Below are 228,335 nucleotides of genomic sequence, written 5' to 3' on the forward strand. Positions count from 1 at the left end.
CCTGGCACCTGGTGCAGGACATCGAACGACTGCGCGAAATGGCCGGTGTCGATCAGTGGCTGGTGTTTGGCGGCTCCTGGGGCTCAACGCTGGCGCTGGCCTACGCGCAAACCCATCCGCAGCGCGTCAGCGAAATGGTGCTGCGCGGCATTTTCACCCTGCGCAAGCAGGAACTGCATTGGTACTATCAGGACGGCGCTTCGCGCTTCTTCCCTGAGAAGTGGGAACGTGTGCTGTCGATTCTTTCAGAGAAAGAACGCAAGGACGTGATTACTTCTTACCGCCAGCGCCTGACCTCAACGGATCCGCAGGTGCAGCTGGAAGCGGCCAAACTGTGGAGCGTGTGGGAAGGGGAGACGGTAACCTTGCTGCCGAGCAGTGAGTCGGCTTCTTTTGGCGAGGACGATTTCGCACTGGCGTTCGCCCGTATCGAAAACCACTACTTTACTCATCTGGGCTTCCTGGACAGCGACGATCAACTGCTGCGTAACGTTCCGCTGATCCGCCATATTCCGGCGGTGATCATCCATGGTCGTTACGATATGGCTTGCCAGGTACAAAACGCCTGGGATCTGGCGAAGGCCTGGCCGGAGGCGGAGCTGCATATTGTCGAGGGGGCCGGACACTCATTCGATGAGCCCGGCATCCTGCACCAGTTAATGCTGGCGACCGACAAGTTTGCCGGCAAATGACACCGAGCCTGCCACTACGGCGGGCTTTAATTATTTGGATTTCGGCTCGTACGGCAGGCGCGAATACTTGTGCGATTCGGCACGGTAGTGCGCCACGCGTTCGCGGAAATAATCACGCAGGTGTTCCGGCTGTTCGCGTTCAACCATTTCAGGGATCACCGGCATGTTGTAGCGCTCTTTGAACGCCACGCCGGAAGCTGCGAGATCAACGTTCACTTTGTCCATCTCTTCTTTGGAAAGCTCTGCCAGATTGTAACCCACCGTATTCTCCTTACTGTTACCGCATTGGATCAGCGCAGAAGGTAATCCACCCGGCGGCGCTTGGCAAGCCTGAAGCGCGCAGGGAGGCGAATGTCACCAATAACCGACAACGGGAAAGGTTATTTATTATTCTGGCAGCAATGCAATTCATTTATTCTTTTAAATAAGAATGATTCGCTTTTTGATTAAATATATAGATGGAAATAGTTATCATAATTATTTAAATGAATAATTGGTGTTTTTCATAACCACTTGATTTTATTTTAATTTAAAATTAAATCATCGATGATGTAAATCAGGTGTTTTTATTTTGTTTTCGTCAGGGCATAATGCGGAAAAATTAAGTTGATACCTGCAAAATAAAGGAATGATTATGCTGACGCCTGAAATGACCAAAAAGCTGAATGAGCAACTGAACCTGGAGTTCTACTCTGCCAACCTGTATCTGCAAATGAGCGCCTGGTGCAGCGATAAAGGCTTTGAAGGTGCCGCGGCATTCCTTAAAGAACATTCTCAGGAAGAGATGCAGCACATGCAGCGCCTGTTTGAATACCTGAGCGATACCGGTGCACTGCCGCTGTTGGGCACCATCGCCGCGCCGCCGGTTGAGTTTGGTTCCCTGGCAGAGGTGTTCCAACAGACGTACGAGCATGAGCAACTGATCACCCGCCAGATCAACGAACTGGCGCACGCGGCAATGACCGCTCATGATTATTCAACCTTCAACTTCCTGCAGTGGTATGTTGCCGAGCAGCACGAAGAAGAGAAGCTGTTCAAATCCGTGCTGGATAAACTGGCGCTGGTGGGTAACAGCGGCAATGCCCTGTTCTTCATTGATAAAGATCTGAAGAAAATGGGTGCGGCCGGCGAAAACGGTAACGGCCAGGCCTAATCCGTTTTGTAGAGAACCGCGTGTCGGCGTTGGCCGATGCGCGGTTTTTTTATGCCCTGCATTTATCGCGGTTTTACAGCGATATGTGCTACTGGATCGCAAAATGCCAGCGTTCTGCTCGACTTGCATAATGACACTCGTTATCATTTGACTCGATACGCTACAGGGAAGGTTGAGAGTCAAAACAGGGGGTTACTCCCATAATTCTGTTTACCCGTGGCGCAATCATCTGCGGTGGGTTGGGCTGCTGATACATCGCCCTGGCGGTTAGCCTGGCTCCTTATCACCCTCGATTATTGCTTTAAGGGATATCACTGTGATCGGTAAAATTCGGACTTCTTATCGCCTGCTTTCCACCATTTTTGTGCTGTTTGTCGGGCTGTCGTCACCGCAGGCGCTGGCGCATGCCCATTTAAAAGTTGAAACGCCGGCGGCAGATGCCAGCGTGAGTCCGGCACCCAAGGTGCTGACACTCAATTTCTCCGAAGGTATTGAGCCCAACTTCAGCGGCATTAAAATCACCGGCCCGGACAACGCCGAAGTGAAAACCGGCAAGCTGCAGCTCGATGCGAACAACAATACCCAGGTCAATCTGCCTATCGAAGGCGATCTGACGGCGGGCAAATATAACGTCAGCTGGCATGTGGTGTCGGTCGACGGTCATAAAACCAAGGGCCAATACAGCTTCACCGTAAACTGACCCATGACTCTGGCGACCCTGTTTGTCCTGTGTCGCTTTGTGCACTTTGCGGCGGTGATGCTGATGTTTGGCTCCAGCTTATTCACCGCCTTATTGTCGCCGCAGCGCCTTTCCCCGTATCTCACCCGTGATGTGCGTCCTTTGTTGGTCTCTTGCACCTGGCTTGCCGGGCTTTCCGCTATTGCGTTGCTGGCTATTCAAGCCGGGCAGATGGGGGACGGCTGGGCAGATACCTGGCGACTTGACGTGTGGTGGGCAGTACTGGGCACCACCTTTGGCGAGGTTTGGCGCTGGCACCTGGGCATTTCAATGCTGGCGTTGCTGAGCCTGTGGCTGGCCGAGCCACGCCGTACGCAACTGCTGGCGCTGCTTTCCACACTGCTGTTGGTCAGCATGGCGTTTATCGGCCATGCGGCGATGCATGGTGGGGGGCTTGGCGCACTGCATCGTTTCAATCACGCGCTGCACCTGCTGGCGGCCGGATACTGGTTTGGCAGCCTGTTGCCGCTGCTGGTCTGTTTGCGCTACCTCACTCAACCGCAGTGGCGCAGCGACGCGGTGACCACATTGATACGCTTCTCGCGCTGGGGACACCTGGCTGTGGCGCTGGTGCTGCTGACCGGCGTAATCAACAGTTTGATCATTCTCGGCAGTTGGCCGCTGGACGTAGATTCTCCGTACCAACGCCTGCTGCTGTTTAAAACCGCGCTGGTGGCGCTGATGGTTATGGTGGCATTAGCCAACCGCTACGCCGTCGTCCCGGCGATGAGCAGCATGCCACGGCTGGCGCAGCGCGGGCTGGTGCTTGCCTGCTGGGCGGAGTTGGGGTTAGGGGCGGTGGTGCTGCTGCTGGTCAGTTTATTTGCAACCTATGCGCCGGTATAACATTCCGGCTTGCCGGATGCCCCCAAACTGCGGGAAAATTGAATCAAATAGCAACCCTAAGGCCATAACATGAAATCGGTATTACTTGGCATGACGCTGCTGGCAACCGCGACCGGTGCTTTGGCAGCAGACCAACTGGTGAACATCACCAAGCTGGAATACGGCAAGCAGTGGGCGTTCACCAAAGAAGAAGTGACGCTGCAGTGCCGCAGCGGCGATGCGTTGTTCGTGCTCAACAACAGCACGCTGATGCAGTACCCGCTTAACGCGGCCGCAGAAGCGCAGGTGAAAGCAGGGCAGCAACGCGCTCAACCGCTGGACGTGATCCTGCTCGATGACGCCGCCAATCCGGGCCATAAGATGAGTGTTGAGCCGTACCGCGAACGCGCTGAGAAGCTCTGCGCGAACTAATCGCTTATCCCCCAATGGCTTAGTGCGAGGTTAACCGGTGATGGATAATTGCACGAAATTAATTCCGTAATGAAACTATCACCGGCCGTGCGGCTGGCTGGCAAAAATAGCGCGGTAAGCTACTCTTAAAGTGCACGGCTGAACAAGCCTTGCACAAAATGCCAACTTTTAGCGCACGGCTCCCTCCCAAGAGCCATTTCCCTAGACCGAATATAGGAATCGTATTCGGTCTTTTTTTGTGTTTGATTTATAAGCGTATTTTAGAAATCAGAAAAATAAGCTGCAGCCATGGCTTTGCCCAAGCTCAAATCCCGGTAATCAAACGCGCTACAGAGGAAAGATCGTTTTTCTGCATGATTGCTACGAGGAAACGACATATATCGGGGTGATCTGTCAGCTTAACAGTGCAACAGATACAGCAAGCCCTATTGGTCTAAATAGGGCTTGTGGCGGAGACTAGGTTTTCCTGCTGATGACTCAAAACCATCAGCGGCTTGCAGCTCCTGCCCGGAAGGGGTAAGCGGCAAACAGCGCGGTTACCGCCTGTTGGATCTGCGCCTGGCTGGCGGGTTGTGCGTCTGAGTTGAGCGTGTCACTGGCGGTTCCACGCCAAACCAGCTGTTTCTTCTTGCTGTCCACCAGATCCACCGTCAGGGTGCCTTCGGTGTAGGTCCACATAGTTTGATTGTATCCGCCCCAACCGGCGTAGCCCCAGCGGCCAATCGGTGCGGGGGAGTTATTCACCTGTACTTTGTTTTGTTTCATTGCGCTGCTGTAAACCAACAGGTCTGGAGATGCGCTGAGCGTATAGCCACGTTGCTCCATCTGTTGCGCTATGGCGCTATGAATATACTTACCCGTCAGCGTTTGGTATTGGCCTGCAGCCTCTGGGGCAAAGCCATAAGTATGGTATTGGCTGAAATTAGCACCGTGGTCGTAGTCACTGGTCACCTGCGGCTGATTGGCGCAGCCCGACAATAACGCCAAGGAACTTGCGAGCAAAAGGCAAGAAAGCGGACGCATAGAAAACCCCTTCAGGATTATTAGTTTCATAAACTTAGCCCCAGAAGGTGAGCTTGGCAAATCTGGTCAACAGGAACGGGTTGGGTGGACCACGTGAACGAAAAAAACGTAGCGTTCGCGCCAGAAAGAGCAGGGCTGTTTGTGTTCCGTGGGGGCATCAGGCAATTCAGGCCGCGAATGCTCAGGCCTGTAGCGATAAGCTGGAGTTTCGGCTCGTTCCACCTCAACGCGCCTGAAAATTAAGAACATGCCGCTGGCCGCGGTGGCAGAGGCTTTGTTACTATCGGCCCACCCAAAGTCTCAATGGTGCATTACTTTGAAAATCAAAGCGTTGTTATTTATCGCCTTAGTCGGCCTCGCCGGCTGCAGCCAGGAGGGAGCGAAAGTGAGCCAACCCGTGAATAAAGACGGAGATCATACGGAAGTGTTGCTGGTTAACAGCGCGCTGGTAGATTGCATGGGCGTTGCCCCAATGAAATGCATGCAGGTTCGTCACTCTGTGCAGGGCCAGTGGGAAATGTTTTACAGCCAGATCGAAGGCTTTACCTTCGAACCCGGCTACCGCTACCGCCTGAAGGTTAAAGTGACCGAACTGGAAAACGTCCCGGCCGACGCTTCTTCGCTGCGCTATACGCTGGTCGAGCAGTTGGAAAAGAACAAGGTCTGATAGCCGTATGCAGGTCGGGGCCGAATGTCCTGACCTGATAACCTCAAAGCGATAACCCAACGTCCGCCGCCACCTGTTCAATCTGATAGCGCGAAGTCCGCGCCAACGCAGGCTCTTTTTCAACGTAATACGCATACGCAATCACGCCAATCGACAATGCCCAGGCACGGCCACGCAGCCAGGTGGCTTTATCGGTATCCACGGCGCGTTTAAAATCCTTGCGGGTGTCCTGACTCAATAAATTCCAGGCGACAATCAAATCCACCGCCGGATCGCCAATCGCCATACCGCCCCAGTCGATCACCGCCGCCAACTTACCTTCGTTGATCAGCAGGTTGCCCGGTTGGATATCGGTGTGGATCCAGCATGGGCCAGCGCTGTTCTCCTGTATCTGGCTAACGGTTTCCCACACGTGCAGCAGAATATCCGTATCGAGATAGCCAGCACATTGTGCTATCGCGCTGCGGGTGAGGGCGTTTCTGGCACCAAGCGGGCCGCCGCGATAGGAGGTCAGGCTCTTTTGCAGCTCAGGATCGGCAACAGGAATGGCATGCAGCGCGTGGACAAATTCCCCCAGCTGTTGCGCCAACGCGTAGCCGTCTTCGCCGCAAACCGGCATTGTTCCCTTGATCCAACGGCCGACGCACCAGTTGAAAGGGTAGCCTGCTTGGGGCTGACCCTGCGCCAGCGGAACGGGAACCGGGACCGGCAGATAACGGGATAGCAACGGCGGGTAACGGTTTTCCCGCTCAAGCGCCGCCGCGGCCGACGGCGTGCGCGGCAGACGAATATAGAGCTCGTCGCCCAGCCGCAGCATCACGTTATCGGTGCCGGCAATAGCGACCGGCGTTATCGCCAAAGCCGCCCACTGCGGAAACTGGCTGGCGAGCATCGATGACACCAGGTTGAGATCAATATCCACTTCGTCGGCGTGTAATTTGGCGATAAAACTCACGTGCGTACTTCCTTTAAGGCTGAAATTTAAGGCGTGAGACTGGTCTGCTCACTGGGCTTGTTGCAATTCTGCCATGCACCCAGCTTAAGTATATTGATAAAATCAGGTATATTGTCCTTCGGTTTTTAGCTACCAAGAAAAAATTACTATGATTATCAAACCTAAAATTCGTGGTTTTATCTGCACTACCGCTCACCCGGCAGGTTGTGAAGCCAATGTCCGTGAGCAAATCGCCTACGTTAAATCACGTGGCGAACTGAAAAACGGGCCGAAAAAAGTGCTGGTGATCGGTGCTTCCACCGGTTACGGCCTGGCGTCACGTATCAATGCCGCCTTCGGCAGCGGTGCGGCCACTATCGGCGTATTTTTTGAAAAGCCGGGCAGCGAAGGCAAAACCGGTTCTGCCGGTTGGTATAACTCTGCCGGTTTTGACAAGGCAGCTAAAGAAGAAGGCCTGTACGCGAAAAGCGTTAACGGCGATGCGTTCTCCAACGAATGCCGCCAAACGGTCATTGACCTGATCAAACAGGATCTGGGCCAGATCGACATGGTGGTTTACTCGCTGGCTTCGCCGGTGCGTAAAATGCCGGAAACCGGTGAAGTGGTGCGCTCTGCGCTGAAACCTATCGGCGAACCGTACAAATCCGTGGCGCTCGACACCAACAAAGACGTGCTGGTTGAAGCCGTGGTTGAGCCGGCCAACGAGCAGGAAATTGCCGACACCGTCAAAGTGATGGGTGGCCAGGACTGGCAACTGTGGATGGACGCACTGGAAGAAGCCGGCGTGCTGGCGGACAACGTGCAGGCAGTGGCTTACTCCTACATCGGTACCGATCTGACCTGGCCAATCTACTGGCACGGTACGCTGGGCAAAGCCAAAGAAGACCTGGATCGTGCGGCGCAGGCCATCGATCAGAAACTGAAGGCCAAAGGCGGCGCGGCTTACGTTGCCGTGCTGAAGTCGGTGGTGACTCAGGCTTCCTCCGCTATCCCGGTCATGCCACTGTATATCTCCATCGTTTTCAAAATCATGAAAGCGCAGGGGATCCACGAAGGCTGCATCGAGCAGATCCAGCGTCTGTTCGCCACCAAACTGTACAGCGGCACCGCGCCGGATACCGATGAGAAGCACCGTCTGCGTCTGGACGACTGGGAACTGCGCGACGACGTGCAGAACACCTGCCGTGAAATCTGGGCACAAATCGACGACAGCAACATCAACGAACTGACCGATTACCTGGGCTACAAGGCCGAGTTCCTGCGTCTGTTCGGTTTTGGTCTGCAAGGCGTAGATTACGAAGCCGACCTCAGCGGTGAAGTTAAGTTTGATGTGATTGAGCTGGTCTAAATCCGTCGAGCATTGAGAAAGGGCCGGGCTTCCGGCCTTTTTTACGCCTGTCACCCAACAGCTCATCAGTCCAGTTGATCGTTGACAGCAATAAGTTATCGTTTTACGATAACTTATTGCTGTTTTTATGGATGAACTCGTTATGGGCGCTGTGCCACGGATCCACCTTCCGCTTTACGTACGCTGTTTGTGTTTGTTGATCATGACGATGCTGATTGTCAGCACCGGCGTAGAGATGTTTATGATTGTCCAGGGCTGGGTGCAGGGCGAGGCGTTCAACAGCATCGTGGCGTCCTACCGCGACTATTACCCGGAACTGAACGCCTATGCCGTTCCGCAGCAGCGCTGGGCTCTGGTGGCCACCCTGTTGTTGGATATGTTCTCCTGTGTGCCTTATTACAGCGCACTGCTGTGCGGCGCCGGGCTGTTTTACCAGTTCTATCGCGGCAACGTGTGGCACCGCAACAATATGCTGCTGTTGCAGGTCATCGGCATCCTGCTGATTGTCGACGTGCTCTTCCCCTCGCTGGCTGGGATGTTGCAGGTGATGATACTGACGGCCAATGAAAAAATGCTGCTAATAATTTATTATGGCGTCAACAGCGAGTCGATACGCTCGCTGATCGTAGGCTGCGCAATCCTGGTGTTTAGCCGGGTATTCCTGGAAGCGTTGCGGCTGAATGAAGAACAGCTTTCTTTCGTGTGAGAATAGAGTGGCGATAATAGTAAGTCTTGATGTCATGTTGGCCAAAAGGAAGATGCGTTCGAAGGAGCTGGCAGAACAGGTGGGGATCACCGAACAAAATCTGTCCCTGCTGAAGAACGGCAAGGTGAAGGGCGTCAGACTGGAAACGTTAGACAAAATCTGCCGGATCCTCGACTGCCAGCCTGGCGATCTTCTGGCCTGGCAACCGGATAACGAAGGCTAACCCGGTGGCGTGCCCCGCACGCCATATCGTCAATAGACGAATTGATATTTATTACCGACACCCTGGATAGGTTTATTTTACGTTAAATTATTAGCGGCCTTATTTAAATTAAATGAGGTTGCCCTTGCTTTGCCTGTGGTTGAATACGGGTTATTAAACTAAAAAAAGTAATTTTTTTATTTACTGCGGTTAACGATAACGTTTATTTTAAAGGAGGATATATGAAATTACGCCAATGGATCCCGGCACTATTAATTATGCTGAGTGGTTGCAGCCATATTCAACCCGGTTTGTCATTTTCAGGGTCCGGCTGGGAGAAGCCAAAGCCCGCTACCCGCGAGCAAAGGCAGCGCATCAGCGCCGGAGAGTCAGCCTCTGCGGTACTGAACGAGAGAGGGCCGAGTATCGGCGGAACCATCGACTGGTCAAAGTTGTGGGATCGTTAATTCACCAAATATATTTTGATTACGAATTATAAGCCCAATGGCACTCATTTAATTAGGATTTATTGTTTGTCGGGTAATATGTTTATTTCTTCGCGTTGTTTGTTTTGACGGCGCTGAATATCTTTCTTTATTTAATGGAAATGAGCGCCATTATGGGCCTTATTACAGGAGTTTATTGTGGAAAAAGGCATCCCCATCATTTTCATATTTTTATTGTTGCCCTGGTGTCATCAGGCCTCCGCCGCGCGTTATGAGCGGGAGTATGAAGGCGTCTCTTCGGTGCTGTTTCGCAAAAAACTGAAAGAGGTGGCTCATGGCTTGTGGGACGAGATGGGCAATGAGAAACAGCGGCCTCTGATATCGACGCAAAGCGAAGACAATACGCTGGCCCAGCGTAAAGCCTGCAAAGGGCAGAGGAGCAAGGCTGCCGCCGCGAGTGAACCGCATCCCTCGGCATTGCCGCGCGAAGAACAACCGCTGCTTATCAACGGTTGCTAGCCTCATGCATTAATGGAGTTTTTGCTTTTGAAATTGACCTCTTTGATGACAGCGGTACTCACCCTGTTGGCGTCCTCTTGTTGCTATTCGTTTGTCGACAAGCACGCTCAGCGCGCCGGTTTTGAGGCGGAGGAAAGCGCTGTGGATTACCGATTACGGTTTAACGGGCTGTTGCAACATCTGTGGTACGTAGAGCAACTACGTTCGGAACAGGCGCGCCTTGCCGCGATACGTCTTGAACGCAAAGCGTTGGAGTCCGCTATGTTACCGCGTGAATGTCGGGCAACACCTGTGCCGCTGTTTTTAGTCGGAAACAGTGCCATAGCCAGAAGATAGTTTTTTGGGGTCAACAGGTGAATTTAATATCGGGAGTCTATCAGTGAAACGGATTTTTCTTGCCTGCGTGGCGCAGTGGTCTTGCTTCTCATTACAGGCGTCGGTTGACTGGCAATACCATGCCCCGCAGCCGCTGGATAACAAAATCTCTGAGGAGTACCAGCAAAAGCGCAGCGGGTTAAAACATAAAGTATGGAGTGCCGAGGGCGTGGCGTCGGCCAATGAGAAGGCGCTTGAGTTGGAACGGCAGCGTGCCGCCGCCGAGCAGGCGAACCGGCAGCAGCTTAAAACGCTGTATGGCGAGTACCAGTATCCTTGTGGCAAGCGGAAACAACAATACGGCAAACTGTGCAACCTGCCGCGTGGGATGACGGATTTTCCGGGACACAAGCGCCACCCTTAGTGCCCTTGTAACTGGCTGGGCATCTGCGCCAACAGGACGTCGATCGCTGCCCGCGTTTTGGCCGGTAAATAGCGGCTGTGCGGCCAAACTGCGTGGATTTCACTGGGCAGCAGGTGAATGTGGCTGAGTACCGGCACCAGTTCACCGCTGCGCAGGTAACGGGTCGACAGCCAGTTGGGGAGCCACACCAGGCCGGTTGCGGCGACGGCGGCATCCGCCAGTGAATGCAAGTCGTCAAGCCGCAGGCGGATATCGATATTCAGATCGTCGACTCTGGCATTGGCCAACAGTTGGCGCCACCCCACGTCTTCACCGGATCGATGATAGGCAATGGCCGTATGGCCGGCGAGCGTTGCAATATCTTCAGGGGTGCCCTGTGCGGCCAAATAGGCCGGTGCGGCGCAAAGCATCAGATATTGGTCCCCTAAACGTCGAGCCACCATGTTTGCGCTGTCGGCCAACGGGCCAATACGTATCGCCAGGTCGAAGCCCTCCTCAACCAAATCCACCACCCGATCGTTAAATGCAATGTCGAGCTGCAGTTCCGGATAACGGCCAAGCAGCGCCATAAGGATTGGGGTAATGCAGTGGCGACCCAGCAGTTTCGGTGCACTGACGCGCAAGGTGCCTTGCGGCTGCTTCCGTCCGCTGTCGATTTCGGCGTCTGCGGCATCCAGTTCGCTTAATGCACGCAGACAGCGATCGTAATAGGCCTGACCCTCATGGGTCAGCGTCAGGCCGCGGGTATTGCGATAAAACAGTAATACCCCGAGCCGTTGTTCCAACCGGGCAATGCTTTTGCCTACCGCCGAGCGGGTCAGGTGCATGCGCTCGGCAGCCTGGGCGAAATTGCCTGCCTCGACGACCCGCACGAAAGTCGAAATGCCGGTGAGGCGATCGTTAATGGTCACAATGGGGTCCTTTCAGGATACACAGCCGGTCATTTAAGGCGCTCGTCAGCCTTTTTTAATCCTATAGCATAGTGGATATCGGGCGTTGGGGATCTTCCCGCGTTCAAGGTGCATGGGAGCGAATATGAGCAACTTGTCTTTTGTTACCGCCGGCGACGGCTGCAAAATCGCCTACCGGTTTGACGGCGAAGCCGATAAGCCGGTGTTGGTACTATCCAACTCGATCGGCACCACGTTGGCGATGTGGGATGAGCAAATCACCGCGCTCGCCGAGCATTTTTATCTCCTGCGTTACGACAGTCGGGGGCATGGAGATTCGGATGCCCCTGCGGGGGCCTATTCAATCGCCCGGCTGGGGCGAGACGTCGTGGAGCTGCTTGATGCATTGCGACTGCATAAAGTGTTCTTTTGCGGTTTGTCATTGGGCGGCATGGTGGGGCAGTGGCTCGGCGTGCATGCCCCGGAGCGTATTGAAAAGTTGGTTCTGGCTAACACCGCTTCCTATTTGGGGCCGGCAGCGCAGTGGGATGAGCGGATTGCCGAACTGAAACCGCAGATGGAGATGAACGAGGTTGCCGAAGGCTTTCTGGCCAATTGGTTTTCGGCGGAGTATCGGCAGCGGCATGCGGCGACCATCGATAAATTCCGAACGATACTGCTGGCGACGTCGGCCCAGGGGTTGGCGGGGTGCTTTGCCGCCGTGCGGGATCTGGATATGCGCCGCACGGTGGCGTTGATTACCTCGCCAACGCTGATCATTGCCGGGCTCGACGACAAAGTCACGGCGCTGTCGCATAGTGAGTTGCTGGCCCGTACCGTCCCGGAGGCCGAATTGATGGTGTTGCCGGTGGTGCATCTGTCCAATGTCGAGCGCCCGGACGATTTTGTGACCGCACTGCGCACTTTTCTGCTGGGGCAGTGAGATAAAAGAGCGGCCCCTGGCCGCAATGACGTTCGATGAACCCCTTGGTGGGGGCATCGCCTAGCGGCAATACTCTTTCAGCATGGCAATCGCGTCCGGCTTTAACTGGTAAAGGTAGACCGGCCTGCCGGTGGTGCCGTAGAGAATGCGGGTGCCCAGAATGCCGCTTTCCGCCAGATAGATAAGGTATTTACGGCAGGAAACGCGTGAAATGCCGATAGCGTTCGCCAGGTTGTCGGTCGAAAACTCCCCGTCCTGCTGTTGTTCAATCCATTCGCACACCGTACTCAGCGTGATGCTGGTTAACCCTTTCGGCAGTTTCTTGCCTTCGCTGCTGTTGGGTTGGCGGCGCAGCAGGCTGTCGACATCGGCCTGCGAGAATTCGCGCTGTGCCAGGATCTGCGACTGCTGCTGGTAGTTGCTCAGCGCCTCTTTGAAACGGCCGAACTGGAAGGGTTTAATCAGATAATCCACCACGCCGTAGTGCAAGGCGCGTTGCACCGTGTCCACGTCGCTGGCGGAGGAAATGATAATGACGTCGGTTTTTTCACCCAGCTCGCGCAGGCCGGGCAGCAGATCCAGGCCATTCTCCTGCTGCATATAGATATCCAGCAGCACCAGATCGATACCGATCTCGCTATCGGCCAACAACTCGCGTGCCTGCGCCAGCGTGGCAACGGTGGCCTGACAGTGAAAGCCGCTTACCTGGCTCAGGTAGTATTTGTTCAACTCCGCTACCATCGGGTCGTCATCAATAATCAATACGTTAATCATGGGTCAGCCCTTGGCCTGATAGGGAATATGGACAAAGAACTGGGTCAGTACACCCGGTTCAGATTCAAAATCAATGCTGCCGCCCAGTTTTTCCAGGCTGCTGCGGATCAGCGCCAGGCCGATACCGCGCCCCGGCCCTTTGGTGGAAACACCCTGCTCAAAGATACGGGCGCCCAGAGCCGGATCGATGCCGGGGCCGTCATCGCTGATTATACAGTGTAAGTGATTCTCATTGTGATGAAAGCTCAGGTTGATCTCGTGTCCTTCAACGCCGTCGATGGCGTCAATGGCGTTTTCAATCAGGTTGCCCAGTACGCTGATCAGCACGTGGGTGGTTTCCGCGTCGTCGGTTTCCGGCAGCAGGCTGGCTTCATCAATGGTCAGCTCAATACCGGCTTCGTGGGCACGGCTGATTTTGCCGATAAAGAAACCGGCGACCTCTGGCGACTGTATTTTGCGTAGCAGCGCGCCGATCTCTTCCTGGTAGTTACTGGCGGTGTTGATGATGTAGTTTTCCAACTGCTGATAAGCCTTCATATGCAGCATGCCGAGGATCACGTGCAGTTTGTTCATAAACTCGTGCGACTGCACGCGCAATGCGTCGGCGTAGTGGGCCATGCCGCTCAGGCGCTGCACCAACTGGCTGATTTCGGTTTTATCGCGGAAGGTGGCGATGGCACCAATCACCTGGCCCTTGACGATCACCGGCACGGTATTGGTCAGAAGTTCGCTGCCGTTGAAGCTGATCTGCTGGTCACGCAGCGGTTTACCGCTGGCCAAGACTTCCGCCAAATGCAGTTGGGCCGGCCAGTATTTGCTGGCGGACTCCAGCAGCAGATTTTCGAAAGGGCCACTTTGGCGCAGCAGGCGTTTCGCCTCATCGTTAACGATGGTGATACGTGACTGGTTATCGACCGCGATGACGCCTTCTTTAATCGACTGCAGCATGGCGTTGCGCTGTTCAAACAGGTTGGAGATTTCGTAGGGTTCAAAACCGAGCATGATGCGTTTTAACGCTTTCACCAGGAAGAAGGTGCCGAGCGTGCCGACCAGCGCGGCGAACGCGAGGGTCAAATAGATGATCCAGCGGCTTTCTGCCACCACCCGGTGAACGGTATCGAGTGCGATGCCCAGCGCCACTACCCCTATCTGTCGGCGTTCGCTGTCATAAACCGGCGCAAAAACGCGCAGTGAGGGGGCCAGCGCGCCACGGTTGATGGCGCTGTTGGTTTTCCCGTGCAGGGCCGGTTCTAAATCGTCGCCGATAAAATGTTGGCCGATCAGCCAGGGTTTAGGGTGCGAGTAGCGGATGCCTTTCATGTCCACCACGGTGACGAACAGCAGTTCGTTTTGATGGCGCACCTGCTCGGCGAAGCGCTGGATCGCGCCACTGTGATCTTCCCGCTGCAGGCCGTCAACGACGTTACCGGAAAGCGCCACCGTTTCGGCAATTGCCATCGCCTTCTGGCGCTGCTGATCTTGCCCCTCGTGACTCATCTGCACAAAAAACAGCGCGTACACCACCAGCAGCACCGAAGCAATAATGGCAGACACCATCAGCGTGAGGGTGGTACTGAGTTTCAGCGGTATCCGTTGTTTGGGCATGGCGGTTCTCCGAATGGGCGTATCAGGATTTTAGCGGGGAATGGGGCGCGGGGCAGCGACCGGCAGCAGGTTATAACATGCTGCCGCCGGGTGAGGGATTATTTTAATTACAAAAGCCGGGATCAGGGCTGATGGTAGATTTCCAGTCCCTGCTGGCCGCTGGCTCCCTGATGGATGATCGCCATCAGCGCGCGGACCACTTTTGAAGGATTGTCGTGTTGATACACATTGCGGCCATATACCATGCCGGATGCGCCCTGTGCCATCAGCGCCGCGGATTTCTCCAGTACCGCGCCCAGTTCACCTTTACCGCCACCCCGCACCAACGTCGGGCAGCGCGCCGCCTCAACGATGCGGTGGAAGTCTTCCACCCGTTCGGTAGGGTCTGCTTTGATGATGTCGGCGCCCAACTCACGCGCCAATCGCACCAGCGGCACCATTTTTTCGACGTCGCCCAACGAGCCGTAAGCCGACCCCTGACCGGCAGGTGCCATAACCAGCGGCTCGACCATCAACGGCATGCCATAGCGATCGCAGGCATGGCGCAGACGGCCGATGTTTTCCACGCACTGGCGGAAAATGCCAGGCTCATCGGGGATCAGGTACAGATTCACCACTACGGCTGCGGCATCCATCTGCAGCGCTGCGAGTATCGGCGCTTCCGGGTTATGCAACACCGCCCACATTTCACGGTGACGCGCGGCGTTATAAGCGTTGCCGACGTCGGTACGCATCACCAGCGCCGGTTTATCGCGCTGTGGCGAGCATTGCAGCAAATCTGCCTGGCCGTAATTCACCTGAATGGCGTCGGGGCGGGCGACGATCAGGCTATTCATAACCCGCTCAATATCTTCCAGGCCGATTAAAAAATCCGGTTCATTGGCGATCCCGTGGTCAATCGCCACGTCGAGGCACTTGCCGTTATTGAACAGCCGGTTCATCCGTACCTTACTGCTGAGCTGCATGTCAGATCCTCCTGAAAACACATGTCCATTCAGTATTGTCGAGTAAACCGGGGGAGGAAACCACGGATCCGCAAACTGCGCGCTCGCTCGCATATTTACTGAGAGAACGCCTCTCCTTTTTTCATCGCAGCAGATCGCTTCCCGCCGCTGAACGCACTAAAGCCACGAGCGGGCTGGTGGCTTTTGCGTCATTTGTTAGATCCGTGTCATGTTTTTGTTACTTGGTTATTCCAAAACGCATGTTTCGCTTGTTTGGGTTAAAAAGTTTCAATAATCTCAATTATGAAATAAACATTTAATAGTGACGCAAGGGCGTCACGTCTTTGCCAAAAGGTTTATTTCAATTGATTGTTTTTAATCTATTTTGAGACATCGATCAAAATTTCACACACTGCCAGAAGACGGAAAAAAAGCGGTAAATCTGCCGTATCAAAGGGATAACACCGACCGGATTGTTGTTTGAATGTAAAAAATATTTTTCATTAGCTGTCAAATCAACAGGCCTCTTCACTCTAACGATTAAAGGGTACAGAACATGAAGCTGAAGAAACTGATCGTCACCTCGGTATTGATGTGCATGCTGCCGGCCAGCGTATTGGCAAAAGACATCAAAATCGGCGTTTCAATGGCTTATTTCGATGACAATTTCCTCACCATCCTACGCCAGTCAATGCAGAGCAAAATGAAACAGGACGGCAACGTCAGCGGTCAATTTGAGGATGCGAAAGGGGATATCGCCCAGCAGATCCAACAGATTGAGAACTTCGTCAGTCAGGGCGTCGACGCCATTATCCTCAACCCGGTCGATACCCAGGGCGTGAAACCGATGATCAAACTGGCGGAAAGCGCCAAGATCCCGCTGGTGTTCGTTAACCGCCGTCCGGAAGTGACGCTGCCTGCGGGCATGGCCTACGTAGGCTCAGATTCCAAACTGGCCGGCAAGCTGCAGATGGAAGAGTTGGCCAAGCTGATGAACGGCAAGGGCAACGTGATGATCCTGATGGGCGAACTGTCCAATGAAGCGACCCGCGACCGTACCCGCGGCGTGGAAGAGGTGGCGGCCAAGTATCCCGGCATCAAAATCCTCGACAAGCAAACCGCCAAGTGGGGCCGCAAGGAGGCCGTAGACATTACCACCGACTGGGCGCTGACCGGTCAGCAGATTGATGCCATCGCCTCCAACAACGACGAAATGGCCATTGGCGCGATCCTGGCGCTGAAACAGGCGAAGAAAACGGGCGTGCTGGTGGCCGGCGTTGACGGTACCCCGGACGCGCTGGAATTCATCAAGAAGGGCGATCTGGCGCTGAGCGTATTCCAGGACGCTAAAGGCCAGGGCGAAGGTGCGGTGCAAACCGCCATTCAGCTGGTTAAAGGCGAGAAGGTGGAAAGCAACGTCCTGATCCCTTATCAGCTGATCACCAAGGCCAATTATCAGGAATTTGCCGACAAGAACAGAAAATAAGCGTTAAAGCAGCGCGGTTATATCCTTTGCCGTATTTACCCGGTACACGGCGGTAAATACGGCAGGGATGCATTGACGAACGGCGGAGGTTATCAGTATGTATCCTTATGTTCTTGAGGCTGAAGGCATCAGTAAGCAGTTTCCCGGCGTAAAGGCGCTGGACAAGGTCTCAATTAAAATCAAACCAGGCAGCGTGCACGCTTTAATGGGCGAAAACGGCGCGGGAAAATCCACGCTGATGAAATGTTTAATCGGTATTTATCACCCCGATGAAGGCACCATTAAAATAAAAGGCCAACCGGTGACCTTCAGCGACACGCTGCAGGCGCTGCATTCGGGTATTTCCATGATTCACCAGGAACTCAACCTGGTGCCTTATATGACGGTAGCGGAAAATATCTGGCTAGGGCGTGAGCCGGCGAAGCTGGGCTTCGTAAACCATGATCAACTGAACAAGAAAACCCGCGAGCTGCTGGCGCGGCTGAACATCAAACTCAAACCGGAAACGATGGTGGGCGAACTGAGTATCGCCAGCCAACAGATGGTGGAGATCGCCAAGGCGGTTTCCTACAACGCGGACGTCCTGATCATGGACGAACCCACCTCGGCCCTGACCGAGGGTGAGGTGGTGCATCTGTTCGCCATCATTCGCGAGCTACGTGAGCAGGGCAAAGGCATTATCTACATCAGCCACAAGATGGACGAGATTTTTGCCATCACCGATGAGGTGAGCATCTTCCGCGACGGCACCTTTATTGCCAGCGATAAAACCGAAAACCTGACCAAACAGTCGCTGATCACCATGATGGTGGGCCGCGAACTGACCCAGATGTTCCCTAAATTCAACAACAATATCGGCGAGGAAGTGCTGCGGGTCGAAGGGCTGCGGCGTTCGGACTGGTTCCACGATGTCTCGTTCAGCGTGAAGCGCGGCGAGATCCTCGGCGTCGCCGGGCTGGTGGGCGCCGGGCGCAGCGAGGTGATGGAAAGCCTGTTCGGCATGCACCCGGCGGACGGCGGCAGTATTTTTATCGAGGGCAAGGCGGCAAAGGTCGATTCCCCTTCAAAGGCCATTGAACTCGGCCTGGCGTTCCTCACCGAAGACCGCAAAAAATCCGGGCTGTTCCTGGTGCTATCGGTGGTCGAGAACATGAGCATCGTCAACCTGTCGGAGTACATCGGCAAGAACGGGTTTGTCAGCCATGTGCAAATGGCCAAAGACTGCATGGAGCAGATCAAAAAGCTCAATATCAAAACCCCGACCATGGACCAAATCATCAATAACCTCAGCGGCGGCAACCAGCAGAAGGTGCTTATTGCCCGCTGGCTGCTGGCCCAACCCAAAATATTGATCCTCGATGAGCCGACGCGCGGCATCGACGTCGGGGCCAAGGCGGAGATCTATCGCCTGATCAGCGAGCTGGCGAACCGCGGCGTCGCCATTATTTTGGTGTCGTCGGAATTACCGGAAATCCTCGGCATGAGCGACCGGGTGATGGTGATGCACGGCGGCCGTATTACCGGCATTTTGGATAAAGAAGAAGCGGATCAGGAAAAAATCCTGGCGCTGGCCTCTGAATAACGCAAAGGTGAACCACCATGAGTAATGTAAAAATTGAGAAGCCGCTTGCGGGTAAAGCGCCCCTGTTCTCTGGCCTGAGCGGCAAAATGCCGAAAGATACCGGCATCTTTATCGTGATGATCGGCATCGCGCTGGTCTTTGAAATCCTCGGCTGGTACATCCGCGACCAGTCATTCCTGATGAACCCTAACCGGCTGCTGCTGATCGTGTTGCAGGTAGCGATTATCGGCATCATTGCGGTGGGCGTGACCCAGGTCATTATCACCACCGGTATCGATCTCTCTTCCGGCTCGCTGATTGCGTTGACGGCGGTGGTGGCGGCCAGCCTGGCGCAAACGTCAGACAGCATTTCGCCGATGTACCCGGCGCTACTAGACCTACCGGCGGCGATCCCGATCGGCGCAGGGATCGGGGTAGGTATTGTTTGCGGGTTTATCAACGGCTTCCTGATCACCCGTACTGGCATTCCACCGTTTATCGCCACTCTGGGCATGATGGTGTCGGCACGTGGCCTGGCTCAGTATTACACCCAGGGCAACCCGGTCAGCTTCTTGTCCGACGGCTTCACCTCTATCGGTCAGGGCGCGATGCCGGTGATCATCTTCCTGGTGATTGCGGTGATCTTCCACATCGCGTTGAAACATACCCGCTACGGCAAGTACATCTACGCCATCGGCGGCAACATGACCTCCGCCAGAGTTTCCGGCATCAACGTCAATAAATACCTGGTGACGGTCTATACCATCGCCGGCGGTCTGGCCGGATTGGCGGGCGTGGTCCTGGCGGCGCGCGTCAGCAGCGGCCAGTCGAGCATGGGCATGTCCTACGAGCTGGATGCGATTGCCGCCGCGGTCATCGGCGGCAGCAGCCTGATGGGCGGCGTCGGGCGCATTACCGGCACGCTGATTGGTGCGGTGATCCTCGGGCTGATTAAAAGCGGATTCACCTTTATCGGCGTGGACTCCTATATTCAGGACATTATCAAAGGCGTGATTATCGTTGCCGCCGTGTCTATCGACATGCACCGTAACCGCAAAAAACACTGATTGCCGTAAATCTCCGCCGGTGCGTCTTGCCCGGCGGTTTTTTTTACCTCAGGGGAATCACCATGAAATACCTAAAAAGAATCGTGCTGGTGGCGGCGCTTAGCTGTTCCACTTCGGTACTGGCGGAGACTATCGGCGTGTCGATGGCCTATTTCGACCAGAATTTCCTGACCATCATCCGCCATTCGATCGACAAGGAAGCCAAGGCACGCGGCATTACCGTGCAGTTCGAAGATGCGCGCGGTGACGTTGGCCGCCAGACCGATCAGGTGCAGAGCTTTATCAGCGCCGGGGTAGACGCGATCATCGTCGACCCGGTCAACTCGGCGGGCACGCCTGCGATCACCAGGTTGGTGACCAAGGCGGGTATTCCGCTGGTGTATGTGAATCGTACGCCGGGCGACAGCACGCTGCCTTCCGGCGTGGTGTTCGTCGGCTCCGACGAGAAACAGTCCGGTACCTTGCAGATGGAAGAGCTGGCGCGCCTGGCAAATTATCAGGGTAACGTGGCCATCATGATCGGTAACCTGACCGACGCCGGTGCGCTGCAACGCACCAAAGACGTGGAGCAGGTAGTGGCCAAGTACCCGAAAATGAAAGTGGTGCAAAAGCAAAGCGCCAACTACTCGCGCAGCGAGGGTATGGATCTGATGCTGAACTGGGTAACCAACGGTGAGCCCATTGATATCGTCGCGGCCAACAACGACGAGATGGCGATTGGCGCGATCATGGCATTGCAACAGGCGGGTAAAAAGGACAACAAAGTGCTGATCGGCGGAATCGACGCCACCCCGGACGGCCTGAAAGCGTTATCTTCCGGCAAGATGCAGGTCACGGTATTCCAGGACGCCGTCGGCCAGGGCAAGGCCTCGGTCGACGTGGCGCAGCGGATGATCAAGGGCGAAAGGCTGGAACCCTATTATTGGATCCCGTTTGAACTGGTCACGCCGGCCAATATGCAAAAATACGCGGCAAAGTAAGCTGGAAACGCCCGCATCCGCGGGCTTTAACATCAAAGCGCAGCAAGATGTTGTCGTACGATCTCGCGGCCAATCTCCAGTGAGGCGGTCGCTGCCGGGGAGGGGGCATTGCAGACGTGCAGCGAGCGGCGGCCCTTCACAAAATGAAAATCATCCACCAGTTTGCCGTCGGCGGTCAGCGCCTGGGCGCGAACCCCGGCCGGGCCGGGTCGGATATCTTCCGGTTGCAGCTCGGGGATAAGCTGGCGTGCGTTCTCGGTAAATAGTTTGCGTGACAGGGAGCGTCGAACTTCTGCCAGCCCCTCGCCAAGATAATTGCTGGCGATTTTCCAGAATCCTCGATAGCCGAGCACTTCGCTCAGATCCCGCAGGCTGAAATCGCACTTGCGGTAACCTTCACGTTTGAATGCCAGCACCGCATTGGGGCCAACGTCGCGTTTGCCGTTGTACATGCGGGTAAAATGCACGCCGAGGAAAGGGAAATCCGGGTTAGGTACCGGGTAAATCAGGTGGTTCACCAGATAGTTTTTTTCTTCGTTCAGCACAAAGTATTCACCCCGGAACGGCACGATCTTCATGCCGGTCTGATAGCCGGCCAATGCGGCGATGCGGTCACTGAACAGACCGGCGCAGTTAACCAGCCACTTGCCCTGATATTCTGCGCGAGGGGTACGCACGCTGACGCCGTCACTGCTTTCAACGATGCCCTCAACCTGTTGCCCATAGCGGATCTCGCCGCCGCGTTGCTGGATCACTTCCGCCAGCTTTGCCGCCACCTGGCTGTAATTGACGATGCCGGCATCCGGCACCAGCAGCGCCTCAATTCCGTTGACGTGCGGTTCGCGTTCCTTTAACTGCGCCTGCGACAATCGGCTGACCGCGAGCCCGTTCTGTCGCCCGCGCCGGTAGATATTCTCCAGTAAAGCCAGTTCCTTCAATTGGGTTGCCACAATCACTTTGCCACACTGATCCTGATAGAGATCATGCTCGCGGCAGAAGGCGAACATGCTTTGATTGCCCAGCTTGGCCAGCCGCGCCTTCAGGCTGCCGGGAGTGTAGTAAATGCCGGAATGCACTACGTTACTGTTATGGCCGCTTTGGTGGGCCGCCGGGCCATTTTCTTTTTCCAGGATCAGGATGCGCAGCACCGGGTTCGCTTCCTGTAGCGCATTGACGACCCCCAACCCCACCAGACCTGCGCCGATAATGATCACGTCATGCATGATTACCCTAACTCCTCATGGTCCAGGCGGCGCAATTTACCGCGTACGTTGCTGAGATGGTTCCGCATAGCGGCCGTGGCCGCCGCCGGATCGCGAGCCTTGATCGCCAGAAAAACCCGTTGGTGTTCGTCGATCACCCGTTGGCGTTCGGCCTGACGGCCAAGGTTCTTGCTGAGTGAATACACCAGCACGCCAAGATACAATTCGTGCATGTTATCCAGGATCTGCACGAAAAACGGGTTGTGCGAGGCTTGCATAATGGCGCGGTGGAACAGGTAATCCTCTCGGTGGCCAATCAAACCTTCGTCGAGGGTGCAGCGTTTGAAGTCGTTAAGGGCCAATTCTATCGCCCGCAGTTCCTCCTCAGTATGGCGTTCGGCGGCCATGCATGCCGCCTGTTGTTCAATCACCTCGCGCATTTCCAGCAGCGCTTCCACTTCATCCGGATCGGCTATTTCCAACACCAGCGGCTGGTATTTGCTCAGCAGGGAATGTTGTTCCACCCGGTGGCCGCCCCCCTGACGCGAAGAAATAATCCCGCTGACCTCCAGAATGCCGAGCGCCTCACGCACGGGCACCCGGCTGACGCCAAAGGCCTCCGCCAACAGGTTCTCCGACGGCAGTTTTTCCCCGACGGGGAAGGTGCCGTTACTGATGCCTTCTTTCAACTGCGCCAGTACCTGATGTGAAGCCTTCTGGCGCGTCACTTTATTGATCATTCATCGCCCTCTGCGGATGGCTCCGCCTGAAACGCAAAAGATGCACAGACGCCGCAGAGACAATCAGCGCCGCGCCGCCCAAGTCGGTCAGCAGACCCGGTTTAATCAGCAGGATAGCCGCTACGCTAAACAATATCCGCTCCAGCCAGTGAGTTTTCATCATCCAGAAGTTGGCGCTGGCGATCGACAGCGCATAAATCCCTACCAATGCGCTGATCACCATATGGATCACCGACAGCGTATTAAGGTCGTCGCCCTGCATCAGCAGTATCGGGTTGTAGACCAGAATAAACGGGATAATAAAGCCCGGAAGCGCAAGGCGTACGGCGTCCCACGAGGTCTGCATCGGGTCGGCGCGGGCGATGCTGGCGGCGGTGTAACTGGCCAGCGCCACCGGCGGCGTGATGTTGGACAAGGCGCCAAACCAGAACACAAAGAAGTGCGCCGCCAGCGGCATCACGCTGGCCTTGATCAGGATCGGCGAAACGGTAACCGCTACCACGATATACAGCGCGGTAGAAGGCAGCCCCATGCTCAGTACGATACACACCAGCATAACCACCAGCAGGATCATCCACAGGGTGTTGTCGGTCATCGCGACGATGTTAAACGCCAGCGTGGAACCGATGCCGGTCATGGTGACCACGCAGATGATCACCCCGATGGCGGCGCAGGCTACCGTCACCTGAATAGAACCGCGTGCCGCTTCGTTCAGCGCCTCGGCGATTTTTTTCGGCGTCATGCGCACGGAGGTATCCGGGGTGATCCAACTGGCGACGATGATCGAAATAATGCCGAGGAACCCGGCATAGATCGGCGTTTTGCCCAGCAACAGGGTGCCGATAACGATGATCAACGGCAGCAACAGCAGGCCGCGCGCCTTCAGCACCGCTTTCACTTTGGGAATATTTTCTTTGCTGATGCCTTTCAGACCCTGCTTTTTAGCCTCCAGATCGATGGCAATAATCAGCGCTGCGTAATAGAGCAATGCGGGAATAATGGCGGCGATCACGATGGTGGTATACGAAATGCCGAGGAAGCCGGCCATAATAAAGGCGGCGGCCCCCATGATCGGCGGCATGATCATTCCGCCGGTGGAGGCGGTGGCTTCAACCGCACCGGCAAAGCGGGGCGACAGGCCGATGCTTTTCATCAGCGGAATGGTGAAGGTGCCGGTGGTAGCGACGTTGGCCACCGCGCTGCCGCTCAGGGAGCCGGTCAGCGCCGAGGAGATCACCGCGACCTGCGCCGGGCCGCCGCGACGGCGACCGGCCATCGCCAGCGCCAAATCGTTGAACAACGCCGTGGCCCCGCTGACGCTGAGGAACGCGCCAAACAGGATAAATACCACGATGGCGGTGGAGGCGGTGGACAGGGTGATGCCGAAGATCCCTTCGCTGGTCATAAACAGCCGGTAGAGCAGGCGTTCGAACGAGAAGCCGCCGTGGCCGAAAATGCCCATAAAGTACTGGCCGAACAGCGCATAAACGATAGCGAAGGTCGCCAGCCCAGGGATGAAATACCCCGTGGTGCGGCGTGCGGCTTCAAACAGTACGCCGATGCCGATCACCGCCATCAGGTAGTCGGTGGTATTGGGAATGCTCTTGCGCACCACGTGCAAATCCAGATAGCTGGCGTAGAAATACCCGTAGCTGACCAGCGTCAGGATGATAAACAGGTAGTCCCAGCGGTTGAATTTGCTGGTGGCGTGGCGGCGAGAGAACGGAAATAAAATGAACCCGAGGATCAGAATGCCGCTGAGAAAAGTGGTATTGCGGTAGAACTCCTGGGTATTCGACAGCGCATTGGCATAAATGGCATAGGCGGAAATCGCTATCGCCAGCACCGTGGCCAACTGCAAGTAGATACCGCTCAGCGGGCGGCTGCCGGCGCCGGCTTCCTTATCCAGATCGACGGCATTTTGCGGTGACAGGTTGTTAGTGCTCATACGACCTCCTTATCGATTGGCGGCAAGCGCTGCCGCTTCCGGTGGGATCAGGTAGTCGGGCACGCTGACCCCGGCCTCCAGATAATATTTATAAGCGCCCATATGCAGCGGCACAGAGACGCCTTTCAGCGCATTCTCCAGCGAAATGTATTTGGCGGCACTGTGGACCTGATGCACTTCCGGCAGGTTTTCAAACAGGGTTTTGGTTAGGTCATACACCAGCTTTTCATCAAGGCCATTGAGCGCGACCAAAATATTGGGCTGGGCGATAGTGGAAACCGCCTTACTCTGCCGTGGGTAGGTATCGGCCTTGATATCAAAACGGAACCAGGAATTGGCGATGGCGTTGATATTGGCCAGTTGTTCATCGGTGACGTCGAGAATGCGTGCCGGTACGCCGCTGGCATACATGTCGGTGACCGCTGCCGCAGGTACCCCGGCAGGCAGGGCACCGCCGTCGAGCCGCCCGTCGCGCATGGCCGAAACGGTGTCGCCATAGCCCAGATACTCCGGCGTCAGCGATTTCTTGCTCAGGTTGACCCCTTGCAAAATGATCAGCGTGGACTGCTCGGTGCCGCTGGCCTGTGGTCCCACCGAAAAACGGCTGCCGGCGATGTCATTCAGGGTGCCGTCCTTGACTTTGTTTTCCAGCATCACAAAGTGTTCTACGTTTGGCCACAGCATCGAGATGGAGCGCAGGTGGCCGTAGGCGCGGCCTTCAAAATTGCGCACGCCCTGATAGGCTTCGACGGCGATCAGGCTTTGCAGGATCGCCAGCTGTGCCTCGTTTTTCTGCAGCAGATCGATATTCTCTATCGATCCCGCGGAGGATTGCCCGCTGACCTGGATGCCGTTCTGCTTCAGGCGGTTGCTCCAGACGTTGGCTAGCCCGACGCCCATCGGGTAATAGGTGCCGCCGGTGGAGGCGGTGGCCACGGAAAGGAAGGTCTTGTCGGCATTCTCCACCTTGCCGGCGACCGCCAGCGCCGCGACCGCAGCCAGAGCCCCCGCGGCCAGCAACAGCTTGATTTTTCTATTTTTCATTATTTTCACCCGAAGTTTTTTGAAACAAATAGAAAACATTTACGCAAACTTGTATACAACATTGCAGCTTTTTTTACCTAGCAGCCATTGTTCAATTTGTGATCTAACCGAGTGAAAAACGATCGGGAAATAACCAAGGCGTCATGGGGAGGAGAAGGAAAGAACCCCGTGACGGCCGCCACGGGGGAAATGCAAATTACCAGCCTTTAACGGCGTCACCCTTGTAGATTTCGGCGGCGCTGGCGGCAACCTCATCGGTCTGGTAGGCCTTGACCAGATTCTTCACGTTTTCGCTGTTCTGGTTATCCACCCGGCTGGCGAAGATATTGACGTAAGGGGAGTTTTTGTCTTCGACAAACAGCCCGTCCTTGGCCGGCGACAGGCCAATTTGGCTGGAGTAGTTGGTGTTGATGATCGCCAGTGCGATCTGTTTGTCATCCAGTGCTCGCGGCAGCTGTGGCGCTTCGATCTCGACGATTTTCAAGTTCTTCGGATTACTGACGATATCCAATGAGGTAGGCAGCAGCCCGACGCCTTCCTTCAGCACAATCAGCCCCTGTTTTTGCAACAGCAACAGCGAGCGGCCAAGGTTGGTCGGATCATTGGGGACGGCAACCTGTGCGCCGTCGGCCAGTTGACTGAGCGATGAGATTTTTTTCGAATAGCCGGCGATCGGATAAACGAAGGTATTGCCTACCGCCACCAGTTTATAACCGCGCTCCTGGATCTGTTTTTCCAGGTAAGGCTTGTGCTGGAAGGAGTTGATGTCGAGATCGCCATTATTCAGCGCTTCGTTGGGCAACACGTAATCATTGAAGGTCACCACTTCCACATCCAGATCGTATTTTTGTTTGGCGACTTTCTGCACGACCGCCCACATCGCCTGATCGATGCCGGAGCTGATGCCGACTTTGATGTGGTGGTTGTCCTGTTCGGTCGGTCCACAGGCGGTCAGTAGCAGGGCACTTGTCACCGCCAGAGCCGCGGTGAATTTTTTCAGCGTAAATGTCATTTTCCCAGAGTCCTTGTCAAAATAGCCTGCTGGTTCTTGCAGGCTGAAGAGTGGCACTGACTCTAGATAATCGGCTGACTAAAATAAAATACTGATTCTCTATGATTAATAGCGATTTGCTATGAGGGAGGTCAGGCTCCGCGGCTGCGCCAAAACAGCGCAAACAGTTCGGACTGCGTGTTGATGCCCAGTTTTGAGTACAAATGCTTTTTATGCGCCCGTACCGTCTCGATAGAAATCTGCAGGCGGCGGGCGATCTCCTTGGTAGAACAGCCCGCCAGCATCAGTTGGCTGACCTGGTTTTCCCGTTCCGTCAATGGTGCGCCGCCGGGCAACGACGACAGTGAGAAGTTGCTGTCGCTATCATCGCTGGCGTTTTCGAAACGCATCCGCTGGCGCATCAATGGCAGTAGCCAACTTTCGACCAGAGCCAGCACGCCGAGGTGACGATCGCTGTAGCGCCGAGAGGCGCCCAACGACAGGCAAAGCATGCGCTGCGGCTCCACCAGCAGGTTGAAATGCACCTCATCACCACCGACGTTATGGTTGAAATAGTGTTGATAGTATTCCGTCGCCGCAAAATTGGCGGGCGCGACGTCGTCCAGACGTAACAGCCCGGTGCGTTGGCGCGCCCAGGCATCCAGGTAGAAAGGATCAAGCAGATAGAGCCCTTTCTGGTAATCGTGAAACAGCGCTTCGTCACTGCCGTCGCTTTCGTCGCTGGCAGCCAGGATCTGTGGCGGATGCTGTGGAGAAAACAGCAGCGCTACCCAGTTTTCGAACGGGATATGCCCCTTCAACAGGCGCGTACAGCTCAGCCAGAAATCCGCCCCGTCGAGGTTATCGACCAGTTGGCCGAATGCCCGATGCCAGGCCAGCGTCTCGGGAGAAATAAGGCTGCTGTTACCCACTGATGTTACCCCTGTCATGGAATAGCCAGAATGGCTGTTTCGGGCATACTACCATTATTAATACTGTGTTCCGCGTGGAGGATAAAATGGAAATAACCCTGGCCCAATTGCCCTGCCGGGAAGGCTGCGTCGCCGACAACCTGGCGCAGGTTCTGGCATTTATCGAGCGTTACGCCAAGGGCGGCAACCTTATTCTGTTCCCGGAAACCCAGCTCACCGGCTTTGCCACAGCGCAGGGCGACACCGACTATGCCCTGCAAAGCGACGGTGCGGAGTTACTGCAGCTGGTGCAGGCCAGCCGCCAATACGATGTCGCGCTGGTAATTGGCTTTCTTGAACGCACCGATAAGGGGGTGTTCAACAGTACGGTGCTGATCACGCCGGAGCAGGGGATCTATCTGCACTATCGCAAAACCCATTTGTGGCCGGATGAGCGTGCTGCCGTCATTCCCGGCGATACGTTGGTGTGTGGCGTTTGGCGTGGAACGCGTATCGGGCTGTTGATTTGCTACGATCTTGAGTTCGCGGAAAACGCCCGGGCGTTAGCCGTTATGGGCTGCCAATTGCTGCTGGTGACCAACGGCAATATGGACCCTTATGGCCCGGTGCACCGCAATGCCGCGGTGGCCCGCGCGCAGGATAACCAGATGTTTGTCGCCATGACCAACCGCTGTGGCGACGGCGGGGGGATGCAGTTCGCCGGCGAAAGCCTGATTGTCGATCCGCTGGGGCGCGAAGTCGCCGGATTGGGCCGTGCGGCGGGGGCGCTGTCGGCCACACTGGACTTTAGCCTGTTGGCATTGGCTCGCCGTCACTACCGTTATCTGGACGATCGGCGCTTGCCGTTAGGGGGAGAAGCGCAGTGGGTAGAAGGGGAAGAGGGGCGCCGGGGATGGCCACTGGGCTAATCGGCCCGGTGTATCCTGTTTGTGCCCTGGTATACAGTTTGTTTTGACGGGGGATCCGCCTGCTTATTATGATGACGGAAAGCCCAACCGGGGCGCGAATAGCCAAAGGAAAAGACAATGCGATTTAACATGTGGCGCAAGGCGTTGCTGCCATTGGTGGTTTTGACTTGCGTATCAACGGCTCAGGTGCAGGCGGCGGAAAGCGCGGCGGAACCTATCCCGAAAACGTTATTGGGCAACTGGCATGTCAGCAAGATCCTGCCGACCCAAACCGTGGGGTGCTGGGATGAACAGCAGGCGAAAGGGCTGATCGGTGGTAAGATCGGTTATAAAGCAGGGAGTTTCACCTGGAATGGCACCGAGTTGAAAAGCGAAGGGGCCACCCTGAGTACGGTGGAAGCGCAGGAGTTCGTCGAGGACAATTCCGGCAGCAGTTCTTATATCGATTTCCCGATGCTGGGCATCAGCACGCCGGCGGTTGAGCGGGTGATGATCCAGCATGCCGATACCACAATCAAAGGCATTACCGATCAGGGTACCGACGGCGTACCAGGGGATAACGTGCTGGTAAAAGATGCCAACACGCTGATCCTGTCGGTGTGCAACGTTTGGTTTGAAGCCCAGCGCGTGCGGTGATCCCGGCCATCAGGTTATTTTGTCCTGCCCTCATTGCGTCAGCGCGATGCGACCAAAGAGGGCATGACGCCCTTGCGGAGTAATGGCCGAAAGCTGATCCAGGCGGCAAACCCGTTGATTATCGAAATAAATAAACTCTCCCTCATTTTCCAGCGTCTGGGTGGTTAACGCCGTCGCCTGAAAACACTGCCCGTTAACCAATTCAACGTTCAGCCGGTAGCCGTAGAGGCAGGCAATTTCCAAATAATCATGCAGTTCGCAGTCTATGGGCCAGTAAGTTGTCATGACATCCCCTGGCAACCCTGCATTTTAAAAATGTAATAGCCCGTTTGGCCAATAGCCTGCTCCACCTCAGGGCTGGAGGACTCGCTGTGACAGAAGGCGCAGCTGCTTTGGCTGATATTGTCCTCCTCAATGTTGTTCTGCTTGAGAAACTGTTGCGCATAGCGTCTGGCCTGCGCCAGATCATTGCTGTCGGTGAACACGTCGAAATGCAGATAGCGACCATCCCTGGTATGTACATGAGTGTCAAATACATTGATATGCATAGTTATTTATCCTTTTATTTGTTGATCTAAATGTTAATTTGGTATCGAATCGATACCATTATCCTCGCATTTGATAAAAACCCTGTCAACGGCGCTTTTAGCCAAAATGACCGGTTGAGAGCAGAGCACAAGGGAAGGGGCATAAACCCTAAAGAAGCGTTTCAATATGAAAATGAGCGGGCAGAGCCGGTGATTTATTTCTGTCGTCACGTTTACCGATTTAATTATTTATAAAATCAAAGGACTATCCGGATTGAGAAAATAAACAGGCGTTTGAAATCCTGGGATATTTCAATGCCTGGATGCCTTAAGAAAATAGCCGCCGATTTTATATCGGCACGCTGATAGGCAAACGCTATTACAGCTATAGGCGCAGGCTGGGTTATTCATTGATTGTTATCAATTATGCGGCGCATCTTCCTCTCTACTATTGCCGGGCGACTGTCTATTGGATGGGCAATACCTCATAAGGATAGAAAAATGAAAAAGGTCACCCGTATTGCGGCGATATCCCTTACCGGCATGGTCTTATGTTATCTGGGGCTTTCGGGCTATGTTTGGTATCACGATACTCAGCGAACGGTGTACAGCCAGGCACCGCGCTCGGCGCTGGAGAAAAATAATCAGGTTCTCGGATTGCTGAGAGAAAAGGGCTGCGATTATTGCCATACACCTTCTGCCGAACTTCCCTTCTATGCCTCTTTTCCCATTGCCAAACAGCTGATGGAATACGATATCCGCCTCGGCTATCAGTCTTTTAACCTGGAACCTGTGCGTGCCAGCCTGATCGAAGATAAAGCGGTATCACAAAGCGATCTGAACAAGATTGAATGGGTAATGCAGCATAAGACCATGCCGCCGACACGGTATGTCGCCTTGCATTGGGCGGGGCAGGTGAATGAGCAAGAGCGCGAGACTTTGCTCGGCTGGATAGCGCAGCAGCGCGCGCGTTACTACGCCAGTAACGAGGCCGCCGTGGAACACCGCAATGAGCCGATTCAGCCGATCCCCAAGGCATTGCCCGTCGACGCACAGAAAGTGGCACTGGGTTTTCGACTGTATCACGACCCGCGCCTTTCCGGAGACAGCACTCTCTCTTGTGCCCACTGCCATTCACTCAATACCGGAGGTGTAGACGGCAGAAAAACGTCGATTGGCGTTGGCGGCGCGGTAGGGCCGATAAATGCGCCAACGGTATTCAACTCCGTGTTCAACAGCGAGCAGTTCTGGGACGGCCGCGCGCCAACGTTGCAGGTACAGGCCGGTGGACCGCCGCTCAACCCTATCGAAATGGCCTCCAAATCCTGGGAGGAGATCATCGGCAAGCTGGACAAGGATCCGATATTAACCCGTGATTTTGTCGCCGCCTATCCGCAGGGCCTCAGCGGCGAGACTATTACGGATGCCATCGCCGAATTTGAAAAAACCTTAATCACGCCGGACTCGCCTTTCGACAGCTGGCTGCGCGGCGATGACAATGCCATGACGATGCAGCAGAAACACGGTTATCAGCTGTTTAAGGACAACAAATGCGCCACTTGCCACGGGGGAACCATCCTGGGTGGGCGTTCCTTCGAGCCCTTGGGGCTGAAACGCGACTTCAATTTTGGTGAAATTACCGCCGCGGATATCGGGCGCATGAACGTCACCAGCGAAGCGCGCGACAGGCTACGGCAAAAGGTGCCCGGCCTGCGCAATGTGGCACTGACGGCGCCTTATTTCCATCGCGGGGATGTCGCCACGCTGGATGAGGCGGTCAAACTGATGCTGCGCTATCAGGTGGGTACCGAACTGCCGCAGCAGGATGTCGATGATATTGTTGCCTTCCTCGAAAGCCTGACCGGCGTGTATACCCCTTACACGCAAAGCCAGAAATAACGCGCTGACGGCCCGCGTCATCATGGCGTATCCAGCCCCGGTAACGGGGCTGTTCCAACGGCAAGATGCCCGTTCGTCCCTCGGGTTTCTGAACTAAAATTATCCATAACGGGACAACAGAAATGTTGCCGTGCAAATCGGGGTCTCTATGAATCAATGACAGGAGGCGCTATGTGCTATCAACATATTATGATTGCCACCGACCTGAGTGATGACGGAAAACGGCTGGTGGAAAAAGGCGCGAGATTGGCCGCGGCATTGCAGGCCAGGCTCTCTCTGATCTACGTGGATATCCATTACGATACCTACCACGCGGCGATTGGTTTTTCTGAGAGAAGCTACGACGGCGTCCCTTTTGAAGAGAAGATCAAGAAAGAGCTGGAGCCGCTGACCCAGAACGTGAATTACCCGATCAACGAGGTGATCATCGGACACGGCGATTTTATCGAAGAGTTGAAGAATGCGGTGGTGGATAAAAGCGTCGACCTGGTGGTTTTTGGCCATCACCACGATCTGTGGAACAAGCTGTTTTCCTCAACCCAGCATGCGATCAACCAGTTGAATGTCGACGTACTGGTCATACCGATCAAACAATAGCCAGTGCATTAACCCTGCCAGTATTCACTCTGGCAGGGTGACCGACAGACTACTGGGTGAAAAAGTCGTTATACAACATGTAGAGGTGCGCCGCGCTCCAGGAGAAATTCGGCGCGCCCTGTTGCATGCCGGTCAGCGGGTTGTAGTTCTCGCGGATGGGACCGTCGGTCATCAGCCCGTCGGCATGGTTGAAGAAAGCCTGGGCCATGGCAACAGCGTCGGCGCGATAGCCGTAGCTCTCCATGCCTTTCAGCCCGAAATACAGCTGATCTACCCAGACCCGTCCCCGCCAGTAAATATCGGCACCGAACGCCGGATTGGTCAGCGCTGCCGTACCGAGAGGAACGTAGGTGTTGAACTCACGTGGATCCTTCATCACTTTAACTACAGCGTCGGCGTGCTGTTGGCTGGCGGCGCCATTAAATAATGGAGACCAACCTTCTGGCCCTTTACCTCGCTCCACGATGGGGTAACCGGCGCAGCCATTGGGCAGCGGTTTATCTTCGATGCGGATGTCGTAGAAGAAACCGCTGGCGCTATCGAACATGCAGTTATTGATGTAATCCGCCAGTTTATCGGCCTTGCTGCGGAAGGTGGCGGCCTCGGTATTGCGGCCCAGAATATCGGCCATCTCGGCCAGATACCGGTTGTCGCTGTACATGTAGCTGGCCTGATCGACAGATTCCTGCAGCAGCGAATAGCCGAGCAGGGTACCGTCCGCGGCACGGTTTTCGGCAAACTTCACCTGCCAGTCCTGCCGTTTACCGCCCTGCGCCAGGTAACGGGCCAACTGATCCGGATCGATAAAGCCAAAGGCGGCGGCGTCGTCGCGGCCCGACTCCCAGGATGCGGCGACCTGGGACGGGATTTCAATACTGTCGAAACGCCCGGAACGTACCACCCGATCATAGTTGTTCAACCCGGCAAGCTTTTGCTCATGCTGCCCACGTTTAACGGTAAACAGCATCCGACCGTCCGGCGTGTTGTGTGCCTTGTCGCGTGTGGCGCCATACTCTGGCACCCCGTTGCCGTTATGGTCCCGGTTGCGCAGCCACCAGTCGTGATAGGCGACCAGCTTAGGATACATCTCGGCCAGCCACTGTTTATCGCCGGTGGTGTGGTACACCTCCATCACCGCCCAGGCCGCCAGGCTGGGTTTGGTATTGCGTTCATTCCAGTTGCTGCCATCGCCGCCGCGTTCCGGGCTGGGGTTATAGGCGATCAAATCGGGAATAAAGCCGGCATCCCACGGGCGCCGCGGGTCGTCAGGCTGGATCTGGAAAGCGAACACCGCACGGATATTATCCTTGGCGACGTTGGGATTAAAATGCGCCATTGCGTAGGCCTGCTTCCAGGTATCCCAGGGCCAGGTCTGGTTGCCGGAGAACCAACGCCCGGTGACCGAAGGCGTCACCGAATCAAATTTCATCGCACCGGCGGCCCCGCGCCAGTTGGCGTTTAAGGTTTCTATCGCTTTAACCGCCACGCGTTCCTGTGCCGGGGTGGCATGCGGATTCGACAGCCCCCGGTCGAGATAATTTTCCCAACGCTGGGTCGATGCGTTCATGTAGCGCTGTGGATCGGCGAGGATCGAAGCAATCTTGCTTTGTTCCTGCTGGACTTCTGCGGCGGTGAGCAGGTGAGAGTAGGTGGTATAGAAGGTGGTGGAGCCGGAAATCGTGGCTTTGGCGATAAACCTATGGCCATTGACCGTCGTTTGCTGTGGCAGCGACTTATGAATTTGGTATTCGGACTCGCCGGAAGTCATCAGTTGTGAAGCGGCGCGCACCTTGCCGAAGGTAACCCGCAGGCCGTCGTTGGTTGGCAACAGGTGCCGCGTATAGTCGGGGAATGCCTGCTCGATGGTTGGCGGCGACTGCGGTTTTTGTTCTTTGGCGTAGTATTTTTCCAACAGTTCACCATCCCACACCAGCTCCAGCGGCGTATCGCTGGTGATTTGGGTTTCGAGCAGCGAAGTGCGGGCAGTAGCGAATCGCAGCGTCAGTTTAACCGTGATCCCTGGGGCGGTAAGCCGCTGGATCAGCGCGCCGGGGATGCTGTAGGCGGTCATGCTGAAGTGGACTTTCTCACCGTTCTTATACAGGCTTAGCCGGTCGAAGTTATTGGCCATAAAGTTAATGTATTCTTCGGTGAGCAGCGCCGGGCCCGGGAAACCGCCCATGCCTTCCGGGCCGTTTGGCAGCAAATGACCATGCCAGGTGCCAAGATCAAAAAACGGATTAAAGCGTTGGTGTTCATCAAAATCGTAATCGAGCATGTAGTGTGGGGCACCGCTGCGATTAATCACGTTTTTATAGGCTTCCGCCCGCAGAGGGCTTTCGTTACCCGGGTGCGAGACGCAGCCTGACATCGTCAGGGCTGCGGAGACAGCCAGGGCCAGAGACGGCAGTTTATTAATCATCTTCATTATGTTTGCCTTTATGCGTTACCAATAAAAATACTGCATCAGAAACACCGAGTTGCTGGCGTCGGTGCTGTCGTTGGACATATAAAATTTGCTGTCCAACGCGGTGGCCAGCTTGCCGCCGGCATATTCGTACCAGATACCGGCCTGCGCGTAAGAGGTTGCGGTGTCCGGCGCATTGTCCAGCCGATGGCGGGCGTAGCTGTAGGCCGTCGAGAAATACAGCCCCTTGGCGGCTTCAACCATGGCGCTCAGCATCAGGCCCGACTCCGAGCCCGGGTGATTGCCGTCCCCCTTGCCGGTGTGCTGCCAGACCCGACCGGCCAGGTTTTTCCCTTTCAGCCCCAGCAAATAGAGTTGCCCCATGCCGTCGGTGATTTCCAGACCGTTTAACAACGTCAGGCCTTCCTGCAGATCGTATTGCGTATAGCCGTTGACCATCGCCCGGTAGCGGTACTTATCCGAATAGCGGTCATATTTGCCAAAGTGCAACAGCGCCTTGCTCTCGTCGATGCGACTTTCCGGCGCGGCGGTCAGGCTGTAGCGGAATTTACCGGTCAGGTTCTGCAGCTTGGCTGCATAGGTGAGATCGCGGGTATTGGGGATCACATAACCGTATTCCGGGGTAAAGTCTGCCCACCATTGCAGATCGTCCAGCGAGGAATCATTACGCAGACTAAGCATCATTTCGGTGCCGTCATCGGTGCGGTAACCGGCATAAAAGCGGTTGATGCCGCCCTCAAACCCGCCCCAACTGTGGTCCGGTGTCCAGGCATTACCCTGATGGTCGGCCTGTACCGTCCAGCCTTCGCCGTAGAGCAGGCCGAACCACTGGCCGTGCTTGATCTCCAGTCCGCCTTCGATATAGGTGCCATCGCTGTATTTATGCTGGTGCTCCCCGTTTAAATAGACGCTGCCGCCGATGCCCAACTCGCCGTAAAAGCGCAGGGCGGTGGGGCCGGTATTGGTCAGTTCGGGGGGCGGCAGAACGTTATGCTCCGCCGGTACCACAGATTCCTGAGCCAACAACGGCAGCGGCAACATCAGCAATAACGTGGGCAATATTTTATTATTGGGTTTAATTTTCATGTGGACACGCATTGGGTTTGGGTCATTGGCGAGCCTGCGGGGGGGCCCGCCAACTCGAACCGTTAACGCCATGTGGGTCGGCCCCTTTTTCCTGGGAGGAGATAAAAACACCGTCGCATACCGGCAGTAAACGGAGTATATGTTAGTAAATATTTTAGTAAAAAATACCTATAAATCAGTAAATCGTTAACTTGATCACAAAGGGTGAAATGGGTATCTTCGCTACGGGCGTTGCGAACCGCAGAACTACGCATGGCACCAGATACCGCCGCGCTGGAGGTAAAAGGACGTTTCTGGCGGTTTAAAGGGGGGAGAGTATCGAGGCGTATACCTCGTTGAGCTGTCCCGGTAAGCTAGCGTTTTTGTCTATTCGTTGAGACTCTATGGCCACACTGAAAGAAATCGCAGAAGCTGCAAACGTGTCTGTCGCTACCGTTTCACGGGTGTTGAATGACGACCCCACGCTGAGCGTGAAGGCGCAAACCCGGCAAAAAATCCTGGAAGCGGCGGAGCGTCTCGAATACAAAGTCCAGCCTTCAAAACGTCACAGCGGGCATCGGCTGACTTTCGCCGCGCTTTTCACCTATAAACAAGCCATAGAGATTAACGATCCCTACTATTTGGCGATGCGCTATGGCATTGAAACTCAATGCGAAAAGTTGGATGTATCGCTGGTGGCCTGCTACGACTTCAACGGTGAAAAACCCTTGCCTGCGGCTGACGCGCTGCTGGTCATCGGCCGGCCGCAGCCTGCGCTTTACCAACAGCTAAGCCAGCAGCGAGTGCCGGTGGTGTTCGTTGACGGTGTCATTGACGACCCGCAGTTCGACTGCGTCAATGTCGATCTGACCAAGATCAGCCAGAAGGTAATCGACTATTTCATCGAATGCGGTTACTCGCGGATTGGGTTTATCGGCGGACGCGACGATCCGGCGCTGGCCGATCAGCGTGAACAAGCCTTTGTGGAATACGGCCGCTTGAAAAACGTGGTACGACCACAGGATATTTACACCGGCGATTTCAGCAGTCAGGCGGGCTACCAGTGCGCCAGGCAAATGCTGGACAAGAAGGGCGGTTATCCGCCAGCCCTGTTGGTCGCGACCGACTCTATCGCCATCGGGGTATTGCGTGCCTTGCACGAGCATTCGGTTCAGGTTCCTGGCCAGATTGCGCTGATCAGCGTGAACGATATCCCCACCGCACGTTTTATTTTCCCTGCATTATCCACCGTTCGCATACCTTCCGAAACCATGGGCGCTCAGGCCGTCAATCTGTTGACGGAGCGTATTCGTGACGAACGGACCATTCCATTATCGATCTTTGTTCCCAGCTCGCTTCAGTTGCGCGATACCACCGTTGCCTGAAAAGGTCCCCTGTGCCCCATGCCGATCGCGGCAGCACAGGGAGGCCGAACGGCTAAAAATTAACGTCATGATTAAAAAAGACATTTCATATTTATTGTGATCCCGTCGTCATTAGGTAAATATGATCTGTAGTTTTTACTAAATATTTACTATCGTTCTCCCATTGAAAGTTGTCGGGAGACGTGACGTGAATCATTGGGAAAACATAGAAAAACAGTCAGAGAATCGCTTACCGCCGCGAGCGAGCTTCTTCAGCTATCGGAATGCCACGCAGGCATTAAGCTTTGATCGCAACGCCAGTGCGGCATTTCAACTGCTGAGCGGCCGTTGGCAATTTCGTTACTTCGAACACCCCGCTCGGGTGCCGGCGGCGTTCTATAGCCAACTGATGGCGGATTGGGGCGATATCACCGTGCCGGGCATGTGGCAGATGGAAGGTCACGGCCAACTGCAGTATACCGATGAAGGCTATCCCTTCCCGATCGACGTGCCTTACGTGCCGACCAACAACCCGACCGGCGCCTATCAACGTCAGTTTACGCTTGGCGACGACTGGGCAGATCAGCAGGTCATCATCAAGTTTGACGGCGTGGAAACCTACTTTGAGGTGTATCTCAACGGTCGCTACGTCGGTTTCAGCAAAGGCAGCCGTTTGTCCGCCGAGTTTGATCTTAGCGACTATGTGAAAGCGGGCGAAAACCTGCTGTCCGTTCGCGTCATGCAGTGGGCCGACTCGACGTATATTGAAGATCAGGACATGTGGTGGATGGCCGGCATCTTCCGCGACGTTTACCTGATCGGTCAACAACGTACCCATATTCACGATCTCACGCTGGTCACTCGCTTCGATGAACAGTATTGCGATGCAGTGCTGGCGCTGGATGTCGAGCTTGGCAACCTGAACCCTGCCGTGGCAAGCGGTTATCGCCTGCAGGCTCAGCTTTTTGACGGTGAAGACTGCGTCGCCGAACGCTGGGAAAATGAGCTCAGTATCGGGGCCAGCGCCCGCTGCCGATTCGAGATCCCGGTCAGCCAGCCGCAGCAGTGGAGTGCGGAAAACCCGTATCTGTATCAATTGCTGCTCAGTCTGTACGACGACGCCGGTAATCTGGTGTCGGTGGTGCCGCAGCGAGTCGGGTTCCGTGAGATCGGCGTGCGTGAGGGGCTGTTCTACGTCAACGGACGTTATTTGAAGCTGCATGGCGTGAACCGCCACGATCACGATCATCGCAAAGGGCGCGCGGTTGATATGGCGCGGGTGGAGCGCGACATCGTGTTGATGAAACAACACAACATCAACTCGGTGCGAACCGCCCACTACCCGAACGATCCGCGCTTTTATGAGTTGTGCGATATCTACGGCCTGTTTGTGATGGCGGAAACCGATCTGGAAAGCCACGGTTTCGCTAACGTCGGCGATATTAGCCGTATCACCGACGATCCTCGCTGGGAAAACGCCTACGTCGAGCGTATTGAGCGTCATGTGATGGCGCAAAAAAACCACCCTTCAATCATTATCTGGTCACTGGGCAACGAGTCCGGCTATGGCTGCAACATCCGCGCTATGGCCAAACGTTGTAAGGCGCTGGATCCCACTCGCCTGGTGCATTACGAAGAAGACCGCGATGCGGAAGTGGTCGATGTGATCAGCACCATGTATTCGCGGGTGGCGATGATGAATGCCTTTGGCGAGTATCCCCATGCCAAACCTCGCATTTTGTGTGAATACGCTCATGCCATGGGCAATGGGCCGGGAGGCCTGTTCGAGTATCAGTCGGTGTTTAACCGCCATGCCAGCCTTCAGGGGCATTACATCTGGGAGTGGTGCGATCACGGTTTGCTGAGCCATGACGCGCAGGGGCGTGAACGCTATCAGTACGGTGGGGATTACGGCGATTACCCGAATAACTATAACTTCTGCATGGATGGCCTGATCTACCCGGATCAGCGCCCCGGTCCTGGCCTGCGTGAATATAAGCAGGTGCTGTGCCCGGTAGAGGTCAGCGGCGCAGGCGAGAGGACGCCGGTGCTGCGGGTTAAAAACCGCTACTGGTTCAGTTCGCTGGCCGATATCACGCTGGCCGTCAGCGTGAAGGCCGGGGGCCGTCAACTGGCCAGCTACGACATCAAGCTGCCGCACCTGCAGCCGGGCGAGTCTGAAGAGCTGCATCTTCCTGAGCTGGCGCTGGGCACGCAAGAAACCTTTATTGACGTTGCCGTGTATAAAGACAGCGCCACCCGATACAGCGAAAGCGGCGATTTGCTTGGCCAGTATCAGCATCTGTTGCAACCTGCTGCACCGGCACTCATTGCGCCGCCGGTAGATAAACGCGCTTCGCCGCTGCAATGCCATGACGAAAACCACCGGTTGGTGATCAGCGGCGACAATTTCAGTCTATCTTTCTCGCGTCTGAGCGGTGAGCTGCTCTCTTGGCTGGTGGCGGGGGACGAGGTGGTGGGGCGCGCACCACACCTTTCCTTCTTCAAACCGGTGATCGATAACCATAAGCAAGAGTACGAAGGGATTTGGCATCCGCACCACCTGCAGATTATGCAGCATCACTTCCGCAGTTTGCACTGGGAACGGCAGGGCGACGATCTGGTGATTGAGGTTTGCACCCTGATTGCACCGCCGGTGTTCGATTTCGGCATGCGCTGCCGTTACCGCTGGCAGATATCGCCGCTGGGGCATGTCAGCCTGGATCTGTCGGGCGCGCCTTACGGCGACTTCCAACAGGTCATTCCGAAGATTGGGCTGGATTTCGGCCTCAGCCGCCGCTTTGAACAGGTGGAATACTATGGCCGTGGGCCGGGTGAAAACTATCAGGACAGCTGCCAGGCCAACCTGATCGGCCATTATCAGCAGCGGGTGGGCGAGCTGTTTGAACACTACCCGTTCCCTCAGGATAACGGCAACCGCCAGGAGGTCCGTTGGCTGAGCCTGCAGGATGGCGAAGGCAAAGGGATCTTTATTCAGCCGCGACGCCCGATCAATTTCAGCCTGTGGCCTTATAGCGCCGACATGCTGCATCAGGCTCAGCACATTAACGAGCTGCAAGAAAGCGATTACCTGACGTTAAACCTTGACGATCAAATTCTGGGCCTTGGTTCCAACTCCTGGGGATCGGAGGTGTTGGATTCGTATCGGGTTTATCTGTCGCCGTTCAGCTACGGCTTTACGCTGGTGCCTTTCAATCGGCAGGAAACCCAGGCAGAGAAGCTGGCCGAATTTAATTACGCGCCGGTCAATAATAACGCTCAGTCAGAAAAGGCGAACTCATGATTATTGTCGAATCATTAGCGGAGTTTCAGCGCATTTACCGCTCAGGGAAAAAATGGCTACGCTGCATGGAGGCCATCAATAATATTAATAATATCGAGCCGAATGTCTTTCATTCGGTCGGCGACTCGCTGGTTTACCGACTGACGTCCGGCCCTGGGCAACAGCGTAGTGAGTTGGAGGGGAATCGCCGCTATTTTGATCTGCACTATTACCTGGCCGGCCAGGAGATCATTGAGGTTGCCGATAAAAGCGAACTGACTTCGGTAGTGGCCTATCAGGATGAAACCGACCGAGAATTTTTCAACGGGCAGGGGGAAATACACCGCGTAGGCGAGGGCAACGTGGTTATTTTTGAGAACCATCAGGCGCACCGATTTAAAGAGAGTCACCAGGTAAAAAAAGTCATTTTAAAAGTGACCGTCGAAGACAGCTATTTTGTGAATAAATAGCGGCAATCTCTTATTCCAAATATAAGTACCCTACAAATTTCGGAGAGTGTCTATGGCTGTGTCGAATAGAAATACTATCGGCAAGTTTGGCCTGCTGGCGATGACGTTCGCGGCAGTGTTCAGCTTCAATAATGTGATAAATAATAATATCCAGCTTGGCATCGCATCCGCCCCGGTATTCCTGGTGGCGACCATTATCTATTTTATTCCTTTCTGCCTGATCATTGCCGAGTTCGTCTCGTTGAATAAAAACTCTGAGGCGGGGGTATACGCTTGGGTAAAAAGCGCTTTAGGCGGGCGCTGGGCATTTATGACCGCCTATACCTACTGGTTCGTGAATTTATTCTTCTTTACCGCGCTATTGCCGAGGGTCATCGCCTACGCATCCTACGCGTTTTTAGGGTATGACTACGTCTTTACGCCATTAACTACCGCGATCATCAGCATTTTCCTGTTCGCATTTTCGACCTATATCTCAAACAGCGGAGCCAAACTGCTGGGCCCGATGACCTCGGTGACCTCATCGTTGATGCTGTTACTGACGTTTTCCTACATCATTCTGGCCGGCGCGGCGGTGATTGGCGGTATAGAACCGGCTAACCCGATCACCGTAGAAGCCATGACCCCAAGCTTTAACTGGGCCTTCCTCGGCATCACCGCCTGGATTTTTCAGGCCGCGGGCGGGGCAGAGTCGGTTGCGGTGTACGTCAACGACGTCAAGGGCGGCAGCCGCTCCTTTGTTAAGGTGATAGTCATCTCGGGGCTGGTGATTGGCGTGCTGTATTCGGTAGCGTCCTTACTGCTTAACGTGTTCGTTAGCCGTGCCGATTTGCACTTTACCGGTGGCACGGTGCAGGTATTCGAAGGCCTGTCGGCGCACTTTGGCCTGCCGGCGGTGCTGATGAACCGTTTCGTGGGGCTGGTTTCCTTTACCGCCATGTTTGGCTCTTTGCTGATGTGGACCGCCGCGCCGGTCAAAATCTTCTTCACCGAGATCCCTAAAGGCATCTTTGGCGAGAAGACCATTCGGTTGAATCAGCATGGCGTGCCAACCCGTGCCGCCTGGCTGCAGTTCTTTATTGTGATCCCGCTGATGCTGATCCCGACGTTGGGATCCGACAGCGTGCAAGAGTTAATGAATACGCTGATTAACATGACCGCAGCCGCCTCGATGTTGCCGCCGCTGTTCATCATGCTGGCCTATCTGAATCTGCGTTTGAAGTACGATCGCGTGGAGCGTGATTTTAAAATGGGCTCCCGGCTGCAGGGGATTGCGATTGTCAGCACGCTGATTGTCATTTTCACCGTAGGCTTTATCGCATCAACCTTCCCGACCGGCGCCAGTATCATGACCATTGTGTTTTATAACGTCGGGGGGCTGGTTGTGTTCCTCGGCTATGCCTGGTGGAAATACAACCGCTATTCGAAGAGCCTGGACGCGCAAGCCCGCTATGATGAGGACACGCCATTAGCGAGGATTGCGCTCGAATCGCAGGAGGGTAAAAAGACCCCAAATGGCGATCTGGGCTGTACCCCTTTGTAAACGCATTAGTGATTCATCCACGCCCCCTCGGCATTCGCTGAGGGGCATTGAGTTTCCAGAACGCGGCTTCATTTCAATACAAATGTGAAAGCCGTCTCTTTTCGGTGATAACACTGCTTGGCCAAACTCCATCAGAAAAGGGTAAAGTTGGGTTAACCCAACAAATGTTAGGTTGTGTCGCGGAAAACTCTATCCGTTTGTTTTATTAAGATTATTATAAGAATAAAATGCTGTGTCGCAGCCAATGATTATTTTTGACTCTTTTTTAAGGATAAAACCGACTTTATTATTTGATGGATATCACAGAATTAACGCTGAAATTCGGTTCATTCATCTTACGATCTTCTTCCCAAATCCTCGCTAAAGCCTTTAATCTCACTTTACTGTTTTTCATGCCCGATATAAAACAAACGTATGTTTAAAAACAAACAAGTGTCCAATATGACCAGCAGAGAAAAACAGATATTGCAGCTTCTGAGACGTGATCCTTTGATCCCACAGCAGGAAATTGCCGATGTTTTAGGTATTAGCCGCTCTGGTGTCGCCGGACACATTATGAATTTAATGAATAAAGGATATATAAAGGGTAAGGGTTATATATTGTCGGAGCACAGCTATGTGGTAACCGTAGGTTCCACCAATATGGATGTCTGCGGTTATGCCTCATCTAAATTAGTGTATGAGGATTCCAATCCGGGGAAAATAAAATGTACGCCCGGCGGGGTGGGCAGAAATATTGCGCAGAATGTCGCCTTATTAGGCCGGGAGTGCCACCTTATTTCCGTCGTCGGTGACGACTTCTATGGCGAAACCTTATTCGAACAGGCAAAGCTGGCGGGGGTCCATGTCGGCAGCTTCCATAAATTGCACGGTGAAAATACCTCTACTTATGTCTCCTTACTCGATAACAGCGGCGAAATGCTGGTGGCGATTAACGACATGCGTATCCTCGAGAAACTCACGCCGGCGTTATTGGCCACGTCTAAAGAGTTGATCCTGCATGCGGGCGTGTTGGTGGTTGACTGCAACCTGACCGAGGATGCACTGGCCTGGCTATTCGGGCACTCCGGCAGCGTGCCGGTGTTTGTTGACACCGTATCGGCATTTAAAGCGCCCAAAATCCGCCGTTGGCTCTCGCACATCCATACGCTCAAACCCAATCGCCTCGAAGCCGAAATCCTCAGCGGTATGGCGATCCACGGGCCACAGGATGCGCCGACGGTAGCCAAGTGGTTCCATCAGCAAGGGGTGCAACGCCTGGCTCTCAGCATGGGGGCCGCCGGAGTTTATTACAGTGAAATTGATGGACAAAACGGCTGGTCGCAGCCGCTGGTCGTCGACATCGTCAATGTGACCGGCGCCGGCGACGCCATGATGGCGGGCCTGGCACATTGCTGGCTGGAAGATATGACGCTGGCGGACAGCATTCGTTTTGCGCAGGGCTGCTCGGCATTGACGCTGGCATCCGAATTTACCAATAACCCGAACCTGTCGAATGGCAGCGTACAAAAACTGTTGGAGCTACAAGCATGAAAAATAACATTATTTCCTATGACCACCTGGACATTTCGCCGGAAGTTGCCGAGGCTTTGGCCCACAAACGCCCGGTTGTGGCTCTGGAATCCACCATCATTTCTCACGGCATGCCGTACCCGCAGAACGCGCAGACGGCGCTGGAAGTTGAACAAAAGATCCGCGATCACGGCGCGGTGCCTGCGACCATCGCCATCATCAACGGTCGCATGAAAGCGGGATTGAGCCGTGAGGAAATAGAGCTGCTGGGCAAAGAGGGCCATAAGGTGGCGAAAGTGAGCCGCCGCGACCTGCCGTTCATCGTCGCAGCCGGCAAACATGGGGCGACCACCGTGGCCTCAACCATGATTATTGCCGAGATGGCGGGCATTCACGTCTTTGCCACCGGCGGCATCGGCGGCGTGCACCGCGGCGCAGAACACACGTTTGATATCTCGGCGGACCTGCAGGAGCTAGCGCGAACCAATGTCGCGGTGATCTGCGCCGGTGCCAAGTCTATTTTGGATTTGGGGCTGACCACCGAATACCTCGAAACCCACGGTGTACCGCTGGTCGGCTACCAGACCCAAACGCTGCCGGCCTTCTTTTGCCGTACCAGCCCTTTCAGGGTCAGCATTCAGCTGAATGCCCCGGAGGAGATTGCCCGCGCCATGGCCACCAAATGGCAGACCGGCCTGGATGGCGGCATGGTGATTGCCAACCCAATCCCGGCGCAGTATGCGGTGCCGGAGGAAAAAATTAATGCCGCCATCGAGCGGGCAGTGCGGGAATCGGTGGAACAGGGGGTTCAGGGCAAGGATAGCACGCCATTTTTGCTGGCCAGAGTGGCTGAATTGACCGGGGGTGACAGCCTGACCGCCAATATTCAACTGGTGTTCAACAACGCCAGGCTGGCTGCGCAAATTGCCTGCTGTTATCAGGAGGCCGCCGCCTGAGACGACGCGTTATTCCTTAAGTTTTACCCTATAAACAACATTAAATAAAAACGCCAGCCTGAAAGGTGGAGGGGAGTGCTTTGCCCTTTTCACCTTTCAGGACAGGTACATTTACATACCCAATGAATTTTCAGCTACGGCTGAAATACCACGGGAATTAAGGGATGGATTTATGGACTTACTACGCAGCCTGTCAGGTATCTGTATTCTTCTCCTTATTGCTTTTATTTTTTCCAACAACCGCAAAAGAATCAGTCTGAGAACCGTGTGCAGCGCATTAATACTGCAGGTGCTGCTTGGTGCAGTAATGTTGTATGTGCCCGCCGGTAAATGGGTCGTTAATGCCATTGCAGGCGGGGTCAATAAGGTGATTTCGTACAGCGATGCCGGTAGCTCATTTATTTTTGGCGGATTGGTCGGCCCGAAAATGAATGTCTTGTTTGACGGCGCAGGCTTTATTTTTGCTTTTCATGTTCTGCCGGCCATTATTTTTATTACTGCACTGATTTCGATTCTCTATTACCTTGGGGTGATGGGGTGGATGATTAACCTGCTGGGTTATGTATTCCAAAAGATGCTGAGGATCAGCAAGGTTGAGGCTTTTGCCGCGGTGACCACCATCTTTTTAGGCCAAAACGAACTGCCCGCGGTGCTTAAGCCTTTTATCAACAAGATGAGCCGAAATGAGCTCTTTACCGTGATTTGCAGCGGAATGGCGTCGATCGCCGGATCGATGTTGGTGGGGTATGCTGGCCTTGGCGTACCGATTGAATATCTGCTGGCGGCATCGTTGATGGCGATCCCCGGCGGCATTCTGTTCGCACGTATGCTCAGCCCGGCAACCGAGGTGTCGCAGGTCGAGTTCAGCCAGATGGCATTCAGTGAAAAACGCCCGGCGAGCATTATCGAAGCCGCGGCCAGCGGCGCGATGCTCGGGCTGAAAATTGCCGTGGGCGTCGCTACTGTGGTAATGGCCTTTGTGGCGTTAATTGCGCTGATCAATGGCCTGATCGGCGGGCTCGGCGGCCTGTTGGGCTGGCAACAGCTCAGCCTGGAAAGGCTGTTCGGTTATTTGTTCTCGCCTTTGGCCTATATCATGGGGGTTAGCTGGGATAACGCTGGGGTGGTCGGCGGGCTGATTGGCCAGAAGCTGGCGATCAACGAATTCGTCGCTTACGTGAATTTTTCAGCCTATCTCAAAGACAGCGTCGCGGTGCTCGATCCTAAAACCATCGCCGTCATCTCTTTCGCACTGTGCGGGTTTGCCAACTTCGGCTCGATCGCCGTGGTAGTGGGGGCGTTCAGCGCGGTAGCACCTGAACGCGCTTCGGATATTGCCAGCCTGGGCCTGCGCGCGCTGCTGGCCGCCACCTTGTCTAATCTGATGAGCGCCACCATCGCCGGGTTGTTTATCGGTCTTGGCGCTTTGAGCGTGACGCTATGATCACGCCCTTTCTTTGGCGTAGCTGCGATTATTTCCGCGCTAAACTTGCGCATTAGATAAGTGACTACTAATGTATAGTCATGAATGAAAATGACCTCTTCAAAGCGCTTGCGGATCCCACCCGGCGCAGCATCTTCGAAAAACTGGCCGCTGGCGGCATGAATGCCAGCGCTCTGCGTGAAGGCATGTCGATCAGCCAGTCGGCGATGTCTCAACACCTGGCCGTGTTGCGGCAGGCGGGGCTGGTGTGCGAGGCGCGGCAGGGCCGTTTCGTCAATTATCAGATTGACCCGCAAGGGTTGGCGCTCATCGCGCAATGGCTGGACAAGTACCGTGCCTTCTGGCCAGCACGCATCGACAGGCTGAACATTTTGCTAAAGGACATGGATCAATGAACCCGACCGACGCCCAGCTGCCGCCGCTGGTGCTGGAGTATCAACTCGATGCGTCGCCAGAGAAAGTCTGGCGGGCTATGGGGATCCCGGCATTGCGCGAACAATGGTTACCGAATGCTGAACTGGCCGATATCGAACCGGTAGCGATAACGCCGGGCGAAGCAATCAGCTACCGGATGCGTGATGATCGGCCGCCGTACCTCGAAAGTACCGTGACTTTGCAAATTCTGCCCGCCGCCGACGGCGGAAGCCTGTTACGCGTCATTCACCGACTCGACGACGCCAGGTTGACGGCCGCGAACGACGGTGGATTGCACCTGATGCGCGCTGCCTGACGCTCAACTCATCATTCCAATCTGAAAACAGGAGTTCACCGATGCGGGAATCGATGCTGCTCGTCCCGATGGTGGTAGAACAGACCAGCCAGGGAGAACGCTCGTTCGACATTTATTCGCGGCTGCTGCGTGACCGCATCGTTTTCCTCAATGGGGAGGTCAACGATCAGGTGGCAGAAATGCTCTGTGCTCAACTGCTGTTTCTCGAAGCTGAGAACCCGGAGAAACCGATAAATTTATATATCAATTCACCGGGCGGGGTGATTACCAGTGGCTTCGCCATCTACGACACCATGCAGTACATCAACGCGCCGGTGCATACATTGTGTATGGGCACCGCTCGCTCGATGGGGTCATTTCTGCTGATGGCGGGAGAAGCCGGCCACCGCATGGCTCTGCCCAATGCCAGCCTGCATGTGCACCAGCCACTGGGCGGTTTTCAGGGGCAAGCCTCAGATATCCTTATCCACGCCGAAGAGATGAAACGCACCAAGCACACCGTGATCCGCCTGTACGCCGAACACTGTGGTCGTAGCTACGAAGAGGTTGAGCGTGCGCTCGATCGCGATCGCTTTATGAGCGCCGAGCAAGCGGTGGAATGGGGGCTGGTGGATAGGGTGTTGCGGAGTCGTAATATTAGTACCTAAGGCAGCTCCGTCACGATGAAATATCAATCTAAATTATAATGGAGTGCTATTATTCTCTTCAGAAGAGCTATGGTTTTTCCATACGAAATCAAGGCCAAATCCCACCATTGCGAAGTATAAGCTGAAATAGCGTTCTGCCATGATAAAGAAAGAACTGTTGAGCTCAATCACTACGTTATTGGTTGTCATTAATAATCCCGACTTCTCTGCTGAAAGGAGAATACGGTTAATGTGCGCGCGTGACACTGAACAAAACTTGGCAATTCTTGCTGAAGAAATGAGCAATAATGGTGAGTCTTGTTCGATGCTTTCTATAAAAAGCATCATCAAAACCATGTGCCCGGCATCTTTGCTGATGAATAAATCGGCTTGTGGTACCAAATCAATCAGGTAAATTTCTTTAAGCATCAGTTGGCCATAGGCTTCAAAAAACGCTGGTATGAAATCAGATGTTTCAAGTAATGCTGCGACGGGTATAGAAGGGGCGATCACTTGATAGGGCAAGGCCATGGAGGCGATGAGTGCATGTGTTTCACGCAGTGCGCTTGGCGTAGGTTTATAGAGCAATTGTCGTTTATCTTGCTCAGGATGCATGACCTCCAGCCTACGGCCCACCCGTAGAAAAAACAGGAAAGAATCCAGAGAATTTTCACTGATGATATTCTTACCTTTGAAGAATAGTTTGACATCTTTCAATCCAGCATTTGGTCGGTTGTAATATATGGATAGTATCGTCGAACAAATAATGAATCGACTGTTTCTGAAGATTATTTTATAAAACAAAGGGTGTTTTCTATAAGTGTCTTTCAACATCACGCTATGTTTTACAATTGCGGAGTGAAATAAATTAGAGCTTCGTATTGTTTTTGCCTGTTTCTCCAGGTGAAATTGTATCTGAAACTTGTTTAGACTCATTTTCCCTATGTCCTGTACTAAATGATTATGGTTTTTATTATTATCTGAGTGCTGGGTACTGTTTGGCTATCTGTTTTCCCTGATCATTAATAATTGCCACGTTGACTGTTGCGATCTGAGATAAGTCCGAGTCATTGATGTAATCAATGTAATAGCTTTTAGTGCTGTATGGAGCGGTCATCATGTCGTTTTCTAGCTGTACTGAATAATGTCTTTTCCCTAACTGGACTGAAAGATAAGCAAAAGAAAGGTAGAATGCGGAGTCATTTTTACAGACCAAACGATAACCTTTACCTGATTTCTCCAATTTAAAAGAGGCGCTATCAGATGCAAGTTCCGCTTTCCCCGCCAATTTCTTTGGGCGATAGAAGATTTTCATTTGCGTATTCATCGCAAGTGTCACGCGTGACTGCTGTGGTGGAACTGCGGGTTGACTGGGGGGGATTTCATATAAATTAAGCCAGTAAACAGACTCTTTATCGGTAGGAAAGCCTGCGTCGGCAAGAATAATTTTCAAACCTTTCAATGCACCAGGTTGCATGCCAAATACACTTGGGAGTGCAACAAAAGGTGCATGGGATAATTCAGGCGCTGTATTTACGTCACCGTGATCAATCCAGGTTTGCACGACAATAGGATAGCGGTTTGTATTAGCCAGCATCAGCGTTTGTTCGTTATCCCCTTCGTAGAAAATGACACGCGTCGCGGAGGCGATAATTCCCGCCTGTGCGATAGGGGGTAACAGATTCAAAACGAGCAACAAGATATAACTATTTTGTATAATTCGATTTATCATTATTGCACCTTAACCCAAACATAGGCTTTGGTATCCACTTTACCAGCGGTGACCGTCTGTCCTGGCAGGCGTTCGAGCGTTGCTGACAGTTGAGTAGTGTAGTGGGTGAATCCTGCGGCAGTGCTGCCGCCGCCACTAGTGCCATTGAGTACTGGATACCAGCCAGCAGCGTTACCTTGTGGACACTGACCGGAACTGCAACGAGCCCAGCCTACAAAGTTCATTGGTGTTCCATTATTGGCATTAGAAAGCGCAATGCCCACGCCCGTAGCCACACTACTGTCACTGCCGTAACCGCTGGAAAGCAGGTGGCTTACTCCACCATTGGCATTAACTAACCCTAGTTGTTGAGCCAATGCGTAACTGTCATAAGGGACTTGCAAACCGAGCGCTGTGTTGTTGGTGTTAATACCGGAAACGGCGGCGTTATCGCATTCGATATTGATGGTGAACTGCGCCTGAGAGGTTTGCCCTGCGGTTAATTCACGGACAGAGATTGTTGGCAGGATCACCAGAGGCGTCACATTACGCGCGACGCAGGTGGCAGTATAAGAAAGGGATGATATCGGTGTAGTGCCCATGCCAATTGCATTCCAGCGGCCAGTGCCCCAGGTGGCAAAGTTAGTTGCGGAATCGCTGCCTATTGGGTCTGAGGGAATACCCGGTCCTTGAAATGTGACATAGCCATTTGGCTGCGTGCAGGTGTAGTTTGAATTGCCGGTTGTCGAAGCCATACCGGCTAACAAGTTAGCTGCATTATAACCGCAGTAGTTACTTGCACCCATTCCAGGGAGTGTACTTATCCGGACAAGATCGGCACGGACAGCACTGAAGTCTTTTACCCTTATTTGAACTTTGTTGCCAGCAGTCGCGTAACGCGTAATGGGGGAGGACTGCCAGTAACGTGTGAACGCTTTGCCTGAATCCAAATGTGTCAACCGAATGCCGACGTAGGGAAAATAGGTGGCATAGTAATTAGGGTTGCCATCCTGAGCTCCAAGATCGAAATAACCACCAACGCGATCGTCTCCATTTGTGGCGAAAACTTCGTAGATTTGGCCGATGTCACTGATATCACACTCATACAAAACTTTATTCGGGTCGGGATAACGTGTACCGGAAGTAAGGTTGAATACGCTGTTTCCAAGTGGTGTACCGACGGGTTGCAAATATGTACTGGTCAAATTGACCCGACCTAATGCAGTACCTACGCCGCAGGCATCACAGCCTGAATCAATCGCAGGGGCGACGCGGGTGCATTGCGCTTGTGCGGGCACACTGAGTACGGATACTGTAAGTAATGCCGAACCCGCCCATAAATATGGGGTTAATTTCATAGATACTCCTGATAAATCGACGACTTTAATCACATGAAGCATTAAGCCGCTGAATGGGACTTTCATCGATGGAAGATAAGCGATAACGCAACCGACACTGTTGGTTTGTCGATTTACCCCAACTTAAAAGCAGTTCGTCTTCACGCTTATCGCTGCGTAGGTAAATCTGATTGGCCTGACCGACCATTCCTCTATTTTCGCCAGATGAATCTACGACGCTTGTCCCCATGGGTATTGCGCTATTGCCAGGTCGCTGCGCAGTGATCAATAGAGCCTGCCCGCGTAATGTTTTGAAATGGAGCCTGACGGATGAACCAGCGTAAGGCGCGACGCGTTGTTGACCTTCTTCCAGTTCAGCCTTGTTATTCATTCCCTGAGGATTTAAGGCAATGGTGTTGTAATGGTATGGAACTAAAGCCGGTGCTAATGCATAGCCAAAACTGTCAACACGCGCACCTTGCCCATCCATAACTTGTGCTCCGCTGGCCCCCGGGGCGTCAATCAGTGCAAAGGTATCGCCAACGTAGGGCCCCAGTGTGATGCCGCCACGATGTGCTACGACTGCACCTTGCAGGGATGCGGAACCTTGCCAGTATTGGCGTGAAGTAGAAATGGACCCTGTCATGTTGGCGTAAGGCAAGCGGGTCTGCAGGTTACCGCCCCATATACTTTGATTGTGGTTATCGTCAGTGGTGAAATTCAAACCGTAGCTGATAGGTTGGTCTTCGCCAATGCTGCCGGAAAGCGCTGACTGGTAGCTACCGCCTTGGCCTTGGCTGTGATTAGCAAGAAGGGATACGCTTGGTGCAGAGGATGTACGCCCGAGCGGAAAACTGACTGACAAGGCTGTGACAGTTTGTGTGGCGTTGGTGAGCGGGCTACGGTATACGCTGTCAGATTGTCTGTCACCTAGGTAATTTTCGCTGCTGTAGCTGTTGCCCAGACTACGTGTTCTGGTCACAGACAGGTTGAGCGCTACCCCATTGCCAAAAGTTTTCCCCCAGCCCAGCTGCAACTGGTTGTCCCTGCCGCGTTGGTCGCGATAATCCTGTGTGGAACCTGACATGGTCAGGTTACCCAGCATATCCATACCTTGATTGATCGCAACCTCGAACCGTGAGCGTTGGCGATATGAATCTGATTGCCAGATTTGATCATTATTGGCGGCATGGCGAACCCCCAGGACATCACTAAGATCGCGAAATCCCTCGGTAGAGTAACGGTAACCGGCTATGGATAAGGTGGTATCTGTCGGGCTGAACGTTTTGCTATAGGAAAGATGTAGCATCCAACCAGAAGTATTTCCCCCAGGCAGGCTGGCATGTGAATACGTTGTATCCATGCCGAATGCTCCCAACCAATTGCTGTAAACACCACCGAGCATAAATGCCTGGTAACCATCAGCCAACTGATTACCCGCATTGAAGGTGAGGGCGTTTGTCAGGCCCTGTTGCCAGGTCAATTCGCTGAATACGTCGTTGTCACCGACATAGCGAGAGCGACCGAGGGTGGCAGAATATCGCGATAAACCCGGACGTATAGATTCCGGCACTGCGGCAAAAGGTACGGTGAAGGTACTGACGCTGCCATCGGCTTCGGTCACTATAACGGTTAGATCGCCGGCGTAGTTGGTCGCGTAAAGATCGTTAATAGCGAAAGGTCCGGGCGCCACTGTCGTTTCGTATAGCGTGCTTTTACCTTGCTGCACGGTTACACGAGCATTGCTTTTAGCAACTCCCCGCACTATGGGAGCATAACCCCGTAAAGAGTCAGGCAACATACGATCATCTGAGCTTAGTTGAATGCCACGAAATCCAAGTCCGGAAAAGAAATGCCCGTCGGTGAATCCCTCGCCCAGCAATAATTCACTGCGCCAGGGGAAAATGGCTCGTTGTACATATCGACGGCTGGTGTCCAAATGACTGCCGAATTCAGCGTCGTAACGATAGCTGGACTGCTGGCGATAGCGCCAAAGTCCGACGTTAAAACCGCCGTTGAGGTTGGCATAGGTTGAGTCGAGATCTTTGGCCTGATTTTTACGATAGCTGACGTGGTATTGGTTCAAGTTATAGTTGATAAAGGCCATCGACTCACCACTGTTCAAGCTGGATGCATTGACAGTGCCGGCTGCCCTTCCTGTTAACATTGCCTGTGGAATACTGAGATCCATGCGCAACTGGGAGATATCGGTATTCGTTGTGATGTCTTTGATGTCATATTCAGGTTGCAGGCAAGTTTTCTCCGCCATGACAGGCGTTTTTTTTAACCCAAAACGCGCAAGCTGTTCGAGCTTAAAACAGGGCAACACCTGTTTTTCGTTATTCCTAATAAATATGACCTGATCACGCTCAAGAAAGGTGCCGTTAATAAACAGGTCAAGCTGATAACTGCCGGGCGTAATTTTGTCCTGCTGATTAAACTGATTTAGTGCAGTATTGCTAAGAATACTGCCGCGTAACAGTGAGGCGTCGAAGGTGTAGTTTTCGGAAACCGCCATAGCCGGGGCAACATAGCTTAGAGGCAGTACCAGATAGAGTAGAGGCTGCCATTGTGATTTTTTAAGCTCGAACATGGTGATCTCCCTATCGGTATTCAGCGTGTAATACTCAGCGTTCGCGGTATTTCAACTCCATAATCATTGATTACGCTTAATGTTGCCTTCAAAGCGCCAGCGGCTAATTCTTCGTTTAGCGACCAGCTGACTTGTGAGTAGGGTGGGAGCATGTCTGCTTGTTCGATGCTGGTATGCTTCTTACCGTTAATGATCACGGCATGGCTAACATTAGCGTAGTAGGGCGTAGGGTTACTTATTTTCAATGACTTACCCGCGTATTGGATGTGCAACTGTTCGATGACGTGATTGGCATCACCATCCAATCCTTCCGGTCGATAAAATACTTTCAGTCGATTGGTAAGCAGCAACATCAACTTATTTTTATCGCTGTCAGTTTGCTTGACTGCCGGCACCTGCAAAAAGTTAAGGTAGAACAAAGATTCACGATCAGTAGGCAGTGTTTTTCCGACATACATAAGGCGAACCATCTGTCCGCTATGTGGATTCATACGGAAGATTTGCGGTGAGACAATGAAAGGAGCATCTGCATTTTCTGGCGTAGACTTTGGATTATTGGTATCTAGCCAAATTTGTATCAACGCCGGTACATCATCGTCATTAGTGAATTGCAGCGTTTTTTCTCGGGCCTCTGCAGGATAAATAACTCTGTTGCCGAGTAGAGTGACACTGGCCGAGGCTGTATTAATGGTGAAAAATGTTAGGTAAGAAAAGAGTAACGCCAAGGAATAAGCCGTGCGTATTATGTGCGCCATGAAAATAAACCAGTAAATGTGGCAAATCATTCGACACTGTCCAGCTTTGGACAGTGCCAGTATAATATTTTGCGTGATCGCGATTTATTTGTAACTAATGGCAAATTGTGCCGTAGAAATTACCGAGCCTGCTGATGCGCCGGTATCTTCTGCATAATAACGGGCAACCAAGCTTTGCGAGGTTGATGTTGCCCCCTGGGCTAATGTCATTGCTTTGGTGGCGACAGTGGAACCCGTTGCGAATGAGAGTGGAGTCAAGGCGTCACTGTCCAATAATTGAATTGATACCTTAGCCGCATCACCGGCATTTCCCAGGTTACCATTGCTGGTTGGGTTATTGCCGGCCAAAACGGTTTTTATTGCAGTGTCACTGCTTGCTGCAGTGCATCCAGTGACGTTTACCGTAAAAGTAGTATCTCCTGCTGTTAACCCTTTAGCATTAAGTTTACTTACAGGGACGGTAGGGAGTAATACTACCGGATTGGACTCGTTACCGTTGATATTGACGGAACACGTTTGAGTGCTGACTTCACCTTTAAATTGTACAGTATTGGTGGATGCGGCTATAGATGTGCCAGTGAAAGCGAAGAGCGTGAGTGTGACTAATTTAACATTCATGTGAAATACCCTTTAATCATACTTTATGAGAAAGCAATCCTGACAGTAGTGATTTACTGGCGTGAGTGTGTTTGATAATCATGTTGCGTAATTGTTTTTTAAAACGGTCATGCATACATGAATTTTAATCCTAACAAACTAAGAATTATCTCTATAGGTATTTTATTTTGGGTGGAAAGTTGGCTGAGCGACTTGTAACATTTGCTTTCATTTCATGTAATGTCATACAAAAAAGAAAATAGATCTATATCATTACGTTGCAGTTTTGTTGGGATGCTGGTTTTTCTGTTTGAAATATTTTGAAACACACGTGCCTTTTTTGAGGTTTAATAACGGAAAGGGATATTAACTTGGTTCTTTGCATTTATGTTACAAGTATGTTTTTAATTGGTTTGTTTCCTTATGAAATTACCCCAAAAAAGAGCGGTGACAACGCGTGTTATATATGAAAGAGTGATTTCAATAACAAAGAGGGGAATGCTCGTGAGTGTCATTTATATTGATCGTTCACCACTGTGCCTGCAAGGAATGAGGGCGCTATTGGGAGACGAGGTTTTTTGCTTTTCTTTCCCTTCCATTAATTTATTACAAGTTATAAAAAATATACCTAATGTGGTAATAATGGATTTTCCTAATAAAATTTATCTTTTCGATGATTACTTAACCTTTATTAATCATGCGCGTAAGATGAATTCGGATGTGAAAATATTATTCTTTATCGATAAGGTTTCACCAATAGTATTATCTTTGATAGCCAGAGCGACACCAGATATCATATTAGATAAACATGATGATTTGAGTGTGGTGAAGCGGGTCTGTATGGCGTTAATTCGTCATGAAGTTCCGGATGACGTGAGTTATCAATGGATGAAGAGTAAAGTCACAGCTATCACTAGGGGGGAGGCACTCGTACTTTGTGAAACAGCCAGAGCTGAAGGTATTGAAAATACTGCACGACGTTTGAATTTGAATCCTAAAACCGTGTACTCACATCTCAGTAATGCAAGCAAGAAATTTGGAATTCGCAATCGTGTAGAATTACTTAAAATGCTTGCCTTATTATAACTATAAATAAAAATCCACGCCGGGGCGTGGATTTAATCTATGGCTACACCGCGAACTGCCTGAGGGTAGTTAGACGTTAAACAAGAAGTTCATCACGTCGCCGTCTTTAACGATGTAGTCTTTACCTTCTGAACGCATCTTGCCGGCTTCTTTGGCACCTTGTTCACCCTTGTAGGTGATGAAGTCTTCAAAAGCGATGGTTTGAGCGCGGATAAAGCCTTTTTCGAAGTCGGTGTGGATCTTGCCGGCGGCCTGCGGGGCGGTAGCGCCGACCGGGATGGTCCAGGCGCGGACTTCTTTCACACCGGCGGTGAAGTAGGTCTGCAGGTTCAGCAGCTCGTAACCGGCGCGGATCACGCGGTTCAGGCCCGGCTCTTCCAGGCCCAGTTCGGCCATGAATTCTTCGCGGTCTGCGTCATCCAGTTCAGCAATGTCGGATTCTACTGCGGCGCACACGGCAACCACAACCGAACCCTCGCCCGCAGCGATTTCACGCACTTTGTCCAGGTACGGGTTGTTCTCGAAACCGTCTTCGTTGACGTTGGCGATGTACATGGTTGGCTTCAGCGTCAGGAAGCTCAGGTAGCGGATGGCCGCCTTGTCTTCTTCGGACAGATCCAGTGCGCGCAGCATGCCGGCGTTTTCCAGCTGTGGCAGGCATTTTTCCAGGGCTGCCAGTTCCGCTTTCGCGTCTTTGTCGCCGCCTTTGGCTTTCTTCTGCACGCGGTGGATCGCGCGTTCGCAGGTGTCGAGATCCGACAAGGCCAGTTCGGTGTTGATGACGTCGATGTCGTCAGCCGGGTCAACTTTGTTGTTAACGTGGATGATGTTGTCGTTTTCGAAGCAGCGAACCACGTGGCCAATCGCTTCGGTTTCGCGGATGTTGGTCAGGAACTGGTTACCCAGGCCTTCACCTTTGGACGCGCCCTTGACCAGGCCGGCGATGTCGACGAATTCCATGGTGGTCGGCAGGATACGCTGTGGCTTGACGATCTCGGCTAACTGGTCCAGACGCGGATCGGGCATCGGCACCACACCGGTGTTAGGTTCAATGGTGCAGAACGGGAAGTTGGCTGCTTCGATACCCGCTTTGGTCAACGCGTTGAACAGGGTGGATTTGCCTACGTTAGGCAGGCCGACGATACCGCATTTGAATCCCATGTTGTTATCACCTTAAATATCTTAACTATCAGCCGGTTAGGTTTAACCCACTGCATAAAGGACGAAATAATGGCGCCATTATACACGTAATGGCCGTTTTTCTCGATCTGGCTGTGTGTGATGGGTAAATGGCCACGCACTGCCGGTTTTTGATTGAGATTTAGATCACATTTACACATACTGACACTTCTGATTAACCTACAGGAAACGTGCCGGATGTCCTTCTTGCCCAGTCCACCCTAAGCTGTCCCCCTTCTGAGGTTTGCCGCGCCCTGCGGCCTTGGTTCCCGTGCTGCGGGAATGTGTTTTATCTGTCAGAAGTGAATAATCCATGTTTAACCTGAACAATTTCAGGCTGTCGGCCGTCAAGAACGAGGTGCTGGCGGGCTTTGTGGTGGCAGTTTCCATGATCCCGGAAGCGGTTGGCTTTTCGCTGGTTGCCGGGCTTTCTCCGATCGTCGGGTTGCACACCGCTTTTATTATCGGGCTGGTCACCGCGCTGTTTGGCGGCAAGCCGGGCATGGTGTCGGGTGCGGCCGGTTCAATCGTGGTGGTGCTGATGAGCCTGGCGGCGCAGTACGGCATGGGGTACGTGCTGTGGGCGACGATTTTTGCCGGCGTTATCCAAATCCTGATCGGTATTTTCCGCCTGGGCAAATTTATCCGACTGGTGCCGCTGCCCGCGGTTCACGGCTTCGTGAACGGGTTGGCGATTGTCATTATGCTGGCGCAACTGCATATGATTGCCGGGCAGGGGCCGCTGATGTATGGGCTGGTGGCCCTGGCGATCCTGGTGGTGGTGTTCTTCCCACGGTTGACGCGCGTCATCCCGGCGTCGCTGGCAGCGCTAATCGTCGTATCTGCACTGGCAATCGGCTTTAACCTGCAAACGCTGCGGGTCGGCGATCTGGCGGACATTTCCGGTGCATTACCGCACTTTAGCCTGCCGATGGCGCCTTTTACCCTGGACATGCTGAAAGTGGTGCTGCCATACGCATTGGTGATTGCGCTGGTAGGGTTGATCGAATCGCTGCTTACCATGACGGTGCTGGATGAAATGGGCGGCAAGAAAGGCAACGGCAACCGCGAGAGCATAGCTCAGGGGGCCGGCAACGCGGTTTGTGGCCTGTTTGGTTGTTTCGCCGGTTGCGCAATGATTGGCCAGTCGATCATCAACTTCACTTCAGGCGGGCGTGGGCGCATTTCCGGTGTGGTTGGCGCGATACTGCTGATTTTGTTTGTGGTCAGCCTGTCGGGCTATATCGGCCTGCTGCCGGTGGCGGCGCTGGCCGGGGTGATGCTGGTGGTGTGTTACAACACCTTTGAATGGAGCTCGCTGCGCCGTCTGCGCCGGATGCCGAAGGCGGATGCGCTGGTGATGCTGCTGGTGACCCTGATTACCATCTTTACCGATCTGGCGATGGCGGTGATCAGCGGGGTGATCATTTCGGCGCTGGTATTTGCCTGGCAGCAGGCACGTATTCGCGTGCGTCAGCATCGGGTGGAAGGAGAGGTGGCGGTGTATCAGCTGGACGGGCCGCTGTTCTTCGGGTCTGCCACGGCCTTTGCCGAACTGTTCGAACCCAAAAACGATCCGCAAAATGTGGTGCTGGATTTTGCCGGTACCCGGGTGATGGATTCCAGCGGCGTGGAGGCGATTGATAAGCTGACGGCGCGCTATCTGGCGGCGGGGAAAACCATTCGGCTACGTCATCTGAGCGGTGACTGTGTACGCCTGTTGAAACAGGCCGGCCCGTTTTGCAGCCATGAACTGGACGATCCGCAATATTACGTGGCGGAAGAAGATTACCAAACCGATGACGCTAACGTCGGCGAAGAAACCTTCAAACTACGTACCTAAGCACGACAGCAGCGGGCGCGATGCCCGCTGCAACGTTTATCAGGCCTGCGCCTTGAAGCTGTGCAGGCGACGAACGGTTTTTTCCAACCCGTCAGTCAGCAGCACTTCCGTACAGCGTGCGGCTTCATCGATCGCTTCATCAATCATTTTTTGCTCGCTGGCCGGCGGCTTGCCGAGTACGAAACCCACCACTTTGTTTTTATCGCCCGGATGGCCAATGCCGATACGCAAGCGATAGAAATTCGGGTTATTGCCAAACTTGTTCTGAATATCCTTCAGCCCGTTGTGGCCACCGTTGCCGCCGCCCAGTTTGATCTTGGCAACGCCGGGGGGAATATCCAGCTCGTCATGCGCCACCAGGATCTCGTCCGGCTCGATGCGATAGAAATTGGCCATCGCCAATACCGCTTTGCCGCTGAGGTTCATAAAGGTGGTAGGCACTAACAGCCGCACGTCGTTACCGGCCAGGTTCAGTCGGGCGGTGTAGCCGAAGAATTTGCTCTCTTCTTTTAGCTGCTGGTTATGGCGCTGGGCCAGTAAATCGACGTACCAGGCGCCGGCGTTGTGCCGCGTCTGCGCGTATTCAGCGCCCGGATTCGCCAGGCCGACTATCAATTTAATACTGCTCACTGGGAGATTCGCTATGATCGATATAATGGAAAGGGCAATAGTCTACCTGTCGACGCCATGAATGACAAAATCCTGATATGTCCGTTCGTGTATTGACGAAACTATATACAGAAAAGAGAATAATTCATTAGCGGAATCATTCAATTTGATCGCTAATAGACTCATTCTGGTAAAGTTTTGTCATGTTTTCTTTACCATTTGTGATCGTCTCCGCAATCACCCTGTCCAACCTGAGACTATACTTAACTAATCAAAGTGGGTTAATCAGTTAGAGAGTTATCCCGGTTGGCACATGGCACTATGGAGGTGGCATATGAAACGTAGAAACGCGGACAGAATGGGCAACTTTTTTATGGGGCTGGGCCTGGTCGTCATGATCGGCGGCGTCGGATACTCCATTATTGCTGAAGTTTCCAAGTTCAACCTGCCGCAGTTTTTCGCCCATGGCGCAATCATGAGTATCTTCGTGGGGGCGTTGTTGTGGTTGGTAGGTGCGCGTATTGGCGGTCGTGAGCAGGTAGCGGATCGTTACTGGTGGGTAAAACACTTTGATAAACGTTGCCGTAACGATCATCATCGTTCGTCGCATTGATTAGAAAGAGAGAAGGGAGCAGGTATTACGGCAAAGGAGTCGTGCCGCGCATTAAGGTTTAAGGTCATGTTTGACTACCCGTAGAAAACCCGTTGCTGCAGATGCACCAACGGGTTTTTCTTTTTCTGCCTTCGGGCCATCAATCCCTTCGGTACGGCAGGGCGCCGCACCGAAAAGAGAACTGATTAATGCTCGAACATCGCAGAAATTGACTCTTCGTTGCTGATACGGCGGATGGCTTCAGCCAGCATGCCAGACAGCGTCAGAGTACGTACGTTTTTCAGTGCCTTGATTTCTGGAGACAGCGGAATGGTGTCGCAGACAATCACTTCATCAATTACCGAGTTGCGGATGTTTTCCACGGCGTTACCGGAGAAGATCGGGTGCGTCGCGTAGGCAAATACGCGCTTGGCACCGCGTTCTTTCAACGCTTCAGCCGCTTTACATAAGGTACCGCCGGTATCGATCATATCGTCAACCAGCACACAGTCACGGCCTGCTACGTCACCAATGATGTGCATCACCTGAGAAACGTTCGCGCGCGGGCGGCGTTTATCGATGATAGCCATATCGGTATCGTTCAGCAGTTTGGCGATAGCGCGGGCGCGCACTACGCCGCCGATGTCTGGGGAAACCACGATTGGGTTCTCCAGATTCTGTTGCAGCATGTCTTCCAGCAGGATCGGGCTACCGAACACGTTATCTACCGGAACATCGAAGAAGCCTTGGATCTGTTCAGCGTGCAGATCCACCGTCAAAACGCGGTCAACCCCTACACTGGAGAGGAAATCGGCTACAACTTTGGCCGTGATTGGCACACGAGCAGAACGCACGCGGCGATCCTGGCGGGCATAACCGAAGTAAGGGATAACAGCAGTAATACGACCTGCGGAGGCGCGACGCAGGGCATCTACCATAACGACCAGTTCCATCAGGTTGTCGTTGGTAGGGGCACAGGTGGACTGGATGATGAAAATATCACCGCCGCGTACATTTTCGTTGATTTGCACGCTCACTTCGCCGTCGCTAAAACGACCTACAGCGGCGTCACCAAGGCTGGTGTACAAACGGTTGGCAATACGTTGTGCTAGTTCCGGGGTGGCGTTACCAGCAAAAAGCTTCATATCAGGCACGAGAAGAACCTCAGGCATGCGTCCAGAGAAGATATTGTCATTCGGCCTTCGCTAAGGGGCAGTTAGCGACGCCGGCGCAATATCATACGGGTGTGTAAAAAAACAACGTGAAACCGAAGCGGCGCAGGGATTACAGGGCCAGGTGTGAATGACCCTGCGCAGCGAAACGAGAACTACGGTTTCATCTGCCCGGAACGGATGCGATGTAGTGGAGAGACGTTAACGCCACGCGCTACAAAACCACGTATCCACTCCGGGGCTTGATTTAACACCTGACGGGCGGCGGTTTCTGTGTCGAATTCAGCAAACACACAAGCACCTGTGCCAGTCAGGCGTGACGGCGCGTATTCTAACAGCCAAGAAACAAGCTGTTCAACCTCGCGAAAACGTTTTCTTGCTATAGGTTCGCAATCATTTGCGTAAGTTGCCTGTAACAGCACACTTAACGGACGAACCGGGGTGTCTCTTTTTAATTCCGCATCGCCGAAAATCGCCGGGGTAGGGATGCTGACCCCCGGATGCGCCACCAGATACCATTTTTCCTGCGGGTTGGCCGGCTGCAAACGTTCACCGATGCCTTCGGCGAACGCCGCATGGCCACGCACGAAGACAGGGACGTCGGCACCGAGCGCCAGCCCCAGTTCAGCAAGCTGGTCGTCGCTCAAACCGCAGCGCCACAGTTCATTCAGCGCAACCAGTACCGTAGCGGCGTTGGAGGAGCCACCGCCCAGCCCACCTCCCATCGGCAGCCGCTTTTCGATGCTGATGTCGGCACCGCGTGGCGCGGTATCCAGCCCATGGCGATCGCAATACTGCTGCAGCAGACGTGCGGCGCGGACAATCAGGTTTTCTTCATCCGGCACGCCCGCCACCGGGGTCAGCAGGTGAATACGGTCATCCTGTCGCACATCGATGGTCAGCGTGTCGCCGTAATCCAGAAACTGAAACAGCGTCTGCAACAGGTGATAGCCATCCTCACGTTGGCCGGTAATGTATAAAAACAAATTTAGTTTAGCTGGCGATGGCCACTGACGGATCATTTGAGCGTCCAATTATCCATTTTCAGTTTGATGCGCTGGTCACCCTGTTTCAGCTCCAGTCGGCTTGGCAACTGCGGTTGCAGGCTGTTGTTGTAATCCTGGTAGTCGACGGTCCAGGTCTGGCCGCCTTGCTGGTAGGTCAGCGAGTTCAGGCGATACTGATCATCCAGCTTGAAGTCGTTGGCTTCCCCCGGCAGGCCGAGCATCCATTGGCGCAGGTTATCCAGCGGGATTGCCATACCGGTCAGTTTGCGGATCATCTCTTCGGCATTGTCGCTGACATAGCGCTTGCCCTGATTGTCGGTCAACTGCACCACATTTTTCTGCACGTTGAGATCAAGCTCGGTGCTGCCAAGCGGGTTGGTCAGCAGCAGGCGGTAGCGATCCGACGAATACTGCTGCCAGAAGAAGCGCGCGTAGACTTTTTTCTGATCTGACAGGTAAGCGAAAGAGCCCCGGGTCTGGTACTGCTCAAGCTGCTGCACCGCTTGCTCATGGGCGCGCCATTGCGGTGATGTCGGGCTGGTGGCCGGGCCGCTGGGTTTGGTAGTGGTACAGGCAGCCAGCACCAGGCTGGCCAGCGGGATCAGGCGTAGCAAACTAACTTTGCGGATTGGCATAACTTTCTCTTGTCCTTTTGTCCTTACGGGCACGCACAGCGAGACCTTGGTATCAGCGTTTACGCTAGCGGGGCAGCGCCGGCGCGTCAATTTTTTGCTGCATCGCTTTGAATCTGCCCGGCTTTGTCACCGCTGTTGGCTCGGGGTTATGCGCTGCGTTTGCAGATAAGATTAACACAATCGCCCAACCCTGCCGCTGTGGGCACAAGAATATCTCTCAGGTCGGGCTGAGGGCCGTTGGCGTTTAGTTGAGGTTGCTATCGGTATGCTGCAAAAGTTTATCGCCGGGGGAGAGGGGAAGGTCATGAAGCTGTCAGTACGGATCGTTATTTCGCTGCTATGCATCGCGGGCGCGGCATTTTTTTATCTTCAGGCGAAGCATGTTTTTTGTCAGCAGGTCTCTTTTCTTTTGGATCCCACCTTTCGTTGCGGCACTTTAGGTTGGTAAACGCCGGATATTTGATCGTCGCCTGGCGGCTTAGGGGTTATCGTTATTGCTGAATACCGTGCGGAATATCGCATACTGCACTAAAATTCAGTATGTTATGTCGTCGAATAATACGTCATCTCGCTGTATTTATTAGTGATTTATCGATTGATGCTGACTATTTCACCGATTGAACGGAAGATGCGGTTGTTACTTTTATTGAGCCCGCGCATCAAGTAGAATGCCGTTCAACGAGAACCCGTACCAAAAGAAGTATTACTCGAAGCAATGACCCTGCTGGCGTTAGGTATAAATCACAAAACCGCTCCGGTTTCTCTGCGTGAAAGGGTGACCTTCTCCCCAGAGTCTATCGAACAGGCGCTTACCAGCTTGCTCCAACAACCGTTGGTGCAGGGCGGTGTCGTGTTGTCTACCTGTAACCGCACCGAACTTTATCTTAGCGTGGAACAACAGGAACATATTCATGAACAGCTGGTTGCCTGGCTGTGTGAGTACCACCATCTGCGCCCGGAAGAAGTGAGCAAAAGCCTGTATTGGCACCATGGCAACGACGCCGTCAGCCATCTGATGCGCGTAGCCAGCGGGCTGGATTCGCTGGTGTTGGGTGAACCGCAGATCCTCGGTCAGGTGAAAAAAGCCTTTGCCGAATCGCAACGCGGCCAGTCGCTTTCCGGTGAGCTTGAACGCCTGTTCCAAAAATCCTTCTCTGTCGCCAAACGCGTGCGTACCGAAACCGAAATCGGCGCCAGCGCGGTGTCCGTGGCCTTTGCCGCCTGTACGTTGGCGCGCCAAATCTTCGAATCTCTTGCCGAGTTGAACGTGCTGTTGGTGGGCGCGGGTGAAACCATTGAACTGGTGGCACGCCATCTGCGCGAGCACAAGGTACGGCATATGATTATTGCCAACCGTACCCGCGAACGTGCGCAACTGCTGGCGGACGAAGTCGGCGCGGAAGTGATCACACTACCGGAAATCGACGAACGCCTGGCGGACGCCGATATCATCATCAGTTCTACCGCCAGCCCGCTGCCGATCATCGGTAAAGGGATGGTGGAGCGCGCGCTGAAAGCGCGTCGCAACCAGCCGATGCTGCTGGTGGATATCGCCGTACCGCGTGATATTGAACCGGAAGTGGGCAAGCTGGCCAACGCCTATCTGTACAGCGTGGACGATCTGCATGCCATCATTCAAAGCAACCTGGCGCAGCGCAAAGCCGCGGCGGTGCAGGCGGAAACGATCGTTCAGCAGGAAAGCACCAACTTTATGGCCTGGCTGCGCTCACAGGGCGCAGTGGAAACTATCCGCGACTACCGCTCGCAGGCCGATCAGATCCGTGCGGAAATGGAAGCCAAAGCCCTGGCCGCGATTGCGCAGGGCGCCGACGTGGAGCAGGTTATCCACGAGCTGGCCCATCGGCTGACCAATCGTCTTATTCATGCCCCTACCAAATCCCTCCAGCAGGCCGCCGGCGATGGCGACGTGGAGCGGTTGCAATTATTACGCGACAGCCTCGGGCTGGATCAGCATTAGTTTTCTCTTTTAACAGGGTTTAATACCACGCATGAAGCCTTCTATTGTTGCCAAACTGGAAGCGTTACAAGAGCGCCATGAAGAAGTGCAGGCGCTGCTCGGCGATGCCGGCGTTATTGCTGAGCAGGATCGGTTCCGCGCGCTGTCGCGCGAATATGCACAGTTGACCGATGTCAGCCGCTGTTTCCTGGAATGGCGTAAGGTGCAAGACGATCTGGCCACGGCAGAAATGATGCTGGATGACCCGGAAATGCGCGAAATGGCACAGGAAGAGCTGAAAGACGCCAAGGCCGCTACGGAAGAACTGGAGCAGCAATTGCAACTGCTGCTGTTGCCGAAAGATCCGGATGATGAGCGCGATTGCTTCCTGGAAGTGCGCGCCGGTACCGGCGGCGACGAAGCGGCGATCTTCGCCGGCGATCTGTTCCGTATGTACAGCCGTTATGCGGAAACGCGTCGCTGGCGCGTCGAGATCATGAGCGCTAACGAAGGTGAACATGGCGGCTATAAAGAAGTGATTGCCAAGGTTTCTGGCGATGGCGTTTTCGGCCAACTGAAATTTGAATCTGGCGGTCACCGCGTGCAGCGCGTACCAGAAACCGAGTCGCAGGGGCGTATTCATACCTCTGCCTGTACTGTGGCAGTGATGCCGGCGGTGCCGGAAGCCGAACTGCCGGAGATCAACGCGGGCGATCTGAAAATTGACACCTTCCGCTCCTCAGGCGCAGGTGGGCAGCACGTTAACACCACCGACTCGGCGATACGTATTACCCACTTGCCGACCGGCATCGTGGTGGAGTGTCAGGACGAGCGTTCGCAGCATAAAAACAAAGCCAAGGCGATGGCCGTGTTGGGCGCACGTATCCGTGCCGCAGAAATGGCCAAGCGCCAGCAGGCAGAGGCTTCAACCCGTCGCAACCTGTTGGGCAGCGGCGATCGTTCAGACCGCAACCGCACCTACAACTTCCCGCAGGGCCGCGTGACCGACCACCGCATCAACCTGACGTTGTACCGTTTGGATGAGGTAATGGAAGGCAAACTCGACATGCTGATCCAGCCGATTGTGCAGGAATACCAGGCCGACCAGCTCGCTGCGCTGTCCGCTGAGCAGGAGTAATGGACTATCAATCCTGGCTGAAGGCGGCGGTTGTCCGCCTGACGCAGAGTGAAAGCGCCCGACGCGATGCGGAAATCCTGCTGGGGTTCGTGACCGGCCGGGCCAGAACTTTCCTGATGGCGTTTGGCGAAACCGAGCTGACGCCGCAAGAGCAGGAGCAGTTGGAGAGATTGCTGGCGCGCCGCGAACGCGGTGAGCCCGTGGCTTATCTGATCGGCGAGCGCGAATTTTGGTCGTTACCACTATCGGTATCGCCCGCCACCCTGATCCCGCGTCCAGACACCGAATGCCTGGTGGAGTTGGCGCTGGAGCTTTTGCCCCCATCCCCTTGCACCCTTCTCGATCTCGGTACCGGTACCGGCGCCATCGCCCTGGCATTGGCCAGCGAACGCCCAGACTGTAAAGTGACCGGGGTGGATTTACAGCCGGAAGCGGTGGCGCTGGCACAGCACAATGCGCAGAAACTGTCGATCGGCAACGCGCAATTCCTTCAGGGCAGTTGGTTTGCCCCGCTGGCCGGAGAAACTTTCGCTCTGATCGCCAGCAACCCTCCTTATATCGACGCCGCTGACCCACATTTGGCACAGGGCGACGTACGTTTTGAGCCGAGCAGCGCACTGGTGGCGCCACAGCAGGGGCTGGCGGATTTGTCCGCTATCGTGCAGCAGGCGCCGCACCACCTGCAATCACAGGGTTGGCTTCTGCTTGAACACGGCTGGCAGCAGGGAGAAAGCGTACGCGCACTACTGCAGGCCGCCGGTTTTATTTCGATCGATACCCGACGCGATTATGGTGGCAACGATCGCGTGACCTTTGGCCAATGGCCGCAGCAATAACTGAAAACCAACAATAACGAAGCACACAGCGATTCAATAAAAGGAAGCAATATGGCAGTCTACTCGGCGTTAAAACATCTGCATTTGTTGACGGTCACCATCAGTATTGTCTTGTTTGTATTGCGTTTCTTCTGGAAATGGCGCAATTCGGCTATGATGAACAAGCGTTGGGTGAAGATAACCCCGCATATAAATGATACGGTGTTGTTCGTCAGCGGCATCGCGCTGGTCGTGATGTTCAAGTTATATCCGTTGCTGGGTATGGACTCGTGGCTGACCGAGAAGCTGTTTGGCGTTATTATCTATATCCTGCTTGGCTACGTCGCATTGGGCAAGAAGACTAAAAACCAGAACCTGCGCACACTGGCGTTTGTGTTGGCCTTGGGCTGTTTGTACCTGATAATTAAACTTGCCACGACGAAAATACCCTTTCTGATGGGATACTTATGAGTAGTATTGCTGATTTTGAATTTAACACCTCGCTGCTGAGCGAGGGCGTGATCCTGGTATCGCAGTCCGTGCGGCGTGATTTCCCCGCCGCCGAGGTTGAACGTAAGCTGCAACAGCTGGTTGACGACGCGCGTGCGGCCGTGCCGCAGGATCTCAGCCAGGAACAGCAACTGGACGCACTCATTGAATTGTTCTTCAAAACCTGGGGTTTTGGCGGCGCCAGCGGCGTATATCGCCTGTCCGACGCTATTTGGCTCGACAAGGTGCTGGAAGGTCGTCAGGGCACGCCGGTTTCGCTCGGCACCATTTTCCTGCATATCGCCGCTCATCTGGATTTACCGCTGCTGCCGGTTATTTTCCCAACTCAACTGATCCTGCGGGCAGACTGGCTGGATGAAGAAATGTGGTTGATCAATCCCTTGAACGGCGAGACGCTGAACGAACACCAGCTGGAAGTGTGGATCAAGGGTAACCTGGGTCTGGGCGCCGAGTTGGAAGACGACGATCTCGATGAGTCAGAAAACGTCATGGTGGTGCGTAAGATGTTGGATACGCTGAAAGCCGCCCTGATGGAAGAAAAACAGATGGAAATGGCGCTGCGCGCCAGCGAAACGGTGTTGTGCTTCGATCCGGAAGACCCTTACGAAATCCGTGACCGTGGGCTGATTTACGCCCAGTTGGAATGCAACCATATCGCGATTTCCGATCTTAACTATTTTGTCGAACAGTGTCCTGAGGATCCGGTCAGCGAAGTGATCAAGGTACAGATCCACTCGATTGAACCGAAACAGGTCACGCTGCATTAATTCATTTACTATGCCCCGAAAGCGACAGGCCAAGGCTTGAGGCACGACGGGTAACTTCAATAAAGGCGAAAGCATGAAACAGAAAGTGGTTAGCATTGGTGACATCGACGTAGCGAACGACCTGCCGTTTGTGCTGTTTGGCGGTATGAACGTGCTGGAATCGCGCGATCTGGCGATGCGCATCTGTGAACACTACGTCACCGTGACGCAAAAACTGGGCATCCCTTACGTTTTCAAAGCCTCTTTTGATAAAGCCAACCGTTCTTCTATCCACTCCTACCGTGGTCCAGGCCTGGACGAGGGGATGAAAATCTTCGAAGAAATCAAAAAAACCTTCGGCGTGAAAATCATCACCGACGTTCACGAAGCATCACAGGCCCAGCCGGTGTCCGAAGTGGTTGACGTGATCCAACTGCCGGCATTCCTGGCGCGTCAGACCGATCTGGTGGAAGCGATGGCGAAAACCGGTGCGGTGATCAACGTCAAAAAGCCACAGTTCGTCAGCCCGGGCCAAATGGGCAATATCGTCGACAAGTTCAAGGAAGGCGGTAACGATCAGGTGATCCTGTGCGATCGCGGCAGCAACTTTGGTTACGATAACCTGGTGGTAGACATGCTGGGCATCAACGTCATGAAAAACGTGACGGGCGGCCATCCGGTGATCTTTGACGTGACCCATGCTCTGCAGACTCGCGATCCCTTTGGCGCAGCCTCTGGCGGCCGTCGTGCGCAGGTTGCCGAACTGGCGCGTGCCGGTATGGCGGTTGGTCTGGCTGGCCTGTTCATTGAAGCGCACCCGGAGCCAAACAGCGCCAAATGCGACGGCCCGTCCGCGCTGCCGCTGGACAAGCTGGAGCCGTTCCTGGTGCAGATGAAAGCCATCGACGATCTGGTGAAGAGCTTCCCGGAGCTGGATACCAGCAACTAAACATTTTCACAGCTGTTATTTGTAGGGGCGCAGCATGCTGCGCCCGCTATGGTTTAAAGCCCGATTCGTCGGGCTTTTTGTTTTTCAGGCATCCAGCGCCGTCAGGGCTTCAGGCAGCGTCGCGTAGAAATGCAGTTTCCCCTCAATCGGCTGTATTCGTGCCCTTGCCAGCGTTTTCAACGGCTGGAAAGGCATGTCGGTGATGGCCAACTGCTTGCCGGCCGGCAGGGCTTCGATAAAGCGTTGCAAGGCATCCAACCCCCCGGCATCCAGCACCGGTACCGCATCCCACTGCAATACGATCACGTCATAACTTTCGCTGCGCACCAGCAGTTCGTTAAAAATGCGCTCGGCGGCGGCGAAGAACAGCGGACCATTCACCCGCAGCACCAATCGGCCGTTGTCGGCACTCAGTTCGCTCAGGCGTGTCATGCGTGCAATGCGGCGCATAAACAGCAACGAGGCCAGGACAATGCCTACGGTAATGGCGATCACCATATCGAACAGCACCGTCAGCGACATGCACAGCAGCATCACCAGAATGTCGTCTTTCGGCGCTCGCCGCAGCAGATAAACCACCTTGTGCGCTTCGCTCATATTCCAGGCCACCATCAGCAGCAGCGACGCCATGGCTGCCAGCGGCAGCCAGGACAGCCACGGCGCCAGCACCAGCAGCGCCAACAGCACCAGCAAGGCATGAATGATGGCGGAGACCGGCGAAGTGGCTCCGGCACGAACGTTGGCGGCAGAGCGTGCAATGGCCGCGGTGGCCGTAATGCCGCCGAAGAAAGGCGCAATGATATTGCCCGCGCCCTGGCCGATAAGTTCGGTATTGGAGTTGTGCTTCTTGCCGGTCATCCCGTCAAGCACCACCGCGCACAACAGGGATTCTATCGCCCCTAGCATCGCCATGGAGAAGGCGGCCGGCAGCAGGGCGGACAGCGTTTGCCAGCTCAGCACCATGGGCTTGCCGTCACCGGCCGGTAAATCCCACGGCAGCATCAGCTGCGGCAGTATCGGCGGAATGCCTTGCCCCTGAGAGCCATCGGCCAGCAGGTAGCTGAAGCGTGAACCAATGGTCGCGACCGGATGGTCAAACAGCGCCAGAATGCCCATCACCGCCGTCCCTGCCAGCAGCGCGGGCAAATGGCCCGGCACCCGCAGGCCGAGCTTAGGCCAGAATATCAGGATCAGCAGCGTGACGGCGCCAATCAGCGTATCGCCGAAGTCCAGCGTCGGCAGCGCCTGCAGCAGGGCGTAAACCTTGCCCACATAGTGTTCCGGCACCGCCGTCATTTGCAGGCCAAAGAAATCTTTCACCTGCATGGTGGCAATGGTGATGGCGATACCGGAGGTAAAGCCCAGCGTCACCGACAGGGGAATGTACTCAATCAAGCGGCCGAAACGCGCCAATCCCATAAGGACTAAGAACAGCCCGGAAAGCAGGGTGGCGATCAGCAGGCCCGAAAGGCCGAACTGCTGCGAAACCGGATAGAGGATCACCACAAACGCGGCGGTAGGGCCGGAGACGCTGTAGCGCGAGCCGCCGCTGATGGCGATGACAATCCCGGCAACCGCTGAGGTGTACAGCCCATATTGAGGGGGGACGCCACTGGCAATCGCCAGCGCCATCGCCAGCGGGATGGCGATAATGCCGACGGTAACGCCGGCGATGGCGTCTTTTAGCAGGCGTTGCAGGGAATAAGGATCTCGCCAACAGGCATCAATCAGCGCGCTGAACGGCCGAATGCCGTTAATTTCATGCGTTTTCATCTAAGGTGTAAACCAAGTCTATAAAAGAGAACGGAATGGCGGGCCGGATGCGGTCCGTCTCGAATAGCTGATAGACACCATACGCCTGTTGCTGCGGCGATTCCTAGATATACATCAATGCACTTTGGAAAATCAGACTTATACTCTTTCAGGAATTGGATAAATGACAAGGTACAGTCAGGCCGCGGGTCAGGCGGCCTGCGCAGAAAGAATAGGCCAGGTTATACCCCTTAGTGAACCGCCGGTAAGGATAGTCCGAGAAAGTGCGCCAGGGTGCCGACCAACAGATTGTGATCTTCCAACTGGGGTGAGCCGGAAATGCTGATGGTGCCGATGCAGCCCACGCCACCAAGGTTGATCGGGAAGGCACCGCCGTGTGCCGAGTAGTCGCGGACGCTCAGGCCGTATCGTTCTTCCAGGGAGGATTGCCGTTGCTGCAGTCGCAGGCCAATGGCGTAAGAGCTCTTGTGGAAATGGTTAACCACATTACGTTTGCGTCGTACCCAGTCGGCAATATCGGGCGTAGCTCCCGGCATGGCGTAGTAAAACAGCGTCTGCCCCGCGAGCTGGATCTCAATGGCGATAGACAAACGGCGCTGTTCGGCCGCGGACCTCAACGCAGAGCCCAACTCCCAGGCGGTGTTATGGTCGAAATGGCTGAAGGTCAACGCGGCTTCCTGTTCGCTCAGCGCGTGCAAATCATCATCGATATTCATGGTTGTCCCCCTTGGTTGGTCGCAACAGATTATCCTGAACAGAATTTATGGGATAGATACCTTGGAAATAACATAGAACTGCTAATCTATTATAAATCTGAGTAATAATATGTACGTGCCGGAATGGATGAGACAGGGACCGACTCTCAAAATTCGTTGCCAACCCCCTGTAGATTCCGTGGAGCATACTGAATATTTATGACTTACGTTGCGTCAATTCCTGCCCTCTACAGCGACGCGTGCATTGTCTACGCCACACTGTCGGTCAGCTATTTCGCCCTTAGCAAGAACGCTCCCTTTTCCTATCAATCCGAACTGTGGAAACTCCTGGTTTTTGGTTTACTGGCCGGTGTGGCCGTGCTTTACCTAAATCAGGACCGGTTGGAGCTGAATGACAACGTGCATTTCAGTTTTGCCATGATCCCGATGATATTGGTGACTTTCTATGGCGGTGCCGTCAGTGGATTGGCGTGCTACCTGATGTCGCTGTCGTTAACTGGTGGTATCACCGTCGACAATCTGTTTATCGGTTCAATCATAGTGCCGTTGCTGCTTTCGCGCGTTTGGTTGAGAAAATCGAATCGGGTGTTCTATCTGACCATCTGCATCATTGCGCTCTACCGCATCGCGGTGGTGGGTTTTCTGGCGGATATGCGGGCGCTGTGGATAGATGTGCTGCTGTATCAGGGGGTATCAGCGCTGTGTCTGGCCATTTGCTACCACGCGTTAAATTTTAAAGAGCGCCATATCCACGCCTACTTCGCGATGCGCGATAAGGCCAACACGGACAGCCTGACCCATATCAATAATCGCGCCAGCGTCGACTACAGGCTGATGCTGCAGCAGGCGGAGCGTCGCCCCTGCGGGCTGATGATCCTCGATCTGGACGATTTCAAACATATCAACGACACCTACGGCCATTTGGCGGGCGATCTGCTGCTGGCCCGCGTCGGGCAACTGTTGCAAAGCAGCGTGCGCAGTGAGGATTTCGTCGGCCGCTATGGCGGTGAGGAATTTATCGTGATCACCGCCAGCTACGACCCGACGGTGATTGGCGGTGTCGCGGAACGTATCCACCGCAGCGTGGAGACGACGGTATTTCTGCTGGATGAGGATGTCGAGGCGCGCATCACCGTTTCTGTCGGCGCGTCGCTGTATCTGCCCGGAATGGCGCTGGGCAAGGCGATCGAGGTGACGGATGAAGCGTTGTATGAAGCCAAGCGCGGGGGAAAAAACCAGGTGGTTTGCAGCCGGCTGATGCAGTACTCCCCTTTGGGGGCCGGTTTTCGACACGAATAACCCCCCCAGACAGATTCCGGAGGGGGCTAAGCGTCAGGCTGCCAGCGTATGTTCGCGGAACGCGGTCAGCAGTTCCTCGGTAAACTTCAGGCGTTTTTGGCGATCGGTCAGGTCCAGCATAAACTTCAGCTTGGTTGGCCCATCCAGGCGATAGATTTGCGGGTTGCTTTGCAGCAGGCCAATCAAATAGCCTGGATCGACCCGATTCTTCTCTCCAAACTCGATAAAACCGCCGCGCTCATTGCCTTCGATGCGTTTGATCCCCAGCTTCTGAGCATGTTGGCGCAGCGCCGCACTTTGCAGCAGGTTGCGCGCCGCATCCGGCAGCAGGCCGAAACGGTCGATCAGCTCCACCTTCAACTCTTCCAGCTCGGCGTCGTTTTTTGCGCTGGCGATGCGCTTGTAGAACGACAGGCGCGTGTTGACGTCCGGGATATAGTCATCCGGCAGCAGGGCAGGCATGCGCAGCTCCACTTCGGTCTGGTTGCTGGTGAGATCTTCCAGCGAAGGTTCGCGCCCGTGTTTGAGTGCATCCACCGCGCTTTCCAACAGTTCCATGTACAGCGAAAAGCCGACGGTAGTCATCTGGCCGCTCTGATCTTCACCCAGCAGCTCGCCCGCGCCGCGGATTTCCAGATCGTGGGTGGCCAGGGCAAAGCCGGCGCCCAGGTCTTCCAGTGACGCGATGGCCTCCAGACGTTTATGCGCGTCGGTGCTCATGGACTTCGGATTCGGCGTCAGCAAATAAGCATAGGCCTGATGGTGAGAACGCCCGACGCGACCGCGTAACTGGTGCAATTGCGCCAGCCCGAAACGATCGGCACGTTCGATGATAATGGTATTGGCGCTGGGAATATCGATACCGGTTTCGATAATGGTGGTACAGACCAGTACGTTAAAGCGCTGGTGATGGAAATCGTTCATCACCCGCTCCAAATCACGTTCGCGCATCTGGCCGTGACCAATGGCGATGCGTGCTTCCGGTACCAGTTCAGCCAGCTTCTGGGCCGCCTTCTCGATATTTTCCACGTCGTTATACAGATAATAAACCTGACCGCCGCGCAGTACTTCACGCAGGATCGCCTCGCGTACCACCAGGCTGTCGTACTCGCGCACGAAGGTCTTCACCGCCAAACGGCGCGCCGGTGGGGTGGCGATAATCGACAGGTCACGCATGCCGCTCATCGCCATATTCAACGTACGCGGGATTGGCGTTGCGGTGAGCGTCAGGATATCTACATCGGCGCGCATCGCCTTGATGCGCTCTTTGTGGCGAACGCCGAAGCGGTGTTCCTCATCGACGATCAGCAGCCCCAAATCTTTCCAGCGCAGATCGCTCTGCAACAGTTTGTGGGTCCCTATGATGATGTCTACCTTACCGTCCACGGCGTCATCCATCACCTGTTGCTGCTCTTTGGCGCTGCGGAAACGCGACATCATCTCGATGCGGATCGGCCAGGTGGCGAAGCGGTCGCGGAAGTTGTCGAAATGCTGCTGCGCCAGCAGGGTGGTTGGCACCAACACCGCCACCTGCTTGCCGTTTTCTACCGCCAGGAAGGCGGCGCGCATTGCCACTTCGGTTTTGCCGAAGCCGACGTCGCCACAGACCAGACGATCCATGGCCAGGGGCTGGCACATGTCGCTCAGCACGGCGTTGATTGCCTGCTCCTGATCCGGGGTGGTTTCAAACGGGAAACTTTGGCAGAACAGCTGATACTGCTCACGGTTATGTTTAAAGGCGAAGCCGGTTTTGGCCGCGCGTTGGGCATAAATATCCAGCAGTTCCGCCGCCACGTCTCGTACCCGCTCTGCGGCTTTTTGCCGTGCGCGCGTCCAGGCGTCACCGCCCAACTTGTGCAGCGGGGCGTTTTCGTCCGCACCGCCGGCGTAGCGGCTGATCAGATGCAATGAAGAGACCGGCACGTAGAGTTTGTCTTCGCCGGCGTAGGCCAGGATCAGGTATTCGGCCTTGATGCCGCCGGCTTCCAGCGTGGTCAGGCCAACGTAACGCCCGACGCCGTGCTCCAGGTGCACCACCGGCTGGCCAGGGTGCAGTTCTGCCAGGTTGCGGATCAGCACATCGGTATTAATGGTGCGCCGGTTGTCCTGCCGACGGCGGCTGACGCGCTCGCCGAGCAGATCGCTTTCGCAGATCAGCGCCCGGTTGCGCATGCCGTCGAGGAAGCCGCGTTCTGAGGCGCCGACCATCATGTAGCGACCGGCCGGCTCGGCCTGATCGAGATGCTGGATCAAGGCGGTGCCGAGCTTGATGCGGCCGAGCAAATCCTGCAGCGTTTCACGGCGGCCTTCGCTTTCCACCGAGAAAATGATGCTGCCGTCGAAGCTTTCAGTAAAACGGCGCAGGTTGTCCAGCGGGGCTTTCTGCTGGGCTTGCACCGCCAGATCGGGCAGGGGGCGATAATCCAGATTGGTGTTGCCGGCTTTGGCGGGCAGCTCTTCGGTTTTCAGCGCCATGCGCGGCCAGGCTTTCAGCTCGCTAAACAGCTCGTCAACCCGTAGCCACAGGCTTGGCGGCGCCAGCAGTGGGCGCATAGGATCGACCCGGCGGCTCTCGTAGCGTTGGTTAACGTCCAGCCAGAAACGATCGGCTGCGCTCTCCAGATTGCCGGTATTGACGATCAGCGTGTTCTCCGGCAGGTAGCTGAACAGCGACGGCAGCGGTTGGCTGAAGAACAGCGGTTGCCAGTATTCGATACCGGCCGGCCAGGTGCCTTTACTGACCTGCTGATAGATATGTTCGGCGTCGCGGCGCACCTCGAACTGCTCACGCCATTGGCTGCGGAACAGTTCGATGGCGTTTTTGTCGGTCGGGAATTCATGGGCCGGCAGCAGGTTGATGGCTTCGACTTCATTCAGCGTCCGCTGGTTGTCGACATCAAAGGTGCGCAGGCTGTCGATTTCATCGTCGAAGAAATCGATACGGTAGGGCTCTTCACTGCCCATGGGGAACAGGTCGAGCAGCGCGCCGCGGGTGGCGAACTCACCGTGTTCCATCACCTGATCGACGCTGCGGTAGCCGGCCTGTTCCAGTTGGGCGCGAAGTTTGTCGCGTGACAGGCGCTGGCCTTTTTTCATCACCAGCGCGTGGCCGTGCAGGAACTCGTGCGGGCAAACGCGCTGCATTAAGGTATTGACCGGCAGAATGATTACGCCACGGGCCATGGTCGGCAGATGGTACAGGCTCGACAGGCGGGCAGAGATGATTTCCTGATGCGGCGAGAAGCTGTCGTAAGGCAGGGTCTCCCAGTCGGACAGCGTGGTCACCATCTGATCGGTAAACTGCTGAATTTCGTCGCGCAGCCGCAGGGCATTTTGCATGTCCGGGGCGATCAGCATCACCGGCCCGTTATGACGTTCGACGATCTCGGCGCACTCCACGGCGCAGGCCGAACCGGTCAGCTGCCCCAACTGGCGCAAATCGCCCGCGCGTTCAGGCAGGGAATAACGGGAGGATGACGATGAAGAACGGTTAGGGTTATCGGAGGTGCTCATTAAGGTATCTTTAATCAATGTGTTAAATTTCGCCCGGCACAGATTACAACGCGCCTTTACCCGGTAATACTAGCCCACTGGGCCATAAACTGACATAGGTAAAAGCGCGATACCCGTCGTCTTTCAAGCGGCGGCGTTCAAATTTACTCCCGGCAGACAGGCCATTCCACTGACGACAGGGGGCGAATAAATTCGCCCGATTAATGCAGGCACAGCTTGCTGATCCCCTTTAACTCAGGGACGAACGTTCCGGCGGCGTTATTCCTGCGCCCCCATGGCAAGATAGTCGGCGATTTTATCAACGTCGACGTTGCCGCCGCTGACGATAATCCCGACTTTTTTACCCCGCAGATCGAGCAGCGAATTCATCGCCGCCGCCGCGGCCAGGCAGCCCGTGGGCTCGACCACCAATTTCATCCGTTCCATAAAGAAACGCATCTGTCGGCACAGCTGATGGTCGCTGACCGTTAAAATATCTTCTACATACTGTTGAATGATCGGAAACGTCAGCGCGCCCACCTGCTGCGTTTGCGCACCGTCGGCGATGGTTTTTGGCACCGGGATCTGTACCGGCTGGCCGCTACGAAACGCCAGCTGCACGTCGTTACCTGCCTGTGGTTCTACGCCGAAAACGCGGCAACCGGGCGACCAGTGATGTGCCGCTACTGCGCTGCCTGCCAGCAAACCACCGCCGCCAGTGCACACCAACAAGACGTCCAGCGGCCCGACTTCCTCAATCAACTCTTTGGTAGCGGTGCCTTGGCCGGCGATCACCTGCGGGTAATCATAAGGCGGTACTACCGTCAGGCCCTGTTCGGCTGCCAGCCGTTGAGTTATGGCAGCACGGTCTTCACTGTGCCGCTGATAGATCACGACGTTGGCGCCGTAGCCACGCGTTGCTGCCAGTTTGGCGGCCGGTGCGTCGTGCGGCATCACTATGGTCACCTTGACCCCCAGTTCCCGTGCCGCCAATGCCATTGCCTGCGCATGGTTGCCGGAAGAGAAGGCAATCACGCCAGCCTGGCGCTGCGCCGGGCTCAATTGAGCAATAGAATTGTACGCGCCACGAAACTTGAAGGCGCCTACACGCTGGAAGTTTTCGCACTTGAAGAACAGCTGCGCCCCGGCGATGTTGTCGGCCTGCTGCGAGGTCATGACCGGTGTGCGCAGGGCATGTCCTGCCAGAATTTCGGCGGCGGTAGAGATATTGGCGGCGGTGATGCAGTGGGGCGTTGAACTCATGGCGACCTCGTCTGGTGAAAGGTTGATTGATTACCCGATTATTTTAATTTACTCTTTGTAAAGTTATTGTCAAACGGTTAAGTTTATGAGCGATCTCAGGCAGGAAAATGCGCTGCTGCTGCGCGAAGCGGAAAAAATTGTTCAGGCACTGGGCGCGATGTTTGCGCCCAGCTGTGAAGTGGTATTGCACGATCTGACGCAACCGAATCATGCCATCGTCAGCATCGCCAATAACCTGTCGAACCGCAGTATCGGCGATGCCGCCAGCGAAATGGGGCTTGAGCGTATTGCCTCGCCGGAATTTCCGGACGTGGTGCAAAACTATGCCAATGCGTTCCCGGATGGGCGTCCGGCCAAGAGCACCTCCATTGGTCTGCGCAACAGCCAAGGGGTCTACGTGGCGGCAATCTGCCTTAACCTGGACGTTTCAATCTTCAACAGCGTCAACGCCATCCTGCAACAACTGACCGCGGTGGTGCAGAGCACGCCGCAGGCGGCGGATGAAGGGGCTCGCTCACTGTCCGACATTGCTTCAGTGATCAACAACTTTGCCGCTTCGCATGCCACTGCACCGCGCGCGCTTACGTCTGAGCAGCGTGTTCAGGTGATCCAGCAGCTAAAGCAGCAGGGCTATCTGCAACTGCGGGGGGCAGCCACCATGGCGGCGGAGGCGCTGGGGATTTCCCGGGTGTCGGTTTACAACCTGTTAAAGCGCGATGCCGGGTGACGTGCTGCCGCTGGCACGATCGACGGAATAAAAGGCGTCAGGGTGGTTCCCTAAACGGGGTATAGCCTTTATTATCCTTGATCACTTTGCTTAAGCTACGGCAACAAAACGGATTTCATGTATCAACCTGTCGCGTTATTCATTGGCCTGCGCTACATGCGCGGGCGGGCATCAGACCGCTTCGGACGGTTTGTTTCCTGGCTTTCCACCATCGGCATTACGCTGGGGGTGATGGCGTTGGTCACCGTGTTGTCGGTGATGAACGGTTTTGAAAAGGATCTGGAAAACAACATTCTCGGCCTGATGCCGCAGGCGTTGATCACCAGCCCACAGGGCTCGATCAACCCTCAGCAGATCCCGGCATCGGCGGTACAAAGCCTGCAGGGCGTTAGCCGCGTAGCGCCACTGACCACCGGTGACGTAGTGCTGCAAAGCGCTCGCAGCGTGGCGGTCGGCGTGATGTTGGGGGTCAATCCGGATGAAGCCGATCCTTTGACGCCGTTCCTGGTCAACGTCAAGCAGCAGCTGTTGCAGCCGGGCCAGTACAACATCATTATCGGTGAGCAGTTGGCCGGACAACTCGGCGTTAAACGCGGCGATCCGCTGCGTGTGATGGTGCCCAGCGCCAGCCAGTTCACGCCGATGGGCCGCATCCCTATTCAACGCCTGTTTACCGTGGTCGGCACTTTCCATGCCAACAGCGAAGTGGATGGCACCCAGATGCTGGTCAATCAGCAGGATGCCTCACGTCTGCTACGCTACCCGGCGGGCAATATCACCGGATGGCGCCTGTTCCTGCAGCAGCCGCTGACGGTCGATACTCTCAGCCAACAGAAGTTGCCGCAGGGCACCGAGTGGAAAGACTGGCGCGAGCGCAAGGGCGAGCTGTTCCAGGCGGTGCGTATGGAGAAAAACATGATGGGGCTGTTGCTTAGCCTGATTGTGGCCGTCGCGGCCTTTAACATCATCACTTCACTCGGCCTACTGGTGATGGAGAAGCAGGGCGAAGTTGCCATTCTGCAGACCCAGGGCCTGACGCGTCGACAGATCATGTCGGTGTTTATGGTGCAAGGCGCCAGCGCCGGCATTATCGGCTCGCTGCTCGGTACGCTGCTGGGCGTGTTGCTGGCCAGCAACCTGAATAACCTGATGCCGATCCTCGGCGCATTGATTGACGGCGCATCGCTGCCGGTGGCGGTGGATCCGCTGCAGGTGACGATTATCGCCGTAGCGGCGATGGCGGTGTCTCTGTTGTCCACGCTTTACCCTTCATGGCGCGCTGCCGCCGTACAACCCGCTGAGGCTTTACGTTATGAGTAACCATCTTTTGTTGCAGTGCGACAACCTGTGCAAGACCTATCAGGAAGGCAACCTGCATACCGACGTACTGCGCAATGTCAGCTTTGCCATGCAGCCGGGCGAGATGATGGCGATTGTCGGCAGCTCGGGTTCCGGTAAAAGTACCTTGCTGCATCTGCTGGGTGGGCTGGATTCACCGACCTCCGGCGAGGTGATTTACAAAGGGCAGTCTCTGAATACCCTGTCATCGGCAGCCAAGGCCGAGCTGCGCAACCGCCAGTTGGGCTTTATCTACCAGTTCCATCATTTGTTACCGGACTTTACCGCGCTGGAAAACGCCGCGATGCCTTTGCTGATCGGCGGGATGAAACCGGCGCAGGCGCAGGAAAAGGCGCTGGAAATGCTGACGGCGGTCGGGCTGGCAAAACGCAGCAAGCACCGGCCCTCAGAACTCTCCGGCGGTGAGCGTCAGCGCGTGGCGATTGCCCGTGCGCTGGTCAATAACCCGTCACTGGTTTTGGCGGACGAACCTACCGGTAACCTCGATAAACGCACCGCTGACAGCATTTTCGATCTGCTCGGCGAATTGAACGTGCGCCAGGGCACCGCGTTTCTGGTGGTCACTCATGACTTGCAGTTGGCCAAGCGCCTTAGCCGCCAGTTGGAAATGGCCGATGGCCATCTGCAGGCCCAGTTGACCCTGTTGGGGGCTGAGTAATGGCGGGAGCGTCACTTTCCTTTCTGACGGCCCTGCGTTTCAGCCGTGGGCGCAAGCGCGGCGGCATGGTGTCGCTGATCTCGGTGATTTCCACCATCGGGATTGCGCTGGGCGTGGCGGTGCTGATCGTCGGCCTGAGCGCCATGAACGGCTTTGAGCGCGAACTGAAAAACCGTATTTTGGCGGTGGTGCCGCACGGTGAAATCGAGCCGGTGAAACAGCCGTTCAAAGACTGGTCGTCCATTCTGCAACGGGTGGAGAAAGTGCCCGGCATTTTGGCTGCCGCACCCTACATCAACTTTACTGGCCTGATGGAAAACGGCGCTCAGCTGCGGGCGGTCGGAGTGAAAGGGGTCGATCCGCAACAGGAAAATCAGCTTAGCGCTCTGCCCAAGTACGTGCAGGGTGACGCCTGGGCCAATTTCAAAAGCGGTGAGCAACAGGTGATCCTCGGCAAGGGCGTCGCCGACGCTTTAGGCGTCAAGCAGGGCAGCTATGTGACGGTGATGATCCCCAACAGCGACCCGCAGATGAAGCTGTTGCAACCGAAGCGCATTCGTTTACACGTCACCGGGATTTTGCAGCTTAGCGGTCAGCTCGATCACAGTCTGGCGATGGTGCCACTGGCCGATGCCCAACAGTATCTGGACATGGGTGACAGCGTGACCGGCATCGCCATCAAGGTCAACGACGTGTTTGCCGCCAACAAGCTGGTGCGCGACGCCGGTGAAGTCACCAATTCCTATGTGTATATCAAGAGTTGGATCGGCACCTACGGCTATATGTATCGCGATATCCAGATGATCCGCGCGATTATGTATTTGGCGATGGTGCTGGTGATCGGCGTGGCCTGTTTTAACATTGTCTCCACGCTGGTGATGGCGGTGAAGGACAAGAGTGGTGATATCGCCGTACTGCGCACCTTGGGGGCCAAAGACGGCTTTATCCGCGCCATATTTATCTGGTACGGCCTGCTGGCCGGGCTGGTGGGGAGCCTTAGCGGCGTGGTGGTCGGGGTTATCGCCTCACTGCAACTGACCAACATCATCAAAGGGTTGGAAAAGCTGATGGGGCATTCTTTCCTGTCGGGCGATATCTACTTCATTGACTTCCTGCCTTCCGAGCTGCACTGGCTGGACGTGGTGATTGTACTGGTGACCGCGCTGGTGCTCAGCCTGTTGGCCAGCTGGTATCCGGCCAGGCGTGCCAGCCGTATCGATCCGGCACGAGTGTTGAGCGGACAATAATGAAAATCAGGGGAGGCAGAGATGCCGCCCCTTTTTTTAGCCTGAGGGTGGGTTATGTACTACGGTTTCGATATGGGTGGCACCAAGATTGAGCTGGGCGTGTTCGATGCGGATCTGCAGCGTATCTGGCAAAAAAGGGTGCCGACGCCACGTGAGGATTATCGGCAACTGCTCACGACGCTGCGCGATCTGACCTTTGAAGCGGATGCGTTTTGTGGCCAGAAAGGCATGGTAGGTATCGGTATTCCCGGCCTGCCCAATGACGATGACGGTACGGTTTTCACCGCCAACGTCCCGGCGGCGATGGGCCAGCGCTTGCCGCATGACCTGGCCGAGTTGATTGGCCGTGACGTACGAATCGATAACGACGCCAACTGCTTTGCGCTGTCGGAGGCCTGGGACGAGGAGTTTCGTCGCTACCCGACGGTGCTGGGCATTATTCTCGGCACCGGGGTAGGCGGTGGGCTAATCGTCGACGGCAAGGTGCTCTCCGGGCGTAACTATATCGCCGGTGAATTTGGTCATTTCCGTCTGCCGGTGGATGCGCTGGAGGTGCTGGGACGTGATATACCTCGCGTTCCTTGCGGGTGCGGTCATCAGGGTTGCATCGAAAATTACATTTCTGGCCGCGGTTTTGAGTGGATGTACGCCCACTTTTACCAGCAGCACTTGCCTGCGCAGCAGATCATTGCGCATTATCAGGCAGGTGAGCCGCAGGCGGTGGCTCATGTCGAACGTTTTATGGACGTCCTGGCGATATGCCTGGGCAATCTGCTGACCATAATCGATCCGCATCTGGTGGTGATTGGCGGCGGGTTGTCGAATTTTGATGCTATTTACCAGGCGTTACCGCAGCGTTTGCCGGCGCATGTGTTGCGTGTGGCCAAGCTGCCGCGAATTGAAAAAGCCCGTTACGGGGACGCCGGTGGCGTACGCGGAGCGGCGTTCCTCAATTTGGTTAACAGGGAAAAGTAAGGAGAGAGTTAATGCACACTCGTCATCGGCTGTGTCAGTTTCGCAAGAGTAAGCATGTGCTGCATCAGCGCTTTCGTTCGCGGATTTTTCATCGCGATACCATGGCGGCGGCCGAGCTGAAAAAGCCGTTTGTCGTAGTGTTGACCGGCGCCGGGATCTCGGCTGAGTCGGGTATTCGTACCTTCCGGGCGGCAGACGGGTTGTGGGAAGAGCATAGCGTGGAGGACGTCGCTACGCCGGAAGGTTATCAGCGCGATCCACAGCTGGTACAGGCGTTTTACAATGAACGCCGTCGTCAGCTGCAATCGCCGGACATAGCACCTAACGCTGCGCATCGTGCCCTGGCGGATCTGGAAGCCTGGTTGGGAGATAACTTCCTGCTGGTAACGCAAAATATCGATAACCTGCATGAGCGCGCAGGCAGCTCACGGGTGTTGCATATGCACGGTGAACTGTTGAAAGTACGCTGCACCAGTTCCGGGCAGGTCTTTGACTGGCCGGAAGACCTTAGCGTGGACGACCGCTGCCATTGTTGCCAATTCCCGGCCCCGTTGCGCCCACATGTGGTGTGGTTCGGCGAAATGCCGCTGGGCATGGATGAAATTTATCAGGCGCTGGCCAAGGCCGACTTCTTTGTCGCTATCGGCACCTCGGGCCACGTTTATCCGGCGGCGGGCTTTGTGCATGAAGCGCGGCTGGGTGGGGCGCATACCATGGAGCTCAACCTGGAGCCCAGCCAGGTGGAAAGTCAGTTTGATGAAAAACACTACGGCCAGGCCAGCGCGGTGGTACCACGTTTTGTGCACAAATTCCTGGTAGGGAAAGTTGAAAGGGCTGATAGGCCTTAAGCCCAGGTCAATGCGCTGTCTGACTCGGGTAACTGGCCGGCCGTTTGACGCCGGCCTTTCTTTAAGAATTAATGATTTCCGTTAAATCTGGGTAAAAATGACCTGTCTCAATATTTGATCTTGATCGGTTCCGCATAATGAAACGCGAAATTCTGAGGGCGGATACCATGGATAAACTACTTGATCGCTTTTTTAACTACGTCTCATTCGACACACAATCTAAAGCGAACGTCAAACATGTGCCGAGCACCGACGGGCAATTGAAGCTGGCGCGTGCGTTGCAGCAGGAAATGATTGAACTGGGGTTTGAACGGGTGTCGCTCAGTGAGCATGGCTGCGTGATGGGCACCTTGCCGGGGAACGTTACCTGGCCCGTGCCGGCGATAGGATTTATCGCCCACCTGGATACTTCACCGGATTTTACCGGCAAGCATGTGAACCCGCAGATCGTCGAAAATTACCGCGGTGGTGATATTGCCCTGGGCATTGGTGATGAAGTGCTGTCGCCAGTGATGTTCCCGATCCTGCACCAGATGTTGGGGCAGACGCTGATCACCACCGACGGCAAAACGCTGCTCGGTGCCGATGACAAGGCCGGTATCGCCGAAATCCTGACTGCCATGGTGCGGCTGCAACAGCGCAACATTCCACACGGCGATATCCGCGTAGCCTTTACGCCGGATGAAGAAGTGGGGAAAGGGGCGCGGTTGTTTGACGTGGCACAGTTCGATGCCGAATGGGCCTATACCGTGGACGGTGGCGGTGTGGGGGAGTTGGAGTGCGAAAACTTCAACGCAGCGTCGGTGACGGTGAAGATTGTCGGTAACAATGTGCACCCGGGCAGCGCTAAAGGGGTGATGGTGAATGCCTTGTCGTTGGCGACGCGCATTCAACAGGCGTTACCGGCGGATGAAACCCCGGAAACCACCTGCGGCTATCAGGGGTTCTACCACCTCAGCAGCTTTAAGGGCAGCGTCGAACGCGCCGAAATGCAGTATATCCTGCGTGATTTTGAACGTGAGGGCTTTGAAGCCCGTAAACGCCGGATGATAGAGGTCGCTCAGCAGGTGGGTAAAGGGCTACCGCGTGATTGCTATATCGAAGTCACGATTGAAGACAACTATTACAACATGCGTGAACAGGTGGCAGAGCACCCGCATGTGATTGCTTTGGCGCAGCAGGCAATGCGTGATTGCGATATCGAACCGATCATGAAGCCGATACGCGGCGGCACCGACGGCGCGCAGCTGTCGTTTCGCGGCTTGCCTTGCCCGAATCTGTTCACCGGCGGCTATAACTACCACTGCAAGCATGAGTTTGTTTCGCTGGAAGGGATGGAACAGGCGGTTTCGGTCATTATGCGCATTGCCGCGCTGACCGCCGAACGCGCCAAATAACCCCCGATAACATTTAGTATAATTGCTTGCCGTAACAATGATTTGCTCCTAGTGTAGGCTATATTTCCAGCACAAGGAGCCTTATCATGAGCAGTACCGAGCACCGTATCGATCGCCAGTGCCTTGAGCAGTTTGTGCAGGCTATTTGGCACCACGCCGGCAGTACCGAGCAGGAGGCCGCTCGGGTGGCGGATCACTTGGTTCAGGCTAATCTGGCCGGGCACGATTCTCACGGCGTAGGCATGATCCCCAGCTATATGTCGTCGCTGGCACAGGGGCATTTGCAGCTTAACGTTCATGCCAAAGTGGTGCGCGATGCCGGTGCGGTGCTGACGGTGGACGGGGGGCAGGGTTTTGGCCAGGTCGTCGCCTGTGAGGCGATGGAAAAAGGCATAGAGCGCGCCCGGCAGTTGGGGCTGGCTGCGGTGGCGCTGCACAATTCACACCACATTGGCCGCATTGGCCACTGGGCCGAGCAGTGTGCGCGTGCCGGTTTTATCTCTATTCATTTCGTCAACGTGGTGGGCGATCCCATGGTGGCACCGTTCGGCGGCAGCGACCGCCGTTTCGGCACCAACCCCTTCTGCGTCATTTTTCCCCGTAAGGACAAAAAGCCGCTGCTGCTGGATTTTGCCACCAGCGGCATCGCGTTTGGCAAAACCCGCGTCGCCTACAACAAAGGCCTGAATGTCGCGCCGGGTTATCTGATTGACCAACAGGGTCAGCCCACTACGCAACCCAAGGTGATGCACGAACAGCCGTTTGGCTCGTTGATGCCTTTCGGTGCCCATAAGGGTTACGCGTTGGCCACGTTATGCGAAATCCTCGGCGGTGCGTTGTCCGGTGGCCGCACCACTCATGCAGCGACGGTGAAATCCAACAGCGACGCCATTTTCAACTGCATGACCACCATCATTCTCAATCCGGAAGCCTTCGACGCGCCTGAGATGCAAAACGAGGCCGAGGCCTTTATCGATTGGGTGAAGGCTTCACCGCCAAGTGACGGCCAGCCGATTGAAGTACCGGGTGAGTGGGAAGACGCCAACCGTGAAGCGCGGTTGCGGCAGGGGATCCCGATAGACGCCAACACCTGGCAGCAGATTTGCGCGGCGGCAACTCAGGCGGGCATGTCGGATGCAGAACTGGAGGATTACCAGACCAGGGCGTTACGGGCATAAAAAAAGCCACCCGCCGATAAGCGGGTGGCTCTGGTCGTTCATTCTGAGCTTCAGTCTTTAAAGTACCAGTAACCGCTGTTGACCAACGAGGTCAGCAGCGCCAGGAACGAGGGATCTTCGATAGCGTCGCCCAACATGGCGGCATCCACGCTGAAATTCTGGCACATCGCATCGGCAGCCTGCTGATGTTCGGTATCCATCAGTTCACCGTTAGCAAAACACTGGTCGCCAATGCGCAGAACGCGCAGGCCACCCAGGCGCTGCAAAGGCTCGCCCTGCTGCAGCAGTTCGTAGATTTCTCCGGCCTGATAAGGCGGCTCCGGCGGCGCAGCATCCAGCTCATGACGTGTCTGGGAGATGAACTCGCCGAACCACTGCTGGAAGTGTTCAGGTTGCTGAACCAAATCCACCATCATCTGGCGCAGCGCATCGACTTCCTGCGGCAGCACTTCCGCCGGGTGCTCACGTAACTGAATATCCGGGTCGCCGTAGCGTTTGCTGCCCAGTTCGCGGGCCAGCACGTAGTCAGCAAAGCCACTGACCAGCTCGCGGCCGTTCGGGGCGCGGAAACCTACCGAATAGTTCAGCGCATTTTCCAGCGCGTAGCCTTCATGCGGGAAGCCCGGTGGGATATACAGAATATCGCCCGGTTCCATTTCTTCATCGATGATGGCGTCGAAAGGCTCAACCTGCAGCAGGTCCGGGTGCGGGCAGTGCTGTTTCATCGGCACTTTTTCGCCCACGCGCCAGCGACGGCGGCCGGTACCCTGAATGATAAAGACGTCATACTGATCGAGGTGCGGGCCAACGCCGCCACCCGGGACTGAGAAGGAAATCATCAGATCGTCCATCCGCCAGTCCGGCAGCTTACGGAAAGGTAGCATCAGCGCACTGGAAGGTTCATGCCAGTGATCCACGGCCTGCACCAGCAGCGACCAGTTGTTTTCGCTCAGGTGATCAAAGCTCTCGAAAGGGCCGTGCGCAACCTGCCAACGACCGTCCTGGTGGCTGACCAGACGGCTGTCCACTTCGTTCTCCATCGCCAGCCCGGCCAGCTCATCCGGGGAGATCGGATCGATAAAGTTTTTGAAGCCGCGCTTCAGAATAACCGGACGCTTTTGCCAATAGCGTTGCAAAAAGTCGTTCCAGTCCAGATCTAATTGATAATCCATGTTCTATTCCAGGATAGAGGAGTGAGCCTGAGAGCGATTATAACGGAAGTTTGGCCCCGTGGATCGGGGCCAGAGCGACAGAATTTACTCGTGATGATGGGAATCGTGCTGACGGGCGAAAGTGACCTGCATGCGAGCGCCGCCAAGCGGACTGTCGCTGATGGTGATGGAGCCGTCGTACTGTTCGATAATCTCCGCCGCCACCGACAATCCCAATCCCTGACCAGGGCGCAGCGTGTCTACCCGCTGGCCGCGTTGGAAGATCAATTCACGCTTGCTTTCCGGGATCCCGGGGCCGTCGTCATCGATGACGATAGTAAGGTATTTATCGGAGTGGAGGGAGGTGATTTCAACGAACTCCAGGCAGTATTTACAGGCATTTTCCAGTACGTTGCCCATCACTTCCATAAAGTCGTTTTTCTCCCCCATAAAGGTCACTTCCGGTGAAATATCCAGCGTGATCACCACGCCTTTGCGTTGATATACCTTGTTCAGCGCCACGTTCAGGCTGTCGAGCAGCGCCGGAACCGAGTGGATCTCGCGCGTCAGCACCGTTTGCCCCGAATTGATGCTGGCCCGATGCAGGTAGTAACCGATTTGCTGAGAAATACGACTGATCTGATCGAGCATGATCGGTTCGACTTCCTCGATGGTGGTCTGCTTGCCGGTACGCAATGAACGTAGCGTAGTTTGCAGCACCGCCAGTGGCGTTTTCAGACTGTGGGTTAGGTCGGAAAGCGTGGTGCGGTATTTGGTGTAACGTTGACGCTCGTTACGCACCAGAATATTCAGGTTGCGCACCAGCCCTCGCAGCTCGCTGGGCGGGTTTTCGTCGAGTTGTTCGCGTTCGCCATTTTCCAACTCACCAACCTGACTCACCAGCGCCTTGATGGGGCGCAGACTCCAGTAGGCCGCCAGCCACAGCAACGGGACCACCAACAGCAGGTTGGCCAGCAACACGTAGCTGAACCATTCCCATACCACGTCGGAGCGCTGTAATTCCTGTGGAATGGTGTCGACCACCACGATGCTCAAAGCCGGCAGCCGCGCGGTGGCCGCGTAGGTGTTGACCGCCACGGAGTGGGTCAGGGCATTCTGATCGTTATCGTCATAGTCTTTGAGCTGATCCTGTGCCTTGGGGTTATTGCCCAGCACTTCGCTACTGATGCGGGTATCGGTATCAATTTCGTAGAAGCCAGACTCTTCCAGCCACTCTTTATTGATGCGCTTTTCCAGCTCCGGTACCTGGCGCTGGCTCCACAGCAGCTTGCCCTTATCGTCGTAAATAAACACCAGGGTAGGGAAGTTGAGATCGATATCGGGCGGAATGGCGATGGTAAGCTTGTTGTCTTTCCATTGGGCCAGGCTGAAGAACAGATTGCTCTCACCGCGCAGCAGGCGGAAGGCGGTTTTGTCGAAGCTGACAATATAACCGACCACCGCCACCAGACCATAAGACAGGGATAACGCCAGGATCACCCCGGCGGTGGCCATCAAAAAGCGGGCGCGCAGCGAAAACGGTTTTTTACCCTTGTTGAACATGGCGTTCATTTCGCATCAAAACGATAGCCCTGACCACGAACCGTGGTGATCACTTCCTGTGGGTATTCGGCCTGCAACTTTTTACGCAAACGCCCCATCAGTACGTCGATGGTGTGGCTTTCACGCAGTTCGGCATCCGGGTACAGCTGCAACATCAGCGAGTCTTTGCTGACCACCTTGCCGGCGTTGCGGATTAAGGTTTCGATGATGGTATATTCGAACGCGGTCAGTTTGATCTGCTGTTCGTTGACGCTCAGCTCGCGGCGCGAAAGGTCGATTTGGAACGGAGGCAATACGATCACCTGAGAGGCCAAGCCGCTGTTACGGCGCATCAGTGCCTGCATGCGGGCAATCACTTCTTCCAGATGGAATGGCTTGGTTACATAGTCGTCGGCACCGGCTTCCAGTACCGCCACTTTGTCCTGCCAGCTTTCACGTGCGGTCAGCACCAGGATTGGCAACTTCATTTGATGGGCGCGCCAGCGGCGGATCAGGCTCAGGCCGTCTTCACCCGGCAGGCCGAGATCGACAATGGCGATATCCGGCGCATGTTCCTGCAGGAAATAATCGGCTTCCTTGGCATCTTCCGCCGCATCAACCTGGTGACCCATTTCACGCATCTGGACGGAGAGGTGGTGACGTAATAAACCGTTATCTTCAACAACCAGTACTCGCATGGCGAACTCCTGTGGATCGGCGGGTGAACATCCTGTCACCCACGCAGTAAAGGTAACACGCTCAGCAGCGTGTGAGGGATAGCGTGCGTCAACCTTGGCCATCCGATCGTGATATTGACGTTATGGTAGGTATAACCGGCTTTTACCGCAAGGTACACGGCGCCTGGTGAGCATAAGCGCTATCGAAATTTTGTTCGCCGTTATTATCGGCAACATCAAATAAACGCAGGATAAACAATGCGGAGGCAAAGTTAAACCAAACTTAAACGGAAGCGGCTGCGAAACGGGTTCGGGGCCCGGCTGGCGGGCCCGCGAATGTTAATGACGGGGCGGTTTACTGGCGCTGTTTTTGCGGATTTCCTGCACCTCGGCGGCGGTGACCGGCGGCGCACGATTGCCCCAGCTGCTGCGGACGAAAGTCGCAAGTTGGGCAATTTGCTCGTCGTTCAACCGCCAGCCAAAGTCCGGCATGGTCAATCCGGTGGGGGCGCCGACGGTGATTGGCGTACGGGACCCGTTGAGAATAATGCTGATTAGCGAGGACGGGTCATCGCTTAACAGCGCCGGATTGTGCGCCAACTGGGGGAAGGTGTCGCGATAGCCTTGCCCGTCGCTGCGGTGGCAGGCGGCGCAGTTATCCAGGTAGGCTTGGGCGCCGGGGCGGCCGACATCGCCGTTTGCCAGCAGGGAAGCCGTTGCGCCGTTTTGCCGCAACGGCTTATCTTGATTATCCGCCCTTAACGATTGCAGATAGCCGGCGATGGCACGCAGGTCGGTATCGCTCAGGTATTGCGTGCTGTCCTGAACCACGTCCACCATCGAGCCGAAAGCGGCAAATCGGTTATTGTGACCGGTCTTCAGGAAGCGGGTGATGTCCTGCTCACTCCAGCTCCCCAAACCGCTTACCGTATCTGCTCGCAGGTTGGCAGCATGCCAGCCTTCCAGCGTACCGCCACTCAGATAGGCGGTGTCGCTTTGGTTGAGCGCCTTTTCCTGGAAGCCAATACCGCGCGGCGTATGGCAGGTTCCGCAGTGGCCCAGCCCCTGCACCAGATAGGCACCGCGGTTCCATTCGGCGCTTTGGGTGGCATCCGGCTGATAGGTGCCGTCCTCCCTGAACGCCAGATCCCACATTGCCAGCGGCCAGCGCATGTTCAGTGGCCAGGGAATATCGCTGTCTTTGTTCTGTTGAGCCACGGGCTGAACCTGATGGGTGAAATACAGGTACAAATCGCGCACATCCTCATCGCTGATTTTGGCAAAAGAGGGATAGGGCATCGCCGGGTAGAGTCGGGTGCCGTCGCGGGCGACACCTTTACGCAAAGCGTCGCTGAACTCCTGCAGGCTGTATTCGCCAATGCCGGTCTGTTGGTCCGGGGTGATGTTGGTGGAGTAGATGGCGCCCACCGGGGTGGTCATTTTCAGGCCGCCGGCAAAGGGCGCACCGCCAGGGGCCGTGTGGCAGGCGGCGCAGTCGCCGACGCGAGCCAGGTATTCCCCGTGCAGGAGCCGGGCGGCCAATTGCGGGTCGTCGGCCGCCTGTACCGTCGCGGTGCCCAGCATCAACAGCGCCAGCAGCGAGGGGGTAAATCCTTTCATGTGAAGCTCCTTATGCTATCAGGCCTGAACCAGCGGACCGGGGTTTTTTAAATACTGCGTGCGGATCGCCTCGGCCGAATAATAGGCCAGCGCCCCGACGATGCCGGTGGGGTTGTAGGCCAGGTTCTGCGGAAAGGCACAGGCGCCGGTGACGAACACGTTAGGGACATCCCAACACTGCAGGTATTTATTCACCACGCTGGTGGTCGGGTTATCGCCGGTAATGGCGCCGCCGGTGGTGTGAGTCGACTGGTAGGGGCGCACATCGTAATGATCGCCGGTTTTTTTCACCGATACCGCTATCTGTTTGGGGTTCATGGCATTGGCGATATTCACCATTTTGCTGGTGATGTGCTGTGTCATTTTGATTTCATTGTCTTTCCAGTCAAAGGTCATGCGCAGCAGCGGCAGGCCGTAGCCGTCCTTGTAGGTCGGGTCCAGATCCAGATAGCAATCCCGATATGGCATCACCGAGCCTTCGGAGCCGATGCTCATCGAGTGCGGGTAGTTGTCCCTGATGCTCTGTTTCCAGCCACCGCCCCAGGCAGGCGAGCCCGGCGGCAGCATCATTTGCTGGATAGGTCGGCCACCGGTGCGGGTGGCAGAAATGTAGGCACCGCCGATAAAGCCCAAATCGGCATGATCGAAGTTCTCACCGTTCAGATCGTCGATCACCGTGCCGGCCGCGCCTGCGCCGATAAACGGATTGAAGTGCGTATTCTGGTCGTAAAACAACGAGATACCGCTGTTCATCTGATAGGCGTAGTTCTTGCCGACCACGCCTTCACCGGTCACCGGATCGTAAGGTTTGCCGATGCCGGACAACAGCAGCAGGCGAACGTTATGCAGTTGGAAGGCGCTGAGGATCACCAGATCGGCCGGTTGTTCCACCTCTTGCCCCTGGGCGTTGATATAGGTGACGCCGGTGGCTTTCTTGCCGGTGCTGTCCAGATTCACTTTAATCACCTGCGACTGGGTGCGCAGCTCAAAGTTTTTACGCTGGGTCAGTACCGGCAATATGGTGGTTTGCGGCGAAGCCTTGGAGTACATAAAGCAGCCGAAGCGCTCGCAGTAACCGCAAAAATTACAGGGGCCAAGCTGCACGCCGTAAGGATTGGTATAGGGCTCGGAGCAGTTGGCGGCGGGGATGGCGAACGGGTGATAGCCCAGCGATTCGGCGGCCTTGCCGAACAGCGAACCTGAATAGAGCTGTTTCAGCGCCTGCGTCGGGTATTCGCTGGCACGTGGCCCTTCAAACGGATTGCCTCCCTGGATGATATTTCCCTGCAGGTTCCCGGCTCGGCCGGAAGTGCCGCACACTTTTTCGAACTTGTCGAAGTAAGGCTCCAGCTCCTGATAACTCAGCGGATAATCCTGCAGTGTCATGCCTTCCGGGATCCATTTGGCCCCGTACTTTTCATTGAGGGTGGTGTGCAGCTTTAAGTCGGATGGCAAGGCTCGCCAGTGCATGCCGTTCCAGTGCACGCCGGCACCGCCGACGCCGTTGCCCGGCAGAAAAGACCCGAGCTGGCGGTAGGGTACGGCAAACTCTGCCGGGGTGTGGCGCACCGTAACCGTCTCATGCGCCATTTCCTGTGCCAGTTTCAGGCGAATGCCGTAGGTCAGTTCGTCGGCGATGCGCGGATAGGCAAAGTCCGGGTAGGTTTCACGCTGCTCACCGCGCTCCAGCGCCAGCACGCTCAGGCCGCTTTCGGTCAATTCCATCCCCATTATGGCGCCGGTCCAACCAAACCCGACGATAACCACGTCTACCGGTGGTTTTTTAATTGTGCTCATTTAGGCATTCCTTTTGCTTGAAATACTGACCGGGCCGAGGGGATAAGGCTGATTGGGGCGATTGACCCAATCGGTGTAATCCGCGCGTGCGCCGGGGAAACCAATCAGCTTCCAGGACGCTAACGTCTGGTTGCCGCCATGCACCGGGTCGGCCAGATAGCCTTCTTTGGTGTTGGTCAGCAACTGGTCGAAAAACGCCTTGCCGGGCAGAGTTTCCGAATCGATTTGGCCGTGCTCCAGCGCCGTCAGCAGCTGTTCCTGCTCGGCGTGGCCGAGTTCGGCAAACACCTTTTGAAACTGCCGACGGCAGTGCGCATTAACTTCACGGATACCGATGCGGTAAGTCTCGCGCGGCGTCAGCTTGGACTGATAGCCCAGTTCCGGTGGGGAAGGAACGAAGGGCGGATGCATGTACCACAGTCCGCCGTGGCCGTAGGGCGTTTCCATTTGTCGGTCGATAAATATTGGTACGCCCTGATCCACCGCTCCGGGGCCGTTAGCGTCCGTCGGGATCAGCCGGTCGCAGGCCGCCAACAGAAAATGCCATTCGTCACCGTTGAAATAGACCGGGACATAGTGGCTCGATACGCCGGGGGCAGGCGCCGCCTTGGCTTCCAGCGCCATAATGCTGCTGCCGGCGGCCGCCAGCGGGATTAAAGCCAGGGTCTTTTTTAGAAAGTTACGCCGGGGCGGCGTAGCGTCGTGCTGTTGTGACATAATTCCACCTTGAACATGCTTCACAATAAATGCCTGCACAGGCAATAACGGCCTACGCCGTGGCTCTCCAGCAGCGGTAAACAGGCGGGGAAGGGTAAATGAATCATAAACAGCCATATAAGTAGCAGGCTACTGGTATGGTTGTTTCAGTGTAGGGCTGGCGAACTGAACGAAACAATCGATGATCTGTTTCAAAACATTTTGTTCACAATTGAGTTGATTTAGATCAACTTATCAACATACATACCGCGGGTTTGTCTGCGGCAGACCTTCGACCCGGAGCAGCATGAAGCGCAGCAGTGACAGCCGGCCGGATATGATCCAGGCCACCTTCAATCGGCATTTACGCCAAGACATGACGCGCAAAGCCGCGCTGCATCTGACCATCAAGCAACTGGTGACGGCGGGGGAGCTGGACTATCTGGCAAAACTGCCGCCCAGCCGTGTGCTGGCAGCCCGGCTGGCGGTTTCGCGCGATACGGTGGAACTGACATATGCCCAACTGGAGGCAGAAGGCTACATTGCCCGTGCGGTGGGGCGCGGCAGTTTTGTCAGCTACCAGCAAAATACCCTGATTGGCCGAGAACTGTTGGCTGAAAACCCGGCCGGAAGCGCTCAACTGGCTGAGTCGGAACTGAGTGTGCATGGCCGCTCCTTGCTGCTGGCAGCCCATACTCCGCACACCAGTCGAAGCGACTCGCTGACGCCTTCCGTGCCCGATTTACGGCTGTTTCCCATCGATAGTTGGTTGCAGCTGGAAAGGCAGGCTGTGCGACAGGGGGCCGAGCGCCTGCTGGGGTACGCCGATCCTCAGGGGCTGGTGGAACTGCGGGAGGAGGTCATTGACTATTTACGGTGCGAAAGGGGCGTGAAGGCCAGCGCGGAGCAGGTGATCGTGGTGACCAGCTCACAGCAGGCGCTATCGCTGTGTACGCAGGTGTTGTTTAATCCTGGCGATCGGGTGTTCGTGGAAGAGCCAGGCTACCAGGGCGCCAAAAAACTGGTTCAGTCGGCAGGTTTACTCGCCCAACCGATAGGGGTAGATCAATCCGGTCTGGATATTGATGCATTGATACGGGAAGAAGCGGGCGGGCGGGGCGTTTACATCACGCCCTCCCATCATTATCCGTTGGGGCATTCGCTAAGCATCAACCGGAGGTTAAAGCTGTTGGCCTGGGCGCAACGTGAAAAAGCCTGGATTATTGAGGACGACTACGATTCCGAGTTCAATTACGACGGCCTGACCAGGGCATCGTTGCAGGGGCTGGATCAACACCAACGAACCTTGTATATCGGCACCTTCAGCAAGACGCTATTCCCGGGGTTGCGCATCGGTTTTATTATCGTTCCGCCGCAGTTGATTAAGCCCATGGTCGCCGCCAAGCAATTCCAGGATGGTTATACTTCCGCGCTGCCGCAAATGACGCTATTCAAATTTATCCATGAAGATTTCCATACCGAACATTTAAGAAATATGCGCAAAATCTATCAGGCCCGGCTGGAGATCTTGCATGCCGCGGTTCATCAGCATCTTGGCGTCTGGACTCAGCCGCGTTTGCCGCAGGGCGGGTTGCAACTGGTTTGTCCGGTGGCCGACGCGGCAACTGAACGGCGCCTGATTCAGGCCGCCGCCGCCCAGGGGATGAGGGTCTATGGTCTGATCGATTTTTATACCGGGCAACCCACGGAGGGGGCGCTGGTACTGGGTTTTGCCGCTTATTCCCCAGACGAGATTGTAAGATTCATCAAAAAGTTATCTTCTGTTTTCAGCGCGCTGTCGGCTTAGTTCCGACGGCGGTGGCACATCAAAATTGGTCTGTTCACTGTTATTAATTGGTCTGTATTCAGTTCGCAATGGCGCGGGTATCCTACTGGTATTACGTTATTTTTCCTCAGAAAAAGCCCCGATGACGCCTTGATCGCCACCGCCTTTAAGGTGGCTTGAAAGGCCGCGGGAATACCATCTTATTAATACCAGTGAGGCACTATGCTCCCAATAAGTCATGAAGTAGCAGTACGTAAAATACAAAACGCCGATAAGCCGCAGTGGTTGGAACTGTGGCAGGGGTATCTCCATTTTTACCGTGCGGATGTCTCGGCGCAGATTACCGATCATACCTTTGAGCGTTTGTGCGAGGATCAACAGGTTTACGGCCTGGTGGCGGAAGACAGAAACGGCAACCTGCTGGGGTTCATGCATCTCATTTTCCATCCTTCAACCTGGAGCTCGGCCGGCTATTGTTATATTGAAGATCTTTACGTTTCGCCGGCGGGGCGCGGCAAGAAAGTGTCCGAAAAACTCTTCGAACAGGCCTATCAGTTGGCGGATGAAAAGGGCAGCGACAGAGTTTATTGGATGACGCAGGAATATAATGCCCCGGCGCGGTCGCTGTACGACAAAATCGGTCAGAGAAGCTCATTCATCGTTTATAACCGTTAACGGCAGGCTGTAGGGGGTAAGGGTGATCAATCAATTCGGGCAGCCGACAGGCGAGCCATTATCCGATTGGCAGGCGGCGAAGCGCCCTGCGGGCGAGACGCTTAACGGACGCTTTTGCTGTCTGAAGCAACTCGAGCCGCAGCGGGATTATGCGGCTTTGTTCAGCGCTTTCCAGCAGGCGGCGGACGGCCGTGACTGGACTTATTTATCGATAGAACGGCCGGACAGCCCTGCGGCGATGTTGCAGCACCTGAACACCTTACTGGCGAACGCGACGCTGGTGAATCTGACGGTGTTTGACAGCGTCAGCCAGGCACCGGTCGGGACGGTAGCCTATATGCGTATCGACGAAGCTAATGGCGTGGCTGAGATTGGCCACGTCAGTTGGTCACCGGCGATGAAACAGCGCTCCAGCGCCACCGAGGCGATTTATCTGATGTTGCGGCACCTGTTCGAGGATTTGGGCTATCGCCGTTGCGAATGGAAGTGCGACAGTCACAACGCACCTTCCAAACAGGCGGCGGCGAGATTTGGCTTCCTGCATGAAGGGACTTTCCGCTTTGCGGTGATCACCAAAGGCCGCAGCCGGGATACCGACTGGTTTGCCATTACCGCTGACCGTTGGCCGGCAATCAAGGCGGGGTTCGAGCAGTGGTTGAGTCCCGATAATTTCAATGCGCAAGGGCAGCAGATAAAACGCCTGCAGGATTTCATGCCACAAAAATAAAAGAGGCGGCCAAAAGGCCGCCTCTTTACTATCGGAACAAAACGCTTACTTCAGCTCATCGACCATGGTCGCCGCGCGGCCAATGTAGTTTGCCGGGGTCATGGCTTTCAGACGGGTTTTCTCTTCTTCCGGCAGCGCCAGACCATCGATAAATGCCTGCATGCCGGCGGCATCCACGCGTTTGCCTCGGGTCAGCTCTTTCAGCTTTTCATACGGCTTTTCGATACCGTAACGACGCATCACGGTCTGGATCGGCTCGGCCAGCACTTCCCAGTTGTGATCCAGTTCGTCCAGCAGGTGCGCCTGGTTCACTTCCAGCTTGCTGATGCCTTTCATGGTCGCCTGATAAGCGATCAACGCATAGCCCAGGCCCACGCCCAGGTTACGCAGCACGGTGGAGTCAGTCAGGTCACGCTGCCAGCGCGATACCGGCAGTTTGCTGGCCAGGTGGCCCAACACCGCGTTAGACAGGCCCAGGTTGCCTTCGGAGTTTTCGAAGTCGATTGGGTTGACCTTGTGCGGCATGGTGGAGGAGCCGATCTCACCGGCGATGGTCTTCTGCTTGAAATGATTCAGGGCGATGTAACCCCAGATATCACGGTCGAAGTCGATCAGAATGGTGTTGAAACGCGCCACGCAGTCAAACAGCTCGGCAATGTAGTCGTGCGGTTCGATTTGGGTGGTGTACGGGTTCCAGGTAATGCCCAGTGAAGTCACGAAGTCTTCGCTGAACGCATGCCAGTCCACTTCCGGGTAAGCCACGATGTGGGCGTTATAGTTGCCGACTGCACCGTTGATTTTACCCATGATCTCCACACGTTCCAGCTGACGGAACTGACGTTCCATACGGTAGGCCACGTTGGCGAATTCTTTACCGACGGTTGACGGGGTTGCCGGCTGGCCGTGGGTGCGGGACAGCAGCGGAATATCGCGGTATTCCAGCGCCAGGCCCTTGATTGAATCGATGATTTTACGCCAGTACGGCAGCACCACATCCTGACGCGCAGTTTGCAGCATCAGTGCATGCGACAGGTTGTTGATGTCTTCTGAGGTACAGGCAAAGTGGATAAACTCGGACACCGCCTGCAGAGCAGGGATCGCCTCTACTTTTTCTTTCAGGAAATACTCAACCGCTTTCACATCGTGGTTGGTGGTGCGTTCGATGGTCTTGATGCGCTGCGCGTCTTCTTCGCTGAATTCCGCGACGATCTTGTCGAGGAAAGCGTTTGCGTCGGCGTCAAAAGCCGGAACTTCTTTGATTTCTGCACAGGTGGCCAGTTTTTGCAGCCAACGTACTTCAACCTGCACGCGGAATTTCAGCAGACCGTATTCGCTGAAAATGGCGCGCAGTGCGCTGACTTTATCACCGTAGCGTCCATCAACGGGTGAGACGGCGGTCAGTGAGGATAATTCCATCGGTAGCAACTCCTGGGATCGATTAACAATGAGCAACGATATTTTGCGCCTGTTTAAACAGACGATTACGGGAAAACATTAACTGCAGGCGGCTGCCGCCAACCTGTTGCCACAGTACGGCGGCACGGATGCCGGCCAGCAGCGTGGCACGAACCTTGGCCTGCACCTGCGGATTCTGCAGAATGGCCGGCGAGCCGGTCACCTGGATACGCGGTCCGAGCGGGCTGACCACGTCGACATAAATGCCGGCCAGCGCACTGATAATAGTGTCCGATTCCAGATCAAAATGTGCCAGTTGGCGCTCTAACTGGCCGAGGCGTTCGCCAAGCTGATTCATCGCCTGTTTGTTGGCGTTGAGCTTGCGCTCCAGCACCATCAGGCTGATGGTGTAGCGGGTCAGTTCGGCACCCAAGCCTTTATTGTTGGCATTGAGCACGCTCATCAGCGTCTCGAGGCCCACCTTCAGATTGCGCTCTTCCCCGCCGAACACTGCCAGCGTGGAAGAGGGGTCCATCTGCAACAGGCTATTGAGCGAAGTATGGAAAGCTTCACGATCGCATTGGCCTTCGTGCGCCAACTGCTGGACCATAAGCGCTGCCTGGCTGATTCCAGCCATGGCCAGCGTAATGTCATAATAATTCTTCGCCACGATTACTCCTGTAAACGCTGTTCGATAATGCCGCCACCGAGGCAGATTTCATCCAGATAGAACACGGCAGACTGGCCTGGCGTCACGGCGGCGACCGGCTCGTCGAAACGCACTTCAATGCGTTGTTCGTCAAGCGGGGTAACGGTGCACGGAATGTCCTGTTGGCGATAACGGGTCTTCACCGTACAGCGGAAGGGGCCGCTCAGCGGCAGGCGATCGACCCAATGCAGCTGCTGTGCGATCAGCCCGACTGACATCAGGCGCGGATGCTCATGCCCCTGGGCGACCACCAGCACGTTGTTGGCCACGTCTTTGTCCACCACGTACCACGGATCTTCACTGCTGTCCTTCATACCACCGATGCCCAGCCCTTTACGCTGGCCCAGGGTGTGGTACATCAGGCCCTGATGCTCACCGACGGTCTGACCGTCAACGCTGACAATCGGGCCCGGTTGCGCGGGCAGATAGCGGCCAAGGAAGTCGCGGAACTTGCGCTCGCCGATAAAGCAGATGCCGGTAGAGTCTTTTTTCTTGGCGGTGACCAGATCGAGCTGTTCGGCGATGCGGCGCACCTCCGGTTTTTCCAGCTCGCCGACCGGGAACAGGCTTTGCGCAACCTGTTCGTGGCTCAGGGTGTAGAGGAAATAGCTCTGGTCTTTGTTGCCGTCGACACCGCGCAGCAGGCGGCTTTTGCCGTCAACATCCTGGCGGCGCACGTAGTGGCCGGTGGCGATAAAATCGGCCCCCAGATCTTCGGCGGCAAATTCCAGGAAGGCTTTGAATTTGATTTCTTTATTGCACAGGATGTCCGGGTTCGGCGTACGGCCGGCCTTGTACTCTTCCAGGAACAGTTCAAAGACGTTGTCCCAGTACTCTGCCGCGAAGTTCACCGTATGCAGTTCGATGCCGAGTTTGTCGCATACCGCCTGCGCATCGGCCAAATCGGTCGCTGCGGAGCAGTACTCTTCATCATCGTCTTCTTCCCAGTTCTTCATAAACAGCCCAGCGACCTGATAGCCCTGTTGCTGTAACAGATAGGCAGTAACGGAAGAGTCGACGCCGCCGGACATACCGACGATTACTTTTTTCTGGCTGTTGTCTGACATGGGGATCTCACGAACTTGAACACGAACCGTGCTGATAAAAAACAAGCGCAGGATTTTACCACGTTGCCTGCGCCGGCGCACGGCACTTATTCAATTCAGAACGGCCAGTTATAGCTGCTGACCAGCGACAGCGGGTAACGCTCCGGCTGTTGGTAACAACGAAGGCTTTCCGCGACCAGTGCGGATCGCAGGTTGGGGGCCTGCAAAATCTCGTCGGCGCTCAGCCACAGGCAGCGGTCGATATCGCTGTCGTGTGGTTCGGTCGGCAACTGCTGCTCAAGTTCGATGACAAAGCAGAAGCGCAGAAACGGCGTCTTGTCAGGCGCGATCCACTGGTGCAGCTTGAGGAACGACTGTGGCGTGGCGCGGATGCCGGTTTCTTCCCATAGCTCGCGCTCGGCGGCTTGCACCAGCGTTTCGTCGGCTTCGAGGTGGCCGGCCGGCTGATTCCAGAGCGCCTTGTGATTAATCGTCTCTTCGACGATCAAAAATTTGCCGGCGGCGTGAACCACGCAGGCAACGGTGACGTGCGGCTTAAACATAAAGGCCCCTTACAGCGGCTTGTTGATGTGCTGATAGATATCATCGAGCTCGGCGATGCGGGTTTGATAGCTGGCTACAAGGCAGTTGGCGTCGCTGCCGCACAGTTTTCGCTGCTCCAGCCAACGTTGCTGCTGGTCTTGCATTTCACCACGTACTCCCATGGCGAACAGACCCTGTAAAAACTGGTATTTGGTTGCCATCTCGACGTCTTTGTCGCTCAGCGTGCGGCTGGCACAGATGGCCTTTTCGTCGGCGCTGACGGCTTTGGCACAGTCAAAACTGGCGGCCTGAACGGCCGGAACCGAAAGCAGGGCGGTGAACAGTAGCGCAGTTAATGTTTTCATCGTTGCTGTTCCTCGGGCTGGTTACAGTGAGTCCAGGGTTTTCCATTCACCGGGCTGCAATTCGCCCAATGAAAGATTACCCATACTGTAGCGAATCAGCCGCAGGGTAGGAAAGCCGATGTGTGCCGTCATGCGACGCACCTGGCGATTTCGGCCTTCATACAGGGTGACTTTCAGCCAGGCGGTGGGGATCGACTTGCGTTCGCGAATGGGCGGATTGCGTGGCCACAGCCATTGCGGTTCTGCGACCAGCTCTATCCCTGCCGGCAATGTCGGGCCGTCTTTGAGAGTGACTCCGCTGCGTAAGGGCGCCAGGTCGCTTTCCTGCGGAGCGCCTTCAACCTGCACGTAATAGACTTTGCCGGTGCGTTTGCCCGGCTGGGTGAGCTGTGCCTGCAGCTTGCCGTCATTGGTTAACACCAATAAACCTTCACTGTCGCGATCCAGACGCCCGGCGGCGTAAACATCGGGAAACGGAATGAATTCTTTCAGCGTGGTGCGGCCGGCTTCATCGGTAAATTGCGGCAGCACATCGAACGGCTTATTGAATAACACCACGCGACGCGGCCCCTGTGCGACAGCGGGTTTGGCGGGGGTAGGGTTGCTGAATCGTTTAACTTTGTGATTTTTAACAGAGAATTTTTTCATAACGGTTGAGATTACGGATGATAGGCGCATTATAACCGAATCCGTTTCGGATTGGCGCGGACTGAAAATTCCAGTAGTATCTACACGCATCTTACAAAGCATTAACAAAAATTGCGCTTGAAGGAGAGGTTGATGGAAAGCAAAGTAGTTGTTCCGGCAGAAGGTAAAAAGATTACGGTCGATGCCCAGGGTAAACTGGTTGTTCCGAATAACCCGATCATTCCGTTTATCGAAGGCGACGGCATTGGCGTTGACGTTACCCCTGCTATGATTCACGTGGTTGATGCAGCAGTGAAAAAGGCCTACCACGGCGAACGTAAAATCTCCTGGATGGAAATCTATACCGGCGAAAAATCCACTCACGTTTACGGGAAAGACGTGTGGCTGCCGGAAGAAACCCTGGATCTGATCCGTGACTACCGCGTTGCCATCAAAGGCCCGCTGACTACCCCAGTCGGTGGCGGTATTCGCTCCCTGAACGTGGCCCTGCGCCAGCAATTGGACCTGTACGTGTGTCTGCGTCCGGTGCGTTACTACCAGGGCACGCCAAGCCCGGTTAAACAGCCAGAACTGACCGACATGGTGATCTTCCGCGAAAACGCCGAAGACATCTACGCAGGTATCGAGTGGAAAGCCGGTTCTGCCGAAGCAGACAAAGTAATCAAGTTCCTGCGCGACGAAATGGGCGTGAAAAAAATCCGCTTCCCAGAGCAATGTGGTATCGGTGTGAAGCCATGCTCTGAAGAAGGGACTAAGCGTCTGGTACGTGCGGCGATCGAATACGCGATCACTAACGACCGCGACTCTGTGACCCTGGTTCACAAAGGCAACATCATGAAGTTCACCGAAGGTGCCTTCAAGGATTGGGGCTACGAATTGGCGCGTGAAGAGTTCGGTGGCGAACTGATCGACGGCGGCCCATGGCTGAAAATCAAGAACCCGAACACCGGTAAAGAGATCGTGGTAAAAGACGTGATCGCCGATGCCTTCCTGCAGCAAATCCTGCTGCGTCCGGCTGAATACGACGTGATCGCCTGTATGAACCTGAACGGTGACTACATCTCCGACGCCCTGGCCGCGCAGGTTGGCGGTATCGGTATCGCACCTGGCGCCAACATCGGTTCCGATTGCGCGCTGTTCGAAGCCACCCACGGTACCGCACCTAAGTATGCCGGCCAGGACAAAGTGAACCCAGGTTCCATCATCCTGTCTGCAGAAATGATGCTGCGCCACATGGGCTGGTTCGAAGCGGCTGACCTGATTGTTAAGGGCATGGAAGGCGCAATCGCTGCCAAGACCGTGACCTATGACTTCGAACGCCTGATGGAAGGCGCTAAGCTGCTGAAATGTTCAGAGTTTGGCGACGCTATCGTTAAACACATGTAATTGTGGTTAAGCGTTAAATGATAACGGGAACCTGATGGTTCCCGTTTTTTATTATTCAAACTGCAACGGTTATCAAAACGTTATCAAAATAAGTTATCAAAACCCGTTAGGATGGTGTTGGCGCATGTCTAATGTAAGTGGAAAGCCCATTTTGCGTAACGAGTCGCCACTGCATATTGCGATCTAGTAATTCATTGAGAAGTTAGTGCGACACATTATCCTGTAGCCAAGTGAAATTAAGGTATAATCGCATAATAAATCTATCTAGGAGACGCTGAGACTAACGCGGTTAAGCTTAACATTACTTCTCAAGATAAAAATACCATGACAAACCTCGGAACATATCAGATAATTAATATTATAGAATGATAACAAATTACTGTAATTTCAGAGAAAGAAACATTAAACAACCAGGAATGGTGTCTTTATGAATTTTTATGGGATAAACTATCTTCAAACGCAGTCTAATTTAAATGATTATTTAAAGTATGTTATTATTTTTAGTGCTTTATTTGTTTTGATAGTTGTTTTTAGTCTGTATATGCGCCATCGCCTTCAGACAAAATTCCGAGATTTAACTATTATCGCATTCTTGTTTTTAATTTTCATCTCAGGTGTTCAATATTCAGATTATACTAATAGCCAAAATGTACACTCAAAATCATCCCAAATGGTTAATTTTGTAAGGTTGTTGTCAAAAGAAAAAAGCGTAAACATATATTCTATATTTTCCAATTCAGTGCAGTTATCGGATGGGGTGATAGTTAAGGTTGATAATTACTATTACCGCGTAAACTTAAGTGCAGATCTAAATACTTATAGCCTAACGCAAACTTGGTTAACAAACCCTGATGTCACCATTATAAAAAATTGAGGAAGAAAATGATTATATATATGCCTATTATTATAAAGTTGGGGCTGGGGATACTATGCTTGATTGTGCAAATAAATCTTATGGGGAAAGGTAATCTGGCTCCATCGTCAGCAATGGATCAGGTTCAGAACTACGTTCTTGGCGGGATTATCGGTGGCGTAATCTACAATGAATCGATTACTGTACTACAATTTGTTCTGGTATTAATTATCTGGACTTTACTTGTGTTTGTTCTTAAGTTTTTAAAAGAGAATAATCGTTTAGTCAAACGTATTATTGATGGCAAACCAATTACTTTAGTACACAATGGCAGCGTTGATGTTAAAGAATGTTTGAGGAATGGTGTTTCCGCAAATGATTTGATGTTCAAGTTAAGATCTAATGGTATTTATGAAGTGGAACAATTAAAACGTGTGGTTCTAGAGCAAAATGGGCAGTTAACCATTATTCAAAACGGTGATGAAAATATTCGCTACCCAATAATAGTGGATGGTTTGGCTAATCATGATCTACTTGAAATCCTCAATAAAGACAGAGAATGGTTAGAGGGTAAAATCGAGGAGCAAGGTTTCAAAAAAATCAGTGAGGTCTATTTAGGAGAGTACTTGTCTGGCAAGATTAATTTGTACGGATATGAAAGTAAATAGCAAGTTTTGCGTCTAATTGGCCGTCTTAGACGGCATTTGTAATTTATTTAATTCCATGGCGTTTAATTTAAGTGGTGCGAATTGATTAATGTGTTTAATTAATTTGGGCGCAGGTCTTATTGAATAAAAATACTTACATTAACAACTTGTTTTCACGTCTTACTAGCTGCAGTATTGGTTTTAGACTATAGTGAAAGTTCAGGGTCGTAATTAATAAAATAAAAATCTTTATTCAAGTTGACCTAGTAAATTATTTTTATCCAATCTTTACCTCTATCATCGTGATAGCGATCTGTCTGAGACTGTGTTTTGTGTCCTAGAAGCATCTGTGTTTTTACTCCCTGGGACTTATACAGTCTTTCAGCGAGAGAACGTTGTTCATGAAATGTTGCTGGTGTGCCGTCTCCCCAATCAATATCAGTTTTATCTCTGGCTTTGCTAAAGTTTGTTGTCAGCGTATTTCCTGGTACTTTGGCACCACGTTGGGCCATTGATGTCGAACGGAAGTAATGTACAAGATACCGACTCACAGCATAATCACGGCAGCGCGAGATAACCTCACGTAGACTTGTGTTCAAAGCATCGCATCGAAGAGAAAGAGGTAATGCCAACTTTGCACCAGTCTTCTCCTGCAAAACATGTAAGTGATCATCCCAGATGTCGCTGAATTTCATTGCTGAGATATCACCCAAGCGCCGCCCTGTAACTATGGCCAATAGCATCGCATTGCCCATGTAGCTATGCTGTTTATCAGCAATGTCGAAGATCTTCTGCCATTCCTCTAAATTCAAACGCTGCCTGGTAACCTTCCTGCGCGGTTGCTTTGTTGCGAGTGCGGGATTGTAGCCAGGCGGAACCTCACCAACATGCTGAGCCTCTTTAAATACGTCGATCAGCACTGAGCGAACAACCTGGCCCATACGTGGCTGTCCGGCGTCGGTGTACTCATCCAACAACGAAGCTATATCTTTGGCATTTACCTCGGGCAAGGGTTTCATTGTAAATTTTTGGCGTAGAAGGTCCACAGGCTTACGTTTTGTTTAAACGTGTTGGGCTTGATATCACCGGTACTCAGTCGTTCCTCCTGTATTTTCCAATACCGAATGAGCCAGGTACTGACAGTTATATCTTTACCCTTAATTTGTGCCACGCGATCGCTAAGTGCCAGGATCTGCCGGCTACGTTGCTCCGCTAGTCGGCTATTGGCTTCGATTGCAATCTCACGAGCTTCTTGCTCATTGTCACCAAGAGCATGGTACTTTCCTGTAACCGGATGCCGGTATCGCCAGTAGACCTTATTGGCCTTGCGGCTAAATAGGGGATACAGGTTAGGAATATCAACATTGTTCTTACGCGGTCTGGCTGCCATCGTTCAGTATCCTTTGGAGCTTCGGATTGTCATTGTGCTTAATGACAGGAGTAGTGAGTGGGCCAACTAGCTCAGCATCTTCTCGCACACGCCATAACTTGCCTTCTTTACGAGCGGGAGGGGCGAAGTGGCCCTCTTTAGCGCAACGCCGCAAGGTATTAAAAGAGGGCTGTTTACTGCGGTAACGCTCCGCAGCCCATTCTTCTAACGTCAGCATCTGCAGCATTAGTCACCTACCTGTCTGCTATTCAGACGGTAGGCAATGGCCATCTGTTCTGCATCATTCATGGCATCATGTAGAGAGTGATGTTTAACCGTAGCAAAGCATGGTTGATGGGTTTTAGGCAGATAACCCTTGGTGCCTTTGACCATTGCATCAATGTAGGTGCGAACATCGCGCTTGCCTGCAAAATGCCACGGGCATGTTAGACCGCAAGAACGGTACGCGCTTTCGAGGATAGACCCATCAAAATCGGTGCCACGAAAAAAGATACGCGCACCTGGGTGTTGTTGAATCCAAGAAGTCAGATTTACGAGTGTTTGACTCAGTGGTTCCCGATTTCCAGCCAGCGCCTCATGAGTATCTTCATCTTGTTTTATCCACCACTTTTGTGTTTCGGCGCTGACAGTTCGGCCTTGCATTAACTGACTAAAGGTATCAACCAACCCATAAAATGCAGACTTAGAATAGTCGGCCAACTCAGGATTCCGAACCACCTCCATGATTGAGTCCTGCACTCCATCGACATCTTCGATATCAAATGCAAAACCACCGATAGATAAGATCACTGCTGATGCCTGAACGTCCATTGTTTCTGTGTCGATAGTGATTGTGTTGATCATCGTTACTTACCCCACACTGATTTTTGGCAAAGCGAAGCCCTGCCAGAATTGGCAACTTTTCGCAGAGAGAAAATCGGGTTTCAAAAATGGAGGCCAGACACCCGCATAGCGCTGGCTCCCGATTAATTACTCACACATCAGGTGGCGCACCACATTGCCATCCAGTTAAAATACTGCAGAGCGTCACATCATATGTTCTAATGTTAACTGGTTGAACAAAAAAACACATAACATATTAAATATCAAGGGGGCCTTGTGGCAAAGCTAAAAATAATCCCATGCAAAGGTAATGAATATTATTACAGTGTTACTACTGATCACTTTAAGAATATTTCCTTGGGGGTGTCGGGTGTTCTTATTTATAACATTATTAATGGAGCAGCCAACTGGGGTAATCCAGGTATTTATGGAGTGCTAGTGTTTATTTTTCTTTCAGGTATTGTACATATCATTTTAAAAAGCCATAAAAATTGGGGGTGTGGAAGAGTATCTAAATTTAAGTATAAGGATTTTGTTGCAAAGTTTATTAACGTTATGTTGCTCATTTTTAGTGGTGTATTTTGTTCATTTGCCTATGACATCATGATTGTTCCCAATAATACACTGCCGAAATTGGAGTTCGGGAATATTTGGACAGCAGTACTCATGATTTTTGCTTACATTTTATTGTCAGGCTTGTTCCCTCATTATGCGATTAATAAAGTTATAGATTCTGCTGATGACCAGAAAGCCTGAATCATGGCTAAATTAAGGCGGGTTTACACAGATTTTTAAAGTTCCAAACAATGCGGCTGACAGCAACCCAAATCAGAGCAGCCGTAAAGGTTTCACTACACACAGCAAAATTCTTGCCGGATATCTGCGCCTGCTTTCGCTGCAGTGCCGCTGGCGCGGCGCAATACATGCATGGTTGGTAAACTGGATTGACCCGCCCCGCTAGACAAATCTGGCCCCAATTTGAACGGAGCGATCGCCCATAGAAGGGATATAAAGAGATAAAAAAACGGGAACCTCATGGTTCCCGTTTTGCGCTGCAGGTTTCAAATGTCCTTCAACAGAGGATATTCATTCACTCTGCTTTGGTGGCATCAGGGTGATTCTTGCCTTCCTCGATAAAATCTTCGTCGATCTCATCGGTGGTTTCTGCACTGTCGCGGCCGGAAAGAATATTCCAGCAGGCGATGAACAGGGCGGCGATCAATGGGCCGATAACGAAGCCGTTGATACCGTAAATCTCCATGCCACCCAGGGTTGAAATCAGGATCAGGTAATCCGGCATTTTGGTGTCTTTGCCGACCAACAGCGGGCGAAGAATATTGTCGACCAACCCGATGATCACCACGAAGAAACCGACCAGGAACAGGCCTTTCCACAGCATGCCGGTGGCGAAGAAATAGATGGCTGCCGGTACCCAGATAATGGCGGAACCCACCGCAGGGATGATGGACAGGAATGCCATCAATGCGCCCCACAGCAGGCTGCCGTCGATCCCGGTGAAGTAAAACGCCAGACCGCCAAGAGCACCTTGCACCACGGCCACCACCACCGTGCCTTTCACCGTCGCGCGCGACACGGCAGCGAATTTCACAAACAAATGGTGTTTAACGTGCTGGGATAACGGCAGGGCTTCGAGCGTCAGATTGACCAGATAAGGGCCGTCCTTGAGCAGGAAGAACAACAGGTAGAGCATGACGCCAAAGCCCACGGCGAAGTTGAAGGTGCCTTTACCGATTAAAAAGACACTGCCGGCCAGGTATTGGCCGCCCTTGAGTGCCACCTCGGAGAGCTGTTTCTGTATTTCTGCGGCGCTGTCCAGATTATGCTCCGCCAGAAAATGCCGTGCCCATCCGGGGAGCACTTTCAGGGTGTCGGCAACAATAACCGGGAACTGCGTGTTATTGGTTTGCAGCTTGGTGTAAACCACATTCAGTTCAATCGCCAATGAAGAAGCGATGATCGCCAACGGTGTAAAGACGATCAAACAGATCACCGCGAGCGTTACCAACGAGACCAGGCCGTTTCGGTCGCCCAGATACTGTTTAAGTTTTTGTTTCACAGGGTGGAAAATCACCGCCAGGATGATAGCCCACAGTACAGATGAGTAGTAGGGACCCAAGACGTCCATAAAAGCAGCGGTAACGATAAAAAGGATCAGAAGAAAGAATCCCTTTGAAATACCTTTAGACATCATACCCGTCCCTCAGATGATAGATTTTGCCGGTGAATCTCTGTATTCAGCGGCATTGACACTTCTTGAAGAATAAACCCTATCATCACAAACGGTTAACAGGTAGCGGATTTTATCGGCGAACAGTTAATAAAACTTAATAATAGTGCCTCATATTATGAGGACATTAAGTTGATGAAACGTCGGTTGGATAACCTGGCCGGGCAGACATTGCCTAGGATCTGGTTTTCGACGCTAGCGCCAGTGCCAGCATGCTGCCCAGTACCGCGGCGGCCAGTACCATACCTGCGGGCGCAGACCAACCGGCGTAGGCGACAAGGCTGCTCAACACGATGGGGCCGATCACCTGGCCGAGATAAATGCCTTGCATCACCAACCCCAGGCTCAGGGGGATCAGCGTAGGCTCTGGTGCCGCCGCCGGAGTGGCCGCAAGGATGGTGGCGGGCATCATGCCGCCAATGGCGCTAAACACTAAGCATAGCGGGATAAGCAAAGCGTTCGGCGTAACCGACAAGAAAACACCGGCGCCGGCAAACCCCATCAGCAGGCTGACAACGGCGAGCAGGGTTCGGGCCCGCACACCGCGCGAAAGCAGTACGCCAGCGGCAAGGTTGCCGAGGATATTGACGGCTATCACCGCTGCGCTGATCCCACCGGCGGCAGCCAGCGTCAGCCCGATGCGCTGCATCAGGAAAATCGGCAGAAAGGCCATCACGGCAAAGAACTGCAGGTTATAGGTGGTAAATATCAAGGCCAGCAGCAGGGGCTGCCGTGCGCGCAGGATGCTGCCAAAGGCCTGACGCAGTTTCAAGGCAACGGCGGAAGACGTGGTGACAACGGCTCGTGGGGTGGTTAACGGTAGCAGCAGCGCTGCCAATAGCGTGAGGATACCGCCGGCGATCCAGCTTTGCTGCCAGCCGCTGAAATGCGGACCGAAAAACAGCGAAACGGCAATGCCCGCGGGCATAAAGGTGCTCCAAATACTGAAGACCAGATTACGTTTTTGCGGTGAAACTACGCGCGTTAGCACGGTTGGCGCTGAGACCACGACGATGACGAAACCTATCCCCTCAATCGCACGGGTGACGATCAAACCGGTGAAATCGTGCTGAGCCGCACCCAGGAAGCTGGCGGCGCTGACGATCACCAACCCCAGCCCCAACAAACGCCGGTCGCCCCAACGGCGCACCAGCAGGCCGGCGGCGATGCCACCGAACACGCCGATAAAGGGAAAGGCCGAAATGATCCAGCTCAGCGACTCCAGCGAACGGCCGAATTCGCGTTGCAGTTCCGGTAAGGCGATGGTCGCTTTACCCACGTGAAGAGCGACGGCAATACCGGCGAGCACCACATTGACGATAGCCGGCCACCGGGTGGTCGGAGTATCGAGTGTTGCGTTCAGCGTTTCAGGTTTGATGGCGGACATGGCGGTCTCCAGCGACGATAAAGACCAGACTATGCTCCCAGGCACGACGGGCGGCAGTTCAATTATGGCTCTGTTTGCCGCTGAAACCGCATATTTCGAGCTTTCTTGCTGGGGCGTGTTTCCACCGTTGTCACCTTATTACAGGACCCTTTGGCGGCCCGGCATCTCGGTAAAGGCTTTTGGCAATGATCGTTATCATTGAACATCAATGCCAGTCTGGGTAACACTGATGGCAACATCCAAGGAGAGAACATGTACAGCGACAACGAGAAAAAATTTTATATCATCCTGAACCGCAACCACGAACCGGCCACCTTATTTAACGCTTCCTGCCATTTAACCGCCGGCATTACCGATCTGATCGAACAGCGTGAGTTCCACCATTATCCCAGCGCCATCGAAGGCGTAAGCGCCAATATGAGCCATTATCCGATCGTGATCCTGCAGGCGAAAAACAGCAGCCAGCTCAGCAATCTGATGCTCAAATGCAAAGAAGAAGCGGTGTTAGCCAACTTCTTTACCACCACCATGCTGTCCCACTCCGCAGAGCAACAAATTGCCGACACTGCCAATACCGAGTATGACAAGCTGGAATTCGTTGCGGTGGCGCTGTATGGGGATAGCGAACAACTTAAACCGCTGACGAAGAAATTCTCCGTTTACCGTTGAGGCTTCCCCTGCGCTGGGCGATTAACGCGCCCGATCACACAAACTCCGCATCGGCTTTCTTTCAACCGGCCTGCCATGATAGTTTCTATCAAAACTGTGATGGGAATGATTATGGCAGGCAAAAAAACGACCCTGGCGGCCATCGCCAGAGAGGCGCATGTCGGTATTGCCACGGTTGATAGGGTGATCAACCAACGTGCGCCGGTGCGGCCGGAAACGGAGCGTAAAGTCATAGTCGCGGCGCAAAAGCTGGGGTTTGCGCTGGAGAAATCCCACCGGCTGTTTGAAGCCGCCAGACCGCCTGCCGTGCGCCTCAAAATGGGGTTTATCCTGCTGAAAAAGGAGCATTCATTCTACTCGCAGCTGGCGGAAAGCTTGCGGGAGCAGGCAATGCCTTACCACGATAGCGAGTGCCCGCCTCAGTTCATTTTTCACGATATCAGCGCTGTCGGGGACACCGCCGCCGCCATCACGCAGCTCAGCCAGAGTGTGGATGTTATCGGAGTACTGGCGCTGGACAATCCGATGATCCGCTATGCGGTTGAAGAAGCCACTCGCCAGGGCGTGAAGGTGTTCACGCTGCTGTCCGATCTGTCGGTACACTGCCGCGCCGGTTATATCGGGTTGGATAATCAACAGGCCGGCCGCACGGCCGCCTGGGCAGTGGAGCGTCTGTGCCGGCGGCAGGGCGAAGTGGGGGTGATCATCGGTGACAACCGCTTTCAGTGTCAGGAAACCTGTGAAAGCAGCTTCCGTTCCTATCTGCGTGAGCATTTAAGTACGCATCGGGTGCTTGAGCCGGTCCGCGGCCATGAACAGGCCGAAAGTGCCAGGCGAGTGACTCACGACCTGCTGGAGAACCATCCTAACCTGGTCGCCCTGTATGCGCCCTGCGGCGGCGTGGAGGGGATCATTGCCGCATTGCGTGAGAGCGGCAGGCAGCATGAGATCATGCTGATTTGTCATGGCCCGGTTGAGGGGGGCGAGATGGCGTTGATCGAGGGCACTTTGGATCTGATGTTGAGGCACAGGATCCAGGAGTTCGCCGCCTCGATCGTCAACACCTTTATTTCCGCCGCCAGCGGCGACGTTTCCGGGTTCACCCACTGCATCAACCGTTTTGATCTGATCACCAAAGAAAATATCTGATTAGCGGCTCCCGACATGGGAGCCATTCCCTCCGCTCAATATTCTCCTCTACTGTTAATCCCCCGGCTGGCTTGTATTTGATAGAAATACATCATTTCAGCTATCAAAAATAACGCGATCTTCATCAAAGAATGAAAGTTCCATCATTGCTGATTTTGAAATTTTTGTTTGATACTGGCGCTACGCCCACCACGAAACGGAATGGAAAATGACTTTGCCTATCGCCAATGCTCCCTGCAGCTGGGGAGTGGATGATCCCAAAAATCCTGACCTACCGCCTTATAGCAAAGTGCTGCAGGAAGCGAGCGCAGCAGGTTATCACTGCATTGAATTGGGGCCCTGGAGCTACCTGCCCACCGATGCCGCAACTCTGACCGCAGAGTTGCAACGGCATTCGCTGTCGCTGGTGGCCGGCACCCTTTTTGACGATCTGGTCAGCGAACAGAACTTTGAGCATATCCTGGCGCTGACTCACAACATTTGCCGCAGTTTGTCGCAGGCGCCCAAGGCGCAGCCCATTAATGAAGGCTATTTCTCACCGCCGTATCTGGTGATCATCGATTTCGGCAATCCGCAACGAGCCAGATTTGCCGGGCAATCAAAGCAGGCACCGCGGCTGGCGCCAGCCGACTGGAACCGGATGATCGGCCATATCATTACCGTCAGTGAGATTGCCTGGCGGGAATATGGGGTACGGCCGGTGGTACACCCGCACGCCGGGGGCTGTATTGAATTCGCTGATGAACTAGAACTGTTGGCCGCGCAGATCCCGCATCACACTGCGGGATTGTGTCTGGATACCGGACATCTGTATTACTCCGGCATGGATCCGGTCACCTGGCTCGAGCGCTACTTCTCCCGGATCGATTATCTGCATTTCAAAGACGTGAACCCGCAGGTGTTTCGCGATGTGCTGGAGCGCGGGCTGGATTTCTTTAGTGCCTGCGCGCAAGGGGTTATGTGCCCGCTGGGGAAGGGAGCGATTGATTACCCTGCCGTGCGCGACTTATTGGCGGCACGCGGCTATCAGGGGTGGGTCACCATTGAGCAGGAACGGGATCCGCGTCAGGTGGAAGGCAGCCTGCGCGACGTAACGGAAAGCCTCACCTATTTACGAAGCGTCGGTTTTTAATCAGGAGCAACAAGATGATTAACGGTATTAAGCCTCTGGAAAGATCTCTGCGGTGGGGCATGGTCGGCGGCGGCGGCACCAGCCAAATCGGTTATATCCACCGTTCGGCCGCATTGCGCGACGGCGCTTTTACCTTACTGGCCGGCGCGTTTGACATTGACGAATCGCGCGGGCGCAGCTTTGGGGAAAGCCTGGGCGTGGCTGCGGAGCGCTGTTATCCGGATTACGCCACGTTATTCCGTGAAGAGGCCGCCAGGGCCGACGGCATCGAGGCGGTTTCCATCGCCACGCCAAACAATACCCATTTCGCTATTTGCCAGGCGGCGCTGGCAGCCGGCCTGCACGTGGTGTGCGAAAAACCCCTGTGTTTCACCGTGCAGGAGGCGCAATCCCTGGTGGAACTGAGCCAAAAGCAGCATAAAATTATCGGGGTCACCTACGGCTATGCCGGGCATCAACTGATCCTTCAGGCGCGCCAGATGATTGCCGATGGCCAACTGGGTGAGATCCGCATCATCAACATGCAGTTTTCCCACGGGTTCCACGCCGCGCCGGTGGAACAAGACAATCCCAGCACGCGCTGGCGGGTGGATCCGCGATTTGTCGGCCCCAGCTATGTTCTGGGCGACTTGGCTACCCATCCGCTGTTCCTGGCGGAAACCATGGTGCCGCAGTTGAAGATCAAACGGCTGATGTGCAGCCGTCAGAGTTTCGTCAAAACCCGTGCGCCGCTGGAAGACAATGCCTATGTGTTGATGGAGTACGACAACGGCGCGGTTGGCTCAATGTGGTGTTCGGCCGTCAACAGCGGCTCTATGCATGGCCAAAAGGTGCGCATTGTGGGTGAAAAGGCCAGCCTGGAGTGGTGGGATGAGCAGCCTAACCAACTGCGTTTTGAAGTGCAGGGCGAGCCGGTGCGAATCCTGGAGCGCGGCATGCCCTACCTTGATCCTATGGCCTTGGCGGACGATCGCATCGGCGGCGGTCATTGCGAAGGGCTGTTCGAGGCCTGGTCAAATCTTTACCGTCGTTTTGCGCTGGCGATGGACGCTACCGACCGGCGCGACGAGGCGTTTCTGACCGACTTTTGGTACCCCGACGTGCATGCCGGAGCGATGGGCGTGCGTTGGGTAGAAAACTGCGTGCGTTCTGCCGATGCCGGTGCCAGTTGGGTGGAGTTTCGGTAATCATTTCGACGGGCGTAATTTTCTGCCAAATTGATTTACCGGCAACTTATCCTCAGTGGCAATGAGGGATTCTGTGGTTCGCTTCATTAGATAAAACTTTAAATTCTGTTAAGTTACTTATTAGCGTAATCACAAGGAGAGAACGATGTTAGAGCAATATTACCCGGCCACCATGAGTTCCAAACCCATCACGGACGATCAGCATAAAAGGTTGGTAGCGGTGCAAGCGGCGCTGGAGCTGATCAAGGCGACCTTGTCCGACACCAATGACGGCAACGGCGTAGACTTCCAGCTTAAGGCTGCCGAAAAGCACGTTGGCCCGCTGGCCGATGCCATTCAGGAAGCGCTGAAGTAAATCTTCGTGCTGATGTTCAACCGCCCAAGGGCGGTTTTTTTATGTCGCTTAAACTGAAAAAATCAGATTATTTGCCTGGTGACGCAGGGGGAAAGGGGGCAAAATTCAGTTCAGGATTGACTTAAGCAATAGCGAAGGAGAAGCATTGATGAAGGATGTGCATATCGCACTGTCGGGCGGCTGCGTGCGGTTGGCCTACCCGGGAGAAGACGTATTGGATTTTGCCGATAGCCTGTCGTTTGGGCCGTTGTATGCACTGGATGACGATCAGGGCCTGCAGGCCAGATGTCACTGGTTACGCGATTTGCATCATTCTGTTCATGCCCCTGAGTGGGATACTTCCGAAGCGCTGCGCGCAGGAATGGCAACATTAAAAACGCAGCTCGCGGCGGTCAGCGGGCAGGTGACGTTGTGGGTTGGTGCTAATCCCGACGAGCAACTGATGCTGCGCGCACTGTTGCCGTTGCTGGGGGAACGTCGCGTTTTCGTGGTTAACGTAACCGAACACACCGGGCGGGTTGCCACCAACTGGTGCCCGGCAGAAATGCTGGAACCACTGTGGATCTTGCGGCGCGAGCTGTCTCCGGAAGATAAAGGCAGGCTGATTGCCGATTGGCATCGCCTGTTGGCGGAAAACTCACTGGTACGGATTTTTGCGGAAAACCGCGTGCAGGGGCAGGCGCTCGATTTCCATGACCGTCCTTTGTTAGATGCATGCCCGAATGACTATACCCAGGGTTCACGGGTGGTCGGTGATGCGATGGTAAACTCACCTTATCCGGTGGGGGATACCTTTTTGAATTTCCGATTGTATGCCCTGATTGAACAAGGAGTGGTGCAGGCGCAGAACGCCAGCTTGAATATGAATCGCATCCAGGTCAAACAGGCTTAAAACTCACCTATCCCACGGGTTATTTTTTTGTGCTCAGAGGCAGATAAACCACGTTAAAGCGGTTTAATCTGTCATGTAAATAGGATTATACTGCGCCATTGACTGTACAAATAAACAGGTGAATGGAATGGCGCTGGCTCTGAAGGGTGAAAAGATTGCTCGTAACCGGTTTACCGGTGAGAAAGTCGAAAATGGCAGCTTTATCAACTGCGATTTCTCGGGCGCCGACCTGACCGGCACCGAATTTATCGACTGCCAGTTTTACGACCGCGAGAGCCAGCAGGGCGGTAACTTCAGCCGCGCCGTGCTCAAGGACGCCAGCTTTAAAAGTTGCGACTTGTCGATGGCGGACTTCAGAAACGCCAACGCGCTGGGTATTGAAATCCGTGAGTGTCGGGCTCAGGGCGCAGACTTCCGCGGTGCCAGCTTTATGAACATGATCACCTCGCGCACCTGGTTTTGCAGTGCTTACATCACCAAAAGCAACCTGAGTTACGCCAACTTTTCCAAAGTGGTGTTGGAAAAGTGTGAGCTGTGGGAAAATCGCTGGAACAGTGCGCAAATCCTCGGTGCTACCTTTAGCGGGTCAGATCTGTCCGGCGGCGAGTTCTCCTCCTTCGACTGGCGTGCTGCCAACTTTACCCATTGCGATCTGACCAACTCTGAACTGGGTGAGTTGGATCTGCGCGGAACCGATCTGCAGGGAGTAAAACTGGACAGCTACCAGGTGTTCCAGCTAATGGATCGCTTAGGCATTGCGGTTATCGGCTAAAAGTAATGAAAAGTTAGCGGGGGATGGGCATAAGTGAGTTAATCACTTCATCAGCATTGACTGGGATTTTTCGTGTTGTTGCCGGGATAGTGAATTCAGACTGTCGGGTAAAATAGCGGGCATCGTTATTGACCGGCGTGACAAAAATCGCCAGGTTATCGCTGGCCTGCATTACGCCCTCAGGTTCAAACAGCGCGAATAAAGGGGAGGCGTGCGGAGCACGAGAAGTACACGCGGAAAACCAAAAACCGCTTTTGTAGGTAAATTGACACATCGCCCTTTCACCTGCAATTGCGGTAATTTGCTTTTCCAGTAACGCGTTAGCTTTTGGTACGTAGCTGGGAGGAGTCGGTTGACAACCGGTCAGGCTGAGGGCAAAAAGTGCCAACGTCATTGATTTTTTGTGAATCATAACCATCCTGTGGCAATCGTGCAGGTAACTATTATCAGTAAAGTACAATAATGATCCTAGCAATTGTTGTACGGTGGTGTCGAGAGTTTATTGAGCGGTTAAATTCTCCTATCAAATCATATCAGTGTGATAACCATTTCTTGGCGGAGTGTACTTGTACATCCGTTTATTTATGGCAGTAAAAAGCAAAACAAAGGGCACAAAAACCGATCTCACGTCACGGTGTTCAGTCAATCGGCAACTGATAAAAAAATTGCTGAATGATTTAATACAAAATATTCCTTGCTTAAATAATCTAGCTATGTGTAAATAGCGTCATCGGTTTGTAGTACAGACCTTATGAAAGCAGTTTTAGTAAAGCAGTTCTCAGTATTAGTGATATCCCATAGATAGCTCTTCTCCCGCGAATTTCCTTCTCTAGTGCCCAATAAGTTTCCAATAAAAACAGACCTCTATCGCCTTATGGCGTCTCAAAAATATAAAGGAAATATCTATGTCTAATAAAATGACTGGTTTGGTAAAATGGTTTGATGCAGGTAAAGGTTTTGGTTTTATCTCTCCGGAAGACGGCAGCAAAGACGTGTTCGTACACTTCTCCGCTATCCAAAGCAATGATTTCAAAACGCTTGATGAAGGTCAGCGCGTTGAGTTCACTGTCGAAAACGGTATGAAAGGCCCTTCTGCAGGCAACGTAGTAGTTTTATAATTTCCAGGTAGCGCTTTATTTCTTGCGATAGCGATGATGGTTTAAGCCGGAGCAGATAAGAAATAAAATAATTGCCTGAATAAACTCCGGGATTACCCGGAGTTTATCTAAAAATAATCAGCTGCAGCGTTTTTCAATAACGAAAGTTATTGGCAACAGAAAAAAAGATTGGCAGAAAATATTGATAACGCCGATTCAGTCTCTTTTTCTGTTGTGAAAAAGTTGTGCTTAGGCTGCGTAAGGTTGGAGTGTTCGATGGACGCTTATGCCATAACATGACGGTCGGGAAAGTCACCGACAAACATTGATGACCCTGGCCGAAAGCCGGGGTTTTTTTATGCCTGTTGCCCCGGTAAACAGGCTGGCTCAGAATGAAGCAGGCCAGCCTGACATGTCCGTTATCCGCGCTGGGAATCCAGCAGTTCGTTATTCTTCACCACGTCCTGGGCTTTAACGTAGCTTTCAATCAGCAACTGGTATGCCGGGAAGATTTTGGTGTAAACCTCAGCCCATTGCTGTGCATCCTCGCGGTTCCAGCTCCCCTGCAGTTCAGAGGCCACGCCGGCGGTGTCGATCGGAACCACTCCGGCCTGCACCACACGCGCCATAGTAATCTCCTGTGCCATTTTCGAATAGGTGCCGGAGGCGTCGATAACGGCAAAGACCTTATAACCTTCTGCCACGGCGCTGATCGATGGGAAGGCCATGCAAACGCTGGTGATGGTGCCCGCGATAATCAGGGTTTTGCGCCCGGTCGCTTTTACGGCCGCAACGAAATCCGGATTATCCCAGGCGTTGATTTCGCCTTTGCGCGCCACATATTGCGCGTGCGGTGCATTTTGGTGGATTTCGGGGATCAGGGGGCCGTTAGGGCCCTGCGGAACTGAAGCCGTGGTGATGACCGGCAATTTACTTAGCGTAGCGATACTGGCCAGGGCGCCAGCACGAGCGCGCAGTTCAGTCATTGGCATATCGCCGACGGTTTGGAACAGGCCGCTCTGGTGGTCAATCAACAACATCACCGCGTCATTGGCATCAATAACAGGACGCTGGCCATTAAAATTTGCTGGAGAGCTCATCTTTCTTTCCTCTGTGAACGGAACCTAGACAACAATTAACTTTGCTTAACCAAGGGTTAATCTCAGTGCTTGTTAACAGTGTAGGGTCAGAGGAAAATTCCGCTAGAGGGCTAACTCAGGATGCATCGTTCTATAAAAAGAACAATGAGGGCCAGGGCAGGCGATAATTTCAGCGCTGAACTAAACTTAAACAGCATAATAAACATGCGGAAAGCCCCTGGCAGGGAGCGCCACTTTTTCACCAGCGCAATGCGGAGGGCTGTAATCATGGCTTATCAACATATCGTTGTGGCAACCGATCTCAGCGAAGACGCTGAATTCTTGCTTGGCAAAGGCGCTAAATTAGCTGCCGCACTGAATGCCAGGCTATCCCTGATTTATATCGATATCCACCGTGGCGGCTATTACGCCGAACTGGGCGTGGGTGAATATAACTACACCGACCGGACTTTTTCGGAGCGGGTCAAAAACATGCTGAATGCGATCAAGGATCAGTCGTCTTACCCGGTTGAAGAGGTGATTATCAGCCGTGGCGAACTGACGGAAGAATTGAACCGGGCGGCGAAAGAGAAAGGCATTGACCTGATTATCTTCGGCCATCATCACGATATCTGGAGCCGGTTGGTTTCTTCGGCCTGGCAGGCAATCAACAACCTTAATGTCGATCTGTTGGTGATCCCGATCGATAAACACTAAACCCCACCATCGCCGCGCCTCAGTGGGGCGGCGATGGTTTTTTGAGCTAGCCAGCCACACTATCGCGACGTTACGGAACTTATTGTTGTGTGATAATAAGCGACAAAGATAGTCACGCCGATAAATTTTATCAATCCCATCAAATGCTTGGCTTAATTCCGATAATGACTGGGCTAGCGCATTGAATTTGCGGTAGATACCTCTTTTTGATTAATAAACCGCACGTTTTGGCTGGCCCTCATCCGCCATGAGACTTATCCTCGAGCCATCAGGATTTGTATGACTTATAGAAATAAATTCACATGGAGGAGGTCTCATGCGTTTTGACAATAAAGTGGTAGTGATCACCGGTGCAGGCAATGGGATGGGGGAAGCGGCAGCGCGTCGTTTTTCTGCCGAGGGGGCTACCGTGGTATTGGCTGACTGGGCGAAGGAGGCGGTGGACAAAGTTGCCGCTTCGCTGCCGAAAGGCAAGGCACTGGCGGTACATATCGACGTTTCCGACCACGTTGCGGTTGAAAAAATGATGAACGAGGTGGCCGAAAAATTGGGTCGCATCGACGTGCTGCTCAACAACGCTGGCGTTCACGTGGCAGGCAGCGTATTGGAAACCAGCGTTGCCGACTGGCGACGCATCGCCGGGGTGGATATCGATGGCGTGGTGTTCTGTTCCAAATTCGCCATGCCGTATCTGCTGAAAACCAAGGGCTGCATCGTTAACACCGCGTCGGTATCCGGGCTGGGTGGTGACTGGGGCGCGGCATACTACTGCGCGGCGAAAGGGGCTGTGGTTAACCTGACGCGTGCCATGGCGCTGGATCATGGCGGTGACGGTGTGCGGGTGAACTCGGTGTGTCCGAGCCTGGTGAAAACCAACATGACCAACGGCTGGCCGCAGGAGATCCGCGACAAGTTCAATGAGCGTATTGCGCTGGGTCGGGCGGCAGAACCTGAAGAGGTGGCGGCAGTAATGGCATTCCTGGCCAGTGACGACGCCAGCTTTATCAACGGCGCCAACATCCCGGTAGACGGCGGGGCGACCGCCTCAGACGGTCAGCCGAAGATCGTTTAAACAGTGATTACGGGCCCAGCTTGCTGGGCCCGATAGCCTTACACCCCAATCCGATCCCGCAGCTGGTAGTAAGCGGCACCAATCGCGGTGAAAGGAATTTGCAGGTTGCGACCGCCGAAGAACGGCAGGTGCGGCAGCTTGGCAAAGGCATCGAACCTTTCCGCATCACCGCGCATCAGCTCGGCAATCAGTTTGCCCGCCAAATGAGTACAGGTCACGCCGTGGCCGCTGTAACCCTGCATGTAATAAACGTTATTTTCCAGCCGGCCAAACTGCGGCATGCGCGACAGCGTCAGCAGGAAATTACCGGTCCAGCGGTAGTCGAGACGCACGCCTTTGAGCTGCGGGAAGGTTTTCAGCAGCTTTGGCCGGATCAGATTGTCGATATCGTCCGGATCGCGGGCGCCATACACTACGCCGCCGCCGTACAGCAGACGGTTATCGCCGGTGATACGGTAATAATCCAGCAGGTAGTTACAGTCTTCGACGCAGTAATTCTGCGGGATCAGCGACCGCGCCACTTCCGGCGCCAGCGGTTCGGTAGCCACCACCTGGGTGCCGCACGGCATGCTGCGTTTCGCCAGCCGCGGCTCCAGCTTATCGCCCAGATAAGCGTTGCCGGCGACAATCACATAACGCGCCGTTACCTGGCCGTTGGCGGTGCTGACGATTGCCGGTTCACCATGACGGATATTAGTGACCGCGGACTGTTCGAAGATCCGTCCACCCTGCAGGCGAATGGCTTCGGCTTCACCGAGCGCCAGATTCAGTGGATGAATATGACCACCGCTGTGGTCCAGCAGCGCGCCGACGTAGCGCTCGCTATCGACCTCCTGGCGGATACGACTGGCGTCCAGTAATTCAAGCTGGGTATTGCCGTAGCGCTCCCAGTGCTGCTTTTGTTCGATCAACGCATGATATTGCCGGTTGTTCAGCGCGGCGAAGATGCCGCCAGGGCGATAGTCACATTCGATGGCGTACCTTTGGATGCGGCTGCGAATGATCTCTGCGCCTTCAAACATCATGCTGCCGAGCAGGCGGGCGCTTTCGGCGCCATAACGTTGTTCAATGACGTCGATATCGCGGCTGTAGGAGTTCACCAATTGTCCGCCGTTACGTCCGCTGGCACCGAAACCGATGCGGGCAGACTCCAGCACCACAACGTTGTAACCGGCCTCCACCAGAAACAGCGCCGATGACAAACCGGTGTAGCCACCGCCGACGATACAGACGTCGCATTCAATGGATTCATTCAGCTGCGGGTAGGGCGCGTGGTTGTTGGCCGAAGCCGCATAATAGCTTTTTACGTGTTCAGTCATGATCTCTGCCCTTATTCCAATGAAATCCAGGTGGTTTTCAGCTCGGTGAATTTGTCCAGTGCGTGCAGCGATTTGTCGCGGCCGTTGCCGCTTTGCTTGTAGCCGCCGAAAGGAACGGTCATGTCCCCGTCGTTGTAGTTATTGACGAACACCGTGCCGGCTTTTAACTGACGTGCCAAACGATGGGCACGGGACAGGTCGCGGGTCCAGACCGCAGCCCCCAGGCCGTAGTCGCTGTCGTTCGCCAACTGCATGGCCTGCTGCTCACCGCTAAACGAAGTGACCGCCAATACCGGGCCGAAGATTTCGTCGCGCGCTACGCTCATGGCGTTGTCTACCTGGGTGAGAATGGTTGGGCCGAGATAACCGGCGTGCCCGCCTTGCGGATGATCGCGACCGTCGAGGAACAGCGCAGCGCCCTGAGTCAAACCCTGTTCGATATAGTCAGCCACTTTTTCGCAGTGGCCCTGGTCGATCAATGTGCCCATCACCGTTGCCGGATCGAGCGGATTGCCAGGCGCGAAGGCTGCTGCATGACGGCGCAAGGCCTGTAAAAATGCCTGCTGTATGCTTTCTTCCACCAACAACCGGGTCCCGGCGATGCACACTTGCCCCTGGTTATAAAAAATCCCGGCGGCGGCGCTTTGCGCGGCCTTATCCAGATCCGGGCAGTCGGCAAAGATGATATTGGCGCTTTTGCCACCGGCTTCCAGCCAGACCCGCTTCATATTGGACTGACCGGCGTAGATCATCAGTTGTTTGGCGACCTGGGTTGAGCCGGTGAAGGTCAGTGCGTCGACGTCGTTGTGCAGCGCCAGCGCCTTACCCGCATCCTGACCGAAACCGGGAACGATGTTCAGCACGCCGTCAGGCAGCCCGGCCTGCTGCGCCAGTTGGCCCAGATAGATCGCGCTCAGCGGGGATTTCTCAGAGGGTTTCAGGATCACGCTGTTGCCGGTGGCCAGCGCCGGGCCGAGCTTCCAACAGGCGAGCAATAACGGGAAGTTCCACGGCACTATGGCGCCGACCACGCCAATGGGTTCGCGTTCGATCAACGCCAGCGCATCGCTGCCGGTGGGGGCTATTTCACCATAAACCTTATCGATCGCTTCGGCATACCAGCGCAGGCAGCGGATAGCGCCGGGCACATCATCGCGCAGGCTGTGGCGAATCGGTTTTCCGGTGTCCAGCGTTTCCAGCAGCGCCAGCTCTTCGTGGTGCTGTTCCATCAAGGCCGCCAGCTTGAGCAGCGTAGCCTTGCGCTGCGCCGGAGCCGCTCGCGACCAGTCACCACGTTCAAACACCTCGCGGGCGGCGCTGACCGCCAGATCAATATCTACGCTGCTGCCCCGGGCCACCTGGGTCAGCTCTCGCTGACCGGCAGGGTCCTCCACGGCAAAGGTTTCGCCTTCGGCCGCCTGCTGATAGCGGCCATTGATAAACAGTCGGTTCTCAATATTCAGGGCCTGCGCCCGGTGTTGCCAATACTGCAGGTGGTGGAAGTCCATACCTTGCTCCGTTAATCAGAATGTCGTCGGCGTATGGGCGCTGATAATCCGGCAAATACGCGCCGACGTGTTGCTGAAACTGTGGGGAATGCCGGTGTTGATGGCGTAGCTCTGGCCGGCCAGCAGGGGATAAGCCTGCCCGTTGACCTGCAGCACGATTTCGCCTTCCAGCAGGGTGCCGATCTCTTCCCCCTGATGCTTGATGCGTTCGCCGGTGGTGGTACCCGGCTCATAGGTTTCGATCATCATCGCCAGGGTGCGATTAGGATCGCCGTTGTGGATCAGTTTCATGGAAACCCCCTGGCTGCCAATCTCGATCAGATCCTGATAGTCGATAACAATCCGTGGCTCAGCCGGTTTCTCCGGTTCGGCGAAAAATGCCGACAGGGACAGCCCGTACACCGTCAGCAGCTTTTGTAAGGTGCTGATGGCCGGACTGACCTTGTCCTGTTCGATGGTGCTGATGGCGCTGTGAGTTAACCCAGACAGTTCGGCCGCGCGGCGCTGCGACAATCCCAATTGCTGGCGGATTTGCGACAGACGTTTTCCCGGTGCCAAGCTGACATCGCTCATGGGCGTTTTTCCTTTTGATAGTTCCGGCAGGCGCTAATGAAACCTTCAAACAGCAGGCGCGACAGGGCGTATTCCTCACTGTTCCATTCCGGGTGCCATTGCACGCCCAGCGCAAAGGGCTGATCGCGCAGGCTGATGGCTTCAACCAACCCGTCGGCGGCGTGGGCTTCGATACGTACGCCGGCTCCCAGCGTCTTCGCGCCCTGGCCATGCAATGAGTTCACCCAGAATCTGTTGCAATCCGGTATCAGTTGCGAGAGTAAGCCCCCTTCATGAACGATGACTTCGTGGGCGGGGGCATATTGCTGTTCGAGCGGCAGATCGTGATCTTCACGGTGTTCGAGCAGCTCGGGCAGTTCATACAGCCGGCGGTGCAGGGCGCCCTGGGTAGCGACCACCATTTCCTGCATGCCACGGCAAATGGCGAAAAGGGGAATGCGCCTGTCGAGCGAGTGGCGGATCAGCGCCAGGCTCAATTCATCTCGCCCGGGATCGGCGTCAGGCTCATCGCCGTTTTCACCATAAAGGTGCGGCTGCACGTTGCTGGGGCTGCCTGGCAACAGAATGCCGTCGAGTTGCGGCAGTAACTCCTCGAGCAGTTTCGGTTCTGCCAACGCGTGTGGCAGGGCTATCGGCAGGCCGCCCGCAGCGATAACGGCATTTAGGTACTTTTCTTGCAAGGTCTGAGTGAGGTGCCCGTTTAACCTATACCTGCACATCACTACGCCGACCACTGGTCTGTTAAATATATTGCCCATGCTGTCCCCTTGGTATGTTCGAAATTATGAACGATAAGCTTCTCCAGTGCCTTTTTCGTTCAATATTTTATAAATCTAGCAGTGGGATGGGCAATATTCAAACTGAAAGTAACACTTGCAAAACAATTTTGTTGCATCTATGTTTCATTGGTGGACATTATATTGAGCAAGATGGTCAAAAAACATCGACGGCAATAAGTGTGAGAACCACAGACAAAAACATACATGGCGGGTGAATCATGCAGACCAACATAGTAGAAGTGGAAAACTTTGTTCAGCACCACGAAGAAAAGCGAAGTAGCGCGTTCCAACGTGAAGTGAAGAAGTATCTGGAACGTTATCCATTAACTCAGCACGTTGACGTTCTGTTGACCGACCTTAATGGCAGCTTCCGCGGCAAACGCATTCCGGTTGGCGGGCTGAGCAAACTGGAGAAGGGCTGTTACTTCCCGGCGTCGGTGTTTGCGATGGATATTCTTGGCAACGTGGTTGAAGAGGCCGGATTGGGGCAAGAGCTCGGTGAGCCGGACCACATCTGCGTACCGGTGTTGGGCACGCTGACACCGTCGGCGGCGGATCCACAATATATCGGCCAGGTACTGCTCACCATGCTGGATGAAGATGGTACTCCCTTTGACGTTGAACCGCGCAATGTGCTGAACCGAGTGTGGCAGCGTTTGCGTCAGCGCGGGCTATCCCCCGTAGTAGCGGTAGAGTTGGAGTTCTATCTCATCGATCGTCAGCGTGATTCGGAAGGTTATCTGCAGCCGCCGTGTGCGCCGGGTACGCAGGAGCGTAACACCCAAAGCCAGGTTTATTCGGTAGACAACCTTAACAACTTTGCCGACGTGCTGAGTGAGATCGACGAATTGGCACGCCTGCAGGGGCTGCCGGCAGACGGTGCGGTGGCCGAAGCCTCGCCCGGTCAGTTTGAAGTCAATCTGCACCATACCGACAACGTGCTGCAGGCCTGCGACCATGCGCTGGCGTTGAAACGCCTGATCCGCATGGTGGCGGAAAATCACAACATGCAGGCCACCTTTATGGCCAAGCCGTATGAAGAGCACGCCGGCAGTGGCATGCACGTGCATATCAGCATGCTGGATCGTCAGGGCAACAACGTGCTGGCAGATGATGACGGCGAGGATTCTGCGCTGTTGAAACAGGCACTGGCGGGAATGATTGCCCTGATGCCTTCTTCTATTGCGCTGCTGGCGCCGAACGTCAATGCCTACCGCCGCTTCCAGCCGGGTATGTACGTGCCGACCCAGGCGTCCTGGGGCCACAACAATCGTACCGTGGCGCTGCGCATTCCCTGTGGCGATCGCGATAGCCACCGCGTGGAGTACCGCGTGGCCGGTGCCGATGCCAACCCTTATCTGGTGATGGCGACCATTTTGGCGGGCATCGTCTACGGGCTGGAAACACCGCTGCCACTGCAAGAGCCGGTAACCGGCAACGGGCTGGAGCAGGACGGACTGCCATTCCCTATCCGCCAGAGCGATGCGCTGTACGAATTCGAGCATCAGCCGGTGCTGAATGCGCTGCTGGGTGAAAGGTTCAGCCATGTTTATCTGGCCTGTAAAACGGATGAGCTGGTGCAGTTTGAGCGCCTGATCACCGATACCGAAATCGAGTGGATGCTGAAAAACGCCTGAACCCGCTCATCCTCGATGATACCGCGCGCGTCTGGCGCATTCCGCCGGCTATCCTGTGGCCTGCGAAGCTGCGCGCAGCGGTAAAGCATTTCTTCTACTTGGCGTACAGGACGCCGGCGAGGAAAGAACCATGACAGCCATAACTGTTCCATCAACCTGCGCGGGCGTTTGCCTGTGCCGCAGTAAATATGGGCCTTCCGCTGGCCGCGTTTTTTTGTCTTTGCACCGTCCCTTCCGCCGCCTGAGCAGCAGTTTCCCCGCGGCCTCTCTGAATGACGTTAAACGGTTACCAGCAGAGGACAAAGGGGGGAAACGCCATGGCGATTAATGCGATTGATGTTAATGAGGCGGCCAAGCCGCAACTGCGTAAAAGCCTGAAGCTGTGGCAAGTGGTGATGATGGGGTTGGCCTACCTGACGCCCATGACGGTGTTTGACACCTTCGGCATCGTCTCCGGCCTGACCGACGGTCACGTTCCTGCCGCTTATTTGCTGGCGCTGGCCGGCGTGTTGTTTACCGCCATCAGCTACGGCAAGTTGGTTCGCAAGTTTCCGACCGCCGGTTCCGCCTATACCTATGCGCAAAAGGCCATTAACCCGCACGTCGGCTTTCTGGTGGGGTGGTCCTCGCTGCTCGACTACCTGTTCCTGCCGATGATCAACACCCTGTTGGCAAAGATTTATCTGACCGCGCTGTTTCCCGAGGTGCCGCCGTGGGTGTGGGTGGTAGGCTTTGTGATCATCATTACCGCCATCAACCTGAAAAGCGTCAATTTGGTGGCTAACTTTAACACCCTGTTTGTTCTGGCCCAGATAGCGATCATCGTGGTGTTTATCTTCCTGGTAGTGCGCGGTTTGCACAACGGTGAAGGGTTGGGGACGGTGTGGAGTCTGCAACCCTTCGTCAATGAGAATGCGCATTTACTGCCGATCATCACCGGCGCCACCATTTTGTGCTTTTCGTTTCTCGGCTTCGACGCGGTTACCACCCTGTGTGAGGAAACGCCCGATGCCGCCAGGGTGATCCCAAAGGCTATCTTCCTGACTGCGCTGTACGGTGGGGTCATCTTTATCAGCGTCTCCTTCTTTATTCAGCTGTTTTTCCCTTCCATCCAGCGCTTTCATCAGCCGGACGCGGCGCTGCCGGAAATTGCGCTGTACGTAGGCGGCAAGCTGTTCCAGTCGATTTTCCTGTGCATTACCTTTATCAATACGCTGGCATCGGGTCTGGCCTCGCACGCCAGCGTTTCACGGCTGCTGTATGTGATGGGGCGCGACAACGTGTTTCCGGAAAAATATTTTGGCTACATCCATCCCAAATGGCGCACTCCGTCATTGAACGTGTTGCTGGTGGGGTTGGTGGCCCTGTCCGCGCTGTCTTTCGATCTGGTCACCGCCACCGCGTTGATCAACTTCGGTGCCCTGGTGGCCTTTACCTTCGTTAATCTGTCGGTGATCAGCCATTTCTATATCCGCGAAGGGCGCAACAAAAGCTGGAAGGACCGCTTCAACTACCTGTTCCTGCCGTTGGTGGGGGCGTTGACGGTTGGCGTGCTGTGGCTGAACCTGGAAAAAAGCTCGCTGACCATGGGGCTGATCTGGGCCGGGATGGGCTTTGCCTACCTGGTGTACCTTACCCGGCGTTTCCGTCAGCCGCCGCCGCAGTTTGAACGGCAGCCGCAGCAATAAGGCTAAGGCTGTTGATGAACCAATGCCAAGGGTAGATCGGTAGGGGTCGAACATGTTCGACCCGATTCAACCCATTGATTATGCTATAGGGCGCAGCATGCTGCGCTCCTACCATGAAACAATGAGCACTCTGAGGCGGGGTTTCCCGCCTTTCTTTTTTTACCCCCGGGCAGTAGAGTGAAAATCCTGATAAAAAATAACTGATTGGAACTCTTTCATGTCTTCTCTGCCCGCTCACTATAAAGCCACCTTGCTCGGTCTGTTGGCGATCCTGCTGTGGAGCAGCGTGGTTGGCCTGATACGCAGCGTCAGCGAAGGGTTGGGGCCGATTGGCGGAGCAGCAATGATCTACAGCGTCAGCGCGGTATTTTTGCTGTTGGCGTTGCGCCTGCCGAATTTACGCCTGTTTCCGCGCTCCTATCTGCTCCTCGGCAGCCTGCTGTTTGTCAGCTATGAAATCTGCCTGTCGTTATCTTTGGGCTATGCCAATACCCGCCTGCAAGCGATTGAAGTGGGGATGATCAACTACCTGTGGCCCTGTTTTACCGTGCTGATGGCGCTGGTGTTTAATGGGCAAAAAGCCAAGTGGTGGCTGCTGCCGGGGTTGTTGCTGTCTTTGTTCGGCATTGGCTGGATCATGAGCGGCGAGGGCGGCTGGTCGCCGGCGCAAATGCTGGAGAACGTGCGCAGCAATCCGCTGAGTTACTCGTTGGCTTTTGGCGGCGCGGTGATTTGGGCGCTGTATTGCAATCTGACCAAGAAAATTGCCCAGGGTCATAACGGCGTGGTGCTGTTCATTACGCTGACCGCCGTGGCGCTGTGGTTGAAATATGCTTTCAGCAGCGAAAGCGGTATGCAATTCACGCTGCCGGTAACCCTGACGCTGCTGTGCGCGGGCATGGCAATGGGGGCAGGCTATGCGGCGTGGAACGTGGGTATATTGCGCGGCAATATGACGCTGTTGGCGACGGCGTCTTACTTCACGCCGGTGCTGTCTGCGGTGTTTGCCGCGCTGGTGCTCGATACTGCATTGACCGCCAATTTTTGGCAGGGCGTGGTCATGGTCACGGCAGGTTCGTTGATCTGCTGGCGGGCAACCCGAGGAAATTAACGGAAATTATCTGCCTGTCGGCCAATGTTGAACTAGAATTTAACTAGCGATTCTGCCTGAAGGAACATAAAAAATGAGAGACGATATCCAATTCATTCAGCAGCCAGTGATTGACGACGAAAGTTTTATACGAGGGGATACCGTACGCCTGACCACCGCCAACTTGCGCCACGAATACCAGCTGGATGTCGGTATTTTACGCCGTGAAGGCAAGCTGATTTTTGGTTCGGTAATCGCTGCGGCACCGAAAGTGGACATCCCGCCCAAAGAGTGGGAAGTGGCACCGGGGCAGGAGGTCGTGTTCCGCCAGGAAAATATCGCCAAGGCGGTATTGGGCGGAAAATAACGCCTTTTACTCCGTCCTCAGGCCTTTGCTGAGGTAAATTTTGCGATAATCCGTCGGTGAAACTCCGAGCCGACGGATAAATGCTCGCCGCAGTAATTCGACGCTTGAAAACCCGCAGCTGGCCGCAACCTGTTTGGGTGCAAGCGTACCGCTCTCTAACAATCGTCGTGCCTGTGCGATACGGATATCTTCAATCCATCTGCCAGGGGAAGTACCGACTTCACGGCTGAACAGCCGGGTAAAGTGGCGAGGAGTGATGCCGGCGCGAGCCGCCAGGCTGGCGACGCTGTGCGGCAGGGCGATATTTTCGATGGCCCAGCGTTGAACCTCCTGCAGTACGGAACGGCCCGCCAACGAGGTCTTGTCCTGGTAACTGAACTGCATTTGCCCGCCTGGGCGCTGAAAGAACATCACCAACTGAGCGGCAACCCGCCGTGCCACCTCGCGACCCAGATCCTCCTCAACCATCATCAGCGCCAGATCCAGCCCTGAGGTGACGCCGGCTGCGGTTTGCAGGCGACCATCGCGCACATAAATAGCGTCTTTATCGATTTTTACCTGAGGGAAGCGCAGGCTGAGCCGTTCGGCAACGGCCCAGTGGGTGGTGATTTGTCGGCCGTTCAGCAGCCCGGTGGCCGCCAGCAGAAAGGCGCCGCTGCAGACAGATCCATAACGGCGAGTACGCGGAATAACCCGTTTTAGCCAGTCGAGCGTACGCGTCTGGCTTTCCTGTTCGGCCATGCCCGGTGCACCGGCGACCAGCAAGGTATCAATCACTTCATCACGCCATTGGGTAATCGCGCTGTCAGGAAGCACCTTCACCCCGGAGGAAGAGACGATCGGCGCGAGCGTGCGGCCCACCACCAGCAAACGATAGGCCGGGTATCCCACCTGCAGATTAGCCTCGGCAAACACGTCCAGCGGGCCGGAAACATCCAATAGCTGCACGCCCGGCACGGCAAGAATGGCGATGGTTTTTATCATGGTGGTGGCCTGCATATCCCGAACGGCAGGATAAGTCCTTAATCGTAGTATTTGTGCTATTGAGGACATTCAGTGTAATGCCTAACCTGAGCTTCTACCACACAAGCGGAGAAGTGATATGAGCCAAAACATCCAGGGTATCCGAGTGCCTGACAGCGCGTTGGCGCGCCAGGCAACCGAATTGGTACGCGACACCGAAAGCGATCTGCTGTTTGATCATTCCAGTCGGGTTTATTACTGGGCCGCGCTGGCGGGGGCAGAGCGTAATTTGCAGGTTGATCCGGAGCTGTTATACATCGGCTGTATGTTCCACGATATGGGCCTGACGCCGCAGCACTGTAGCTGCGATAAGCGTTTTGAGGTTGATGGCGCCGACGCGGCAGCCGCTTTCTTGCACAGCCACGGCGTTCAACAGCGGGATATCGATCTGGTGTGGACGGCGATTGCGCTGCATACCACGCCGGGTATTCCGCAATATATGCATCCCGTGGTTTCTCTGGTGACCGCCGGTGTAGAAATGGATGTTCTGGGCATTGACTATCAGAAGTTTGATGCCGAATTGCGCGACCAGGTGGTGCAGTTGCATCCGCGCGGTGCGCAGTTTAAGGAAGATATTATTCAGGCATTCTATGACGGGATTAAATCCAAACCGCAAACCACTTTCGGTAACGTAAAGGCCGATGTGCTGGCAGAAAAAGATCCCCATTTTGTCCGCAGCAATTTCTGCAGCATCATTCGCAATTCGTCCTGGCCAGCCTAACCCTCGGTGGCCTCTTTTCTTGTCAGCCGGTCATTGCGACCGGCTTTTCTGTTTAACAAAAGTAACCGACATTAACTTTTTGTATTGAACACATTTGGCACAAAACCTGCTTTAAAAATCACCGGGCATGACAAAAATCACAGCGATCGTGAATTTGCATGAAACATAATTTGACAAATGTGAACGCAATCGATTACCTATTCGCGAAATGCATAACTGGATCACAGATTCTTACACCCAGTGATTTCTATAATGCGCGCGTCGCCCGAGAGTTTGTAAGCGGAGGCAACGCCAGGTGTCGTCAGACTGATTGTCATCTTTTCTAACGGGCAGGAAATGGCCCTTTAAGCATGTGGTAATAAAAATGAAAAAAATAGCTCTCGCAGCAGGTGTACTGCTCGCAGCGTCTTACAGTGCATCTTCAATGGCTGATAGCAAAGACAGCCAATACGTCTCGGATTGGTGGCACCAGAGCGTTAACGTGGTAGGCAGCTACCACACCCGTTTCGGACCTCAGTTGAACAACGATCTGTACCTGGAATATGAAGCCTTCGCCAAAAAAGATTGGTTCGACTTCTATGGCTACGTCGACGTTCCTAAATTCTTCGGCGTGGGCAACACCCCTGACCGCGGTATCTGGGACAAAGGTTCTCCGATGTTTATGGAAATTGAACCTCGCTTCTCCATCGACAAACTGACCGGCACCGATCTGAGCTTTGGCCCGTTCAAAGAATGGTACTTCGCCAACAACTACATCTATGACCTGGGCCACAACGCCGACGGTCGCCAGAATACCTGGTACATGGGTCTGGGTACCGATATCGACACCGGCTTGCCAATGAGCCTGTCGATGAACATCTATGCCAAGTACCAGTGGGAAAACTACCAGGCTGCCAACGAAAACAGCTGGGACGGTTACCGCTTCAAAGTGAAATACTTTGTGCCGTTGACCCAGGTGTGGGGCGGCAATCTGAGCTACATCGGCTTCACCAACTTTGACTTCGGTTCCGATCTGGGCAAGGACGACTTCACCGTGAACGGTCGTCAGGCGCGCACCAGCAACTCGATCGCTTCCAGCCATATTCTGGCGTTGAACTACGATCACTGGCACTACTCGTTCGTGGCTCGTTATTTCCATAACGGCGGCCAGTGGCAGGACGGCGTGGATATTGGCACCCCACAGGGTCCAATCAAATCCACCGGCTGGGGTTACTACATCGTGGCCGGTTATAACTTCTGATTTTCCGTGGTATCAGAATCAGAAAACCCCGCTTTGGCGGGGTTTTTTTTCGTCATCACTGCGCTTGTTCACCGGGCAGATGCCGCACCGGCATAAATAATCGTCCTTTGATTACGTGGCATTCATTATCGATCCAATTGATGATTTGTTCACGGCTAACGCCTTCGGATTGCGCGTAGCGGTGAAGATCGCCATTAAAGTGCTGCGTGATGTATTCCATGAGGGTCATTTGCATGTCTTTTGCTCCTGAACGCCCACCCGTTGCCAACTGGCCACCGCGGGAGGTTAAGGTTTCTCAGACGCCGAATTTAAAGTATTGGCAACCAAATCTCAACAAAAAGCACCGCCGAGGTGCATCCAACGTCGATTTTTCGGTAAAAAAGAATCCCGCACGGAGAGGCGGGAAGCGTTCAGTGTTATCACTTTAGGTGATAAAAAGATGATTTGAGGTGCGACGAAAAAGAGCAGGCTAACTCTTTTTGTGACGGTTCCAAACTACTGCATGGCTTATTTCGCTGCAAGAAAAATCTTAGGCCGGAATTCGGTTTTTTCGAATAGTTTTGCGCTGGGATAATATTCTGTCATCTGGTTTGATTCTCATCTCTGTATGGGATCAAACTCTCAGAGTTTTCCTCATGCTTTAGACGGAGAACTGCGCCTATAGTGAAGGTAATAACCCATGCAGGAAGTAACAAAATGAGCAAACGTCGTACTGCTTTCACCGTATTGGCGCTGATTGTTTCTCTGGGGTTGTCATCCGCACCGGCGCTGGCCGATAAAGGCGGCAACGGTAACGGCGGGGGGAACGGCCATGGTAACAGCGGCAATCATGGTAATAACGGCAACAATGGCAAGCATGGCAATAAAGCCAAAGATAACGATGGCGACCGCGGGCTGGTTTCCGTCAGCATCTCCCATGAGCGTGCACGTTCTCTGGCCGTAAACTACGGCCTGACCGGCTACCGATCTTTGCCGCCGGGGATCGCCAAAAATCTGGCGCGCGGCAAGCCTCTGCCTCCGGGCATCGCCAAAAAAATGGTGCCATCCTCCATGCTGCACGATCTGCCTTATTATCCTGGCTATGAGTGGCGCGTTGCCGGTAACGATCTGGTGCTGGTGGCGTTGAGTACCGCTCTGGTTGCCTCGGTGATCAACGGCGTATTTGATTGATTCCCGCTGACTCTGCTTTAAGGCCCCGCTTCGGTGGGGCTTTTTATTTGCCTGCAACAGGGGATCGTGGTGAACTCTTTTCCTGTTATTTCGGTGCATAAGGAAATTGTGATGTTCAGGATGTTATTGATTGCCTGCTGCCTGGTCAGTTTTTCCGCGCTGGCAAGCGGGGGAACGGCGCTTGGCGAACTTGTAAATCAGCGTCTGGGTTATATGAAAGACGTTGCCGGCTACAAAGCGCAGCAGCATTTGCCGATCGAGGATTTGGCACAGGAGGCCAAGGTGCTGGCAAGCACTCAGGCAGAGGCGGGGCGCTTAGGATTGGATCCGCTTTCGGTTCGGCCGTTTATCATCGCGCAAATGGACGCCGCCAAGGCGATTCAATACCGTTACCGCGCGGACTGGCTGGCGCAGCCGGAAAGCGGCTGGCAGCCACGCCCGCTGGAGCAGGTGCGACCACAGATTGCCGAGCTCAGCAGCCGAATTTTGCAGCGATTGGCGCAGGAATTAAAAACCGGGGCGCTGACGGAGAGTGCGCGCAGTCGTTTTATTCAGGCTATTGATCAGAACAACCTCAGCGAAGCCGACAAGCAGCGGCTGTTCACCGCCTTATTGGCCGTCAGGGCCGCCAAGGCGGAGTGATCCCGGCGTCCGCTAATCGCGGCCGATGCTGCTGCGCTGGAAGGTCAGCACCCGGCTGCGATTGGCAATCAAATCTACGCTGTAGCCGCGGAAATAGAGGCAAAAGCGTTTCAACCACGGGCCGTCGCTGCTTTCGACCAGCATACGGCCCTGACCCAGCGAACTGATCTTCCCGGTTTGCGATGCCGGGCCCACGCCAATGTGCACCCGATCGCCGCAGATCTCGAAGGCGGTGCGGTACTGCGGGTGGTACCACAAGCCCTGCACGTGCTTTAGACAATCGCGGTTGGGCGTGACGGGCAGAAAGCTGCGCGGCACGTGGCACACTTCGCCTTCTACCGCTTCACCGGTCCATTTCAGCCGCATCGGCATATGGGCGGAGAGCGACACCGCGTAGCCGTCATCGGCCTGATACAGCGCCTCTTCACTGCCCAGATAGGCGACGTTGCCGTCTTTCACCTCCAGCCAGTAAGGATCTGCCACCGTGGTGTAAATGCCATCGGGAATGGCGGCGCTGCGTTTCGGCAACGCTTCGCCCAGTAAGGCGGCCATCATCTGCAGCGCCATACCGAAGCTGTCGCAGTCCTCCCGGTTAGCCACCACAACGACACCGGCCTGCCGATCGGGCGCCAACAGGAAATAAGTTTTGTAGCCGGCATGCGAACCGCCGTGGCCCAGCAGACGATGTTCGCCGAGCGGCGTTTGCGCCAGCCCCAGCCCGTAAGCGCTGAGTTGCCCTTGGTTAAGATGGCGCGGGGCACTCAGTTGCGCCAGCACGCCACGGCCAGGGCCTTGGTTGGCCAGCAGCGTTTGTAACCAGCGGGTGAGGGCATTGGCGCTGCCGGTCAGGCTGCCGGAGGCGGAAAGGTGCAGGCCGGCGCTGGCTAACTGCCAGCCCTGTTTGGCGCGCCAGTAACCGGGGATGAGCCCAGGCACCACGTCATACCAGCTTTCGGGCGCTCGTAGCTGCACCTGCAGCGGTTGGGCGATGTGTTGCTGCACCAGTTGGTCGAAATCATGCCCCTTGGCCTGCAGTGCGGCCTCCACCAGCCGGTAACCGGTATTGGTATAGGTGATTTCACTGCCGGCCGGGTAGTTCAGCCCTTCCAGTCCCTGCAGGAACTGCATGACCGGTTGCGCCTCACTGCGCGTATGCACCGAGATGCCCAGTAGCCCCAGGGTTTCACGTACGTCAGGCAGCCCGCTGGTCATATCCAACGCCTGCCCCACGGTGACATTCGCCAGAGGGTCCTGCAGCTCTGGCAGCAGATCGCCCAGGCGGTCATCCAGGCTTAGGGCGTTATCGGTGGCGTTTAGCGCCAGCGCGGCGAAAATGTGTTTGGTGACGGAAGCGTAGCGCACCACGCTGTCTGCGTTAAAAGGGGTATTTTGCGCCAGATCGGCTCGCCCGGCACTGGCGGTCGCTCGTATCTGCGCGGCGTCGAACAGGGTAATAGCTCCGCCGGGTTGGTGGTCAGACTGCCAATCGGCCAGCAGCCTGTCAGCGACGGCCTGTGCGGCACGCCAGTTTAGCGGGATTTCGGACATAGGGGCCTCCAGAGTATTTTTATCAATTTGTGCCTCGATGGGCTTTTCGCCAGATTGTCGCGTACCGCGCAAACTGTGGGCCGCCGTTTTGTGCGCTGTTCCGACCAGATTCACTTATTTTCAGTCAAAACTGCGATGCAGTGCGCAAATCGAAAAGGGAACAACCAGGAGGCAAATTGTGTGCCACAACGTGAGGAAGCTGGAGGGGGAGCGCTTGAAGGTTTGATTGTCGCAGGGCAATTAGCGTTGCCCCGCAACAGGAGTAGAAAAGGATTAACGCAGTTGGTCGCCGCCGGACAGCAGGCTGTCGATCATCTGTTTTAGCAGGCGCTGCAGGGAGGCGGCACGCTCGGGAGCAAAGGCATACGGATACTGTTCTGACATGTAGTTCACCTGCGCCAGTTCCAGTTGAATGGCATGCTGCTGTTCTTGCGGGCGGCCGTAGGCGCGGGTGATGTAACCGCCTTTGAAGCGACCGTTAAGCACGTGCGTGAACTGTTGTTGCTGTTCGCAGCAGGCGACCAGACGATCGCTCAGCGCCGGGGCGCAGCTTTCGCCGCCGTTGGTCCCCAGGTTTAGATCCGGCAGCTTGCCGTCGAACAAGCGCGGGATAACGGAGGCGATAGAATGGGCGTCGAACAACAGGGCGTAACCGTGCTTGGCTTTCAGGCGCGCCAGTTCGTCTTGCAGCTGTTGGTGGTAGGGCTGCCAGATCTGCGCCAGATAGCCGGCGCGCTCCTGGTCAGAGGGGGCTTTCCCCGGCAAGAAGCTCGGGCGACCGTCAAACAGCACGTCAGGGTACAGACCGGTGGTGGCGGTGGTGTAGAGCGGTTTGTCGTCCGCCGGGCGGTTCAGGTCGATAACGAAGCGCGAGTAATTGCCGATCAGCACGCTGGCGCCCATGGCGCGCGCGAAATCGTACAGCTGCGGGATATGCCAGTCGGTGTCCGGGAGCGGTCGCGCCTCTTCGGTCAAACCGGCCTCGACGGCCGGCGTCAATCGGGTACCGGCGTGGGGAATACTGATCAGCAGCGGCAGGCTGCCGGCGTGGAAATCAAAAGCATCGCGAATGGTCATTGACGTACTTCTCCTCGGAAAATCACCGTACAGGGCAGTTGACCGCCCAACCAGTAAGCCAGTTCAGCCGGACGGGACAGCGGCCAGTGCACAAAATCCGCCAGTTTGCCGGCTTCCAGCGTCCCCTGGCTTGCCTGCAGGCCCAGCGCCTTGGCCGCATGCACCGTGACGCCCGCCAACGCTTCTTCCGGCGTCAGGCGGAACAGCGTGCAGGCCATATTAATCATCAAACGCAAGGACAGTGCCGGCGAGGTCCCCGGGTTCGCATCGCTGGCGATCGCCATGGCTACGCCGTGTTTGCGGAACAGGTCTACCGGTGGGCATTGGGTTTCACGCAGCAGGTAATAAGCGCCCGGCAGCAGCACCGCAACGGTGCCTGCATCGCCCATCGCTCGCGCATCCTGTTCGGTAGCATATTCAAGATGGTCGGCGGAAAGGGCATGGTGCTGCGCGGCCAATTCACTCCCGCCCAGGGCTGAAAGTTGTTCCGCGTGCAGCTTCACGGGCAGACCCGCTTTTTCCGCTGCGGCGAACACTCGCGCCACCTGCGCCGGTGAGAACGCCAGATGCTCGCAGAAGGCGTCAACCGCATCGGCCAGCCCGGCAGCGGCGGCCTGAGGAATAATGGTGTTGCACACCAGATCGATATAGTCGTCGGCGCGATGGGCATATTCCGGCGGCAGCGCGTGTGCCGCCAGGCAGGTGGTTTTTACTTCAACCGGCAGCAGTTCGCCCAGCTTGCGCGCCACGCGCAGCATTTTCAGCTCGCTTTCCGGCGTCAGCCCGTAGCCGGACTTGATCTCCACGCAGGTCACGCCTTCCGCCAGCAGCGGTCGCAGCCGGAACAGCGCCTGCTCCAGCAGCTGTTCTTCGTCGGCGTCACGGGTAGCCTTGACGGTGGAAATGATGCCGCCGCCCTGAGCGGCGATATCGGCATAGCTGACCCCGTTCAGGCGTTGTTCGAACTCGCCGCTGCGGTTACCGCCGAATACCAGATGGGTATGGCAGTCGACAAAGCCCGGCGTGATGATGCCACCGTCGAATTTCACCGTTTCATCTGCTATCAGGGTTGCCGGTAACGCCGCATGTTCGCCCAGCCAGACAATCTTGCCGTCACGCACGGCGATCGCGCCGTTGGCGATAGTGTGATATTTGCCGTCGCGCATGGTGACGACATCGGCCCCGTGCCACAGGCTGTCGCAATGAATCTCAGAGGTCATGGCTTTTCTCCGCCGGAGCCGTGGCTCCCACATGGTTGTATATACAATTAAAAACAACCTAGCGCATTCATCGGGTTGTCACAAGGGGCGGGATAAAAATTTGTTATCGGGATGTGATCGTTGTGGAAGGGCGGGTGCCAAAACGGCACCCGCAGAGGATCAGACTTCGCTGGTGAAACGGCCGAACAGTTGATAACGGCTGCCGGGGTACAGCAGGCGTGCCGAAGTGACGACGGTTTTGCCGGACCAGGTGCGGCGGTGGATCAACAGGCCCGGTTCGTGGTCTTCCAACTGCAGCAGTTCGCGCTCCTGGCGGGTCGGCACTACCGCTTCGACGATGTGTTCGCCTGCGGTCAGCGGCGCGGCCTGCGTCAGATAGATATAGGGCGTAACGCGGTCGAAATCCTGTTTCATGTAATCGGGGGCGATGAGGGGGTTCACGCAGCGGTCTTCCACCTGTACCGGCAGGTCGTTTTCGTAATGCACAATCTGCGAATAGAAAAGCTGCTGGCCCGGTTGAATGCCCAGCGCCAATGCTTCTTCCTCGCTGGCCGGCCGCGCCTTCAACTGCAGGATCTTGCTGCTGTGGCGATGCCCACGGGCGGCGATTTCGTCGGCGATATTATGCACTTCCAGCAGCGCGGTGTGCGCCTTGGCTTCGGCGACGAAGGTGCCCACCCCCTGCATGCGGATCAGATAGCCTTCGGTGGTCAGCTCGCGCAGCGCGCGATTGATGGTCATGCGGCTGACGCCCAGTTCGGCGACCAGCTCACTTTCCGAGGGAACGCGTTGGTGCGGCAGCCAATGGCCCGCCCGGATTTGGTTCACGATCGCCTGCTTGACCCGTTGATAAATGGGGGCGGGGGTATCGCTCATTGCAGCAGCCAGTTGCAGCACGGTCTGTTGATCAACCACGGCGTTAACCTCGTCAAATAAAAAAATAATAACATCAGTTTACTGTTGATGTCGGCGTATGTATATGTATATACAACTAGGGGCCGGTCCGCCACAGCAATGCGCTGGGCCCGTGTATTTTCGGATGCGCGATTATCGCGCGTTATTAACCGTTACACTAACAGTGGAATACTGCCATGCCTGCATATTTTGCCTCACGCGCTCTGCTTCCTGAAGGTTGGGCGCATAACGTCCGGTTGGACGTGGATGCGCAAGGTTACCTGACTCAGGTGACCGCCGACGCCGATCCCGAAGGTTGCACCCGTCTGCACGGCGATGCGGTGCCGGGCATGCCAAACCTTCACTCTCACGCCTTCCAGCGTGCGATGGCCGGACTGGCGGAGGTGGCGGGCAATCCGCAGGACAGCTTCTGGACCTGGCGTGACCTGATGTATCGCCTGGTGCAGCGTTTGACGCCGGAGCAGGTGGAGGTAATTGCCCGCCAACTCTATATCGAAATGCTGAAAGGGGGCTATACCCAGGTCGCCGAGTTCCACTATCTGCATCACGGCGCCGACGGTCTCCCTTATGCCGATCGCGGCGAAATGACCGGCCGACTCAGTCAGGCGGCGGCCCAGGCGGGGATCGGCATGACCCTGCTGCCGGTGCTGTACAGCTATGCGGGATTTGGCGGCCAGCCCGCTCAGCCGGGGCAAAAGCGTTTTATTCAGAATGCGGACAGCTATCTGGAACAACAGCAGACGATCGCCCGTCAGTTGGCGGACCAACCGTTGCAGAATCAGGGCCTGTGCTTCCACTCGCTGCGTGCGGTGGAACTGGGCCAGATGCAGCAGATCCTGGCGGCGTCGGACAGTACGCTGCCGGTGCATATTCATATCGCCGAGCAGCAGAAAGAGGTCAACGACTGTCTGGCCTGGAGCGGACGACGCCCCGTCGCCTGGCTGTACGAGCATCTGCCGGTGGATCAGCGCTGGTGTCTGGTTCACGCCACGCATCTTGATCGCGATGAACTGGAACTGTTGGCGCACAGCAAAGCGGTAGCGGGCCTGTGCCTGACTACCGAAGCCAACCTGGGCGACGGCATCTTCCCCGGCGACGCCTATCTGCAGCATCAGGGGCGCTGGGGCATTGGTTCTGACAGCCACGTATCGCTGAATGTGGTGGAGGAGCTGCGCTGGTTCGAATACGGCCAGCGTCTGCGCGATCAGCGTCGTAACCGGTTGACCACGCCGGAGCAACCGGCCGTGGCTGACGTTCTCTACCAACAGGCCTTGCAGGGCGGGGCACAGGCCTGCGGTGCGCCGATCGGACGGCTGCAAAGCGGCTACCGTGCCGACTGGCTGGTGCTGGACGGCGACGATCCTTACCTGGCCGCGGCGCCGGACGCCTCGATCCTCAACCGCTGGCTGTTCGCCGGCGGTAAAGAGCAAATCCGCGATGTCTTTGTCGGCGGTCGGCAGGTGATCGAACAAGGACGCCATGCACTGCAGCAACAGAGCAGCGCGGCTTTCTTGCAGGTGTTGAAAACCTTCCAGCAGGAGGCGTGATGAGCCTGACGCGTTTTGATTTTGCTTCCCTGCCGGTCACGCCGTGGCGTAATGGCGGTGGGGAAACCCGAGAGATCGCCAGTTGGCCTGCGGGCACCCAGGATTTCGACTGGCGTGCCAGTATCGCCACCATCGCGCAAGACGGCCCATTTTCGGCCTTCAACGGGATAGATCGTTCGATCACCCTGTTGGAAGGCGATGGCGTGCATCTGTTCAGCGCCGGGCAAGTTGATCATTATTTATCGCAGGCTGGTGAACCGTTCGCCTTCTCCGGCGATGTGGCGTTGAGCGCGACCCTGTTGGGCTGCAGCAGCCAGGATTTCAATATCATGACCCGGCGCGGCCGCTGGGCAGCCGACGTGCAGCGAGTGACTGAGACCATCGAGCTGCCGTCATCGCATGCCGGTGTGCTGTACGTGCTGCAGGGACGCTGGTTGCTGGCGGATGGCGTGATCCTGACCGCACGTCAGGGCGGGTGGTGGCCGGCGGTAGAGTTCAGTGGGGCGCTGACGCCGCTGACCGAGGATAGCGTCATTCTGTGGGCCGACATCACACCCGGCTAAACCGGGCTAGAGTCCAGCGCTAAGTTGTGGGATGATCTGCACTTCTATCCCACACTTATCCCACATTGAGAAGGGCGCATGGCCTCGCTGAAAGACGTTGCAAAACTTGCCGGGGTATCCTTGATGACGGTATCCCGCGCCATCAACGAGCCCGATAAGCTGCGGCCGGATACCTACCAACGCGTCAAGCGGGCGATTGACCAACTGGAATACGTGCCCGATCTCGCGGCGCGGCGCATTCGCGGTGACAGTAACCGGGTCCAGACCCTCGGCGTGCTGGCGCTGGATACCGCGACCACCCCGTTCTCGGTGGAAATGATCCTGTCGATCGAAAAAACGGCGCGTGAACACGGCTGGAACAGCTTCGTGGTCAATCTGTTTGCCGACGACAGTGCGGAACATACCGTAGATTTGCTGCTGGCACACCGACCGGACGGGGTGATCTTCACCACCATGGGGTTACGCCAGGTGGCGATACCGCCCAAGTTGCTGGATAAAAAACTGGTGCTGGCCAACTGCATCAGCCAGGAACACTCGGTCGCCAGTTACATTCCCGATGACGAGCAGGGCCAGTATGACGCCATGCGCGCGTTGATTGCCAAAGGCTATCGCGCACCGCTGTGTATTCACTTGCCGGAAACGACCCTAGCGGCCGGGTTGCGCCGTCGCGGGCTGGAACGTGCCTGGGGTGAAGCGGGCGGAGACGTCGATCAACTACGACAATATCATCTCGATCTGACCGAGGGCGATGAACATTACCGTGACAGCGTGGCATTGCTGGAACGTCACTTCTCGCCGGGGCAGCGCGACTGCGATGTGGTGGTGTGTGGTAACGATCGGGTGGCGTTTTTGGTGTATCAGGTGTTGCTGGCGCAGGGCTGGAAAATCCCGCAACAGGTCGGGGTGCTGGGCTACGACAATATGGTCGGTATTGACCAGCTGTTCCTGCCACCGCTGACTACGGTGCAGTTACCGCACTACGAGTTGGGTCGGCAGGCGGCGCTGCATTTGATTCATCAATTGGATCACCATGACAGAGTGAAAGTGGCCTGCCCGTTATTACTGCGAGGATCGCTGTAACCCAACAGGGCGCAGTTCATTCATCGCTGCGCCCTGCACATTGAGTTCGTCTCAGATCACTCCCAGATGCTTTCCAGTTCCCAGGCCTGTGCCGCACCAAACTGCGCCAATCCGCTTTCGGCGAACAGGGTGACGCCGCGCTGCCCGTCGGTCGGGTAGATACGGCTGGTCAGGCTGGCCTCGCCCTGATTGACGAACACTTCCAGCGATGAGCGGTCGATAAAGACGCGCAGCGACAAAATGTCAGCCTCCGGCAGTGGCACGCTGCGGCAGCCGCACAGGCCCGGATCTTCACTGAAACGTTCCAATACCAATCGATGCGTTTGATTATCGACGTACAGCCGTGCGGCGGTTCCGATGTCGATGCCGTAGCGCTCGGCATCGCTGGTGGCCACGTTCAGCGTCAGCACCAGTTCCTGTACCCCGTCAACCAGCGTCTGGCGTTGGTTACGCACAGACACGGCGTCAAACGACTGTGGCTGCCTACGTAACGCGCTCAGCTCACGAGCCGGATTCATCAATACGTTGCCTTCGCACGACAAGGTCAATTCGCGGGGCAGGGTGAGCGCTCCGGCCCAACCGTGGGGCTTGCTCGGCATCGGCGATTCCCACATGTCCATCCAGGCGAACAGCATGCGGCGACCGTCGGCGGCAGTGAAGGTTTGCGGTGCGTAGAAATCGTGCCCGCTATCCAGCTCGCAGAAGGACTGGGTGACGCTGAAATCCTCATCAGGCCGCCAGTGTCCGAGCAGATACCCGCTCTGGAAGCGGTTGCGATTGCGGTAGCCCTGGGCCGCCAGCCCCTGCGGTGAGAACAGCAGAACCTGTTTTTCACCGAGCGGGAAGAAATCCGGGCATTCCCACATATAACCCTGGTGCGGCGATTGCGCCCCTGCGAGGACGCGATCGAACTGCCAGTCGCGCAGGTCATTCGAACGGTAAAGTCGCGCCTGGCCCAGCCCGTTTTCTTTGGCGCCTACCACCATCCACCAGCGGTCGGCTGCACGCCAAACTTTCGGGTCACGAAAGTGCTGAATGCCTTCCGGCGGCAGCAAAACCGGCCCGTGCTTGACGAAATGCACGCCATCTTCGCTGGTCGCCAGACACTGCACTTCGCGTACCTGGTCGTCGTCGCCTTCTTTGCCCAACCAGACGTGGCCGGTGTAGAGCAGCGTCAATACGCCGTTGTCATCCACCGCGCAGCCGGAAAAACAGCCGTCTTTGTCGTAGCTGTCGCCGGGAGCCAGGGCGATCGGCTGATGCTGCCAATGTGCCAGATCCTTGCTGGTGGCATGGCCCCAATGCATGGGACCCCAGTTTTGGTCATAGGGATGATGCTGGTAGAACGCATGGTAGACGCCGTTAATGTACACCAGACCGTTGGGGTCGTTGATCCAGCCGGCGGCCGACGCCAGATGAAATTGCGGGTAGTAATCGTCCTGACGTTGCGCGCGCAGCGCTTCGACCGCGTGATCGGCCTGAGCTAAAGCATTTTTCATTGGGTTGGCTCACTTGATTTTATCGTTGATTGAAATTGGGGCGTGCAGGCGACGGTTTCACCACGCAGCAGGAGGCAGGAAATCAGCGTGGTGCCGGCCACGGCGCAGCCCATCAGCAAATAGGTGTCGGCAAAGCCGATACGGTCGTAGCCGTAACCGGCCAGCGGCGCCAGGATGCCGGCGACGATTTGGCTGATAAACTGGAAGCCCACCAGATACAGCGTCGAGGACAGGCGGCTGTCAAAGCGGGTGGTGATGTATTTGAACATCGCCACCAGCAGGATAGGCAGCTCCACGGCGTGCAACAGTTTCATGGCGGAAATCATCAGGGCGCCGCTGGCGAAGCCGGAACCGAACATGCGCAGCGCCATCACGCTGCTGGCCAGCAGCAAACTCTGTTTGATGCCGATGCGATTGACCAGCAGGGGGGCCAGGAACATGCCGCCGGCCTCAAGAAATACCTGCAAGGAGTTGAGGAAACCGTACATGCGGTTGCCTTCTTCGTGGGTGGCGAACTGCGAGGCAAAATACACCGGGAACTGCTGGTCAAACACGCCGTAGATGCTGGTACCGAGAACGAAAACCACCAGTGCCCAGAAACCCGGCAGGCGCAGCAGGGCCAGCGCGTCCTGCAGCTTCAGATTTTCCGGTTTGCCGTATTCCAGACCGGCCATGGCGTTGGGTTTCAGTTCGCGCACCTGCCACAGCAGCAGCAGAAACACCGCCGCTGAGGCCGAAGCGATCCAGAAGTTAATATTGGGATTGATGTTGTAGTTGAAACCGGCGAAGAAGGTGGCGCTGGCCCAGCCCAGTGACCCCCACATGCGAGCCCGGCCAAACTCAAAGCTGACGATCCGGCTGACCCTTTCGGTATAGGACTCCAGCGCGCCAATGCCGGCATTGAACGCCAGGCTGACAAATACGCCGCCCACCAGTGCACCGGCCACCAGGTTGGTTTGCAGCAGCGGGGCGTAGACGTAGATAAAGAACGGGCCGGTCAGCAGCAGCAGCACGCCGACAAACAGCAGCAGGTGTTTACGCAGCCCGAGCTTGTCCTGAATAAAGCCGTACAGGGGCTGTGCGCACAGCGCCATGATGGACATTGCCGAGAAGATCAGGCCGGTTTCCGTGCCTTTCAGGCCGATCTTCTGGTTCAGCCAGATGGAGATCAGAGAAAAACTGGATGACCAGGTGAAGAAGAAGAAAAACAACAGGCCGCTGAGAAGCACATAATATTTTTTTGTTTCGCGGTTCATGGGGAATGCCCTGATGGATGAAATTGGCTCTATTGTTAACGTTAACTTTAAACCAAATAAAGCCGCCAAAGCGACGGATTGCGATGTTAATCACAAAAGTTAACGTTAACATTTTGCGGGTGTGATCCAAATCACCCGTTAATAAAACAGGGGCGCAGTGCGCCCCGGAGACTGCAGACAAACATATAATGTTTGGCGGCAGGCGTTAGAGATTTTGAAAATAATCAGGAAAATCTATTTCTTGATTTTCGGCTGATATCACAAAGGGGGAAAAACCACGCTTTTATCCCCCTTTGTCAATAATCTGAGGGGTGCAGTGCGCCCCGCAGGGTTAACGTTCGTTGAGTGAACGCAGATGGTCGTCGCGCCGCAGGGTCATCAGCGCGAACAGGCTGACTACCGAGGTGGCAACCACGTAGTAGGCTGGGATATCGAGGTTGCCGGTCTGTTTGATCAGACCGGTGATGATTAGCCCGGCAGAGCCGGAAAATACCGCGTTAGAAAGCGAATAGGCCAGCCCCAGGCCGGTATAACGCACCTGCGTCGGGAACATCTCCGCCAGCATCGCCGGACCGGGGCCGGCCAGCAAACCGACGACCGCACCGGCGATCATCACCGCGATGCCTTTGACCAACAGCGAACTTTGAGGGTCCTGCAGCAGGTGCAGCAGCGGGAAGGTGAACAGGATCACCGCCACTACCGCCGTCAGCATCACCGTTTTGCGTCCCAGCTTATCGCTGAGGATGCCGGCGGGCAGAATGGTCAGGGCGAAACCGACGTTAGCCAGTACTGTCGCCACCAGCGCCTGCTGGAAGGTGGCGTGCAGCGCGGTTTGCAGGTAGGACGGCATCACCACCAGAAAGGTGTAGCCGGCAGCGGACCAGCCCATCATGCGTCCAATGCCGATCGCGATGGTTTTCACCACGCCGCTTAACTTCAGCTCGGGGGCTTGCACCTTGGTGCCGAGGTTTTGCTGCGCCTGGGTAAAGGTTGGTGTTTCTTGCAGTTTCAAGCGTAGCCACAGTGCTACCGCGCCCATCGGCAACGCCAGCAGGAAGGGGATACGCCAGCCCCAGTCATGCAACTGCTCAGAGGTTAAAAGCGCAGCCAACAGCGCCACCAGTCCGGCCCCCGCCAACAGCCCGAAGGCCACGGTCAGCGATTGCCAGGCCCCGAACAGGCCACGTTTGCCCTTTGGCGCGAACTCGGTCATCAGCGAGACCGCACCGCCGAATTCCCCGCCGGCAAACAGCCCCTGGAACATGCGCAACAGGGTCAGCAGCAGCGGGGCGGCGACGCCGATGGAGGCATAGGTCGGCATCACGCCGATCAGGGCGGTGGCCACCGTCATCAGCAACAAGACTGCGATCAGCGTCGGTCGGCGGCCAATGCGATCGCCGATGCGGCCGAAAATCACGGCGCCTATCGGGCGACAGAAAAAGGCCAGCGCAAAGGCGGCATAGGTGAGGATCAGGCTGGTAATTTCACTTTCACCCTGCAGGGTGAAAAAATTGGCGGCGATCACGGTAGCGAGAAAACCGTAAACGCCGAATTCATACCACTCAATAAAGTTGCCGACCGATCCGGCCAGCAAGGCCTGACGCGACTGACGTGCGTCGATAACCGCTGTTTGTGTGTCCATCCCCATTCCCGTGCGTTTGAATTATTGTCATTCAGTTCTAAATTCTTACGGCAAAACAATCAATTATTTTAAACGGGAAGTGTGAAGGCCTCAGACGATGTCGTCGATTTTCCACCAGTCGGGGCAGCCATCGGCAAAGGAGTGCGCGGTGGGGCGCAGCGCCGCCAGGTCGCCACGATCAAAACTGCCGGTGACCAGCGCGACGGTCGGTTCGTCATCGACAGCGCCCAGAGTACTGCCGCAACGTGGGCAAAAGGCGCGGCTGGAATAGTCGGAAGAACGGTACAGGGCAGGCATGCCGCCGGCACCGATCCAACTGACGGCCTCACGCGGAAACTCAACCCAGCACAACGTTGGCGCGCCGGAGTGACGCTGACAGAACTCGCATGAGCAACTGTGAGGATTACCGGGCCGGCCAACGGCCTGAAAACGGATATGCCCGCAAAGACAGCCACCTGAATACCGCCGTTTTTCCATCGCTTCACCTGTCGTTTGTCGTTGTAGCCTGTAGGTTGAGCTTACTATAAAGGCCCTGGCGGAAAATAAAACGCCGGGGCGAATGATTACCAGAGTAAGGGAGCGGTCTCATGGCCGTTTTCGGCGTAGTACAGCGAAGGCAGGAATTGCGCCAGATAGCTGAATTCATTGTAGCAATGGCGCATCAGGTTAAAGCCAACCTCGTCCGGCAATTCTTCATGGGCGTTGGCGCAGGATTTCCCCAACAGAAAACGGCTGCGTAGCACGCAACCATAGGGGGTATCGCGGGCCAGATGCAGCATTTCGCCGTCGAGCGGATCGCCATTGTCGTCCAGCGCCACCTGCTCGCCAAAGCCGATCCGTGCGCATACGGCGGCGGATAATGCCTGACCGTCCCGCGCCTGTTGCAAAGGTTGTGGGGCAAAAAAGTCTTCTGCCGCGTGGAATTTGAGGCGTGCCGGAACCGGTGGCAATTCGGCTAACCATTCCACCGCGTTGATGCTGGCACCCACGTAGCTTTGGCCTTTTCTCCAGTGCTGATCCCAGCCGCGGTGCTCGACATGATCGTGCGGGTGCCACCAACGGATATGCTGGGTGGTCTCGAAAAAGGTAAACCACCAATCCAGCATGCGGCCCTTGCAGCCATGCAGATCGGTACGGATTGCCACGGTTAACCAGCCGTCGCTGTTGCGCGTCAGCCCCATCTCCAGCCGCAGCGGTTCAGGTTTGAGCAACTCGTTGATATCATTTACGCCCCAGGGCAGCATCAGTGATTGATGTGTCATCACGCTCATCCTTTTTTATTTGGGAAACGATATTTGTTTCCTAAATAAGGCTATGCCGCTATGCTGACTCTGTCAACGACTTCGAGGAACTGTGATGGCAAATAAAGTGGAAGCCGAACCGCGTACGCGTGGAAGGCCCTCGGCTCCGGAAGGGGAGTTACGCGCGGCGGCAGTGGAGGCCACTCTGGCGCTGTTGCTGACGCAGGGCTATGCCGCCACCACCGTGGACGCGGTGGCGAAGCGGGCGGGCATGGCGAAGAAAACCCTGTATCGCTTTGCCGAAAATCGCGATGCGCTGGTGACGCAGGCGATTGCGAGCTGGACCGACGCTTTTGCGCCGGTGTTTGAACAGGACGCGCAGCGGGCGACAGAGTTACCGACGCTGTTGTCGCAGGGCTTGCAGGCCATTGCGCGACAGGTGCTGAGCGAGCAGGCGGTGGGGATGTTTCGCCTGCTGCAGAGTGAATTTCCGGGGCGTGAAGATTTGCTGGCGGCTTATCAGCGCAACGGCATTGAACGTGGCAGGGCGATTGTGGCGCAGTGGCTGCAGCGTCAGCAACGCCGTGGCTGGCTGTGTGAACGAGATTACGCGCAGATCAGCGATCTGCTGCTGGCGATGGTGATGGCAGAACCCTTACGCCAGATGGCGCTTGGCCTGTTGCCGCCAGGCAGTGCGATCGACACTCGCATAGCGGCGGCGTTGGCACTGGTGTTGCCGGGGTTGCTCAGGGCACCGTCGTCCGGGCCCTGAGGCTGGTGGTGGTCAAATCACTTTTTACTTACCGTACCGGCGCAGCACCTGTTCTGCCGCGGCGAAGTCTGGCGCCAGCGGGCGGTCAACTTCGATAAACGGCACCTGCTTGCGCACCGCCGTATAGAGTGCTGCGGTGGGGGCGGATAGCGTAAAACCGTTGTGCCGCTGCTGGCGCAAATCCACCGCCTGCGCGTCGTGCACCAACAAGATCCCCAGCAATTGATAGCTGTTGTCCACCTGCTGCTGAACGCGAGCCACCACCGACGGCGCATTGGTGGCGATGTCTTCAATATCGCCGGCGACCGGGAAGTAATCGAGCGATACCGGCATGGCGAGCTCTTTGTTCCGCATCGCCAGCATCATGACCGGCTTTTCCATCGCGCCAAAGGCGTGCACGGTGTGGTCGGTGCCGAGAAAACGACTCAGGCCGGTAAACGCCGGGTTATTCAGTTTGACCACCTGTTGAGCGCTGGCCAGCGAATTATGCGCCAGCGCCAATCCCAATTGCTCAAAGGCCAGCACCCAGGGCAGCGGCTCAAAGTTGGCGCTCGGCAGCACGGCACCTTGCAGACTGCCTTTGCTGACGTAACCTACCGCCTCCTGCGGCCGCTGCGACGGTGCCGTAACGTCGAGTGCCACTCCAGGATTGTCGTCGGAGCTGTTTAACTGCACCAGCAACTGGTCATAAGCCTGCTGATAGCTGCGCTGGAGCTCCGCCAGCAGATAAACCCCGGAGCGAAAACTCAGCGGATCCTGCAGGGGACGGCTGTCATCGTGCTGCCACAGGCTGGAGCCGGTCAGCAACTCGCGCAGGTTTTTCCCCATGGCCGCCACTTCCGGGTAAGGGCGTAGCGCCAGGGTATTGGCGAGGAACGGCGAGAGGTTGCCGTTCAGCGCCTGCAGGCTGAGCGCATAGGTCAAGGTATTGACCTGCATCAGGTGGGCCAGCGAATCCAGTGCCAGTGCAGCGCTGGCGGCGGAATAGGCATTGGAACTGAGGATCGCCAGCGCGTCTTTGGCATAAGGGGCAATGGCCGGGGTTTGGCTGCCTTGCAGCGCCGCTTTGGCCGCCACTTTGTTGCCCTGGTAATACACGTCACCTTCGCCGAGCATGGCCAGTCCAATGTGGCTGATCACCGTGATATCCCCTTCGCCCACCGACCCGTCTGCCGGGATCACCGGGGTGATGCCTTTGTTGAGAAAAGCGACATAGGCGTCGACAATCGCCGGTTGGACACCGCCGCCACCGCTCAACAGGGCATTGAGCCGGGTGACCATGGTGGCGCGCGCGACGCGGACGCTCATGGCTTCGCCAATACCGCCAGAGTGGGCATGCAGCAGGCCGACGTTAAATTTTTTCGAGGCGTCGATCACCTCCTGCGTCAGTTTGCCGTGGACGTCGACCATGGGCCGGTCCTTGTTTAATCCGACGCCCACCGTCAGCCCATAGATTTTCAGCCCGCTCTGCGCAGCTTCGATCAGCACCTGATGTGACCGTGTCACGCGCTCCATGGCGACGGGCGCGACGCTCACCGCTTCGCCATCGGCGACCTGCGCAATCAGGTGCGGGGTAATAGAGTGTCCATCGAGCGTGACGGTAGCCAAGCCCAATGGGTGGTAACCGAACGTCAGCGCGGCCAACAGCGATAAAGCGAATTTTCCTGGCATGATAAGTAAACCCTTATTATTGATTTTTATGATGTTTTAACGTTATTCGGTTCAGGGCTGCTGCGCCGGACGGCGGGCGATAAAATACAGGGTGATCAGCGCCAGCAAGCTGGCGATCATCACGTACCAGGCCGGCGCAAAGCGGGTGCCGGTATTCTGGGTCAACCAGGTAAGGATCGCCGGTGCAAAGCCGCCGAATACCGTCACCGCCAGGTTATAGGACACCGACATGCCGCTGGCCCGGACCTGGGTAGGAAACAGGTCGGACAGTGCCGCAGGGGCCACGCCGACGAACAGCGACACCAGCATGCAAAACAGGGTCTGTACCAGGATCAGCATCGCGGTGGTGTGGTAAGCGTCGAGCAGCAATAACAAGGGGTAGCTGGCAACCAGCAACAAGGCGGCACCGGCCTGCAGGATTTTCAGGGTACCGATGCGATCGGACCAGGCACCTGCCGCTACGCAGCAAACCACCATAAAGCAGTTACCGATCAGCGCCGCTAAAAACGCCTGATGGCTCTCGAAATGCAGCACGCGCTGAACGTAAATCGGCATATAGATAATCAGCGCGTAGACGCTGACCGCCCACAGAATAGACAGCCCGGTGCCCAGCAGCACGGCCTGACGATGGGTTCGGAACAGCTGTCTCAGCGGCTTTTCCGGAGCGCATTGCTCCCGCTGACGCCGGGCCTGCTCTTCGGCAAACAGCGGCGTTTCTTCCAGGGTTTTACGCATCCACAGGCCAATCGGAGCGATCGACAAGCCGATGATGAACGGAATACGCCAGCCCCAGTCGCCTACCTGTTCGTGACTGAGCGTCAGGGTGACCGCGGTGGCGACCAGAGCGCCCAGGATATTGGAGATCCCCATGCTGGCCTGCAGCCAGGAGGCGTATTGGCCTTTCTGGTGCTCGGGGGCGTGTTCGATTAAAAATGCGGCCGCGCCGCCCACCTCGCCCCCGGCGGAAAACCCTTGCAGCACCCGGCCGCACAGGATCAATAAAGGGGCGCCTATGCCAATAGCGCTGTAGGGCGGTGCAAAGGAAATGATCGCCGTGCCGACCGCCATGGTCATGATGGTCAGGGTCAGGGCGGCCTTGCGGCCAACCCGATCGCCATAAGCGCCGATTACCAGGGCGCCGAGCGGGCGAATGACGAAACCGAGACCGAAGGCCAGAAAGGCTTCAAAGAGTTGGGTGCCGGCATCGTTGGGGTGGAAAAAGTTCTGCGCGATGTACACCGCGAAGAAGGCGTACACCGAGAAGTCATACCATTCCAGTGCGTTGCCGATAGAAGCGGCGGCAATCGCTTTGCGCCCACGGCTTTTGCGCGGCGTAACGGCGGCGTCGGCAGCCAGCAGGGGGGAGATGGGCGGAACCGTGCTTTTATTCATCATTGTTCTCCGCGAGGCAGTGAGATATAGGGCAGGGATTTTTCGGCAATCTCATCGAGCGACTCCTGATAACCGGCGTCGGCGTATCGCATCACGCCGGTACTGGTGTCGTTGGTCATCGACAATTGCAGGCGTTGCTGCGCCGCGGCGCTGCCATCGGCGATGGTGGTGACGCCTGAACTGGTCATATAGCCGCTGTAACCGCCGCCGCCGGAGTGGATCGCCACCAAATCCGCCATGGAGGCGCAGTTGACCAGCGCATTGAGCAGCGGCCAGTCGGCGATCGCATCGGAGCCGTCCTTCATCTTTTCGGTCATGATATTCGGGTGAGCCATCGCCCCGGCGTCGAGATGATCGCGGGTGAAGGCGATAGGCCCGGAAAGACGGCCGTCCGCTACCATGCGGTTCACTTCCAGCGCCAGCTCGGTGCGTTCCCCGTGACCGAGCCAGGCGATGCGCGCCGGCAGGCCTTCAAAGGGCACATGTTGGCGCGCCAGGGTGATCCAGTTACTGACGATGCGGTTATCGGCAAAGCGTTGCAGCAGGTAGTCGTCGATCACCCGAATATCGTTGCTGTCGTTGGACAGGGCAATCCAGCGGAATGGGCCGATGGCGCGACAAAACAGCGGCCGCAGGAAGGCCTCGGTGAATATGGGGATCTCGAATGCGCGTGCCACGCCGCCCTGGTGTGCGTGGGTGCGGATAAGATTGCCGTTATCGAACACCACCGCGCCGCGATCCATAAAGCCGATCATGGCTTCTACGTGTTGCACGATAGAGCGGCGGCTGGCGTCCATCAGCGCATTGATATCCGCCTCGCGTTGCGCCGCCACCTGCTCAAGGCTGTAGCCGGCGGGGACATAGCCGTACACCAGGTCGTGCGCCGCCGTTTGGTCGGTAACGATGTCAGGAATCACGCCGCGAGACAAAATCGCCGGGTAGACTTCGGCAGCATTGCCCAGCAGTGCGACCGACAGCGCCTCTTTGCGCTGTTGTGCGGCGGCGATCATCGCCAGTGCCTGGTCGAGATCTTTTGCCTGGTGCTGTAAAAAGCCGTTTTTCAGCCGTTTGTCGATACTGGCCTGATTGACCTCGACGGTCAGAATTGCCGCGTTGGCCAGGGTGCCCGCCAGCGGTTGCGCACCACCCATGCCGCCCAGCCCGGCGGTGAGGATAAAGCGGCCGCGCAGATCGTCAGCGAAATGCCGTTCGGCGATGCGCGAGAAGATTTCATAAGTCCCCTGGATCACCCCCTGCGAACCGATGTATTGCCAGTCGCCGGCGGTCAGACCGCCCCAGCAGATCAGGTTTTCTTTTTCCCAGCGGTAGAAGTTCTCCGCCTTCGCCCACTGGCCGACCATATTGCAGTTGGCCATGATCACCAGGGGGGCATTAGCGTGGGTCTGCAGCACGCCGATTGGCTTGCCGGATTGCACCAGCAGCGTTTGGTCTTCACGCATGGTTTTTAACGCATGAACAATGGCATCGTGTGACGGCCAGTCGCGCGCCGCACGTCCCAATGCCGCATATACCACCAGTTCGTCGGGGTTTTCGCCAACGGCCAGCACGTTTTCCAATAGACGCAGCAGCGCTTCTTGCCGCCAGCCCAGGCAGCGCAGCTCGGTGCCCGAGGTCACTTCAAAGGTTCTTTTCATGCGGCATCTCCCGTCGGCAGGTAGCTGCGTAAGTCAATCCCGAGGGTTTTCTCTACCGGGGGATAGACCGCCGGATCGGTGACCGACGAGGAAAGCGGGAACTGCGAATGATGCATATGGAAAATCACCACTTCCATGCCTGGCTTTAACTGCCCGGCGCTGATCGGGTTGCCGGCCTTGTCGAGGGTGGTGATCACGTCCGGATAACTGGCGAGGCGCTCACCGTGGGCGTCTTCCACCGCCATATGTTCATTCATGATATGGATACGGCGCAGGTCCTTGCCCTGGCCGACAGTCACGATGCCGACGTCAAACGCCTCTTCGGTATAACGCAGGCTGTTGGCGGCCACCTTACCGCTGCCGATAATATTGCCGCCGGTGTGGCGACAGATGGCCTCGACGATGCCGTTGCCGTTTGCCGCCAGAATGCTTTCGCCCAAGGCAATCGCCTGGCTGATGCCCCCCAACGCAGCGTGTTGGCGTACGTAGGCGGCGGGGATCGGGTTGCGACAGCTGGCGATAAAGCCGCCGGACATGTCCGCCGCTTTGCGCAGCACCGGCGACACCTTGGCCGTGGCGCCTTTCACCACCAGTTCGATATAGGCGTTGTTGGCCCGATTGCCGCCGACGGCAGCCTGGATCATCGGTTCAGGGCTGGAAGCCAGGCCGATGGAGCCCATGTCGCCGGTCGGGTGGGCACGCAGATCGCCGACCGCATCGACGACTTTGCAACCGAGGATCGCGGCAGGCAACCAGCCGTTGAGGGTGCTGGACATGCCGTTCTGTCCGACCATCAATCCGGCGATAGGGGCGCCCAGTTCCTGCTGCACCAATTGCACGGCCTTAACGTAGTCGACGCCGAGCATTTGCCAGTCGGTCAGGCCGCCGGGTGCGCCAATCGCTGCCGCGGTAGCGATCCAGTCGTTATCGTTCAATTCCTCGAGGCTGACCAGTTCCGGCCGGCCAATGGTCACCGCCAGTCGCCCAAGCTCCAGGCCGTGGGCAACCCAACCGCCACCGCCGCAGGCAAATACCGAACCGCCTTTTACCGCGGCCTCCACATCGCTAAGTGTTAAAACACGCCCCATGGTCTGTGCTCCTGAAAGTATCGGTGAGATTGCGCTTGAATGAATAATCTGTGAATAGTTGCGCTACCGGAATTCGATACTAGGGGGCGGTTAACCAAAATGTCGCATTACTTTTTATCACCTGCGTATAACACAATGTTAACCCATGCTTCAGGCGCAAAAAATGAGCCGCCATCATCCTGGGGAACGGCGATGAAATGCGTTAGCGCGACCAGTGGATCTGCACGGATTCGAGGGTGGCAATAAACGCCTGAGCCAGCCGTGACAGGGGCTCATACATGCCGTGAACGATGCTGATAGGGGTTTTGGCGGTGGGTTCGATGGGCCGGAAAACCACCTTGGTCCACACCGGGCCGTTGGCGGTAATTTCATCGATCAGCGCAATGCCAACCCCGGCCTGTACCAGCGCGCAGGCGACGTGGATCTGCTGCACCTCGACGGTAGGGCGCAGAATGATGTCGGCGTCGCTTAACAGTTTGCGCACCAGTTGGCCGATCGGGATCTCAGCGCCGTAACCAATAAAAGGCTGGTCGATCAGATCCTCGATCCCTATCACATTTTTGGCGGTTAATGGGTGCGAGGCAGGCAACGCTACCACCAGCCGGTTTTCATACAGCTGGCGCGAATGCACGTTGGGATGGCCTTCGTGCAGAAAAGCGACCCCCAGTTCAACCTGCTGCGTCAGCACCGCCTGCAGCAGCACGTCCGGGATCATGGTGTGCAGGATCACCCGCGCTTCGGGCAATTGTGCGTGGAATTTGGCGATGGCGCTGGGGATCAGTCCTTGCCCCAGGCTTGGGCTGCAGGCGATACGCAGATGGCCCATACGGTTTTGGATTAGATCCTCTGCCACTTCGTTAACCCGCTGAACGCCCTGATAGACCGAATTGACCTCGACAAACAGGTGGCGAGCCTCCGGGGTCGGGTACAGTCGCCCCTTGATGCGTTCAAACAGCGTCAGACCCAACCGTTGTTCGGTGTAGCCGATCAGCCGGGATACCGCCGGTTGTGAAACGTGCAGCAGCTTGGCGGCACCGCTGATCGAGCCGGTCAGCATGATGGCGCGGAACACTTCGATTTGCTTGAGGTTTAAACGCACAGCCCCTCCACGATGGTTAACATTTTGTTATGCACGAGTGATAAACAAGCATAAGACAGAATAGACAGCCTCACCCTACACTGGCCTGACTGTCGGCACAATCGACCGATTGATAACCTGAGATATATGCATTTTTATGCATTTATTCTATGCAATGGAATAAGAGAGGTGGCGCTATGAATCTGAGTCAACGGCCAGAACTGGTGGTCAAGGGCAATCTGGTGGATGCCGAGCGGGTGACTCCGGACGGCTGGCTGGCCATCGCCGGCGGTAAAATCATCGGCAGCGGCAGCGGCCAGGCACCGAAGGCCCCGCAGGTGATCGACGCCGGCGGCAAGTGGATCCTGCCGGGGGTGATTGACGGTCAGGTGCATTCCGGCAGTCAGGCGAATCAGGAAGGATTGGGCTGGGCATCGCGGGCGGCGGCGGCGGGCGGTATCACCGTGATGGTTGATATGCCTTATGACGATCCGGAGCCGGTGGCGTGCCGTGCGCTGCTGGAAGCAAAAATTGCCGAGGTGGAGCGTGACTGCCACGTCGATGTAGCGCTGTTTGGCACCCTGAACGCAACCTACGGATTCGATGCCGCTGCCGGACTGATTGAAGGCGGGGTATGTGCCTTTAAGTTTTCCACCTTCGAAGCTACGCCGGGCCGGTTTCCTCGGGTAGACGAAGACGACCTGATGCATGCCTTTGAGCTTATTGCGCCGACCGGGCTGGCCTGTGCGGTACACAACCAGATGCAGGAGCTGACGCGTAAAAATATCCAGCGAATGGTCGAGGCCGGCGACACCGGCTGGGATGCATTTATGCGTGCTCACACGCCGCTGATTGAAAATCTGGCAACGGCGCTAATTTATGAAATGGGGGCGGAAAGCGGGGCTCGCGCCCATGCGGTGCATGTTTCCACTTCACGCGGTTTCGAACTGTATCGGATGTATCGGCAGGCAGGCTACCCGGTCAGCATTGAAACCTGCGTACAGTATTTGATGCTCAACCATGAACAGCATACCCGCCAGTTTGGCGCCAAGACCAAACACTACCCGCCGATCCGTCCTAAAGCGGAAACCGAACTGTTGTGGAGCCATATTGCCCAGGGCGACTGCACCTTCGTTTCTTCCGATCACGTCAGCTGGGGCCTGGAGCGCAAAGGGGACGACAACGTGTTCAAAAACGCCTCCGGCGGCCCCGGACTGGAGACGTTGTTGCCGGCGTTGTGGACCGGCTGCGAGCAGCACGGCATTGCGCCGACCACCGTCGCACAGTTGCTGTGTCGTAACCCTGCACGGCATTTTCTGCTCGACGATCGCAAAGGGGGCTTTGACATAGGTATGGACGCCGATTTCGTGGTATTGCGGCCCGAGCGCTACAGATTCGATCCCGCTAACAGTTTGTCGGCGGTGAAATGGAGCGCCTTCGAAGGCATGGAGTTCAGCGTACGGGTGGAAGCCACCTATTGTCGCGGCCAGGCCGTCTTTGCCGAGGGCCGCATTCTCAATTCGCCGGGGGCGGGACAGTTTCTGCGCCCGCACGCCGCCGATGGAGCAGGCCAATGACCGAGTTAATCAACAGTGAACGCTTATGGGCGCGAGTCAATCATCTGGCGCAAATGACCTTGCCGGATGTGCCCTGGACGCGGCGGGCCTTTACGCCATTGTTCAGCGAGGCGCGGACCTGGCTGGCGGAACAAATGAAGCAGGCTGGGCTGACGGTGACGCTGGACGAAGGCGGCAATCTGATCGGTCGGCGCGCCGGGCTGCGCAACGATCTGCCGCCGCTGGTGACCGGCTCGCATTGCGATACCGTGGTGGGCGGCGGCCGCTATGACGGCATTATCGGCGTGCTGGCGGGGATTGAGATGGCCCATGGTCTGCACCGGCAGGGGATAGTTTTGCAGCACCCGTTTGAGGTTATCGACTTTCTGTCCGAAGAACCCAGCGACTACGGTATTTCCTGCGTGGGCAGCCGGGCGATGAGCGGTGAATTGGACGGCGGCATGCTGGCGTCCAGAAACGCGCAAGGCGAAACGCTGGCACAGGCGATGACACGTATTGGCGCTCAGCCGGAAAAACTGACCCGGCCACTGCGCCTGCCGGGCGGTACCGCCGCTTACGTCGAGCTGCACATTGAACAAGGGCCAGTGCTGGAGCGCCAGCACCTGCCGATTGGCGTGGTGACGCATATCGTCGGCATCCGCCGGGTGTTGGTGACGGTGCTTGGGCAGCCGGACCACTCCGGTACCACGCCGATGGATATTCGTCGCGATGCTTTGGTCGGGGCAGCGCATGTGATTGAGCAGGCGCATGCGATGGCGTTAAAGCAAAGCGGCAATCCGCATTATGTGGTGGCGACCGTAGGGCGCATCGCCATGACGCCAAATGTCCCCAATGCGGTGCCAGGGCAGGTAGAGCTGATGCTGGAGGTGCGCAGTGACAGTCAGCCACTGTTGGACACTTTCCCGGAAGCGCTGTTGGAAAACTGTCGGCCACGTTTGCAGAGTCTGGATTTACAGACGCAATTGCAACATGTCAGCCGCGCACGGCCTACTGCCTGCGCGGAAACGGTGATGCAGGCGATTGAGGGGGCCGTGCAATCGCTGGGGGTCGCCGGCCGCCGGCTGCCGAGCGGTGCCGGGCATGATGCGGTTTATATGGCGTCGACCGGGCCGGTGGGGATGGTGTTTATTCCCTGTCTGAATGGGCGTAGCCATTGCCCTGAGGAGTCGATTACCGAGCAACAGCTGGCCGACGGGGCCAGGGTGCTGGCGCAGGCATTGCTCAACCTGGATAAGCAGCTTACGTAATACGCTGCCTGATAGGGAGGAACAAGAAGAGAGCCTATGCCCGAGCAATGAACCTCCGTATACGGAGCCGTACGTACTGTGGCTTGAGGACGGCGGGAGTTATCCCGCCGACTACTCGATGTCAATGATCCGCTGGGATTAGGGATTACTGATAGCTCAGGTTAACCTGCACCACGCTGATAAAAGTGCCGGCACTGCTCTGGCCTTTGGGGCTATAAATACGCGCGGTCAGTGGGAACGCCGCCTTGCGGGCCTTATCGATATCCACCGACAGGCTGGCGTTATTGGCTAGCGTCAGGCTGCTGTCGGCATTGCTCAACTGTAAGGCCACGCCGGTTGCGGTCCCGCTGCTGGCAAAGGCTTTGCTGTCATCGGGGGCTGGCGTGCCGGTGAAGGTGGCGGTCACCCTGCTGGTGCTGGGGGGGCAACTGCTCAGCGTCAGGCTAAAGGCTTTCCATTCGCCACCGGTGCCGGCCTGCAGTAGATCCCGCCGCTGAAGCTTGCCCAAGTCCAGCGTCTGGTTGAGGCTGGCATCCACCGTACAGGGCGTGGCGGTGATTTTGCTGCTGATAGTGACCTCTGCGGCCTGCAAAGGTTGTCCCCATAGAGCGCTGAGAGCAGCCAGTGCGATAATGCGGGTTTTCATCCTGCTATCTCCCTGCAACTGGCTTATTGGTAGGTGAAGGACACCACAATATTGCCGCTGACGGTACCTGGCGTCGACGCGCCTTTGGCGTAAATTTGAATCTTTTGGGAAAATTTTGCGGTGCGAGCCACGCTATCGACGGCCACTTGGCGTGTGGTATTGGGTGCTATCTCGCTACCGGCGCCATCTTGCATATAAAGGACCACCTGGGTTGCGGTACCAGTATTTATAAAACTGTTAGTCGACAAGGAGGACGCCGTACCGCCGTAGGTGGCGGTAACTTTGGTAGTGCTGGCCGGGCAGCCTTCCAGCTCCAGGTCAAAACTCACAAACGGGCTGCTGCTCCCGCTTGTTGATAATTTAGTTGCCTCAATATCCGGCAGTACCACGTTGAGCGGATTGCTGCTTTTCACAGTGCAAGGGGCGGCAATGATGTTGCCGCTGATATTGACCGTCAGTGAGTCAGACTGTGCCAGCGGGGATAGACACAGGCTGGTCAATACCAGCGTTCGCAGAGTGTTGCTGATGATTTTGGACATATTCCTCTCCTTGGGTGGGGGTTCCTTGCGCTAAACGCGTCATTATTGATAGGTGATATTCAGGGTGGCGCTGCTGTTGGCCTTGCCGGGCATCACCAACTTGTTGGTCTGGTAATAACGCGCGGAGAACGGCAGGGTTTCCTGACCGCCGGAGGAGGTTTTCAGCAGGATAGTGTTGTTGATTTTCAGCGGGGTGCCGCCGTACAGCAGCTGCACGCCGACGCCTTTGGCGGTGCCGGTCTGCCCGGCGTTGGTCAGGGCCAGCACGCTGGTTTCGGCTGTATCGCTATTTTGCGTGCCGGCCAGGGCGACGTTGATTTTGGCGTCTTTATCGCAATTCAGGCCGAGATCAAAGCTTTTGTCGCCCAGCGTCAGGCCTGTACCAGTGAAGCGGGTAGCGGAGATATCGCCCAGGGGAACATTGATGCTGGTGCTGTTGAGGCTACAAGCGATGGAGATGATGTTATTGACCCCGGTTGTTTTTAGGCTGGTGACAGTCCAGGGGGGCGAGGCGACCCAGACTGAGGGGGTGATGCTCACCTTTCCCAAAGTGCCGGCAGCTAAATTACCGGATGATGACGGCCCGGTTTTAATTAACTCGATTAGCCAAGATGAGGAATTGAAACGCCAGACAGCATTAAAATTGCCAATATCTCTTGACTGGTTGGCGACCAGTGACCAATCTCCGGACGACCAGTGTCGATAAGTGAGCCGAACCCCAACACCAGCAATATTGGTAGCCGCAACGCCATTGAGCGGACTCCAGCCATTGGCGTAGTTAACTGAAATTGATGATTTGGAACAATACTCATTCGATATATCTTCCACCCCATCACGAATAGTCACAGTCTTGCTGGCGAATACGGAGCCTGGGGCTGTACCACGTTGAATGATAACGTCGCCAAAATTGACGGTTTGCTCTTTGTTTTGCCAGCCATTCAGCGGAGCGCAGGCCATCAGTCGGGTACTGCACAATCCCGTAAGCCCAAATAGGCAGAGGATTAACAGGCGAGGGGCAGGGCCTTTTTTTTGTCTTGCTGCGTTGTTGCCAGATGATGTTTTCATTCGTCCTTTCATCGACATACTCCATTGGTTTGCACCACGCCGCCCGGCGGTGGTGTGCTTGGCAACCGATAACTGACCCGGCACTGTGCCGCGCCGCCATTCCCCCATTTCACCTGCAATTGGCCGCTGCTCGCCAGCCCGCTCAGGTACACCTGGCCGCCGTCGCCGACAATGCTGCCCTGTGTGGCGGTGGGGTCGGTGTCGCTGACCGTGGCACCGAACGGCACCGGCTGGCCGTTGGCCTGCGTCAGGGTTATCAGCGCCCGTGCGCCGACCCGCGGCCGGAAGTCGGCCCGCACCAGCGCCCCGCGCGTCGGCGTCACCCGCTGGCTGCTCTGCGGCAGGTCCACGTCGTCCGCCAGCGTGGCCGCGTTCAGCGCCACCTCGCTGCGCCGGTACGGCGACAGGTAAGGCACCAGCGCATAACCCCGCCAGTCGGTGCGCACCCCGGTCTGGTTGGCGACCGTCGCTCCCGCCGCGCCCGGTGCTGCCACCAGCGCGGCGGTGTCCCCCAGCGGCTGGCCCAGCGTGATGCCGTTGGCGTGCGCCACCAGGCTGCCGCTCAGCCCGTAGTTCAGCCGGCGACTGTGGTTGTCATAGCCGTAGCCGCTGGTCACTTCGCCGTAGGTGCCGCGATAATCAAGGTTGGCGTTGCCGCCATAGCCCTGCCCGCGGCTGCCATAGGTTTGCTGCACGCCCCAGCTCAGGTTGTTGTCCGCCAGCGCCACGCCGCTCAGCCCCAGGTTGTGGCTGGTCGCGCCGCCTTGGGCGTTGTTCAGGCTGTAGTTGACCCAGGCGCTGTTGTTGTCCCACAGGCTGAGCGGCACGTTGATGTTCAGGGCGATTTGCTGGTCGTTGCTGCGGGTCGCCCCCTGGGTGTTGCGGTTAAGGCTCCAGTTGATGCCGTAGCTGATGCCGCGCCAGCTGTTGCTGTAGCCCAGCCCCAGCGACGCCAGGCTGCGTTCGCTGTTCCAGTAGTCTTCGCGCACCGCGCTGAGCGACAACGTGCCGGCGTATTGCCCCAGTTGCTGGTTCATGCTCAGCTCGGCCCGGTTGCGCCGCCGCTCGTTCATCCACAGCGGCGCCGTGCCGCTGCGCCAGCCGTCCAGCACCTCCGGCAGGGAATAAAACCCGGCGGTGGAGTAGCGGTAGCCGGCGATGGCGAAGTTGGTGCCGGTCTGTACCAGGTTCTTGCTGTAGCGGGCCCGCCAGGACTGGCCGCCGACGGTGGCCTTGCCGTTGGGCTGGCTGCGTGACTGGGTGAGGTCCAGCGACAACGCCCCCCAGTCGCCGAGGTTGTTGCCGACCCCCAGCGCCGCCGCTTGATAATGCTGTGCCGCCTGCACCCCGCCATACAGGGTGGTGTTCCACGGCAGGCCGTAGATGGCGGTGCCCTGCACCAACCAGCTGTTATCGACGCTGCTGTCGTAGCTGCGGTATTGCCCGCCGGTCAGACTGTACTTCAGCCGGCCTTCACGCTGCAGCACCGGCAGGGACGCGAAGGGCACCACCAGGTGCTGTTCGCTGCCGTCGGCCTCTTTGACGGTCACCTGCAGGTCACCGCTGCCGCCGGTGGGGTACATGTCGTTAATCACAAAGGCGCCGGGGGCGACAAAGGTGCGGTAGATTTCATAGCCGTTCTGGCGCACCACCACCTGGGCATGGGTGCGGGCGATACCGCGCACCACCGGGGCGTAGCCGCGCAGGCTGTCGGGCAGCATCTCGTCATCGGAGGCCAGCTGCACGCCGCGAAACGGCACCGCATCAAACACCTCGGCCGGGGCATTGCTGTCCCCCAGCGTCAGCTGGCTGCGCAGGCCGGTCAGGTTGCGCTGGGCGTAGGTGTAGACCGTCTCCCACCGGTCCTGGCCGTCGCTGTCGCGGCTCCAGGTGGTGTAGTTGCGCACCCGCCAGGGGCCGATATTCAGACCGGGGCGCAGGTTGGCATATTGGCTGTTGCTGTTACCGCCGCTCCCGCCGTGGGCGGTGTTGCTGGCGCCGCTGAGGCTGTAGTTGAGCAGCAGGGCGGTGATGCCCTCGTCCCACTGCGACGGCGGCACGTAGCCGCGCGGCTGCCGGGCCAGCGCCGCCTGGGGAATGCTCAGCGCCAGTTGCTGACTGTCGAACAGCAGGCGAGCGTCGGCCTGGGGGATGGCGGACAGGTCGGCACAGGCCGCCTCCGGGGCGCCGAGCGCCGGGAACTGCGCTACCCGCACGCCGTAAGCGGCCAGGTCGGCGACGCTCAGGCAGGGTTGCAGCCCCAGGTCGTCGGCCCCGGCGGCAAAGGTCAGCATCCGGCTGTCGACCTGCTGGTCGTTCAGCAGAATATCGACCCGGTAGTCGCCCGGTAACTGGCTGCCGTTCTCTTCAAAGGTTGCCAGGCTGGTGACCCCCTGCTGCGGGCCGTCCAGCTCCAGCAGCGCCGGGTTGAAATAGTCCCGCGCCTGCGCCGGGCCGCCGAGGGCCAGCGCAATAAGCAGCGCCAGCCGGCGGGGCACCGCCGTTCTCCGTTTCAGTTGTCTTCTCACGTCACTTCCTTGTTGTGGGGGCCGTAAAGCGCCCTGTGGGTGAGGAACTGCCGGCCGCTTACTCCTGAAGCCGGCCCTGCTGCAGCGTGCCGATGCCGCCAAAGTCATTGATGACCCGCCAACTGACGGCGGTGCCTGCGGCCGTCGGCAGGGTAAAGGTGGCGCTGCCGTGCGGGGCCACATAGGTGGCGTCCTTCACTTCCTGGCCGTTCACCTTCACGCTCTGGAAATTCATGTAAAACGCTGTGGGGTTGCTGACCGCCAGCTGCGCACCCTGACGGCGCCAGGTCAGCTGGCCGGCCACGTCGTCGGGCAGTCCTTTCAGGGCGGCCGGGCGGTAAATCAGCTTGATGCGGGTTTTGACGGCAATCTGCAGGGTGTTGTCGCGCCGTTCGGTGGAGGGGATGGTTTTGACATTCAGCCAGTACAGGCTTTCGCGGTCTTCCGGCAGGGCACCGCCGACGCGCACCACGCGCAGCACGTTCTGCCGGCCTGCATCCAGACGAAACAGCGGCGGGGTGAGAATAAAGGGCGCCTTCTCGGTGCTGCCTTCCTGCGGCTCGACCCAGGATTGGATCAGGTAGGGCAGCGAGTCCGGGTTAGTGACGCTGAGCGAGGATTCTTTCTTGTCACCGTCGTACACCAGGCGGGTGGCGCCCACCACCACGCCGGCCTGGGCCAGACTGCTGACCATCATCACGCCGCCGCACAGTGCGGTAAGCCCGTATTTCATGGTGTCACCTCCGAAAAAAAAGGACGGCAAACGCCGTCCTGACAGAACACTCAGTTATAGACGATGGTGAAGTTGGTGCTGGCGTTGGCCGTACCGGCCCCGACGCTGGCGGCGGTGGAGATATAGCGGGCGGTGAAGTCCAGTGCGTTGGTGACGTCCTTGGTGGTGTCCGCCGGGTCACCTTGTTTCAGGTCATAGCTGCCGGACTGGCCGCGCAGGGGAACGACCTTGCCGTCCTTGTCGGAGATTTGCACGCCGACGCCGGTCGCCACGCCGGTACCACCGGTGAGCGCCAGCACGTTGTTATCGCCGTTGACCGGGGTGCCGTCGAAGTTGACGCTGGCGGTGGTGGCCGCCGGGCAGGATTTGACCAGCAGGGTGAACTTGGTAGCCGGTGCGACAGTGCCGGCCCCGGCAAAGGATTTGGTACTGATTTTGCCCAGCGGTACCGTCAGGCTGGCGCTGGCAGTATCGACCACGCAGGCAGTGTCGGTGATGGAGCCGGTGAAGTTGACGGTACCGTCAGCGGCGAAGGCCGACGCGGCGGACAGGAGGGCGGTTACCGCCAGGGAGGTGGCCAGTAATGTTTTTTTCATGAGCATAATTCCTTGATGCCTGTGACTCAGCACAGCGATTCCATTAACCCGTTGACAGGGTTTCCTTTTTTGTCGTTTGGCGCGGCTGTTTTCCTGGGTTGAAAAGGAGACATTTTGAACCAAAGTGTTACATTGCGTTTTTCATGCGGTTAAGGGCGTTATTTGCCCACTGAAATAGCGTAAAACACCATGGACGGTGTTTATTCAGTGCGAATGACCAGGTTTTATTTGTTTGTTTAGGGATGAGAAGGACAGGGCGGCGGTTTTTGGCAGTGCAGAGGCATAGGATGGATAAATATGAGCACAGAGGAATTTATGGATAACTAATTGATATTCTAATAGTTGAAGGATGGTTAAAAATGAAACGCAGACAGGTATTGACATTTTTTCGGGGGATAATTAGCTTATGTGACAGTTTGGTTCAAAAAGTTACATTTTTCTCCTCGTTTTCTTCCTGTTTTGCGTCCGGTTCCTCCTCCTGCCACAAATGTTTAAATCGTCCGGCATTGGCGGCGGTATACAGCACGGTATGCTGAATATTGCGGTGGCCCAAATAATCCTGAATCACCCGGGTGTCGGCGCCGTTATCGGCCAGGGCATAGCCGCAGGCATGGCGCAGCATATGGGGATGGGCGGCGACGGTCAGCCCGGCCTGTTTGCCGTAGGCCTGCAGCATGCGGTAAATGCGCTGGCGTGACAGGCGGTAGCCTTTTTGCGACAGGAACAGCCACTCTTCGTCGCCCAAATTGCGGTACGACCGGCGTTTTTCCAGCCAGCGGGCCAGCAGGGTTTTCTCGGTGGCTTCCAGCGGGTGGATGGTGGAGAGGCCATTTTTAAGGCGGTTGATGTAGAGACTGCCGCTGTCCATGTCCAGGTCGTTGATGCGCAGGCCGTTGAGTTCACTGACGCGGCAGCCGTGGATGAAGCCCATCCAAATCAGGCAGCTGTCGCGTTCGGGGGCTCGACCGACGGCGGCCTGTTGCAACAGGCGGGTGACCTCGGTGCGGGTCAGGTGTTTACGGTGAGCGTGGGATTTTTGCACGGTATTTTCTCCAAAAGGCAGGGGCCGACAAGAGGCCGGGCCCTGACGTCGCCTGTTAATAACAGATGACGTGCCGGGAGTATAGTGCAGGTTGAATAAACCGGGGCGGCGGCGGATGCGCTGAAACACCCGGTTCTCAAGGGTTTTTACGATGTGTTATCCGCTTTTGGGCTTGCCGGTTGTTTTCCGCCTATTAAATAAACTAAGGGGCCTGCAGGCCCCTTGTAAGGTTAATAAGGCGCGCCGGCGATCAGAGTTTAGGTCCGGCGCTCACCAGTTTTTCTCCTGCCGCAGTCACGGTGTATTTGGCGAAGTTATCGATAAAGCGCTGGGCCAGATCCTGCGCCTTTTCCTGCCACAATGATTCATCGGCGTAGGTTTTACGCGGATCGAGGATCGAAGGATCCACCCCCGGCAATGCCTTCGGTACCGCCAGGCCAAAGATTGGCAGGGTGAAGGTATCGGCGTGCTCGATCTCCCCGTTCAAAATGGCGTCGATGATGCCGCGAGTGTCCTTAATGGAAATACGCTTGCCGCTGCCGTTCCAGCCGGTATTCACCAGATAAGCCTGTGCACCGGCCGCTTCCATACGCTTGACCAGCACTTCTGCGTACTGCGTCGGGTGCAGCGTCAGGAACGCCGCGCCGAAACAGGCGGAGAAGGTCGGGGTTGGGGTGGTGATGCCGCGCTCGGTGCCGGCCAGCTTGGCGGTGAAGCCGGACAGGAAGTGATATTGGGTTTGTTCTGGCGTCAGGCGCGACACCGGTGGCAGTACGCCGAAGGCATCCGCCGTCAGGAAGATGATCTTCCTGGCATGCCCCGCCTTGGACACGGGCTTGACGATATTTTCGATGTGGTAAATCGGGTAAGAGACGCGGGTATTTTCCGTCTTGCCGGCATCGTCGAAATCAATGCTGCCATCGGCCAGTACCTGCACGTTTTCCAACAGCGCGTCCCGGCGGATAGCCTGATAAATCTCTGGCTCCGCCTGAGGAGACAACTTGATGGTCTTGGCGTAGCAGCCACCTTCGAAGTTGAACACGCCGTCGTCGTCCCAGCCGTGCTCGTCATCGCCGATCAGCTGGCGTTTGGGATCGGTGGAGAGGGTTGTTTTGCCGGTGCCGGACAGGCCGAAGAACACCGCCACGTCACCCTGTTCGCCTACGTTGGCTGAACAGTGCATCGAGGCAATACCCTGCAGCGGCAGCAGATAGTTCATGATTGAGAACAGGCCCTTTTTCATTTCGCCGCCGTACCAGGTCCCGCCGATCAGCTGTATGCGTTCGGTCAGGTTAAAGGCGACGAAGTTTTCCGAATGCAGCCCCTGTTGCTTCCAGTCAGGATTGGTGCATTTGGCGCCGTTCATCACCACAAAGTCCGGCTCGAAATTCCGCAGCTCTTCATCCGACGGGCGGATAAACATGTTTTTGACAAAGTGCGCCTGCCAGGCCACCTCGGTGATGAAACGCACTTTCAGGCGGGTGTCTGCGTTGGCGCCACAGAAGGCATCTACCACAAACAGACGCTTGCCGGAAAGTTGGTTACCCACCAGCGTTTTCAGATGTTGCCACACTTCCGGCGACAGCGGCTGGTTGTCGTTTTTGCCGGTGCCGCTATCGGACCACCAAACGGTATCGCGCGTGGTGTCGTCACGCACGATGTATTTGTCTTTCGGAGAACGGCCAGTGAATTCGCCGGTATCGACGTTGACCGCGCCCAGCGTGGTTAACGTACCGCGCTCCAGCGCCGGCAGGTCGGCACGGGTTTCCTCGATAAACAGTTGTTCATAGCTTGGATTATGGACGATCTCGGTAGCCTGATGGATACCGTAGCGGGCCAGCGTTTGTGGGGTAATCGCGATTGAAGACATATCCTACTTCCTTATTAGTTCTATGCCCTTCGTCTTTCTGACCGCGGCCTTTGAAAGCGATAGGGCATATATTATGTGCCTGCTTTCCGCACGGTGCCGCGTGCAGAGCAAGGCTCGGGTACAAGCTGACCGGATTCAGCTATTTGCCGCTCCGGTTCTCATTAATAAACGCACGGATTTTTACTTCCATCTATAGCATAGCAGTGAATTAGCGCCTGATTAATTTAATTACAAAACGCTGACGATAATTAATTAAAACCAACATTGGTGGGGGCTCACAATATTGAATTAATAAGAGGTAATTTAGTTTTGTATTTTTATTTTTTATCATATCGTCAGTGCTGTCCACTATTTTATTTATTATAAAAAGCCCATTCCGAAACGTACCTTTTAAAGTTTATAAATTATTTTATATGTCATTAGACGATCCGCTCCACACTGAACGCTTGTCAGCAGGGTGAATAATGAAACAGATAAATGCAGAAATGACCTGTGAGAAAGAGATACCGCAACCTGATTCATCAGGATTGATTAACCACCTGCGAAAAATGGATATCGGCGCCGTGCCGGTCGCGCTGTTTATCACCATTTGCGCGATTGTCGCCGTGTCGGCCTATGCCAACTTCCTGCCAAAGAATATGATCGGCGGCCTGGCGGTGATCATGACGCTGGGCTTTGCGCTGGCGCATTTAGGTAAAAGCATTCCCGTACTGCGTGATATTGGCGGCCCGGCCATTCTGTGCCTAATGGTGCCTTCGGTGCTGGTGTACTTTAATTTCTTCCAGCCCAACGTGATGGGTACTGTTCATCTGCTGATGAAAGACGCCAATCTGCTGTACTTTGTGATAGCCAGTCTGGTGGTCGGCAGTATTCTTGGCATGAACCGGGTGATTCTGATCCAGGGCATGATCCGTATGTTCGTCCCGCTGGTGGTGGGCACGGTGACGGCGGTGGCAACCGGATTGCTGGTGGGCAAGCTGTTTGGTTTTACCTTCTACCACACCTTTTTCTTTATCATCGTGCCGATCATCGGTGGCGGTATCGGCGAGGGCATTTTGCCGCTGTCGTTGGCGTATTCCGCCATTCTGGGTTCGACGCCCGACGTGTACGTCGCACAACTGGCGCCCGCTGCGGTGTTGGGCAATATCTTTGCCATTGTGGCGGCCGGGGTGCTGGCGCGGCTTGGCATGAAGCGCAAGGCGCTGAGCGGTGACGGCATGCTGATCCGCTCTGCGGAGGAAAACGCGGTGTTCGATATCAAGGAAACCAGCGGTAACGTCGATTTCCAACTGATGGGCGGCGGGCTATTGGTGATCTGCGCCTTCTTCATCGTCGGCGGCCTGTTCGAACATATCGTTCATATTCCCGGTCCGGTGCTGATGATTCTGTTTGCGGTGTTGTGCAAATATTGTCGGGTGATCCCGACCTCGATGGAAACCGGCGCGCACAGCTTTTACAAATTTGTTTCCACCGCGCTGGTGTGGCCGCTGATGATTGGCCTTGGCATGCTGTATGTTCCCCTGGAAAGCGTAGTGGCGGTGTTTTCGGTCGGCTATGTGGTGGTCTGCGGATCGGTGGTGTTGTCGATGGGGCTGGTGAGTTTCCTGATTGCGCCTTACCTGAAAATGTTCCCGGTTGAAGCGGCGATTGTCACCTGCTGCCACAGTGGATTGGGCGGCACCGGCGACGTGGCTATCCTCTCTGCGTCCAACCGGATGGGGTTGATGCCATTTGCGCAAATCGCCACGCGTATCGGCGGTGCCTCCACCGTAATTGGCGCCACGCTGTTATTGGGTTGGTTAATTTGAATCCGGGCTAAATTAAGGATTGCCGGGGTGGATTGCCCCGGTTTTTTTATTTTCGCCTGCCGCTAATAATAAGCACTCAAATGGAATGAAGATTAGCGAGGATATTTTTAATCGGATAGTTCTGTATTTTTATAAAAAGCGTCTATTCTTTTCTCTAAGGGATTATCGTTCTCATTTAGAGTGCTCATGGAGGGCGCCAACCGCATTACCGAGATCCCCGTATTTATTCAGCACCGGAACACGGCCATTAAGGCCATCCGACAGTGAGCGTATCGACTCACTGAAATGACGAATATGGAGATACTCTAATGTCATCAAGCAATCAACGCGTTAACGCCTCCGCAGAAGCTGCCACCGTATTGGCCCTTCAGGGGGCTTATAAACCTGACAGCGATCCTGGACTGAACGTCATTCATCCCTCGAAAAGTTTTGAAGATGCCGGATTGGCATTGATCCGCGGTGACAACGGTTGGCATGCCAAAGGCGTGACCGATACCCCGGTTAATCTGAGTTACAGCTTCTGGGAACAGGCACCCGGTAATATGTCCAGCATGGCGATCGGCGGCTTTAGCAGCTTTAGTGAGCTGCAACGGGAACAGGCAAAACTTTCACTGCAATCCTGGTCGGACGTGGCCAATATCACTTTCACCGAAACCAGCGATACCCAAAACGCCAATATCACCTTTGGCCTGTTCGATGTCAGCGCTCGCGGCTCTTACGCCTTTGCTTATTACCCTGATTCCTCGCCCTCGGTGGCCGGCCAAACCTGGTATAACGCCACCAGCTACGTGTTTGCCAATGACTTGCTCAATGAAAACGAATACGGTCGCCAGACGTTGACCCATGAGATAGGTCATGCGCTTGGGCTGCAGCACCCGGGGGATTACAATGCCGCGCCCGGCGTCAATATCACTTACAACAATGATGCAACCTATTTTGAAGACAGCCGCGCCCACAGCGTGATGAGCTATTTTGACGAGAGCAGCACTGGCCAGGATTTCCAGGGCGCTTATTCTTCCGCACCGCTGTTAAATGACATCACGGCGATCCAGCAGTTTTATGGCGCCAATATGGCCACCCGTAGCGGCGATACGGTTTACGGCTTTAATTCCAATACCGATCGTGATTTCCTCACCGCTACCCACGCACAGGATAAAATTGTGTTCAGCGCCTGGGATGCCGGTGGTACGGACACCTTTGATTTCTCGGGCTTTAGCCAGGATCAACGTATTAACCTCAACGAGAAGTCCTTCTCCGACGTGGGGGGATTAAAGGGGAACGTATCGATTGCCGCCGGCGTGACCATCGAAAATGCGTTTGGGGGATCCGGCAACGATGTGATCATCGGCAACGCCACCAACAACATTCTGATCGGCGGTGCGGGGGATGACATCTTGTACGGCGGCGGTGAAGCGGATCATCTGTTTGGTAATGAGGGCAAGGATACCTTCGTTTATTTCGGCGCCAACGAATCACGTGCTGATGCGCCGGATTGGATCGTGGATTTTGTCAGCGGTGAAGACAAAATCGATCTGACGTTGTTCAACACCGGCAGCAGCAATGGCATCGAGTTCGTTAGTCAGTTCAGCGGTAAGGCAGGTGAAGCCTTGTTAACTTACGATCAGCTCAATCACGTCAGCGATGTGGCAATCAATCTGGGAGGTGGGTTCGACAGCAGCGACTTCCTGGTGAAAGTGATTGGCCAGCCGCTGGTAGAAAGTGATTTCGTGCTGGTTTGACGGCTGCAGGCAACAAAAATAGTGCTTTATTGGGAAAAACACGACAATTCCTATTAATTTCGTCATGTTAGCCTGACATAGTAGCGCACAGAAGGCCGGGCTTGCATACCTCGGGCTTCTGCCGAATCGCCAACCATTCCGGTTGGCGATTCATTTTCCATCTTTCAGCATGTTGATTGCCGCGCCAATCAAGATCCGGCGTTCAATGTCGTTGCTTTCGGCCAACTGCTGCGCCAGATGTTTTGACAGCGTTTCGACCGATAAAACCTCGCCGCGATGACGCAACTGCATCACGCTGTCGCCGATCAAACGCGCCACTTCGTCCCACACGGTTTTTATCTCCTGCTCCGAGTACATCATGGGTTACCTCGGCTGGGTGATTTTTGGTCAATGTAGCAGTTGAGGTCAGGAGGCGCCACCGTACCGATCGCACAATGCCAAAACCGGATGTATAAAAAACAAGCCATCAGTGTTTCTTCTGGTTTTTTCGTCCAATACTGGAGGTGTCGAATATCTGGAGGGTGAATGATGAAACTGGTCGATAAACTGGCTGAGTACCATCGCCGGAGCCGGTGGGCTGAAGCGCAGCATTGGTTATATCGTTTATGGCTGCCGCAGGGGGAGGCAAGAATTGCCTATTTACGCGAGTTGTTGGAGCCTGAGGCTAAGCAACCCGCGAAGCGGGAACACTGAAACAAGGGGGGGCAGTATCCGGCCGGACTGGCGTTACTCTAGAATATCTTCAATCTCTTCAAGCACCTGATGAGCCAGTTCGGTGGTGATCATCAAAATGCCGCAGACCAAAATAACCAGCGCCAGCAGCAGTAAGGCGATTTGTACGCCGTTGCCATTTCGTTTTGCCATCGGGCCTGCTCCTTGCCATTAGCCAAAGACAATCGCCGCCCAGCGCAATAACAGGAGGGCGAGACAGATCAGTAACAATATCAAAAACATCTTCCAATGTTTGCTGCGCATACGTTTGGTGGCCAATCTGACCTCCTGTTTTGTTGATCAGCTGAAATACCAGCCGCCGATAACAAAGATAACAATCACTACCACCGCCAGAACCTTTAACAGGTCGCTGAAGGTGTCATCAGGGTCTTTGTCGTCATTCTTCATTTTACCGCCTGGCCGAGAGCCATTGAGTGAATTGCGTCCACAGTATGCCTGTTGTCCCGGCATAGGCACAGGGGTTTACCCCAAACAACCGGTAAAAGAGCCCGATAAGGCGGCTGCGGAGCGAATTCGGCAGTGCAGGCAGCGGCGGATACGTTGTACTATTCTGTCTGCACAAGGATTCATTTAAAAAGGTATGGCAATGGCGATCGAAATTCCGAAGAAATACGAAAATACCGAGCGTTGGGCGTTCGGCAAGACCGAGCAGCAGGCAGACGACGTGGCCAAGCTGATCCTCAACGGCACCAAGACGGCAACCTGCTCCAATCTTGACGGCGAAGGCATCCCGCTGGCCGGTGACGTATTCGTGGTGGTGGATGGTAAAGGTCAGCCGGTTTGCGCGGTGGAACTGACGTCGGTAGAGATGAAAACCTACGATCAGGTTGATGAGGCCCATGCTTTTGCCGAAGGGGAAGGTGACCGTTCGCTGGCCTACTGGCGTAAAGAGCTGCAGAGCTTCTTTGAAGAATATGAGCTGTTCTCACCGGACATGACGCTGGTGCTGATGAATTTCAAAGTAACAGAGACTTTCTGATTTGACGTCCCCCGTTCCTTACTTCTGCCAATGGGCGACGCCTGAGCTGGCGGCCGACCTGATTGCCGGTCGTGTGACGTTGGCGGATGACGCCAACTGGGCGCTCAGCGGCGCGCGCGATCGGGCGGAATATATCGAATGGGCTAACCACGTCTGTGGCATGGCCTGCCTGAAAATGGTGTTGAGCCACCGCGACGGCGATGCGCCGCCGTTGTTGGAACTGGCGCGCCGCAGTTTGCCTTATGGGGCTTACGTGCGTGACGGTGAACGTATCAAGGGGCTGATTTATGCGCCCTTTGTCGACTTTGTGCGTGAGCAGTTTGCCCTGGAGGCGGAGGCTCAGGTGGGTATCGAGGCAGAGGCGCTGCCGCAGCTGTTGGCGCAGCGACGCTATTTTATGGCCTCGGTACATCCCGGCATTCGCCAGCCCGAACAGACACCGCCACAGCGGGGTGGCCATCTGGTGTTGATTACCGCCGCTGAGGCGCAAAGCGTGACCTTCCACAATCCGTCTGGCGATCGGCCGCAAACGCGCCAACAGGTGACTTTACCGTTGGGCAGTTTTGCCCGTTTCTTCGCCGGGCGCGGTATCGCAATCGCATAAAAAAACGCGCGTTGTTCCCAGCGAAACAGCGCGCGTTCTTCCGTATTCCTTCATTCAATCCAACCGCATCACCCAGGCATCGGTCTGCCGATCGTAATGTTGCTTATACAGCAGCGATTGCTTGCCATCGAGTATTGCCGGGATGCTAGTGTGCTCATCCCAACCGTCCAACTGCATGCACAGATCGGGATCCGACTTGCAAGGGATCGCCAGCGTGCTGACCTGCTCCGGCGAGGAGGACAAATGCGCATCATCGACCTCGAAACTGCCTATTTTCACCACGGTTTTGCCCATTGGAACTCCTTGCTTGGTGTGCTGGTATGAGGTATGACCAGTTGGTCATCTTAATCAGCATAGCCAAGTGAGCAAAAAATGCCACATAAAAAATACAAACTGGCAACATTCGTGGTCAGAGGCTAGCGCATGGGCCTAATAGGTCACTACAAAACTGACGTTATCCTGGTAGGCGCCCACCGGGACTTCCGTTTGCGCTGGGTTGATCGCCGCTTTAAAGGGAATATTTTGCGCCAGGCCGGAACCTGAACCGCTCTGTGCGTTAGTGCTGCTCCAGACGGTGGAAGTATTAGGCAGGTAAATTTGATATTGCAGGAAATTGGTGGTGCCGTTGATCATCTGTCGCCAACCGGTAACGGGATTATTGCCATTGGTAAAGTAGGTCGTGTAGCCCTGGCTTTTGGTGCAGGTGAGGGTGATGTTTTGGGTGATTGGGTTAAACTGGCCTACCAACGCCATGCTGCCAAAATTGACGTTATTGGCGGTATTGATCAGGCAACTTTTGGTGATAAGTACCGTGACCGTGACGGTGCTCGGTTGATCGGTGCCGTCCCACCAGACGCATATCCCAAGCAGGCCAAGGCCGCAGATATGGTAGTTCCACACCAGGTTGATGGTATCGGTATAGGTGCCGGCACTGACGTTGGCCCCTGCCGTGGTCTTGACATAGACGGGGAAGTTGACGTTGGAGGAGATCAGGATCAGCGACAGCAGGTTCAGCGAACTGTAATCGATGGTTTGTCCGACGCTGTAGGGATATTGGTAATTCGCATCGGGGTAAATCAGGTAGGATATTTTATCGCCGGAGCCGTTGTTGTTAAGCAATGCCATGGAGTTTGTGGTCGAGGCGATTTTCACCGTGACGGTGTTTTGTGACAACAGCGACAGGCCGAGGCCGGTGCAGTTAAGCCCTGCAGTGCCCTGAGCATTGATCTGACCATTGTACACGGCAAAAGAACTGCTGGTGGGCAGCGTTACCGCACCGCTGGTGGTGCTACAGGCCGCCAACGCCCGTTGACCGGTCATCAGCAGCAACGCCGTCAGGATTATCATCAGTGGCCGAGACATATATTTTCTCCGTAATGGGTTACTGGCAGACGACGGGGCCGACGCGTTGCATACCTTGCGGCTTATCGAGGGTGAATTCTGCCTGACATGGCGCACCGCCGTCGGCCGGAATGACGCTCAGGCGGTTGTGTTGTTGTACCGGGTCGATATAGCTCATGCCGTCCCAGCCGACATAGCTTTGCTGAGAGGTGCCGATAACGGCAACCTGGCTGCCGTTGGCCAGGTGTTTGCCTTGCGCATCTACCAGCTCAACGTCAGCAGCGGAAACCCGTTGGATAGGGAAGTTGATCAGGTAGCCGCTGTGATCCCGCACGGCGAGGGTTTTTTCTACTGTTGGAACAGTGACGTCCGCCGGCAAATTGAGCGGGTCGATTTGGAATTTGGCATGGTAATACGAAGTTACGGTAGGCACTAACAAATAGCCTTTGTCATTGGTTACGCCAATCCGTTGGTTTTCATAGCTTACCGGCACATCGGCATAACCATCGGTTGAAATCAGAGCGAAAGCGTCATTGATGGTATTGGTGGCGTAAAAACTGCTGTTCATGGCAACCAGAGAACCGCTGACTTCGCCCCAGCGGGTGTAGTTATTGCTGTTGCCATACAAACCGGCGCGGGTTTCAAGTATGGAGGTACGCCAGGTGAGGTCGGCCTGGCGGTAATCGTTGCCGCTTCCCTGGCTGTCGGCATAGGCCAGATTCCATCCCAATCCGCCGTCAGTGGGCGCCGACCGGCTGTAGCCCACCCGTTCGCTCCAGCGGTTGTTGGTGTCACGGGTGGCGCTGACGCTGGCCGTCCCCCAACTGTCGAATGGGATGCTGAGCTGAAGTTGTGAACTGTAACCGCTGCTGCCAATCTCACGGTTAACCGAGGCATACAGGCTGATATTGCGCCATAACGACAGGCTGTAAGAGAAGTTGACCAGTCGGGTGCGAGTGCCAATGGCATCACGCACGTCGAAATAACCGGCCCCAATACTGCCGAAGCGGCTTAGCCCGATGCTGCCGGTCAGTTGATCGGTTCGGCGGCTCAGGCGATAACTGCTCTTATAGGCTGAGAGATCGCCGTAGCCTGCGCTGCGCAGTACCCGCTGGGCGTTCAGGCTAAAAAGCGAGTTGCTGTAGGTGTATCCCAGACTGGTTTGGTCACCACGGTTGCTGGTATATCGATAAACCTCGGTGGGATCGGACTGAGTCACCGGTTGACCCGTTAGCGGATCATAATAAATTTGTGTCGGTAGCGGGGCGCCGTTGAAAGCGTCGCTACCCGCCTGGCTGTGGCTGTAAGAGGTATTGATAACGCCCCATTGACCAATTCGAACGTCTGCGCCTGTACCGACAACGACCAATTGGGCAGCTCCCTCGGCGCGGCCTTCCATCGTCAGCCAGTCGGTCACGCCATATCGTCCAGTGCCGCTGGCCACCCACTGGCTGTAATCCCCCGAACTGATGCCGTAGTTTTGTCGCAATGCGCCGGTCGACAAGCTGAAATCACTCATGCCGGCCTGCAGTAAGGTACTGGCAACATAAAAGGGCACGGTGGTACTGACCTGACGGCCAAGCGCGTCGGTGGTCACTACGGTCGCCTGACCGGCACCGTTGATGTAGGGCACGGTATTGAGTGTGAAAGGGCCAGGGTTCACATTGGTAGAGGTATTTTTATAGCTGTTGATATACAGATCAACACTGGTCGGCACCGCTGCCTGCCCTGAAAATTGTGGCAATGGGTAGGTGATAACGTCAGGACGAGTCGCGAAATCTCGTGCCAGCTGCAGGCCTCCAATTCTGACCGATGTGGTCCAAGGCAGTGACCCGGTGGTGATATCGCCCGCGGTGTAACTCAGCATGCTGTCTTCGTCGCTGTAACGCCACGAACTGTCATAGCGCACGTAGCGGCTGTTTTGCTCGCTGGTACTGTCATTGTTGAAGCTGCCGCGGAAAATCCCGGTGTTGGCGATGACGCCAAAGCCGTCGAACAGTCGTTGCTCACTCCAGAGTGAAAAATAGCCTGGGTTATTACTGCCGGTCTGGCTGACATAGGCATCGTAGTTGAACAAAAAACCCAGACTGCTTTGCGCTTTCAGCCGTTGCTCCGGTTCGGTGGCATTGAAGTTTTGCTGGGGAAGCCAGTCATTGGGTACGTTGATCATCAACTGCTGGGTTTCGCCGCTGTAGGCCACCTCAACCTTGTCGAGCTGATCGACCGCAATTTCCTTGGCCTGTTTGTCAACGACAGGTAACCCAGCCGCGGCCAACTGTTGTGGCGTGAGGTAATAATGTCCGCCACGGTAGTTTACCGGTATCACGCTGCCGGTTGGGCGGCCATTGACCACCGGCTCAAGATAGAGGGTGGTATCGGGCATCGCGACCGCGGTGGGCGGCGGAGGAAGATCGCCGGCCCATGCATCGGCCAGCCACGGCTCAGCCACCATACAGAGTACGGCAAGGGCTAACGGCCTGATTCTCAATCCGTTAGCCATCAATGGCAACATCCGGTTCCACAGCACCTAAGCCTCAATAGGCCGGAATAGTGACGGGTTGCTTATTGTCGTTGACCGTGGCTTGCAGCTTACCACCGGCAAAATTGGCCGACGGTGGCAGGGCAAAGCGCATTTGTGAGCCAGGCAAGACGTAACCCAGCAGCCCGGCATCGAGCGGCTTGCCCTGCATGCTGACCTGCGAAAGCCGCGCATGAACCACGCCGGTATTGCGTACGTCGAGCCAGCGCTGGCTGTTTTGCTGCAACAGTCGGTAACTGAGCTGCGGCTGGCTGGCGGTGGCGTAATCTCGCGGGTGTTCGTAATCTTGCTTGGTCCATACTCCTTTACCGCTGACAAACAAGGGCACTGAATAGCGCATCTGGAATTTTAACCCCATCTGAGCCCCTTTTTCAGGAGCTGCGCCGTCTTGATCCTTGATCGGCACTTCATCGATCAGAATACGGTATGCCTGTTCTTTGCCGTCGGGAGTCGGTGTTTGTCTGATCAGGCGAATGAGTTGGCGCTTGCCAGGGGCAATAGTAGCGACGGGGGGGCTGGCGACCACGTCGCTTTGGTTACGGTAATCGTCCTTACCGTTGATCTGCTGCCAACCGAGGATGCGGACCTGCATATAAACAGTTTTACTGTCGCGGTTCTCCAACCACAGCGCGGTAGCGGGTTGGTCGGCTTCGATTGCAGGGTCAATCGGCCAGATAAGGATGGATGCGGCGGCAAAAGCCTGCGGCTGGCTAGCAAACAAAAGGGCTGTCAGTAAAGACAGGCGGAAGGCGGTTCGCATACTGAGATCCTTTTTAAAGCTTAATAACTCACTGTTAATAAGACCGTATCGCTATAGGTGCCACTGGTGGGCAGGATACTGGTCGACATCAAACGGGCATAGATTTTGATTTCCTGCGTGCTGCCGGTGCTGGACACCGTCTGTGCAGTACCGCCATTGCTGCCGTCTCCCCATAGGGTGGAGTAATTACTGTCTTTGTAGAGTTGATAAACCAGCGTTTCCAACGTGGTGGCGTTTTGCAACTTTCGACCTGCGGAAATGGATCCCGTTACGTTATTGCCCACATTCAGCGCCAGCGTGACACTCTGGCCCGGATTGCAACGAATCACTACCGATCCCGCCCCCGCGCTGGAGACGATGCTGATATTGCTGCTCAGCGAGGATACCTGGCCGAAGCTGAGGGTACCGAAAGTTGTCACATCGGTTACACCGCTGCCCAGAACGCAGCCCTTGATAATGGAGGCATTGACCGTGAAGGCCTGGCTGGTGGTGTCGGCAGAAGCCCCACCGGCACTCATCAGGCCCGCCAGCAGTAAGCAGGTCTTCGCGTTTTTCATTACCAATTTACCGTCACCTGCACCGTGTCGGAGTAGTTTCCCGTCGCCGGAGTCGCTTGTGCGGGCACCAGGCCATACACCGGTAGCCAGGTGGTTTGTCCGGTGGCGGTCATAGACACACCGGTCACGTTATCCCAGATCAAGGTGTGGGCCGCGTTGGTGTACAGGTTATAACTGACTTTTGCGCCTGCGGTATTTTGCATATAACGTGCTGCCGTATTGCCACTTTGTCCACCGCTGAGCAACACCGTATAGCTGGTTCCATTGTTGCAATTCACCTGTAACGCCCCGGCGTTTTGTTGGCCAGTAACCGGTACGGCAGTGTTGAGGAAATACACCGTGCCGAAATTAAGCGTGCCAAAACTGGTGTTGCCACCGCTGGTGGTCCCCGCCACACAGGATTTCACCAGTGTGGCGTTGACCGTAACGGTTGCCGTTTTTACATCGGCACGACAAGTGACAACGACCAACAATGACAGGCAGGCGCCGATCAGACGCAGCATGATTACCAGGTTACCGTCATGGTCACCGTATCGTTATAGGCTCCTGCGGCAGGGGTAGTGCCAGAGGACGGGACCAAGCCATAAACCGTCAGCGGAACGGCCGACCCCGTGCCGGTACCGGCCAGAACCCCGGTGGTGCTATTCCACGCGACAGTATGCGCGGCATCCTGATAGAGGTTATAGCTGATGTAGGCGGGAACGCTGCTGGCCATGCGACGCTGACTGCCAGTAGGGGTTAAACCGTTGTCCAGGGCCACGGTATAGGCGGTGCCGTCGGTGCAGTTCAGTCCGATGGAGCTGCCTGCGCCGGCGGTACCGGTTGAACTGGCCGTAATGATGTTGGCCAGAGAAGAATAAGTGCCGAAACTGATTGCGCCGAAGTTGTTGACGGTGCCGGTTGAAGTACCACCGGTGACCACACAACCATTACCGATAGTTAACGAGACGCCGAGCGTGCCCTGAATGGTGCCTGCGTTGGCTGCACCACTTGCGCACAGCAAGGTGGCTGCCGAGGTCAATGCCATCAGAATTTTCTTCATGTCTTTTTCCTTGCTGTGTAAAGGTGAGCCCCAAAAGACGCCATCCAGAAAAGGATAAACGCATTAATTTATTTACAGTTTAATTAATAGAATAAGAACCGGAAATTGTCTTGGTAGCGGCGCGAAAATTTTCTTTGTTTTTGAAAGAGGTCGCTATCTTCCAAAGGGCGGGGGTGATAATACCGATAGGATAAAATGATTAGAATAATAATATTCGCCTGTCGGAATATTATTAGCGGTATTAACTGGCCGAGCGTTTCCCGGCCAGCATTGCGTCAATTTCTGGAATTACTGATGAAAATCCAACGCGCCGTCGCGAACCAGTTCACGTGGCAGGTTGTTTTTTATCCGGCTGCCGATCCGTTTGGCGATCCCCAACGGTTGCTGCTGATAGGTCACAATGCATTCATCGGTCAGCGGCGGCACGTCCGGGTAAAGGTCGCGACCGTGGTACCACTCCTGCGCCAGTGCGGCATCCAGTTCAAAGCATTGCTTGCCGTCGGCAGCCGCCAGCGCGATGACAGCTTCGTGCTGCCAGCGGTAGCCTTTGGTGAACCGTTCGGCCAGCTTCAGCCCGATGCGGGAGAAGCGCACTTTGTTAACCAACGCTTCCAGCTCGGCAGGGAACAGCCAAATCTCTTTATCACGTGCCCACAGGCGGCTGGTTTCATCCCAGACCAACCCGGAAGCGGCGGCGGCCTGGGCGACTTCCGCCGAGTCCTTACCGGAAAGCGGCGCGAACGGGAATTTGCCCAGCTTATAGTTTGGTTTCGCCAACGCGGGCACGGAGTGATGTTTGCGCAGGCGGGCCACGAAGAAACCTTCGCTGTCGTAGATCTGCGGGAACACGTGCAGGAAGCCTTCGGCGGTCAGGGCTCGTTTTGCTCCTGGGAACAGTTCACCCAATGGCTCGATACTGACCGCGTCGCCATAGGTCGTCAGCAACCCATTGACGATCTGCTGATTTTCCTGCGCGTTGAGCGTGCAGGTGGAGTAGACCATGACGCCACCCGGCGCCAGAGCATGGAAGGCGCTGTCGATCAGCTCGCGCTGAGTCTCGGCGATGGAAGCTACGCTCTCCGGCGACCAGTTGCTCATGGCGTCCGGATCTTTGCGTACTACGCCTTCGCCGGAGCAGGGTGCATCCAGCAGAATGGCATCAAAGCTTTCCGGTAGTGCGGCGCCGAATACCCGCCCATCAAAGTGGGTCAGGGCCGTGTTTTTAACGCCACAGCGGCTGATGTTGGCATGCAGCACCTTGACCCGGCTGGCGGAGTATTCATTCGCCACAATACCGCCCTGATTGTTCATCAAGGCCGCAATCTGGGTGGTTTTGGAGCCCGGTGCGGCGGCAACGTCCAGTACCCGACGCGGCGTTTCCCCTGCGGCGAACAGTGCGCTGACCGGCAGCATCGAGCTGGCTTCCTGAATATAAAACAGGCCGCTCAAGTGTTCCGCCGCGCTACCCAGCCGCAGCTCCTCGTCCTTGCGTTCGATCCAAAAGCCTTCCGCACACCAGGGGACCGGCTCCAATTGCCAGTCGTAATCCTGCACCAGCGTCAAAAAGTCGGCAACGCTGATCTTCAGCGTATTGACTCGCAGGCTGCGGCGCAGCGGGCGTTGGCAGGCGGCAATAAAATCGTCCATCGACAGGTCGGCGGGCATGATGGCGCGCGTCGCGTCGAGAAAGGCGGGCGGCAAATAAACGGAGGCAGGTTTGGCCACGGGGTGAGCTCTCTGGCAGCTGTCAAAATAAGGGCGGGAGTTTACCACAAAGCTGGAAACAGTAGGGGCCCAGCATTGCTGAACCCCTGAGAAGGCAAGAAATTTACTCTTTAGGGATGGCGGTGCCCCAGTCTCTCCAGTCCTTGGGTTCCTCCGCATTCAGCATAAAGTGCTTGTGCGGTGTGGCCTTAGGCGCCAGCGGAATGCTTGGCGGGGTGGCGAAAGCAATGCCGCCGCGAATGAACTGCTGGAAGGTGCCGCTCTTGATCACGCCGCCGGTCAGGCCGAACTGCAGGTTATAACCGGAGGCCTGCCAGAACACGCTGTTGTTGCGAACCAGATATTGATATTTCTTACTGATGCGCAGCGCCACGTGGATGCGATCGGACATGGCCCCCAGATAGAAACCGGTGACGGTGCCCACTTCCACGCCGCGGAACAGCACCGGGGTACCAATCTGCAGCGAGCCGGTTTCGGCCGCGTCAAGGATCACACTCAGACCGTCCAGATAGCGCGAGTCGGTGATGCTGGCTTCCTGCAGCTCAAAACTGCGCAGTTCACGGCCGCGACCGGGTTCTACGTTGATATAAGGCTGCAACAGGGTATCGAGGTTGCTGACCCCGGCGGCGGAAATCTCCGGTGAGACAATCGAGAACCGACTGCCCAGGCGCGCGAAGGTCTGGACGTATTCCGGATACAGCACCGCCTTGGCCAACACTTCATTTCGCTCTGGCGCCAGCTTCAACGAATCCACCTGACCGATATCGATACCGAGATAGCGCAGCGGCATACCCGGCGACAGTTTGCTGGCGTCGTAGGTTTTCAGGATAATCTGGCTACCTACTGCACGGGCCGCGGTTTCCGTGGCGTACAGCACGCGTTTGGCGCCTTTGTCGAGCGTCACACCCTGCAGGTTGTCGAAGCTGATGGCGCCTTTCAACGCGCGGTTAAGCGGGGATGCTTGTACAGTCAGGCCGTTACCGTTCAACTGGACTTTGGCCCCGCCTTCGGCCCAGAAGATACTTTCGCTGGTCAGCAGCTTGCGGTATTCCGGGCTGATGTAGACATCGACCTCAAACTCGTTGGCTTTCGGCCGCACGTTAACAATTTCACCCACCTGGAATTTACGGTACAGCACCACCGATCCGGCCTGTACGTCCGGCAGGCTAACGGCGTTCAGCGTCAGGGTAGGGGTTGGGTTGTTGCCGACGATGCCGGCTTCGGCTTTTTCGCTGTTGCCATACAGTGGGTACTGGCCGACAGGATCGCCTTTGCTGCCGGGAATGATGCGCACGCCGCCGTCCAGCCATTCCTGTGCGCTGGCACCCAGCACTTCCATGCCATCCAGCCCCAGCTTGACGTCGACGCGGCTGTTGACCACGAACTTGCTGTCTTTATGCAGCAGGCGGCGATATTGGGCTTCGACGGCGGCGGTGAACACCACGCCGCTGTCGGTCAATGCGCGGCTCATTATCTGGCCGACCTTGACGCCGTGAACCACCAAGGGTTGGCCGACGTCGATGCCGTAGCTTTGCGGCGCGTTAAGCGTTACGGTCAGCACGCCCGGCTGTTGCAGCAGGGTTTCGCTGCTGTCCAGCACGTTGAAATGCTGCTGTGGCTCGCCTTCGCCCGGCACCAGCTCCAGCGTATTGCCGGTCAGTAACTGGCTGAGTTTGGCATCGTTCAGGCTAAGACGCGGACTGCGCATGACGATCCGCGTACCGCTGCGCATTAAATCCACCACCGACGGATCGATAGTCAGCTCGCCGGTGACCTTGCTGTCTTGTTCCAGCGTCAGCTTGGTCAGGGTTCCCACCTGCAGTCCCTGGTAAATCAGCGGCGTGTGATTTTCACTCAGGCTATTACCGCTAGGCAGATCGAGCGTAATATTTACGCCGCGCTGGCTGTGCGCCAGATCCGGGTACAGGGTATAGCTTTGATCGGCCTTGGCCTGCTGGCCGTCGAGCGGGGAATCAAAGGCGATAGCGCCGTTGACCAGCGCGGGCAGGCTTTCCATCTGCACCGAGGCGCCCGACAGGCTGAAATCGCCCTTAAAGCCCGAGACGTTCCAAAAACGGCTGCTGCTCTTCACCAGATTGGCAAAGCGGCGATCGATCAGCACATCAATAGTGACGCCTTTATTCCCTTCGGAGATGGTGTAGTCATACACTTTACCGACCGGAATTTTACGGTAATAGACCAGCGAGCCGCTGTTGAGCGAACCCAGATCGTCGGCGTGCAGGTGAATCATCAGCTCGCCGGTGTTCAATCGGTATTTGGGCTGGGTATCGAGGGCGGTGAAGTGGGTTTGCGGCTGCCCGCTGCCCGGCATCATGCCTATATAGTTACCGCCGACCAGAGCGTCGAGGCCGGATACGCCCGCCAATGAGGCTTTTGGCGTGACCAGCCAAAACTGGGTGCCGTCGCGCAGCGAGTCTTCCAAATCGCTCTTGATGCTGGCTTCGACCACGATGCTGTGCAGATCCTTGCTCAGGCTGATGCTTTGTACGGTGCCGACCTCTACCCCTTGATAGCGCACCGGGGTACGGCCGGCGACGATGCCTGCCGCAGACTGAAAATCAATGGTCACCGTGGTGCCGCGTTCCTGGAAATTGCTATAGACCAGCCACCCCGCAATCAGCAGGGCTATAAATGGCAGTAACCAGAATGGCGAAATGCGGCGCTTGTTTTTGACCCGCGCTTCAGTCGGTGTATTCGGCGTTTCCTGTTGCATGTGCATCCCAAATCAATCGGCTATCCAGCCACTCTACGGCAAGAATAGTTAAAATAACCGCAGACCCAAAGTAAAAGGCTGCCGGTCCCATAGTAAAAGATAACAACTGGTCGCGGTTCACCAGCGACATCATCAGTGCAATAACGAATAAGTCGAGCATCGACCAGCGGCCGATCCAGGTCACCAGCCGCAGCAGGCGGATCCGCGTTTTCAGGCTGTGCGAGGTCTTGAAGTGAATGCTGAACAGCAAGGTGATCAGCACAATGACCTTGGTAAAGGGTACTAGCACGCTGGCGATGAAGACGATGGCGGCGATCGGTGCATTGCCGGAGGTTGCCAGCGAGACCACCCCAGAGAAGATGGTGTCTTCCATCCGCGCGCCGTTGGCGTAAATAATCGATATCGGCAGCAGGTTGGCCGGGATCAGCAAAATCATCGCCGCAATCAGCGCCGCCCAGGTTTTTTGCAGGCTGTAGGGCTGGCGGTGGCACATGGGCACATGGCAGCGCGGGCAGCGTCCGCGCTCGTCGGGGTAACCGGTGAAGTGGCACGACAGGCAGATGTGCAACGCCGTCGGCGGGCCTTCCGGCTGCTCTTGCGGATAATAGCGTTCCCACAGCTGTTCCAGGTTAACGTGGATCAGCGTCAGGATGCTGAGCAGGGTGAGCGACAGGTAGGCTATCAATGCGCTGCCGGCCTGGATATCCGCGTACTCTTTGACCTTGATGGTCGCCACTGCCATGCCAATCAGATAAATATCGAGCATGACCCACTCTTTTAGCCGTTCCAGCATCAGCAGCACCGGGCGCAGGTTCATGCCCAGCGCATGGCCGAAACGCAGGTACAAAATCGACAGCGCCAACGTCAGTGGAGCACCAATGGTGCAGAACGCCACCATGCTGGCGGTGATAGGATCGCCCTGGCGGCTCATCTGCCAGATGCCCTCGAGCAGGCTGGCGTCGATGCGAACCCCCAGCAAACGGATGCTGATCAGCGGTTCGCTGAAGGCAAAGGGCATCAGCAGCAGCATGGTCACCGCCATGGCGGTCAGGCGGGTCATCGACCAGTCGCGTCCGCTGACCACCTTGGCATCACAACGCGGGCAGTAGGCCGCCTGTTTGGCGCTCAGCGGTGGCAGTACAAACAGCAGGTCGCACTCGCAACAGCGCTGGTGGCGTGCTTTGGAAAGTGGGCCGGTGATCGCGTGTATTTTCATCATGACAAAAGCTGCCCTAAAGCTCGCCGCAACTGTTAGCGTAGCTGAAAAATAAATCTGTCCGTGCCTTATAAGGTCAGGCGCCGGGCGGCAAAACAGGGTTTCTGACCGGCAAACATACCTTGCCCGGTAGGGTTTTGTGAAGCAACAGATGATTAACCTTGTGGCTATAGGCATTTAATGCTTATTTTATAGGGCTTAAGACTTGGGCTTCTGGCCATCTTCACGGTATTAATGGTTAACACATGACAAAAGAACAATTCTACGCGGAATTAAAACGTGATCTGTGCGCGCTGCTTGACGGGGAAACCAACTTTATCGCCGCGTTGTCCAACGCCAGTGCGTTGTTCAACGAGCGTCTCGACGACGTCAACTGGGCCGGTTTCTACCTGATGGAAGGCACCCAATTGGTGCTCGGGCCGTTTCAGGGGAAAATCGCCTGCGTGCGCATTCCGGTAGGCAAGGGCGTGTGCGGTACCGCGGTGGCGGAAAACCGCGTGCAGCGCGTTGGCGATGTCCACGCGTTCCCGGGTCATATCGCCTGTGACGCGGCCAGTAATGCAGAAATTGTGCTGCCGCTGAACGTAGGCGGTCAGATTATCGGCGTTCTCGATATCGACAGCACAGTTTATCAACGTTTCGACGAACAGGACGAAAGGGGCCTGGAAGCAGTGGTGGCGGGGCTTTGTGCGCAGCTGGAACAGTGTGATAGTGCGAAATATGTCACTGTGGCAGCAAGTTGATCTACGGTTAACGTGGCATTTACCGATGGCGTCATTATAATGACGCCTGTTCATGCCTGCGCTGGTTGGCAAACCCGTTGTAATCAGGAAATTTCATGGAAAATCAACCTAAGTTGAACTCTAGTAAAGAAGTCATTGCTTTTCTTGCCGAGCGTTTTCCGCTCTGCTTTAGCGCCGAGGGCGAAGCTCGCCCATTGAAAATCGGTATTTTTCAGGATCTGGTCGAGCGTGTTCAAGGGGAAGAGAACCTCAGCAAAACGCAATTGCGTTCTGCCCTGCGCCTGTACACCTCTAGCTGGCGTTACCTGTACGGCGTCAAAGTTGGCGCACAGCGCGTCGATTTAGACGGCAACCCGTGCGGTGAACTCGAACAGCAGCATGTCGATCATGCCCGCCAACAGCTTGAAGAAGCGAAAGCGCGCGTTCAGGCACAGCGTGCCGAACAAAACGCCAAAAAACGTGAAGCTGCCGGCGAATCAGCCGATGCGCAACCGCGTCGTCCACGTCCAGCCGGTAAAAAACCTGCTGCACGTCGCGAAGGCGGAGCCGCACCGGAGAACCGCAAGCCGCGCCCACAAACTCGCCCACAGCCCGCTCGCCAACCTCGTGAAGTCAAAGAGGAAAGCCAGCAGCGCCATGTGCCAGTCACGGATATCTCTAAACTGCAAATTGGCCAAGAAATCAAAGTCAGAGCAGGCAAGAGCGCGATGGATGCTACCGTACTCGAAATCGCTAAAGATGGCGTACGTGTGCAGCTCTCTTCCGGTCTGGCGATGATTGTGCGCGCAGAACACTTGCAGTTCTGATACGGAGGCCAACCAAGGCATGAACAAATTTGTCAGATTAACAGCAGTCGCGGGTCTGTTGTGGGCGGGCGTCAGTTACGGAGCGGACACAGCCAACATCCGCATCGATCAACTGCCCCAGCTTAAGCAGGAACCGCAACATGCAACGGTGAGTGAGCGCGTAACTTCGCGCTTCACTCGCTCTCATTACCGCCAGTTTGCCCTCGATGCGGACTTTTCAGGCAAGATCTTCGATCGTTACCTGAATATGCTGGACTACAACCATAACGTGTTGCTGGCCTCCGACGTGGCGCAATTCGCCGACAAGCGCAACCAGCTTGGCGAAGAGCTGAAAAGCGGTAAGCTGGATACGCCATACGCGCTGTACAATCTGGCCCAAAAACGCCGTTTTGAGCGGTACACCTATGCCTTGTCGCTGCTGGAAAAGCCAATGAGCTTCACCGGCAACGACACTATCGATCTCGACCGCAGCAAAACGCCGTGGCCGAAAGACAAGGCCGAACTGGACAGTCTGTGGGATGCCAAAGTCAAATATGACGAGCTGAACCTCAAGCTGACCGGCAAGACCGATAAAGAAATTCGCGAAACGCTGACCAAACGCTACCAGTTCGCTATCAAGCGCCTGACGCAAAGCAACAGCGAAGACGTATTCCAACTGGCGATGAATGCCTTTGCGCATGAAATCGACCCGCACACCAATTACCTGTCCCCGCGCAATACCGAACAGTTCAACACCGAAATGAGCCTGTCGCTGGAAGGCATCGGTGCGGTATTGCAGATGGATGACGATTACACCCTGATCAATTCCATGGTGCCGGGCGGCCCGGCGGCGAAGAGCAAGGCGATCACCGTGGGTGACCGCATTGTCGGCGTTGGCCAGGCGGGCAAACCTATGGTTGATGTCATCGGCTGGCGTCTGGACGATGTGGTTTCGTTGATCAAAGGGCCGAAGGGCAGCAAGGTGCGCCTGGATATCCTGCCTGCGGGCAAGGGCACCAAAACCCGCGTGGTGACGCTGACCCGCGAGCGCATTCGTCTGGAAGATCGCGCGGTGAAAATGACCATCAAGACCGTCGGCAAAGAGAAAGTCGCGGTGATGGACATTCCTGGCTTCTACGTTGGCCTGACCGACGATGTGAAAGTTCAGTTGCAGAAGATGGCCAAGCAGAACGTCAAGAGCCTGATCATCGACCTGCGTACCAACGGCGGCGGCGCGCTGACCGAGGCGGTGTCGCTGTCCGGTCTGTTCATCCCGAGCGGCCCGGTGGTGCAGGTGCGTGACAACAACGGCAAAGTGCGTGAAGACGCTGACACCGACGGCGTGACCTACTACAAAGGGCCGCTGGTGGTGCTGGTTGACCGCTTTAGCGCCTCGGCTTCCGAGATCTTTGCTGCCGCGATGCAGGACTACGGCCGCGCGCTGATCGTCGGTGAACCGACCTTCGGTAAAGGGACCGTGCAGCAGTACCGGTCGCTAAACCGCATTTACGATCAGATGCTGCGTCCGGAATGGCCGGCGTTGGGCTCGGTGCAATACACCATTCAGAAGTTCTACCGCGTGAATGGCGGCAGTACCCAGCGTAAAGGCGTAACCCCGGATATTCTGATGCCGAGCGGCATCGATCCGGCGGAAACCGGTGAAGCCTTTGAAGATAACGCGATGCCGTGGGACAGCATCAACGCGGCGACCTACACCAAAACCGGCGATCTGAAGCCTTTCGATCCTGAATTGCTGAAAGATCACGAGCAGCGTATCGCCAAGGATCCTGAGTTCCAGTACATCGCGCAGGATATCGCGCATTACAAGGCGCTGAAGGACAAGCGCAACATCGTTTCACTCAATCTTGCCCAGCGCGAGAAAGAGAACCACGATGATGACGCTACCCGTCTGCAGCGAATTAATGACCGCCTGCAGCGCGCCGGTAAAAAGCCGTTGAAGAAGCTGGAGGATTTGCCGAAGGATTACCAGGAGCCCGACCCATACCTGGATGAAACCGTGCATATCGCTCTGGATCTGGCGCACCTTGAACAGGCGCAGCCAGCGGCGGCGAAGTAACGTCGGCGAGCATCAAAAAAGGAAAACGCACCTTCGGGTGCGTTTTTTTATGGGGGCGGCCAGGGCCCAAGTCGAAATTAAACGTTTTGTGAGGTCACGATGAGCGACTTGAGCCCGCCAATGCGCGCCGTACTTCGTTTTGAAGCCGTGCTGGTGTTGATACTGTCCGTGGTGATATACCACGGACAACACTACAGCTGGGGGCTGTTTGCCGCCTGTTTCCTGATCCCCGACATCTCTTTTCTGGCCTATGCATTGGGTAAAAAAGCGGGGGCCATCGGCTATAACATTGCCCACTCTTATATTGGACCGGCGTTGTGCGGCCTGGTATTTGCAGGAACCCAACAGCCACACTGGTTGATGGCGGCGTTGATTTGGGGCGCGCATATCGGCTTTGACCGCGCCTTGGGTTACGGACTGAAATACGTTAGCGGCTTTGCCAATACCCATTTGGGCAGGCTGGGACGTAAACCACAGCGTTGAAATACCGGCCCCACGAAGTGTGAGGCCGGTGTTCAGACCGCCTTCTTGCGGTTGCGTAAGCCCAGTTGAATACAGGACACCACCACCAGCAGGCAACCCAGCATCGACAGCAGTAGCGGTACCTCATGCCAGAACAGCCAGCCCCAGGCGATATTGAAAACGATGCCAATGTAGCGCACCACCGACACCACAATCAGGTTATCTGAAGAGAAAGCCTGGGTTAAGACGACCTGCCCCAGCAATGACACCAGCGCAATGGCAATCAGTATTGCGAGCTGATAGCCATTGGGCCAAACAAACTCTCTCCACATCAGCGGGATGGAGATCAGCGTTGCGATAAACAGGAAATAGAACACGATCTCAAAGTTGTGGTGCCGTTGACTGAGTTTATTGACCGACAAATAGGCAATGGCAGCAAAGACCGCACTCATGACCCCAACCAGCGACGCCAGAGTATAGGTGGAGAAATTCCACGGTCTGATCAGCAAGATTGCGCCAACCACCACCAGCGTCAGCCAGAAGGCGGTACTTAAGCTGACCCGTTCGCCAAGCACCAGCAGTGACAGCAGGATTGAAAAAAACGGCGATAAATAGGCCAGCATGCTGGCGTCGGCCAACGTCAGATGAGCAATGCTGTAAAAATAGCAGATCAGATACAGCGCCCCCATGGTCCCGCGTAAAACCAACAGAGGCCGATCTTGGCGGCTAAAGCTGACGCAGTGTCGGTACATCAACAGCGCTATCAAAAGACAGCCAATGCTGCTGCGAAAGAACACGATCTCGCCGGTGGGGATCTCATCGGCGATGGTTTTGACCAGCGCATTCATGATGCTAAAAATCAATGAAGCGAAAATCGCCAATAGTGCGCCCCGGTTCATTGCTGTTCCTGCCATTGCTGATATGTGATTTGCGCCTGTATGGCGCAATGGTCGCCCAGTAATGAGCTATGGCAATTCTCGGTACCGACTTGGTCAATAAATGCCTGTAGCGCCTGTTGGAAACGCACCAATAGCCGTTGGGCGGTTGGCATGGTCACGCCAAGATGATCGGCCAGTAGCCCCAGAGTACGCAGTTTATGCACGTCCTCGAGGGGCACGCGCGGCAAATGCCATAACCCGTTCGCATCCTGGAATACGCCGGCGACCCTTACGGCTGAAAAGTCATAAAATCGGCCCTGTGCGTCGGGTTCGGAATAGGGATCAACCAGCAGGGCGGTGTAGCGGACAAACAGCGCGTACTGTTGTTCCAGAGGAGCAAGCTGCGGGAATTCGTCTATCCAGCGACGATTTACCATGCTGGCGGGGACCGGGTAATTGTCGTCATTCAGAAAGCGCAGCAGATTGATCTCGTCAACGCCCAGCCGGTTGAGCAGTTTTTTATAGTCTTCTGCCAGGCCGAGCATGTCGGCGATGACGCCGGGGCAAATCGGCCCTTCGGGTTGGGTTTTATACAGATACTGTGCGCGCTGTTGCGGTTGAAAAATCACCTGCAGCGTGGTGTCGGCCAGCGCCAGCGGAGGATGGACATAGTTGGTGATGCTAAAGCGCTCGGCCTCGAGCAGATTACGGCAGCGAAGGGTCGCGATATTGTGGCGCGACAACACGGAGGTCAGCCATTCGAGTTCGCTGAAGCCATGCTGTGCGCCCGTTGCGGCGACATAGACACGCTGTTTAAAGGCTTTGGTATAGACGCTGTAGGGGGTTGCCGCATCATGGTACTTGGTGTCAGCGTAATAACTCGACAGGCTGATGATATCCACAGAAGGGTAGCCCGCGGCGGTTAGCAGGCTTTGCACCATCAGCCCGGAACCGATGGACGGCGATAGCAAAACCACCGAATGCAGCTGCGGTAGCGCTCCCCAGGGCACCTGTTTCAGCACGTCATAATACTGATCGGCCGGGACAGCGAGTACCAGTCGTTGCCAATTGCCCCCTGCCTGGCTCAGGTTGTCGATATAGCTATCGATATGCACCCGACATTTCCCCTGGGTTTTCTGCGCTTTGCCGGTGGCCTCCACCAGCAGGTCAGGCGTCTGCGCCAGATGCAGACGCAGACGCTCGCCTTTGATGCTGGGGCGGTTATAGAGCCCGATGCTGGCGGGGCCTGCGGCTTTGATGTCGGCGGCCAATTGAAATGCCGCCGGCCCGGCGCCTAAAATCAGGGTTGAGAAAATATTATTCATGGCGGTGGGACTCCAGGATCATGAGGTCATAAAGCGGGGTGGTGACCGGTTTGCCGACTGCGCGCCAGTGAGTCCCGGCAATCTGATGGTGGTAAGGGCAGTTGAAAATCGATTTAAGGCCGTTGCCGTAGCGCATCAGCAGTTTGCCGTCTTTAGCCAGGCAACGGCTCAGTTGGGGCAAGAGCGTCTGCTTATCCGCTACCAGTGACGCGACAATGATGTGGTCAACGCGGTGCCCCAGCACCTCGAGGCTGTCGATACACTGAATCTGCTGTTCGAGGCCGAGATGGCGAATCAAACGCCGCGCCAGTTGTTGTGCGGCGGGATCGCAGTCGTAGCAAAAGACGGTGGCGGCCAGTTTGGTGACCAGCGCCACTGCGGTGGTCGGCAAGGCGCCGCTGCCGACCAGCAACACCTGTTCACCGGGTTTTATGCCGGCCTGAGCAATCTCCAACTGGAGGGCCCGATCAAAGCTGCTCAGATAGGCATTGGATTGTGCCGGTTGGCTGCACAAGGCGCATACCCGATGCTTTTCGTAGTCGCACAACGCGGCATTGGCGACATCGCGCAGCTGGGCGATTTGTGCCGTGACAGCTTCGTCACTCTCCAATCGTGGCCGATAAGGCTGTAGTTGCGGCTGATGATTGAACGCCTGCAAACGGCTGAATCGACATTCCAGCAGGCTAAAATGCGTCTGATCCTGCCGGGCGAACTGATGTAGCCTGCTGATTTCCTGTTGTAACCCGGCCAGTTGCGCCAGCGCTTCCGCTTTCATCAGGGTGTACATGTGTTTTCTCCATGAGTGGGCAGCAGTTGGGTTGGCAGCAGATAGCGATAGCCCAGAGGGCTCACGCCGCTTTCAATACCCACGCCGAATGCCTGGGACATCATCGGATGTTCCATCATCTGCTGTGCCGCGCCATGACAGGCGACGCGGCCGTCTTGTATCAGGGTGAGCGTCTGGCAAAATCGCAGGGCCAGGCCCAGATCGTGAATAACCATCAGCGTGGTGCACTGATGGCGTTGGCTGTAATCGGCAATTTTGTGCAACACGCGCAGCTGGTGGCTGATGTCCAGGGCGCTGGTGGGTTCGTCCAGAAGAATGATCTGCGGGCGCGAGACGAAAGCCTGCGCCAGCATGACCAACTGCCGTTGACCGCCGCTGAGCCGGTTGAATGGCTGGGCGGCGAGATCGGCGATGCCGCATTCCGCGAGGGCCTGTTCAACCGCCTCTGCCTGGGCAGCGCTGACGCGCCAGCGCAGCTGCCGTACCTTGCCGAGCAACACCATTTCAAAGACGGTCAATGCGGAATCGCTGCGGTTGAGCTGCGGAACGTAGGCGACCGGCGTCGTTTTCGGGTTTAGCGCTTGTTGCCGATATTCAACTTTTCCGCTGGCCGGCAGCATGTGGTTAATGGCCTTTAACAACGTGGATTTTCCGGCGCCGTTGGGGCCAATAATGCCGCTGAGCTGTGCAGCGGGCCAGGTCACGGAAATATCGCTGAGCAATTGGCGCCCGTGCAGCCTGACGCCGAGGCCGGTGAGAGTCAGCTGCGTCATGGGCGTTTTACCTGTTTGGTGACAAAGTAGAACAGTACCGGCACGCCGATCAGCGCAATGATGATACCGATCGGCACTACGCCATTGGGCAGGATCAGCTTGGAGATGATCGAGGCACACACCAGCAGCAGGCTGCCACACAGGGCGGAAATGCAGATCAGATAGCGTTGGTCTTCGCCTACCAGCAGGCGGGCGAAGTGGGGAGCCACCAGTCCGACAAAACCTATGGTGCCGACGAACGACACCGAGGCGGCGGTCAGCAGCGTGGCCAGCAAAAAGATCAGCTTGCGCAAGGCTCCCACGTTAATCCCCAACCCCTGCGCCTGCTCTTCACCGGCGGAAAGGGCAGTGAGTCGCCAGGCCTGCTGCAGGCAGATCGCCAGCGCGCAGCCCAACACACAGCTGGTTATCAGTACGCCGTGCAGGGTGGCTTTCAACAGGCTGCCGAAAAGCCAGAACACGATTTGCTGCATGGCCTCGGGAGAAGCAAGAAACAGCATCAAGGATTGCAGCGACTGGAAGAAGAACAGCACCACGATACCGCTTAGCACCAGGATCTGCGGCGTCATGCCCTGCCGCTTTCCCATCAGGTAGATCGGGATACAGGCCAGCAGTGCCATCAACGAGGCCAATATCGGCGTTCCCAGCGCCAGAGTGCCGCCTATGCTGAAGCCGGTGAGGATCGACAGCGCGGCGCCAAACCCGGCCGCCGCAGAAATGCCCAACGTATAGGGGCTGGCGAGCGGGTTGGCCAGCACGGTTTGCATCAGCAGGCCCGCCAGCGCCAGGCTGGCACCGACCACCACGGCAGTCAGGGTCATCGGCAGTCGAATGGACCAGAAAATGACTTGATGCAACGCGTCTTGTGGCTGCGAAGAGGGTAAAAACAGCCGCAAGACGTCGAATGGGGTTAGGTCAGCGGCGCCGATGACCAAATCGATAAGAACAGCGGCCAACAGCGCGCCGATCAGTGCCAGGGTCAGCAGCCAGCGGCGCAGCAACAACTGCCGTAACAGTTGTTGCCCCGGGACGATAGCGGGAGAAAGGGAGGACATGGTTATTCCCCCTGCCAGTGCAGCAGAAAGACGCCCTCTGCGGCTATCGGCAAATACTCCTGATAGAAACGCTGCAGATTTAGCTGCGGATCGACATCCTCAAACGCGGAAGGATAGAGTGCCTTCGCCAGGAATTGCACAAAGATGGCGTCATAGAGTGTGCGTGCACCCCCATGATAAAGCGCGTAAATACGCTGGTTTTTGACCGCCGGCAACTGCGACCAACCCGGCCGATGGGCATATTGTGTCAGGCGTTGCTGCACCTGAGCCGGCGCAACGCCAAAGCCCATCGTCACCGCATTGGGCATATTAGCCCAGTCGCCGCCGGCGAGGAAAATGACTTCGGGCCGCTTGGACAACACATACTCAGATCGCAGAGGAGAAGGACTGGTGACCACACCGGCGGCGATGTTGTCGGCACCGGCCAATTGCAGCAACGGTCCCCAGACCGAAGCCCCATAGCTGCTGCTGTACTCTCCGGGGCCTTTGTCACCGAGCTCAATATAGGTGGTCGGCGGTGGAAGATTGGCCTGGCGAATGCGTTTTTGAGTGTCTTCCAGACTCTGGCGGTAAGCGCTGACCAGCCGTTCGGCTCGCTCGGCATGACCCAATGCCTGGCCCATCGCCCGAATGCTGGTGAATTTGACCTCTTCACCTTGATTGAAATCGATAACGATGTAGGGGATGCCAAGCTGTTGCAGCACCGGCAAGTAGTTCGAGAATCCTTCGAGTTGCCATTTTGCCAAGATCAACAAGTCTGGTCGGGTGGTCAGCAGGCGCTCAAAATCAAAGCTCTGATTGTAGAGTGAACCGACATCTACCAGCTCGCCGAGCCGAGGCAGGGCTGATAAATAGCGGGGCCATTGGCTGGTACGCAAGGTCCAGTCGCTTTTGGAGAAGGCGACCACCTGCTGAAGACTGTCGGGGCCGTTAACCGCCAGGAAATCCTCGTAGTAAAAACCGATATAGACGCGCTGAGCCGGAGCAGTCAGCGTAACCTGCCGTCCCTCAACGTCCGTCAGGTGGATCTCGGCCAGCGCGTTGTGGCAGAGAAATAGCCACGCGCATAACCCCCAGAAGATACGCAACATCATGAGTGACATCCTTTTACGTTAAATTGTTATGTTATATTGTAACAATTATCATTAAGATTCAAACCTTCTGTCTGTATGGAATAGGCCAGGCGACGGCGAGAATGGCGGTGCTTGGTGGCGAAAGCCCTACCGGCTGGGGCTGGAGGAAATTTTACTTCCCACACAGGGGACGAAATTTTGTTCGGTTGAACGTATTGGGTCGCAGATAAAATTCCTATAAAAACTCGCCGCTTTGCGCAACAATCGTTTACAATTTGAAAGGTATTGCTTGAGTGCCGTTTTTGTAAAGTTTCGTATTTTTAGTAGGTTAATGGCGCACAACTCTTGAAACTGTGACGAATGCCCATACGATCTAGGGTATCCGAGGCAGCGTTTTGTTAACATTTATGAGGAAGTAAACATTTTATGATGCGTATAGCTCTGTTCCTGCTCACCAACCTGGCGGTGATGTTGGTTTTCGGGCTGGTGCTCAGCCTGACAGGAATCCAATCCAGTAGCGTTCAGGGCCTGATGATCATGGCCGGTCTGTTCGGCTTCGGCGGTTCTTTTGTCTCACTGCTGATGTCCAAATGGATGGCGCTGCGCTCCGTTGGCGGGGAAGTGATTGAACAGCCGCGTAACGAAACCGAAAACTGGCTGCTGGAAACGGTACGCCGTCAGTCGCAGCAGGCAGGCATTGCCATGCCACAGGTCGCTATTTATCACGCACCGGACATTAACGCCTTCGCCACCGGCGCGCGTCGTAACGCTTCGTTGGTCGCCGTCAGTACCGGTCTGCTGCAAAGCATGAGCCGTGACGAAGCGGAGGCGGTTATCGCCCACGAAATCAGCCACGTCGCCAACGGTGACATGGTCACCATGACGCTGATTCAGGGTATCGTGAACACCTTCGTGATCTTTATCTCGCGCCTGATTGCGCAGGTGGCCGCCGGCTTCCTGGGTAACCGTGACGGTGAAGGGGAAGGTAACGGCAACCCGATGATCTACTTTGCCGTGTCGATGGTATTGGAACTGGTGTTCGGTATTCTGGCCAGCATCATCACCATGTGGTTCTCGCGTCACCGTGAGTTTTACGCCGACGCAGGCTCCGCCAAACTGGTGGGCCGCGAGAAGATGATCGCGGCGCTGCAACGGCTGAAGACCAGCTATGAACCGCAGGAAGCGGGCAGCATGATGGCGTTTTGCATCAACGGCAAATCCAAGTCGTTCAGCGAACTCTTCATGTCTCACCCGCCGCTCGATAAACGTATCGAAGCGCTGCGTTCAGGCCAGTACCTGAAGTAACCCAAAGAACGTAAAAAACCCCGGCTTGCCGGGGTTTTTTATTTCAGGCGTCGCCGGGCTGATGGAGAAGCTTTCATACCAGCAGACAGAGGCGAACGCCTGCGCAGGCCACGCAGTTTGTCGGGTAGGGTTGATTCGAGCCCCCGAGCCGATGGTTAACCATCAGGACTTAAAAAGCGCCGCGCCCATGAAGTCGATGAACGCGCGCAGCTTCGGTGCCAGGTGCTTGCTCGACGGCCAGAGCATGCGGAAGGTGCCCTGATGCTGGTTGAAGTCGTCCAGTACGGTCACCAGCTCGCCCGCCATGATCGCGTCGCACACCATGAAGTCGGGCAGGCAGGCGATCCCGAGGCCATCGCGGGCGACGTGAACCAGGGCCTCGGTGGTATTGCACACCATTGAGGCCGGAAGGACAGGTTCCGCTTCGCCCTCCGGCACGCGCAAGGGCCATGGCTCGAACTTGCCGGTGCTAGGGAACTTGTGTTGCAGGCAGGAATGGCCCGCCAGGTCGGACGGCACGCGTGGCGTGCCGCGTGCGGCGAAGTACCGGGGCGCACCGATCAGCAGCAGCTTAAAGGTACCCAGCGGACGCGACATCAGCCGGGAGTCCGCCGGTTCCCCGGTGCGAATGACGGCATCGAATCCATCCTCGATCACATCGACCATCCGATCCGAGAAGTCCACATCCAGCTCGATGGCCGGGTAGCGGTGCATGAAGGCCGTCAGCGCCGGCATGACCAGGCCGCTGACCAGCGGCAGGCTCACGCGCAGCTTGCCTCGGGGCGCCTGCTGGGTTTCCGACAGTTCCAGCTCCGCAGCCTCGACTTCAGAGAGGATACGCCGGCAACGCTCAAGGAACAGAGCGCCTTCGGCCGTTAGTGTAATGCTGCGCGTGCTGCGATGGAACAGGCGCACCCCCAGCCGTTCTTCAAGTCGCGCCACGCTTTTACCTACGGCGGAAGACGAGATGCCGAGCACCCGCCCAGCCTCAGAAAAGCTGCGGGCTTCGGCCGCCTGCACGAAGAATTCGATGCCGTTGAGGAAATCCATTGCGCCGCCCATTTAAGAATATTTGTCCGATATGTTCGGAACCTTAGCCTATTTTTCTTAATCGTGCGAACGCCTACGCTGGCGGCTGCACAGGTTGGATGCGGCGGCCTTGGCTTTCGAGCCATGGCTTTGACGCCTGCCTGCCCCTTCACGGATTCTTTAGCGGAGCTTTTCCATGACACACGCCTCGGCTGCCATTGGCGGCACTAACGGCCGCGACTGGCTGCAACTGCTGGCCGCCTGCCTCACCGGCATCCTGATCCCGTTGTGCTTCACCGGGCCGGCCGTCGTGCTGCCGTCCATCAGCCAGGAACTGGGCGGGACGGCGGTGCAATTGAACTGGGTGGTTAATGGCTACATCCTGACCTACGGCAGCGCCATGATGGCGGCCGGCAGTCTGACCGACACCTATGGGCGTAAGCGCGTGTGGCTGGTTGGGCTAGCGCTGTTTGCGCTGGTGACGTTCGCCATTCCGCTGGCACCCTCGGTCGGCTGGATCGACGGCCTGCGCCTGGCTCAAGGACTGGGTGGCGCAGCCGCCTTTGCCGGCGCCATGTCCTCGCTGGCGCAGACCTTCCACGGCCCGATCCGCACGCGGGTATTCAGCCTGCTTGGCACCACGTTCGGAATCGGGCTGGCCTTCGGGCCGCTGGCAGCGGGCTGGCTGGTGGAAATCGCCGGCTGGCGCTGGGTGTTTCTGGCGACGGCGCTGATCGGTGTGGCTGGCTTCGGGCTGGTATGGGCCAGTGCCACGGAGTCCCGCGACCCGCAGGCCACCGGCCTGGACTGGCCGGGCGCCATCAGCTTCACCGCCGCGCTCACCTTGTTCACCTACGGTATCCTGCTGGCGCCGGAGGACGGCTGGCATAGTGCCACGGTCATAGGCTCGCTGCTGGCGGCGGTAGTGCTGTTCGTGGCCTTCGTGCGGATCGAGCAGCGTGTCGCCCGCCCGATGCTTGACCTATCGTTGTTCGGCCGTGCGCGTTTCGTCGGCGTGCAGGTGCTGGGTGCGTCGCCGGCCTTCTTTTTCGTCACGTTGATCGTGATGCTGCCGGGCCGCTTTATCGGTATCGAGGGGCTGGGCGCGCTCGATGCAGGGAAAATGATGATTGCTCTGGCTGCGCCGCTGCTGGTGGTGCCGTTCCTTGCCGCGCTGCTGTCGCGCTGGTTCACCTCCGGCATGTTGTCCGGCGTCGGGCTGCTGATGGTGGCGGTCGGGCTGATCTGGCTGGGCCAGGTGCTGGCGGGGGGGGCTGGTCCCGCGTTGGTGGTGCCGCTGGCGCTTATCGGCATCGGCATTGGCCTGCCTTGGGGGTTGATGGACGGCATGGCCGTGAGCGTGGTGGAGAAAGAGCGCGCGGGCATGGCTACCGGGATCTTCAACTGCGTGCGCGTCTCGGCTGACGGCATCGCCATTGCAGTGGCGGGTGCGCTGTTGGCGTTCCTGATCCAGACTGGGTTGCTCGGCACCTTGGGCGCGGCTGCTCCAACCGTTGTGATTGAGGCCGCCAACCGTGCCGCACTGGGCGATTTGGCGCAGGCGTCCGCGCTGGTACCCGGTGAACGCGCCTTGCTGTTGGCAACCTACGACCACGCATTCCGCTGGGTTTTGTACGTTCTGGCTATCTCGTCGGCACTGACGGCATTGCTGGTGTTTGCCTTGCTCGGCCGTTCGCGTGCCCATAAAGACTCGGGAGCGACGGCATGAGCGAGGCTGACGCACTCGGTTTCGCTGCCATCTGGCTACGCGACGTGCCATTCCTTGACACCGGTACTGGCAGGAATGCGCTGATCGTCCTTTGGAAGCGGCAACTGGCGCAAGGGGTGCTCCTCGTCGTGTTGAATCTGAAACTGTTGCGGCGTCCCGCCGCTGAAGTCCTGGCAGAATACCTGCTGCCGGAGTGTCCCGTCGGGGTGGACGATGCAGCGATGCAGGACGCCGGAGAGGCCCAGCGATGACCGGCCGCTCATCGACGGTTCCCATGTGGAGCGCGGCATGGCTGGTGACGGCCGTGTTCATGCTGTCCAACTCGCCGACGCCGCTGTACGTCTACTGGCAGCAGCAACTCGGATTCTCCACCGGTATGCTGACGGTGATCTTCGCCCTCTACATCGCCGGGTTGCTGGGCTCCTTGCTAGTCGCCGGGCAGTTGTCCGACCGCTATGGCCGCAGGCCGATCCTGCTGTCAGGCCTGCTGGCCGGGCTGACGGCCTGCCTGCTGTTCGCCGGTGCGCAGTCAGTGCTGGCTCTGGGTATTGCCCGACTGCTGACGGGCATCGCAGTGGGCGTCATGGTATCGGCTGGCATGGCGGCAGTCGGTGACCTGGGCGGTAGAGATCGCAGGCGCCAGGCGGCGTTGCTGGCTTCGGTGTCGATGGTGTTCGGAGCCGGACTGGGGCCGCTGCTCGCGGGTGGCTTGGCGCAAACGCGGGCGCATCCGATCCTGCCGGTGTTTGGCACCGAGCTGGCCGTTCTCGGCAGTGCGCTGGTCGTTGCCTGTTTGCTGCCCTTGGGCCGTCCGGTTCGATCCAGCGGCCAGCCATTGCGGCTTCGGCTGCCCACGGTGCCCGCCGCCAATCGGCGGCATCTGGCCTGTGGCATCGCCACCTTCGGGCCGGCTATCACTGCAACCTCGTTCGTGCTGGCGCTGGGGCCATCGCTGCTTTCCCGGCTGCTCGACGTGCGTAGCCCTATGATCGCCGGCGGTATGGCCTGCGCCATGTTCCTGACCGCCACCGGCGTGCAGTTCGCGGTGCGCCACTGGCCGATACGCTCGATCTTCCTGGCCAGCACCACGGTCACGGTACTGGCGATGGCGAGTCTGGGCATCGCCGTGCATACCTCGCTCACACCGATGCTGGTGGCGGCGGCGCTGCTGGCGGGGGCCGGACAGGGCCTGGGCCAGTTGGGCGGCCTGACCCTGATTGGCCTGCATGTGCCCGACGGGCGACGTGCCGAAGCGAATGCAGTGCTCAACATCGGCGGCTACATCCCGGCGGGGCTGCTGCCGGTGGCGGCCGGCTATCTGATCGACAGGCTTGGGCTGGCGGGTGGCGCCACGCTGTTCGCTATCGTGCTGGCCCTGATCGCAGGCGTGGGTGGGTTGTTCGTATTCAAGGCGTTGGCGGTTCTTGGCTAACCTCGCACAACGCAACCCTCCAAGAGGGAATGACGATGGAGCTACGGCATCTCCGTTGCTTGCCGTACCCTAAGAACCGCGCGTCTGATTCGACGGCGCGCCCACGCTGCTGATTCTCTATGAAGCGTGGCTCATCCTTGATGAGCCGTTTTTCGCGGCCCGCATCCGGCAATGGCTCAAGACGCCCAGGAAGAAACGTCAACGTCATCTTCGTTACGCCATCACTGGTGATAACATTTTTATGCCAGCTATTTGGCTTGCTCAGGGTTTTCTGCCGCTTGCGCTCGCGGTTGGGTAATGCGCAGGCTGCTGAGCGCCGCCGCCAGCGTGGCAAAGGTACCGGCCAGGATCAGCGAGGCGTGGGTGCCTGAGGTGGGGAACAAATTGAACATCAGCGCCACCAGAGCGGCGCCGGAAGTCTGCCCCAATAAGCGAGCGGTACCCAACATACCGCTGGCGCCGCCGCTGCGGTTGCGTGGGGCAGCGGAAATAATGGTGTGGTTATTGGGCGATTGAAACAGCCCGAAGCCGGCGCCGCACAGCACCATGCGCCAAATGATATCCAGATCGGAAGGGTTAGACGGCAGCAACGCCAGCAAAAATAACCCCAAAGCAAATACCGCCAGGCCGATACACCCCAATAATCCGGCGTGGATCCGCTCCACCAGCCGCCCGGCCAACGGTGCCATGACGATAATCGCCAGCGGCCAGGGGGTCAGCAACAGCCCAGTGGCAACCTCATCGCGTCCCAGCGCCCCTTGCAGAAAGAAAGGTAGCGAAACCATCGCCAGCATTTGTGCGGTAAAGGAACAAATCGAGGTGCCCATCGACAGAGCGAAAATCGGGATGCGCAGCAGGTCGACCGGCAGCAGCGGAAATTCCTGGCGCAGCTGGCGGCGGACAAAAAAGAAGCCAATGACCAGCAGCGCGGCGATTTCACTGAAAATCAGCGTCAGGCTCTGGCCCTGAGCAAAACCGCTGATGGCGGTGATCAGCAAGCCGAACGTCAGCGCATTCATCACCGCACTGGTCGGATCAAAACGTTGATTGGCGCTTTTCTGGCTGTTGGCGGGAAGGTATTTCATCCCCAGCAGCAGCGCCACAATGCCGATCGGCAAGTTGATGGCAAACAGCCATTGCCAGGAGGCCACCGAGAGTATTGCCGCCGCCACCGTGGGCCCGGCAGCCGAAGAAAAGGCGACAATCAGCGAGTTGATGCCCATACCGCGCCCGAGAAAACGCTGCGGATAGATAATGCGGATCAGCGCGGTGTTGACGCTCATGATGGCGGCAGCGCCAAATCCCTGAAGCACGCGAGCAATAGTCAGCGTCGTCAGCGAATCTGACAGCGCGCAAAACAGTGAGGTCACGCTGAAGACCAGCAGACCGGCCTGATAGATACGGCGGTAGCCAATCAGATCGCCGAGCGACGCCAGCGACAGTAGGGAAATTGTGATGGCTAACTGATAGGCGTTCACCACCCAGATAGAGCTGGCCGGGCTGGCGTTCAGATCGCGGGCGATAGTCGGCAGCGCCACGTTGGCGATTGCGCCGTCGAGCACGGAAACGGTAATGCCGAGGGCAATGGCGAGGATTGCCCCATAGCGCTGCGGGACGGGGAGGCCGTCGGTACAAGAACGCATGTTGATCTCGAAGGTATTAATCCGGGGGAGTATTACCATGCTAATCATGTTCGTCTGCGATTGCATCCACAGTTTTCCGCTCAATTGTAATAACCGATGAGATCCTGCGGGCATTCAGCCCAGCCGCGATTGCGTGGCTTCTGCGGGACCGCGTATACTGAAACCCTTGTTCAAATTTCTTAAAACGCAAAGCTGGCTAGGATAGTGACTATGGTGAACGCAGATCCAGACAAACAACCGGATGCGGTTTCCTCGGTGCTGAAGGTGTTCGGCATCTTGCAGGCGCTGGGCGAGGAACGCGAGATCGGCATTACTGAGCTTTCCCAGCGGGTGATGATGTCCAAAAGTACCGTATACCGTTTTCTTCAGACCATGAAGTCGCTGGGCTATGTGTCGCAGGAAGGGGAATCGGAAAAATATGCGCTGACGCTCAAGCTGTTTGAACTGGGTGCCAAGTCGTTGCAGAACGTCGATCTGATCCGTATTGCCGATGTTCAAATGCGCGAGTTGTCGAATCACACCCGGGAGGCCATTCACCTTGGGGCGCTCGACGAAGACAGCATTGTCTATATCCATAAAATCGACGCGCAGTATAACCTGCGTATGTACTCGCGCATCGGCCGGCGTAACCCATTGCACAGTACCGCTATCGGTAAAGTGTTGCTGGCCTGGCGCGAACGGGCGGAAGTGGAGCAAATTCTTTCGCAGATCGCGTTTACCCGCAGCACGCCGAACACCCTGACCGATGCCACAACGCTGTTGTCGCTGTTGGATCAAGTGCGCGAGCAAGGGGTGGGTGAGGACATCGAAGAGCAGGAAGAAGGGCTACGCTGTATTGCGGTGCCGGTATTTGACCGCTTTGGCGTAGTGACCGCCGGCCTGAGCATTTCGTTCCCGTCGATTCGTTATTCTGATGATGCCAGGGCAGATTATGTCAAACGCCTGCACACAGCTGCACGCAACATTTCCGAGCAAATGGGCTATCACGACTACCCGTTCTGATCCGGTCAGTTGATCAAATCAAGGGCGTAGCCACTCACAGGCTGCGCCCTTTTTTGTTTGGACCAGGGCTGCGATCACAGCGTATCGACCTCAATGCGCAGGCTGTCATGCCGCCAGTATTCGATGTCAAAATCGAGAATTCGGCCGTGCTGATCGTAATTCAACCGGCGGAGCAGCAGTGCGGGCAAGCCAACCATCGCGCCCAACGCAGTGGCGGCGGCGTATGGCAGGGCGGTAGGGTAAAACGACAGGTGCATCCGGTGATAAATCAAATTGTACCGTTGCTGATAAATCTCGGTCAGGCTGCCGTTAAGATCCTGGCTGAGTAATTCAGGTACCCGCTGCGGCAGGCAGTGGTTCTCGCAATAGCAAATAGCCCGGCCGTCGGCATAGCGTACGCGGCGCAGCAGATAAATTGGGTCAGCCGGCTCCAGCGCTAACGGCTGCATCACGTCGAGCGGCGCCGCGGTTTTTTCGGCGGACAACAGCTCAGTGCGCGGCGTGCGCCCCTGCTCCTGGCACAATCGGTGGAAGTTGGTGTTCTGCGTTGGATCCAGCCACAGCCTCTCCGGCGTAACAAACCAACCCCGACGGTCGGCGCGATAGATGGCACCGGTGGCTTCCAACTGCGCCAGGCTTTCCCGCACGGTGACGCGGGTAGTAGAGAAAATGGCGCACAGTTCACGTTCGGAAGGCAGCTTATCGCCCGCCTGCAGCGCGCCGCGAGTGATGCGCGCCTGTAGCTGTTCCTTGATTTGCAGGTAGTGGGGCAACTCACCCAGATGTTCTTTCATTTCATCTCGCTATGGCATTTCGGCACGTGCTCATTATACATGCCCAGATGAATTTTTTGTTTCACCTGCGGTTGGCGTTTGACCCGAGGGCCAGGTTGCCATCAGTATAATACCCATCTGGTATAGACCAATTAGGTGAATGACATGTCTGAGCGCGATTATTTGCTGTTAACCCCTGGCCCGTTGACCACCTCAAAAACGGTGAAGGAAGCGATGCTGTTCGATAGCTGCACCTGGGATGAAGATTACAACCTGGGCGTAGTGCAGAGTATTCGTCGCAAGCTGGAAGCGCTGGCCACCCGGTCAAGCGGCTACAGCTCGGTGCTGTTGCAAGGCAGCGGCAGCTTTGCGGTCGAGGCGGTATTGGGCACGGCGATCGGCCCGCAGGACAAGCTGCTGATCGTTAATAACGGCGCCTATGGCGCTCGGATGATCGAAATGGCCCGGCTGATGGATATCAATCACCACGCATTTAACTGCGGTGAAGTGAACGAGCCGGATATCGAGGCGATGGAAACGGTACTGAAAGGCGATGCGGGCATCAGCCATATCGCCATGGTGCATTGCGAAACCACGACTGGGATGCTCAATCCGCTGGAGCGAGTCTCGGGCCTGGCGGCGCGAAATGGCAAAACCCTGATCGTGGATGCGATGAGCAGTTTCGGCGGCATTCCGCTGGATGTCGATGCGCTGGGCATCGATTATTTGATCAGCTCGGCGAATAAATGTATTCAGGGCGTGCCAGGCTTCGCCTTTGTTATTGCCCGTCGTAATGAGCTGGACAAGTGCGCAGGCCGCTCGCGTTCGCTGTCGTTGGATCTGTATGCCCAGTGGCGCTGTATGGAAGATAACGCCGGTAAATGGCGCTTTACCTCGCCAACGCATACGGTGCTGGCTTTTGCGCAAGCACTGTGCGAACTGGAGCAGGAAGGGGGCATCGATGCCCGCCACGCCCGCTACCGGGCAAACCAGCAGCGGCTGGTGGCTGGAATGCGCGTGCTGGGGTTCGAGACCCTGCTGGAGGATGATTTGCACTCGCCGATCATCACCGCGTTCTATTCGCCGAAGGCTGAGACTTACCGCTTTACGGAGTTTTATCAGCGCCTGAAACAGCAGGGCTTTGTCATCTATCCGGGTAAGGTGTCGCAGAGCGACTGCTTCCGCATTGGCAATATCGGCGAAGTTTACCCGCAGGATATCGAACGTTTGCTGGCTGCGGTCGGGCAGGCAATGTACTGGGAGCAATAAGGATTAGCATGAGTCAGATTAACGCAGTGATACTCGACTGGGCCGGCACCACGGTAGATTTCGGCTCCTTTGCGCCGACGCAGATTTTTGTCGAAGCCTTTAAGCAGACTTTTGATATCGACATCAGCCTGGCGGAGGCGCGCATTCCGATGGGGTTGGGCAAATGGCAGCACATAGAGGCCTTGGGTAAACTGCCCGAGGTGGATGCACGCTGGCGGCAGCAGTTGGGCCGCTCCATGAGCCATCAGGACATTGACGCGCTGTATCGGGCTTTTATGCCGTTGCAAATCGCCAAGGTGGTCGACTTTGCCGACCCGATTGAGGGCGTTCCGCAGGTGATTGCTGCATTGCGTGAGCAGGGCATCAAGATAGGTTCCTGTTCAGGGTATCCACGGGCGGTGATGGAAGTGCTGGCACCGGCAGCGGCGTTGCGGGGTTACGCGCCGGATCACTGGGTTGCAACTGACGATTTGGCCGCCGGTGGGCGTCCAGGCCCGTGGATGGCGCTGCAAAACGTGATTACACTGGGTATCGATGCGGTGGCGCACTGTGTGAAGGTAGATGACGCGGTGCCGGGCATCACCGAAGGATTGAATGCAGGCATGTGGAGCGTCGGGCTGGCGCTGTCCGGTAACGAGTTTGGTGCTACCTGGCAAGAATACCAACAAATGAGCGAGTCGGAAGTCGACAAGCGGCGCGTTTTGGCAACCGATAAACTGTATGCCGCCGGTGCGCACTACGTGATTGATACATTGGCACAGCTGCCGGATGTGATTGCTGAAATCAATCAGCGGCTGGCGGCGGGCGAACGGCCCTGAGCGGATTGCGGATATAAAAAAACCGGGGCCTTTAGCAGCCCCGGTCTTTTTATTGCCGACGAGGTTTACTGGTGAGCCAGTTCCACTTCGTCTTCACTGTCCATAATGGACTTGTCCGTTTGCTTCATCAGTTGGCTGGTGATGGTGCCTGCCGCCATAGAGCCGTTGACGTTCAGCGCAGTACGGCCCATGTCGATCAGCGGTTCAACGGAGATCAGCAGGGCAACCAGCGTCACTGGCAGACCCATTGCCGGCAGCACGATCAGCGCAGCGAAAGTCGCGCCGCCACCCACGCCGGCGACACCGGCAGAGCTGATGGTGACGATACCGACCAGGGTAGCGATCCACACCGGGTCCAGCGGGTTAATCCCGACGGTTGGGGCCACCATGACCGCCAGCATCGCTGGGTACAAGCCAGCACAGCCGTTCTGGCCAATGGTGGCGCCGAACGAGGCCGAGAAGCTGGCAATGGATTCCGGTACGCCCAGACGACGGGTCTGCGCTTCCACGTTCAGCGGAATGCTGGCGGCGCTGGAGCGGCTGGTGAAGGCGAAAGTGATGACCGGCCATACCTTGCGGAAGAACTTCAGCGGATTAACGCCGGTGAAGGCCAGCAGGGCAGCGTGCACAGCAAACATGATCGCCAGACCCAGATAAGAGGCGACCACGAAGCTACCCAGTTTGATGATGTCGTGAACGTTAGAACCGGCAACCACTTTGGTCATCAGCGCCAGAACGCCGTACGGAGTCAGTTTCATCACCAGACGCACCAGCTTCATCACCCAGGCCTGCAGGGTGTCGATAGCGACCAGCACGCGTTCACCCTTAGGCTTGTCGTCTTTCAGCAACTGCAGCGACGCTACGCCAAGGAAGGTCGCGAAGATCACCACGCTGATGATCGACGTCGGGCTGGCACCGGTCAGATCGGCGAACGGATTTTTAGGAATGAAGGACAGCACCATCTGCGGTACGGTCAGGTCGGCCAGTTTGCCCACATAGTTGCTTTGGATCGCTGACAGACGCGCGCTTTCTTGCGCACCTTGTACCAGACCTTCCGCCGTCAGCCCAAACAGGTTGGTCACCAGTACGCCGACCAGCGCTGAAATCAGCGTGGTGAACAGCAGGGTGCCGATAGTCAGGAAGCTGATTTTCCCCAGGGAAGAGGCGTTGTGCAGCTTGGCGACCGCGCTCAGAATCGAGGCGAAGACCAGCGGCATGACAATCATTTGCAGCAGTTGCACATAGCCGTTACCGACGATGTTGAACCAGCTGATGGATTCTTTCAGTACCGGGTTGTCCGAGCCGTACACCAGCTGCAGCGCCAAACCGAATACCACGCCCATCACCAGGCCGATCAGTACTTTTTTCGCCAGGCTCCATTGCTTATGGCGGCTTTGCGCCAACAGCAAAAGGAGGGCGACAAAAATCACCACGTTAATAACCAGCGGAAAATTCATCCCCAATGTCTCCAATAATTTTTTCTTATATGAAAATGGCTATGCACCATGGCGTAGCGATACTAAATATCGTAACAGTTTGCGTAACGGCTCACTTATATCCAAATGGAATTTTATATAACTCATTGCATTAATTTGTTTGATTAATGTGCTTTGTGGTTATTCGATAGCCGATCTTTTGTGATCACAGTCTGATATTTTTTATTTGCTCAAAATAAGATTGCACTGGGATGGTGCATCCGCCCTGCCAATAGATAGCGAAAGCCACCAGACACAAGCACAGGGCGCGCTCGAGCTGATTGCCTTTCTGAGAATTTAGCAGCGGCAGACGAAAACGCCAGCGGCATGGCCAGAGCAAAGGCACGCCGGCGGGGGTGAGCATGTCTGCCAGCAGATGGCTGAAGTAACCGATGATCATGGCATGCAAGACGTCTGCCGGGATTGGCCAACTGCGCGGCACGTCAAGTTGAAACAGCGCCATGCCGCCGGCGATCGCCAGCAGGCTATGGGTAAAACCACGGTGGCCGAAGGCGCGCGAGATCGGAATGGCAATCCAGCGCAGGCGTTGACCCAGTACCGACTTGGGGTGATCGATATCGGGCAGCAGCGAGGTGAGTAGCGCAGCGGGGATGATATGCCACCAGTCGCCGGTAGCCAGCTCCGGTGTCACCTCGGCCTTCTTGGCGAAAATCGCGCAAGCGACAGAGAAAATAAGATGTCCTTCCGCGGTCATACTGCTGTTCCGGCTGATAAACTGTTAATTTATCCAGTATATGGGAAAATTCCCAGTGGTGGAAGCAGTTACCCTGTAACCAATTGTTTATTTTTCTCAGTTTTACAACGGCTTGTTACTTAAATGGCCAGGCGTTGTCTGTTTTTGCAGCAGTCAGGGAGAGGGCGGAGGAGAAAGCGCCGGGCGACAGGGTTCGGCTGCGTGGCAGTAACAGGCTGTGCCCAACATCCGGCGACTTTCTTGAACTGCAGAATAAAGAGGAAGGAACGGTAACTCAATAAAAATGAAATAATGTTTTATTTATTTTATGACGCAAGGCGCGGTTTTGAGATTAAGTGGGGATTTCAGGGAAAGGCAATGAATGAAAACGGCACCGGGAGCAACCGATGCCGGACAAATTATGCCAGGTGTTCGGACGTGAGCTGCTCAAGTGAGTCGAGCTTGTGGTCGGCCAGCGACCAACGGCTATCATGACGATACTCGTGGGCAGGGATAACGATAGAACGCATTCTCGCGGCCTTGGTGGCAATCATGCCGTTGAACGAGTCTTCCAGCGTTATGCAGCGCAGGGGATCGCTACCCAGACGCTCGGCGGCGATCAGGTACACCTCTGGATGCGGTTTGCTGTAAGGCAGATACTCGGCGGAAACCAAGTGATCAAAGTAACCTTCGAGGTCAAACATCTGCAGCACTTGTTGCTGCATGTGCAGCGGTGAGGCGGAGGCCAGGCCAATATTCAAATCCAGGCTGCGACACAGCTCCAGCGCCTGTTGCACGCCAGGCAGCAGGGGACGTTTTTCGCGCACCAGCTCGATGGCGCGTTCGATAATGCGCGCAGAGACTTCCTCCTGCGACACCCCTTGCCACGGCATGGCCTGGTACCACATTCTCACCACCAGATCGATGCGCAGACCCAGGGTATCCGGCAGCTTGTGGCGGTCAGACAAATCCAACCCCAGTGCGCCAAAGATATCCAGTTCCGCCTGTAGCCACAGCGGTTCTGAATCGATCAATAAACCGTCCATATCAAAAATAGCGGTTTCAATGCGTTGCGAATAGGCCATTAACGGTTAACTCCTGCCGGTGCCGGTGAATGTGCCCGACACTTTATCATCGCTGGCGGCGAGACTAAAATTTTTGCCTGCGTGGCTGAGCCTTGCCAAAACGCAGGATGCGCCACATCTTCTGCATTTTTAACCACCAGCGCTGATGCTGGCGTTCGGTAACCTGTTGCAGCATGCGGGCATAATCCAGCACCAGTCCCGGTGTCCAGGTCATGCTTTCGCCACGGCTACGGAGCACCGCCAACATCCACAGGTTGGGATCGAGCATCAGCAACAGGAAACGTCGCCACAGATGTTTATCGCCCAGCACGCCTTCCAGCGCACTGTCGAGCGCCTGGATGACCGTGGTGGAGCAGTTGCGTCGGGTCAGATTGTAGGTGGCGTCCTGTTGATAACGTTGCCAGAAGGTGCGCAGCGCCGCAGGGTTGTAGCGGTGAAACTTGATTTTTTTGTCCGGCGGGCACCAGGCCGCCACTTCCTGTTGCAAATCGGGCAGAAAACGCCCTTCGACGTTGTTTTGCTCGCCGGAGTGCAATAACCGGCGGAAATCTTGTGACGACTGGCTGATATCGTTAAGCGGGTAGTGGCTGATGTAGACATCCGGCGCCAACGCCAGGGCGACATGACCGGTGGAGATATTGCCGCCACCGTCCACCGCTGCGATGTAGCGATCGACGATATAACGTCGGCGGGCATCCCTGGCCGATCCCATCGGTGTCCAGACATGTACCCTGAGCGGGGTAGCCTCATCTGTCGCTAGCGCAGCGGAGTGTTGCGGGCTTTGATTCAGCGAAAAACTCTCCAGCCGCCGGGCAATGCGTAACAGTGCCCAGCCGGAAAGCAGGATCATCACGCCGATACAAAAAGGCACTGTCATCCGATGCGGCACCGGCCAGCCGACAAAAATCATCAGTGAAAGCAGGATTTCACCGCTGCCGGCCAGTGCGACCGGTTTCCAGCGGCTGTGCTGGATCACCGTAGAAGAAGCAATGCGAACCGCACCGTCAAGCAGTAGCGCACTGCCAAACACCAGCGTGGCGACGATGTTGTCGTCGGCGGGCTCGTCCCAAACTAAAAAGGCCAGAAACAAAAAGCCCAATCCCTTCAGCAACACCGGTCGACTGGCGGAAGAGCCAATCACCGACGCAGCTGAAATCGCCACCAGGCCCTCCAGCGCCAGCAGTACCGCCAGCGCATCCAGTGCCAGCACGGAGCGCCCGTCCTGAAGTACATCGAACAGCATCAGCGCGCCGACGGCGATCCAAACCCAGCCGAACAGCATCAACAGACGGCGTTGACCCTGCAGAGCTTGCGCACCGAGCAATAAGATAATCAGCCGAATCATGGCGGCCCCTGTTTAAACGGATTGATTTAACTATATAACTATTTACCGGTACTGCGCGGCCGCCGTTAAGCTGTTGATTTCGGATAATCCCGGCTACGCTTGTAGCACAGCAGTGCTGAAGAAAACGGTGGGCGAGTTTCAGTAACTACAGGTAGACTTAGCCCATTACGGTTACGTCGCTTACAAGGGGAACACATGACGTATCAACAGGCTGGGCGCATTGCCATTTTAAAACGCATTCTTGGCTGGGTGGTTTTCATCCCTGCGTTGCTGTCAACGCTGATCTCAATGCTGATGTTTGTGTATCAGCACAGCGAAAAAACCAAAGGCATCAATGCGGTGATGCTGGATTTTGTCCACGTGATGGTGGATATGGTGCGCTTCAATACCTCTTTCCTGAATATCTTCTGGTATAACTCGCCGGTGCCTGACGTAGAAAAAAGCCTGTTCAGCGGCGCGAACCTGATGTTTATCATCATTTATATTCTGATTTTTGTCGGACTGGCGCTGCAGGCCTCTGGCGCACGTATGTCACGTCAGGTGAAGTTTATCCGCGAAGGCCTGGAAGACCAGATGATCCTCGAACAGGCTAAAGGCAGCGAAGGGCATACGCGTGCGCAGTTGGAAGAGCGCATTACGCTGCCGCACCACACCATCTTGCTGCAATACTTCCCGCTGTACATTTTGCCGGTGGTGATTGCGGTGATTGGCTGGTTTGTGATCAAGCTGCTGGGTCAACTGGCCGGAGCGGCCTGATTTATTGAGTGTAGGCGCTGATATCAGCGCCTTTATTTTATCGGGACTCTGGATGCAGCAGCACTTCCACCGCGCGTTGAGCCCGAACCAGATGCTGACCGCCGAACAGGTTGCTGCGGTTGAGCAGGTAATACAGCTGATACAGCGGCTGACGGTCGATAAAGCCGCTCTCCAACGGCCAGACGCTCTGGTAGCCGTCGTAGATCTGCGGTGGCAGCTCCGGGTACAGCGGCAGCATGGCCAAATCACACTCTCTGTCGCCCCAGTAGCAAGCCGGATCGAACAGCAGTGGACCGTCGGCGGTCATTGCGCAGTTGGCCGGCCACAAATCCCCGTGCAGAAGAGAAGGTTGCGGCTGATGATGCTGCAAACGCAGATACACGATGTCGACAATCTCGTCGATATCCCCGAAGGTCATGCCTTTCTCTGCCGCCATTTGCAGCTGCCAGCCAATGCGCTGTTCGGCAAAAAACTCTGACCAGCGGCGCTGCCAGGCGTTGGGTTGCGGAGTGGTGGACAAATCGTTGTCGAAGTCGAGGCCAAACTGCGGCTGCTCGCTCCATTTGTGCAGGTGGGCCAGCTGCTGGCCAAGACAGTAGGCGCCATGGGCGTCGAGAGGTTTCAGGGTTTGGTATTCCAGCAGCAAGAAGCTGTAATCCCGATCGCTGCCGACGCCGTAGACCTGCGGAAGCCGCACGGTTTTACTGCGCGCCAGCAAGGCCAGTTGGTCGGCTTCGGCGGTGAAGATGGGCAACAGTTCGCGAGCATCACATTTGACAAACACCTGGTTGTCACCGTAACTCACGCGCCACGCCGGGTGGATTTCTCCCCCGGGCAGTTCGGTCCTTTCGCGGATTTCTGCGCTGCCAAGATGTTCACTTAACAGACGGCTAACGGCTTGCCACATGGTACACCCCCTCTGTGCTGCCTGCGAATTCATTAGGTTAGCGTCTTTAGCCCTGTGAAAACACGACCTGGCGCACAGCTGGCGCCAACAACCGGCGATTTTCTCGCCATCGCGTTTGCTCAAAGTATATACGCTATTGATTAATTTAAGTACGGCGTCTGTTGCAACTTGGCGATGCGGGAGCGATGTTTATTGGGCCGGCAGCGATTGCGGCAAGGGCTGGGTCTTCAGATAACTATCATTATCAATGAGATGAGAAACCATGGAGCAAAACTGGCAGTGGCAGCGGGGTGAATACCGGATCAACAGTGATAAAAGTGAATTAAATCTCGCCTTTACTCATGCATTCTTGACCACCTCAAGCTGGGCGAGCGGCATTTCGTTGCCGACGGTGCAGTTGTCTATCGACAATAGCCTGTGCTTTGGCCTGTACCATCAACACCAGCAGATTGGGTTTGCGCGTCTGGTGACGGATTACGCCACTTTTGGCTATCTGTGCGATGTGTTTGTCTCCCCGGACTACCAGGGACAAGGGTTAGCTCGTTGGCTGATGGACTGCACGCTGGAGCATCCGGTGTTGCAGCGGCTGCGGCGGATTATGCTGGTGACCGGTACTGCGCCGTGGTTGTATCAAAAGGTGGGCTATGAAGCGATAAACCGCGAGGATTTTGTCTGGCACATTGTCCGACCGGATATCTATCGGCAGCCATAATGAGAAGCGGCGGTGCTATTAGGCACCGCCGCCTGTTTCAAGGTTTCGCGTCTAGCACTCCACTTTCGTGACGTTGTAACGGTCTGAATTTGCTGTAGAGCAGGGCGAACACGAACAGGATTGCCTGGACTATGACAATGCAGGGGCCGGTGGCACCGTCAATGTGGAAGCTGATCAAGGTGCCCAGTACGCAGGAGAAAACGGACACCACGGTGGCAACCATCAGCATGCGGTCGAAGCTGCGGCACAGCATAAAGGCAATGATGCCCGGGGCGATCAGCATCGCAATCACCAGAATGACCCCGACGGCCTGCAGTGAGGCGACAATGGTCAGCGCCAGCAGGCACAGCAGCCCGTAGTGCAACAGTTTCACCGGCAGGCCAATCACTCTGGCATGGTTGGGATCGAAACAGTAGAGCATCAAATCTTTGCGTTTCAGCAGCACCACCAGCAGCGTAATGCCGGCCATCAGCAACGTCTGCTTCAGCTCTGCGTCGGTAATGCCCAGCATATTGCCGAACAGAATGTGGCTGAGGTGCTGATCGGTATCGATGCGTGAAAACAACACCAGTCCAAAGGCAAACATGCCGGAGAAAACGATACCCATCACCGTGTCTTCTTTGACCCGACTATTTTCTTTCAGGTAGCCGGTGGCGACCGCACAGAAAATGCCGGAAAAGAAGGCGCCTATCACCACCGGGATGCCGAGCACGAACGCCACCACGATACCGGGCAGCACCGCATGCGAGATGGCGTCACCCATCAGCGACCAGCCTTTGAGCACCAGATAGCAAGAGAGCACCGCACACACCACGCCGGTCACGATGGCGGCCAGGATTGCCCGCTGCATAAAGGGATAGGCGAAGGGCTCGCTGAGCAGTTGATACAGGGTTTCCATCAGTGGCCTCCGGTTTGTTCACGTGCCACGCGGCGTTTGGATGCCAGCAGCCCGTGCTTGGGGGCGAAGAAAAAGGCCGCCAGGAACACCAGCGTTTGCAGGGTTACGATCACCCCACCGGTAGCGCCGTCGAGGAAGAAGCTGAGATAAGCCCCCAGCCCGCTGGTCAGTGCGCCAATCACGATGGCGATAATCACCAGCCGGCTGAAACGGTCGGTCAGCAGGTAGGCGGTAGCCCCCGGCGTGATCACCATGGCGATCACCAAAATAGCTCCTACCGTTTGCAATGCCGCTACGGTGCAGGCGCTGAGCAGGGTGAAGAACAGGATCTTTAACCGCAGCGGTGACAGGCCGATAGACACAGCGTGGTTTTCGTCAAAGAACACCGCCAGCAGGTCTTTCCACACCAGACACAAGATCAGCAGCGAAACGCCGATGATAATCTCGACCTGCAATACGTCTTCATCGGCGATACCAAGGATGTTGCCGAAGATAATCGACTGGACGTTAACCGACGTCGGGTTGAGCGACACAATCAACAGGCCCACGGCGAAGAAGGTGGAAAAGATAAAGCCGATAATGGCATCTTCACGCAGGCGAGTGACATGGCGCACCAGGGTCATCGCCAGCGCGGCCAGCATGCCGGTGAAAAAGGCCCCGGCGGCGTAGGGCAGGCCTAGCGCATAGGCCCCGGCAACGCCGGGCACCACCGAGTGCGACAGTGCGTCACCCATCAGCGACCAGCCCTTTAGCATCAGGTAGGCCGAAAGGAACGCGCAGGCGGCACCGACGATGGCGCTGACCCAGATGGCTTTGACCATGTAGTTGTAATTGAAGGGTTGCAGCAGAAGTTCCAGCATCAGGGTTGTTTCTCCTTCGGCTGGCTTTGCGCAGGCGGATCGCTCTTGGTATGGCCATAGAACACCGCTGGGCGCTCGTCATCGGTCAATACCGTTACCGTACGCGGATCGTTGTCGTCGTGCAGGTCCGGGCCTGACAGATTGATATGGCGCAGTACGCCGCCGAACGCCTGTTCCAGATTGCTCTGGGTAAAAGTGGTTTCTGTTGGGCCGGCGGCCAGCACCGTGCGGTTAATCAGGATCACCCGATCGCAAAATTCCGGTACGCTCCCCAGGTTATGGGTTGAAACCAGGATCAGGTGGCCTTCATCACGCAGTGCGCGCAGCAGGTCGATAATGGCGTTCTCGGTTTTGACGTCGACCCCGGTGAAAGGCTCGTCGAGCAGCAGAACGCTGCCTTGCTGTGCCAGCGCACGCGCCAAAAAGACGCGTTTTTTCTGCCCGCCGGAAAGCTCGCCGATCTGGCGGGTACGCAGCTCACTCAGCCCAACGCGCTCCAGCGCCTTATCTACCCGCAGCCGGTCTTCCTTTGAAGGAATACGCAGGAAGTTCATCTTGCCGTAACGGCCCATCATCACCACGTCTTCCACCAGCACCGGAAAATTCCAGTCGACGTCTTCGGTTTGCGGCACGTAGGCAATAACGTTTTTCTTCAGTGCCTGCGCGACCGGCTGCTCGTTGAGCTGCACGCGGCCGGTCGTGGGGCGCACCAAGCCCATAATGCTTTTGAACAGGGTCGATTTACCGCTGCCATTGACGCCGACCAGCGCGCAGATGGCACCGCCGCTCAGGGTAAAGCTGGCGTTGTGGATCGCGGTATGGCCGTTGTTGTAGGTCACGGTAACGTCGTCCACGCTCAACTCAGGGCGGACAAAAACCTCGTTGCTCATTGATCAAATCCTTTGGCAATAGTTTGTACGGTGACGTTGAGCAGGTCGATATAGGTCGGTACCGGCCCATCCTGGGTGGACAGGGAGTCGACATAGAGTACGCCGCCGTATTTTGCGCCGGTTTCTTTCGCCACCTGCCTGGCCGGTTTGTCCGAAATGGTGCTTTCGCTGAACACCACCGGGATATGGTTGGCGCGCACGGCGTCAATCACGCGGCGAACCTGCTGCGGTGAACCTTGTTCATCGGCGTTGATCGGCCACAGATAGACTTCTTTCAACTGATAGTCTTTAGCCAGATAGCTGAAGGCGCCCTCGCTGGTCACCAGCCAACGCTGGGCTTCAGGAATACGAGACAGGCGTTCGCGCAACGGGGCGTCCAGAGCGGCAATTTTGGCGGCGTAGGCTTTGGCATTGCGATTGTAGGTTTCGGCATTGGCCGGGTCGTGCTGCACCAGCGCTTTGCGGATATTTTCAATGTACACCTGCGCATTGCTGGCAGACATCCAGGCGTGCGGGTTCGGGTTGCCGTTATAAGGGCCTTCGCGGATCGGCAGCGGGGTGATGCCCTCGGTGACCACGGCCGCAGGTACCTGCTTAATGTTCTCAAAGAAGCGTTGGAACCAGCGTTCCAGATTCATGCCGTTCCACAGGATCAGGTCAGCGTGCTGCGCCTTGACGATGTCGCGCGGCGTAGGCTGGTAATCATGGATCTCGGCACCCGGCTTGGTGATTGACTCCACCACGGCGGCGTCACCGGCCACGTTCTGGGCGATGTCCTGAATAATGGTAAAGGTGGTCACCACGCGCAGCTTCTTTTCCGCCAACGCGGCATGGCTGGTTAGGCTGGCGGTCAACAACAGACACAGCAGGGCGAAAGGGCGGAAACAGGCCCTGCTCTTAATGAGGGAAAGGCGGGGAAAAGCGCGTTGTTTCAAAAACATGGTGACATCTCCTGGCTCAAATGAAAATGATTATCAATATCAATTAGAGCAAAGTCAAGCGTCACCTGCAGGCAAACTGCCGGTTATTTCCACAGCAAAGGGAAATAATACCCTGCAGTGAGTTATAGCATTTTATGTATCAGCATGTAACCGCTTTACGTAGTCCTCATAGGTGACGATGTCGACCTCCGGCGCCTTGCCCAAGGCCACCTGCCCAAGCTTTTGGGCCAGTTGTTGTACATCCTCTTGATCCAGTGGGGTTATTAACGCAAAACTGTTGCTACCCAGCTCGTGCGGAACGCCATTTTCGTCGGCCACCGACGTGACAAACCCCTGCAGGGTTAATTGTCCTGTCAGCTTGGCTAAATCAGCCAATCCTTCTTCCTGATAGCGAAAAGTCACCACAAAACACGTCGTTGCAGATTGACTCATAAATCACCTCTTGGTATACGAGTAGCTTGAGAATAGACCAAAAAAACCGTACAGGCGTCCTTACAAGTTGTATATGCTACGCAACTCATTGAAAGGAGTGAGGGATTCTGTGAAAACAAAAATAGGTTGCCTGACGGCAATTTTGCTTTTGTCGGGGTGCGCGAAAGACCCGCAAACAGCAACTAATAATTCAGGCAGTGGCACATCGCGTGGTGGTTGGCTAAAGACCCCCCCGCAGGCACCGGTTAACCGCACGGGGACACCGATAGCCTATAACGATTACATTCGTCAGGCCGCCAGCAGCTATGGCGTTGACGAAACGCTGATTAAAGCGATTATTCAGGTGGAGTCCGGGTTTAACCCGAACGCGGTCAGCACCTCGAACGCAGTGGGTTTAATGCAGCTGAAGCCTTCAACCGCCGGGCGTGATGCCTATCGCCTGAAAGGAAGAAGCGGGCAGCCAAGCTCGCGTGAGTTGAAGGATCCGGCGGTCAATATTGATCTGGGAACGGCCTATATCAATATTCTTCAAAGCCAGCAGCTAGCCGGGATCAACAACCCACAGACGTTGCGTTACGCCACCATCGTTTCTTACGTGAATGGGGCGGGCGCCATGCTACGTACCTTCTCGTCAGACAAGCGCGTGGCGGTAAACCGCATCAATCAGATGAGCCCGGATGAGTTTTATCAGCACATCCAGAAAAAGCATCCGGCCCCTCAGGCGCCGCGCTATTTATGGAAGGTGACCACCGCCTACCAGGCGATGTCACCCTAGGTAAGATTGCTTCGTCAAACCGGCCGTGTAAACGGCCGGTTTTGTTTTTGGCGCGCGAAAAATCGCGACGCATCTCTCATTTCTCGTTATTTCCCATCCTGTTATCTAAAAAACCGCACGAATAGTTAATTTTACATTAATCATCAAATCTTTACGTTCATTCAATAAGTTACCGGTAACATTCTGGCGTTTGCTCACATTCTGGCCTTCAATAAATATACAAATAAGTAACAATTTATGTTTAAAACCCGCATCGACCGCAAGGTTGAGGTTAAATAGTTGTGATTATCTTTGGATGGAATGTGATATGTCGGACGATAAAACTAACAATTCACGGCGCGATTTCCTGTTGAAATCGATGACTTTAATTCCCGCAGCGGTGATTGGCGGCAGTGGCGTTAGCGCCCTGACGGCACCCTTACCGGCAGTGGCGGCAGCAGACACCCCAAAACAGTCAGATTACCAACCGACCTTCTTTACGCCAGAAGAGTGGGCCTTCGTCAAGGCCGCTGTGGCGCGGCTGATCCCGGCTGACGAGCGTGGTCCGGGCGCGCTGGAAGCCGGCGTACCGGAGTTTATCGATCGTCAGATGAATACCCCGTACGCCACCGGTTCCATTTGGTACATGCAGGGGCCGTTTAACCCGGATGCACCGAAAGAAATGGGTTATCAACTGCCGCTGGTGCCGAAACAGATTTATAACCTGGGCATTGCGGATGCGGATGCCTATTGCAAGAAAACCGCCGGTAAACCTTTTGCCGAACTGGACGCTGCACAGCAAGACGCGCTGTTGCAGAAGTTTGAGTCCGGAGAGGCGGAATTCTCGCAGTTGCCTGCAAAACTGTTCTTCTCCTACCTGTTGCAAAACACCCGCGAAGGTTTCTTCAGCGACCCGATCCATGGCGGCAACAAAGACATGGTCGGCTGGAAGCTGATTAATTTTCCGGGCGCGCGCGCCGACTTTATGGACTGGGTTGAGCGAGGGGAACGTTATCCCTTACCTCCGGTCTCGATTCGTGGGGAAAGGGGGTAACAATGGCAACGGTAATGAAAAAAGTAGACGCGGTGATCGTCGGTTTCGGTTGGGTAGGCGCCATTATGGCCAAAGAGCTGACCGAAGCGGGCCTGAACGTGGTGGCGCTGGAGCGTGGTCCGATGCGAGATACCTATCCGGACGGTTCCTATCCGCAGGTGATCGACGAGCTGACCTATAACATCCGCCGCAAACTGTTCCAGGATCTGTCAAAAAGCACCGTGACCATCCGTCACAATACCAGCCAGACTGCGGTACCTTACCGCCAGTTGGCCGCGTTCCTGCCGGGTACCGGCGTGGGTGGCGCAGGCCTGCACTGGTCCGGCGTGCATTTCCGGGTCGATCCTATCGAGTTGCGTATGCGCAGCCATTACGAAGAGCGCTACGGCAAAAGCTTTATCCCGAAAGACATGACCATCCAGGATTTCGGCGTGAGCTACGCCGAGCTGGAGCCGTTCTTCGACAAGGCCGAGAAAGTGTTTGGCACTTCCGGCACCGCCTGGACCATCAAAGGCCAGAAAGTGGGCCAAAAGGGCGGCAACCCGTTTGCCGGTGACCGTTCGGACGATTTCCCGCTGCCGGCGCAGAAGAATACGTTCTCTGCCCAGCTGTTTGAGAAGGCGGCGCTGGAGGTGGGCTATCACCCGTATAATCTGCCTTCTGCCAACACCTCCGATTCGTATACCAATCCGTACGGTGCGCAGATGGGGCCGTGCAACTTCTGCGGTTTCTGCAGCGGTTATGCCTGCTATATGTATTCCAAGGCTTCGCCGAACGTCAATATTCTGCCGGCGCTGCGCATGGAAAAACGCTTTGAGCTGCGCACTAACGCCAACGTGTTGAAGGTGAATCTGACCGCCGACAAATCCCGGGCGACCGGGGTGAATTACATTGACGCGCAGGGCCGTGAAGTCGAACAACCGGCGGAGTTGGTGATCCTGGGTGCGTTCCAGTTCCACAACGTACACCTGATGCTGCTGTCCGGCATCGGCAAACCTTACGATCCGGTTACCGGTGACGGGGTGGTCGGGCGTAACTTCGCCTATCAGAACATGACCACCATCAAGGCGTTCTTCGACAAGGACGTGTTCACTAACCCGTTCATCGGTGCCGGCGGTAACGGCGTCGGGGTCGATGACTTCAACGCCGATAACTTCGACCATGCCAAAGAAGGCTTCGTCGGCGGTTCGCCGTTCTGGGTCAACCAAGCGGGGACCAAACCTATTTCCGGCTTGCCAACGCCGCCAGGAACGCCAGCCTGGGGCAGCAAGTGGAAAGCAGCAGTGGCCGATGCCTATACCCACCATGTGTCGATGGATGCTCACGGTGCGCATCAGTCGTATCGCAGCAACTATCTGGACCTCGATCCCAACTACAAGAACGTCTTCGGCCAGCCCTTGCTGCGCATGACGTTTGACTGGCAGGAAAATGACGTCAAGATGTCGCAGTTCATGTACGACAAAATGGCGCCTATCGCCAAGGCCATGAACCCTAAACTGATCGCCGGCAGCGCGAAAAACGCCAATAGCCACTTTGATACCACCAGCTACCAGACCACCCATATGAACGGCGGGGCGGTGATGGGCGAGGATCCGAAAACCAGCGCGGTGAACCGCTATCTGCAAAGCTGGGACGTGCATAACGTGTTCTCGATCGGCGCGTCGGCCTTCCCTCAGGGGCTGGGTTACAACCCGACCGGCACCGTGGCCGCGTTGGCTTACTGGTCTGCCCGTGCCATTCGCGAGCAGTATCTGAAAAACCCAGGCCCTTTGGTGCAGGCATAAGGACGGCGACTGATGAAAGCATTTGTTCCCGCACTGGTTCTCAGTGCACTGAGTTTTTCCGTTTGGGCGCAGGACGCCACGGTCAGCAGCGAGCTGATCAAACGCGGCGAGTATTTGGCGCGCGCCGGTGACTGCGTGGCCTGCCACACCAACGGCAAAAGCGGTAAAGAGTTTGCCGGCGGCCTGGCGATGGAAACGCCGATCGGCACCATTTACTCCACCAATATTTCGCCGGACAAGAAAACCGGTATCGGTGACTACAGCTTCGAAGACTTCGACAATGCGGTGCGTAAAGGCGTCGCCAAAAACGGCAGCACCCTGTACCCGGCGATGCCGTATCCGTCGTTTGCCTTGGTGAAAGAGGATGACATGCGCGCCATGTACGCCTATTTCATGCACGGTGTGCAACCGGTGGAGCAGGCCAACAAGGATTCCGACATCCCCTGGCCGCTGTCGATGCGTTGGCCGCTGAGCATCTGGCGCGGCATGTTTGCGCCTTCGCCGGCCGATTTTGTGGCTGATGCCAAGGCGGATCCGGTGATCGAACGCGGTCGCTATCTGGTGGAAGGGCTGGGCCACTGTGGTGCCTGCCATACGCCACGCAGCCTTACCATGCAGGAAAAAGCGCTGAGCAATAACGACGGCGACAGCTATCTGTCCGGCAGCAATGCGCCGATCGACGGTTGGGTGGCTTCCAGCCTGCGCGGTGACAACAAGGATGGGCTGGGGACCTGGAGCGAAGCCGAACTGACGGAGTTCCTGAAAACCGGCCGTAACGACAAGTCTATCGTGTTTGGTGGCATGAGCGACGTGGTGGAGCACAGCCTGCAGTATCTCAGCGATGAGGATCTGACGGCGATCTCGCGCTACCTGAAAACGCTGCCACCGAAAGACGGCAAGCAGCAGGCGGCACCGGTCGAAGACAGCGTCGCCAAGGATCTGTGGCGCGGTAACGACAGTAAGCCCGGTGCGGCGCTGTACGTCGATAACTGCGCAGCCTGCCACCGCACTGATGGCGTAGGCTACAAACGCGCCTTCCCGGCGCTGAAGGGCAATCCGGTGGTACAGACCGAAGACGCGACTTCGCTGATCCACATCGTGCTGACGGGTAACACCACGCCGGCGGTGAAAGGGGCGGTTTCCAACATCACCATGCCGCCGTTCGGCTGGCGACTGAACGACCAGCAGGTAGCGGATGTGGTGAACTTCATCCGTTCAAGCTGGGGTAACAGCGCCAAGCCAATCGATGCCTCAGACGTGGCCAGCGTGCGTAAAGACCGCTCGATGATCCGCGATGAGAAGGAGATGGGCAGCGCCGCCGTGCCGGAACACCCGGACGCCAACAAGTAAATCTGAAAGGGCCTCTTGCGAGGCCCTTAAGGCCGTTGACAAAGTGCTCTGTTGTTTAATGGTAGGGGCGCTGCATGCTGCGCCCAATAGCTTAATCAATGAGTTAAATCGGGTCGAACATGTTCGACCCCTACCAGTTTAGCCTTTTCGAGAGTTTGTCAGCAGTCTGAAGGGCCTCGTTCGAGGTCCTTTTCTTTTGGCCGGGCGTGCTGATTTTGGCAGCATTTTCTGCTCGTAAATCACCCTGTCAGCCGATAAAACATAGACCCGAGCCGCATTTTTCATTATCCTTTGCCGTCCTTTTAGCAGGAACAAGAGTGAAATACTGCGTTAATCCACTGATTAATATTAAAAATTCGCGGAGAAGGATATCCCGTTGAGCGCAATCGTTGTCGCTGAAGAGTAAGGTAAGCTTTCTTATGAGTACGATTTCTCCCGATTCAGGCACGCTGGCAACCGCCCAGGCTGCCAAATGGAATAAAACCGATACCGTGTGGATGTTTGGGCTCTATGCCACCGCTGTCGGCGCAGGAACCCTGTTCCTGCCGATCAATGCAGGTCTGAATGGCCCGCTGGTCCTGTTGTTGATGGCGTTGTTCGCTTTCCCGCTGACTTATTTACCGCACCGCGCATTGAGCCGCTTCGTGCTGTCCGGCTCCAGCCGTGACGGCAATATCCATGATGTGGTGGTGGAGCATTTTGGCGTGCTGGCCGGCAAAATCATCATGGTGCTGTACCTGATGGCGTTCTTCCCGATCGTGCTGGTGTACAGCATCTCGATCACCAATGCGCTGGACAGCTTCCTGATCCATCAGTTTCATCTGGCTCCGCTGCCGCGTGTCTGGCTGAGCCTGGCGGTGGTGGTGGTTCTGAACCTGGTATTGCTGCGCGGCAAAGACGCTATCGTTTCAGCGATGGGCATGTTGGTGTTCCCGCTGCTGGTGTTTTTGATGGGTATCTCGCTGTACCTGGTACCGACCTGGCAAACGGCGACCTTTGTCAACGGCCTGGCCAACACCCAGTTCAGCAGCCCGGATCTATGGCATTCACTGTGGCTGGCGGTGCCGGTGATGGTGTTTTCTTTCAGCCATGCGCCAATTATCTCGTCCTTCGCCTCCACGCAAAAGAGCCTGTACGGTGAAAAGGCCGAGCGTCGCTGCGCGCGAATCATGCGCTACAGCTATGTGCTGATCTGCGTCACCGTTTTGTTCTTTGTCTTTAGCTGCGTACTGAGCCTGTCTCATGAGGATATGCAGCAGGCGAAAGATCAAAACATCACCGTGCTGACCACGCTGGCGAACAAGTTCTCCAACCCGCTGATCGCCTACCTTGGCCCGATGATGGCGATGTTGGCGATGGCCAAGTCTTATCTGGGTACTTCCCTGGGCGTAACCGAAGGGGCGACCAGCCTGATTGATGGCCTGACGCGTGCGGTGGGTAAACCCTTGAGCTCACGTATTACGCACCGGATTTCCGCCGTGTCGCTGTTCCTGTTGACCTGGGCGGCGACGGTGTGGAACCCGAGCGCACTGCACATTATCGAAACCATCAGCGGCCCGCTGATTGCGGCTATCTTGTTTATTCTGCCGATGTACGCGGTACGGGCGGTGCCCGCGATGCGCCGCTATCGTGCGCTGAGCAATGTCTTTGTCCTGGTAATGGGCCTGATAGCGCTGTCGGCGCTGATTTACGGCCTGATTTGACCTCGGTAGCGCATCGGATCCGGTGCGCTGCTTTTTCCCTGTCACATCCCTTTTCAATTAAGCGAAAACGCACCCGGGGTTCTCTTTGATAATGGGAGCGGTTCTCATTATTATTTCCGCACTGATTTCCTACGCTAAGGAGTTTTACGTGCACCGTCGAATCACCCTGTTGGCTTTGGCCTGCGCCTGCGGTTTGTCCGCTCAGGCGATGGCGACCACTTATCCGTTAACCCTGACAGACACTTCCGGTCAGAGCCTGACCATCAAGCAAGAGCCGAAACGCATTGTGGTGCAGGACGGGCGCGATATTCTGACGCTGGCCTTGCTCGACCGCGCCGATCCTTTCGCCCGGCTGGTGGCCTGGAATAACCTGCTCAAGAAAAGCGACGGCGAAACCTGGAAAATCCTGCGTAACAAGTGGCCGGAAGCCAACGGCATTATCGATATGGGCTTTAGCGACAAGGGGGAGATCAACCTGGAAAGCGTGATCGCCAAACAGCCTGATCTGATGGTGGCACAGCTGCGTTCCAAGCCTTCACTGAGCCAGACCGGCGTGTTGGATAAGCTGAAAGCGCTCAACATTCCGGTGCTGTTTATCGACACCATGCTCAAGCCGGTGGAAAACACCCCGAAAAGCATCACGCTGCTGGGTGAGACCCTGAACCGAGAAAGTGAAGCAAAGCAGTACACCGATTTCTATCAGCAGCATTATCAGAACATCCTGGATAAAACCAAAGCCGTCGAGCCGAAGCCGTTGGTATTTATCGAGGCGAAAGCCGGTCTGAACGGGCTTGAGTCCTGTTGCTTCACCCATTCTCACGTCGGTTGGGGTGGGATGATCGAGGCGGTGGGGGCACGTAACCTGGGCTCCGAATTGTTGCCGGGCGCTACCGGCGATGTCTCCCTGGAAAAAGTGATCAGCATGAAACCGGACGCCTATATCGTTTCCGGTTCTCAATGGGCGTCGAAAACCAATGCCGCAGTGCCCTTTGGTTACGGCGTGACGCAGCAACAGGTTGATGACGCTTTTAACCGGATGAAGCAACGCCCGGGGTTTGCCCAGGTCACGGCGGTGAAGGAGGGGCGCTTCTACGGCATTTACCATAACTTCTATAACCACCCGTACAATATCGTCGGGCTGGAATATCTGGCGAAGTTTATCTATCCGAATCAGTTCAAGGAATTGGATCCGGCCAAAACCTACAGCGAGATCCTCAGCCGCTTTACCGAGGTGCCGGAAGGCAAGGGGATTTTGGGTGCGCAGGCACCGGCAGGGAAGTAAGCATCGTGAAGGGCGCGGTTGATACCGCGCCCTTATTGTCAGGCCGCAGGCACGTAGGTGGAGATGATTTCCAACACGCCGTTGATAATAAACTGCACGCCCATACACACCAGCAAGAACCCCATCAGACGCGAAATGGCTTCGATGCCGCTTTTCCCCACCAGGCGCATAATGGCGCCGGAGCTGCGCAGGCAAACCCACAGGATAAAAGCAACCGAGAAGAAAATCGCCACCGGGGCCACCAGCAGCACCCAATGGGCGAAACCCAGCGTATTTTCGTGAATGCTCGATGCCGAGCTGATGATCATGGCGATAGTCCCGGGGCCAGCGGTGCTTGGCATTGCCAACGGGACAAAGGCGATATTGGCCGAGGTTTTCTTACGCAGCTCGTTTGACTTGGTTTCCACTTCTGGCGCTTCTTCTGCGCTTTGCTGTGGGAACAGCATGCGGAAACCGATAAATGCCACAATCAACCCACCGGCAATACGCAGACCAGGAATGGAAATGCCGAAGGTGTTCATCACCACTTGGCCGGCGTAGAACGCCACCGTCATGATAAAGAACACATAAATGGATGCCATCAGCGACTGCTGATTGCGTTCTTCGCGCGTCATATTGCCCGACAGGCCAAGCAACAGCGCGACGGTAGTCAGCGGGTTGGCCAGTGGCAACAGCAGCACCAAACCCAGTCCTATGGCCTGGAATAACTGCAGAATACTTGTCATAAAGCGAACTCCCTGTTTTCAGTTAAAACGCGACAGCGCAACCTGAACGCCTGCCAAGACGTGCGAATTGCTGCCGCAATAAGTTACTTAAAATGCAATGAATTAATAAAAACGCCCACGGTGTCAGCCCGGACTGCCCGGAGAGAGCAGTTCAGGAACGGCGTCGGCATTAGCGTCATCGTCGTTCACGCAATCATTGGCAATCTCCGGCGTATCCTCACATTCCATCGGCGGCTCATTCACCGCAATGGCTCGGGGATGACGGTCTGCCCCGAGATGGAGCAGGACAAAAAGAGCCGTCAGCACCAGGCAGGCGCCAACGAGTAACTTCAATAACCGGTTCATGATGCGGGGTGCTGTCTCAACTCTGCCGTTAATGGCATCAGAATAGCGGGAGCCAGAGATGTTCGCCATCGCTGATTTGCTCGATGTGCAGGGAATAAAACACCGGCTAAACACGGACAAACAGTGTTTGTATCATTAGTTAATTTTATATTTTTGATCATTAAGCCACCCATTTTTTTATTGGATTCTATACTGATAGGGCTTTCGGGCAGTTTTACTTAATCGAAAAGCTTAAAAGGAGTTTTACTATGCAAGTGGCAAACGAATTGGCAACGGTTAAAAAAATATCGTGGGGCAGCGTGATTGGTGGGGTTATCACCGTATTGGCGGTGTCGCTGCTGCTGTCTACCCTGGGCACCAGCCTTGGGTTTTCTATCGTTGACCCGACTTCTGACGATCCGGTCAACGGGGCGGGCACCACCGTGGTGGTTTGGTCTGCAGTTTCGATCATCCTGAGCCTGGCTGCCGGTGCCTTTATTGCCGGCCGTCTGGCGGCAAATGATGGGTTAATCCACGGTTTCCTGGTTTGGGCGACCTCGCTGATTGTGGCGGCCGTGTTGGGCGCTTTATTGGTGGGTTCTGCGGTCAAAGCTACGGGGAACGCGCTGGGGGCTATTGCCTCGACTTCCGGTAGCCTGCTTTCCGGGGCCGGGTCAGCCATTGGTAAAGGCGTTTCGGGTATCGCGGATGTCGGCGGCAAAGTGTTTGATAAGTTGGGGATCGACACCCAGTTGGAACCCGAAAAGTTACAAGACAATGTCGTGGCGGCACTGAAAAAAAGCGATATCCCTTCATTGCAGCCGGAGTTTATGCAGCAACAGTTGGACGCGGCCAAGAGTGAAGTGGGGGACGCGGTGAAAGCATTGGCACTGCAACCGGACAATAGCGATGCGATTATCCAGGATCTGGTGGCGAAATTGAAAAAGCATGGTGAGGCCATTTCGCAGGATGTCGATGAGGATTCGCTCAAGAAAGCGCTGTCGGAAAATACCGATATGACACCGCAGGAAGTTGACCAGACCGTCAAAAATCTGGTTGATGCGAAAAACAAAACGGCGCAGCTGGTGAATCAGCGCTTGAACGACGTGGAAGTAAAAATTAATCAGGCTAAGCAGGAATATACAGAGTTGAAGCAAAAAGCGCGCGAGCAGGCTGCGGAAGCCGCTAAAGCTTTGTCTCATGCGGCTCTGTGGTCATTCTTTGCATTGCTGATTGGCGCTGTTATCAGCGCTTTGGCTGGTCTGTGGGGCGTTAAAACCAACACCCGCATCCTGGTAGTGAGAGAATAACGACGACGAAGAATCAATCGGGCCTTATTTGCGCGTCTCAGTATCGGGATGAGAGGCCCGGGTCTTCACGAAAGTGAAGTGACAGCCAGGAAAGACTGGCATCCTCCCTGGCAGTTTGCCGGGGATTTTTGTTTTTTATGGCCCTTTAGTGGCAAATCAGGCACGAAGTAAGCCTATTCCGCATCAATTGCCACGATCCCCATACGCAGGTGAATACCATAGTCGCGCTTTAAATAATAACGAGTATGACTATGAAACACGATCTGCAAATTTTACTGGGAAAAATAGGCTCCTTTCTGCTTTACAGCGCATTCTTGGCTGCGCTGATGGGCTTAATGTTTATTGATGTGCATTGGCTGCATAATTTTGTCTACGAAACCTCTTTAACCGAATCGGCGCAGGAAGTGATGCTGGCCGCCATCTCAGGCTTATTTTTTGTGGCTGCACGCCGACAAATTGCCTATCGGCCCGCGTGGGTGTTGGCCGCTGGTTTCTTCCTGTGCATGCTGATCCGCGAGATGGATTTTGCCTTCGATATGCTCTGGCATGGTTCGTGGCTGTGGTTCGCCTTGGCGGTGACCTTGGGATGCTTGTGGTATGCCTCACGCCATGTCGCGGCCACGGTCAAGGGCCTGGTGCATTTCGTGACGCATCCGAGCTACGGCATGATGTGCGCGGGCCTGCTGTGCATTCTGGTATTTTCACGCTTGTTCGGCATGAATTCCCTGTGGCAAATGCTGATGCTGGATGGCTACAACCGGGTGGTGAAGAACATGGTGGAAGAGGGCTGCGAGCTGTTGGGTTACGCCTTCTGCCTGATTGCCGCGTTGGGCTATCTGAAGGATCGCCCGGCGTCCCGTTAGAGCCGGGCCTGTGCTGCAGTTTATTTATCCGGAACAATTTTAGTGATACTATCCGCTTAGCCAATATGGCTGTGGAGGTATGCTTTCCATTCTGTGTACCAAGTTAGGTTTCAATCTGGCAATTGTGGGCGAGATCTGAAACCTGGCTGACTAAACCCAAACTCAATTTTCGTACTGCATGTGATCTGTCGTGTGGGTCACCACTGTAGATAAGGAATTATTAATGCCTGTTATTACTCTTCCTGACGGAAGTCAGCGTCATTTCGATCACCCTGTTTCCCCTTTGGATGTTGCCCGCGATATCGGCCCTGGCCTGGCGAAAGCCTGTATTGCCGGTCGAGTGAACGGTGAGCTGGTTGATGCCGGCGATATGATCGAATCAGACGCGCAGTTGGCTATCATCACCATCAAGGATGCCGAAGGCCTGGAAATCATGCGCCACTCCTGTGCGCACCTGTTGGGCCATGCGATCAAGCAGCTGTGGCCAGACACCAAAATGGCTATCGGCCCAGTGATCGACAACGGTTTCTATTATGACGTTGATATCGACCGTACCCTGACGCAGGAAGACCTGGATCTGCTGGAAAAGCGGATGCATGAGTTGGCCGACAAAGATTATGACGTCATCAAGAAGAAGGTGAGCTGGCAAGAAGCCCGTGACACCTTTGCCGCGCGTGG

At 55.8% G+C, this 228,335-nt stretch carries 220 protein-coding genes and 1 pseudogene (2 of these 221 only partly in view); 108 read left to right on the forward strand and 113 right to left on the reverse strand.

Annotated features, from left to right (window positions below):
• Window positions 1-692, forward strand: the 3' portion of a protein-coding gene (pip, locus tag LQ945_RS23210) for a prolyl aminopeptidase (RefSeq protein WP_270101834.1). Its footprint begins 262 nt before the window's first position; only the last 692 of its 954 coding nucleotides appear in the window; its start codon lies off the left edge, out of view; the stop codon is at window positions 690-692.
• Between the two features lie 30 nt (window positions 693-722).
• Here pip and LQ945_RS23215 read toward each other — a convergent pair whose 3' ends face one another.
• A complete protein-coding gene (locus tag LQ945_RS23215; protein ID WP_020826376.1) occupies window positions 723-953 on the reverse strand; it encodes a DNA polymerase III subunit theta in 231 nt (76 codons plus the stop codon).
• A 373-nt stretch (window positions 954-1,326) separates the two neighbouring features.
• Between LQ945_RS23215 and ftnA the strand changes: the two genes are divergently transcribed.
• From ftnA to LQ945_RS23235, 4 genes are all read left to right on the forward strand, one after another.
• Complete coding sequence (gene ftnA, locus LQ945_RS23220) at window positions 1,327-1,845, forward strand: non-heme ferritin (protein ID WP_020826377.1); 519 nt, start codon at window positions 1,327-1,329, stop codon at window positions 1,843-1,845.
• A gap of 316 nt (window positions 1,846-2,161) precedes the next feature.
• The gene (gene yobA, locus LQ945_RS23225; RefSeq protein ID WP_270101835.1) at window positions 2,162-2,545 is read left to right on the forward strand and encodes a CopC domain-containing protein YobA; all 384 of its coding nucleotides are present in this window, start codon (window positions 2,162-2,164) and stop codon (window positions 2,543-2,545) included.
• A gap of 3 nt (window positions 2,546-2,548) precedes the next feature.
• Window positions 2,549-3,430, forward strand: coding sequence for a copper homeostasis membrane protein CopD (gene copD / locus LQ945_RS23230; RefSeq protein WP_270101836.1), 882 nt, complete (start codon window positions 2,549-2,551; stop codon window positions 3,428-3,430).
• Window positions 3,431-3,499: 69 nt separating this feature from the next.
• Complete coding sequence (locus tag LQ945_RS23235) at window positions 3,500-3,841, forward strand: YebY family protein (protein WP_270101837.1); 342 nt, start codon at window positions 3,500-3,502, stop codon at window positions 3,839-3,841.
• Window positions 3,842-4,327: 486 nt separating this feature from the next.
• Here the strand turns inward: LQ945_RS23235 and LQ945_RS23240 are convergent, their stop codons facing one another.
• Window positions 4,328-4,864, reverse strand: a complete 537-nt coding sequence (locus LQ945_RS23240; protein ID WP_270101838.1) for a DUF4136 domain-containing protein — start codon at window positions 4,862-4,864, stop codon at window positions 4,328-4,330.
• A 316-nt stretch (window positions 4,865-5,180) separates the two neighbouring features.
• Here LQ945_RS23240 and LQ945_RS23245 point away from each other — a divergent pair, with 316 nt between their 5' ends.
• Window positions 5,181-5,531 carry a DUF4377 domain-containing protein gene (locus LQ945_RS23245; RefSeq protein ID WP_041415315.1) on the forward strand — a complete coding sequence of 117 codons (351 nt, stop codon included), beginning with the start codon at window positions 5,181-5,183 and terminating at the stop codon, window positions 5,529-5,531.
• 43 nt (window positions 5,532-5,574) lie between these two features.
• Here LQ945_RS23245 and LQ945_RS23250 read toward each other — a convergent pair whose 3' ends face one another.
• Complete coding sequence (locus LQ945_RS23250; protein WP_270101839.1) at window positions 5,575-6,486, reverse strand: aminoglycoside phosphotransferase family protein; 912 nt, start codon at window positions 6,484-6,486, stop codon at window positions 5,575-5,577.
• A 148-nt stretch (window positions 6,487-6,634) separates the two neighbouring features.
• Here LQ945_RS23250 and fabV point away from each other — a divergent pair, with 148 nt between their 5' ends.
• The 7 genes from fabV to LQ945_RS23285 all read left to right on the forward strand — a co-directional run bounded on the left by fabV (window position 6,635) and on the right by LQ945_RS23285 (window position 10,446).
• Window positions 6,635-7,834: an enoyl-ACP reductase FabV gene (gene fabV / locus LQ945_RS23255; protein ID WP_020826387.1), complete on the forward strand. Its 1,200-nt coding sequence runs from the start codon at window positions 6,635-6,637 to the stop codon at window positions 7,832-7,834.
• Between the two features lie 142 nt (window positions 7,835-7,976).
• On the forward strand, window positions 7,977-8,540 hold the full coding sequence (locus LQ945_RS23260) for a DUF2975 domain-containing protein (RefSeq protein ID WP_262241221.1): 564 nt from the start codon (window positions 7,977-7,979) through the stop codon (window positions 8,538-8,540).
• Window positions 8,541-8,547: 7 nt separating this feature from the next.
• Entirely contained in the window at window positions 8,548-8,763 is a 216-nt protein-coding gene (locus LQ945_RS23265) for a helix-turn-helix domain-containing protein (RefSeq protein WP_026142313.1), read from the forward strand.
• A gap of 221 nt (window positions 8,764-8,984) precedes the next feature.
• Entirely contained in the window at window positions 8,985-9,209 is a 225-nt protein-coding gene (locus tag LQ945_RS23270) for a hypothetical protein (protein ID WP_270101840.1), read from the forward strand.
• Window positions 9,210-9,386: 177 nt separating this feature from the next.
• Window positions 9,387-9,707, forward strand: a complete 321-nt coding sequence (locus LQ945_RS23275; protein ID WP_270101841.1) for a hypothetical protein — start codon at window positions 9,387-9,389, stop codon at window positions 9,705-9,707.
• Window positions 9,708-9,734: 27 nt separating this feature from the next.
• The gene (locus LQ945_RS23280; protein WP_270101842.1) at window positions 9,735-10,043 is read left to right on the forward strand and encodes a hypothetical protein; all 309 of its coding nucleotides are present in this window, start codon (window positions 9,735-9,737) and stop codon (window positions 10,041-10,043) included.
• A 43-nt stretch (window positions 10,044-10,086) separates the two neighbouring features.
• Window positions 10,087-10,446: a hypothetical protein gene (locus tag LQ945_RS23285; protein ID WP_270101843.1), complete on the forward strand. Its 360-nt coding sequence runs from the start codon at window positions 10,087-10,089 to the stop codon at window positions 10,444-10,446.
• On the opposite strand, the gene LQ945_RS23290 is transcribed toward LQ945_RS23285, so the two are convergent.
• Window positions 10,443-11,351 carry a LysR family transcriptional regulator gene (locus tag LQ945_RS23290; RefSeq protein WP_270103022.1) on the reverse strand — a complete coding sequence of 303 codons (909 nt, stop codon included), beginning with the start codon at window positions 11,349-11,351 and terminating at the stop codon, window positions 10,443-10,445. The genes LQ945_RS23285 and LQ945_RS23290 overlap by 4 nt on opposite strands.
• Window positions 11,352-11,481: 130 nt before the next feature.
• On the opposite strand from LQ945_RS23290, the gene pcaD reads away from it, so the two are divergent.
• A complete protein-coding gene (gene pcaD, locus LQ945_RS23295) occupies window positions 11,482-12,279 on the forward strand; it encodes a 3-oxoadipate enol-lactonase (protein ID WP_270101844.1) in 798 nt (265 codons plus the stop codon).
• 60 nt (window positions 12,280-12,339) lie between these two features.
• Here pcaD and dcuR read toward each other — a convergent pair whose 3' ends face one another.
• From dcuR to LQ945_RS23310, 3 genes are all read right to left on the reverse strand, one after another.
• Complete coding sequence (dcuR, locus tag LQ945_RS23300) at window positions 12,340-13,053, reverse strand: two-component system response regulator DcuR (RefSeq protein ID WP_182824204.1); 714 nt, start codon at window positions 13,051-13,053, stop codon at window positions 12,340-12,342.
• Window positions 13,054-13,056: 3 nt separating this feature from the next.
• Window positions 13,057-14,658, reverse strand: a complete 1,602-nt coding sequence (locus LQ945_RS23305) for a sensor histidine kinase (RefSeq protein WP_270101845.1) — start codon at window positions 14,656-14,658, stop codon at window positions 13,057-13,059.
• A gap of 122 nt (window positions 14,659-14,780) precedes the next feature.
• Window positions 14,781-15,623 (reverse strand): class I fructose-bisphosphate aldolase, encoded by an 843-nt coding sequence (locus tag LQ945_RS23310; RefSeq protein ID WP_044549892.1) that lies wholly within the window; start codon window positions 15,621-15,623, stop codon window positions 14,781-14,783.
• 535 nt (window positions 15,624-16,158) lie between these two features.
• Here LQ945_RS23310 and LQ945_RS23315 point away from each other — a divergent pair.
• From LQ945_RS23315 to LQ945_RS23330, 4 genes are all read left to right on the forward strand, one after another.
• Window positions 16,159-17,088 (forward strand): sugar ABC transporter substrate-binding protein, encoded by a 930-nt coding sequence (locus LQ945_RS23315; protein ID WP_182824210.1) that lies wholly within the window; start codon window positions 16,159-16,161, stop codon window positions 17,086-17,088.
• 97 nt (window positions 17,089-17,185) lie between these two features.
• On the forward strand, window positions 17,186-18,670 hold the full coding sequence (locus LQ945_RS23320) for a sugar ABC transporter ATP-binding protein (protein ID WP_182824211.1): 1,485 nt from the start codon (window positions 17,186-17,188) through the stop codon (window positions 18,668-18,670).
• 17 nt (window positions 18,671-18,687) lie between these two features.
• A complete protein-coding gene (locus tag LQ945_RS23325) occupies window positions 18,688-19,716 on the forward strand; it encodes an ABC transporter permease (protein WP_020826399.1) in 1,029 nt (342 codons plus the stop codon).
• Window positions 19,717-19,778: 62 nt separating this feature from the next.
• Window positions 19,779-20,696 carry a sugar ABC transporter substrate-binding protein gene (locus LQ945_RS23330; RefSeq protein WP_270101846.1) on the forward strand — a complete coding sequence of 306 codons (918 nt, stop codon included), beginning with the start codon at window positions 19,779-19,781 and terminating at the stop codon, window positions 20,694-20,696.
• Between the two features lie 32 nt (window positions 20,697-20,728).
• On the opposite strand, the gene lhgO is transcribed toward LQ945_RS23330, so the two are convergent.
• The 6 genes from lhgO to LQ945_RS23360 all read right to left on the reverse strand — a co-directional run bounded on the left by lhgO (window position 20,729) and on the right by LQ945_RS23360 (window position 27,553).
• Window positions 20,729-21,919, reverse strand: coding sequence for an L-2-hydroxyglutarate oxidase (gene lhgO, locus LQ945_RS23335; protein ID WP_270101847.1), 1,191 nt, complete (start codon window positions 21,917-21,919; stop codon window positions 20,729-20,731).
• A 2-nt stretch (window positions 21,920-21,921) separates the two neighbouring features.
• Window positions 21,922-22,638: a FadR/GntR family transcriptional regulator gene (locus LQ945_RS23340; protein WP_269936025.1), complete on the reverse strand. Its 717-nt coding sequence runs from the start codon at window positions 22,636-22,638 to the stop codon at window positions 21,922-21,924.
• The gene (locus LQ945_RS23345) at window positions 22,628-24,586 is read right to left on the reverse strand and encodes a TRAP transporter permease (RefSeq protein ID WP_270101848.1); all 1,959 of its coding nucleotides are present in this window, start codon (window positions 24,584-24,586) and stop codon (window positions 22,628-22,630) included. Before LQ945_RS23345 ends, LQ945_RS23340 begins: the two co-directional genes overlap by 11 nt.
• 9 nt (window positions 24,587-24,595) lie before the next feature.
• Window positions 24,596-25,630 carry a TAXI family TRAP transporter solute-binding subunit gene (locus tag LQ945_RS23350; RefSeq protein WP_270101849.1) on the reverse strand — a complete coding sequence of 345 codons (1,035 nt, stop codon included), beginning with the start codon at window positions 25,628-25,630 and terminating at the stop codon, window positions 24,596-24,598.
• A 196-nt stretch (window positions 25,631-25,826) separates the two neighbouring features.
• Complete coding sequence (locus LQ945_RS23355) at window positions 25,827-26,642, reverse strand: MetQ/NlpA family lipoprotein (protein WP_269936022.1); 816 nt, start codon at window positions 26,640-26,642, stop codon at window positions 25,827-25,829.
• A 131-nt stretch (window positions 26,643-26,773) separates the two neighbouring features.
• A complete protein-coding gene (locus tag LQ945_RS23360) occupies window positions 26,774-27,553 on the reverse strand; it encodes a helix-turn-helix transcriptional regulator (protein WP_262241212.1) in 780 nt (259 codons plus the stop codon).
• An 86-nt stretch (window positions 27,554-27,639) separates the two neighbouring features.
• Between LQ945_RS23360 and LQ945_RS23365 the strand changes: the two genes are divergently transcribed.
• Both LQ945_RS23365 and LQ945_RS23370 read left to right on the forward strand, forming a co-directional pair.
• Window positions 27,640-28,461, forward strand: coding sequence for a carbon-nitrogen hydrolase family protein (locus tag LQ945_RS23365; RefSeq protein ID WP_270101850.1), 822 nt, complete (start codon window positions 27,640-27,642; stop codon window positions 28,459-28,461).
• 117 nt (window positions 28,462-28,578) lie between these two features.
• Entirely contained in the window at window positions 28,579-29,097 is a 519-nt protein-coding gene (locus LQ945_RS23370) for a hypothetical protein (protein WP_269936019.1), read from the forward strand.
• A 30-nt stretch (window positions 29,098-29,127) separates the two neighbouring features.
• Here LQ945_RS23370 and LQ945_RS23375 read toward each other — a convergent pair whose 3' ends face one another.
• Complete coding sequence (locus tag LQ945_RS23375; protein WP_270101851.1) at window positions 29,128-29,382, reverse strand: Rho-binding antiterminator; 255 nt, start codon at window positions 29,380-29,382, stop codon at window positions 29,128-29,130.
• Window positions 29,379-29,645, reverse strand: a complete 267-nt coding sequence (locus LQ945_RS23380; RefSeq protein WP_044549920.1) for a DUF2024 family protein — start codon at window positions 29,643-29,645, stop codon at window positions 29,379-29,381. The genes LQ945_RS23375 and LQ945_RS23380 overlap by 4 nt, the downstream gene beginning before the upstream one ends.
• Window positions 29,646-30,125: 480 nt before the next feature.
• On the opposite strand from LQ945_RS23380, the gene LQ945_RS23385 reads away from it, so the two are divergent.
• Both LQ945_RS23385 and LQ945_RS23390 read left to right on the forward strand, forming a co-directional pair.
• Window positions 30,126-31,523: a cytochrome-c peroxidase gene (locus tag LQ945_RS23385; protein ID WP_270101852.1), complete on the forward strand. Its 1,398-nt coding sequence runs from the start codon at window positions 30,126-30,128 to the stop codon at window positions 31,521-31,523.
• 171 nt (window positions 31,524-31,694) lie between these two features.
• On the forward strand, window positions 31,695-32,120 hold the full coding sequence (locus LQ945_RS23390) for a universal stress protein (RefSeq protein WP_044549926.1): 426 nt from the start codon (window positions 31,695-31,697) through the stop codon (window positions 32,118-32,120).
• A 49-nt stretch (window positions 32,121-32,169) separates the two neighbouring features.
• Here the strand turns inward: LQ945_RS23390 and ygjK are convergent, their stop codons facing one another.
• Window positions 32,170-34,548 (reverse strand): alpha-glucosidase, encoded by a 2,379-nt coding sequence (ygjK, locus tag LQ945_RS23395; RefSeq protein ID WP_270101853.1) that lies wholly within the window; start codon window positions 34,546-34,548, stop codon window positions 32,170-32,172.
• 18 nt (window positions 34,549-34,566) lie between these two features.
• The gene (gene ygjJ / locus LQ945_RS23400) at window positions 34,567-35,589 is read right to left on the reverse strand and encodes a protein YgjJ (RefSeq protein WP_270103023.1); all 1,023 of its coding nucleotides are present in this window, start codon (window positions 35,587-35,589) and stop codon (window positions 34,567-34,569) included.
• A gap of 428 nt (window positions 35,590-36,017) precedes the next feature.
• Between ygjJ and ebgR the strand changes: the two genes are divergently transcribed.
• From ebgR to LQ945_RS23450, 10 genes are all read left to right on the forward strand, one after another.
• Window positions 36,018-36,998, forward strand: a complete 981-nt coding sequence (gene ebgR / locus LQ945_RS23405; RefSeq protein WP_270101854.1) for a transcriptional regulator EbgR — start codon at window positions 36,018-36,020, stop codon at window positions 36,996-36,998.
• Window positions 36,999-37,185: 187 nt separating this feature from the next.
• Window positions 37,186-40,281, forward strand: a complete 3,096-nt coding sequence (gene ebgA, locus LQ945_RS23410) for a beta-galactosidase subunit alpha (protein WP_270101855.1) — start codon at window positions 37,186-37,188, stop codon at window positions 40,279-40,281.
• Entirely contained in the window at window positions 40,278-40,730 is a 453-nt protein-coding gene (locus LQ945_RS23415) for a beta-galactosidase subunit beta (RefSeq protein ID WP_269936014.1), read from the forward strand. The genes ebgA and LQ945_RS23415 overlap by 4 nt, the downstream gene beginning before the upstream one ends.
• Before the next feature lie 52 nt (window positions 40,731-40,782).
• Window positions 40,783-42,273 (forward strand): amino acid permease, encoded by a 1,491-nt coding sequence (locus LQ945_RS23420; protein WP_182824242.1) that lies wholly within the window; start codon window positions 40,783-40,785, stop codon window positions 42,271-42,273.
• 414 nt (window positions 42,274-42,687) lie between these two features.
• Window positions 42,688-43,806 carry a PfkB family carbohydrate kinase gene (locus tag LQ945_RS23425; RefSeq protein WP_270101856.1) on the forward strand — a complete coding sequence of 373 codons (1,119 nt, stop codon included), beginning with the start codon at window positions 42,688-42,690 and terminating at the stop codon, window positions 43,804-43,806.
• Window positions 43,803-44,741 carry a pseudouridine-5'-phosphate glycosidase gene (locus LQ945_RS23430; protein WP_270101857.1) on the forward strand — a complete coding sequence of 313 codons (939 nt, stop codon included), beginning with the start codon at window positions 43,803-43,805 and terminating at the stop codon, window positions 44,739-44,741. Before LQ945_RS23425 ends, LQ945_RS23430 begins: the two co-directional genes overlap by 4 nt.
• Window positions 44,742-44,913: 172 nt before the next feature.
• Window positions 44,914-46,185, forward strand: coding sequence for a NupC/NupG family nucleoside CNT transporter (locus tag LQ945_RS23435; protein WP_270101858.1), 1,272 nt, complete (start codon window positions 44,914-44,916; stop codon window positions 46,183-46,185).
• Between the two features lie 80 nt (window positions 46,186-46,265).
• Window positions 46,266-46,580, forward strand: coding sequence for an ArsR/SmtB family transcription factor (locus tag LQ945_RS23440; RefSeq protein WP_270101859.1), 315 nt, complete (start codon window positions 46,266-46,268; stop codon window positions 46,578-46,580).
• A complete protein-coding gene (locus LQ945_RS23445) occupies window positions 46,577-46,915 on the forward strand; it encodes an SRPBCC family protein (protein WP_270101860.1) in 339 nt (112 codons plus the stop codon). Before LQ945_RS23440 ends, LQ945_RS23445 begins: the two co-directional genes overlap by 4 nt.
• Before the next feature lie 41 nt (window positions 46,916-46,956).
• On the forward strand, window positions 46,957-47,562 hold the full coding sequence (locus LQ945_RS23450; protein WP_116690712.1) for an ATP-dependent Clp protease proteolytic subunit: 606 nt from the start codon (window positions 46,957-46,959) through the stop codon (window positions 47,560-47,562).
• Window positions 47,563-47,595: 33 nt separating this feature from the next.
• On the opposite strand, the gene LQ945_RS23455 is transcribed toward LQ945_RS23450, so the two are convergent.
• From LQ945_RS23455 to LQ945_RS23480, 6 genes are all read right to left on the reverse strand, one after another.
• Window positions 47,596-48,258 carry a hypothetical protein gene (locus LQ945_RS23455; RefSeq protein WP_270101861.1) on the reverse strand — a complete coding sequence of 221 codons (663 nt, stop codon included), beginning with the start codon at window positions 48,256-48,258 and terminating at the stop codon, window positions 47,596-47,598.
• Between the two features lie 259 nt (window positions 48,259-48,517).
• Window positions 48,518-49,273, reverse strand: a complete 756-nt coding sequence (locus LQ945_RS23460) for a molecular chaperone (protein WP_270101862.1) — start codon at window positions 49,271-49,273, stop codon at window positions 48,518-48,520.
• The gene (locus LQ945_RS23465; protein ID WP_270101863.1) at window positions 49,273-50,610 is read right to left on the reverse strand and encodes a fimbrial protein; all 1,338 of its coding nucleotides are present in this window, start codon (window positions 50,608-50,610) and stop codon (window positions 49,273-49,275) included. Before LQ945_RS23465 ends, LQ945_RS23460 begins: the two co-directional genes overlap by 1 nt.
• Before the next feature lie 25 nt (window positions 50,611-50,635).
• The gene (locus LQ945_RS23470; protein WP_270101864.1) at window positions 50,636-53,182 is read right to left on the reverse strand and encodes a fimbria/pilus outer membrane usher protein; all 2,547 of its coding nucleotides are present in this window, start codon (window positions 53,180-53,182) and stop codon (window positions 50,636-50,638) included.
• Window positions 53,183-53,202: 20 nt separating this feature from the next.
• Window positions 53,203-53,967, reverse strand: coding sequence for a molecular chaperone (locus LQ945_RS23475; protein WP_243404578.1), 765 nt, complete (start codon window positions 53,965-53,967; stop codon window positions 53,203-53,205).
• A 54-nt stretch (window positions 53,968-54,021) separates the two neighbouring features.
• A complete protein-coding gene (locus LQ945_RS23480; protein ID WP_116690708.1) occupies window positions 54,022-54,555 on the reverse strand; it encodes a fimbrial protein in 534 nt (177 codons plus the stop codon).
• Between the two features lie 477 nt (window positions 54,556-55,032).
• On the opposite strand from LQ945_RS23480, the gene LQ945_RS23485 reads away from it, so the two are divergent.
• A complete protein-coding gene (locus tag LQ945_RS23485; RefSeq protein WP_116690707.1) occupies window positions 55,033-55,620 on the forward strand; it encodes a helix-turn-helix transcriptional regulator in 588 nt (195 codons plus the stop codon).
• A gap of 69 nt (window positions 55,621-55,689) precedes the next feature.
• Here LQ945_RS23485 and ychF read toward each other — a convergent pair whose 3' ends face one another.
• Entirely contained in the window at window positions 55,690-56,781 is a 1,092-nt protein-coding gene (ychF, locus tag LQ945_RS23490) for a redox-regulated ATPase YchF (protein WP_044549957.1), read from the reverse strand.
• A 331-nt stretch (window positions 56,782-57,112) separates the two neighbouring features.
• Here ychF and LQ945_RS23495 point away from each other — a divergent pair, with 331 nt between their 5' ends.
• A complete protein-coding gene (locus tag LQ945_RS23495) occupies window positions 57,113-58,642 on the forward strand; it encodes a SulP family inorganic anion transporter (protein ID WP_270101865.1) in 1,530 nt (509 codons plus the stop codon).
• 39 nt (window positions 58,643-58,681) lie between these two features.
• On the opposite strand, the gene pth is transcribed toward LQ945_RS23495, so the two are convergent.
• Window positions 58,682-59,272 carry an aminoacyl-tRNA hydrolase gene (gene pth / locus LQ945_RS23500; protein WP_020826441.1) on the reverse strand — a complete coding sequence of 197 codons (591 nt, stop codon included), beginning with the start codon at window positions 59,270-59,272 and terminating at the stop codon, window positions 58,682-58,684.
• Window positions 59,273-59,585: 313 nt separating this feature from the next.
• Between pth and ychH the strand changes: the two genes are divergently transcribed.
• On the forward strand, window positions 59,586-59,864 hold the full coding sequence (gene ychH / locus LQ945_RS23505; protein WP_044549961.1) for a stress-induced protein YchH: 279 nt from the start codon (window positions 59,586-59,588) through the stop codon (window positions 59,862-59,864).
• A 185-nt stretch (window positions 59,865-60,049) separates the two neighbouring features.
• On the opposite strand, the gene prs is transcribed toward ychH, so the two are convergent.
• The 3 genes from prs to lolB all read right to left on the reverse strand — a co-directional run bounded on the left by prs (window position 60,050) and on the right by lolB (window position 62,657).
• A complete protein-coding gene (gene prs, locus LQ945_RS23510) occupies window positions 60,050-60,997 on the reverse strand; it encodes a ribose-phosphate diphosphokinase (RefSeq protein ID WP_041414469.1) in 948 nt (315 codons plus the stop codon).
• A 173-nt stretch (window positions 60,998-61,170) separates the two neighbouring features.
• Window positions 61,171-62,037 carry a 4-(cytidine 5'-diphospho)-2-C-methyl-D-erythritol kinase gene (gene ispE / locus LQ945_RS23515; RefSeq protein WP_270101866.1) on the reverse strand — a complete coding sequence of 289 codons (867 nt, stop codon included), beginning with the start codon at window positions 62,035-62,037 and terminating at the stop codon, window positions 61,171-61,173.
• Window positions 62,034-62,657 carry a lipoprotein insertase outer membrane protein LolB gene (gene lolB, locus LQ945_RS23520; RefSeq protein ID WP_020826445.1) on the reverse strand — a complete coding sequence of 208 codons (624 nt, stop codon included), beginning with the start codon at window positions 62,655-62,657 and terminating at the stop codon, window positions 62,034-62,036. The genes ispE and lolB overlap by 4 nt, the downstream gene beginning before the upstream one ends.
• Window positions 62,658-63,372: 715 nt before the next feature.
• On the opposite strand from lolB, the gene hemA reads away from it, so the two are divergent.
• The 6 genes from hemA (at window position 63,373) to kdsA (ending at window position 68,772) form a co-directional block, all read left to right on the forward strand.
• A complete protein-coding gene (hemA, locus tag LQ945_RS23525; protein ID WP_044549966.1) occupies window positions 63,373-64,635 on the forward strand; it encodes a glutamyl-tRNA reductase in 1,263 nt (420 codons plus the stop codon).
• Between the two features lie 31 nt (window positions 64,636-64,666).
• Window positions 64,667-65,752: a peptide chain release factor 1 gene (gene prfA, locus LQ945_RS23530; protein WP_044549967.1), complete on the forward strand. Its 1,086-nt coding sequence runs from the start codon at window positions 64,667-64,669 to the stop codon at window positions 65,750-65,752.
• The gene (gene prmC, locus LQ945_RS23535) at window positions 65,752-66,588 is read left to right on the forward strand and encodes a peptide chain release factor N(5)-glutamine methyltransferase (protein ID WP_262242220.1); all 837 of its coding nucleotides are present in this window, start codon (window positions 65,752-65,754) and stop codon (window positions 66,586-66,588) included. The genes prfA and prmC overlap by 1 nt, the downstream gene beginning before the upstream one ends.
• Window positions 66,589-66,639: 51 nt before the next feature.
• Window positions 66,640-67,038 (forward strand): SirB2 family protein, encoded by a 399-nt coding sequence (locus tag LQ945_RS23540; protein WP_046373829.1) that lies wholly within the window; start codon window positions 66,640-66,642, stop codon window positions 67,036-67,038.
• Window positions 67,035-67,844, forward strand: coding sequence for an invasion regulator SirB1 (gene sirB1, locus LQ945_RS23545; protein WP_044549970.1), 810 nt, complete (start codon window positions 67,035-67,037; stop codon window positions 67,842-67,844). Before LQ945_RS23540 ends, sirB1 begins: the two co-directional genes overlap by 4 nt.
• A 73-nt stretch (window positions 67,845-67,917) precedes the next feature.
• The gene (kdsA, locus tag LQ945_RS23550) at window positions 67,918-68,772 is read left to right on the forward strand and encodes a 3-deoxy-8-phosphooctulonate synthase (RefSeq protein ID WP_270101867.1); all 855 of its coding nucleotides are present in this window, start codon (window positions 67,918-67,920) and stop codon (window positions 68,770-68,772) included.
• A gap of 84 nt (window positions 68,773-68,856) precedes the next feature.
• On the opposite strand, the gene dauA is transcribed toward kdsA, so the two are convergent.
• Together dauA and LQ945_RS23560 are read right to left on the reverse strand one after the other, a co-directional pair.
• Window positions 68,857-70,545, reverse strand: coding sequence for a C4-dicarboxylic acid transporter DauA (gene dauA, locus LQ945_RS23555; protein ID WP_270101868.1), 1,689 nt, complete (start codon window positions 70,543-70,545; stop codon window positions 68,857-68,859).
• 230 nt (window positions 70,546-70,775) lie between these two features.
• Window positions 70,776-71,261 (reverse strand): heme-degrading domain-containing protein, encoded by a 486-nt coding sequence (locus LQ945_RS23560; RefSeq protein ID WP_044549973.1) that lies wholly within the window; start codon window positions 71,259-71,261, stop codon window positions 70,776-70,778.
• A 198-nt stretch (window positions 71,262-71,459) separates the two neighbouring features.
• On the opposite strand from LQ945_RS23560, the gene LQ945_RS23565 reads away from it, so the two are divergent.
• Window positions 71,460-72,560 (forward strand): GGDEF domain-containing protein, encoded by a 1,101-nt coding sequence (locus LQ945_RS23565; RefSeq protein ID WP_270101869.1) that lies wholly within the window; start codon window positions 71,460-71,462, stop codon window positions 72,558-72,560.
• A gap of 33 nt (window positions 72,561-72,593) precedes the next feature.
• On the opposite strand, the gene mfd is transcribed toward LQ945_RS23565, so the two are convergent.
• Both mfd and LQ945_RS23575 read right to left on the reverse strand, forming a co-directional pair.
• Window positions 72,594-76,073 carry a transcription-repair coupling factor gene (mfd, locus tag LQ945_RS23570; RefSeq protein WP_270101870.1) on the reverse strand — a complete coding sequence of 1,160 codons (3,480 nt, stop codon included), beginning with the start codon at window positions 76,071-76,073 and terminating at the stop codon, window positions 72,594-72,596.
• Between the two features lie 258 nt (window positions 76,074-76,331).
• On the reverse strand, window positions 76,332-77,315 hold the full coding sequence (locus LQ945_RS23575; protein WP_270101871.1) for a threo-3-hydroxy-L-aspartate ammonia-lyase: 984 nt from the start codon (window positions 77,313-77,315) through the stop codon (window positions 76,332-76,334).
• Between the two features lie 85 nt (window positions 77,316-77,400).
• Here LQ945_RS23575 and LQ945_RS23580 point away from each other — a divergent pair, with 85 nt between their 5' ends.
• The 8 genes from LQ945_RS23580 to LQ945_RS23615 all read left to right on the forward strand — a co-directional run bounded on the left by LQ945_RS23580 (window position 77,401) and on the right by LQ945_RS23615 (window position 85,704).
• A complete protein-coding gene (locus LQ945_RS23580) occupies window positions 77,401-78,042 on the forward strand; it encodes a helix-turn-helix transcriptional regulator (RefSeq protein ID WP_149572950.1) in 642 nt (213 codons plus the stop codon).
• A 117-nt stretch (window positions 78,043-78,159) separates the two neighbouring features.
• Window positions 78,160-79,362, forward strand: coding sequence for a lipoprotein-releasing ABC transporter permease subunit LolC (gene lolC / locus LQ945_RS23585; protein ID WP_044549980.1), 1,203 nt, complete (start codon window positions 78,160-78,162; stop codon window positions 79,360-79,362).
• A complete protein-coding gene (gene lolD, locus LQ945_RS23590; RefSeq protein WP_020826458.1) occupies window positions 79,355-80,059 on the forward strand; it encodes a lipoprotein-releasing ABC transporter ATP-binding protein LolD in 705 nt (234 codons plus the stop codon). Before lolC ends, lolD begins: the two co-directional genes overlap by 8 nt.
• Window positions 80,059-81,306 (forward strand): lipoprotein-releasing ABC transporter permease subunit LolE, encoded by a 1,248-nt coding sequence (gene lolE / locus LQ945_RS23595; RefSeq protein WP_044549982.1) that lies wholly within the window; start codon window positions 80,059-80,061, stop codon window positions 81,304-81,306. Before lolD ends, lolE begins: the two co-directional genes overlap by 1 nt.
• A gap of 54 nt (window positions 81,307-81,360) precedes the next feature.
• Complete coding sequence (nagK, locus tag LQ945_RS23600; RefSeq protein ID WP_122078692.1) at window positions 81,361-82,281, forward strand: N-acetylglucosamine kinase; 921 nt, start codon at window positions 81,361-81,363, stop codon at window positions 82,279-82,281.
• A gap of 11 nt (window positions 82,282-82,292) precedes the next feature.
• Window positions 82,293-83,129, forward strand: coding sequence for a Sir2 family NAD+-dependent deacetylase (cobB, locus tag LQ945_RS23605; protein WP_046373822.1), 837 nt, complete (start codon window positions 82,293-82,295; stop codon window positions 83,127-83,129).
• Window positions 83,130-83,296: 167 nt separating this feature from the next.
• The gene (gene pepT / locus LQ945_RS23610; protein WP_044552875.1) at window positions 83,297-84,526 is read left to right on the forward strand and encodes a peptidase T; all 1,230 of its coding nucleotides are present in this window, start codon (window positions 83,297-83,299) and stop codon (window positions 84,524-84,526) included.
• An 86-nt stretch (window positions 84,527-84,612) separates the two neighbouring features.
• On the forward strand, window positions 84,613-85,704 hold the full coding sequence (locus LQ945_RS23615) for a malate/lactate/ureidoglycolate dehydrogenase (RefSeq protein ID WP_270101872.1): 1,092 nt from the start codon (window positions 84,613-84,615) through the stop codon (window positions 85,702-85,704).
• A gap of 50 nt (window positions 85,705-85,754) precedes the next feature.
• Here LQ945_RS23615 and LQ945_RS23620 read toward each other — a convergent pair whose 3' ends face one another.
• The 6 genes from LQ945_RS23620 to LQ945_RS23645 all read right to left on the reverse strand — a co-directional run bounded on the left by LQ945_RS23620 (window position 85,755) and on the right by LQ945_RS23645 (window position 93,208).
• Entirely contained in the window at window positions 85,755-86,876 is a 1,122-nt protein-coding gene (locus LQ945_RS23620) for a cupin domain-containing protein (RefSeq protein WP_044549995.1), read from the reverse strand.
• An 84-nt stretch (window positions 86,877-86,960) separates the two neighbouring features.
• The gene (gene phoQ / locus LQ945_RS23625; protein WP_044552877.1) at window positions 86,961-88,418 is read right to left on the reverse strand and encodes a two-component system sensor histidine kinase PhoQ; all 1,458 of its coding nucleotides are present in this window, start codon (window positions 88,416-88,418) and stop codon (window positions 86,961-86,963) included.
• Window positions 88,419-88,423: 5 nt separating this feature from the next.
• A complete protein-coding gene (gene phoP / locus LQ945_RS23630) occupies window positions 88,424-89,095 on the reverse strand; it encodes a two-component system response regulator PhoP (RefSeq protein WP_020826469.1) in 672 nt (223 codons plus the stop codon).
• 318 nt (window positions 89,096-89,413) lie between these two features.
• Window positions 89,414-90,694 carry a c-type cytochrome gene (locus tag LQ945_RS23635; RefSeq protein ID WP_270101874.1) on the reverse strand — a complete coding sequence of 427 codons (1,281 nt, stop codon included), beginning with the start codon at window positions 90,692-90,694 and terminating at the stop codon, window positions 89,414-89,416.
• Between the two features lie 18 nt (window positions 90,695-90,712).
• On the reverse strand, window positions 90,713-92,491 hold the full coding sequence (locus LQ945_RS23640; RefSeq protein ID WP_270101875.1) for a GMC family oxidoreductase: 1,779 nt from the start codon (window positions 92,489-92,491) through the stop codon (window positions 90,713-90,715).
• Window positions 92,492-93,208, reverse strand: coding sequence for a gluconate 2-dehydrogenase subunit 3 family protein (locus tag LQ945_RS23645; protein WP_270101876.1), 717 nt, complete (start codon window positions 93,206-93,208; stop codon window positions 92,492-92,494).
• 286 nt (window positions 93,209-93,494) lie between these two features.
• Between LQ945_RS23645 and LQ945_RS23650 the strand changes: the two genes are divergently transcribed.
• The 3 genes from LQ945_RS23650 to LQ945_RS23660 all read left to right on the forward strand — a co-directional run bounded on the left by LQ945_RS23650 (window position 93,495) and on the right by LQ945_RS23660 (window position 96,375).
• The gene (locus LQ945_RS23650) at window positions 93,495-94,994 is read left to right on the forward strand and encodes a PLP-dependent aminotransferase family protein (protein WP_270101877.1); all 1,500 of its coding nucleotides are present in this window, start codon (window positions 93,495-93,497) and stop codon (window positions 94,992-94,994) included.
• A gap of 201 nt (window positions 94,995-95,195) precedes the next feature.
• Window positions 95,196-95,648, forward strand: coding sequence for a GNAT family N-acetyltransferase (locus tag LQ945_RS23655; protein ID WP_270101878.1), 453 nt, complete (start codon window positions 95,196-95,198; stop codon window positions 95,646-95,648).
• A 25-nt stretch (window positions 95,649-95,673) separates the two neighbouring features.
• Window positions 95,674-96,375 carry a GNAT family N-acetyltransferase gene (locus tag LQ945_RS23660; RefSeq protein ID WP_270103024.1) on the forward strand — a complete coding sequence of 234 codons (702 nt, stop codon included), beginning with the start codon at window positions 95,674-95,676 and terminating at the stop codon, window positions 96,373-96,375.
• Between the two features lie 45 nt (window positions 96,376-96,420).
• Here the strand turns inward: LQ945_RS23660 and purB are convergent, their stop codons facing one another.
• From purB to rluE, 6 genes are all read right to left on the reverse strand, one after another.
• Window positions 96,421-97,791, reverse strand: a complete 1,371-nt coding sequence (gene purB / locus LQ945_RS23665; protein WP_262242240.1) for an adenylosuccinate lyase — start codon at window positions 97,789-97,791, stop codon at window positions 96,421-96,423.
• A 22-nt stretch (window positions 97,792-97,813) separates the two neighbouring features.
• Window positions 97,814-98,440: a high frequency lysogenization protein HflD gene (gene hflD, locus LQ945_RS23670; protein ID WP_020826477.1), complete on the reverse strand. Its 627-nt coding sequence runs from the start codon at window positions 98,438-98,440 to the stop codon at window positions 97,814-97,816.
• A gap of 2 nt (window positions 98,441-98,442) precedes the next feature.
• Window positions 98,443-99,546, reverse strand: coding sequence for a tRNA 2-thiouridine(34) synthase MnmA (mnmA, locus tag LQ945_RS23675; protein ID WP_182824301.1), 1,104 nt, complete (start codon window positions 99,544-99,546; stop codon window positions 98,443-98,445).
• A 95-nt stretch (window positions 99,547-99,641) separates the two neighbouring features.
• Window positions 99,642-100,088 (reverse strand): NUDIX hydrolase, encoded by a 447-nt coding sequence (locus LQ945_RS23680; RefSeq protein WP_044550010.1) that lies wholly within the window; start codon window positions 100,086-100,088, stop codon window positions 99,642-99,644.
• A gap of 9 nt (window positions 100,089-100,097) precedes the next feature.
• Window positions 100,098-100,433: a lysozyme inhibitor LprI family protein gene (locus tag LQ945_RS23685; RefSeq protein WP_270101879.1), complete on the reverse strand. Its 336-nt coding sequence runs from the start codon at window positions 100,431-100,433 to the stop codon at window positions 100,098-100,100.
• Between the two features lie 21 nt (window positions 100,434-100,454).
• The gene (rluE, locus tag LQ945_RS23690; RefSeq protein ID WP_270101880.1) at window positions 100,455-101,081 is read right to left on the reverse strand and encodes a 23S rRNA pseudouridine(2457) synthase RluE; all 627 of its coding nucleotides are present in this window, start codon (window positions 101,079-101,081) and stop codon (window positions 100,455-100,457) included.
• Between the two features lie 132 nt (window positions 101,082-101,213).
• Between rluE and icd the strand changes: the two genes are divergently transcribed.
• From icd to LQ945_RS23705, 3 genes are all read left to right on the forward strand, one after another.
• Complete coding sequence (gene icd / locus LQ945_RS23695) at window positions 101,214-102,467, forward strand: NADP-dependent isocitrate dehydrogenase (RefSeq protein ID WP_012006449.1); 1,254 nt, start codon at window positions 101,214-101,216, stop codon at window positions 102,465-102,467.
• Window positions 102,468-102,894: 427 nt separating this feature from the next.
• Window positions 102,895-103,341 (forward strand): DUF3290 domain-containing protein, encoded by a 447-nt coding sequence (locus tag LQ945_RS23700; RefSeq protein WP_270101881.1) that lies wholly within the window; start codon window positions 102,895-102,897, stop codon window positions 103,339-103,341.
• An 8-nt stretch (window positions 103,342-103,349) separates the two neighbouring features.
• Window positions 103,350-103,988: a DUF421 domain-containing protein gene (locus LQ945_RS23705; protein WP_270101882.1), complete on the forward strand. Its 639-nt coding sequence runs from the start codon at window positions 103,350-103,352 to the stop codon at window positions 103,986-103,988.
• Window positions 103,989-104,230: 242 nt separating this feature from the next.
• Here LQ945_RS23705 and LQ945_RS23710 read toward each other — a convergent pair.
• The 3 genes and pseudogenes from LQ945_RS23710 to LQ945_RS23720 form a co-directional block, all read right to left on the reverse strand.
• Window positions 104,231-105,357: pseudogene (locus LQ945_RS23710) on the reverse strand (phage integrase Arm DNA-binding domain-containing protein).
• Complete coding sequence (locus LQ945_RS23715; RefSeq protein WP_270101883.1) at window positions 105,338-105,583, reverse strand: excisionase; 246 nt, start codon at window positions 105,581-105,583, stop codon at window positions 105,338-105,340. Before LQ945_RS23715 ends, LQ945_RS23710 begins: the two are co-directional and overlap by 20 nt.
• Window positions 105,583-106,200, reverse strand: coding sequence for a 3'-5' exonuclease (locus LQ945_RS23720; protein ID WP_270101884.1), 618 nt, complete (start codon window positions 106,198-106,200; stop codon window positions 105,583-105,585). The genes LQ945_RS23715 and LQ945_RS23720 overlap by 1 nt, the downstream gene beginning before the upstream one ends.
• Before the next feature lie 255 nt (window positions 106,201-106,455).
• On the opposite strand from LQ945_RS23720, the gene LQ945_RS23725 reads away from it, so the two are divergent.
• Window positions 106,456-106,935, forward strand: coding sequence for a hypothetical protein (locus LQ945_RS23725; protein WP_270101885.1), 480 nt, complete (start codon window positions 106,456-106,458; stop codon window positions 106,933-106,935).
• A 334-nt stretch (window positions 106,936-107,269) separates the two neighbouring features.
• Here LQ945_RS23725 and LQ945_RS23730 read toward each other — a convergent pair whose 3' ends face one another.
• Together LQ945_RS23730 and LQ945_RS23735 are read right to left on the reverse strand one after the other, a co-directional pair.
• A complete protein-coding gene (locus LQ945_RS23730) occupies window positions 107,270-108,391 on the reverse strand; it encodes an AI-2E family transporter (protein ID WP_262242025.1) in 1,122 nt (373 codons plus the stop codon).
• Between the two features lie 211 nt (window positions 108,392-108,602).
• A complete protein-coding gene (locus LQ945_RS23735) occupies window positions 108,603-109,814 on the reverse strand; it encodes a CynX/NimT family MFS transporter (protein WP_269936240.1) in 1,212 nt (403 codons plus the stop codon).
• 252 nt (window positions 109,815-110,066) lie between these two features.
• Here LQ945_RS23735 and LQ945_RS23740 point away from each other — a divergent pair, with 252 nt between their 5' ends.
• The 7 genes from LQ945_RS23740 to LQ945_RS23770 all read left to right on the forward strand — a co-directional run bounded on the left by LQ945_RS23740 (window position 110,067) and on the right by LQ945_RS23770 (window position 115,970).
• Complete coding sequence (locus LQ945_RS23740; protein ID WP_269936239.1) at window positions 110,067-110,483, forward strand: DUF2000 domain-containing protein; 417 nt, start codon at window positions 110,067-110,069, stop codon at window positions 110,481-110,483.
• 111 nt (window positions 110,484-110,594) lie between these two features.
• Window positions 110,595-111,632, forward strand: coding sequence for a LacI family DNA-binding transcriptional regulator (locus LQ945_RS23745; RefSeq protein ID WP_269936238.1), 1,038 nt, complete (start codon window positions 110,595-110,597; stop codon window positions 111,630-111,632).
• Window positions 111,633-111,840: 208 nt separating this feature from the next.
• On the forward strand, window positions 111,841-112,764 hold the full coding sequence (locus LQ945_RS23750; RefSeq protein WP_269936237.1) for a TIM barrel protein: 924 nt from the start codon (window positions 111,841-111,843) through the stop codon (window positions 112,762-112,764).
• Window positions 112,765-112,778: 14 nt separating this feature from the next.
• A complete protein-coding gene (locus tag LQ945_RS23755) occupies window positions 112,779-113,951 on the forward strand; it encodes a Gfo/Idh/MocA family protein (RefSeq protein ID WP_269936236.1) in 1,173 nt (390 codons plus the stop codon).
• A gap of 145 nt (window positions 113,952-114,096) precedes the next feature.
• Window positions 114,097-114,306, forward strand: a complete 210-nt coding sequence (locus LQ945_RS23760) for a hypothetical protein (protein WP_044550149.1) — start codon at window positions 114,097-114,099, stop codon at window positions 114,304-114,306.
• 148 nt (window positions 114,307-114,454) lie between these two features.
• On the forward strand, window positions 114,455-115,198 hold the full coding sequence (locus LQ945_RS23765; protein ID WP_270101886.1) for a DUF3658 domain-containing protein: 744 nt from the start codon (window positions 114,455-114,457) through the stop codon (window positions 115,196-115,198).
• A 127-nt stretch (window positions 115,199-115,325) separates the two neighbouring features.
• Window positions 115,326-115,970 (forward strand): Qnr family pentapeptide repeat protein, encoded by a 645-nt coding sequence (locus LQ945_RS23770; RefSeq protein WP_270101887.1) that lies wholly within the window; start codon window positions 115,326-115,328, stop codon window positions 115,968-115,970.
• A 13-nt stretch (window positions 115,971-115,983) separates the two neighbouring features.
• On the opposite strand, the gene LQ945_RS23775 is transcribed toward LQ945_RS23770, so the two are convergent.
• Entirely contained in the window at window positions 115,984-116,382 is a 399-nt protein-coding gene (locus LQ945_RS23775) for a hypothetical protein (protein WP_270101888.1), read from the reverse strand.
• Between the two features lie 493 nt (window positions 116,383-116,875).
• On the opposite strand from LQ945_RS23775, the gene cspE reads away from it, so the two are divergent.
• Complete coding sequence (gene cspE, locus LQ945_RS23780) at window positions 116,876-117,088, forward strand: RNA chaperone/antiterminator CspA (RefSeq protein WP_020826494.1); 213 nt, start codon at window positions 116,876-116,878, stop codon at window positions 117,086-117,088.
• A gap of 398 nt (window positions 117,089-117,486) precedes the next feature.
• Here the strand turns inward: cspE and LQ945_RS23785 are convergent, their stop codons facing one another.
• A complete protein-coding gene (locus LQ945_RS23785) occupies window positions 117,487-118,167 on the reverse strand; it encodes a hydrolase (RefSeq protein ID WP_044550156.1) in 681 nt (226 codons plus the stop codon).
• Window positions 118,168-118,434: 267 nt separating this feature from the next.
• Here LQ945_RS23785 and LQ945_RS23790 point away from each other — a divergent pair, with 267 nt between their 5' ends.
• Together LQ945_RS23790 and LQ945_RS23795 are read left to right on the forward strand one after the other, a co-directional pair.
• Window positions 118,435-118,863, forward strand: coding sequence for a universal stress protein (locus LQ945_RS23790; protein WP_270101889.1), 429 nt, complete (start codon window positions 118,435-118,437; stop codon window positions 118,861-118,863).
• A 316-nt stretch (window positions 118,864-119,179) separates the two neighbouring features.
• Window positions 119,180-119,935, forward strand: coding sequence for an SDR family NAD(P)-dependent oxidoreductase (locus LQ945_RS23795; RefSeq protein WP_020826497.1), 756 nt, complete (start codon window positions 119,180-119,182; stop codon window positions 119,933-119,935).
• Window positions 119,936-119,973: 38 nt separating this feature from the next.
• On the opposite strand, the gene LQ945_RS23800 is transcribed toward LQ945_RS23795, so the two are convergent.
• The 4 genes from LQ945_RS23800 to puuD are packed head-to-tail and all read right to left on the reverse strand — an operon-like array spanning window position 119,974 to window position 124,093.
• Window positions 119,974-121,254, reverse strand: coding sequence for an NAD(P)/FAD-dependent oxidoreductase (locus LQ945_RS23800; RefSeq protein WP_270101890.1), 1,281 nt, complete (start codon window positions 121,252-121,254; stop codon window positions 119,974-119,976).
• An 11-nt stretch (window positions 121,255-121,265) separates the two neighbouring features.
• Entirely contained in the window at window positions 121,266-122,762 is a 1,497-nt protein-coding gene (gene puuC / locus LQ945_RS23805; protein ID WP_044550163.1) for an aldehyde dehydrogenase PuuC, read from the reverse strand.
• Between the two features lie 15 nt (window positions 122,763-122,777).
• Window positions 122,778-123,335, reverse strand: coding sequence for an HTH-type transcriptional regulator PuuR (gene puuR, locus LQ945_RS23810; RefSeq protein ID WP_044550164.1), 558 nt, complete (start codon window positions 123,333-123,335; stop codon window positions 122,778-122,780).
• Complete coding sequence (gene puuD / locus LQ945_RS23815; protein ID WP_182823862.1) at window positions 123,332-124,093, reverse strand: gamma-glutamyl-gamma-aminobutyrate hydrolase; 762 nt, start codon at window positions 124,091-124,093, stop codon at window positions 123,332-123,334. The genes puuR and puuD overlap by 4 nt, the downstream gene beginning before the upstream one ends.
• 239 nt (window positions 124,094-124,332) lie before the next feature.
• Between puuD and LQ945_RS23820 the strand changes: the two genes are divergently transcribed.
• The 4 genes from LQ945_RS23820 (at window position 124,333) to LQ945_RS23835 (ending at window position 128,896) form a co-directional block, all read left to right on the forward strand.
• On the forward strand, window positions 124,333-125,751 hold the full coding sequence (locus LQ945_RS23820) for a glutamine synthetase family protein (RefSeq protein WP_182823860.1): 1,419 nt from the start codon (window positions 124,333-124,335) through the stop codon (window positions 125,749-125,751).
• Window positions 125,752-126,068: 317 nt separating this feature from the next.
• Window positions 126,069-127,439: an APC family permease gene (locus LQ945_RS23825; protein WP_269936230.1), complete on the forward strand. Its 1,371-nt coding sequence runs from the start codon at window positions 126,069-126,071 to the stop codon at window positions 127,437-127,439.
• A gap of 217 nt (window positions 127,440-127,656) precedes the next feature.
• Window positions 127,657-128,550, forward strand: coding sequence for an aromatic amino acid DMT transporter YddG (yddG, locus tag LQ945_RS23830; RefSeq protein ID WP_044550173.1), 894 nt, complete (start codon window positions 127,657-127,659; stop codon window positions 128,548-128,550).
• 73 nt (window positions 128,551-128,623) lie between these two features.
• The gene (locus tag LQ945_RS23835) at window positions 128,624-128,896 is read left to right on the forward strand and encodes a hypothetical protein (RefSeq protein WP_269936229.1); all 273 of its coding nucleotides are present in this window, start codon (window positions 128,624-128,626) and stop codon (window positions 128,894-128,896) included.
• A gap of 6 nt (window positions 128,897-128,902) precedes the next feature.
• Here the strand turns inward: LQ945_RS23835 and LQ945_RS23840 are convergent, their stop codons facing one another.
• Entirely contained in the window at window positions 128,903-129,880 is a 978-nt protein-coding gene (locus LQ945_RS23840) for a GlxA family transcriptional regulator (protein ID WP_269936228.1), read from the reverse strand.
• A gap of 118 nt (window positions 129,881-129,998) precedes the next feature.
• On the opposite strand from LQ945_RS23840, the gene LQ945_RS23845 reads away from it, so the two are divergent.
• Window positions 129,999-130,640, forward strand: coding sequence for an HD domain-containing protein (locus tag LQ945_RS23845; protein WP_269936227.1), 642 nt, complete (start codon window positions 129,999-130,001; stop codon window positions 130,638-130,640).
• 364 nt (window positions 130,641-131,004) lie between these two features.
• Entirely contained in the window at window positions 131,005-131,880 is an 876-nt protein-coding gene (locus LQ945_RS23850) for a nucleoside-specific channel-forming protein Tsx (protein WP_269936226.1), read from the forward strand.
• Between the two features lie 55 nt (window positions 131,881-131,935).
• Here the strand turns inward: LQ945_RS23850 and LQ945_RS23855 are convergent, their stop codons facing one another.
• Window positions 131,936-132,115 carry a hypothetical protein gene (locus LQ945_RS23855; RefSeq protein WP_020826507.1) on the reverse strand — a complete coding sequence of 60 codons (180 nt, stop codon included), beginning with the start codon at window positions 132,113-132,115 and terminating at the stop codon, window positions 131,936-131,938.
• Window positions 132,116-132,576: 461 nt separating this feature from the next.
• Here LQ945_RS23855 and LQ945_RS23860 point away from each other — a divergent pair, with 461 nt between their 5' ends.
• Both LQ945_RS23860 and LQ945_RS23865 read left to right on the forward strand, forming a co-directional pair.
• Window positions 132,577-133,050: an anti-virulence regulator CigR family protein gene (locus tag LQ945_RS23860; RefSeq protein WP_269936225.1), complete on the forward strand. Its 474-nt coding sequence runs from the start codon at window positions 132,577-132,579 to the stop codon at window positions 133,048-133,050.
• 111 nt (window positions 133,051-133,161) lie between these two features.
• Window positions 133,162-133,692: a chorismate mutase gene (locus LQ945_RS23865; protein WP_269936224.1), complete on the forward strand. Its 531-nt coding sequence runs from the start codon at window positions 133,162-133,164 to the stop codon at window positions 133,690-133,692.
• Window positions 133,693-133,704: 12 nt separating this feature from the next.
• Here the strand turns inward: LQ945_RS23865 and LQ945_RS23870 are convergent, their stop codons facing one another.
• The 4 genes from LQ945_RS23870 to hutC all read right to left on the reverse strand — a co-directional run bounded on the left by LQ945_RS23870 (window position 133,705) and on the right by hutC (window position 138,452).
• Window positions 133,705-135,240: a serine hydrolase domain-containing protein gene (locus LQ945_RS23870; protein WP_269936223.1), complete on the reverse strand. Its 1,536-nt coding sequence runs from the start codon at window positions 135,238-135,240 to the stop codon at window positions 133,705-133,707.
• A gap of 273 nt (window positions 135,241-135,513) precedes the next feature.
• Window positions 135,514-136,317 (reverse strand): N-formylglutamate deformylase, encoded by an 804-nt coding sequence (hutG, locus tag LQ945_RS23875; protein WP_269936222.1) that lies wholly within the window; start codon window positions 136,315-136,317, stop codon window positions 135,514-135,516.
• The gene (gene hutI / locus LQ945_RS23880; protein WP_044550188.1) at window positions 136,314-137,537 is read right to left on the reverse strand and encodes an imidazolonepropionase; all 1,224 of its coding nucleotides are present in this window, start codon (window positions 137,535-137,537) and stop codon (window positions 136,314-136,316) included. The genes hutG and hutI overlap by 4 nt, the downstream gene beginning before the upstream one ends.
• Window positions 137,538-137,696: 159 nt before the next feature.
• The gene (gene hutC, locus LQ945_RS23885; protein WP_020826513.1) at window positions 137,697-138,452 is read right to left on the reverse strand and encodes a histidine utilization repressor; all 756 of its coding nucleotides are present in this window, start codon (window positions 138,450-138,452) and stop codon (window positions 137,697-137,699) included.
• A 176-nt stretch (window positions 138,453-138,628) separates the two neighbouring features.
• Here hutC and LQ945_RS23890 point away from each other — a divergent pair, with 176 nt between their 5' ends.
• The 3 genes from LQ945_RS23890 to LQ945_RS23900 all read left to right on the forward strand — a co-directional run bounded on the left by LQ945_RS23890 (window position 138,629) and on the right by LQ945_RS23900 (window position 141,642).
• Window positions 138,629-139,999 carry a formimidoylglutamate deiminase gene (locus LQ945_RS23890; RefSeq protein WP_044550192.1) on the forward strand — a complete coding sequence of 457 codons (1,371 nt, stop codon included), beginning with the start codon at window positions 138,629-138,631 and terminating at the stop codon, window positions 139,997-139,999.
• Window positions 139,999-140,562: a HutD family protein gene (locus LQ945_RS23895; protein WP_270101891.1), complete on the forward strand. Its 564-nt coding sequence runs from the start codon at window positions 139,999-140,001 to the stop codon at window positions 140,560-140,562. Before LQ945_RS23890 ends, LQ945_RS23895 begins: the two co-directional genes overlap by 1 nt.
• 78 nt (window positions 140,563-140,640) lie before the next feature.
• Window positions 140,641-141,642: a LacI family DNA-binding transcriptional regulator gene (locus tag LQ945_RS23900; protein WP_182823842.1), complete on the forward strand. Its 1,002-nt coding sequence runs from the start codon at window positions 140,641-140,643 to the stop codon at window positions 141,640-141,642.
• A 56-nt stretch (window positions 141,643-141,698) separates the two neighbouring features.
• On the opposite strand, the gene LQ945_RS23905 is transcribed toward LQ945_RS23900, so the two are convergent.
• From LQ945_RS23905 to LQ945_RS23925, 5 genes are all read right to left on the reverse strand, one after another.
• Window positions 141,699-143,141: a glycoside hydrolase family 32 protein gene (locus LQ945_RS23905; protein WP_270101892.1), complete on the reverse strand. Its 1,443-nt coding sequence runs from the start codon at window positions 143,139-143,141 to the stop codon at window positions 141,699-141,701.
• Window positions 143,138-144,397 carry an MFS transporter gene (locus LQ945_RS23910; protein ID WP_270101893.1) on the reverse strand — a complete coding sequence of 420 codons (1,260 nt, stop codon included), beginning with the start codon at window positions 144,395-144,397 and terminating at the stop codon, window positions 143,138-143,140. The genes LQ945_RS23905 and LQ945_RS23910 overlap by 4 nt, the downstream gene beginning before the upstream one ends.
• 331 nt (window positions 144,398-144,728) lie before the next feature.
• Complete coding sequence (locus LQ945_RS23915; protein ID WP_269936216.1) at window positions 144,729-146,039, reverse strand: MFS transporter; 1,311 nt, start codon at window positions 146,037-146,039, stop codon at window positions 144,729-144,731.
• Between the two features lie 90 nt (window positions 146,040-146,129).
• Window positions 146,130-146,516 (reverse strand): GFA family protein, encoded by a 387-nt coding sequence (locus LQ945_RS23920; RefSeq protein ID WP_270101894.1) that lies wholly within the window; start codon window positions 146,514-146,516, stop codon window positions 146,130-146,132.
• Between the two features lie 86 nt (window positions 146,517-146,602).
• Entirely contained in the window at window positions 146,603-147,301 is a 699-nt protein-coding gene (locus tag LQ945_RS23925) for a DAPG hydrolase family protein (RefSeq protein ID WP_270101895.1), read from the reverse strand.
• A gap of 94 nt (window positions 147,302-147,395) precedes the next feature.
• Here LQ945_RS23925 and LQ945_RS23930 point away from each other — a divergent pair, with 94 nt between their 5' ends.
• Window positions 147,396-148,052 carry a TetR/AcrR family transcriptional regulator gene (locus LQ945_RS23930; RefSeq protein ID WP_270101896.1) on the forward strand — a complete coding sequence of 219 codons (657 nt, stop codon included), beginning with the start codon at window positions 147,396-147,398 and terminating at the stop codon, window positions 148,050-148,052.
• Window positions 148,053-148,076: 24 nt separating this feature from the next.
• Here the strand turns inward: LQ945_RS23930 and LQ945_RS23935 are convergent, their stop codons facing one another.
• The 5 genes from LQ945_RS23935 to LQ945_RS23955 form a co-directional block, all read right to left on the reverse strand.
• On the reverse strand, window positions 148,077-149,723 hold the full coding sequence (locus LQ945_RS23935) for an HAL/PAL/TAL family ammonia-lyase (protein WP_270101897.1): 1,647 nt from the start codon (window positions 149,721-149,723) through the stop codon (window positions 148,077-148,079).
• A 51-nt stretch (window positions 149,724-149,774) separates the two neighbouring features.
• Complete coding sequence (locus tag LQ945_RS23940; RefSeq protein WP_270101898.1) at window positions 149,775-151,118, reverse strand: MFS transporter; 1,344 nt, start codon at window positions 151,116-151,118, stop codon at window positions 149,775-149,777.
• Complete coding sequence (locus LQ945_RS23945; RefSeq protein WP_270101899.1) at window positions 151,115-152,770, reverse strand: urocanate hydratase; 1,656 nt, start codon at window positions 152,768-152,770, stop codon at window positions 151,115-151,117. The genes LQ945_RS23940 and LQ945_RS23945 overlap by 4 nt, the downstream gene beginning before the upstream one ends.
• Window positions 152,767-153,858, reverse strand: coding sequence for a DUF917 domain-containing protein (locus LQ945_RS23950; RefSeq protein ID WP_262241486.1), 1,092 nt, complete (start codon window positions 153,856-153,858; stop codon window positions 152,767-152,769). The genes LQ945_RS23945 and LQ945_RS23950 overlap by 4 nt, the downstream gene beginning before the upstream one ends.
• A 202-nt stretch (window positions 153,859-154,060) precedes the next feature.
• Window positions 154,061-154,957 carry a LysR family transcriptional regulator gene (locus LQ945_RS23955; RefSeq protein ID WP_044550217.1) on the reverse strand — a complete coding sequence of 299 codons (897 nt, stop codon included), beginning with the start codon at window positions 154,955-154,957 and terminating at the stop codon, window positions 154,061-154,063.
• A 176-nt stretch (window positions 154,958-155,133) separates the two neighbouring features.
• Here LQ945_RS23955 and LQ945_RS23960 point away from each other — a divergent pair, with 176 nt between their 5' ends.
• Together LQ945_RS23960 and LQ945_RS23965 are read left to right on the forward strand one after the other, a co-directional pair.
• Entirely contained in the window at window positions 155,134-156,513 is a 1,380-nt protein-coding gene (locus LQ945_RS23960; RefSeq protein ID WP_269936209.1) for a dihydroorotase, read from the forward strand.
• The gene (locus LQ945_RS23965; protein WP_270101900.1) at window positions 156,510-157,760 is read left to right on the forward strand and encodes a Zn-dependent hydrolase; all 1,251 of its coding nucleotides are present in this window, start codon (window positions 156,510-156,512) and stop codon (window positions 157,758-157,760) included. The genes LQ945_RS23960 and LQ945_RS23965 overlap by 4 nt, the downstream gene beginning before the upstream one ends.
• 145 nt (window positions 157,761-157,905) lie before the next feature.
• Here the strand turns inward: LQ945_RS23965 and LQ945_RS23970 are convergent, their stop codons facing one another.
• From LQ945_RS23970 to pckA, 8 genes are all read right to left on the reverse strand, one after another.
• Window positions 157,906-158,406 carry a fimbrial protein gene (locus tag LQ945_RS23970; protein WP_270101901.1) on the reverse strand — a complete coding sequence of 167 codons (501 nt, stop codon included), beginning with the start codon at window positions 158,404-158,406 and terminating at the stop codon, window positions 157,906-157,908.
• A gap of 23 nt (window positions 158,407-158,429) precedes the next feature.
• On the reverse strand, window positions 158,430-158,945 hold the full coding sequence (locus tag LQ945_RS23975; protein WP_270101902.1) for a fimbrial protein: 516 nt from the start codon (window positions 158,943-158,945) through the stop codon (window positions 158,430-158,432).
• A 42-nt stretch (window positions 158,946-158,987) separates the two neighbouring features.
• Window positions 158,988-160,022 carry a fimbrial protein gene (locus LQ945_RS23980; protein ID WP_270101903.1) on the reverse strand — a complete coding sequence of 345 codons (1,035 nt, stop codon included), beginning with the start codon at window positions 160,020-160,022 and terminating at the stop codon, window positions 158,988-158,990.
• Window positions 160,019-162,538, reverse strand: a complete 2,520-nt coding sequence (locus LQ945_RS23985) for a fimbria/pilus outer membrane usher protein (RefSeq protein WP_270101904.1) — start codon at window positions 162,536-162,538, stop codon at window positions 160,019-160,021. The genes LQ945_RS23980 and LQ945_RS23985 overlap by 4 nt, the downstream gene beginning before the upstream one ends.
• A gap of 58 nt (window positions 162,539-162,596) precedes the next feature.
• The gene (locus LQ945_RS23990) at window positions 162,597-163,271 is read right to left on the reverse strand and encodes a molecular chaperone (RefSeq protein WP_270101905.1); all 675 of its coding nucleotides are present in this window, start codon (window positions 163,269-163,271) and stop codon (window positions 162,597-162,599) included.
• 50 nt (window positions 163,272-163,321) lie between these two features.
• Complete coding sequence (locus tag LQ945_RS23995) at window positions 163,322-163,867, reverse strand: fimbrial protein (protein WP_269936382.1); 546 nt, start codon at window positions 163,865-163,867, stop codon at window positions 163,322-163,324.
• 421 nt (window positions 163,868-164,288) lie between these two features.
• Window positions 164,289-164,909, reverse strand: coding sequence for a tyrosine-type DNA invertase (locus LQ945_RS24000; RefSeq protein WP_269936383.1), 621 nt, complete (start codon window positions 164,907-164,909; stop codon window positions 164,289-164,291).
• Window positions 164,910-165,159: 250 nt separating this feature from the next.
• Window positions 165,160-166,779, reverse strand: a complete 1,620-nt coding sequence (gene pckA / locus LQ945_RS24005) for a phosphoenolpyruvate carboxykinase (ATP) (protein WP_044550224.1) — start codon at window positions 166,777-166,779, stop codon at window positions 165,160-165,162.
• 464 nt (window positions 166,780-167,243) lie between these two features.
• Between pckA and LQ945_RS24010 the strand changes: the two genes are divergently transcribed.
• Both LQ945_RS24010 and LQ945_RS24015 read left to right on the forward strand, forming a co-directional pair.
• Entirely contained in the window at window positions 167,244-168,587 is a 1,344-nt protein-coding gene (locus tag LQ945_RS24010; RefSeq protein WP_020826531.1) for a 2-hydroxycarboxylate transporter family protein, read from the forward strand.
• 308 nt (window positions 168,588-168,895) lie between these two features.
• Entirely contained in the window at window positions 168,896-170,326 is a 1,431-nt protein-coding gene (locus LQ945_RS24015; protein WP_270101906.1) for a serralysin family metalloprotease, read from the forward strand.
• A 150-nt stretch (window positions 170,327-170,476) separates the two neighbouring features.
• Here LQ945_RS24015 and LQ945_RS24020 read toward each other — a convergent pair whose 3' ends face one another.
• Entirely contained in the window at window positions 170,477-170,686 is a 210-nt protein-coding gene (locus LQ945_RS24020; protein WP_262241492.1) for a hypothetical protein, read from the reverse strand.
• A 165-nt stretch (window positions 170,687-170,851) separates the two neighbouring features.
• Here LQ945_RS24020 and LQ945_RS24025 point away from each other — a divergent pair, with 165 nt between their 5' ends.
• Window positions 170,852-171,019, forward strand: coding sequence for a hypothetical protein (locus LQ945_RS24025; RefSeq protein ID WP_270103037.1), 168 nt, complete (start codon window positions 170,852-170,854; stop codon window positions 171,017-171,019).
• A 33-nt stretch (window positions 171,020-171,052) separates the two neighbouring features.
• Here LQ945_RS24025 and LQ945_RS24030 read toward each other — a convergent pair whose 3' ends face one another.
• Window positions 171,053-171,190 carry a hypothetical protein gene (locus tag LQ945_RS24030; protein ID WP_270101907.1) on the reverse strand — a complete coding sequence of 46 codons (138 nt, stop codon included), beginning with the start codon at window positions 171,188-171,190 and terminating at the stop codon, window positions 171,053-171,055.
• A gap of 18 nt (window positions 171,191-171,208) precedes the next feature.
• Complete coding sequence (yniD, locus tag LQ945_RS24035) at window positions 171,209-171,301, reverse strand: small membrane protein YniD (protein ID WP_369982358.1); 93 nt, start codon at window positions 171,299-171,301, stop codon at window positions 171,209-171,211.
• A 343-nt stretch (window positions 171,302-171,644) separates the two neighbouring features.
• Between yniD and LQ945_RS24040 the strand changes: the two genes are divergently transcribed.
• Window positions 171,645-172,037 carry an ASCH domain-containing protein gene (locus LQ945_RS24040; RefSeq protein WP_044550232.1) on the forward strand — a complete coding sequence of 131 codons (393 nt, stop codon included), beginning with the start codon at window positions 171,645-171,647 and terminating at the stop codon, window positions 172,035-172,037.
• 1 nt (window position 172,038) lies between these two features.
• Entirely contained in the window at window positions 172,039-172,641 is a 603-nt protein-coding gene (locus LQ945_RS24045) for a hypothetical protein (RefSeq protein ID WP_270101908.1), read from the forward strand.
• A gap of 54 nt (window positions 172,642-172,695) precedes the next feature.
• Here the strand turns inward: LQ945_RS24045 and LQ945_RS24050 are convergent, their stop codons facing one another.
• The 10 genes from LQ945_RS24050 to yebS form a co-directional block, all read right to left on the reverse strand.
• Window positions 172,696-172,935, reverse strand: a complete 240-nt coding sequence (locus tag LQ945_RS24050) for a DUF1480 family protein (RefSeq protein ID WP_044550237.1) — start codon at window positions 172,933-172,935, stop codon at window positions 172,696-172,698.
• Between the two features lie 135 nt (window positions 172,936-173,070).
• The gene (locus LQ945_RS24055) at window positions 173,071-174,003 is read right to left on the reverse strand and encodes a spore coat U domain-containing protein (RefSeq protein ID WP_269934451.1); all 933 of its coding nucleotides are present in this window, start codon (window positions 174,001-174,003) and stop codon (window positions 173,071-173,073) included.
• Between the two features lie 19 nt (window positions 174,004-174,022).
• Window positions 174,023-176,482: a fimbria/pilus outer membrane usher protein gene (locus LQ945_RS24060; RefSeq protein ID WP_420136135.1), complete on the reverse strand. Its 2,460-nt coding sequence runs from the start codon at window positions 176,480-176,482 to the stop codon at window positions 174,023-174,025.
• A 34-nt stretch (window positions 176,483-176,516) separates the two neighbouring features.
• Window positions 176,517-177,281, reverse strand: a complete 765-nt coding sequence (locus tag LQ945_RS24065; RefSeq protein ID WP_269934452.1) for a molecular chaperone — start codon at window positions 177,279-177,281, stop codon at window positions 176,517-176,519.
• 20 nt (window positions 177,282-177,301) lie between these two features.
• A complete protein-coding gene (locus LQ945_RS24070) occupies window positions 177,302-177,799 on the reverse strand; it encodes a spore coat U domain-containing protein (RefSeq protein ID WP_269934652.1) in 498 nt (165 codons plus the stop codon).
• A gap of 38 nt (window positions 177,800-177,837) precedes the next feature.
• Window positions 177,838-178,341 (reverse strand): spore coat U domain-containing protein, encoded by a 504-nt coding sequence (locus tag LQ945_RS24075; protein ID WP_269934453.1) that lies wholly within the window; start codon window positions 178,339-178,341, stop codon window positions 177,838-177,840.
• Window positions 178,342-178,343: 2 nt separating this feature from the next.
• Window positions 178,344-178,880: a spore coat U domain-containing protein gene (locus LQ945_RS24080; protein ID WP_269934454.1), complete on the reverse strand. Its 537-nt coding sequence runs from the start codon at window positions 178,878-178,880 to the stop codon at window positions 178,344-178,346.
• 288 nt (window positions 178,881-179,168) lie between these two features.
• Window positions 179,169-180,605, reverse strand: coding sequence for a 16S rRNA (cytosine(1407)-C(5))-methyltransferase RsmF (gene rsmF / locus LQ945_RS24085; RefSeq protein WP_270101909.1), 1,437 nt, complete (start codon window positions 180,603-180,605; stop codon window positions 179,169-179,171).
• 103 nt (window positions 180,606-180,708) lie between these two features.
• Window positions 180,709-183,339, reverse strand: a complete 2,631-nt coding sequence (locus LQ945_RS24090; protein WP_270101910.1) for a PqiB family protein — start codon at window positions 183,337-183,339, stop codon at window positions 180,709-180,711.
• Window positions 183,308-184,555: a membrane integrity lipid transport subunit YebS gene (gene yebS / locus LQ945_RS24095; protein WP_044552899.1), complete on the reverse strand. Its 1,248-nt coding sequence runs from the start codon at window positions 184,553-184,555 to the stop codon at window positions 183,308-183,310. The genes LQ945_RS24090 and yebS overlap by 32 nt, the downstream gene beginning before the upstream one ends.
• A gap of 245 nt (window positions 184,556-184,800) precedes the next feature.
• On the opposite strand from yebS, the gene LQ945_RS24100 reads away from it, so the two are divergent.
• The 4 genes from LQ945_RS24100 (at window position 184,801) to LQ945_RS24115 (ending at window position 188,643) form a co-directional block, all read left to right on the forward strand.
• On the forward strand, window positions 184,801-185,298 hold the full coding sequence (locus LQ945_RS24100; RefSeq protein WP_270101911.1) for a GAF domain-containing protein: 498 nt from the start codon (window positions 184,801-184,803) through the stop codon (window positions 185,296-185,298).
• 95 nt (window positions 185,299-185,393) lie between these two features.
• A complete protein-coding gene (gene proQ, locus LQ945_RS24105) occupies window positions 185,394-186,104 on the forward strand; it encodes an RNA chaperone ProQ (RefSeq protein ID WP_020826550.1) in 711 nt (236 codons plus the stop codon).
• A 19-nt stretch (window positions 186,105-186,123) separates the two neighbouring features.
• Window positions 186,124-188,160, forward strand: coding sequence for a carboxy terminal-processing peptidase (prc, locus tag LQ945_RS24110; RefSeq protein WP_182823806.1), 2,037 nt, complete (start codon window positions 186,124-186,126; stop codon window positions 188,158-188,160).
• 99 nt (window positions 188,161-188,259) lie between these two features.
• Window positions 188,260-188,643: a DUF4260 domain-containing protein gene (locus tag LQ945_RS24115; RefSeq protein ID WP_270101912.1), complete on the forward strand. Its 384-nt coding sequence runs from the start codon at window positions 188,260-188,262 to the stop codon at window positions 188,641-188,643.
• Between the two features lie 32 nt (window positions 188,644-188,675).
• Here the strand turns inward: LQ945_RS24115 and LQ945_RS24120 are convergent, their stop codons facing one another.
• From LQ945_RS24120 to LQ945_RS24145, 6 genes are read right to left on the reverse strand one after another with little or no spacing between them, the layout of a single operon-like run.
• Window positions 188,676-189,521, reverse strand: a complete 846-nt coding sequence (locus tag LQ945_RS24120) for a DMT family transporter (protein WP_270101913.1) — start codon at window positions 189,519-189,521, stop codon at window positions 188,676-188,678.
• Window positions 189,518-190,825, reverse strand: coding sequence for an opine metallophore biosynthesis dehydrogenase (locus LQ945_RS24125; protein WP_270101914.1), 1,308 nt, complete (start codon window positions 190,823-190,825; stop codon window positions 189,518-189,520). The genes LQ945_RS24120 and LQ945_RS24125 overlap by 4 nt, the downstream gene beginning before the upstream one ends.
• Entirely contained in the window at window positions 190,818-191,612 is a 795-nt protein-coding gene (locus LQ945_RS24130) for an SAM-dependent methyltransferase (RefSeq protein WP_270101915.1), read from the reverse strand. Before LQ945_RS24130 ends, LQ945_RS24125 begins: the two co-directional genes overlap by 8 nt.
• Window positions 191,600-192,385, reverse strand: coding sequence for an ABC transporter ATP-binding protein (locus tag LQ945_RS24135; protein ID WP_270101916.1), 786 nt, complete (start codon window positions 192,383-192,385; stop codon window positions 191,600-191,602). The genes LQ945_RS24130 and LQ945_RS24135 overlap by 13 nt, the downstream gene beginning before the upstream one ends.
• Window positions 192,382-193,440, reverse strand: a complete 1,059-nt coding sequence (locus LQ945_RS24140; RefSeq protein WP_182823796.1) for a FecCD family ABC transporter permease — start codon at window positions 193,438-193,440, stop codon at window positions 192,382-192,384. Before LQ945_RS24140 ends, LQ945_RS24135 begins: the two co-directional genes overlap by 4 nt.
• Before the next feature lie 2 nt (window positions 193,441-193,442).
• Window positions 193,443-194,534, reverse strand: a complete 1,092-nt coding sequence (locus LQ945_RS24145; protein WP_269934462.1) for an ABC transporter substrate-binding protein — start codon at window positions 194,532-194,534, stop codon at window positions 193,443-193,445.
• Window positions 194,535-194,939: 405 nt separating this feature from the next.
• Between LQ945_RS24145 and htpX the strand changes: the two genes are divergently transcribed.
• Window positions 194,940-195,818, forward strand: a complete 879-nt coding sequence (gene htpX / locus LQ945_RS24150; RefSeq protein ID WP_020826553.1) for a protease HtpX — start codon at window positions 194,940-194,942, stop codon at window positions 195,816-195,818.
• A gap of 162 nt (window positions 195,819-195,980) precedes the next feature.
• Here the strand turns inward: htpX and LQ945_RS24155 are convergent, their stop codons facing one another.
• Window positions 195,981-196,868 (reverse strand): LysR family transcriptional regulator, encoded by an 888-nt coding sequence (locus tag LQ945_RS24155; protein ID WP_182823792.1) that lies wholly within the window; start codon window positions 196,866-196,868, stop codon window positions 195,981-195,983.
• 175 nt (window positions 196,869-197,043) lie between these two features.
• Between LQ945_RS24155 and LQ945_RS24160 the strand changes: the two genes are divergently transcribed.
• From LQ945_RS24160 to LQ945_RS24170, 3 genes are read left to right on the forward strand one after another with little or no spacing between them, the layout of a single operon-like run.
• Window positions 197,044-198,576, forward strand: a complete 1,533-nt coding sequence (locus LQ945_RS24160; protein ID WP_270101917.1) for an MFS transporter — start codon at window positions 197,044-197,046, stop codon at window positions 198,574-198,576.
• Entirely contained in the window at window positions 198,573-198,827 is a 255-nt protein-coding gene (locus LQ945_RS24165) for a hypothetical protein (protein WP_270101918.1), read from the forward strand. The genes LQ945_RS24160 and LQ945_RS24165 overlap by 4 nt, the downstream gene beginning before the upstream one ends.
• A gap of 23 nt (window positions 198,828-198,850) precedes the next feature.
• A complete protein-coding gene (locus tag LQ945_RS24170) occupies window positions 198,851-200,008 on the forward strand; it encodes an MFS transporter (protein WP_420136192.1) in 1,158 nt (385 codons plus the stop codon).
• A 248-nt stretch (window positions 200,009-200,256) separates the two neighbouring features.
• On the opposite strand, the gene LQ945_RS24175 is transcribed toward LQ945_RS24170, so the two are convergent.
• Window positions 200,257-201,651, reverse strand: a complete 1,395-nt coding sequence (locus tag LQ945_RS24175; protein WP_270103026.1) for an MFS transporter — start codon at window positions 201,649-201,651, stop codon at window positions 200,257-200,259.
• A 210-nt stretch (window positions 201,652-201,861) separates the two neighbouring features.
• Here LQ945_RS24175 and kdgR point away from each other — a divergent pair, with 210 nt between their 5' ends.
• The gene (gene kdgR, locus LQ945_RS24180; RefSeq protein ID WP_270101919.1) at window positions 201,862-202,653 is read left to right on the forward strand and encodes a DNA-binding transcriptional regulator KdgR; all 792 of its coding nucleotides are present in this window, start codon (window positions 201,862-201,864) and stop codon (window positions 202,651-202,653) included.
• Window positions 202,654-202,727: 74 nt separating this feature from the next.
• On the opposite strand, the gene phnR is transcribed toward kdgR, so the two are convergent.
• Window positions 202,728-203,447, reverse strand: a complete 720-nt coding sequence (phnR, locus tag LQ945_RS24185; RefSeq protein ID WP_270101920.1) for a phosphonate utilization transcriptional regulator PhnR — start codon at window positions 203,445-203,447, stop codon at window positions 202,728-202,730.
• Between the two features lie 144 nt (window positions 203,448-203,591).
• On the opposite strand from phnR, the gene phnW reads away from it, so the two are divergent.
• Together phnW and phnX are read left to right on the forward strand one after the other, a co-directional pair.
• A complete protein-coding gene (phnW, locus tag LQ945_RS24190) occupies window positions 203,592-204,695 on the forward strand; it encodes a 2-aminoethylphosphonate--pyruvate transaminase (protein ID WP_270101921.1) in 1,104 nt (367 codons plus the stop codon).
• Window positions 204,696-204,703: 8 nt separating this feature from the next.
• Complete coding sequence (gene phnX / locus LQ945_RS24195; RefSeq protein WP_270101922.1) at window positions 204,704-205,513, forward strand: phosphonoacetaldehyde hydrolase; 810 nt, start codon at window positions 204,704-204,706, stop codon at window positions 205,511-205,513.
• Between the two features lie 65 nt (window positions 205,514-205,578).
• On the opposite strand, the gene LQ945_RS24200 is transcribed toward phnX, so the two are convergent.
• From LQ945_RS24200 to LQ945_RS24215, 4 genes are all read right to left on the reverse strand, one after another.
• Window positions 205,579-206,970 (reverse strand): L-cystine transporter, encoded by a 1,392-nt coding sequence (locus tag LQ945_RS24200; protein WP_044550383.1) that lies wholly within the window; start codon window positions 206,968-206,970, stop codon window positions 205,579-205,581.
• Window positions 206,971-207,154: 184 nt separating this feature from the next.
• The gene (locus LQ945_RS24205) at window positions 207,155-207,703 is read right to left on the reverse strand and encodes a metal-dependent hydrolase (protein ID WP_020826560.1); all 549 of its coding nucleotides are present in this window, start codon (window positions 207,701-207,703) and stop codon (window positions 207,155-207,157) included.
• Window positions 207,704-208,101: 398 nt separating this feature from the next.
• Window positions 208,102-208,767 carry a hexitol phosphatase HxpB gene (hxpB, locus tag LQ945_RS24210; protein WP_262241508.1) on the reverse strand — a complete coding sequence of 222 codons (666 nt, stop codon included), beginning with the start codon at window positions 208,765-208,767 and terminating at the stop codon, window positions 208,102-208,104.
• 64 nt (window positions 208,768-208,831) lie between these two features.
• Window positions 208,832-210,112 carry a protease gene (locus LQ945_RS24215; protein ID WP_270101923.1) on the reverse strand — a complete coding sequence of 427 codons (1,281 nt, stop codon included), beginning with the start codon at window positions 210,110-210,112 and terminating at the stop codon, window positions 208,832-208,834.
• A 195-nt stretch (window positions 210,113-210,307) separates the two neighbouring features.
• On the opposite strand from LQ945_RS24215, the gene LQ945_RS24220 reads away from it, so the two are divergent.
• Window positions 210,308-210,868, forward strand: a complete 561-nt coding sequence (locus tag LQ945_RS24220; protein WP_044550395.1) for a YniB family protein — start codon at window positions 210,308-210,310, stop codon at window positions 210,866-210,868.
• A gap of 37 nt (window positions 210,869-210,905) precedes the next feature.
• On the opposite strand, the gene LQ945_RS24225 is transcribed toward LQ945_RS24220, so the two are convergent.
• Window positions 210,906-211,775, reverse strand: coding sequence for a fructosamine kinase family protein (locus LQ945_RS24225; protein WP_270101924.1), 870 nt, complete (start codon window positions 211,773-211,775; stop codon window positions 210,906-210,908).
• A gap of 262 nt (window positions 211,776-212,037) precedes the next feature.
• On the opposite strand from LQ945_RS24225, the gene LQ945_RS24230 reads away from it, so the two are divergent.
• On the forward strand, window positions 212,038-212,487 hold the full coding sequence (locus LQ945_RS24230; protein ID WP_269934471.1) for a GNAT family N-acetyltransferase: 450 nt from the start codon (window positions 212,038-212,040) through the stop codon (window positions 212,485-212,487).
• Between the two features lie 37 nt (window positions 212,488-212,524).
• Here the strand turns inward: LQ945_RS24230 and LQ945_RS24235 are convergent, their stop codons facing one another.
• From LQ945_RS24235 to ghoS, 5 genes are all read right to left on the reverse strand, one after another.
• Window positions 212,525-213,385 carry a metal ABC transporter permease gene (locus tag LQ945_RS24235; RefSeq protein ID WP_044550403.1) on the reverse strand — a complete coding sequence of 287 codons (861 nt, stop codon included), beginning with the start codon at window positions 213,383-213,385 and terminating at the stop codon, window positions 212,525-212,527.
• Window positions 213,385-214,245 (reverse strand): iron/manganese ABC transporter permease subunit YfeC, encoded by an 861-nt coding sequence (gene yfeC / locus LQ945_RS24240; RefSeq protein ID WP_044550406.1) that lies wholly within the window; start codon window positions 214,243-214,245, stop codon window positions 213,385-213,387. The genes LQ945_RS24235 and yfeC overlap by 1 nt, the downstream gene beginning before the upstream one ends.
• Window positions 214,245-215,135, reverse strand: a complete 891-nt coding sequence (locus LQ945_RS24245; RefSeq protein ID WP_044550410.1) for a manganese/iron ABC transporter ATP-binding protein — start codon at window positions 215,133-215,135, stop codon at window positions 214,245-214,247. Before LQ945_RS24245 ends, yfeC begins: the two co-directional genes overlap by 1 nt.
• Window positions 215,132-216,076, reverse strand: a complete 945-nt coding sequence (locus LQ945_RS24250) for a metal ABC transporter substrate-binding protein (RefSeq protein WP_270101925.1) — start codon at window positions 216,074-216,076, stop codon at window positions 215,132-215,134. Before LQ945_RS24250 ends, LQ945_RS24245 begins: the two co-directional genes overlap by 4 nt.
• A 132-nt stretch (window positions 216,077-216,208) precedes the next feature.
• A complete protein-coding gene (ghoS, locus tag LQ945_RS24255; RefSeq protein WP_044550417.1) occupies window positions 216,209-216,508 on the reverse strand; it encodes a type V toxin-antitoxin system endoribonuclease antitoxin GhoS in 300 nt (99 codons plus the stop codon).
• Between the two features lie 109 nt (window positions 216,509-216,617).
• Between ghoS and LQ945_RS24260 the strand changes: the two genes are divergently transcribed.
• The 6 genes from LQ945_RS24260 (at window position 216,618) to LQ945_RS24285 (ending at window position 224,435) form a co-directional block, all read left to right on the forward strand.
• Window positions 216,618-217,283, forward strand: coding sequence for a transglycosylase SLT domain-containing protein (locus tag LQ945_RS24260; protein ID WP_020826571.1), 666 nt, complete (start codon window positions 216,618-216,620; stop codon window positions 217,281-217,283).
• 307 nt (window positions 217,284-217,590) lie between these two features.
• Window positions 217,591-218,316: a gluconate 2-dehydrogenase subunit 3 family protein gene (locus LQ945_RS24265; protein WP_262241514.1), complete on the forward strand. Its 726-nt coding sequence runs from the start codon at window positions 217,591-217,593 to the stop codon at window positions 218,314-218,316.
• A gap of 2 nt (window positions 218,317-218,318) precedes the next feature.
• Window positions 218,319-220,100 carry a GMC family oxidoreductase gene (locus LQ945_RS24270; protein ID WP_269934473.1) on the forward strand — a complete coding sequence of 594 codons (1,782 nt, stop codon included), beginning with the start codon at window positions 218,319-218,321 and terminating at the stop codon, window positions 220,098-220,100.
• Between the two features lie 12 nt (window positions 220,101-220,112).
• A complete protein-coding gene (locus LQ945_RS24275; protein ID WP_270101926.1) occupies window positions 220,113-221,450 on the forward strand; it encodes a c-type cytochrome in 1,338 nt (445 codons plus the stop codon).
• A 419-nt stretch (window positions 221,451-221,869) separates the two neighbouring features.
• Window positions 221,870-223,153, forward strand: a complete 1,284-nt coding sequence (locus LQ945_RS24280; RefSeq protein WP_044550428.1) for a serine/threonine protein kinase — start codon at window positions 221,870-221,872, stop codon at window positions 223,151-223,153.
• Between the two features lie 148 nt (window positions 223,154-223,301).
• On the forward strand, window positions 223,302-224,435 hold the full coding sequence (locus tag LQ945_RS24285; RefSeq protein ID WP_270101927.1) for an ABC transporter substrate-binding protein: 1,134 nt from the start codon (window positions 223,302-223,304) through the stop codon (window positions 224,433-224,435).
• Window positions 224,436-224,473: 38 nt separating this feature from the next.
• On the opposite strand, the gene LQ945_RS24290 is transcribed toward LQ945_RS24285, so the two are convergent.
• Window positions 224,474-225,160 carry a MarC family NAAT transporter gene (locus tag LQ945_RS24290; RefSeq protein WP_044550431.1) on the reverse strand — a complete coding sequence of 229 codons (687 nt, stop codon included), beginning with the start codon at window positions 225,158-225,160 and terminating at the stop codon, window positions 224,474-224,476.
• A gap of 123 nt (window positions 225,161-225,283) precedes the next feature.
• Window positions 225,284-225,493 carry a hypothetical protein gene (locus LQ945_RS24295; protein ID WP_270101928.1) on the reverse strand — a complete coding sequence of 70 codons (210 nt, stop codon included), beginning with the start codon at window positions 225,491-225,493 and terminating at the stop codon, window positions 225,284-225,286.
• 260 nt (window positions 225,494-225,753) lie between these two features.
• Between LQ945_RS24295 and LQ945_RS24300 the strand changes: the two genes are divergently transcribed.
• From LQ945_RS24300 to thrS, 3 genes are all read left to right on the forward strand, one after another.
• Window positions 225,754-226,794, forward strand: coding sequence for a PspA/IM30 family protein (locus LQ945_RS24300; protein WP_270101929.1), 1,041 nt, complete (start codon window positions 225,754-225,756; stop codon window positions 226,792-226,794).
• Window positions 226,795-227,045: 251 nt separating this feature from the next.
• Complete coding sequence (locus LQ945_RS24305) at window positions 227,046-227,657, forward strand: hypothetical protein (RefSeq protein ID WP_270101930.1); 612 nt, start codon at window positions 227,046-227,048, stop codon at window positions 227,655-227,657.
• Between the two features lie 223 nt (window positions 227,658-227,880).
• Window positions 227,881-228,335, forward strand: partial view of a threonine--tRNA ligase gene (thrS, locus tag LQ945_RS24310; protein ID WP_270101931.1) — the 5' portion only. It continues 1,474 nt past the right edge of the window; only the first 455 of its 1,929 coding nucleotides appear in the window; it begins with the start codon at window positions 227,881-227,883; its stop codon lies beyond the right edge, outside the window.

It is taken from the genome of Serratia liquefaciens, from assembly GCF_027594825.1.
Classification (GTDB): Bacteria; Pseudomonadota; Gammaproteobacteria; order Enterobacterales; family Enterobacteriaceae; genus Serratia; species Serratia liquefaciens_A.

Excerpts from the sequence above, each read along its gene's own strand:
- LQ945_RS23635 (WP_270101874.1), bottom strand. The coding sequence starts at position 90,694 with ATGAAAGGATTTACCCCCTCGCTGCTGGCGCTGTTGATGCTGGGCACC.
- LQ945_RS23465 (WP_270101863.1), bottom strand. The coding sequence starts at position 50,610 with ATGAAATTAACCCCATATTTATGGGCGGGTTCGGCATTACTTACAGTA.
- LQ945_RS23925 (WP_270101895.1), bottom strand. The coding sequence starts at position 147,301 with ATGACACATCAATCACTGATGCTGCCCTGGGGCGTAAATGATATCAAC.
- LQ945_RS23930 (WP_270101896.1), top strand. The coding sequence starts at position 147,396 with ATGGCAAATAAAGTGGAAGCCGAACCGCGTACGCGTGGAAGGCCCTCG.
- prmC (WP_262242220.1), top strand. The coding sequence starts at position 65,752 with ATGGACTATCAATCCTGGCTGAAGGCGGCGGTTGTCCGCCTGACGCAG.
- LQ945_RS24215 (WP_270101923.1), bottom strand. The coding sequence starts at position 210,112 with ATGATTCGGCTGATTATCTTATTGCTCGGTGCGCAAGCTCTGCAGGGT.
- dcuR (WP_182824204.1), bottom strand. The coding sequence starts at position 13,053 with ATGATTAACGTATTGATTATTGATGACGACCCGATGGTAGCGGAGTTG.
- LQ945_RS23860 (WP_269936225.1), top strand. The coding sequence starts at position 132,577 with ATGAGCAAACGTCGTACTGCTTTCACCGTATTGGCGCTGATTGTTTCT.
- LQ945_RS23940 (WP_270101898.1), bottom strand. The coding sequence starts at position 151,118 with ATGATGAATAAAAGCACGGTTCCGCCCATCTCCCCCCTGCTGGCTGCC.
- LQ945_RS23740 (WP_269936239.1), top strand. The coding sequence starts at position 110,067 with ATGTACAGCGACAACGAGAAAAAATTTTATATCATCCTGAACCGCAAC.
- phnR (WP_270101920.1), bottom strand. The coding sequence starts at position 203,447 with ATGAAAGAACATCTGGGTGAGTTGCCCCACTACCTGCAAATCAAGGAA.
- LQ945_RS23735 (WP_269936240.1), bottom strand. The coding sequence starts at position 109,814 with ATGTCCGCCATCAAACCTGAAACGCTGAACGCAACACTCGATACTCCG.
- LQ945_RS24205 (WP_020826560.1), bottom strand. The coding sequence starts at position 207,703 with ATGACCGCGGAAGGACATCTTATTTTCTCTGTCGCTTGCGCGATTTTC.
- LQ945_RS23890 (WP_044550192.1), top strand. The coding sequence starts at position 138,629 with ATGCCTGCATATTTTGCCTCACGCGCTCTGCTTCCTGAAGGTTGGGCG.
- LQ945_RS24135 (WP_270101916.1), bottom strand. The coding sequence starts at position 192,385 with ATGACGCAGCTGACTCTCACCGGCCTCGGCGTCAGGCTGCACGGGCGC.
- LQ945_RS24010 (WP_020826531.1), top strand. The coding sequence starts at position 167,244 with ATGAAACAGATAAATGCAGAAATGACCTGTGAGAAAGAGATACCGCAA.
- LQ945_RS23755 (WP_269936236.1), top strand. The coding sequence starts at position 112,779 with ATGATTAACGGTATTAAGCCTCTGGAAAGATCTCTGCGGTGGGGCATG.
- LQ945_RS23645 (WP_270101876.1), bottom strand. The coding sequence starts at position 93,208 with ATGTCACAACAGCACGACGCTACGCCGCCCCGGCGTAACTTTCTAAAA.
- LQ945_RS23975 (WP_270101902.1), bottom strand. The coding sequence starts at position 158,945 with ATGTCCAAAATCATCAGCAACACTCTGCGAACGCTGGTATTGACCAGC.
- pepT (WP_044552875.1), top strand. The coding sequence starts at position 83,297 with ATGGATAAACTACTTGATCGCTTTTTTAACTACGTCTCATTCGACACA.
- LQ945_RS24055 (WP_269934451.1), bottom strand. The coding sequence starts at position 174,003 with ATGTCTCGGCCACTGATGATAATCCTGACGGCGTTGCTGCTGATGACC.
- lhgO (WP_270101847.1), bottom strand. The coding sequence starts at position 21,919 with ATGCATGACGTGATCATTATCGGCGCAGGTCTGGTGGGGTTGGGGGTC.
- LQ945_RS24245 (WP_044550410.1), bottom strand. The coding sequence starts at position 215,135 with ATGAGCAACGAGGTTTTTGTCCGCCCTGAGTTGAGCGTGGACGACGTT.
- LQ945_RS23820 (WP_182823860.1), top strand. The coding sequence starts at position 124,333 with ATGCAGACCAACATAGTAGAAGTGGAAAACTTTGTTCAGCACCACGAA.
- LQ945_RS23685 (WP_270101879.1), bottom strand. The coding sequence starts at position 100,433 with ATGAAAACATTAACTGCGCTACTGTTCACCGCCCTGCTTTCGGTTCCG.
- LQ945_RS24200 (WP_044550383.1), bottom strand. The coding sequence starts at position 206,970 with ATGAATTTTCCGCTGGTTATTAACGTGGTGATTTTTGTCGCCCTCCTT.
- LQ945_RS23910 (WP_270101893.1), bottom strand. The coding sequence starts at position 144,397 with ATGAACCGCGAAACAAAAAAATATTATGTGCTTCTCAGCGGCCTGTTG.
- LQ945_RS23355 (WP_269936022.1), bottom strand. The coding sequence starts at position 26,642 with ATGACATTTACGCTGAAAAAATTCACCGCGGCTCTGGCGGTGACAAGT.
- LQ945_RS23640 (WP_270101875.1), bottom strand. The coding sequence starts at position 92,491 with ATGAGCACAATTAAAAAACCACCGGTAGACGTGGTTATCGTCGGGTTT.
- pckA (WP_044550224.1), bottom strand. The coding sequence starts at position 166,779 with ATGTCTTCAATCGCGATTACCCCACAAACGCTGGCCCGCTACGGTATC.
- copD (WP_270101836.1), top strand. The coding sequence starts at position 2,549 with ATGACTCTGGCGACCCTGTTTGTCCTGTGTCGCTTTGTGCACTTTGCG.
- LQ945_RS23480 (WP_116690708.1), bottom strand. The coding sequence starts at position 54,555 with ATGAATGTTAAATTAGTCACACTCACGCTCTTCGCTTTCACTGGCACA.
- ygjK (WP_270101853.1), bottom strand. The coding sequence starts at position 34,548 with ATGAAGATGATTAATAAACTGCCGTCTCTGGCCCTGGCTGTCTCCGCA.
- LQ945_RS24040 (WP_044550232.1), top strand. The coding sequence starts at position 171,645 with ATGGCGATCGAAATTCCGAAGAAATACGAAAATACCGAGCGTTGGGCG.
- phnX (WP_270101922.1), top strand. The coding sequence starts at position 204,704 with ATGAGTCAGATTAACGCAGTGATACTCGACTGGGCCGGCACCACGGTA.
- LQ945_RS23470 (WP_270101864.1), bottom strand. The coding sequence starts at position 53,182 with ATGTTCGAGCTTAAAAAATCACAATGGCAGCCTCTACTCTATCTGGTA.
- nagK (WP_122078692.1), top strand. The coding sequence starts at position 81,361 with ATGTACTACGGTTTCGATATGGGTGGCACCAAGATTGAGCTGGGCGTG.
- purB (WP_262242240.1), bottom strand. The coding sequence starts at position 97,791 with ATGGAATTATCCTCACTGACCGCCGTCTCACCCGTTGATGGACGCTAC.
- lolB (WP_020826445.1), bottom strand. The coding sequence starts at position 62,657 with ATGCCAATCCGCAAAGTTAGTTTGCTACGCCTGATCCCGCTGGCCAGC.
- LQ945_RS23895 (WP_270101891.1), top strand. The coding sequence starts at position 139,999 with ATGAGCCTGACGCGTTTTGATTTTGCTTCCCTGCCGGTCACGCCGTGG.
- hutI (WP_044550188.1), bottom strand. The coding sequence starts at position 137,537 with ATGACCTCTGAGATTCATTGCGACAGCCTGTGGCACGGGGCCGATGTC.
- LQ945_RS23825 (WP_269936230.1), top strand. The coding sequence starts at position 126,069 with ATGGCGATTAATGCGATTGATGTTAATGAGGCGGCCAAGCCGCAACTG.
- LQ945_RS23460 (WP_270101862.1), bottom strand. The coding sequence starts at position 49,273 with ATGATAAATCGAATTATACAAAATAGTTATATCTTGTTGCTCGTTTTG.
- LQ945_RS23345 (WP_270101848.1), bottom strand. The coding sequence starts at position 24,586 with ATGAGCACTAACAACCTGTCACCGCAAAATGCCGTCGATCTGGATAAG.
- fabV (WP_020826387.1), top strand. The coding sequence starts at position 6,635 with ATGATTATCAAACCTAAAATTCGTGGTTTTATCTGCACTACCGCTCAC.
- LQ945_RS24155 (WP_182823792.1), bottom strand. The coding sequence starts at position 196,868 with ATGGATTTCCTCAACGGCATCGAATTCTTCGTGCAGGCGGCCGAAGCC.
- LQ945_RS23330 (WP_270101846.1), top strand. The coding sequence starts at position 19,779 with ATGAAATACCTAAAAAGAATCGTGCTGGTGGCGGCGCTTAGCTGTTCC.
- LQ945_RS23450 (WP_116690712.1), top strand. The coding sequence starts at position 46,957 with ATGCGGGAATCGATGCTGCTCGTCCCGATGGTGGTAGAACAGACCAGC.
- prfA (WP_044549967.1), top strand. The coding sequence starts at position 64,667 with ATGAAGCCTTCTATTGTTGCCAAACTGGAAGCGTTACAAGAGCGCCAT.
- LQ945_RS24265 (WP_262241514.1), top strand. The coding sequence starts at position 217,591 with ATGTCGGACGATAAAACTAACAATTCACGGCGCGATTTCCTGTTGAAA.
- LQ945_RS23920 (WP_270101894.1), bottom strand. The coding sequence starts at position 146,516 with ATGGAAAAACGGCGGTATTCAGGTGGCTGTCTTTGCGGGCATATCCGT.
- prc (WP_182823806.1), top strand. The coding sequence starts at position 186,124 with ATGAACAAATTTGTCAGATTAACAGCAGTCGCGGGTCTGTTGTGGGCG.
- LQ945_RS24070 (WP_269934652.1), bottom strand. The coding sequence starts at position 177,799 with ATGAGTGCCGGTGGGGCTTCTGCCGACACCACCAGCCAGGCCTTCACG.
- ftnA (WP_020826377.1), top strand. The coding sequence starts at position 1,327 with ATGCTGACGCCTGAAATGACCAAAAAGCTGAATGAGCAACTGAACCTG.
- LQ945_RS23580 (WP_149572950.1), top strand. The coding sequence starts at position 77,401 with ATGAGCGATCTCAGGCAGGAAAATGCGCTGCTGCTGCGCGAAGCGGAA.
- LQ945_RS23235 (WP_270101837.1), top strand. The coding sequence starts at position 3,500 with ATGAAATCGGTATTACTTGGCATGACGCTGCTGGCAACCGCGACCGGT.
- LQ945_RS23900 (WP_182823842.1), top strand. The coding sequence starts at position 140,641 with ATGGCCTCGCTGAAAGACGTTGCAAAACTTGCCGGGGTATCCTTGATG.
- LQ945_RS23720 (WP_270101884.1), bottom strand. The coding sequence starts at position 106,200 with ATGATCAACACAATCACTATCGACACAGAAACAATGGACGTTCAGGCA.
- LQ945_RS23620 (WP_044549995.1), bottom strand. The coding sequence starts at position 86,876 with ATGGATTATCAATTAGATCTGGACTGGAACGACTTTTTGCAACGCTAT.
- LQ945_RS24100 (WP_270101911.1), top strand. The coding sequence starts at position 184,801 with ATGACAAAAGAACAATTCTACGCGGAATTAAAACGTGATCTGTGCGCG.
- yebS (WP_044552899.1), bottom strand. The coding sequence starts at position 184,555 with ATGAAAATACACGCGATCACCGGCCCACTTTCCAAAGCACGCCACCAG.
- LQ945_RS23615 (WP_270101872.1), top strand. The coding sequence starts at position 84,613 with ATGAGCAGTACCGAGCACCGTATCGATCGCCAGTGCCTTGAGCAGTTT.
- sirB1 (WP_044549970.1), top strand. The coding sequence starts at position 67,035 with ATGAGTAGTATTGCTGATTTTGAATTTAACACCTCGCTGCTGAGCGAG.
- LQ945_RS23305 (WP_270101845.1), bottom strand. The coding sequence starts at position 14,658 with ATGCCCAAACAACGGATACCGCTGAAACTCAGTACCACCCTCACGCTG.
- LQ945_RS23390 (WP_044549926.1), top strand. The coding sequence starts at position 31,695 with ATGTGCTATCAACATATTATGATTGCCACCGACCTGAGTGATGACGGA.
- ebgR (WP_270101854.1), top strand. The coding sequence starts at position 36,018 with ATGGCCACACTGAAAGAAATCGCAGAAGCTGCAAACGTGTCTGTCGCT.
- LQ945_RS23655 (WP_270101878.1), top strand. The coding sequence starts at position 95,196 with ATGCTCCCAATAAGTCATGAAGTAGCAGTACGTAAAATACAAAACGCC.
- LQ945_RS23915 (WP_269936216.1), bottom strand. The coding sequence starts at position 146,039 with ATGGACACACAAACAGCGGTTATCGACGCACGTCAGTCGCGTCAGGCC.
- LQ945_RS23420 (WP_182824242.1), top strand. The coding sequence starts at position 40,783 with ATGGCTGTGTCGAATAGAAATACTATCGGCAAGTTTGGCCTGCTGGCG.
- kdgR (WP_270101919.1), top strand. The coding sequence starts at position 201,862 with ATGGTGAACGCAGATCCAGACAAACAACCGGATGCGGTTTCCTCGGTG.
- LQ945_RS23750 (WP_269936237.1), top strand. The coding sequence starts at position 111,841 with ATGACTTTGCCTATCGCCAATGCTCCCTGCAGCTGGGGAGTGGATGAT.
- LQ945_RS24280 (WP_044550428.1), top strand. The coding sequence starts at position 221,870 with ATGAGTACGATTTCTCCCGATTCAGGCACGCTGGCAACCGCCCAGGCT.
- LQ945_RS24030 (WP_270101907.1), bottom strand. The coding sequence starts at position 171,190 with ATGGCAAAACGAAATGGCAACGGCGTACAAATCGCCTTACTGCTGCTG.
- LQ945_RS23445 (WP_270101860.1), top strand. The coding sequence starts at position 46,577 with ATGAACCCGACCGACGCCCAGCTGCCGCCGCTGGTGCTGGAGTATCAA.
- LQ945_RS24175 (WP_270103026.1), bottom strand. The coding sequence starts at position 201,651 with ATGCGTTCTTGTACCGACGGCCTCCCCGTCCCGCAGCGCTATGGGGCA.
- LQ945_RS23650 (WP_270101877.1), top strand. The coding sequence starts at position 93,495 with ATGAAGCGCAGCAGTGACAGCCGGCCGGATATGATCCAGGCCACCTTC.
- LQ945_RS24140 (WP_182823796.1), bottom strand. The coding sequence starts at position 193,440 with ATGTCCTCCCTTTCTCCCGCTATCGTCCCGGGGCAACAACTGTTACGG.
- ispE (WP_270101866.1), bottom strand. The coding sequence starts at position 62,037 with ATGATCCGTCAGTGGCCATCGCCAGCTAAACTAAATTTGTTTTTATAC.
- LQ945_RS23375 (WP_270101851.1), bottom strand. The coding sequence starts at position 29,382 with ATGACAACTTACTGGCCCATAGACTGCGAACTGCATGATTATTTGGAA.
- LQ945_RS23270 (WP_270101840.1), top strand. The coding sequence starts at position 8,985 with ATGAAATTACGCCAATGGATCCCGGCACTATTAATTATGCTGAGTGGT.
- ygjJ (WP_270103023.1), bottom strand. The coding sequence starts at position 35,589 with ATGTTGCCGCTGCCGTTGTTGGCTCAGGAATCTGTGGTACCGGCGGAG.
- ychH (WP_044549961.1), top strand. The coding sequence starts at position 59,586 with ATGAAACGTAGAAACGCGGACAGAATGGGCAACTTTTTTATGGGGCTG.
- LQ945_RS23370 (WP_269936019.1), top strand. The coding sequence starts at position 28,579 with ATGCGATTTAACATGTGGCGCAAGGCGTTGCTGCCATTGGTGGTTTTG.
- LQ945_RS24120 (WP_270101913.1), bottom strand. The coding sequence starts at position 189,521 with ATGAACCGGGGCGCACTATTGGCGATTTTCGCTTCATTGATTTTTAGC.
- LQ945_RS23835 (WP_269936229.1), top strand. The coding sequence starts at position 128,624 with ATGAGAGACGATATCCAATTCATTCAGCAGCCAGTGATTGACGACGAA.
- LQ945_RS24065 (WP_269934452.1), bottom strand. The coding sequence starts at position 177,281 with ATGCGAACCGCCTTCCGCCTGTCTTTACTGACAGCCCTTTTGTTTGCT.
- LQ945_RS23795 (WP_020826497.1), top strand. The coding sequence starts at position 119,180 with ATGCGTTTTGACAATAAAGTGGTAGTGATCACCGGTGCAGGCAATGGG.
- phoQ (WP_044552877.1), bottom strand. The coding sequence starts at position 88,418 with ATGTTCAACAAGGGTAAAAAACCGTTTTCGCTGCGCGCCCGCTTTTTG.
- LQ945_RS24130 (WP_270101915.1), bottom strand. The coding sequence starts at position 191,612 with ATGTACACCCTGATGAAAGCGGAAGCGCTGGCGCAACTGGCCGGGTTA.
- LQ945_RS24170 (WP_420136192.1), top strand. The coding sequence starts at position 198,851 with ATGTGGAGCGCGGCATGGCTGGTGACGGCCGTGTTCATGCTGTCCAAC.
- LQ945_RS24290 (WP_044550431.1), bottom strand. The coding sequence starts at position 225,160 with ATGACAAGTATTCTGCAGTTATTCCAGGCCATAGGACTGGGTTTGGTG.
- icd (WP_012006449.1), top strand. The coding sequence starts at position 101,214 with ATGGAAAGCAAAGTAGTTGTTCCGGCAGAAGGTAAAAAGATTACGGTC.
- LQ945_RS23790 (WP_270101889.1), top strand. The coding sequence starts at position 118,435 with ATGGCTTATCAACATATCGTTGTGGCAACCGATCTCAGCGAAGACGCT.
- LQ945_RS23700 (WP_270101881.1), top strand. The coding sequence starts at position 102,895 with ATGAATTTTTATGGGATAAACTATCTTCAAACGCAGTCTAATTTAAAT.
- LQ945_RS24235 (WP_044550403.1), bottom strand. The coding sequence starts at position 213,385 with ATGGAAACCCTGTATCAACTGCTCAGCGAGCCCTTCGCCTATCCCTTT.
- LQ945_RS23415 (WP_269936014.1), top strand. The coding sequence starts at position 40,278 with ATGATTATTGTCGAATCATTAGCGGAGTTTCAGCGCATTTACCGCTCA.
- lolD (WP_020826458.1), top strand. The coding sequence starts at position 79,355 with ATGAGTAACCATCTTTTGTTGCAGTGCGACAACCTGTGCAAGACCTAT.
- LQ945_RS23325 (WP_020826399.1), top strand. The coding sequence starts at position 18,688 with ATGAGTAATGTAAAAATTGAGAAGCCGCTTGCGGGTAAAGCGCCCCTG.
- LQ945_RS23315 (WP_182824210.1), top strand. The coding sequence starts at position 16,159 with ATGAAGCTGAAGAAACTGATCGTCACCTCGGTATTGATGTGCATGCTG.
- LQ945_RS23870 (WP_269936223.1), bottom strand. The coding sequence starts at position 135,240 with ATGTCCGAAATCCCGCTAAACTGGCGTGCCGCACAGGCCGTCGCTGAC.
- LQ945_RS23960 (WP_269936209.1), top strand. The coding sequence starts at position 155,134 with ATGAATCTGAGTCAACGGCCAGAACTGGTGGTCAAGGGCAATCTGGTG.
- phoP (WP_020826469.1), bottom strand. The coding sequence starts at position 89,095 with ATGCGAGTACTGGTTGTTGAAGATAACGGTTTATTACGTCACCACCTC.
- kdsA (WP_270101867.1), top strand. The coding sequence starts at position 67,918 with ATGAAACAGAAAGTGGTTAGCATTGGTGACATCGACGTAGCGAACGAC.
- LQ945_RS24230 (WP_269934471.1), top strand. The coding sequence starts at position 212,038 with ATGGAGCAAAACTGGCAGTGGCAGCGGGGTGAATACCGGATCAACAGT.
- LQ945_RS23855 (WP_020826507.1), bottom strand. The coding sequence starts at position 132,115 with ATGCAAATGACCCTCATGGAATACATCACGCAGCACTTTAATGGCGAT.
- LQ945_RS23980 (WP_270101903.1), bottom strand. The coding sequence starts at position 160,022 with ATGAAAGGACGAATGAAAACATCATCTGGCAACAACGCAGCAAGACAA.
- LQ945_RS23260 (WP_262241221.1), top strand. The coding sequence starts at position 7,977 with ATGGGCGCTGTGCCACGGATCCACCTTCCGCTTTACGTACGCTGTTTG.
- htpX (WP_020826553.1), top strand. The coding sequence starts at position 194,940 with ATGATGCGTATAGCTCTGTTCCTGCTCACCAACCTGGCGGTGATGTTG.
- LQ945_RS23800 (WP_270101890.1), bottom strand. The coding sequence starts at position 121,254 with ATGACTGAACACGTAAAAAGCTATTATGCGGCTTCGGCCAACAACCAC.
- LQ945_RS23715 (WP_270101883.1), bottom strand. The coding sequence starts at position 105,583 with ATGCTGCAGATGCTGACGTTAGAAGAATGGGCTGCGGAGCGTTACCGC.
- LQ945_RS23425 (WP_270101856.1), top strand. The coding sequence starts at position 42,688 with ATGTTTAAAAACAAACAAGTGTCCAATATGACCAGCAGAGAAAAACAG.
- LQ945_RS23865 (WP_269936224.1), top strand. The coding sequence starts at position 133,162 with ATGTTCAGGATGTTATTGATTGCCTGCTGCCTGGTCAGTTTTTCCGCG.
- LQ945_RS24115 (WP_270101912.1), top strand. The coding sequence starts at position 188,260 with ATGAGCGACTTGAGCCCGCCAATGCGCGCCGTACTTCGTTTTGAAGCC.
- LQ945_RS23935 (WP_270101897.1), bottom strand. The coding sequence starts at position 149,723 with ATGCCAGGAAAATTCGCTTTATCGCTGTTGGCCGCGCTGACGTTCGGT.
- LQ945_RS23770 (WP_270101887.1), top strand. The coding sequence starts at position 115,326 with ATGGCGCTGGCTCTGAAGGGTGAAAAGATTGCTCGTAACCGGTTTACC.
- hemA (WP_044549966.1), top strand. The coding sequence starts at position 63,373 with ATGACCCTGCTGGCGTTAGGTATAAATCACAAAACCGCTCCGGTTTCT.
- lolE (WP_044549982.1), top strand. The coding sequence starts at position 80,059 with ATGGCGGGAGCGTCACTTTCCTTTCTGACGGCCCTGCGTTTCAGCCGT.
- LQ945_RS24165 (WP_270101918.1), top strand. The coding sequence starts at position 198,573 with ATGAGCGAGGCTGACGCACTCGGTTTCGCTGCCATCTGGCTACGCGAC.
- LQ945_RS24160 (WP_270101917.1), top strand. The coding sequence starts at position 197,044 with ATGACACACGCCTCGGCTGCCATTGGCGGCACTAACGGCCGCGACTGG.
- LQ945_RS23965 (WP_270101900.1), top strand. The coding sequence starts at position 156,510 with ATGACCGAGTTAATCAACAGTGAACGCTTATGGGCGCGAGTCAATCAT.
- LQ945_RS24080 (WP_269934454.1), bottom strand. The coding sequence starts at position 178,880 with ATGAAGAAAATTCTGATGGCATTGACCTCGGCAGCCACCTTGCTGTGC.
- LQ945_RS23475 (WP_243404578.1), bottom strand. The coding sequence starts at position 53,967 with ATGATTTGCCACATTTACTGGTTTATTTTCATGGCGCACATAATACGC.
- phnW (WP_270101921.1), top strand. The coding sequence starts at position 203,592 with ATGTCTGAGCGCGATTATTTGCTGTTAACCCCTGGCCCGTTGACCACC.
- LQ945_RS24145 (WP_269934462.1), bottom strand. The coding sequence starts at position 194,534 with ATGATGTTGCGTATCTTCTGGGGGTTATGCGCGTGGCTATTTCTCTGC.
- LQ945_RS24220 (WP_044550395.1), top strand. The coding sequence starts at position 210,308 with ATGACGTATCAACAGGCTGGGCGCATTGCCATTTTAAAACGCATTCTT.
- LQ945_RS23945 (WP_270101899.1), bottom strand. The coding sequence starts at position 152,770 with ATGAAAAGAACCTTTGAAGTGACCTCGGGCACCGAGCTGCGCTGCCTG.
- LQ945_RS23565 (WP_270101869.1), top strand. The coding sequence starts at position 71,460 with ATGACTTACGTTGCGTCAATTCCTGCCCTCTACAGCGACGCGTGCATT.
- LQ945_RS23310 (WP_044549892.1), bottom strand. The coding sequence starts at position 15,623 with ATGCAGCTCAGCAGTAAGGTACGGATGAACCGGCTGTTCAATAACGGC.
- mfd (WP_270101870.1), bottom strand. The coding sequence starts at position 76,073 with ATGAGCACCTCCGATAACCCTAACCGTTCTTCATCGTCATCCTCCCGT.
- proQ (WP_020826550.1), top strand. The coding sequence starts at position 185,394 with ATGGAAAATCAACCTAAGTTGAACTCTAGTAAAGAAGTCATTGCTTTT.
- LQ945_RS24090 (WP_270101910.1), bottom strand. The coding sequence starts at position 183,339 with ATGCAACAGGAAACGCCGAATACACCGACTGAAGCGCGGGTCAAAAAC.
- mnmA (WP_182824301.1), bottom strand. The coding sequence starts at position 99,546 with ATGTCAGACAACAGCCAGAAAAAAGTAATCGTCGGTATGTCCGGCGGC.
- pcaD (WP_270101844.1), top strand. The coding sequence starts at position 11,482 with ATGAGCAACTTGTCTTTTGTTACCGCCGGCGACGGCTGCAAAATCGCC.
- LQ945_RS23680 (WP_044550010.1), bottom strand. The coding sequence starts at position 100,088 with ATGTTTAAGCCGCACGTCACCGTTGCCTGCGTGGTTCACGCCGCCGGC.
- rluE (WP_270101880.1), bottom strand. The coding sequence starts at position 101,081 with ATGAAAAAATTCTCTGTTAAAAATCACAAAGTTAAACGATTCAGCAAC.
- hutG (WP_269936222.1), bottom strand. The coding sequence starts at position 136,317 with ATGACCATTCGCGATGCTTTTGATTTCCACGCCGGCAGCCTGCCGCTG.
- LQ945_RS23970 (WP_270101901.1), bottom strand. The coding sequence starts at position 158,406 with ATGAAAACCCGCATTATCGCACTGGCTGCTCTCAGCGCTCTATGGGGA.
- hxpB (WP_262241508.1), bottom strand. The coding sequence starts at position 208,767 with ATGGCCTATTCGCAACGCATTGAAACCGCTATTTTTGATATGGACGGT.
- LQ945_RS23995 (WP_269936382.1), bottom strand. The coding sequence starts at position 163,867 with ATGAAAAAAACATTACTGGCCACCTCCCTGGCGGTAACCGCCCTCCTG.
- LQ945_RS23575 (WP_270101871.1), bottom strand. The coding sequence starts at position 77,315 with ATGAGTTCAACGCCCCACTGCATCACCGCCGCCAATATCTCTACCGCC.
- yddG (WP_044550173.1), top strand. The coding sequence starts at position 127,657 with ATGTCTTCTCTGCCCGCTCACTATAAAGCCACCTTGCTCGGTCTGTTG.
- LQ945_RS23350 (WP_270101849.1), bottom strand. The coding sequence starts at position 25,630 with ATGAAAAATAGAAAAATCAAGCTGTTGCTGGCCGCGGGGGCTCTGGCT.
- LQ945_RS23430 (WP_270101857.1), top strand. The coding sequence starts at position 43,803 with ATGAAAAATAACATTATTTCCTATGACCACCTGGACATTTCGCCGGAA.
- LQ945_RS23745 (WP_269936238.1), top strand. The coding sequence starts at position 110,595 with ATGGCAGGCAAAAAAACGACCCTGGCGGCCATCGCCAGAGAGGCGCAT.
- LQ945_RS23485 (WP_116690707.1), top strand. The coding sequence starts at position 55,033 with ATGCTCGTGAGTGTCATTTATATTGATCGTTCACCACTGTGCCTGCAA.
- LQ945_RS24125 (WP_270101914.1), bottom strand. The coding sequence starts at position 190,825 with ATGAATAATATTTTCTCAACCCTGATTTTAGGCGCCGGGCCGGCGGCA.
- LQ945_RS24300 (WP_270101929.1), top strand. The coding sequence starts at position 225,754 with ATGCAAGTGGCAAACGAATTGGCAACGGTTAAAAAAATATCGTGGGGC.
- LQ945_RS24275 (WP_270101926.1), top strand. The coding sequence starts at position 220,113 with ATGAAAGCATTTGTTCCCGCACTGGTTCTCAGTGCACTGAGTTTTTCC.
- LQ945_RS24050 (WP_044550237.1), bottom strand. The coding sequence starts at position 172,935 with ATGGGCAAAACCGTGGTGAAAATAGGCAGTTTCGAGGTCGATGATGCG.
- LQ945_RS23765 (WP_270101886.1), top strand. The coding sequence starts at position 114,455 with ATGAAGGATGTGCATATCGCACTGTCGGGCGGCTGCGTGCGGTTGGCC.
- cspE (WP_020826494.1), top strand. The coding sequence starts at position 116,876 with ATGTCTAATAAAATGACTGGTTTGGTAAAATGGTTTGATGCAGGTAAA.
- lolC (WP_044549980.1), top strand. The coding sequence starts at position 78,160 with ATGTATCAACCTGTCGCGTTATTCATTGGCCTGCGCTACATGCGCGGG.
- LQ945_RS23495 (WP_270101865.1), top strand. The coding sequence starts at position 57,113 with ATGTTTAACCTGAACAATTTCAGGCTGTCGGCCGTCAAGAACGAGGTG.
- puuC (WP_044550163.1), bottom strand. The coding sequence starts at position 122,762 with ATGGACTTCCACCACCTGCAGTATTGGCAACACCGGGCGCAGGCCCTG.
- LQ945_RS24225 (WP_270101924.1), bottom strand. The coding sequence starts at position 211,775 with ATGTGGCAAGCCGTTAGCCGTCTGTTAAGTGAACATCTTGGCAGCGCA.
- LQ945_RS23775 (WP_270101888.1), bottom strand. The coding sequence starts at position 116,382 with ATGATTCACAAAAAATCAATGACGTTGGCACTTTTTGCCCTCAGCCTG.
- LQ945_RS23845 (WP_269936227.1), top strand. The coding sequence starts at position 129,999 with ATGAGCCAAAACATCCAGGGTATCCGAGTGCCTGACAGCGCGTTGGCG.
- LQ945_RS24025 (WP_270103037.1), top strand. The coding sequence starts at position 170,852 with ATGATGAAACTGGTCGATAAACTGGCTGAGTACCATCGCCGGAGCCGG.
- puuR (WP_044550164.1), bottom strand. The coding sequence starts at position 123,335 with ATGAGCGATGTCAGCTTGGCACCGGGAAAACGTCTGTCGCAAATCCGC.
- dauA (WP_270101868.1), bottom strand. The coding sequence starts at position 70,545 with ATGAAAACGCATGAAATTAACGGCATTCGGCCGTTCAGCGCGCTGATT.
- ghoS (WP_044550417.1), bottom strand. The coding sequence starts at position 216,508 with ATGAGTCAATCTGCAACGACGTGTTTTGTGGTGACTTTTCGCTATCAG.
- LQ945_RS23320 (WP_182824211.1), top strand. The coding sequence starts at position 17,186 with ATGTATCCTTATGTTCTTGAGGCTGAAGGCATCAGTAAGCAGTTTCCC.
- yfeC (WP_044550406.1), bottom strand. The coding sequence starts at position 214,245 with ATGCTGGAACTTCTGCTGCAACCCTTCAATTACAACTACATGGTCAAA.
- LQ945_RS24305 (WP_270101930.1), top strand. The coding sequence starts at position 227,046 with ATGAAACACGATCTGCAAATTTTACTGGGAAAAATAGGCTCCTTTCTG.
- LQ945_RS23560 (WP_044549973.1), bottom strand. The coding sequence starts at position 71,261 with ATGAATATCGATGATGATTTGCACGCGCTGAGCGAACAGGAAGCCGCG.
- LQ945_RS23435 (WP_270101858.1), top strand. The coding sequence starts at position 44,914 with ATGGACTTACTACGCAGCCTGTCAGGTATCTGTATTCTTCTCCTTATT.
- LQ945_RS23340 (WP_269936025.1), bottom strand. The coding sequence starts at position 22,638 with ATGATCAATAAAGTGACGCGCCAGAAGGCTTCACATCAGGTACTGGCG.
- LQ945_RS24250 (WP_270101925.1), bottom strand. The coding sequence starts at position 216,076 with ATGTTTTTGAAACAACGCGCTTTTCCCCGCCTTTCCCTCATTAAGAGC.
- LQ945_RS23705 (WP_270101882.1), top strand. The coding sequence starts at position 103,350 with ATGATTATATATATGCCTATTATTATAAAGTTGGGGCTGGGGATACTA.
- LQ945_RS23365 (WP_270101850.1), top strand. The coding sequence starts at position 27,640 with ATGGAAATAACCCTGGCCCAATTGCCCTGCCGGGAAGGCTGCGTCGCC.
- LQ945_RS23850 (WP_269936226.1), top strand. The coding sequence starts at position 131,005 with ATGAAAAAAATAGCTCTCGCAGCAGGTGTACTGCTCGCAGCGTCTTAC.
- LQ945_RS23730 (WP_262242025.1), bottom strand. The coding sequence starts at position 108,391 with ATGATGTCTAAAGGTATTTCAAAGGGATTCTTTCTTCTGATCCTTTTT.
- ychF (WP_044549957.1), bottom strand. The coding sequence starts at position 56,781 with ATGGGATTCAAATGCGGTATCGTCGGCCTGCCTAACGTAGGCAAATCC.
- LQ945_RS23760 (WP_044550149.1), top strand. The coding sequence starts at position 114,097 with ATGTTAGAGCAATATTACCCGGCCACCATGAGTTCCAAACCCATCACG.
- puuD (WP_182823862.1), bottom strand. The coding sequence starts at position 124,093 with ATGGGCAATATATTTAACAGACCAGTGGTCGGCGTAGTGATGTGCAGG.
- LQ945_RS24270 (WP_269934473.1), top strand. The coding sequence starts at position 218,319 with ATGGCAACGGTAATGAAAAAAGTAGACGCGGTGATCGTCGGTTTCGGT.
- LQ945_RS23385 (WP_270101852.1), top strand. The coding sequence starts at position 30,126 with ATGAAAAAGGTCACCCGTATTGCGGCGATATCCCTTACCGGCATGGTC.
- LQ945_RS23380 (WP_044549920.1), bottom strand. The coding sequence starts at position 29,645 with ATGCATATCAATGTATTTGACACTCATGTACATACCAGGGATGGTCGC.
- LQ945_RS23840 (WP_269936228.1), bottom strand. The coding sequence starts at position 129,880 with ATGATAAAAACCATCGCCATTCTTGCCGTGCCGGGCGTGCAGCTATTG.
- LQ945_RS24060 (WP_420136135.1), bottom strand. The coding sequence starts at position 176,482 with ATGGCTAACGGATTGAGAATCAGGCCGTTAGCCCTTGCCGTACTCTGT.
- LQ945_RS23440 (WP_270101859.1), top strand. The coding sequence starts at position 46,266 with ATGAATGAAAATGACCTCTTCAAAGCGCTTGCGGATCCCACCCGGCGC.
- LQ945_RS23540 (WP_046373829.1), top strand. The coding sequence starts at position 66,640 with ATGGCAGTCTACTCGGCGTTAAAACATCTGCATTTGTTGACGGTCACC.
- LQ945_RS24075 (WP_269934453.1), bottom strand. The coding sequence starts at position 178,341 with ATGCTGCGTCTGATCGGCGCCTGCCTGTCATTGTTGGTCGTTGTCACT.
- LQ945_RS23950 (WP_262241486.1), bottom strand. The coding sequence starts at position 153,858 with ATGGGGCGTGTTTTAACACTTAGCGATGTGGAGGCCGCGGTAAAAGGC.
- LQ945_RS23785 (WP_044550156.1), bottom strand. The coding sequence starts at position 118,167 with ATGAGCTCTCCAGCAAATTTTAATGGCCAGCGTCCTGTTATTGATGCC.
- LQ945_RS23240 (WP_270101838.1), bottom strand. The coding sequence starts at position 4,864 with ATGCGTCCGCTTTCTTGCCTTTTGCTCGCAAGTTCCTTGGCGTTATTG.
- cobB (WP_046373822.1), top strand. The coding sequence starts at position 82,293 with ATGCACACTCGTCATCGGCTGTGTCAGTTTCGCAAGAGTAAGCATGTG.
- LQ945_RS23905 (WP_270101892.1), bottom strand. The coding sequence starts at position 143,141 with ATGAAAAATGCTTTAGCTCAGGCCGATCACGCGGTCGAAGCGCTGCGC.
- LQ945_RS24020 (WP_262241492.1), bottom strand. The coding sequence starts at position 170,686 with ATGATGTACTCGGAGCAGGAGATAAAAACCGTGTGGGACGAAGTGGCG.
- LQ945_RS23990 (WP_270101905.1), bottom strand. The coding sequence starts at position 163,271 with ATGAAATACGGGCTTACCGCACTGTGCGGCGGCGTGATGATGGTCAGC.
- LQ945_RS24015 (WP_270101906.1), top strand. The coding sequence starts at position 168,896 with ATGTCATCAAGCAATCAACGCGTTAACGCCTCCGCAGAAGCTGCCACC.
- yniD (WP_369982358.1), bottom strand. The coding sequence starts at position 171,301 with ATGCGCAGCAAACATTGGAAGATGTTTTTGATATTGTTACTGATCTGT.